Raw genomic sequence first — 219234 nt, 5'->3', positions numbered from 1 at the left:
GTGGTGGACTGCCTGCCGCCCGATGAGCGCGTCTTGCCCGGTTCGGGGCTGCCCGGCCGGGCCGCGGTCGCGCGCACGATGGCGCTGGCGCGGGCGACCGGCTCGGTGGTGCGCACGCTGGACGCGGACGACGTGCTGCTGCCCGGCGCACTGGCCAGGGACATCGAGGCGCTGGGCCGGGTGGCGTGGTGCACCTCGGCGTGCGTCGATCTGCTGCCGGACGGCTCGACGCGGCCCGGCCCCTACGACCCGCCGGCAGGCCCGGTCCCGCCGGGCCGGTTCTACGCCGAGCAGCTCGACGACCGCCTGTCCGTGCATGCCAACACGTCGCGGCGTACACGGACCTGGTGCGCGCCCTGGGCGGCTGGCCGGCCCTGACCGGCGCGGAGACCGTCGGGCTGCTGCTGGCCGCCGAGGCGGTGGTGGCGGGGGAGTTCATCGCCGAGCCGGGCGTGCTCTACCGCAAGCACGATGCCCAGACCACGGCCGACGACCGCTACTGGGACAAGGCCGAAGCCGCGGCGCGCCTGGAAAGCGTCCTGGCCCGCGCCGACGCGCTACGCCGCTCCGGCTGGCACTGGCAGTCCCGTTAGGACGGTCCGGAACCGCTCAGCCACTTGCCGACCCGGCCCAGGCCCGCCACGTCTTGCCCGCCTCGAACATGGTGCGCACGGCGCCGTGCAGGCTCCCCATGAACCGCCCACCGGCGAGTGACGAACCCGGTGGCCGCCGCGCACGCGGCGGACGTCCGGCGCGTCGGCGGCCGCTGGGCCCCGGGTCTTCCCTGGGCCGCATCACGCTCGCCGCGACCGGCGACGGCCGCCGGGGCGTCACCGACGAGACGGCAGGCCTGTGCGCCGCGGCCAAGGGCGACGTCCCGCCACCACCTGCTACCGCGACTGGCTCTGGTCCCACTGACGTGATCCGCGGCACCAGGGCCCGGGAAGAAAGGGGCGCCTCATCGTCGGCGGCGGGTTCTCCTGGGTCGAGGGCTCGCGCCCCACGGAGCCGTACGTGCACCACACGGCACTTCCAGCACCGGCGGATCGTCGTCACCGGGCTGCCCGCGTGGCTCATGCACCGCGGCTACCACGTGCGCGCGGAGCAGGCCCGCGCGTCGCTCAGAGGCGCTCGTCGCGCATCACTTCCAGGTTGTGGAACACCGGGTCGCCCTCGCAGAGGGCCATCATCTCCTTCGCGAACCGGTCCGTCTCCGGCAGGGACGAGTTGCGCATGGCGTCCTCATAGGACGGGAACTCGACGAACTCCATGTAGGTGCCGGGGCGTTCCCGGTCGCTCATCAGCACCGCGTGCGTGGCGGTCCGCTTGCCCTGCGTCTCCGCCAGCCAGCGGTCCATCATGTCGTTCATCTGTTCCGGGTGCTCGGTCTTGTACTCGATAACCTGTACGAAAGTCATTTCCCGCTCCTTTTCAGCCCCGGGAGAGGTCATGGTCCGCCCCTGCCGCGCGGCGGTCAACACCTAGACGTCGTAGGTGAGCGCGAATTCGTACGGGTGCGGCCGCAGCCGGAGCGGGTCGATCTCCGTTTCGCGCTTGAAATCGATCCACGTCTCGATCACGTCCTCGGTGAACACGCCGCCCGCGAGGAGGAACTCGTGATCGGATTCGAGCCGGTCGATCACCGCCTCCAGCGACGCGGGCACCTGCGCCACGTCCCGCGCCTCCTCGGGCGGCAGCTCGTACAGGTCCTTGTCGATCGGCGATGGCGGCTCCAGCTTGTTGCGCACCCCGTCCAGCCCCGCCATCAGCATCGCGGAGAACGCCAGGTACGGGTTGCCCGAGGAGTCCGGGCAGCGGAACTCGATCCGCTTGGCCTTCGGCGACGAGCCGGTCACCGGGATCCGCACGCACGCCGACCGGTTCCGCTGCGAGTACACCAGGTTGATCGGCGCCTCGAAGCCCGGCACCAGCCGGTGGTAGGAGTTCGCCGTCGGGTTGGTGAACGCGAGCAGGCTCGGCGCGTGGTGCAGGATCCCGCCGACGTAGTGCCGCGCCAGGTCGGACAGCCCGCCGTAACCGGCCTCGTCGTAGAACAGCGGGCCGTTCTCGTCCCACAGCGACTGGTGGCAGTGCATGCCTGAGCCGTTGTCGTTGTACAGCGGCTTCGGCATGAAAGTAACCGTCTTGCCCTGCTCCCACGCCGTGTTCTTCACGACGTACTTGAACAGCTGCAGGTCGTCGGCCGCGTGCAGCAGCGTGTTGAACCGGTAGTTGATCTCGGCCTGGCCGCCGCTGCCGACCTCGTGGTGGGCCTTCTCCACCTCGATCCCGACGCCGGCCAGGTTGCGCACCATCTGGTCGCGCAGGTCGGCGAAGTGGTCGCGCGGCGACACCGGGAAGTAGCCCGCCTTGAACGGGGTCTTGTAGCCGAGGTTGCCGTGTTCCTCGTCGCGGCCGGTGTTCCACCAGCCCTCCACCGAGTCGACCTCGTAGAACGCGGTGTTCTCCACGTTGCCGAACCGCACCGAGTCGAAGATGTAGAACTCCGCCTCCGGGCCGAAGAACGCGCGGTCGGCGATGGTCGACTCGCTGATGTACTCCTCGGCCTTGCGGGCGATGTTGCGCGGGTCGCGGCTGTAGGACTCGCGGGTGAACGGGTCGTGCACGAAGAAGTTCATCAACAGCGTCTTCTCCGCGCGGAACGGGTCGACGCGCGCCGTGTAGGGGTCGGGCAGCAGCAGCATGTCCGACTCGTGGATCGACTGGAACCCGCGTACGGACGAGCCGTCGAAGGCGATCCCGTACTCGAAGGCGTCGGCGTCGAACGCCGCGGCGGGCACGGTGAAGTGCTGCATGATGCCGGGCAGGTCGCAGAACCGGACGTCGACGAACTCCACGTTCTCGTCGGCGAGGTAGCGCAGGACTTCGTCTGCGTTGGCGAACATGGCGGGCTCCTTTGCCGTCGCGGCCGTGGAGTCCCAGAGTCCTCGCGTCGGGGGTTCAATGGAAGGATGCGGGACGGCACCATCGAGACCGCGACGTGGAACCCGGCCACCGGTTGCGATCGGGTCAGCCCCGGATGCGACAACTGCTACGCGATGACCTTCGCGCGGCGGCTGCAGGCCATGGGCAGCCCCGCCTACACCCGCGACGGCGACCCCCGCACCAGCGGACCGGGTTTCGCCCTCACCCTGCACCCCGGGCGGCTGGCGGTCCCGTCGCGCTGGCGAGCGCCCCGGCTGGTGTTCACCGGCTCGATGACCGACCTGTTCCACCCCCGCGTGCCCGAGGACTTCCTCGCCGACGTGCTCGACGCGATGGCGCGCGCCCCGCAGCACACGTACTTCGCGCTCACCAAACGGCCGGCGCGGATGGCGGCCGTGCTGGCGCGGCTCGCGCCGGAGCCGCTGCCGCACGTGTGGTGGGGCGTGACGATCGAGAGCAACGACCAGGCCGGGCGCGCCGACCGGCTCCGCGAAACCCCGGCCGCGGTGCGGTTCCTGTCCCTGCAACCGCTGCTCGGCCCGCTGCCGGACCTGGATCTGACGGGGCTCGACTGGGTCTACGCCGGCGGCGAGTCGGGGCCGCACGCGCGCCCGATGGCGGCCGAGTGGGTCCGGCCGGTGCGGGACCGGTGCGTGGCGGCGGGGATCCCGTTCCTGTTCAAGCAGTGGGGCGGCCGGACCCGCAACGCCGGCGGGCGGCTCCTCGACGGGCGCACCTGGGACGAGATGCCGGGAGGCTGGACACCCGGCGGCCGGCGCGCCAGGGTGTCGCCATGACTTCGACGAGCGTTTCCGGGTTCGTGCGCGCGCCGCGCCGGGAGGTCTACCGCGCTCTGGTCGACGGCGAGGCGATCGCGACGTGGCGGGTGCCGGACCGGATGACGGCCAGGGTGCACGAGTTCGACGCCCGCGAGGGCGGGCGGTTCCGGGTGTCGCTGGTCTACGACGACCCCGGCCGCGAGGGCAAGTCCGGCGGTGCCGCCGACACCTACACCGGCCACTTCGCGGTGCTCGAGCCGGGGCGGCGGGTCGTCGAGGTGATCGAGTTCGACAGCGCCGACCCGGCTTCCCAGGGCACGATGACCATGACGACCACCCTCGCCGACGCCGAGGGCGGCACGAAGGTGGTCATCCGGCACGACGGGGTGCCGGCCTCGGTCGCCCCGGAGGACAACGAGACCGGAACCCGGATGGCGCTGGCCAAGCTGGCCGCGTTCGTCGAACGCTGAGGTCAGACGACGTACTGCGCGAAGGACTTGCGCACCTTGTTCACCTTCGGCAGCGCGACCGCGAGGCAGTAGCCCTGGCCGGGGTTCTTGGCGAAGAAGTCCTGGTGGTACTCCTCGGCGCGGTAGAACTCGCCCAGCGGCTCCAGGGTGGTCACGATCTGGCCGTCCCACCAGTCGCCGGCGCGCTTGATGGCCGCTTCGAACTCGGCGCGCTGCGTGTCGTCGGCGTAGAACATCGCCGAGCGGTACTGGGTGCCGACGTCGGCGCCCTGGCGGTTCAGCTGCCGCGGGTCGTGCAGGGTGAAGAACACGTCGAGGATGACCTCGGCCGGGATGACCGTCTCGTCGAACGTCACCGCGACGGCCTCCGCGTGCCCGGTCCGCCCGGTGCACACCTGCTCGTACGACGGCTGGGCCGTGTCGCCGCCGGTGTAGCCGGACACCACGTCCTGCACCCCGCGCATCGTCCGGTAGACCGCGTCAAGGCACCAGAAGCACCCGCCGGCCAGCACGAACGTCCGCATCTCGCATCACCTCTCACCCAGTAGTCCGGCTTGCACCGGGTCAACCCCGCGTGCCGGTCCAGTATTCCGCGCCACGTCCCTTGTGGACTCCTCAGGCCGGGGTGACGCGGAAGACCGGCCACCCGATCTCGGTCCGCCACGCCGCCGGGGCGGAGGTGTCGCGTGGACCGCTGAGGTAGACCTCGCGCACCGGGCCGGTCACGGCGAGCGCGTGCTCCACCACCCAGCGGCCGAGTTCGCCGTAGGTGACGTCGATCGTGTCGTGGTCGCCCGGGTGGGTGGCGACCGCGAGTTCCGCGGCGGGCAGCGTCACCGGCCGCACCCGACCGGTGGGCGTGGGTGGTTCGGTGACCGGCAGGTGGACCAGCATGCGGCCGCGGCCGTGGGTGAACAGCTCGTTGCCGTACAGGCCGCCGGGCGGGCCGGCCGGGTCGGCCACCACCGCGTCCAGCTCGGCCATCGCGCCCGCGTACCAGGCGAGCACGTCCGCCTCCGCGACGGTCCCCCGACCGCGGCGACGGTCGTGGCCGGTGTCCGGCGCAGCTCGACCGCCAGTTCGCCGGGCTCGGGGGTGAGCAGCCTGCGCAGCGACGTGACCGCCGCGCGGGTGCGTTCCAGCTGGTCCTCCAGCCGCCGCAGGTGCTCGCCGACCAGCAGGGCCCTGGCTTCCGGGGCGGGGCTGCCCAGGATGCGGCGCACCTCGGACAGTGGCACGTCGAGCTCGCGCAGCCGGTGAATCACCTGCGCGGCCGGGATCTGCGCCGCGTCGTAGTAGCGGTAGCCGGTGGCCGGGTCGACGCGGGCGGGTTCGAGCAGTCCGGCGTCGTGGTAGCGGCGCAGCGTGCGGATGCTCAGGTGGGTCAGCTTCGCGAACTCGCCGATGGCCAGCACCAGCGGATTCTGCACCCTCTCCCGGGGGGAGGGTCGAGCGCTTGACCCTCTCGCGCGGGCACGCCGGAGTGTGCGGGGCATGAACGAATCCCTGGAGGGGCGGCGCGCCCTGGTGACCGGCGGCGGGCGGGGCACCCGCGCGGCCGTCGTCGCCCGCCTGCGTGCTGCCGGTGCTGATGTCCTGGCCACCGCCCGCACCCGCCCGGAACACGCCGACGGCCCGTTCGTCACGGCTGACGTCACGGCGCCCGGCGGGGTCGACACGGTGGTGCGGGAGGTGCGTGACCGGTTCGGGGCGCTGGACATCCTGGTGCACACGGTGGGCGGGTCGTCCGCGCCGGGCGGCGGGTTCGCGGCGCTGACCGACCGGCACTGGCAGGACGAGCTCGACCTGAACCTGCTGGCCGCCGTGCGCCTGGACCGGGCGCGGCGCTGCTGCCGGACGTGGCGGCGGGCGGGGGCGGTCGTGCACGTGTCGTCCATCCAGCGGCCGCTGCCGCTGTTCGAGGCGACGCTCGGATACGCGGCCGCGAAGGCCGCGCTCACCACGTACAGCAAGGGGCTGGCGACGGAGCTGGCGCCGCGCGGGGTGCGGGTGAACGTGGTCTCCCCCGGGCGCGATCCGCACCTCCGCGGCGGATGCCCTGGTCGCGCGCCTGGCCGAGGCGGACGGCGTCGACGAGCGGGCCGCGTGGGACCGGCTGATGGCCGCGCTCGGCGGCATCCCGATGGGCAGGCCCGCGCTGCCGGAGGAGGTGGCGGAGCTGGTGGCGTTCCTGGTGTCCGACCGGGCGGCCGCCATCACGGGCGCGGAACACACGATCGACGGCGGCACGGTGCCGACCGTCTGAGGAGGAACGATGGCCGAACTGCCACCGGCGATCCGCGACTACTTGGCTGGTCCGAGCGCCGCGGGCTTCACCCCTGATGCCGTGGTCACCGACGACGGCCGGACCTACCGGGGGCGAGACGAGATCGACGGGTGGCTACGCCGCGCGGCCACGGAATACCAGTACACGGCCACGCTGATGGGGGTTTCCCCCGCGGCGGGCGAGTGGACGGTGACGCAGCACCTGACCGGGGAGTTCCCTGGTGGGGAGGTGGACCTGAGCTACCGGTTCCGGCTGCGCGGGGAGCGGATCGCTGTGCTGACGATCGCTCCCTGAGCCTTCGGGGCTGGCGTCCTGGGCGCTGAGGTTCACACGCCCGGCCTGTGCGGCCGGCGCCAGGCCTGGCGCCGGCCGCACAGGCCGCTGGGCCTGCGGCGCCACTCTGCGGTCGGGATTCACCGGTGGGCTCGCGGGTCTGCGGTCGAGGGCTGGCCCGGTGGCCGATCGCCCGGGCGCTCAGCCGCTCGATGCGGCCGGGCGCGCTCGGGCCTGGCAATCGCCGGTGGGATCATGGTCAGCGGTCGAGCACCAGCCCCGGCAACCGGTCGCCCAGGTGGTCGCCCGCGTCGGGTGCGGAGGGTCAGCGTTCGGCCGTTCGCGTCGACCTCCACCAGGCCCTCCGTGCGCAGCCGGGTCAGGATCGCATGCCCGAGGGCGCCTCCCAGGTGCGGGCGGCGCAACGTGCGGTCCAGGCAGCTCGTCGCCGTCTTGCGGCGGCCCGCCGTCAGGGAGTCCGCGTCGATGCCCAGAATCCTCCTGATCGCGGTCGAGGGTCTGTCGATGGCCGCGTTCGTGTTCGCCCACCACGTCGCGGTATTCCTGGCCGTCGCGGTCGTCAACACGGCCGCCGACCGCGCCACCGCCGGGGTCCGCACCGCCTACGTCGCGCAGCTGGCCGACGAGGGGACCCGGGTGGCGCACCTGGCCCGGCAGCGGGTCGCCAGTCACCTCGGCTACACCGTCGGCGCGGGGGCCGGCGCGGTTTGTCTCACGCTGGGCAGTCCGGCCGCGTTCCACGTCCTGATTGCGGTCAACGCGGTCACCTCACTGGCGTACGCCGCGCTGCTCACCCGTTTTCCGGTGGTGCGGCCGGTCGCGCGGGCGCGCAGGCCGCGCGACCGTGCTCGCCGACCCCGCGTTCCTCGCCGTCGTCTCGACGACCGGCCTGCTTTCGCTGTGCTGGGGCCTGGTTTCGACCGCGCTTCCGCTGTGGCTGGTCCGCGACACGCACCTGCCCGCTGGGCTGGCGGGCGTGGTCGTCATCGTCAACTCGCTCGGCGTCGCGCTCCTGCAGGTCGTCGCGAGCCGCGGCTGCACCGGCCCGCGCCGCGGCGCCGCGCGGGCGGTCTGGTCGGGCGCCGCCCTCGCGCTGGCCTGCCTGCTGTTCGCCGCGACGGGTGGCGGCAGCGGCGCCATCGCCGTCGGCCTGGTGTTGCTCGCCGCGGCCGCCCACCTGGCCGGCGAGCTGTGGTTCATCGCCGCGAAGTGGGCGCTCACGCTCGACCTGACCCCGCCCGGCGCGACCGGCCGCTACCAGGGCCTGGCCGCCACGCACGTGGGGCCGCCCCGGCTGGTTCGTGCTCGCAGCGGTGTTCCTCGCCGCCGGGCTGGGCACGGCCCCGGCGGCTCGCTGGGCGGTCCGCACCCGGATGGAAACCGGTTCTCGTGCTGCGTGAACAGCGCGCAGACCAGCAAGCTTGTCCCAGATGAGAACATGTTCTAGTTTTGGGGTGTGGAGAGCGATCTGGGCCTGGCCGGTGCCGTGGTCCTGGTGACCGGGGGTGTCCGTGGCGTGGGCCGCGGCATCACGCGGGTGTTCCAGGACTGCGGCGCGCACGTGGTGACCTGCGCCAGGCGCGAGCCCGAGGAACCGGCAGGCGACTTCATCGCGTGCGATGTGCGGGATCCGGAGCAGGTGTCGGCGTTGATCGGCCGGATCGTGGACGAGCGTGGTCGTCTGGATGTGGTGGTGAACAACGCGGGTGGCAGTCCGTTGGCCTCCGCTGCGGAGGCGTCGCCGCGGTTTCACGACAAGATCGTGCAGTTGAACCTGTTGGCGCCGTTGCTGGTGGCGCAGCAGGCGAACGCGGTGATGCAGCGCCAGGACGGTGTCGGGTCGATCGTAATGATCTCCAGCGTGTCCGCCACGCGCCCCTCGCCCGGGACGGCCGCCTATGGGGCGGCCAAGGCCGGGCTGGACAACTTGACGGCGAGTTTGGCGGTGGAGTGGGCGCCGAAGGTGCGGGTCAACGCGCTGGATGTGGGTTTGGTGCGTACGGAGCAGGCGCATCTGCATTACGGCAGTGACGTGGCGGCGGTGGGCAAGACGGTGCCGTTGGGGCGGCTGGCGGAGCCGGAGGAGGTTGGGCGGTGTGCGGCGTTTTTGGCTTCGCCGCTGGCTTCGTATGTGTCGGGTGCGACGTTGAAGGTGCATGGCGGTGGTGAGGTGCCCGCGTTCCAGGCGGCCGCGGATGTCGATCGGGAGGGTTCATGACTGTGTGCCAGGACCGGGTGGTGATCGTGACCGGCGCGGGGCGCGGGATCGGGCGGGCGCATGCGCTGGCGTTCGCGGCGGAGGGTGCGCGGGTGGTGGTCAACGACGTCGGTGTGGCCCTGGATGGTTCCGCGGCCGGGGACGGTCCGGCCGCCCAGGTGGTGGCGGAGATCGAGGCGGCGGGCGGCAAAGCGGTCGCCAACACCGATGACGTGGCGGATTGGGCCGGGGCGCGGAACCTGATCGGCACCGCCGTTGAGCACTTCGGCCGCCTGGACGTGCTGGTGAACAACGCCGGTTTCGTGCGCGATCGGATGCTGGTCAACCTGGGTGAGGTGGAGTGGGACGCGGTGATCCGCGTGCACCTCAAGGGCCACTTCGCGCCGTTGCGGCATGCGGCGGAGTACTGGCGCGGTGAGGCGAAGGCCGGCCGGATGCCGAGCGCACGGGTGATCAACACCAGTTCCGGCGCCGGTCTGCTGGGCAGTGTCGGCCAGTCGAACTATTCGGCCGCGAAAGCAGGCATCGCCGGATTGACGGTCGTGGCTGCCGCGGAGCTGGCCCGCTACGGCGTGACGGTGAACGCGATCGCGCCCTCGGCCCGGACGCGGATGACCGAGGGTGTGTTCGCGGAGACGATGGCCCGGCCGGATGAGGGGTTTGATGCGATGGCGCCGGAGAACGTCTCGCCGTTGGTGGTGTGGCTGGGGAGCGTGGAGTCCGCGGGTGTGACGGGCCGGGTGTTCGAGGTGGAGGGCGGGAAGGTGTCGCTGGCGAAGGCGTGGCGGCATGGCCCGTCGGTCGACAAGGGCGCCCGGTGGGAGCCGTCGGAGCTGGGGCCGGTGGTGCAGAAGTTGATCGCCGAGGCGCCCGCGCCTGAACCCGTGTATGGAGCGTCCTGATGCCGGTTCTGACCAAACGCGACAGTCACGTCGAGACGATCACGGTGGATTTCCCGCCGGTGAACGCGTTGCCGGTGCATGGCTGGTTCGACCTCGCTGCCGTTGTGCGGGCCGCGGGGGAGGATCCGGATGTGCGCGTGGTGGTGCTGCGGGCGGAGGGTCGCGGGTTCAACGCCGGGGTGGATATCAAGGAGATCCAGCGCACCGCCGGGTACGAGGCACTCGTGGGCGCGAACAAGGGTTGCTATGCGGCTTTTGGTGCGGTGTATGACTGTGCGGTGCCGGTGGTGGCGGCGGTGCACGGGTTCTGTCTGGGCGGCGGGATCGGCCTGGTCGGGAACGCGGACGTGATCGTCGCGTCGGAGGATGCGACGTTCGGGGTGCCGGAGGTGGAGCGGGGTGCGCTGGGCGCGGCGACGCACTTGGCGCGGTTGGTGCCGCAGCATTTGATGCGCACGTTGTATTTCACGGCGCGGCAGATCAGTGCGGCGGAGTTGCATCGGCATGGCTCGGTGTATCGGGTGGTGCCGCGGGCGGAGCTGGACGAGGCGGCGCTGGCGGTGGCGCGGGACATCGCCGCGAAGGATCCGCGGGTGATCCGGGCGGCGAAGGAGGCGTTGAACGGTATCGACACCCAGCACGTGCACCGCAGTTACCGGTTCGAGCAGGGGTTCACCTTCGAACTGAACCTGCTGGGTGCCTCGGATGAGGCCCGGGAGGAGTTTCTCAATGGCCGATAAGCGCATGACCGCCGATGACGTGGCGGCGGAGGTCCGGGACGGCATGACGATCGGCATCGGCGGCTGGGGATCGCGCCGTAAGCCGATGGCGCTGGTGCGAGCATTGCTGCGGACTCCCGTGAAGGACCTGACCGTGGTGTCCTACGGCGGGCCCGACGTGGGGTTGTTGTACGCGGCGGGGAAGGTGCGGCGGGTGGTGTTCGGGTTCGTCACGCTGGACTCGATCCCGTTCGACCCGTGGTTCGGCCGCGCCCGGGAGACCGGGGCGATCGAGGTGACCGAATACGACGAGGGCATGTTCGCGGCGGCGCTCTCGGCGGCGGCGCAGCGGTTGCCGTTCCTGCCGCTGCGGGCGGGGCTGGGCTCCGAGGTGATGCGGGTCAATCCCGGTCTGCGCACCGTGCGCTCGCCCTATGCCGGTGGAGAAGAATTGGTGGCCGTGCCCGCGCAGGAGCTCGATGTGGCGCTGGTGCATTTGAACCGCGCCGACGCCCGCGGGAATGCGCAGTACCTCGGCCCGGATCCCTACTTCGACGACGTGTTCTGCCTGGCCGCGAAGAAGCGGTTCGTCTCCGTGGAGAAGGTGGTGGAGACGGCCGAGTTGACTGGGCCGGTGCAGTCGTTGCTGCTCAACCGCGGCTGCGTGGACGGGGTGGTGGAGGCGCCGCGCGGCGCGCACTTCACCACCGCGGTGCCCGATTACGGCCGGGACGAACGCTTCCAGAAGCACTACGTGGCCTGCGCGAAAGACCTGGACGCCTGGCCCGGGTTCGTAGACCGGTTCCTGTCCGGCGACGAGCGGCAGTATTTGTCCGAGGTGGATCGATTCGAGGCGGCGGCATGAGCGCGACCAGGGCCGAGATCGCCGTGGTGGCGGTGGCCGAACTGTTCCGCGGCGACGGCGAGATCGTGGCCAGCCCGATGGGTTACATCCCGTCACTGGGCGCGAAACTCGCCCGGCTGACCTTCGAACCCGACCTGCTGCTCTCCGACGGCGAGGCGTATCTGATCGATGTCGAGGGCACTGTGGAGGGGTGGCAGCCGTTCCGCAAGATGCTGGACACGATCGTCCCGCACGGACGGCGGCACGTGGTGATGGGCGCCAACCAGATCGACAAGTTCGGCAACCAGAACATCTCCGCCATCGGCGACCACGCCCGCCCGGCCAAGCAGCTGCTCGGGGTGCGGGGCGCGCCGGGCAACACCGCCAACCACCGCACCAGCTACTGGGTGCCCCGCCACAGCCCCCGCGTGTTCGTCGAATCCGTGGACATCGTGTCCGGCGTGGGCTACGACAACGCCGCCAAGGCCGGACTGAAGTACCACGACGTGCACCGGGTGGTGACCAACCTCGGCGTGTTCGACTTCGCCACCCCCGACCACTCCATGCGCGCCGTCTCACTGCACCCCGGCGTCACCCCCGAAGAGGTCGCGGCGGCAAGCGGTTTCGACATCGACCTGTCCTCGGCAGGCGTGAGCCGCGAGCCCACTGACGAGGAGCTGCGGCTGATCCGCGATCTGGACCCGAAGGGCTTGCGGGACAAGGAAGTCCCGTCATGACCATGGACACCGCGCTGACCCGCCTGGTCGGGGTGCGGCACCCGGTCGTGCAGACCGGGATGGGCTGGGTCGCGGGGCCGCGGCTGGTGTCGGCCACCGCCGAAGCCGGCGGGTTGGGCATCCTCGCGTCGGCCACGATGACCTACCTCGAACTCGAAGCCGCCATCACGGAGGTCAAGCAGCGCACCGACCAGCCCTTCGGGGTGAACCTCCGCGCGGACGCGGGAGACGCGGGGGACCGGGTGGACCTGCTGATCCGGGAGGGCGTGCGGGTCGCCTCCTTCGCGCTCGCGCCGCGCCAGGAGATGATCGCCAAACTCCGCGATCACGGCATCGTGGTGATCCCCTCCATCGGCGCGGCCCGGCACGCCGAAAAAGTCGCCGCCTGGGGCGCCGATGCGGTCATCGTGCAGGGTGGCGAGGGCGGCGGCCACACCGGGGGAGTCGCTACCACCCTCCTGTTGCCCTCGGTTCTCGACGCGGTGGACATCCCCGTCGTCGCGGCGGGCGGGTTCTTCGACGGCCGCGGACTCGCCGCCGCACTCGCCTACGGCGCGGCCGGGGTCGCGATGGGGACACGGTTCCTGCTGAGCAAGGAAAGCACCGTGCCGGAGGAGGTCAAGCGGGTCTACCTCGCCCAGGGCCTGGCGGGCACGGTGGTGACGCGGCGCGTCGACGGCCTGCCGCACCGCGTATTGCGCACCGAGCTGGTCGAGAAACTGGAAGACACCGGCCGGGTTCGGGGCACACTGCAGGCGGCCCGCAACGCCCTGCGCTTCCGCAAGCTCACCGGCCTCTCACTGCCCGCCATGATCCGCGAAGGCCTCGCGATGAAACACGGCAACGAGATGACCTGGAGCCAGATCATCATGGCCGCCAACACCCCGATGCTCCTGCGCGCCGGCCTGGCCGAAGGCCGCACCGACGCGGGCGTCCTCGCCTCCGGCCAAGTCGTCGGCATGATCGACGACCTGCCAACGGTGGCCGACATCGTGGCGGGAACCGTGCACCAGGCAGAGGAGATCCTCCAGCGGCTGGGTGGTTGAGGGGAGGGCGGCGCGTCCAGGGAAGGGTGCGGTGCCCGGCGGCCCGAGTCGGGCTGCCCGCCCCGCTCCGCCGGGGGTGCCCGCCCGCCGCGCCGGGGCTGAACGTGCGGTCCACGGCGGCGCGCCCCTCGGCTGGGCTCCTGGGCGAGCCGTCCAACGCTGCGCCGGTTTCCCGCTCGGTCACAACCTTTCGGTGATCGTGACGTTGGCGGTGCCGCCGCCTTCGCACATGGTTTGCAGGCCGTAGCGGCCGTTGCGGCGTTCCAGTTCGTGCAGGAGGGTGGCCAGCAGTTTGGTGCCGGTGGCGCCGATGGGGTGGCCGAGGGCGATGCCGCCGCCGTTGACGTTGACTCGGTCGGGGTTGGCGCCGGTTTCGTCGAGCCAGGCCAGGACGACGCTGGCGAAGGCTTCGTTGACCTCGAAGAGGTCGATGTCGTCCACCGTGAGGCCGGCCTTGCGGAGGGCGTGGGCGGTGGCGGGGATGGGGCCGATGAGCATCCACACCGGGTCGGCCGCCCGGACGGAGATGTGGTGGATGCGGGCGCGTGGGGTGAGTCCGTGTTCCTGGACGAACGCTTCGGAGGCGATCAGCGCCGCGCTGGCGCCGTCGGAGATCTGGCTCGCCACGGCGGCCGTCAAACGGGAGCCTTCGGAGAGTGGCTTGAGTCCCTGCATGCGTTCGAGGCTGGTGTCGCGGCGCGGGCCCTCGTCCACCGAGAAGCCGTCGACCGGGGCGATCTCTGCGGTGAATCGGCCGGTGTCGATGGCGGCGAGGGCGCGCTGGTGGCTGCGCAGTGCGTAGGCTTCCATGGCTTCGCGAGTGATGTCCCAGTGTTCGGCGATCATGTCGGCGCTGCGGAACTGGGACACCTCGGCGCTGCCGTAGCGTTCCTGCCAGCCCTTGGAGCCGGAGAACGGGTCGTCGAAGCCGTACTCCCGCCCGGCGAGCATGGCGGCGCTGATGGGGATGCGGCTCATGTTCTGCACCCCGCCGGCCACCACCAGGTCCTGCGTCCCGGACAGCACCGCCTGCGCGGCGAAGTGCACGGCCTGCTGGCTCGACCCGCACTGCCGGTCCACGGTCACCCCGGGCACGTGGTCCGGGTAGCCGGCGGCCAGCCACGCGGTGCGGGCGATGTTGCCGGATTGCGGGCCGAGGGTGTCGGTGCAGCCGAGGATGACGTCGTCGACCAGGTCCGGGTCCACCCCGGCCCGCGACACGACCGCCCGGATGATGTGCGCGGCCAGGTCGGCGGGGTGCCACCCGGACAGGGCGCCGCCGCGGCGGCCGACGGGGGTGCGCACGGCGTCGAGGAGAAAGGCTTCAGGCACAACGGCTCCCTAGGGGTGCTGGCTGGACACGGAGACGACCTCGCCGGTCAGATACGAGGCGTAGTCGCTGGCGAGGAACACCATCACATTGGCCACCTCCCACGGCTCCGCCGCCCGCCCGAACGCCTCCCGTCCCTCCAGTTCCCGCAGCAATTCATCGCTGGTCACTTTGGCGAGGAACGGGTGCATCGCCAGACTCGGTGCCACGGCGTTGATCCGCACCCCGTGCTCGGCGGCGTCCAGCGCGGAACACCGGGTGAGGGCCATGACTCCGGCCTTGGCGGCGGCGTAGTGGGCTTGCCCGGCTTGCGCCCGCCATCCGATCACCGACGCGTTGTTGACGATCGCCCCGCCGCCGCCCTGCGCCACGAACTGCCGCAGCACCGCCCGGGTGCAGCGAAAGGTGCCGGTCAACGTGATGTCGAGAACGCGCGACCATTCCTCGTCGGTCATCTCCAGCACCGACCGGGTGCCGCCCAGACCGGCATTGTTGATCATCACATCGATCCGGCCGAACTGCCGCACCGCGCCCGCGACCAACCCCTGAACCTGCGATTCGTCAGTGACGTCGCAGGTGATCGCGTGGACCTTGCCCAGCTCCGCCAGCTCGGCGGCCTTCTCGGCGAGGCGGCGTTCGTGCCAGTCGCTGATCACCACGCTCGCGCCCTCTTCCAGGCAGCGTTTCGCGACCGCGGAGCCGATGCCGGTGCCCGCGGCGGCGGTGACCACCACGACTTTGTCCTCCAGCAGGTGGCGTCCGGGTGGGTAGGCGGGGATCACCGGGCCTCCTTGGGCAGGCCGAGCACCCGCTCGGCGATGATGTTGCGTTCGATCTCGTCCGAGCCGCCGTAGATGGTGTCGGCCCGGGTGAACAGGAACAGCCGTTGCCACTCGTCCAGCTCGCCGTCAGCGACCAGCGACCGCGCGCCCCGCGCCCGCACCGCCAGCTCGCCGAGCCCGCGGTGCCACTGCGCCCACATCAGCTTGCCGACCGCGACCTGCGGCCCCGCCGCCTGCCCCAGCGTCCGCAACGCGTGCGCCCGCAGCACCCGCAGGCCTATCCGGGCGCGCTCCAGATCGGCGCGCAGCAGCGGGTCCTCCCACGTGCCCAGCCGCTTGGCCTCCGCCTCGATACCGTCCAGTTCGCGGCGGAACCCGATCTGCTGCCCGAGCGTGGACACCCCGCGTTCGAAGCCGAGGGTGGCCATCGCGATCCGCCACCCCTCACCCGGGCCACCCACCACCATCGCCGCGGGGGTGCGGGCGTCGTCGAAGAACACTTCGTTGAACTCCGAGGTCCCGGTCAGCTGCTGGATCGGCCGCACCGTCACCCCGTCCTGCCGCAACGGCACCAGCAGATAGGACAACCCGCGGTGCCGCTGCGACCCCCGCTCGGTGCGGGCCAGCACGAAACACCAGTCCGCCACGTGCGCCAGCGACGTCCAGATCTTCTGCCCGTTGACCACCCACTCGCCGTCCCGCAACTCCGCCGAGGTGGACACCGCCGCCAGATCCGACCCGGCCCCGGGCTCGGAATAGCCCTGACACCACAGCTCCTCCACCGCCACGATCTTCGGCAGGAACCGCGCGCGCTGCTCCGGCGTGCCGAACGCGATCAACGTCGGCCCCAGCAACTGCTCCCCGATGTGGTTCACCCGCGCCGGCGCCCCCGAGGCCGCGTACTCCTCGTGGAAGGCCACCTGCTCCTCCAGCGACAACCCGCGCCCGCCGAACTCCACCGGCCAGCCCACACACGTCCACCCCGCCGCCGCCAGGCGCCGCTCCCACGCCAGCCGCAGGTCGAACGCCTCGTGCTCCCGCCCCGGCCCGCCCAGCCCACGCAACGCCGCGAACTCACCGGTCAGGTTGTCCGCCAGCCACTCCGCGACCTCGCGGCGGAACCGCGTCAGCTCCAACGCACGCCTCCTTGCTGCCCAGCCCACCGGGCACCTAGGGTAATGAGAACACGTTCTAGTTTCCCGGTCCAGGGGAGGGTGCGGTGGGGCAGACCACGATCCCGGCCGTCGTCCGTGACGCCGCGGCGAAGTTCGGCTCGTCGGAGGTGCTGGTCGACGGCGGTGTCCGGCTCGATTTCCGGCAACTCCTGGAACGTGTTCAAGCCGTCGCCGGGGCGTTCGCGGCGCGCGGGGTCCTGCCCGGCGACCGGGTCGCGATCAACCTGCCGAACACGCACCACTGGGTCCTGTCCGCGCTCGGCGCGCTGTACGCGGGCGCGGTCCTGGTGCCGGTCAACACGCGGTTCACCGCCGCGGAGACAGTGGACCTGCTGGTCCGCAGCCGCGCCAAGGCGCTCGTCGTCGCGGCGGACTTCCTCGGCACCGACCGGTTCGCCGCGATCAAGGCGACCGGCGCCGCGCTGCCCGGCCTCGGCACCGTCGTCCGCGTCCCGCTCGAACAACCGCACAGCCCCGTCGAGGGCACCCTAGGCTGGGACGAGTTCCTCGCCGAACGCGTGCCCGCGGCCGACGTCGAGGCACGCGCGGATGCCGTCCAGCCCGGCGACGTCAGCGACATCCTGTTCACCTCGGGCACCACCGGCCGTTCGAAGGGCGTGTTGTCCTCCCACCGCCAGGTGGTCGACGTGGCGGCGGCGTGGGCGGAGTGCGGCAGGGTCACCGCCGACGACCGGTACTTGGTGATCAACCCGTTCTTCCACAGCTTCGGCTACAAGGCCGGGATCGTGGTCGCCCTGCTGACCGGGGCCACGCTCGTGCCGCAGGCGGTGTTCGACGTGCGGGCCACCCTGGCGACGATCCGCCGCGAGCGGATCTCCGTGCTGCCCGGCGCGCCGACGATCTTCCAGGCATTGCTCCAGGAAGCGGACCGCGGCGACACCTCGTCGCTGCGCCTCGCGGTCACCGGCGCGGCCACCGTGCCCGCCTCGCTGGTCCGGCGCATGCGGGCCGAGCTGGGGTTCGACACCGTGTTGACCGCCTACGGGCTGACCGAGGCGGTCGTGGTGACGATGTGCCGCCCCGGCGACGACGCGGAGCTGGTCGCGCGCACGTCCGGCCGGGCCACCGCCGGCTTCGAGGTTGAGGTCCGCGGTTCCGAGGTCGTCGTCCGTGGGCCCAACGTGATGTTCGGCTACCTCGACGACCCGGAGGCGACCGCGCAGGCGATCGACGAGCAGGGCTGGCTGCACACCGGTGACGTCGGCGAACTCGACGACGCGGGCTACCTCACCCTCACCGGAAGGCTCAAGGACATGTACATCTGCGGCGGGTTCAACGTCTACCCGGCGGAGGTCGAGCACGTCCTGACCGAACTGGACGGCGTGCGCGACGTCGCCGTCGTCGGAGTGCCGGACGAGCGCTTGGGCGAGGTCGGCAAGGCGTTCGTCGTCGGCGCCGGGCTGACGACCGAGCAGGTGATCGGGTTCTGCCGGGAGCGGCTGGCCAACTACAAGGTCCCGCGGCTCGTCGAATTCGTGGACGAGCTGCCCCGCAACGCTTCCGGCAAGGTGCTGAAGCGGCAGCTGAGGTGAGGAGCACGCATGAGTGAGGACGTCGTCCGCTATGAGCGCCGGGGCGCGGTGGCGGTGGTGACGATGAATCGCCCGGAGTACCGCAACGCGCAGAACTCGGCGATGACTTACGCGCTGGATGCCGCGTTCACCCGGGCGGTGGACGATGCCGAGGTGAAGGTGATCGTGCTGGCGGGGGAGGGCAAGCACTTCTCGGCCGGCCACGACATCGGCACGCCGGGCCGGGATGTGGACCAGAGTTTCGAGCGGCGGGCGGTGGTGTGGTGGGACCACACGACGCGGGAGGGTGGGGATCAGCGGTTCGCCCGGGAGTCGGAGGTGTATCTGGGGATGTGCCGCCGGTGGCGGGAGATCCCGAAACCGATGATCGCTTCGGTGCAGGGGGCGTGTATCGCGGGCGGGCTGATGCTGGCCTGGGTCTGCGATGTGATCGTGGCTTCCGACGACGCGTTCTTCGCCGATCCGGTGGTGCGGATGGGGATTCCGGGCGTGGAGTACTTCGCGCATCCGTGGGTGCTGGGTCCGAGGGCGGCGAAGGAGGTCCTGTTCACCGGGGAGCGGTTCGGCGTGCGGCAGGCCAAGGAGTGGGGCATGGTCAACCGGGTGGTGCCGCGCGCCGAGCTCGAAGCGCGGACTGTTGAGCTGGCGGAGACGATCGCGCGGATGCCGCAGTTCGGGCTGGCGCTGGCGAAGAAGGCGGTCAACCAGGCCGAGGACCTGATGGGACTGCGGTCCGGGATGGACTCGGTGTTCGGGCTGCACCACTTCGCGCATGCCCACAACGCCGAAACCTCCACCGATTCCCTCGGTGGGCAGGACGCGCGCTCGATGCGGGACGGGGCGCAGCGCTGATGGACCTCGACATCGATGCCGAGTCGGTGGCGTTCCGGGACGAGGTGCGGGAGTGGCTGGCGGCGCATGTGCCCACGCTCCCGTCGATGGACACCGCGGAAGGGTTCGCGGCGCACCGGGAGTGGGAGGCGCAGCTGGCGGACGCGCGGTTGTCGGTGGTGTCCTGGCCGCGCGAGTACGGCGGGCGGGACGCGTCACTGTTGCAGTGGGTGCTGTTCGAGGAGGAGTACTACGCCGCGCGCGCACCCGGGCGGGTCAGCCAGAACGGGATCTTCATGCTGGGGCCGACGCTGTTCGCGCATGGGACCCAGGAGCAGCGGGACCGGATCCTGCCGGCCATGGCCCGGGGTGAGCAGGTGTGGGCGCAGGCCTGGTCCGAACCCGAAGCCGGCAGCGACATCGCCGCGTTGCGCAGCAGCGCGGTGCGCACCGAGGGCGGGTGGCTGCTGTCCGGGCAGAAAACCTGGTCCTCCCGCGCGGCCTTCGCCGACCGCGCGTTCGGGTTGTTCCGCACCGACCCGGGCGAGCGGCGGCACCGCGGGCTGACGTATTTAATGTTCGACCTGCGCGCCGAGGGTGTGACGGTGCGGCCGATCCCGCAGCTGGACGGGGAGCCGGGGTTCGCCGAGATCTTTCTGGACAACGTGTTCGTGCCCGATGCGGACGTGATCGGCGAACCGGGCCAGGGGTGGCGGGTCGCGATGACCACCGCCAACAACGAGCGCGGCCTGTCGCTGCGCAGTCCCGGCCGCTTCCTCGCCGCCGCGAACCGGCTCGTGGACCTGTGGCGCTCGGCTGGGGAACCGGCCGCCTCGCGGGACCGGGTGGCTGACGCGTGGATCGGGGCGCGCGCCTACCAGCTCTACACCTTCGGCACCGTCTCCCGGCTGGCCGAGGGCGGCGAGCTCGGACCGGAATCCAGCGTCAACAAGCTGTTCTGGTCCCACCTCGACCTCGGCTTGCACGACACCGCGCTCGACATCCTCGGCCCGCACGCCGAAACCGACCGGGCGTGGGTGGAGGGCTACCTGTTCTCCCTCGCCGGCCCGATCTACGGCGGCACCGACCAGATCCAGCGCAACACCATCGCCGAACGACTCCTGGGACTGCCGAAGGAGGCCCGCCGATGAGGTTCGCGCTCTCCGCCGAACACCGGGACTTCGCCACCAGCTTGCACGCCTACCTCGCCGGAGCCGACACCCCCGGCGCCGCCCGCGCCTGGGCGCACGGGCGGCACGAACCCGGCCTCAAGGTTCTGCGCGGCCTCGCTGAACTGGGCGTGCCCGCCCTGCTGATCGACGAAGCCCACGGCGGGCTCGGCGCCGGTCCGGTCGACCTGGTGGTGGCCTTCGAAGCCCTGGGCTACCATGCCGTCCCCGGACCGCTGGTGGAAACCGCCGCGGTCGCGCCCGCCGCGCTGACCGGGGCGGCGGCGGAGCGGTGGCTGCCGTCTCTGGCCGCCGGGGAGGCGTTCGCGACGGTACCGGTGCCGCTTGCGCTGGACGCCGACATCGCCGCCGTCGTCGTAGGTGCCGAGGTCGTGGGCCAGCCCGAGCTGGTCCGATCAATCGACCCCACCCGGCGGCTCTTCCGAGTCGACGCACCCCCGCTGACCGGCGGCAGGGCCTTCGACCTGGGGGTTCTCGCCGTGGCCGCGCAGCTGCTCGGCGCCGGGCGATGGCTGCTGGACGCCGCGGTCGCCTACGCGAAGCAACGCAGCCAGTACGATCGGCTGATCGGCGAGTACCAGGCGATCAGGCACCTGCTCGCCGACGTCGTGACCCACCTCGAACTCGCCCGGCCCCTGGTGCACGCCGCCGCCGTCACCGCCAGCCCACAGGACATCTCCGCCGCCAAGGTCAAGGCGGGCGACGCCGCCTACCTCGCCGCCCGCACCGCCCTGCAGGTCCACGGCGCCATCGGCTACACCGCCGGACACGACCTCGGCCTGCGGCTGACCAAAGTCCGGGCACTGGCCGGCGCCTGGGGTGACAGCGGGTTCCACCGCGAGCGGGTGCTGGCGCGATGAGCCACGTCGATCCGATGTGGACGGAGGAGGCGCGGGCGCTGCGCGAGTCGGTGCGGACGTTGCTGGCCCGCCGGTCCGGGCCGGAGGCGGTGCGTGCCGCGATGGCCGCACCCCTCGGCTACGACGACGAGCTGTGGTCGACGCTGTGCGAGCAGATCGGCGTCGCGGCGCTGGCGATCCCGGAGGAGTACGGGGGCGCGGGCGCCGGACTGGCCGAGGTGTGCGTGGTGCTGGAGGAGCTGGGCCGCACCCTCACCCCGGCCCCCATGCTCGGCTCGGCAGTGCTGTGCGGGCAGGCCCTGCTGCTGACCGGGAACGACGAGGCGTGCCGGCGGCTGCTGCCCGGCATCGCGGCGGGCAGCAGCCTGGCCGCGCTGGCGTGGTCCGATGAGGACGGACGCTGGTCGCCGGCGTGCGAGTTCCGGGACGGGCGCGTCGACGGCCGGGCGCACTACGTCCTCGACGGCGACCACGCCGACGTCCTGCTGGTGGTGGCCCGGACCCCGGACGGCCCCGGCCTGTTCGAGGTCGCACCGGCCGACGCCCGGCGGGCAGCAGTGACGACCCTCGACCCGACGCGCCGTCTCGCGGTGGTGACGGTGTCGAACGCCCCCGCGCGGCGGCTGGACACCGGCGGGTTCGACACCGAGCGGCTGCGCTGGGCCGCGGCCATGGCGCTGGCCGCCGAGCAGACCGGCGCCGCGGCCAGGGCGCTGGAGCTGACCGTCGAGTACACCAAGCAGCGGCGCCAGTTCGGCAGGCCCATCGGCGGCTTCCAGGCGCTCAAGCACCGGATGGCCGACGTGCACGTCCAGGTCGAGGCGGCCCGCTCGGCGTTGTACGGCGCCTTGACCGGGGACGACTTCGAGCTGGACGCGGCGACCGCGAAAACCGTGTGCTCGGCGGCGCTGCGGCACGCCGCGGCGGAGATGATCCAGCTGCACGGGGGGGTCGCGATCACCTGGGAGCACGACGCGCACCTGTACTTCAAGCGCGCCCACGGCAGCTCGCTGTTGTTCGGTTAGGACACCGGGTGCGGCTCCGGCGGCTCGAAGGTCGCCAGCATCTGCTCCAGCGCCGCCTGGTCCGGGCCGACGAACGGGTCCGCGCCGGGAGCCAGGGACACCCGGTCGAGGAACTCCGCCGCGCGCCCTGGCGCCGGGGGCAGGTGGGTGCTCAGGACGACCGCGGGGTCGAACGTCCGCAGCGGCGCCATCGACGCGAGGTAGCGGTCCCCGTCGACGTTGTGCACCCACGGGCTGTCCACGGCGGCCCACAACAGCTGGCCGGCGTGCAGCGCGTCGGCTGGGGCGTTCGCGACGTCCCCGCACGTGGCGAGTTCCGCGGTCGGCATCGGGGCGCCGAAGCAGTCCGAGCTGAAGCACACCCCGTTGCTGTGGTCGAAGAAGCCGACCGTCGCCGGGTTGTCGAACAGCGGCGGTCGGAAGCCGGTCAGCCGCCTGTCGCGCGCGTCCAGGGACTGGCCGGGGTTGAGCAGGTGCACGCGGTCGATGGGCAGCGGCCGCTCGGTCGACATGATGCCCATCGCGAGGTAGGTGGTGACCAGGCGGGCGCGCGGAGCCAGTTCGAGCAGGTCGAACAGGGCGCCCGTGTGGTCGCGGTCCGGGTGGGTGAGCCAGATCCACCGCACGTCGGCAGGGTCGATCACCGCCCCGAGCGCGTCCAGGAAGCCGCGTCCGGGCAGGCTCAGCCCGGTGTCGACGACGATCGGCTCGGCGCCGTGCACGACGAACGCGTTGACGGGGAGGAAGCCGATGCCGGGCACCTCGAGTTGGTCGCTCAGGACGCTCACGTCGCGCCCGATCCTGTTGATCTCCATGGCATCCGCCCTTCCTGAGCTGGTGCCGGACACGGTAGGCCCGCCAGGCGCCGGCGCGATTGGGCCGAAATACCCGTTTCAGGAAATCGCGGTGCTCGGTCACGAACGGTCGCTTGCGCTGCCGCCGATGTGTGTTACCTTGGGTAACCGTAAACCGAAGTAACAGGCAGTCGGGAGGGTGCCATGACCAGCGTCGGCGCACAGGAGCACTCGGACACTGCGCAGCCTGACCACCGGTCGGTCGCGCAGCGGTTGCTCGACTCGTCCGAGACGTTGTCCTACGACCCCGTCAAGGAGGTCGACTGGGACACCCCGCTGGACACGAGCTACCACGGCGCGAGCCCGGAGTGGAGCACCCTGTACGGGACCGCGTACTGGAACGAGATGACCCCCGAGCAGCAGCGCGAGCTGACCCGCCAGGAGGCGGCGTCGGTGGCGAGCACCGGCATCTGGTTCGAGATGATCCTGCAGCAGATGGTGCTGCGCGACTTCTACGCCAAGGACCCGACCGACCCGGCGTTCCAGTGGGCGCTCACCGAGATCGCCGACGAGTGCCGCCACTCGATCATGTTCGCGCGCGGCGCGGCGAAGCTGCGGGCCCCGGCCTACCGCCCGCGCCGCCTCGCCGTCGAGCTGGGCCGGTTGTTCAAGACGACCGCCCGTGGCGAGGCGGCCTACGCGGCGATCCTGGTCGCCGAAGAGGTCCTCGACGTCATGCAGCGCGACTGGATGCGTGACGAGCGCGTGGTGCCGTTCGTGCGCACCATCAACAACATCCACGTCGTCGAGGAGTCGCGGCACATGAAGTTCGCCCGCGAGGAGACCCGCGAGCGGCTGAAGAAGACCGGGCCGCTGGGCCGCCAGTACAACGCGCTCGTCGTGTCCATCGCCGCGTACTTCATCGTCAGCAGCATGTGGAACCCCCAGGTGTATGCGAACGCCGGCCTCGACACCAAGCGGGCGCTGCGCGAGGCGAAGGCCAACGAGCACCACAAGTCGATGCTGCGGTCGAGCTGCGCCGGGCTGATGGAGTTCCTGGACTCGGCAGGCCTGCTGACCAAGGCCGCGACGGTCTTCTACAAGCGCGCGAACCTCCTCTAGTCATGGCCTTCGCGATCACCCAGACCTGCTGCAACGACGCGTCGTGCGTCGCGGTGTGCCCGGTCAACTGCATCCACCCGACGCCGGACGAGCCGGACTTCGGCACCACCGAGATGCTCTACATCGACCCGCGCAGCTGCATCGACTGCGGCGCGTGCGCCGACGCCTGCCCGGTCGACGCGATCTTCCCGGTGGACGCGCTGGCCGAGTCGATGCGGCCCTACGCCGGGATCAACGCGGAGTTCTGCGCCGACCGCGAGCCGGCCGTGGCCGACCCCGCGCCGAACTTCCACGCGTGGGGCCCGCCGGTGTTCAGCCGCACCATCCCGGCCGACTTCCCGGCGCTGGACGTCGCCGTGGTCGGCACCGGCCCGGCCGGCATGTACGCGGTCGAGGACCTGTTGCTGCACACCAGTTCCCGGGTCACGCTGATCGACCGGCTGCCGGTCGCGGGCGGGCTGGTGCGGTACGGGGTCGCGCCGGACCACCCGTCCACCAAGAAGATCGGGGAGACGTTCGCGCGGTACCACCACCACCCACGGCTGCGGATGCGGCTGGGCGTCGAGGTGGGCCGGGACGTCACGGTGGACGAGCTGGCGCGCCGCCACGACGCGGTCATCTACGCGGTCGGCGCGTCCTCGGCGCGGCGGCTGGGGATCGCGGGCGAGGACCTGGACGGCAGCGTGGCGGCGACGACGGTGGTGGCCTGGTACAACGGCCACCCGGACGTGCCCGCGGACGCGGTCGACCTGTCGGCGGAACGGCTCGTCGTGGTCGGGACGGGCAACGTCGCGCTGGATGTGGCGCGGATCCTGACCACCGACCCGCGCTCGCTGGCCGGCACTGCGATCGCCCCGGCCGCGCTGGAAACGCTGAAGTCCAGCCGCGTGCGGGAGGTCGTGCTGCTCGGCCGCCGCGGTCCGGAGGCTGCCGCGTACACCACGCCGGAGCTGCTGGCGCTGACCCAGCACGAGGACATCGATCTGGTCGTCGACGCGCACGACCCGCGCATCACCGAGGCGATCGACACGTCGCCGCGGGCCGCCCTGCTGCGCGACTGCAAGCAGGAGACGGTCGACTGGACGGCGCCGCCCCAGCCCGGCAAGCGGCGCATCGTGCTGCGGTTCCACTCCGCGCCGGAGGAGATCCTCGGCGCCTCGCGGGTGCGCGGGATCCGGGTGAGCGGGGACGTCGAGATCCCGGCGGGCGGCGTCGTGCGTGCCGTCGGCTACCGCGGCGCGCCACTGCCCGGGCTGCCGTTCGACGAGGACAGCGGCACGATCCCCAACGACGGCGGCCGCGTGACGCCGGGGACGTACGTGGTGGGCTGGATCAAGCGCGGGCCGTCCGGCGGGATCGGGGCCAACAAGGCGTGCGCCGAGGAGACGGTCGGCCGCCTGCTGGAGGACGCGATCGCCGGACGGTTGCGCACGACGCGCCGCAAGCCGGGCCTGGTGGCGCGCTTGGCACGCCGCGCCTGAGCCGTTCGCGGTCGGCTGGCAGTCCGGTGGCTGCCGCGGTGCGGTACGGGTGTCGGGTGCCCGTGCGGGTGCCGGCGCCGAAAAATCCGTGCGGCGGTGGCCGGCGCGTCGTGCTGCCGCGGCGCCGCCTGGCGGTCCCGCCAGCCTGGCTCTTCGGGGCGCGTTGATGGCTCTCGTGCCGACCCGCCGGAAGGACACGAAGCACCGGGTCAGGGCCGCGCCAGCCGGTTCCGTAGCACGCCCAGCACGGGGCGGCCGCCGGTGAAGCACCAGATCGCGATCACCGGGTCGCAGATCGCGCAGCCGAGCGACGAGTGCTCCGCGAACGGCACGATCGGCTCGCCGCGCAGGTGGTGCACCACGTCCCACGCGGTGTGCATCAGCCAGCCGATTCCGATGAACGTCCACGACTCCAGGCCGCGGTAGGCGACGTAGGTGGCGGCCGCGGTGAAGGCGAACTCCCAGATCCCGAGCCCGCCCCCGCTCAGGTAGGCGGCGCCGGCACCGGCGACGAACACCGCGTTGAACCGGCGGCGGTGCGCCTCCGGGACGAAGGAGTTGACCACGACGTAGGCGGCGCCGATGAGCAGCGCGATGACGATCACGGCACCCGAAACTAGGCCGTCCCACCCCCGCGCAGTAGTGGCTGGAGTGCCACGTTCCGACGGATTCTCGCCAGCTCTGATTCGACAAGCTTCTAATTCGATATCCATCGAGGTAGTGTGTGGGCATGCGTGAGGACGTGCGGGAACAGGTTCGGGAGCGCTACGCCGCGGCAGCGCTGTCGGTGACTGGCGGGTGCTGCGGCGAGTCGTGTGGCTGCGGGTACGACGACGCCGACCGGGCGGCGCTCCCGGCGGACGCGGTCCGGACGAGCCTCGGCTGTGACAACCCCCTCGCGGTGGCGGACCTCCGCGCGGGCGAGACCGTGCTGGACCTGGGGTCCGGCGGCGGGATCGACGTGCTGCTGTCCGCCAGGCGGGTGGGGCCGTCCGGCCGGGTGATCGGGCTCGACATGACCGACGAGATGCTCGCGCTGGCCACCGCCAACGCGGCGCGCGCCGGCGCGGCCAACGTCGAGTTCCGCAAGGGGCACATCGAGTCCGTCCCGCTGCCCGCGGACAGCGTCGACGTCGTCATCTCCAACTGCGTGGTCAACCTGTCCGTCGACAAGCCCGCGGTGTTCGCCGAGGTGTTCCGCGTGCTTCGGCCCGGCGGGCGGATCGGCATCAGCGATGTCGTCGCCGAGGACCACCTGACGCCCGCCGAGCGCGCCGGACGCGGCTCCTACACGGAGTGCATCGCCGGGGCGCTCACCTTCGCCGGGTACCGGGCGGGCCTCGCCGCGGCCGTCGCCACCGGCATCGAGGTGACGCCGAGCCACCCGGTCGCCGTCGGCATGCACTCGGCGATCGTGCGGGCCGCCAAACCGGTCAGCCGAGACGTTCCGTGAGGCGGATGCGCACGGTGTCGCCGGCGTCCTTGCCGATCGCCCGGCGCACGTCGGCCTTCACCGGCAGCTTGTGCGTGCCGTCGCCCAGCGCCATGAACGAGCTGCGGAACGGGTGGCCGTCGATGGTGCCGCGGATCTTCACCAGCCCGCGCGTGCCGAAGTACTCGGCCGATCCGGGCATCACGACGTAGGTCCAGCCGCCCTTCGCCTCGCTCTTCAGCAGGGTCGCCTCGAACTCCTTGTCCAGTGCCGGCATGACGTCCTCCTCGGGTGCGCTGCCATTGTCACCCGGAACGTCGAGGCCGCCGCCCGCTTCTCGACACGTGCCGGCCGCCAGGGGCGCTCAGCGTCCCGCGACCCGCGCCCAGCCCCCGACCAGCGTCGGGGGCCGGAAGGCCGCCCCGCTGTGCACCTGGTCCTCGAAGATGCGGTGCCCGAGCGTGTCGATACCGACCTCCTCCGGCGTGGCCGGCCCGGTGCGCGCCAGCACCGGCAGCAGGGTCCGGATGACGCCCGCCGCCATCCGGCTGCCGGTCGGGTCGCCCGGCGGCCAGTACGCCCGCAGCCCCAGCACCGTCGCGCCGGTCAGGCCAGCGTCCGCGAACACCGTGCCCAGCCGCGCGCCCAGGCTCGGGTCGAGGCCGGACCGGGCGAACGCCGCCATGATCCAGTGCGTCAGCCGCTCGCTCAGCGGCGTGGCGGGCAGCAGCCCGGCGACGCTCATCTCGTACTCCATCGACACCACGACGCCGCCCGGCCGCGCGTATCCGGCGAACTTCCGCAGCACCGCGGCCGGATCCGGCGTGTACAGCAGCACCAGCCGCCCGACCACCGCGTCCACCTGGCCGGTCAGCCGCATCTCGTGCAGGTCGTCGTGCACGAACGAGACGTTGCGCAGCCCCTGGGCCTCGCACCGGCTCGCCGCCCAGCGCAGCGCCTTCGACGACTGGTCGATCCCGACGACGGACCCGGACGGCCCGACCAGCCGGGACAGCTCGCACCCGCATGCCGGGCTCGATCCCGGCCAGCGCCAGGATCGCCCCGCGTCGCGGGCGCCAGCGCGGCGGCCTGGTCCTCCAGGCGGCGCAGCTCGTCGGGTTCGTTGCCGAGCAGGTACGGGGGGCTCGGTGGTGGTCATGGCGTCCTCCCTGCCAGTTGGTCCGCCCAGGGTGACCCCCGCGAGGGGCTGGCGGCTTGGCGGAATCGTGGGGATGATGTGGAGATTCCGTGGCGAGGGGGCCGTGGTGTATGAGTTCGAGGACTGCGAGGTCGACTCCCAGCGGTTCGAGCTGCGCCGCAGCGGGGAGCCGGTCCACGTCGAGCCGCAGGTGTTCGCCCTGCTGACGCACCTGATCCGGCACCGCGACCCCAGCCGCGTCAAGGCGCTGCGCCGCGCGATCGGCGACAGCGGTGAGCGGCAGCGCATCGTCGCGACCGTGCACGGCGTCGGGTACCGCTTCGTCGCCGAGGTCCGGGAGAACGGCGGCGTTCCGCCCGCGCACCCGCGTGCAGCAACAGATCCGCTACTGCCGCTCGCCGAACGGCGTCCGCGTCGCCTACGGGTTGTCCGGGTGCGGGCCGCCGCTGGTGAAGGCGGCCAACTGGCTGACCCACCTCGACCTGGAGTGGACGAGCCCGATCTGGGCGCACTGGCTCGACGGCCTCGCCCGGCGGCACACCCTGGTGCGTTACGACGAGCGCGGCTGCGGACTGTCCGACTGGGACATCGGCGGGTTCCGGTTCGACGACTGGGTCGACGACCTGGAGCTGCTCGTCGACGGGGTGGGGCTGGACCGGTTCCCGCTGCTCGGCATCTCGCAGGGCGGCGTGGTCGCGATCGCCTACGCCGTGCGGCACCCGGAGCGCGTGTCCCGGCTCGTGCTCGCCGGCGCCTGCAGCCGCGGCCGGTTCGCCCGCGCCGCCGCCCCGGAGGAGAAGGAGGAGGCCCAACTCGACCTCGTCCTGGGCCGGATCGGCTGGCAGCGCGCCACCACCTCCAACGACAACGTGGTGCGCTTCCTGGACGTCTTCGCCCACATCGACGTGTCCGCGATCGTGCCGTCGGTGCACTGCCCGACGCTGATCCTGCACTCCCGCGGCGACCTGCGCGTGCCGAAGGCGCAGGCCCAGGAGCTGGCCGCGCTGACCCGGACAGCAGGCTGTGGCCGGAATTCCTCGACGAACTGGACGCCTTCCTCGGCAGTTGACAACGCGGTGTGCAACAGCGGCGACTGGGGACGTGCGGCGCAACCCGGTGACCACCACGGCCGAGGGGCAACCTCTGTCCAAACCGGACGGTCGCAGGGCGCTCGCGCGGATCCGTGTGGAAAGCGCTTTCCATACAGGTCTGGGGTCCGCTGACCCGGCCCCGCCCCCTCCGGGTTCGAGCCTGCTCGCGGTCGAGTGCGCACCTTCGCCGAGACGGTCCGGTGGGACCACCTGTTCGGGGAGTCCCGCGGCGGCGCCACCTGCGGAATCGGCGCGAATCGGTGGGGATGGGCGGTTCCCCGCCGCGGCTTCGCGGGGACCGCTAGTATTCGCGCTATCCCCGTTGATCTCCGCAGGCGGAAAGCAGGCAGGAATGGCGAAGTCCCGGTTCGAGCAGTTCCCGATGGAAGGCGTCGACCTGGACCACCCGAACGTGGCCCGGGTGTACGACTACTACCTCGGCGGTAAGGCCAACTACGCGGTCGACCGCGTGTTCGCGGAAAAGGCGCTGGAGCGGTTCCCGTTCGTGCGCCCCGCCGCGAAGTCGAACCGGCTGTTCCTGCACCGGGCCGTGCGGTACCTGGTCAAGCAGGGTGTCCGGCAGTTCATCGACATCGGTTCGGGCGTGCCCACGATGGGCAGCACCCACCAGGTCGCCGACGAGCTGGACACCACCACGCGCGTGGTCTACATCGACAACGAGCCGGTGGCCGTCGCGCACTCGCAGATGCTGCTGGAGAAGGAGGGCGACCTCGGGCGGCACGTGGTGATCCAGGCTGACCTGCGCGACCCGGACCTGCTGTGGAACAAGATCGCCGACAAGGGCGTCATCGACTTCTCGCAGCCGGTCGCGCTGATGCTGATCGCGGTCCTGCACGTCACCCAGCCGGGCCCGGACGGCACGGACATCGGCCCGGCCGCGGTGGCGCGCTACCGGGAGCTGCTCGCGCCCGGCTCGTACCTGGTGCTCTCGCACGGCACGGCCGACGGGGTGCCGGAGAGCCGCGCCAGGGAGATGGCCGAGTTCGGCAAGATGTACGACGCCACGGCGACGCCGGTGATCTGGCGGCCGCGCCGGGAGATCGAAACGCTGTTCGGCGACCTGGAGATGGTGGAGCCCGGCGCGACCTGGACGCCACTCTGGCACCCGGAGGAGAACGGCGAAAGCGCGCCGCAGATCGAGTTCGACGAGCCCAACGACTCGGTGGTGTGGGCCGGGGTCGGCCGGAAGGTCTGACCCGCCCCGCCGCGTCCGGGTGCCCGCCCTGGGGCCTCGGGGTGCCAACGCGGTCGCCGGCTGGGGGCGGCGGGGTTCCTCCCGTCAGGATTCGGCCGGGCGTTCCACCGCCGGGGTGGGGGTCAGGTGCGCGGCACCACTCGGCGGCCGGCTCGTGCGCGGCGTCTTCCTCAGCCGCCGCCAGTGGTCACCGGCGATGCTCCCGCGCCGTCCGGCAGGGTGCGCCGCCTCGTCCCGGCCACTGCCAGCGCGATCGTCAGCGCGCCGCTGACCAGAAGGAACGCGGGGCCGCCGCCGTAGCGGTCGCCGCCCGGCCCGGCCAGCGCGGAGCCCGCCGCGCTGCCGATCTGGCCCAGCGTCGTCAGCCACCCGTACAGCTCGCCGCTGCGGTCCTCACCGATGGTCGCCACGAGCTGGTCGTGCACCGCGAGCCACGGCGCCAGCGCCAGCCCGAACACGGCGATCACGACGCCCATCACCGCGATGCTGCCCGGCACTGCCAGCGGAGACGCTTGCGGCCCAGGCGATTCACGATCCGCCCGGCCACGGTCGCGGTGAGACCGATGACGAGCGCGGGCACGGTCAGCAGGACCGGAGTGAGCGCCGCGGCGCCGGGGGTGCCGGCGAACGCCTGCTGGATGCTCGGCAGCACGGGCGCGAGCAGCACCGAGCCCAGCACGGCAGGCAGCTGGCGAACAGGAGGACGAGAGCCTGGGCGCGCCCGGCGGGCCGCCCGGTGGCGGGGTCGAGGGCGATGCCGGCGGTGGGGCTGGGGGTGTTGTCGGCGGTGGGGCCGGGCGAGGAGGGCAGGACACGGTCCGGCGCGGGCTTTTCCGGGGGACTCGCGTGCCGGTCTCTGCTGACCGGCATCACTGTCGTGGAAGTCTCGGTGCTGCCCGGCCGGAGGGGAAATCACTTGTGCTGAGGGGCGCTATCAGTGGCGCCGATGATCGCGACGGGCAGGTGCAGCCGCCGCGCGGTTGGCTTGCGAGCGGTGGTGCGCCGGTCGGCGTGAGTGGTGGTGCCGTGGGTGCGGCGGGAGGCCGATGGTGCCCACCGGCTCGGGGTGGCGGCCGGAGTCCGCGGCCCGGGCGCGGCTGCCACCGCAGCGTGGACCATTCTCGCCCGAGGAGCGCTGCCCACCGCGTGCGGCTGCCGGTGCTGGAGGCCGCCGCCTGGTGCGGCGAGCCGAGTGCGGCTGCTGCCGCCATAGGGCACCGCCGCCCGGTGCCGCGAACCGCGCGCAGCCGCCGCCCCAGGGCGGCCCGGTCTCGTCGCAAGACCACTCACCACGTGCGGCGCTGGAGCGTGCGGGACGGCGGCTCCTCGTACCGTGCCCGGTATGCGGCCGCGAACCGGCCCAGGTGGGTGAATCCCCAGCGGCTCGCGACGTGCGTGACGGTCGTCCGGGACGGGTCCGTGTCCAGCAGGTCCTGGTGCGCCCGGTCCAGGCGCACGTTCTGCAGATACGCCATCGGAGTCATCCCGGTCTCCGCGCGGAACCCGTTGGTCAGCGCGCGCCGACACCGACACCGCGGCGGCGAGCCGCCCGGTGGTCCACTCCCGGTCCGGGTAGGCCTGCACCAGGTCCACCGCGCAGCGCACGGCCGACCGGCCGGGCGAGGCGGCCCCGGTGGTCAGCTGGTCGCTGTAGTTGTGCGGCTGCCCGGTCAGCAGCGCGTCGAACACGATCTGCTCCAGTCGGCGCGCCGCGAGCGGATGGCTCAGCAGTTCGCTCTCCTGCCGCGCGGCCCGGGTCAGCAGCATGAGCGCCTCGACCCACGTCCGGGCCGGGCCGCGGCTCAGGTCCATCCGCGCGGCGAAGGCCAGCCGCGGGCCGACGTCGTGGCCGAGCAGCTGCCGCAGTTCGCGCTCGACCTCCCGCCCGTCGAGCATCACGCACAGCTGCTCTGTCCCCGGCGCCCAGTCCAGCTCCGCAGGCGCCTCCGGCGCGAACACCGTCGCCATGCCGGGCTCGCTGACCACCGCCGGCCCGTCGCCGGAGTGGTACCGCGCCCGACCCGCCAGCGGGAGCACGACGTGGTAGTGCGCGTTCGGCGGGCACCGCACCCGGATCCGCGGCCCGAAGCTGATCAACCCGATCGTCAGCGCGGTGTGCGCCGTCGCGTCCAGCCGCATCGCCAGTTCGCCCCGCTCCGGCAGCAGTTCGAGGGGAAGGTACAGCCGGGTGAGCGTGTCTCGCGCCTCGTCCGGATCGCTGGTGGTGAAGGTGACGTGTCCGTTGCCCACGGCGGACCTCCTTGCCGGCACCACCCACCAGTGTGCCCCGTGCCGCAAGCGGATGGAATTCGTGCCGGAAACGGATAGCCGTGTCCGCGCGCCCGGGTTTCGATCGACGGCGTGGCGGTGGTCTTCGAGCGGCGGCAGGAGGGCGCCGGACGGGCCGGTGATCGGCGCGGTCGAGGACAAGGTCGAGCTGGTCGCGGGCGGGCAGGCGATCGCCACCGTGCCGGCAAGCGCCGGACTGACGGGCCTGCGCCCGGACCTCACCACCGTCCCGCTGGAGGACGTCGAACCGAGCCACGTCGTGCTCGCCACCCGCGCGGACGACCGGAGCCGTCTCGTCGCCGCGTTCCGCAGGATCGCGCAGGCTCAGCTCGCCGGCGCGTGAACGTGCATCACGCGGGCCAGCCGAGTTCCGGCCCGAGCTTGGTCGCGATGTCGGTCAGGATCTGCACGTAGTCGGCGTGCTCGAAGGTGAACGGCAGCGCGAAGGCGACCTCGTCGACCTCCCGGAACGCGGCGTGCGCGTGCAGCCGTTCGGCGATCTCGGCGGACGTGCCCACCAGGTCCGGGGCGAACATCATCCGCGCCGGGCCCTGCGGAGCGGTGGTCCGCGGCGTGCGCTTGGCGGCGTACTCGGCGTACTTCGCGCGCTGTCCGGCGGTGGCCGAGTCGGTCGGGATGACGACCAGGCCCTGCGACACGCGGGCGCCGTCGCCGTCCGGGTGGTGGGCGCGGAAGGTCCGGATGTGGGAGAGCTGGATCTCGGCGAAGTCCTCCGACTCCTCGGCCTTGACGACGCTGCTGGTCAGCAGGTTCATCCCGTTCTCGCCCGCCCAGCGCGCCGAGCCGAGGCTGCCCGCGCCGTACCAGAGGCGCCGGCCGAGGCCGGGGGAGTGCGGCTGGACGCGGTCGGAGAAGACCTCGAAGCCCTCGGTGCCGCGGAAATCGGTGACGGGCTCGCCGCGGACCGCGTCCAAGAGACGGCGGACGCGCTGGTGGCTGAAGTCCTCGGCGTCCGCGGTGTCGGGGTAGAGCGCGTCCTTGACCTGGTCCCAGTGCATCGGCGGGCCGACCGACAGGCCGGGGTTGAGGCGGCCGCCGGAGAGGATGTCGATGGTGGCGAGATCCTCGGCGAGGCGGAGCGGGTTCTCCCAGCCCATCGGGATGACCGCGGTGCCCAGCTCGATGCGCCGCGTGCGCTGCGAGGCGGCCGCGAGGACCGCGACCGGCGAGGAGATGCCGAACTGCAGGTGCCGGTGCCGCACCCAGGCGCTGTCGAAGCCGAGCTGCTCGCCCAGCTCGATGATGTCCAGCGTGCTCTCGTGGCCGGCGCGCGGGTCGGCCTCCTCGAACAGGCCGATGGTGAGGAAGCCCAGCTTCCGCAGCGGTCGTGACACGCGTCCTCCCGGGGTCCGTGATCACGATTCTGGCACCGGGCCCCGGGCGGACGGCGGTCGTCCCACATGCCGGAGCTAGCCCGCGGCGAGCAGCTTCTCGGCCACCGGCGCGTACGCGCCCAGCTCGTCGTGCAGATCGGGCGCCGGAAGCACCTCCGGCTCCGGCGTGCCCGCCGCCTCACCGGCCAGCGCGCGGCGCACGAAGGCGGCCACCACCCGCGGCGCGGGCGCCACCTGGCCGCCCAGGTAGGCCAGCACCAGCAGGTCCTCGCCGCAGCGGGCCTCCACCGCCAGTGACCAGCCGTAGCGCTCGTCCCACAGCAGGGCCACGTCGCGGTCCGGGAACGCGGGCACGTGCCCGTCGATCGCGAGATAGGCGCTCAGCGGCGCGTCCAGTTGCACGAAAGAGCCGTGCCCGCTCAGGCCGAGTTCCTCCTCGACCAGTCCGATGTACCGGCGCAGGCCCCGCGCCGGCCTGCTCTGCGGGTCGAGACCCGGGTTCGGGAACACCTGCTCTCACCTCCCGAAAATATCTATAGTCAAGACTGGAGATTGAGTCAATCAAGCAGAGCAGATACACTCTTCAAGTGGCTGTAGACAAGCTGGATGACGAGGACTACCCCGCCTGGACGATGGGGCAGGCGGCGGACGCGCTGGACGTGCAGCCTGCGTTCCTGCGCAGCCTCGACGCCGCCGAAGTCGTCCAGGCGCACCGCTCGTCCGGCGGCCACCGCCGCTACTCGCGCCGCCAGCTGCGGCTGGCCGCGCGGGTCCGCGAGCTGTTCGACGACGGGATGACCCTGGCGGCCGCGGAGCGGATCGTCCGGCTGGAGGACGAGCTGGCCGCCTCGCGCGCCGAGAACGCGGATCTGCGGCGCAGGCTGGGCGAGCAGGCCGAGTCCACGGAGACCGAACGGGAGGATTGAGGATGGCGCTGGAGAACGTCTGGATCCGCACCCCAGGCGACGGGCTGGTCCGGGCCGATCAGGTCATCGGGATCTCCAACCACCGCACGCCGTCCCTGTCCGGCAAGCCGGGGCGCTGGCTGCTGACGGTGGCGCTGCCGGTGCCGACGGGCAGCGGGAGCGCCGACGGGTGGGGGCTGACGAACCTGCACCGCACGCTGGTGCAGACCGACCAGGAGGTGGCCGGCGCGCCGGACCGCCTGGCGCGGCTGCTGGCCCAGCTGGCGGCGGTGGACACCGCGGGGATCATCACGGCCGTCCCGTGCGGCCCCGACCGCAGCGACGTGCGGTTCGAGTTCAGCCGGTTCGACGCGGAGATCCGGCCCGCCGCGGAGCCGCAGGCGCAGCCGGAGGTGGCCGAGGTGGTCGGCGTCTGAGCCGGCTGTTGATCTGCCGCCGGTGGGCGGGGAAAGCCGCGGCGGTGGCATCTGGACCGGCGCAGGAAGCGCCGCCCCCACGGCGGCTGTCAGCAACTCCACTGGCGCGGCGGTGCTGAGCCGGAGGTTCTTGGCGTGAGGCTGCCGCGGGACTGGGCGGTTGGTCCGCGGCGGCTCCCAGTATCTGCACTGACGCGCGCCGCGTCGGTGCCGGAATTGGCGGCATGGAGCCACCGCCCGTCGGGGGGTAGGTCCAGCGGATGGCCAGGAAGGCGTGCCCCGCTGGCGCAGCGTGGCTGCCGCGAGCGGGCGGTCCGGCGCCCGCCGCTGGGTGCGCGTCAACCCGCGTCCGTGAGCGCCTCCTCCATCGTGCTGTAGACGTTCAGGAACTCCAGCAGGTCCGTGAACGCCATGACCCGCCGCACCGCTGTTCCCGCCACCACCCGCAACTCCGCGGGCGCGGCCTCGCGGTGCGTGCCCGCCAGCAGACCCAGCCCGCTGGAGCTGATGAACCGCAGTTCCGACAGGTCAAGCACCAGCAGGCGCGGCCGATCCACGAGCGCGAGCCTGATCAGCCCGCGCAGCTTGGGCAGCGTCGCGACGTCCAGTTCGCCCGTCGCGGTGAGCACGACGTCCCGTCCCCGGTGCTCGGCCGACACCGTCATGGCGTGCGCGGGCGGGGGTTCCGCCTGCGGGCGGTCGCTGGGTGCTGCCATTCGCCCATCATGCATAAGAATCCGCGATCCGGCAGCAGCCATTTACACCGCCCTGCGATCGGCGCGCGACCGCGTTTGCCGCGTGATCAACGGGGTAACTCCACCCGCCATTCGTGCGAGCCGGGGCCGACGTCGCCGATTTCCTTGCCAGGCAGGTGAATCCGCGCGCGCGTGCCCGGCGGCACGATGACCGCCGACCGCATCCGCTCACCGTCCACCTGCCGCGCGCTGCGGATCACGCCATAGGGGCGCTGGTGCTGTTCGGTGTGAACATCAAGGCGCCGCTGGCCTACCTCGGTGATCGAGTGACCGCGTCAAGACGGCGGGCGGCCCCAGTCCGACTGCAGCGCCGCGCGCAGGGCGTGCACCGGATCGCGTCCGATCCGGCGCGCCAGCGTGGTTTCCGCCTTGCGCAGGATCCCGACCGCCGTCCGGTGCGCGCGCTCGCCCTCCGCGGTGCGCCGCACCAGCCGCTGCCGCCCCGACGAAGGGTCCGGCGCCTGTTCGAGCAGCCCGAGCCGGGTCAGCGCCTGGACGGCCTGGTGCGCCGTCTGCCGGGTCACGCCCATCCGGCGGGCCAGTTCGGACACCGTCGTGCCGTCCGGGTCGAGCACCGCGAAGAGCCCGACCTGGGTGGCCGACACCGGCGCCGCGCCCGCCCGCGCCAGCCCGGCGATCAGGGCCTCGTCGAACCACCGCCGTGCCGCGCCGAGCAGCTGGGCCAGTGTGGGTTCTGGTTGCACAGCAGGAGGATATCTGTCAGTCTACCTGACAGTGCGACCGACGCGGAGACATCATGACGGCAGAGTTCGCCACCCCCTACCGGCGCGCCTCGCGCATCCCCGCAGAGCCCGGCAAGCCGTACTTCATTGAGAAGGGCGAGGGCGATCGGGTCCACCTGCACCCCGACACCTACGAGGTGTTCTACGTGACGGCAGGCGCGGTGCGGCTGTTCGTCGAGGACACCGAGGGCGGCCAGCAGGAGAAGCTGCTCACCCCGGGCGACTTCGGGTTCGTGCCGAAGAACTGCCCGCACGCCTACCGGATGGAACGGCACCACAGCATGATCGCCGGCGTGGCCGCGGGCCCCGGCGGGACGTTCGAGCGGTTCTTCGAGAACCTCGGCGTGCCCGCCGAGGAAATGGGGCTGCTGAAGGTGCCCGCCGTGCCGGAGCCGCACAAGTTCGCCGTCGTGCCACAGCGGTACGACGCGGTTCCTGCCGGAGCACCGCTGGCACACCACGCCCTGAGGCGCATGTACCGTGGGCCCACCCGCCACCGCGCCCGGGTGGTCGTCCGGTCCACGAGGTGATGCATGAGCCTGCCCGTCGCCGCCGTCGTCGGCCTTCTCGAAGCCGCCGAGCAGGACACCGACGTCACGCCGCTGCTGGACGGCCTCGATGCCGCCGACGCCGAGCGGATCACCTCCGGCATCCGGCGCCTGCGCGCGACTTCCGACCGCCTCCGCCGCCGCGGGCAGGAGCTCGCCGCCCTGTTCTCCTCCGCCAGGGAGCTGGCCGAGCTGCGCGACGTCGACGAGCTGCTGGCCCGGCTGGTGGAACGGGCGCACGACCTCGTCGGCACCGACGTCACCTACCTGTCGGAGTTCGACGTCGGCAGCCGGGAACTGCGGGTGCGCACCACGCTCGGCACGGTCGCGCCGTCGTTCCCCGGCCTGCGCGTGCCGCCGGGGATGGGCCTGGCGAGCCAGGTGGTCGAAAGCCGCCGCCCGTGCTGGACCGCGCGGTACGACGCGATGACCCAGGCGCCGCACGACGACCGGATCGACGAGACCGTCGCCGCGGAGGGCCTCGTCTCGCTGCTCGGGGTCCCGCTGCTGGCCGGGGACGAGGTCATCGGGGTGCTGTTCGCCGCCAACCGCGTCGAGCACGCGTTCTCCCCGGAGGAGATCTCGCTGCTGTCGGCGTTCGCCGACCACGCGGCCGTCGTGTTGCAGACCGCCCGGCTGCTGGCCCGCGCCAACGCCGCCGCTGAGGAAACCCGCCGCGCCTACGGTGAGCTGGCCCGGCACGTGGAGGCGATGGAACGCGCGAGCGAGGTGCACGGCGACCTCACCGCGCTGGTCCTCCAGGGCGGCGACGCGACCGAGGTGGCCGGGGCGCTCGGCCGTGCGCTGCGCTGCCGCGTCACGCTGCTCGACACCGGGCACCTGGACGGCGGCGTGCGGGCGGCCGTCGAACAGAGCCGGCGCAGCGGGCGGTGCGTCCCGGCGGGCGAGGGGACGTTCGCGGTCGCCGTCGTGGCCGGGCCGACGCTGCTCGGCGCGCTGCTGCTGGAGCAGGGGGCCGTCGAGTTCGGGCCCGTCGAGTTCCGCACCGCCGAGCGCGCCGCGCAGATCACCGCGCTGCTCAGCCTCAAGCAGGACGCCCTGGCCGAGGCGGAGCAGCGCGTGCGCGGGGACCTGCTCGCCGACCTGCTCTCGGCCGACGCGGATCGCCGCGCAGGCGCCGCCGCGCGGGCCCGCGCCCGCGGGATCCAGTTGGCGGCCCTGCGTTCGCTCGTGGTCGTCGCGGTCCCCGCCGACCTGCGTCGCCAGGCGGCCCGCGCCCTGCGCGGCACGGGCGAGCTGATCGGCGAGCACGCGGAGCACGTCGTCGTCCTGACCGTGGGCGCGGACCCCGCCGCCGCGGCGCGGGCCGTGCACACGGCCGTCGCGCGGTCACTGGCCGCCCCGGTGCTGGCCGTGGGTGCCGTCGCCGCGGACGACCTGCGCGAACCCGTGGAGCAGGCCGCCGCCTGCGTGCGGGTCCTGCCCGCGCTCGGCCTGTCCGACGCGGCCGTCACCACCGACGAGTACCTGCCCTACACGGCGCTGTTCGGGCCCGGCGAGGAGCGCGTCGCCGCGTTCGTGCGCCGGGTCCTCGGACCGGTCCTGGACTGGGACGCCGAGCACGCCGGCACCCTGCTGCCCACCCTCGCCGCCTACCTGGACAACCGGATGAGCCCGGTCGCCACCGGCCGCGCCCTGCACGTGCACAAGAACACCGTGCTGCAGCGGCTGGAACGCGCCGGCGAGCTGCTGGGGGAGGGCTGGCAGGAGCCCGACCGGCTGTTCCGGCTCACCGTCGCCGTCCGGCTCGCCCGCCTTGCTGAACGCCCATAGCCGGGCCGCACGGAGTGGACGCTCGGTCCATTCCGGCTGCGCGGACGCGGAGCTAGCGTCCTGGGTCGTCACGCAGCCGCACGGAAGTGGAAGGGGCGCTATGGCGCGCACCAGTCGTATCCAGGGACTCCGGGACCTCCCCGTCGAGGCCCGGCGCAAGGCCGCCGCCGAGGCGGCCGCGCTCGACCCGGCGCGGATCGCGGCGTTCGACCCCACGCGGGGGCTCGACGAGAGCGCGGCCGACCACATGATCGAGAACGTCGTCGGCATCCTCGGCGTGCCGCTCGGGGTGGCGACGAACTTCGTGGTCAACGGCGCCGAGATGCTGGTGCCGATGGCCACCGAGGAGGCCTCGGTGGTGGCCGCCGCGAGCAACGCCGCGAAGATCGCCCGCGTGCATGGCGGGTTCACCACGTCTTCGACCGCGCCGGTCATGCAGGCGCAGGTGCAGATCGTCGGCGTCAACGACCCCGAGGCCGGTCGTGTCCGCCTGCTGGAGGCCCGCGACGAGCTGATCGAACTGGCCAACGCGCAGGACGAGAAGCTGGTCGAGTTCGGCGGCGGCGTCCGGGACGTCGCGGTGCGGCTGGTGCACTCCCGCGTCGGCACCTACGTGGTGGCGCACCTGCAGGTCGACGTCCGCGACGCGATGGGCGCCAACGCCGTGAACACCATGGCCGAGGCGGTCGCCGCACGCGCCGGGGAGATCGCCGGCGGCCGTCCGCTGCTGCGGATCCTGACCAACAAGGCCGATCTGCGGCTGTCCCGGGCCCGCGCGGTGTTCGACGCCGACACCCTCGGCGGACCCGCGGTGGTGGACGATATCGTGCACGCCGCCGCGCTCGCCGAGGCCGACCCGTACCGCGCCGCGACCCACAACAAGGGGATCATGAACGGCATCAGCGCGGTCGTGCTCGCCACCGGCAACGACACCCGCGCGGTCGAGGCGGGCGCCCACTCGCACGCGGTATCCGATTCCGGGCGGTACACGTCGTTGTCCCGCTTCGAAAAGGACGCCGACGGCAACGTGGTGGGCACGCTGGAACTGCCGATGCCGGTCGGGCTCGTCGGCGGCGCCACCCGGGTGCACCCGGTAGCGCAGGCCGCGGTCGCCCTGCTCGGCGTGCGGACCGCCGCCCAGCTGGCGGAGATCATCACCGCGGTCGGTCTCGCCCAGAACTTCGCCGCGGTGCGGGCGCTGGCCACCGAGGGCATCCAGCGCGGGCACATGTCGCTGCACGCCCGCAACATCGCCACCACCGTGGGCGCGACGGCCGCGGAGGTGCCCGCGGTGGTCGCGCGGCTGGTCGCCGACCGCAAGGTCCGCGCCGACCACGCCGAGAAGATCCTCGCCGAGCTGCGGGGGAAGAGCCGGTCATGACCGTCGACCGCCTGCCCGGGCTGCCGTCCGCGGTGACGATTTGCGAGGTGGGCCCGCGCGACGGGCTGCAGAACGAGTCCGCGCTCGTGCCTGCCGCGGTGAAGGTCGAGCTGGTGGAACGGCTCGCCGACGCTGGGCACACCGTCATCGAGACGACCAGCCTGGTCCGGCCGGACCGGGTGCCGCAGCTGGCGGACGCCGAGGAGGTCCTGCGCCGCCTCGACCGCCGTCCCGGCGTGCGGTACCCGGTGCTGGTGCCCAACCAGCGCGGCCTGGCGCGGGCGCTGGACTTCGGCGTCACCGACATCGCGGTGTTCGCCTCGGCCACCGAAGGCTTCGCCAGGGCCAACCTCAACCGGTCCGTCGGCGAGTCGCTGGAGTTGTTCGCGCCAGTCGTGGCCCGCGCTCGGGAGGCCGGGCTGAACGTGCGCGGATACCTGTCGATGTGCTGGGGCGACCCGTGGCAGGGCGAAGTCTCGCTGCGCCAGGTGATCGCGATCGCCACCCGGCTGTTCAACCTGGGCTGCACCGAACTGAGCCTCGGCGACACGATCGGCGTCGCCACGCCCGGCCGCGTCGTCGCGCTGCTCGACGGGCTCGTCGCCGCGGACGTCCCGCTCGGGCGGATCGCGGTGCACTTCCACGACACGTACGGGCAGGCGCTCGCGAACACCCTCGCCGCCCTGCAGCGCGGCGTCACCACCGTCGACGCGTCGGCGGGCGGCCTCGGCGGCTGCCCGTTCGCCAAGAGCGCCACCGGCAACCTCGCCACCGAGGACCTGCTGTGGCAGCTCGACGGGCTCGGCATCCACACCGGTGTCGACTTGACCAAACTCGCCGAAACCAGCGCCTGGCTCGCCGGGCACCTGGGACGGCCCAGCCCGTCCCGCACCCTGCGCGCCCTCACCGGCGCCTGACCCAACGGAGAAAGCCTTGGCACTCAACGACGAGAAGCCCTACGTCGTCGTCTGGAACGACGCCGTCGACCTGCGGCACCTGGCCGCGTCCATCGTGATCTGCGTGGCCGCCGGCCTGCCGGTCTTCCTCGGCGCGAAGGCGCTGTTCGGGGCACTGGTGGACACGCCGTCGCTGGCCGGCGGCTACGCGCTGCTGGCCGGCCTGGCCGCGTGCGTGCTCGCCGCCGCCGTGTGCGCCCGGCTGTTCCGTCCGAAGCGGACGTTCGGCGCCGAGCAGGCCGCGGACCGGGAGGCCGCCATCGCCGAACTGGAGCGCATGGGCGGCACCGCCGAGGCCTTCGCCGACCTGGCGCCGCGCGTGCGGGCCGAAATGGCCGAGCTCGGCCTGGTCCGGGAGACCGCCCAGGAGGTGCGGGCATGACCCCGGACCTGCTGTGGGCCCTGGGCATGGGCCTGCTCGGCGCGGTCGTCTTCGCGGCGATCGGACTGGTCTCCGGCACCGACGAGACCTCCACCCTCGCGCCGGTCACGCTGCTCGTCGTGCTCCTCGGAGTCCCGCCGGCCGGGGTGCTGACGTTCTTCATCGCCGGAGCCGTCAGCAAGCACATGACCCACGCGATTCCCACCACGCTGCTGGGCATCCCGGGCGACACGACCGCGGTGCCGCTGCTCGACGACGCCACCGCGCTGCGCCGCCTCGGCGCCCCGCACATCGCGCTGCGCAAGGCACTGGCGGGCGGGCTCGTCGCCGCCCTGATCGCGGTTCCGGTCGCGGTCGGCGTCGCGTCCCTGCTCGCCCCGCTGGCCGGTCCGATCAAGACGGTGGCGCCGTTCGTGTTCGGCGCCGCCGCGATCTTCGTCGGCTACTTCTCGCCGGGCCGGTGGGCTAGCGTCGCCGCGATCGTGCCGTTCGCGCTGCTGGTGACCGGGCTCAACACGGTCGCCACCGACCAGCTCGACAAGAGCCTGTCGATCAGCTTCTTCCTCGGCATCGCGATCGGTCCGCTCGTGGTGGACCTGCTGATCGCGTCGTCCCGCAGCGGGCGGCGCACCTTGGAGCGCACCGGGCCGCGCCCGTTCTGGCTCGCGCCGGACGGCGGCACCGGACGGCGGTGGATCCCCAACCCGCTGCGGATCCTGGACCGCAGGCAAGCGGCGGCGACGGCCGCCGCGGCCGGGGTCACCTCGACCACGTTCATGCTCAGCCCGGTCGCCGCGACCGTGCTCGCCGGCGAGATCACCGGCTCGCGGATCAAGCACCCGTACCGCAGGCTGACCACGCTGATGGCGGTCAAGAACGGCACCACGGAGTCGACCTACCTGGCCGAGACGCTCATCCCGCTCGTCGCCTTCGGCCTGCCGCTGAGCCCGGTCGCCGCGGGGCCCGCGGCCGCGTTGTTCAACGCGCCGCCGGTGTACACGGTCAAGGGTGCGGACGGGGGCGTGCACAACCTGCACACCCTGCTCAGCTCGTGGCAGTTCCTGGTGTTCAGCCTGCTCGGCGTCGTCATCGCCGGGCTGGTCGTGTACCCGTTCGCGATGCGCTACGCGCGGGCCGCCAGCGGCTGGGTCGCGCGGCGGATCAGCCACGAGGCGCTGATCGGCGCGTTCGTCGCGCTGATCGCCGTGGTGGCCTGGTACGAGGGCGGGCCGCTCGCGCTCGCGGTGAGCCTGACGGTCGGCGCGGTCGGCGGACTGGCGAACCGGATGCTCGGCATGACCTCCGGCGTGCAGTTCATGGCCTACTACGTCGCCGTGCTGCTGGTGCCGATCGTGCTCGGCTGAGACGTGAAATGCCCCGCCGCAGGGGCGGCGGGGCTCAGGAAGAGATCGCGGATGTTCCGGGCGTCGTCCCTCCTTTCGTCGCGGACCAACGGTTTTTCACGAGCGCGGAGGCGAGCGCTGGCGTCGCCAGAGCTGGGAGGTCCGTGCGGCGCGGGCCGGACGACCGGCCGGTTCGGGGAGCGGCATCCGGGGCGGTTCCGGCCGCTTGCGCGAGGTTTCGCCGAAGTTGGCGTCGATGATCGCGGTGAACTCGTCCCGCAGCCAGTCCGGGTCGTCGCACACCAGGTCGGCGAACCCGAGCTGCTCCAGCACGTCCGGCATCGCGAATCACTCCCGGGGGAGGTCCTGCGTCCACACCGCTGACAGTGATATATGTAGGTCGCACTGTAGATTCAGTCAAGTCCCCGATTCAGGTTTGCGCTGGAGCGCGCTCCAGCACCTAGCGTCGGCGCCATGACCACGGCACAGCACCCCATCGGATCCGGCTTCGGCGCGTCGACCACCGCCGCGGAGGTCCTGCGCGGGATCGACCTGTCCGGCAGGCTCGCGATCGTCACCGGCGGCTATTCCGGCCTCGGCCTGGAGACCACCCGCGCGCTGGCCGGCGCGGGCGCGCACGTCGTCGTCCCGGCCCGGCGGCCGGACGCGGCCAAGGCGGCGCTGGGCGACCTGGCCGAGGTCGACGAGCTGGACCTGGGCGACCTGGACAGCGTGCGGGACTTCGCCGGGCGGTTCACCTCGTCCGGGCGCCGCATCGACACCGTGATCAACAGCGCCGCGATCATGGCCTGCCCGGAAACACGCGTCGGCCCCGGCTGGGAGGCCCAGTTCGCGACCAACCACCTCGGCCACTTCGCGCTGGTGAACCGCCTGTGGCCGGCGATCGCGCCGGGCGCGCGGATCGTGTCGGTGTCCTCGCGCGGCCACCACTTCTCCGGCATCCGCTGGGACGACATGTGGTTCGAGCGCGGTTACGACAAGTGGCAGGCCGGTGCACCCGGGGCAGCATCCTGACCCCGCTGCAGCGGCACATCCCGCTGGCGGAGCAGATCGCGAACGGCTGGGTCGACGAGAACGGCACCCCGGTCGCCGACTGGTTCAAGACCCCCGAGCAGGGCGCGGCGACGCAGGTGTGGGCCGCGACGTCGCCGCGGCTGGCCGGGATGGGCGGCGTGTACTGCGAGGACTGCGACATCGCCGAGCCGGCCTCGGGTGAGCCGCTCGCGTCCGGCCCGGGCCGCCCGGCGATGTTCCTCGGCGTCCGCGACTACGCCACCGACCGGGAGCAGGCCGCGCGGCTGTGGGCGATGTCCGCGGAGCTGACCGGGGTGAACGCGTTCGCGTAGGTGGAACCCGGGGCCCGGCCGCCCGTCGAGGGCCGGGCCCCGGAAGCTTCACGACAGGTGGTGCACCTCCTGCAGCCCGTACACCGGCGTCGGGATGCCCTCGTACCGGGCCTTCAGCTGCAGCGCCAGGTACAGCGAGTAGTGCCGGGACTGGTGCAGGTTCCCGCCGTGGAACCACAACCCCGGCTGCTGGGTCGGCTTCCACATGTTCCGCTGCTCGCCCTCCCACGGGCCGGGGTCCTTCGTCGTCCCCGAGCCGAGGCCCCAGCACTTGCCGACCCGGTCGGCCATCTCCTGCCCGGCGATGTCGGCGACCCACCCGTTCATCGACCCGTACCCGGTCGCGTACACCACCAGGTCGGCCTCCAGTTCGGTGCCGTCGGCGAGCACCACGGCGTCGCGCGTCAGGTGGTCGACCTGGCCGCGTACCAGTTTGATGTCGCCGTTCGCGACGAGCTCGGAGGCGCCGACGTCGATGTAGTAGCCGGAGCCGCGCCGCAGGTACTTCATGAACAGGCCGGACCCGTCGTCGCCCCAGTCGTGCAGGAAACCGGCCTTCTCCAGGCGGTCGTAGAAGTCCGCGTCGCGCTGCTTGATCTGCTGGTACACCGGGATCTGGAACTGGTGCATGATCCGGTAGGGCAGCGACGCGAACACCATGTCGGCCTTGTCGGTGGTCATCCCGTTCGCCACCGCGCGCTCGGAGTACAGGTCGCCGAGACCGATCTCCATCAGCGAATCCGACTTCACCACGTGGGTGGAGGACCGCTGCACCATCGTGACGTCCGCGCCGTGCTCCCACAGCGCCGCGCAGATGTCGTGCGCCGAGTTGTTCGAGCCGATCACCACGGCCTTCTTGCCCGCGTAGGCGTCCGGGCCCGGGTGCTGCGAAGAGTGGTGCTGGTCGCCCTCGAAGACATCCATCCCGGGGAACGACGGGATGTTCGGCTTGCCCGACATGCCGGTGGCGAACACGAGCTGTTTCGGCGTCAGCACGACTGTTTCACCCGCGCGGTCGACGGTGACCGTCCACTGTGCCGTGTCCTCGTCGTAGGAGGCGGACTTCACCTCCGACCGAGTCCAGTACGGCACGTCCATCACGCGGGTGTACATCTCCAGCCAGTCCGCGATCTTGTCCTTCGGCGCGAACACCGGCCAGTTCTCCGGGAACGGCAGGTAGGGCAGGTGGTCGTACCAGACCGGGTCGTGCAGGCACAGGCTCTTGTAGCGCTTGCGCCACTGGTCGCCGGGACGTTCGTGGCGGTCCACGACCAGCGCCGGCACCCCGAGCTGCCGCAGCCGCGCGCCGAGCGCGATGCCACCCTGCCCGCCGCCGATCACCACCACGTAGGGCTGGCGCTCGTACCCGAGCTCCTTCTTCTCCAGCTCGCGCTCCTCGGCCCACACCCGGCGTCCCCGGATGACGCCGTGCCGCACCCCCTTCGGGCGGCGTTCGCGTTGCGGTTCCTCGAAGCCCTTCAGCTCGCGGAGGCTGGTCAGGAACGTCCAGGCGCCTTCGTCGGTGAGCCGGAGGTGGCCCTTGCCGCGGCCGGTGGCGGTCTCGAATTCCAGCCACGCCTCGACGACCCCGTCGGCCTCGGTCGGGGTCTCGGTGGTGCGGAAACCGGACGGATCCGTGCCGTCCAGGCAGGCGGACAGCATGTCGGCGACGCCTTCGCGGCCTTCGACGGTCTTGATGTTCCAGGTGAACGCCACCAGGTCGCGCCAGAAGCTTTCGACCGCGAACATGCCCGCCGCCGCCTCGACGTCGCGGGCGGCCAGCGCGGCCTCGAACCGCTCCAGCCAAGCGTCGACGCGCGCCTGCGGCGACCGCGCCGGCGCCTCCCGGTCGATTGTCTGTGTCATCGCCACTCCTCCTCGCCGTTGGGGATGTAACACCGATCACAGCGTGGCGGTCGGGTGGCCGGCAACGGTTGCAGCGAATTGCACGCCTTGGCGAGCGCGTGAGCGGCACCTATGCTCGATCGTCGACGCAGTGGTGCGGAGGTGGACCGTGAGCGTGCCCGGCGCAGTCCCGCCTGGCTGCAGCCTGCCCGCCTACGCCCGCGACCTGGTCCGCATGCACGACGCCGTGATCGCGGGCGGCCGTCCGCCGCTGCGGCCGCGTGACGTGGTGTCCCGGTCCTGGGAACGGGTCCTCGGGCTCGGGCTGAAGGCCGACGGGCTCAACACCCGGGACTGGCTGAGCGAGGACGAGCTGGCCAGGAGGCGGGAGAACTCGCCGCTGCGGGACGCGGTCGGCGACCTCAAGCAGGTGCTCGGCGGGATGCCGCACGTGCTGCTGGTCGTCACCGACGCCGACGGCGTCATCCTGTGGCGCGAAGGCACGTCCCGCGTCCGTCGCCATGCCGACGACCTCGGGTTCTTCGAGGGTGCGGAGTGGACGGAGGAACGCGTCGGCACCAACGCGATCGGCACCGCGCTCGCCGAGGCAGCCCCGGTCGAGCTGCTCGCGGGCGAGCACTTCGAGCAGAACCAGCACCCGTGGTACTGCACGGCGTCGCCGGTGCACGATCCGCGCACCGGCGACCTGCTCGGGGTGATCGACGTGAGCGGCCCCGCGCTGACGCTCCACCCGGCCATCGGGGCGCTGGTGGAGACCGGCCGCAGGCTCGCCGAGGCGCAGATCTGGCGCTGGCACCAGCGGCGCCTCGACCGGTTGCGGCAGGTGGGCGAACCGCTGCTGGCCACCGGGCCCGCGCTGCTGGTCGACGACCACGGCTGGGTCGCGGCAGGCGCCGGAGTGTCGGTGGGCGACCGCATCGCGGCGCCGTCCGCGGGCGAGCCGATCGCGGTGCCCGGGCTCGGCGCGTGCCTGCCCGAGCGGCTGGCCGAGGGCTGGCTGATCCGTCCGGCCGGACCCGACCGGCGGGTGACGCTCGACCTCGACCTCACGCACACCCCGCTGCTGACGCTGCAGGGCGGCGACACCGGCTGGCGGCGCAAGGTGACCCGCCGCCACGCGGAAATCCTCGTGCTGCTGCACCGCGCCGGGCAGGCCGGGCTGTCGGCGGAGGCGCTCAGCCGCGCGTTGTACGGCGACGCCGAGCACATCGTCACGGTGCGTGCGGAGGTTTCGCGCCTGCGCCGGCTGCTGGGCGCGCTGGTGGACACGCGCCCATACCGGCTGGCCGAGGGCGTGCGCATGACGGTGCGCTGAGACCGATTCCTTTCCGGCCGCCCGCGAGTCGGTACCGGTATGACACTGCCCGAAACCGTCCGCCGCCTCGTCGGCGCACCGCACTTCGCGATCGTCTCGACCAGCAATTCCGACGGCCGTCCCCAGTCCTCGGTCGTCTTCGTCAAGTGCGAGGACGACGGCACGATCGTGTTCAGCACGCTTCGCGGCCGCCGCAAGACCCGCGACCTGGTGCGCGATTCGCGGCTCAGCCTGCTCGTGGTGTCCCGGGTGACCGGCCACTACGCGGAGGTGCGCGGCCGCGTGGAGATCACCGCCGATCCGGGGAAGGAGCTGCCGGTGGTGATGTACCAGCTGTACATGGGCGGGCAGGAGCCGCCGCCGGAGCCGGACGCGGACCGCGTGGTCGTGCGGATCTTCCCGGAGCACGTGAACCTCTTCCCACCGGCGAAGGTGGGGCAGAGTGCTTGACGTGGGAACCACCGAGGACGGCTTCGCCCGCGTGGCGGAGCCGTTCCGCGCCGAATTGCTGGCGCACTGCTACCGGATGCTCGGCTCGCTCGACGACGCCGAGGACCTGGTGCAGGAGACGTATCTGCGCGCGTGGCGGTCGTTCGGCGCGTTCGAGGGGCGGGCGTCGGTGCGCACCTGGCTGTACCGGATCGCGACGAACGTGTGCCTGACGGCGTTGCGGGGCCGCGGGCGGCGGGTGCTGCCGTCCGGGCTGGCGCCGCCGTCGGACGATCCGGCCGCGGCGCCCGGTGAGGCGGCCGGCGGTGGCGTGGCTCCAGCCGATCCCGGTGGACCCCGCGGCGGCGGCCGAATCGCGGGAGGGGGTGCGGCTGGCGCTGATCGCGAGCCTGCAGTGCTGCCACCGCGGCAGCGGGCGGTGCTGATCCTGTGGGATGTGCTGGCCTTCCCGGCCGCCGAGGTCGCCGGGATGCTCGGCCTGACGGTCGCGGCGGTGAAGAGCGCGCTGCAACGGGCCCGGGCGAGCCTGGCGGAGGTGGCCGCGCCGGAGGAGCCGGCGGAGCCGTCCGCGCCCGAGGCGCGTGCGCTGCTGGAGCAGTACATGGCGGCGTTCGAGAAGTCCGATGTCGCGCTGCTGGAACGCGCGCTGCGCCAGGACGCCGCGCTGGAGGTGGTCGGGTCGCCGACGTGGTTCGCCGGCCGCCGCACCTGCCTGCCGTTCCTCGAGAGCCCCGCGATGATCGGCAAGCCGGGCGAGTGGCGCATGCTGCCGACGACGGCGAACGACCAGCCGGCCGCGGTGACGTACCGCCTCACCGGCGGCGCGCACCGCGCATACGGCCTCGCGGTCCTCACGGGGACCGCCACGGGCATCGCGAAGATCACCGTCTTCGGCGAGCCGTCCCTGGTGCGGCGGTTCGGCTTCCCGGATGTCCTCCCACCGCGGGCCCGTTCGTCGGCACACTGAAACCCCCGGTGAAGGAGGACGGCATGCACACGGTCACCTCGGCGGACGGGACGCCCATCGCCTACGAGCGGGACGGCAGCGGGCCGCTCGTCGTGTTCCTCGGCGGCGCCTTCAACGACCGGACGGCGTGCGCGCCCGTCGCGGAGGTGCTGCGCGACCGGTACACCGTCGTGTGCGTCGACCGGCGCGGGCGCGGGGACAGCGGCGACGTCATTCCGCCGCACCAGGCCGCGACCTACCGGGTCGAGCGCGAGGTCGAGGACCTGAACGCCGTGCTCGCGGCCGAGGGCGGGCCGACCGCGGTGTTCGGCTTCTCCTCAGGTGGCATCCTCGCGCTGCACGCCGCGGCCGCCGGGGCGGCGATCACCCGCGTCGCGCTCTACGAGCCGCCGTTCGCGCTCGGCGGTCTGGCCGGCTCGGCCCGCGACCTGGCGGGGAAGCTCGCCGCGCTGATCGGCGACGGCAGGCGCGGTGACGCGGTCGCGACGATGCAGATCGAGGGCATCGGGCTGCCGCCGGAGACGGTCGAGCAGATCCGGCGCTCACCGATGTGGCCGCAGCTGGAGGCCGTCGCGCAGAGCCTGGTGTACGACGCCACGCTCACGGCCGCGCCGAACCTTCCCACCGCGGCCATGCGTGCTCTCGATCTGGACGTCCTCGTCCTCAGCGGCAGCGAGACTTGGCCCGGCCTGCGCGAAGCCGCCCGGGCGCTGCCCGCGTACCTCGGCCGGGCGAGGTACGCCGAGGTCCCCGGCGGCGCCGGGCACGGCATCCCCGCCGAGGCGACGGCGAAGGTGCTCGACGAGTTCCTCGGCGGAAAATAGCGGGCACCGCCGCGGCGTGCCGCGCTACCGTCCGGACATGGAGGACGGTCACTTCGGTGAGGACGTCGCCGCGACGTACGACCAGTCGGAGGGGCCGGAGTTCGAGCCGGCCGTGGTGGCGGCGACGGTCGGGTTCCTCGCCGGTCTCGCCGGCGACGGCGCGGCCCTCGAACTCGGCATCGGCACCGGCCGGATCGCGCTGCCGCTCGCCGCGCGTGGCGTGTCGGTGCACGGCATCGACCTCTCCCGCGCGATGGTGGCCCGCCTGCGCGCGAAGCCGGGTGGCGACGCGGTCGGCGTGACGATCGGTGACTTCGCGACAACTCGGGTGCCGGGCGAGTTTTCGGTGGCCTACCTGGTCTTCAACACGATCATGAACCTGACCACCCAGGCGGAACAGGTCGCGTGCTTCCGCAACGCCGCCGCGCACCTCCGGCCGGGCGGGTGCTTCGTGATCGAGGTCGGGGTGCCCGCGCTGCGGCAGCTCCCACACGGCCAGACCGTCGTGCCGTTCCACGGCGGCGCGACGAACTGGGCCTACGACGTGTACGACGTGGCCACGCAGGCGATGAGCTCCAATTACGTCGACGTCACCGGCGGCCGCGGCGCGTTCCGGTCGATCCCGTTCCGCTACGTCTGGCCGTCGGAGCTCGACCTGATGGCCGAGATGGCCGGGATGCGCCTGCGGGAGCGGTGGTCGGACTGGGCGCGCGAGCCGTTCACCGGGGAGCCGCAAGCACGTCTCGGTCTGGCAGAAGCCCTGAATTCACTCGCCGCGCATCGAGCGGCGGATCTCCTCCAGCTTGTCGCGCGCGGCGCGGTCCCGGTCGGCCAGCTTCTCGTCGAACGCGGACGCCTCCGTGGTCTCCCCGGCCAGCTCGGTCGAGCCGAGGGCTGTCGCGTAGCGGTTCTCGATGCGGTCGCGCACGAAGTCGAAGCTCGGCACGCCGGATTCGGTGTAGTCGCCCTCGGGCGTGGTTTCGTCGGGCATGGCGCCCCCTCTCTCGTCCCTGCCCATTGTGCTCCTCAGTAGACGAGCTGGTTCGCGATCTGCGCCGCGGAGTGCCGCAGCATCGTCGTCAGCTCCAGCTCACGCGGCGAAACGCCGGCGGCCGGATCGGGGTTGAACCGGAACAGGGGACCGGTGAGCGCGAGGCTGCACAGCACGCGGCCGGTGGCGCGCGGGATCGGCACCGCGAGCGCGGCCAGGCCCTCCTCGGACTCGCCGGTGTTGCGTCCGAAGCCCTCCGCCCGCACGCCCGCAAGCTCCCGCCGGAGTGCGGTGCGGGTGTGCAGGCCGGCGTCGGTCGCGCCGGTCAGTTCCTCGTCCGGGTACAGCTCGGCCAGCTGGTCGTCGGTGAGTTCGGCGAGCAGCACCTTGCCCGCGGCGGACACGTGCGCCGGCATGCTCAGGCCGACCCGGCTCGCGACGCGCATCAGCAGCGGCGATTCGACGGCGGCGACGAACTTCACCCGCGCGCCGGCCAGCACCGAGATGTGCACGGTCTCCCGCGATTCGTCGCGCAGCTGCTGCATGAGCGGGTACGCGACCTCCAGGCAGTGCTCGACCGCCTGCGTCTCGCTGGACATGGTCATCGACGGGCCGATGCGGTAGCGGCGGCCGCCGTGGGTCTGCTCGGCGAAGCCGTGGTGCTGCAAGGTGGTCAGCAGGCGGTGCGCCGTGGACGGGCCGACGCCGAGGTGCCGCGCCGCGTCCGTCACCCCGACGTCCTCCTGGGCGCGGAGCAACAGCACCAGGCGCAATGCGTTCGAGACGGACTGCAATGTTGGTGAATTTTCCCCCATGGAGGAACGTTACCACGGTTATTCCGCGTTCCGTACGCTGTCTACTGTGGACTCCTGAGGGGGGTCCGGAACGTGGCGGCCGGAAATTGTCGGTGGTGCCGGTTAGCCTTCGCGCATGCTGGATCATCTCGGAGTTCAGGTGGCCGACGTCGAGGCTTCCGCCGCCCTGTATCAGCGCGTGTTCGGGCCGATCGGGTTACGGGAGGCGATGCGTTTTCCCGCGGGCGACAGTGTGGTGGTGGGGATGGCCGGGCCGGACGGCAATCCCGACTTCTGGCTGAGTTCCGCGGGCGGCGCGGAAACCCGCGAGTTGCACGTGGCCTTCCGAGCGCCCGGCAGGGACGCGGTGGACGCCGTGCACGCCGCGGCCGTCGAGGCGGGTGTCGAGGTGCTGCACGCGCCCCGCGAGTGGCCCGAGTACCACCCGGGTTACTACGCGGTGTTCCTGCGCGACCCCGATGGGCACAACGTGGAGGCGGTGCACCACGGCTGACAGCAAACGAGCAGCACGAGGGAGGAGAGAATCATGAAGCCGCACGTGTAGTGCCTGAGCGCGCTGCACCACCGTGGTGCGGGGATCGCCGCGATCCTGCGACCGGTGGTACAGCCGGAAACCGTGCCGCCTGGAACCCACGCGCAGCCGGAATGGTCAGGGCTCGGAGGCGCGCGGCCGGGAAACGCCGCGCTGTCGATCACAGCCAGTCCTGCCGTGGGATGTGCGGGGCCGGACAGTGCTGGACCGCGGGTGATGGCTGTGGCGGAGTGCGGGCGGCCGGACAGTACCGGGTGGCGGCTCGTGATGCGTGCCGTGGTGGAACGCGGGTGGCCGGGAAGCGCCGGATCGCGGGTCCTAGTGCTCTGGCGCGTCCACTGTGGACATCGTGGACGCGCTCGGGATCGAGGCCGTCTTGGCGAAGGCTGGCGTGCGGAGCAGGGGACAGCAGGCGGCTCACCTCATGGGGCTAGTGAAATCCGCAGATTGAGATATGCTGTTCGGCTAGTGAAACATGCCGAAGTCGAGGTCTCGAGGAGACGGCGCCGGCGGTGGCGAGCACCGCGACCGGACGCCGTCGCATTCCCCCCCCCGGTACCTGGTTCTCAGCCTGATCTTCATCATCACCGCGATCAACTACGCCGACCGCAGCAGCCTGTCGATCACCGGCAGCAGCATCTCGGCCGAGCTCCGCTTCAGCACGGTCCAGCTCGGCTACATCTTCTCCGCCTTCAGCTGGGCCTACGTGCTCGGCCAGCTGCCCGGCGGCGTGCTGCTGGACCGCTTCGGCGCCCGCCGCATCTACGCGCTCAGCCTCGCGCTGTGGACGGTCGTGACCGCCGCGATCAGCCTGGTCGGCCTGATCACCACGCCGGTGCTGGTCGCGGTCACCATCGTGTTCGCGCTCCGGCTGCTGCTGGGCGTGTTCGAATCGCCGGCGTTCCCGGTGAACGCGCGCGTAGCGAACACCTGGTTCCCGACCGCCGAACGCGGACGGGCCACCGCGGTGTTCAACTCCGCGCAGTACTTCGCGACCGCGTTGTTCGCCCCGGTCATGGGGTGGATCACGCACGAGCTCGGCTGGCGCTGGGTGTTCGTCATGCTCGGCGTGCTCGGGCTGACGCTCGCCGTGGGGTGGTCGCGCTGGATGGACTCGCCGCGCCACCACCGCCGCGTGACCCCGGCCGAACTGGACACCATGACCACCGGCGGCGCGCTGGTCGACCTCGACGAAGCGTGCACCCGGGCCGAACAACGCGTCCCGCTGGACCGGCGCACGATCGCGAAGATCTTCTCGACGCGGCCGCTGTGGGGTGTCTACATCTCGCGGTACGCGGTCAACGCGCTCACCTACTTCTTCATCACGTGGTTCCCGGTCTACCTGGTCGAGGGGCGCGGGTTGGCGTTGCTGGAGGTGGGGTTCGTGGCCGCGCTGCCCGCGCTGTGCGGGTTCGCCGGCGGCCTGGCGGGCGGGTTCGTCTCGGATGCCCTGCTGCGCCGCGGGGCCTCGCTCACCGCGGCGCGCAAGATCCCGTCCGTGACCGGGATGGCGCTGGCCACCAGCTTCGCGCTGTGCAGCCTGACCGACAGCAGCGCGCTGATCGTCGCGATCATGACGCTGGCGTTCTTCGGCAAGGGCCTCGGCGCCCTCGGGTGGGCGATCACCACCGACATCGCGCCGCCGCAGGCGACCAGCTTCGTCGGATCCACGATGAACGCCTTCGGCAACGCGGCGGGCATCGTGACGCCCATCGTCATCGGCTACACCGTGCAGGCGACCGGTTCCTTCGACACCGCACTGTGGTTCGTCGCCGCGCACGGTGTCCTCGCCCTCATCGGGTTCGCCGTGATGGGCAAGATCAAGCGCATCGAGTTCGACACCAGGGAGAAGACCGCATGAGCGCCACCCTTGACCGCATCAGCCGGGTCCGGATCTCGTCCGTGACGCTGCCGCTGGCGACCCCGATCAGCGACGCGAAGGTCCTTACCGAGAACGGTCTGGAGGGCGTCGGGTTCGGCACTCGAAGCGGGCGGGGCGGCCCCGGCGGCGCCGGCGACGAGCACGCCGCCACGCAGCACAGCAGAACGGGCAACACGAACCGGAATCCCCCATGCGGCGCAGGTTACCGCTCGAACGCGGCCACCGGTCCGGCGAGCCCCGCCTTGACGCCGCGGCTCAGCTCGTCGCCCAGCACCTCCTCCTGGCCGTTCTCCACGGCGTCCAGGACCTGCCGCGCGAGGTCCTCCGGCGCCACCTTCGGGCCGTCGACGTGCGCGGCCATGTCGGTGTCCATGTACCCGACGTGCACCCCGACCACCAGCGTGCCCTGCCGGCGCAGCGCCCAGCGGGCGGAGTTGGTGAACGACCATGCCGCCGCCTTCGCCGCGCTGTAGTCGGCCGTCACCGGCGGCGCCAGCCACGACAGCACCGACAGCACGTTGACCAGCGCGCCCCCGCCGTTGCGGCCGAGGATCGGCGCGAAGGCACGGGAGACGTTGACCGGGCCGAAGAAGTTGGTCTCCAGCACCGTCCGGGCCGCGTCCAGGTCCGGCGCGGTCAGCAGCGAGCCGTTGCTACCGACACCCGCGTTGTTGATCACCAACGTCGTGTCGGCCGCCAGCTCCGCCGCCGCGGCGACCGACGCGGGGTCGGTGACGTCGAGCCGGACCGGCGTCAGCCGCGGATCGGTGATGCTCCGGGTTGCGGGCCGCGGCGTAGACGGTCTTCGCGCCGCGGTCGAGGAGAGCGGTGGCGAGCACGCGGCCGAGTCCGCTGTTGGCGCCCGTCACGAGCGCGATCGAACCGGCGATTTCCATTGTCCTCAAATCCTTTCGATGATGGTCGCGTTGGCCGTGCCGCCGGCTTCGCACATGGTCTGCAGGCCGAAGCGGCCGCCGGTGCGCTCCAGCACCCCGAGCAGGGTGGTGGCCAGCCGCGCGCCGCTCGCGCCCAGCGGGTGCCCGATCGCGATCGCGCCGCCGTCGACGTTGACCTTCGCCGGATCCGCGCCGGTCTCGGCGAGCCAGGCGAGCACGACCGAGGAGAACGCCTCGTTGACCTCGAACGCGTCGATGTCCGAAAGGGACAGTCCGGCCCGCGCGAGCACCTTGGCGGTGGCGGGGATGATCCCGGTCAGCATGTAGACCGGGTCGTCGCCGGTGACCGTCGCGGTGTGGATCCGGGCCCGCGGCCGCCACCCGCGCTGCCGCGCGATCTCGCTGGTGGTGAGCACGAGCGCGGCCGCGCCGTCGTTGACCGGGCTGGAGTTGCCCGCGGTCACCTTCCAGTCGATCTCGCCGAACCGCCCGGTCCAGTGCTCGTGCGCGAACGCCGGGCGCAACCCGGCCAGCACCTCCAGGCTGGTCCCGGGCCGGATCGTCTCGTCGACGTCCAGCTGCGTGACCGTGCCGTCGGCGGCGGTGACCTTCAACGGCGCGACCTGGCCGGCGAAGTGCCCGTCGCGCCACGCGGCGGCCGCCCGCTGGTGGCTGGTCACCGCGAACTCGTCCAGCTGCGTGCGGGACAGGTTCCACTTGCGGGCGATCAGGTCGGCCGCCACGCCCTGCGGGATGAGCCCGCCGGGGTAGCGCTTCTCGACCGAGGGGCCCCGCACGTCGGCGCGCACGCCGTCGACGTTGGCCGAGCTGCCGATCGGCACGTGGCTCATCGACTCGACACCGGAGGCGACGACGATGTCGTAGGCGCCCGCGACGATCCCCTGCGCGGCGAAGCTGAGCGCCTGCTGGCTGCTGCCGCACTGGCGATCGACGGTGACGCCGGCGACCGAATCGGGGAAGCCCGCGGCCAGCGCCGCGAACCGGGTGGTGTTCCCGCTCTGCTCGCCGACCTGCCCGACGGCGCCGCCGATCACGTCGTCGATCTCGGACGGGTCGAGACCGGGCACGCGTTCCACCGCGCTGCGCAGCACGTGGGCGTGCAGCTCGACGGGGTGCACCGCGGCGTAGGCGCCGGTCGGCTTGCCCTTGGCGACGGGGGTGCGGACGGCCTCGACGATGACGGCGTCCCTCATGGTGTGCTCCCTTCTGCGGACCGATCGGTCCCGGACCGGTCGGTCCGAGCATGCGCCGCTGATCACAGGCCTGTCAACGGCGGTCGGACCGATCGGTCCGTTATCCTCGGCGCATGGCGCGCACGGCAGCACCGGGAACTCGCGAGCGGATCCTCGACGTGGCGACCGCGCTCTTCTACACCGAGGGGATCCGCGCGGTCGGGATGAGCCGGATCATCGGCGAGGTCGGCTGCGGGAAGAACCTGCTCTACGGGCACTTCCCCAGCAAGACCGACCTGGTCGCGGCCTACCTGGACCGGTTCCGCGAGTGGCGCGACCGAGCCGAAACCGCGGCGCTGCGCGAGGCGGGCGACGATCCGGCCGACCGGCTGGTGGCGCTGGTCGAGGAGATCGCCGGTCGGCTACGGCGGCCGGACTTCCGCGGCTGCCCGTTCCGCAACCTGCTCACCGAGTTCCCTGGCGGTGACGACCAGCCGGAGCGGATGGCGCGGGAGTACCTGGAGCAGACGCGCGAGCTGGTCGGCCGTCTGGCGCGGGAGACCGGCGTGGCCGACGCGGAGGGCCTGGCGGACCGGGTGTGGCTGATCATCGACGGGCTGTACGCGAGCGGGTTCCGGGAGCGGGCCGCGGACATCGCGCCGGAGATGGTGCGGGAGGCCATCGCCGCGGCCAGGTGAGGGCCGGAAGTCCCCGCCGCCGGTGACCATGGACCGCAGCCGCGGCGACCACGCGCGCCTAGCGTCGGTTCCGGCCCGACCTGGTGGAGGAACTGATGGACAGCAACGCGATCGTCGTCGGCGTGGACGGTTCCGACGAGGCGGACCGGGCGCTGCGCTGGGCGGCGGGCACGGCCGCGCGGCGCCGCGAGCCACTGCACATCGTGCACGGGTTCGCCCCGATGGCCGGCTTCTACGGTGCCGGGCTGCCGGTGCTGCGCGAGGCCTACGAAGCGTTCGTGCAGGCGGCCGACGACCTGCTCGCCGCCGCGGAGCGGACCGCGCGGGAGGCCGGCGGGCCCGGGTTGACGATCACCGCGGGGAAGCTGCACGAAGCCGGGCCGGTCGCGTTGATCGAGGCCTCGCGCACGGCCCGCACGGTGGTGCTGGGCTGTTCCGGCACCGGCGGCTTCACCGGGATGATGGTCGGCTCGACGACCGTCGAGGTCGCCGCGCACGCCCGCTGCCCGGTGGTCGTGGTCCGCGGCCGGGACGAGGCGACGGGCCCCGTGGTGGCCGGCGTCGACGGCAGCGCCACCAGCGAGCGCGCGCTCGCGACAGCGTTCGAGGAGGCGTCCTGGCGGGGCGTGCCGCTGGTGGCTGTGCACGTCTGGGCCGACGCCGACGTCGCGGGACCTCCGGGCACGGTGCCGTTCCTGGTCGACTGGTCCGAGATCGAGCAGGACGCGCAGCGGCTGCTCGCCGAGCAGCTGGCGGGGTGGCAGGAGAAGTACCCGGACGTGGTCGTAGAGCGGGTCGTCGCGCGGGACCGGCCGCGGCACCAGCTGCTGAGCTGGAGTGAGCGGGCGCAGCTGGTCGTGGTCGGCAGCCGTGGCCGGGGCGGCTTCCGCGGCCTGCTGCTGGGCTCGACGAGCCAAGCCCTCATCCACCACGCGCACTGCCCGGTGATGATCGTGCGCCCGGAAGCCGTATAACGAATTATCTCCGGCGGCTTAGGAGCGCGTCGTCCGGACCGTCGAGGTCGGGCCGATGACGATCGGCGGCCTGGTGTCCTCAGTGGACGGGGTGTAGGTGCTCAGCGGCGGGCGGGGGTGCGGTTCCATCGCCCGCCGCCGGGCCACCTCGTCGCTGTCGGTTTCGCGGGTGGCTGCCGTCGAGTGCGTGCGGCTCGTCGTGGTGCGGGTGCGCGTGGTGCTCACGGTGCTCACCTCGGACGGCGCCGGGGTGACCTCCACGACGGGCGCGACCACAGCGGTCGGCGGCGGGGCGGCGCTCGTCGCGGCCGGGCGCGCCTCGGCTGGTGCGGGCGGCGTGGGGGCCGGGGACGCGAGCGAAACCGTCACGATCCCGGCGGCGCCGGTGGCGAGCGTGAGGACGGCGAGCGCCGGGCGCGGCCAGGATCTGGGGGACATCGAACCTCTTCCGGGTGATCGGGAGGAAACGTATCACCCGGACGGGGGTTCAGCCCGCGGACACCAGGTTCGCCAGCCGGTCCAGCGACTCGTCCAGCCGCCGCTCGACGTCGTCGGCGGCGCTGCCGCCGTGGGCGGCCAGCTGGTCGCCGTGGAAGGACAGGTGCAGCGTGGCGTAGCTGGAGCCGCCCTCGGCCGAGGACACCTGCAGCCAGCCGCTGTAGTCGGCGCTGCCGCGGCGGCCCCACTCCAGCCGCAGTTGCTCGCGGCGCGCGCCCAGCACGCCGGGCGCCTCGTACTCGCCTGCCGGGTCGTGCACGTCGACGTCCACGCCCTCGGGTTCGGCCGGGTGGACGGTGATCACGCCGGGCAGCCACTCGTCGAGCCGGTTCACGTCGGCGGCCACGGTGAACACCCGCTCCGCCGGGGCCGGCATGGCGCGTTCGCGTTCGAACTCGGTCATGCCCGGCGGGCTACCCGCCGCGGCCGCGTGTACACCCAGCGGCCGTCCACCCGGGTGAACTCGCTGTCCTCGTGCAGCGAGCCGGGTCCGTCCGGGGTGCGGTAGTGGGCGCGGAACTCCACGGTGCCGTCGGTGTGGAACGGGCTGCCGCCGGTGGTGGCCAGCACCTCCAGGCGCGTCCAGCGCTGGTCCGGGTCGAGCCGGATCGTGGCCGGGCGGGTGTCCGGGTGCCAGCTGGCGAGCAGGTACCCGACGTCGCCGACGGCGAACGCGCTGAACCGCGCGCGCATCAGCCGTTCCGCGGTCGGCGCCGCGGACTCGCCGCGGTGCAGCGGCGCGCAGCAGTTCTCGTACGTCTCACCCGACCCGCAGGGACACCTCATGCCCCCGATTGTCCCGGCCGGGTCCGGCTTGACTGAGCCGCCCGTTCCTTGCTATCCCTATATCAGAACTACTGATATAGGGAGCGATGGATGAACACGGCGGCCGGCAACGGGCGGGTCCGGACGGAACCGTGGGGCGACACGGTTCTGGTCGAGTTCGACGAAGGCATCGCCTGGGTCACGCTCAACCGGCCGGACAAGCGCAACGCCATGAACCCCACCCTGAACGACGAGATGGTGCGGGTGCTGGACCACCTGGAGGGCGACGACCGCTGCCGGGTGCTGGTGCTCACCGGCGCGGGTGAGTCGTTCTCCGCGGGCATGGACCTCAAGGAGTACTTCCGCGAGGTCGACGCCACCGGCAGCACCGCGGTGCAGATCAAGGTGCGGCGGGCCAGCGCGGAGTGGCAGTGGAAGCGGCTGGCGAACTGGAGCAAGCCGACGATCGCGATGGTCAACGGCTGGTGCTTCGGCGGCGCGTTCACCCCGCTGGTGGCCTGCGACCTGGCCTTCGCCGACGAGGACGCGCAGTTCGGGCTGTCCGAGGTCAACTGGGGCATCCCGCCGGGCGGCGTGGTCAGCCGGGCGCTGGCGGCGACCGTGCCGCAGCGCGACGCGCTGTACTACATCATGACCGGCGAGCCCTTCGACGGCCGCCGCGCGGCGGAGATGCGGCTGGTCAACGAGGCGCTGCCGGCCGACCGGCTGCGGGAGCGCACCCGCGAGGTGGCGCTGAAGCTCTCCTCGATGAACCAGGTGGTCCTGCACGCCGCGAAGACCGGGTACAAGATCGCCCAGGAGATGCCCTGGGAGCAGGCCGAGGACTACCTCTACGCCAAGCTCGACCAGTCGCAGTTCGCCGACAAGGCAGGCGCCCGCGCCAAGGGGCTGACCCAGTTCCTCGACCAGAAGTCCTACCGGCCCGGCCTGAGCGCCTTCGACCCGGAGAAGTAGTGCGCACCAGGGCCTGGGCTCGTGGCCGGTGCGCCGCGCCAGGATGAGCCCGCACGCGACAGCCGTCCGGCACGGCGGGACGGCGCTGACCTACGCCGAGCTGTCCCGCCGCGTCGCGCGGCTCGCCCACGGGCTCCGGGCCGCCGGGGTCCGCCCCGGCGACCCGGGTGGCCTACCTCGGGCCGAACCACCCGGCCTACCTGGAGACCCTGTTCGCGTGCGGGCAGGCCGGCGCGGTGTTCGTGCCGCTGAACTTCCGGCTGGGCGTCCCGGAACTAAACCACGCGCTGGCCGACTCCAGCGCGTCGGTCCTGATCCACACGCCGGAGCACGCGGAGACGGTCGCGGCGCTCGCCGGGGACCGCCTGCTGCGGGTGCCCGCGGGCGAACTGAAGGCCGCGGACGACGAGCCGCTCGACCTGCCCGTCGGCCTCGACGACGTGTGCCTGCTGATGTACACCTCGGGCAGCACCGGGCGCCCCCAAGGGCGCGATGCTCACTCACGGCAACCTCACCTGGAACTGCGTCAACGTCCTGGTGGAGACCGATCTGGCGAGCAGCGAGCGGGCCCTGGTCGCCGCGCCGCTGTTCCACCCCGCCGCGCTCGGCATGGTGTGCCTGCCCACCCTGCTCAAGGGCGGCACCCTGATCCTGCACTCCGCGTTCGACCCCGGCGCCGTGCTGTCCGCGCTGGAAGAGGAGCGGGTCACGCTGGTGTTCGGCGTGCCGACGATGTACCAGGCGATCGCCGCGCACCCGCGGTGGCACAGCGCCGACCTGTCCAGCCTGCGGACCCTGCTGTGCGGCGGCGCGCCGGTGCCCGCCGACCTCGCCGGCCGATACCTCGACCGTGGGCTCGCGTTCGTGCGGGGCTACGGGATGACCGAGGCCGCGCCGGGCGTGCTGGTCCTGGACCGCGCGCACGCCGCGGAGAAGATCGGCTCCGCCGGGGTGCCGTCGTTCTTCACCGACGTGCGGGTGGCAGGGCCCGTCCGGCGAGCCGGTGCCGCCGGGGGAGAAGGGCGAGATCGTCGTCAGCGCGCCCAACGTGATGAGGGCTACTGGGGCAGGCCGGAGGCGACGGCCGAGGTGCTGCGCGACGGGTGGTTCCACTCCGGCGATGTGGCCACTGTGGACGGTGACGGGTACTTCCACGTCGTCGACCGGCTCAAGGACATGATCATCTCCGGCGGGGAGAACATCTACCCGGCCGAGGTGGAGAACGAGCTGTACGGCTACCCGGGGGTGGAGGCGTGCGCCGTGATCGGCGTGCCGGACCCGCGCTGGGGCGAGGTGGGCAAGGCGGTCGTCGTGCCCGCCGCGGGGAGCCGCATCGACGGCGGTGAACTGCTGGCCTGGCTGCGCACCCGCCTTGCCGGGTACAAGGTGCCCAAGTCGGTCGAGTTCACCGACCGGCTGCCCACGACCGGCGCCGGCAAGATCCTCAAGGGCGAGGTCCGCCGCCGTTTCGGGTGCCCTCGGGGACCGGCGCGGCCTGCTGCTCTCCGACCTCGACGAGGGGGTCACCGACGACACAGCCGCGCTGGTGCTCACCGTGCCCGGCTGAGCGCGTCTTCCGGGCCATCGAGGCCATCGTGACACTCCGCTGATCAGGTGAACATTGTTCTAGACGGGTGGTCGCCGCCGGCATCCCGCCGAACGGCCGTTCCCGCGTTGCTCCTGCTCGTCTACTGTGGACGGTGTGGTACAAAGTGACGTGGATCGCACCCGGTAAGCGTTTTCCCAGGTTGGGCCGGGTGGGCTTGTTTGCCGTGGCGGCGGTTGCGCGCGGGCCGATCGCGAAAACCGTGCCGTGGCAGCGAACCAGGAGGACAGCGGCGGGTGGTGACTGACCGTGCGGCCAAGATCACTCCTCCAGCGGTACGTCTTGCCGGAAAGATGACGTTATGTTGGACGACGGTCTGTCCCCCGCCTAGTCGAGCAGTTGCTCGCCAGACCGTCGGAGTGAGTGTGAACGTCGCCCCTGTGACCCTATTCGACCATGCCCGGAGACAGCTCGGAGAACTCTGCAGGGTGGCAGGCTTTCCCGATGGCGGCCGCGATGCCGTCGACGTGCTGCGGGAACTCCTCGGCGCGGCGGGCCGCCGCCCGCTGACCGAGCCGCCGCTGTGGCCCTCGGACGTCGCGGACGACGCGACCCCGGTGGAGTTCTCCGTCGCATTCGACGAGAGCGGCGACCGCGCGGTGCGGATCCTCGGCGAGACCATAGCCGAAAACCCCGGCCCCGCGGCGAACATCGAGGCGGCGAAGCGCTTTCTCGCCCACATGGCGCAATGGTTCGACCTTCGGCTGGACCGGTTCGCCGCGGTCGAGGACCTGTTCCTCGTCGACCGGCCACAGGGCAAGTTCACGTTGTGGTTCTCGGTGATCCTGCGGCCCGGCCGGGCGCCGGCGCTGAAGGTCTACTTCAACCCGCTGGTGCGCGGGCAGGGGGCGGCGCGCGGGCTCGTCGCGGAAGGGCTGCGGCGCCTCGGGTTGAGCGACGCGTACGACACGGTCGCCGAGCACGCGCTCCTGCGCGGTTCCGCCGACCAGTTCTCGTTCTTCGCGCTCGACCTCGACGACGGGCCGCTGTCCAGGGTCAAGCTGTACATCTCGCACGACTCGGCGGACTCGGGCACGGTGGAACGAGCGGCCGGAGCGGTCGAGGGCGTGGACCCGTTGCTGGTGCGCGATTTCCTGACCACCGCGGGCGGCGGCCCCGGCCCGTACGCCGGGCGGCCGCTGATCTCCAGTTACTCCTTCGTGGAGGCCGACGCGGGCCGTCCCGGCAACTACAGCCTCTACCTGCCGATCCGTGACTACGTCCCGGACGACGCCGTGGCGCGTGAGCACGTGCTCGCCCACTTCGCGCGGTCCGGGTTGCCGGGCGCGGAGCTGGACCGGGCGATCGCCGCGGTGACCGGCCGCCCCGCGGCGGCCGGTGTGGGGCTCATCGCGCACGTCTCCCTGCGTCTCGGCCGGTTCGGGTCGGGAACGACGGTATATCTTTCGTCCGAGGCCTACGCCGTGCAGGCGCCCCGCGGGCGGGTCAGCGCCTCGGCCACGTTCTGAACTGGGAGGAAGAAGCCAGCATGAAGTCGTTCCCGCCGTACCGGGTGCAGGTTGTCAAGGCGATACCGATCACGACCCGGGAGGAGCGGGAGGAAGCGCTCGCCCGCGCCGGCTACAACATGTTCGATCTGCCTGCGAACATGGTGACGATCGACCTGCTGACCGACTCCGGCACGGGTGCGGTGTCCGCCGCGCAGGAGGCCGGCGCCGCGGCGGCGGACCGTTCGTACGCCGGTTCGGACTCGTGGTTCCGGTTCAAGTCGGCGCTGGAGGACCTGACCTCGTTCCCGCACCTGTTCCCGGTGCACCAGGGCCGGGCGGCGGAGCGGATCCTGTTCTCCACCGCGTTGAAGCCGGGGCAGATCTCGCTGTCCAACACGCACTTCGACACCACGCGGGCGAACGTGGAGCTGGCCGGCGCCGAAGCGCGGGACCTGCCTTGCCCGGAAGCGGCCGACCTGGACAGCCGGGATCCGTTCAAGGGCAACATCGACCTCGGCGCGCTCGAGGAGACGCTGTCCGGCCCGGACGGTTCGCGGGTCGGGCAGGTGCTGATCACGATCACCAACAACGGCGGCGGCGGGCAGCCGGTGTCGATGGCGAACCTGAAGGCCGTGCGCGCGTTGTGTGACCGGTTCGGGGTCCCGTTCTTCCTCGACGCGGCGCGGTTCGCGGAGAACTCGTGGCTGATCATCCAGCGGGAGAACGGTTACGTCGGCAAGACGCCGAAGGAGGTCGCGCAGGAGACGTTCGCGCTCGCCGACGGTTTCGTCGCGAGCCTGAAGAAGGACGCGATCTCGCCGATGGGCGCGGCGATCGGCGTGCGGGACGAGCAGCTGGCCAAGCAGTGCGAGGCGATCCTCATCGCCACCGAGGGTTTCCGCACGTACGGCGGCCTGGGCGGGCACGACCTGGAGCGCGTCGCGCAGGGCCTGCAGGAGGTCGTGGACCCGGACTACCTGCGCAACCGGGCCGAGGAGACCGCGCACTTCGCCCGGCTGATCAACGAGGCCGGGGTGGACATCGTGCAGCCCGCCGGGGTGCACGGCCTGTACCTGAACGCCGGGCGGCTGCTGCAGCACATGCCGCCGCACGGCTTCCCCGGACACGCGCTGGCGTGCGAACTGTACCTGGCGGGCGGCATCCGGTGCGCCGAACTGGGTTCGCTGTACCTGGGCACCTTCGACGACGAGCACAACCTGATCTCCCCGGCGCCGTTCGAGTTGGTGCGGCTGGCTATTCCGCGGCGGACGTACACGCTGGCGCACCTGGAGTACGTGGCCGATGTGCTCGCCTCGATCGCGAAGAACCCGGAGTCGGTGCCGGAGTACCGGGTCACGCATGCGCCGCAGTTGTTGCGGCACTTCAATCTGAAGCTGCGGCAGGTTCCTCGCACGGTTTCGTAGGCGCTACGCGCGTATCTCGGGCGCTGGCTTCGCTTCGCCACGCCCTGATTTGAGCCGCGCGATTTTTCAGAACTGGGCTAACGAAAGACAGCGCCAAAAGAAAGGGCCACCCCGTCACCGAAGAACGGGGTGGCCCTTCCTATCCCGGGCGAAGGCTCAGGCGCGAGCCAGCTCCGACTCGGCGGGCAGCCGGCTCATCGCGTACCGCACCAACCGGATCAGCGCCAGCTTGCTCGATTCCCGCGAACGGGCGTCGAAGAACATCACCGGCACTCCGGGAGCGATGGCGAGCGCCTTGCGGATCTCGTCCTCTTCGTAGTCGTCCGAGTCCTCGAAGCAGTTGACCGCCACGATGAACGGGATCTTGCGGCGCTCGAAGAAGTCGATCGCCGCGAAGCTGGAGTCCAGGCGTCGCGTGTCGACCAGCACCACGGTGCCGATGGCGCCGAGCGCGAGCTCGTCCCACATGAACCAGAACCGGTCCTGCCCCGGCGTGCCGAACAGGTACAGCACCGTCTGCGGGGAGATGGTGATGCGGCCGAAGTCCAGCGCGACCGTGGTGGTGGTCTTGCGTTCCACCCCGGTGAGGTCGTCGACGCCCGTGCTGGCCTCCGTCATCACCTCCTCGGTGGACAGCGGGACGATCTCGCTCACCGACGCGACCATGGTGGTCTTGCCGGCGCCGAAGCCGCCCGCGATGACGATCTTGACGGGCGTCGGGATGACGCCCCCTTCTTCAGAGCTTGTTGAGGCCATCGAGCACCGCCTGGAGTAGTTCGCGATCGGGGGCCTTGGCCGGCTGCGACGGCGAACGGACGATCACGGCGCCCCGTTCGATCAGATCGCTGCACAACACCTTGACCACGGCGAGAGGGACCTTGACGTACACGGCAATTTCAGCGACCGACAACGGCCGCTGGCACAACTCGAGGATCGTCAGGTGCTCCGGAGTCAACCCGATCGGGTCGTGGTTGCCCCGGATGGCCATCACCTGCGTCGCCACGTCGAGCTTGATGTCGACGGACGGGATCCTGCCCCGTGTGATGGCGTACGGCCGGATCAGCGGCCCGGCCGCTTCGTCGTACCACTGGTCGTCCGCCATCAGTTGTGCTCCGGAACGAACCTCGCGGCATCCCGGGGAGCCGACGTCATGTAGTCACCGACGCGCTTGACGAGGCGGCTCATCTCGTAGGCGATCATCTCGACGTCGACCGTCTCCTCGGCGAGGATCGCCAGGCACGCGCCCTGACCCGCCGCGCAGACGAAGAGGTAACCCTCGGCCATTTCGATGAGGGTCTGCAGCACCGGCCCGCGCTGGAAGTGCTTGCTGGCGCCCTTGGCGAGGCTCTGCAGGCTGGACGCGATCGCCGACAGCTGGTCGGAGTCGTCCTTCGACAGGTTCGCGGACTTGCCCATGAGCAGCCCGTCGGCCGAGAGGACCACGGCGTGCTGCGCCCCGACGACGCGGTCGACCATGTCGTCGAGCAGCCAGTTCAGGTCGACCTTGGAGTTCTCGTTCTCGTTCATCGATGAGGTTCGACTTCCCTCTCAGTCAATGGTGGCCCGGGGGTCTTCCGGTGCGTCTGCGTCGCGCCCGCGGCGGGTTCCCTTGTGGAACGCCGAGAGCGTGTTGCGGGTCCGACCGGAGAACTCGTGGTAATCGGTGGCGTCCGACTCCGGGTCGTCGCGGAGCTGGGCGACGAGGTTCTGCTGCGGCTCGCGCTGCGGCAACGGCGCCCGGGGCCGCTTGGGGCGCGGCGAGGGCGTCGGCGCCGGCGCGGGCTCCGGCTCGAACACCGAGATCGTCTGGACACCGGTGGTCTCGCTCGCCGTCTCCGGTTCCGGTTCCGCGTGCCGTCCCGAGGGGAGCTCCGCCGGGACCCGCCGAGCGGGCTCGGCGGCGCCGTTGTTCTCGTGTCGTCCCATACCGTTCGTCCCGGCCGGCCGGCCGGTCTCCTCCTGCTCGTACGAGTCGGTCCCGGTGGTGGCCGGGGCGCCGCGGAACTCCGGATCGGCGTTCTCGGCGACCTGGTCCCCGTTGGCGAGCAGTGCCGACGGGATCAGGATCGTGGCGCGGGTGCCACCGTAGCGCGAGGAGTCGAACATGACCTTCAGGCCGAGCCGGGCCGCCAGCCGCGCGACCACGAAAAGTCCCAGGCTGGAGTCGGCTTTCAGGGCCATCGCGTCGAACTCGGGCGGTTCCGACATCATCCGGTTGGCCCATTCCCGGACGTCGTCCTTCATGCCGAGACCCTGGTCGGCCACGTCCACCACGACGCCGCGCGCGACGAGGGTGGAGGTCATGTGGACCTGCGACCCGGGCGGGGAGAAGGTGGTGGCGTTGTCGACCAGCTCCGCGACCAGGTGGATGGTGTCGGCGACCGCGGACCCGATGATCGCGACCTGCGGGACGTTCTCCACCTCGACCCGCGAGTAGTGCTCGGTCTCGGACACCGCGGCGCGCAGCACGTCCATCAGCCACACCGGCTTGCGCCAGCGGCGGCCCGGCTGCTTGCCGCCGAGGATGATCAGGTTCTCGGTGGTGCGGCGGGCGCGGGTGGCCAGGTGGTCGAGCTGGAACAGGCCCTTGAGCTGCTCCGGGTTCTCCTCGCGGCTCTCCATCCGGTCCAGGATCTGCAGCTGGCGGTGCACCAGGCCCTGGTTGCGGTGGGCGATGCCGAGGAACACGTTGTTGACACCGCTGCGGGCCTTGGCCTCACTGGCCGCCGCCTGGACGGCGGTCAGCTGCGCGATGTTGAACGCCTCGGCCACCTGGCCGATCTCGTCCTTGCCGTGGTCCAGGCGGGGCAGCTCGGCGGTGACGTCGACCGGCTCGCCCTCCTTGAGCCGGTTCACGATGCTCGGCAGGCGGGTGCGGGCCAGTTCCAGCGAGTCGTTGCGCAGGCGCTCCAGGCGCGTCATCAGGGTCCGGTCGACGAGCGTGCGGGACACCCGGACCGCGACCCAGATCGACGCGATCGCCGCGAGCAGGGCGACGACACTGCCGATGATCACGGTCCACAGGTTGACGTTGCCCTTGTCCAGCGCGGCGCCGGAGGCCAGCTGCGACTGCTCGACGGTCAGGCTGATCAGCTGCCCCGACACCTCGGTGGTGAGGTCGCGCCAGTCGTTCTCCCGCACGGTCAGCCCGCCGACGTTCTCGCGGAACACACCCGGGCCGTGCGTGATGATCGAGTTCTCCGCGGCGGTGAGGCGCTGCCACTGCTCGCTCGAGGTCAGGTCGCGGTAGCGCTGCCCCGCCTCGGGGGCCATGTAGCTCGCGATCTTCGCCAGCTGGTTGCGGTAGCTGCCGACGAGCTGGGCGAACTGCAGGTGGTCGGCCGGGGCGAACTGGCCGGAGGCGAACGCACTGGAAGCCAGCGACGCGGCACGCGACATCTGGTCGGAGGCGCGGAAGATGTCCACCGACGTCATACCGCCCTGGGTCGACTCGGCGTCGGGCACCAGGCGGGCCTGCGAGTCGAACAGGTCGGTCGAGACGTCCAGCAGGCGGTTGTAGAAGTCGTTGACCTGCTCCTTGGAGATCGTGCGCAGGTTGATCTCCGCGCGGATCACCGGGAGCTGGTCGAGGCTCGCCTCCATCTGGTTCATCCGCTGCCCGATCTCGTCCGGCACGAGGCTCTTCACCTCGCCGAGGGCGGACCGGAGGCTGGTCAGCGACCTGTCGATGGACTGCTGCTGCGCCTGCAGGTCACGCAGGCCGACCTGGGGGCGTTCCAGGTAGACCAGCGACAGCTGGCGTTCCTGCTGGACGGCGCCGAGCGCGGTGACGGCGGGGATCGACACGTCCTGCACGGAGGAGGCCACCGTGCGGACGTAGATCGCGTCCACCAAGAAGTACCCGGAACCCGCGATCCACATCACGAGGAGCGCGATACTCGGGATCAGGACGGTGCCGGTCAGGCGCTTTCGGATTGACTTGTGGTGGCCTTCGCCTGACTTGTCATCTGTGTTTTTCACGACGCTCCACGAAATCCTGGGGACCGGGACGAAGACGGCGACGTCACGACAGAGTCGTATGCAACCACCCCTGTCAAGCAGGGGTTGTCGACAAGTGTCCTCCCGGCGGCTCGGGAGTCATTCTCACTCTGAGTCACAGTCGCCGATCACTCGATAGATGCTCTGGTCGAGGTGAAATCATGTCGTACCGCGATCACTCCCGAGCCGCGACCCCCCGGTTACTGTGCGCAAACCCCGTTCCTGCCGGTTGTGGCGACGCGCGGGCTCCCGAAAGCGCTTTCCTCCGCGGGGGAGGTACCGGGCGGTATCCTCACCCGTCCGGAGAATGGCGTGGGTGTGCGTCCTGATCGCAAGAAGCAGCTCGTCGATGCCGCCGAGCGGCTGCTGATCACCGAAGGCGCGGCGGCGGTGACGACACGCAGGCTGGCCGCGGAGGGCCGGACTGAACCAGGTGCTGGTGCACTACCACTTCGGCTCGATGGCCGACGTGCTCGTGGCCGTGCTGGACCGGGTCGGCGACCAGTACGCGGCGGGGGGCGCGGCCGCGTTCGCGGGCGAGGAGCCGCTGGTGGCACGCTGGCGGCGGCACCGGGACCTGCTGATCGGGGACGCGCGGGCGCGCGGCTGGCCCAAGATCTCGCTCGAGCTGTGCACGCTGGCGCTGAACCAGCCCGTGTTGCGGGAGCGACTGGGCGCCCCGGCTGGACGCACTGCGGTCGACCTTCGCGGACGCCGTCCGCGGCGAGGCCGCCCGCCGGGACGTGCCGCTGAGCGAGGACGAGGTGTGCGCCGCGGCGACCCTGTGGGGCACCGCGGTCGAGGGGCTGTTCGTGGAGCAGCTCCTCGGGTACGAGCGGGGACACCGGGAGCTGCTGGCCTTCCTGGAGGCCCGGCTGACAGCCGTCTTCGGCGACGCCGGGGATTGAGGCTCCGCCGTGCGCTTTCTTCTGGCCAGCCGGCCCGCTGCCCAGTCAGCCGCGCCTGCCGCCAGCCGCTGGCCGCCTCCGGGCGGCGGGCGGGGGCCGTAGCCGGCGGACCAGCCGCCGCGACACGGCCGGCTGGCGCCCGCCGGCGGCCACCCCCGCCTGGCCGCTGCCGCCCGGCAGGGGCGGCGACGCGCCGCAACCCGGCGGGCGCAACCCGACGGCCGCCCGACCGCCGCCCGGCGACGCGGCCGCCCGCGTGACGGCCGCCCACGTGACGGCCGCCCACGCGACGGCCGCCCATGCGACGGCCGTCGGCCGCGGCCCGCGCGGGTCAGGCGCCGAGAGCCGGGTCCGTCCGGCTCAGCCGTCCGGTCTCCACGTGCCCCGCCAGCTGCCGGGTCAGGCCGGGGGCGCTCACGGTCACGTCGTACCAGCCGTCGGTCGTCCGGACCAGGTGGGTGACCGCCGTGCCGGGGCGCAGGCGGTAGTCCACCCCGCGGTGGCCGTAGCCGCTCGTCACCGCCACCCCCAGCGCGTGTGGCCCGGGTTCGTCAGCACCAGCTGCAGATCCTCGCCGACCGGCCGCGCGGTGACCTCGGCCCCGCTGCCCGCGAACCGCCGGTAGAAGCCGTTCGGGCCGTGCACGACGACCTCCGACGACGTCGGCCACTCGTCGCTCAGCCGCTGCCCGGCGCCGACCGTGTAGCCGCGCGGGCCCGCCGCCGACGTCACGTGGAAGTGCGCGCCGACCGGGCCGCGGCTGGCGAACGTCAGCCGCAGCGCGCCGTCGCGCACCTGGCCGTCCACCGTCAGGTCGTAGGGCAGCGGCAGGGCCGGGCGCTGACCGCGTTCCTGCCGCGGCAACGCCGGATCGGCCGGGGGAGCGGGCACGTAGTCCGGGTGCCGCTCGCGGTCGGGCGGGTAGTAGCCGTCCGTCCCGGGCAGGCCCGGCACCGCGGCGTCCGTGCGGGAGAAGTCGAACGCCGCGGTCAGGTCGCCGCAGATCGCCCGGCGCCACGGCGAGATGTTCGGCTCGTGCACCCCGAACCGCCGCTCCAGGAACCGCACGATCGAGGTGTGATCGAACACCTGCGAGCACACCCGGCCACCCTTGCTCCACGGCGACACCACCAGCATCGGCACCCGCTGGCCCAGCCCGTACGGCTGACCGTCCAGCAGCTCGCCGGTGAGGTCCACAGCGGACCGGTCCGGGTACGGTGGCACCACGTGGTCGAAGAACCCGTCGTTCTCGTCGTAGGTGATGAACAGCGCCGTCCGGCTCCACACCTCCGGGTTCGCGGTGAGCGCGTCGAGGACCCGCGCGATGTACCAGGCGCCGTAGTTCGCCGGCCGGTTCGGGTGCTCGGTGAACGCCTCCGGCGCGACGATCCACGACACCGCGGGCAGCCGGCCCGCCTTCACATCGGCGGTGAGGATGTCGAAGAACCCCCCGCCCTTCGCGGCGTTGGTGCCGGTGCGCGCCTTCTCGTACAACGGGTCGCCCGGTTCGGCGTTGCGGTAGTTGTCGAAGTACAGCAACGAGTTGTCGCCGTAGTTGCCGCGGTAGGCGTCGCTGATCCAGCCCCAGCTGTGCCCGGCGTCGAGGCCGTCGCCGACGGCCAGGCGCAGCATCCGCGGCCCGAGCGCGCCGACCCAGATCCCCGGACGGCCCGGCGGGGGAGCGGGTTCGGCGCCGTCCAGGCCGTAGTGCTTGCCGGGCAGGTGGACCTGTCCGCCGGGTGTCCACAGTGCACGGATCACGGCGATCGCCTCGCCGAGCGCGGCAACCGCTTCCGCGGGCGCGCGCCACGGCCCGCCCTCGGCCGCTATCGCGTCCCAGAACGCCCGGGCGCCCAGCGCCAGGTCGACCCGGCCGCCGCTGAGCGTGCCCAGGCTCGCGACGGCTCGGGCCAGCATCGCGGGCGGGCGCAGCGGCAGGTTGGCGACGTTGGGGAACACCCGCACCCGCTCGGTCGGCGCGGCGATCACCGACAGCGTCGTCCACGCCTCGGTGAACTCGGGCCGGTACGGGTGGTCCGGCACGCTCACCAGGTCCAGCCCCGCGCGGTCGGCGACCCGCGCGAGGTGCAGCGCCAGTTCCGGCCGCCGGTGGCCGGGGTGAGGACCGCGCCGAAGAGCAGGTCGTGCCCGTAGCGTTCATCGAGCGCCACCGCATGCGGCGCCGGGGCTGGCACCAGCCGTCTCGGGCCGGCGAGCGCGACCAGCGCCGCCACGCCCATCGCGATCGCGGACAGCACGAACGCCGTGGTGTAGCCGGATTCCACCGGGAACCGGGTGCCCTCGACGACCTCGGTGGTGACCATGGTCGACGCGATCTGCGCGCCGAAGGTGCCGCCGATGGTGCGCATGATCGTGTTGATGCCGGTAGCCTCCCCGGTCTGCCGTGGGTCGACCGCGCCGACGACGAGACTGGCGAGCGAGGCGAAGGCGAACCCGACGTCGATGCCGAGGATCCCGTTGCCGAGGTAGATCGGCCACGGCTCGCCGTGCGCGACGGCGAACAGCACGAACCCGGCCGCGCCGATCACGCACGGCAGCACCAGCGGGAGCTTGAACCCGGCCTTCGTGCCGATGCGCCCGGCGAGCGGGCTGGCGAACAGCATGGTCACGGCCATCGGGATGATGAACAACCCGGCCTCGGTGACCGACGCGCCGAACCCGTACCCGGCCTGCGGCGGCGTCTCGACGAGCAGCGGCACCAGCGTGAACGCGCCGTACATGCCGAAGCCGATGATCAGCGCGATGACGTTGGACGTCAGCACCGCGGGGCGGCCGAGCAGTTCGATGTCGATCAACGGCTGGGCCAGGCGCTTTTCCACCAGAGCGAAGACGACCAGCAGGACCACGGCGGCCGCGAACAGCCCGATGATCGCCGCGGAGCCCCAGCCCCACACCCGGCCCTCGCTGATCGCCAGCAGCAGCGCGACCAGGCCGCCGGTGAGCAGCGGCGCGCCCGCCCAGTCGACGCGGCCCGGCGAGCGCACCGGCGACTCGCGCACGAACGCGGCGACGGCGACGATGCCGGCGACGATCACCGCGAACATCAGCCAGAAGATCCACTCCCAGCTCAGCACGTCCACGATCACGCCCGGGAACACCAGCCCGACGCCGAACCCGATGCCGAAGGTCGAGCTGATCCAGCCGATCGCGACCGGCACCCGTTCGCGGGAAAACTCGTCGCGCACGATGCCGAAGGCCAGCGGGAAGGTCGCCGCGCCGACACCCTGGATCGCGCGGGCCGCGATCAGCACGCCGATCGACGGGGCGAGCGCCGTGAGTAGGGTGCCGACCGCGGACACCGCGACGCATGCGAGCAGCACGCGGCGCTTGCCGAACATGTCACCGAGGCGGCTGAGCAGCCCGGTGGCGACCGACGCGGTGAGCAGGAAGGCGCTGAGCACCCAGGAGACGGTGGTGGTGGAGGTGCCGAACTCGGCCTGCAGCGTCGGCAGGGCGGGCACCGGCATGGTCTGCAGCAACGAGAACGACAGCACCGCGATCAGCAGCGCGGCGAAGGGTGCGGAAGTTCATGTGATGACGTAATGGTTACACAACGACATGATTACGTCCAGAAGGTAGGATCGGCCGCATGGACGACCGCGAGACGCGCCCGCCGACCCTGCTCGCCCTGCCCTCGTACCTGGCAGGCCACGTCGCGCGGATCGGGCACCGCGGGCTGGTCGCCGCACTGGCCGAGCACGACCTGCGGCTGCCGCATTTCGCCGTGCTGACGGGGTTGTCGGACTTCGGGCCGCTGGCGCAGCACGCGCTCGCCGACCGGCTCGGCCTCAACCGCAGCCACCTCGTCGGCTACCTGGACCTGCTGGAACGACGCGGTTTCGTCCGCCGCGAACGCGATCCCGCCGACCGGCGGCGTCAGCGCGCCGCCCTGACCGAGTCTGGCCGGGAGCTGGTGCGCCGCCTGCGGGAGGTGGCGCACCGCTCGCAGGAGGAGTCGCTCGGCGTGCTGTCCACAGAGGAACGCCGGACGCTGGTGGAGCTGATGCGCCGGGTCGTGGTGGCGGACGACGCGGCCTCGAAGGAAGTGACCGCCTAGCGGCGGGACGGCCAGCCGAAGCTGTCCGCTGTGGACTCCTCGGGGCCACTCGCGCGGCCCCTCAAGCCAGCCCTCAGTGCCGGGACAGCCAGCCGAAGCTGTCCCCAGTGGCGCCGCTCGGCGCGTACTCCAGGCCCACCCAGCCGTCGTACCCGGTGGCGGCCAAGCGGTCCAGCCACGCGGTCACCCCGAGCGTGCCGGTGCCCGGCTCATGCCGTCCCGGCGTGTCGGCCACCTGAACGTGCCCGGTGCGCTCCAACAGCGGCGGCGTGAGCAGCGCGTCCAGGTCGTCGCCGTTGCTGCCCAGGTGGTAGACGTCCGTCAGCAGCGCGATGTTGTCCGCCCCCACCTCGTCTGCGAGCGCCAGCGCGTCGGCGGCCCGCAGCAGCGGGTAGTCCGGCGCGCCGCTGAGTGGTTCCAGCAGCACCGTGCCCGGAAGCCGGCCGGCGGCGAACGCGAGGTTGTCCAGCAGCACGTCCCGCGAAGCGCCGGTCCGGTTGCCGGGCAGCACGTTGAACCGCGAACACCCGAGCCGCTCCGCGATCCCGGCCGCGACGTCCACCCCGTCGCGGAACTCGGCCGTCCGCGAGGCGAATCCGGCCAGCCCCCGCTCGCCCGCGGCGAGATCGCCGTGCGGCACGTTCAGCGACACCAGCTCGACCCCGGCGTCGGCGATGGACGTGACGAACCGGTCGACCTCGCTGTCCCCGGGCACGCCGTCGAACGGCCACCACGACTCCACACCCGCGAACCCGGCCTCCGCCGCCGCGGCCGGACGGCGCTCCGGCGCCAGCTCGGTGAACAGGATCGAGGTGTTGACGTCGTACCGCATGAGGTCATCCTCGCAGACGCGCCCGCAACTCCAGCTTCGCGATCTTGCCCGTCGCGCCCTTCGGCAGCTCATCGACGATCCGCACCCGCCGCGGGTACTTGTACGCGGCGATGCGTTCCTTGGCCCACGCCACGATCTCGGCCGGCTCGGCGTTCGCGCCCGGCTTGAGCGAGACCACCGCGACGACCTCCTCGCCGAGCCGCTCGTCCGGCTCGCCGATCACCGCCGCCTCGCCGACCGCCGGGTGCCGGTACAGCAACTCCTCCACCTCGCGCGGGTAGACGTTGAACCCGCCGCGGATGATCAGGTCCTTCTTGCGGTCCACGATGAACACGAACCCGTCGGAATCGACGTAGCCGAGGTCGCCGGTGTGGAACCAGCCGCCGCGGAACGCCTCCGCGGTCTCCTGCGGCCGCTTGTAGTAACCCTTCGTGATGTTGTGCCCGCGCAGCACGATCTCGCCCACCTGCCCGGACGGCAGCGGGCGGTCCTGATCGTCGACGATCCGCAGTTCCACGCCCCAGATCGGCTTGCCGATCGACAGGATCTTGCGGTTGTCCGCGCCCGGGTTGACCGTCGTGGTCGACGCCGACTCGGACAGCCCGTACCCCTCCAGGACCGGAATCCCGTACTTCTCCTCGAAGCGGCGCAGCACCTCCTCCGGGATCGCCGCGCCGCCGGAGCTGCCGATCCGCAGGCTGCTGGTGTCGTAGCCGGTGGTGTCGGCGTAGGCCAGCGCGTGGTACATCGTGGGCACGCCGGCCATGATCGTGACCCGGTCCCGCTGGATCGCCTCCAGCACCGCGGGCACCTCGAAGCGCGGCACCACCGAGATCGTGCGCCCGTGCCGGGCCGAGGCGTTGAGGATGCTCGACAGGCCGTAGACGTGAAAGAACGGCAGCACAGCCAGCGCGACGTCCTCGGGTTCCGCGCCGAACCGCTCGCCGCCCAGCGTGCAGGTCATGTAGAGCTGGAAGTGGGACAGCTCGGCGCCCTTGGGGCGGCCGGTGGTGCCGCTGGTGTAGAGCAGCACGGCCGTGTCGTCCGCCGCGCCCGGGAAGATGTCGCCGTCGTCCGCGGGCTCCAGCAGCGCCGGGAAGGACAGTGTCCCCTCCGGCCAGGCGTCGGCGTCCAGGTCGCCGACGACCACCGCGCGGACGTCTGGGACCTCCTTGAGCGCCGTGGTGACCTCGGCCGCGCCCCCGGCGTGGGCGATGATCATGCGCGCGTCGGAGTCGTCCAGGTGGTAGGCGATCTCGGCGGCCTTGAGCAGCGGGTTGAGCGGGACCATCGTCAGGCCCGCCTTGAGGATGCCGAAGTAGGCGATCACGAACTCGGGCACGTTGGCGAGCTGCACGGCGACCTTGTCCCCGGGCCGCAGCCCGGCCTCGCGCAGGGCGACGGCGACCCGGCCGGAGCGCTCGTCGACCTCGGCGTAGGTCATCGCACCCGACGGGAAGCGCAGGAAGTCCTTGCCCGGCGTGGCCGTCGCGGACTCCCGCAGCATGATCGCCAGGTTGAAGCTCATCGGCTTCCCACCTTCCGAACGTCGTTCTGTCCGGCGTGCCGGGATTCCACCGGTCACTCCGGATAGCCTGCGGGTCGGTGGTCAGACCCGGCAGAATCCCGTTCGGTTTTGCGGCGACGTCGACCCGTCAGCCAGTGAACCGCGCGGCCGGTCCGGTGGTCAAGTCCCCGGTGCGTCGTCGAGGTCGCCGGGGCGGATGCGGTAGACCTGCAGGCGCAGGTCGTAGTACTTGGTGGTCTCGCCGACCCACTGCATGCCGAGCCGTTTCGCCGTCGCGATCGCCCGAACGTTGTTCGGTCGCGCGACGGCGAACAGCTCGTCGGTGTCCTGGGTGAAGGCCCACCGGATCAAGGCCTGGCTGCCCTCGGTGGCGTAGCCGTTCCCCCACGCGTCGGGGTGCAGCTGCCAGCTGAGCTCGAGGTCCTCCTCGTAGGGCGGCAGCAGGCGGATGGCCAGGCCGCCGATGACCTGGCCGTTCTCCCGGCGTTCCATGGCCCAGCGGCCGCGCGGCGGCGGCAGGTTCGGCTGGGCCTCGTGCCAGGCCTGCAGCACCGCGCGCATCGCGGCGACATCGCCGACCCGGTCCATCACCGGCGTCAGCCAGTGTGTGACCTCTTCCGAACCGTAGATCGCGAAGGCGGCGTCGGCGTCGTCAGCCGTCCAGTCACGGATGACCAGCCGGTCGGTGATCAGGGGCGACTCCATGTGTAAACGCTACGTGAAGTGCGGCCGGTACGGCAGCCACGAGTGGCAGATGCGCCCAGAGGGCGGTACGGTCCCCGTCGCCGCTGCGGCCCCACAGGGCCGCGCAGGTGGTCAGGACGTGCAGGCCGGTGCCGAAGCCGCTGTCCGGGGACGGCAGCTCGACGCCGGGCGCGGACAGCGAGATCCGCAGCCAGCCGGATTCGGTGCCCTCGCGCACGAGCCGGATCGTGGCGGGCAGGCAGCCCTGTTCGTAGGCCGTGCTGGCCAGGGCGTCGATGACGAGCAGCGCGTCGGTGACCGTCTCCACCGTGCAGCCGTCGAGGAAGGTCGCGGCCGACTCCCGCAGGGTGCGTATGTCGGTGGGGTGGTTCAGGACCCGTTGCAGGGCATCGTCGATCCAGAAGTCGGTCACGCGGGCTCCCTCCGCTGTCTGCTCAACGGTCGAGTGAGGCTACCCGGGCAAGTGTCGCTGAAACCGCGGAAGTTGTGATCGCGGTCTCAGTCTGCCAGCCAGATTACGCGCCCTGGGTGTGGTGGCGCAGCAGCCGGGACAACAGGCCGGTCAGCTGCTCCCGCTCCGGGCCGCTCAGTGGGGCGAGCAGGTCGTCCTGGATGCGCACGATCTGCTTGTCGAGGCGCTTGAGCTGCCTGCGGCCCGCCGCGGTGATCGTGATGACGTTGCGCCTGCGGTCAGCCGGGTCCGGCTCGCGGCTGACCAGGCCGCGGTCGGCCAGTTCGTTGATGGTCGCCACCAGGTCGGAGAGGTGGATCGCGCTGCGGCGGCCCAGTGTGGCCTGGCTCGCCGGCCCGGACTCCTCCAGCGCGGCCAGCAGGCGGTAGTGGTAGCCGCGGGCGCCGGCCTCGGACAGGCCCTCGGTGACGAGCCGGTGCGCGTGGTGCGCGGTCTGCGTGAGCAGCCAGCTGGGGAGGGCACGCAGGCGTTCGGGGGCGGTGGTCTCCATGATCGGGAGTCTAACTCAAACGTTCGCTCGCCGAATCATTTGAAGCACTAACGTTTGGTGGTCTAACGTTCTGGGCGGTGACCGAGAAACGTTTCCGCATCGACATCCCGCAGTGCGCCCTCGACGACCTCGCCGCCCGCCTGGACCGCGTCCGCTGGCCCGACGAGCTGCCCGGCGCGGGCTGGGATTACGGCATCCCGCTCGCCCGGGTCCGCGAGCTGGCGGGCCGCCGGCGCGACGGCTACGACTGGCGCGCCCAGGAGGCAGTGTTGAACTCGTTCCCGCAGTTCACCGACGAAATCGACGGGCAGACCGTGCACTACCTGCACGTGCGGTCGTCGTTGACGGACGCCCTGCCGCTGGTCGTGACGCACGGCTGGCCCGGTTCGGTCGTCGAGTTCCTGGACGTGATCGGGCGCCTGTCGCGCGTGGTACGAGCGGTACGGCGCCCGGGGCGGCGATTTCGGCTCGGTGATCTCGCAGCAGCTCGCGGTCGCCGCGCCGGACCAGGTGGTGGGTGTGCACCTGAACTACCTGCCGCCGCTGCCGCCCGCCGGCGGGATCGCCGGACTGTCCGAAGAGGATCAACGCAGGCTCGCCCACACGAAGGCGTACGCCGCGAACCGGGCTGGCTATCAGGTCCTGCACATGACCACGCCGCAGACGATCGCGTACGCCCTGACCGATTCCCCGGCCGGGCAGCTGGCGTGGACAGCCGAACGGTTCGCGAAGTGGACCGACCCGCAGTCGCGCATCCCGGACGACCGCCTGCTCACGGACGTGATGCTGTACTGGCTGACCGGCACCGCGGGTTCGGCCGCGCGCCTGGCGAGGGAGAGCACGTACGTCGCCCAGGCCGGCCGCCCCTGTCCGGCGCCGGTCGGGGTTGCGGTCTTCGCGCACGACATCACCCTGTCGGTGCGCGCGGTCGCCGAACAGCGGTTCGACATCCGCCACTGGAGCGAGTTCGACAGAGGCGGCCACTTCGCGGCGATGGAGGTGCCCGACCTGTTCGTCGAGGACGTGTGCAAGTTCTTCAGCACGCTGGCCTGAGGCGCGGGACCGCGGGCGCCCTGCGGAGCGTCTTCCGGCAGCTCTTGCCCTCAGCCGTGGCGACTGGCGGCCCTCGCGCGCAGCAGCAGGAGGTGCGGGTCGGTGTGTGTCCTACGGGCTGCTTGCCCGAGCCTGAGCCACGGACCACGCGGGAGACTGGCGGCGGAGGCCGGGTGTGTCTCCGACGGGGCAGACGGCCGTCGCTCCGCCAGAATCTTCTGGGCTTTCCCTGTCCCGGGTGCTTCTGCCATGTTGCATCCAGGAGCGGAGAGGGGACCCGATGCCGGAGGCCGAGATCCTGTCGCCGGGGGAGTTGCGCGCGCTCGGCGCGTGGATGGACCGTCAAGGGCTGCCTGGTGGGCCCGTCGAGGACCTCGCGCCGATCGCCGGTGGCACTCAGAACCTGATGCTGTCGTTCCGCCGTGGCGGCCGGGCCTACGTCCTGCGCAGCGGTCCCCGGCACCGGCGGGCGCGCAGCAATGACGTGCTGCGCCGGGAGATGCGGGTGCTCGCCGCGCTGTCGGGCACCCCGGTGCCGCACCCAGAGCTGATCGCGGCCTGCCCGGAGGAGACCGTCCTGCCCGGCGCGGTCTTCTACCTCATGGAGCCGGTGGACGGGTACAACGCGACCGTCGAACTGCCCGAGCCGCACGCCACCCGTCCGGAGCTGAGGCACGAGATGGGCCTGGCGATGGGCGACGCGCTGGCGGCGCTGAGCGCGGTCGACCACGAGCGGGCCGGCCTGTCGGACTTCGGCCGCCCACACGGGTTCCTCGAACGCCAGGTGCCGCGATGGCTCGCGGAGCTCGATTCCTACGCGGGCCAGGACGGTTACCCCGGGCCGGACCTGCCGGGCGTGGAGGCGGTCGCCGACTGGCTCGCGCAGCGCGTGCCCCAGCGGTGGACGCCGGGCATCCTCCACGGCGACTACCACCTCGCGAACGTCCTGTTCGACCGCCGGGGCGCCACGGTCGCGGCCATCGTGGACTGGGAGATGAGCACGATCGGCGACCCGCTCCTCGACCTCGGCTGGCTGCTGGCCACGTGGCCCGGCACCCGCCCGATGCTCGGATGGACCGGTCTCGCCACGGCCGGCGACCTCGCCACCGAGGAGGAGATCGTGGCCCGCTACGCCGCCCGCTCCGGACGGAACACCTCGGGAATCGCCTGGTACGCGGTGCTCGCGTGCTTCAAGCTGGGCATCGTGCTGGAAGGCACGCACGCGCGCGCCTGCGCCGGCAAGGCGCCACGCGCCATCGGAGACCGCCTCCACACCGCGGCGGTCGCGTTGTTCGAGCAGGCACTGGACCGCATCGCACGTTCGTGAGTGGTCGAGCTGCCCGGTGCGGCCAGGGCGTCGCCGCCTGCGGCCGACTGGGCTGCGTGGTGGTGAGTGCTGCGCCAGGATGGCCTACCCAGGGCGGTTTGCGCGTGGTGGCGAGCTCGCGCGGCCGGAACGGGTGGCCTCCGTGGCCTGCGGTCGACCGGTCTGTGCGGTGGCCGCTGGGGCCGGCCGCGGTCGAGGGCTGCTCGCGCGGGATCGTTAGGTTTTCTCGGCGGCAGGCGGGCCGTGATCCGTCGCGGCGGCTCGCGCAAGGGTGTGGGTCCGCACCGAGCTGGATTTGACCGCGTGCTGAATCTCCTGGGTGGCCGGTCTCCTGGGGCTGGCCTGAGGCGTCGCGGGTGGTTCGGCGGCAGCGGATCAGCCGTCGCGGGCGGTGGTCAGGGCACCACTGTCACCGGCCACAGGCCGGACCGCACGAGGCGGTTCGCCACCGAGCCGACGATCCGGTGGCCCCGGCTCTCCGATGCGCCCACCACGACGAGGTCGGCGTGCAGCTCGACCGCCGTACGGCGGAGTTCCGTGAAGGCGTCGCCGCGGCGGACGATGAACGTGATGGGCAGGCCGGCCTCGTCGGCCAGGTCGCGGATCGGTCGGCGCATCTCGTCGATCGTCGCTTCGTAGGCCTGCTCCTGGGCCGCCGCGAGGTAGCCGCTTGCCATGCCAGTCCACGCCGTCGGCGCCAGCACGTACACCAGCACCAGCCGCGACCGCTGCCGCCGCGCCAGCCCGGCCGCGTAGGCGCCCGCCCTGGACGCGCTGGGGGAGCCGTCGACACCGGCGAGGACCACGTGCGGCCCGTCGGTGCCCCGCTCGAACGGTCCCGGCGACCACGCCGGGCCGTATTCCTCCACCAGTTGTCCCCGCTCGGCACCCACGGCACGCATTATCTGGCACCGGCCGCTCCGGGTGCGGGCGCCCGGCACGGCTTTGGTACGAATGACGTCTACGCCGACAGGAGGAACCAAGTCGTGGGTAACGGGCCCGACCCCGTGCGGGCGGCCGACGTGGCGATGGCGGCCGCCCGGTTCGCCGGGGTCATGCAGCCGACGCCACTGCACCGCAACGAACGGCTTTCGCTGCAGCACGGCGTGGACGTCTGGCTCAAGCGCGAGGACCTGTCCGCCGTCCGCTCCTACAAAGGCCGTGGCGCCTACAACCTGGTGAGCCAGCTCTCACTGGAGGAACGCGCCCGCGGCGTCGTGTGCGCGAGCGCCGGCAACCACGGCCAGGGTGTGGCGTTCGCCTCAGCCGCCCTCGGGGTCCTCGCCCGCGTCTACCTGCCGCGTACCACCCCACGGCAGAAACGGGACCGCGTTGCCCGGCTGGGCGGTGAGCACGTGCAGATCGTGATGCACGGCGACACCTACGACGACGCTGCCGCCGCCGCGCAGGAGTACGCGGCGAGCACCGGCACGACGATGATCCCCGCGTTCGACGATCCGCGCACGATCGCCGGGCAGGGCACCGTCGTCAAGGAGGCCATCGAGCAGCTCGGCCGCGCCCCCGACGCCGTGATCGTGCCGGTCGGCGGCGGTGGCCTGCTCGCCGGAACCCTCGCCTGGCTCCGCGAGACCCACCCCGAGGTGCGGGTGATCGGCGCCGAGCCGCAGGGCGCGGCCAGCATGGCTCTCGCACTCGAGCACGGCGCCCCCGTCGCCATGGAAACCATCGACCCGTTCGTCGACGGCGCCGCCGTCCGGCTCGTCGGGCAGCACACCTACGCCCTTGCCGCCGAGCGCCGGCCCGGCATGATCGCCGTGCCCGAGGGCAAGATCTGCGTCGAGATGCTCGACCTCTACCAGTCCGACGGCATCATCGCCGAGCCCGCCGGCGCGCTGTCACCGGCCGCGCTCGGGCTGGACCTCGACCTGGAGCCGGGCTCGACCGTGCTGTGCATCGTTTCCGGTGGCAACAACGACGTCAGCCGCTACGCCGAGATCGTCGAGCGAGCCCTGATCTTCGAGGGGCGCAAGCACTACTTCCTCGTCGAGTTCCCGCAGGAGCCCGGCGCGCTCCGCCGTTTCCTCGACGATGTGCTCGGCCCCGACGACGACATCACGCTCTTCGAATACGTCAAGCGCAACAACCGCGAGACCGGCCCGGCTCTGGTCGGGATCGAGCTGGGCTCGCCGGACAACCTCGAACCGATGATGAAGCGGATGGCGGCCGGCCCGCACCGCATCGAGCGCGTCCCGCCGGACAGCCCCCTGTTCACGTTCCTGGTGTGACCGGCATCGGGATCGCCTTCTCGGCCGCGCGGCTCACCTCCTCCCAGTCCGCCCAGCCGTCCAGGCGCTGCCGCGTGAGGTCGTGCGCCAGGTCGTAGACCATGCTGCCGAGCAGCAGGCGCAACGGCGGATCCTCGCTGTCCGCGAGTTTCAGCAGCGCCTCGGCGGCGAGCGCGGGATCGCTGTCCACCGAACCCTCACTCCACTGCCGCTCCATCTCCTGCCGTAGCGGCGCGTAGTCGTCGACCGGCGAGGCCATCGCGGGTGCGGTGAAGAGGTCGGTCCAATAGCCGCCGGGCTGCACGATGCTGACCTTGACGCCGAACGAGGCCGCCTCCCGGGCCAGCGCCTCGCTCATGCCCTCCAGGGCGAACTTGCTCGCGCTGTAGAGACCCGTCATCGGGAACCCGCCCAGCGCGGCGATGCTCGAAATCTGCAGGATGCGCCCGGACCGGCGGCGCCGCATCACCGGTAGCACAGCCTGGCTCACCCAGAGCGCGCCGAAGAAGTTCGCCTCCATCGCGGCACTGGCCTCGTCCTCGGTGAACTCGTCGACCATGCCCATGGACAGGGTGCCTGCGTTGTTGACCACGACGTCGAGGTGGCCGAAGCGGTCGACGGCCTGCTCGACGGCCCGGAACACGTCCTCGCGCCGGGTGACGTCGAGCTGGACGGGCAGCAGCCGGTCGGTCGCCTCGGTGGTGATGGTGCGGGAGCCCGCGACCACCCGGTCACCCCGATCGAGGGCGGCTTCGGTGAAGGCGCGGCCGAGGCCGCGGCTCGCACCGGTGATGAACCAGACGCGGGAAGGGAGGTGGTGGTCATCTGGGCTCCTTTCGTTGTGAGACGAACCGTAGCGTCTCGGGCTGGCAGGTGTCAAGACGGACCGTCTCGTCTTGGTCTGTGGTAGTGTTGGGACGTGCCAGATGCGAGTCGTCGCAACGAGAGCTCGCGGCAGGCGATCCTGGCTGCCGCGTTCGAATTGGTGGGTGAAGTCGGGTACGCGAAGCTGAGCATCGAAGGGATCGCCGCGCGGGCGGGCGTCGGGAAGCAGACGATCTACCGCTGGTGGCCCTCGAAGGGGGCGGTGCTGCTGGACGCGTTCCTGATGCTGTCCGAAGGGGACGGTGGCGGGCTGCCCGACACCGGTGACCTGGAGGCGGATCTGAAGACGGTGCTGCGCGCGACGGTCAAGGAGCTGACCGACGAGCGCTTCGACCTCACGATGCGTGCGCTCAGCTCGGAGATCATGCACGATCCGGAGCTGGCGCGGATGTACGCCGAGCGGCTCGACGAACCGGTGCGGGAGCTGAAGAAGCAGCGGCTGCGCAAGGCGGTGGAAGCCGGGCAGCTGTCCGATGTGGACCTGGACGTGGCGGTGGACGTGATCTGGGGGCCGGTGACGGTGCGGTGGATGCAGCGCGGGCCGCTCACGGTGGAGTTCGCGGATCAGGTGGTGGAGACGGCGTTGTCCGGGCTGCGGCCCTGACGGGCGGGGGTTTGGGGAACGCCGTGCGGTGGTGACAGTCGCTTTGGGGGCTGGGTGCGAGGGGAGTTGGCTGTAGGTGTCGCGTCGGGTGGGGGAGTCGGCGTTGTGCCAGTTGCCTTGATGCGGTTGGGGGGAAGGGAAGTTAGTGAGCGGGTAGGGGCAAGGTTATCGGGGTTGTGACACTGGCACAGCGGGGTTGCTGGGGTGAGATTGCGGAGGCGTCGGCGGGGCGGCGCGGCGAAGTCCGTTCGCGGGCCCCGGGGTGGCCCGCGAATGGGAGCACCTCAATTCTTCGCTGCCACAGCCTGTTCGAAGAAGTCGGCCAGTTGCCGTCCGTAGGACTCCAGGTCCAGGGCCGGGTTCTCGGCGTAGGCCTGGATCGCGCCGTCGATGCTCTGCGCGATCGTGCGGGCCGCGACCTCGGCCGAGAACTCGCCGAAGGCGCCCTCCCGCTGCCCCTGGGTCAGCATCCGCTCGATGCGGCCCGTCCGGAAACCGCTCAGCAGCGGGCCCGCCACCGGCCAGCCGTCCGGGTCGTCCGCGTTCGCGGCCACCTCACGCAGCACCCGCACGCACTCGGGGTGGTCGCGGGCGAACATGACCTCCGTTTCGATCAACGCGCGCAGCATCGCGGCCCGGTCCGTCGTGTCGCCGGCCCGCTCCTCCAGGTACCTGTCCCGGATGCTCATCGCCGTCGTCACCACCGCCTGCATCAGCCCCGCCTTCGTGCCGAAGTGGTAGCCGATCAACCGCGTGCTGCTCAGCCCCGCACGTTCCTTGATGCGGGCGAACGACGTCCGGCGGTACCCCAGCTCCGAGATCGTCGCCAGGGTCGCCGCGATGATCTGCGAACGGCGCGCCTCCTCGGCCGGGCTCAGGCCCAGGTCCGGCCGCACCTCCTTGATTACCCGCATGAGTAAAAAGTTACTCGCCTGAGTAATTGGCGGCAAGCGGATTACTTCAGCAGCGTGTCGACCAGCTCGGTGGTCCAGCCGGGATCCGCCGGTTGACCTGCGAAGATCGCCCGGTAGTACAGCGGCCCGAGCAGGACGTCCGCAGCGTGCGCGGTCTCCGGCGCGGTCCCGCCGCGGGAACGTTCGCGATCGAGGATCGCCGTCAGCTGGGCATGCCGGTCCGCGGTGCACGCGCAGCCGCCATCCGGGCTCGAACCGATCGCGGCCCGCATGATCGCCAGCACGTCCGGGTCGGCCAGGTCGGTCGCCACGTCCGACGCCCACCGCCGCAGGTCCTCGCGCAGCGAGCCGGTGTCCGGCACGACGATGTCGCCGCTGAACCGGCTGCTCGCCACGTCCGCCATCAACTCGGCGACCGACCCCCACCGCCGGTACAGCGTGGTCGGGTGCACGCCCGCGCGTGTCGCGATCAACGGCAGCGTCAGCGCCTCGGCGGGGTTCTCGGCCAGGAACTCCACGACGGCGCGGTGCACGGCGGCACGCACTCGCGCGGACCGGCCGCCGGGACGGGTTGTGCTGGTGGTGGCGGACATGAAGAAATTATCGCATCGATCGTTGCGTTTGCGCTATGGTCGTCCTAACGCATCGATCTTTGCTTTTCTGAGGAGTGCTGATGTCGAGTTCCCCCGCCGTCGCCGTCGCGGCCCGTCCGAGAGCCCGGCTGCCGCACCCGGTGGCGTTCACGGCGGTCGCGGTGATCTTCGTGCTGTTCATGGCCGCTTCCAGCGTCCCGTCCCCGCTCTACGTCGTCTACCAGCAGGAATGGGGCTTCTCGTCGATGACGCTCACCGTGATCTTCGCGGTGTACGTCCTGGGGTTGATCGCGTCGCTGCTGGTCGTCGGCGCACTGTCCGACCACGTCGGGCGGCGGCCGGTGCTGGCCGCGGCGATCGTCGGGGAAGCCGTCTCGCTCGTGCTGTTCCTGGTCGCCGGGGACGTCTCCGCGCTGTTCGCGGCGCGCGTCGTGCAGGGCGTCGCCACCGGGGCGGCCATGTCTGTGCTCGGCGCGACGCTGGTCGACCTCAACCCGCCGCACGCGCCCGGCCGTGCCGGTGTGTTCAGCAGCGTCGCCCCGACGAGCGGGCTCGCCCTCGGCGCCCTGGGCTGCGGCGCGCTCGTCCAGTTCGCGCCCGCCCCCACGCACCTCGTCTACGCGCTCCTGCTCGCCGGAATGGTCGTCGCGCTGCTGCTGACCGCCGGCCTGCCCGAGACCTCGGCCCGCCGCCCCGGCGCGCTGGCCTCGCTCACCCCGCGGCTCGGCGTCCCGGCGCGGCTGCGGCCCGACCTGTTCGCGCTGGTGCCGATCCTGGTCTCCAGCTGGGCCCTCGGCGGCCTCTACCTGTCGCTCGGGCCGTCGGTGGCGGCCGGGTTGTTCGGGATGTCCAACCACCTCGTCGGCGGGCTCGTCGTGACCCTGCTGTGCGGAACGGGCGCGCTGACCTCGCTGGTGCTGCGCACGGCCCCGGTCGGCGCGGTGCTGCAGGCCGGCGCCGCGTTGCTGGCGATCGGCATGGGCATCACCCTCGCGGGCGTGCTGGCGGACATTCTCGCGCTCGCCGCCGCCGGGACGGTCGTGTCCGGGGTCGGGTTCGGGGCGTCGGCGCTGGCGAGCTTCGGCACGCTCGCGCGGCTCGCCGCGCCGGCCGAACGGGGCGAGTTGTTCGCGGTGGTCTACGTCGTGGCCTACCTGGCGTTCAGCATCCCGGCGGTGATCGCGGGCTTCGCGGCGGCTTCGGCCGGGTTGCGGCCGACCGCGATCGTCTACGGGTTCGCCGTCGGCGGGCTGGCCGTGCTCGCGGTGATCGTCCAGTCGGTGCGCGCCGCGCGGAGGTGATCGAGCGCGGTCAGGGATCGACCAGCTCGAACTCCAGCCTGCGCACCGCGTCGTACTCACGGTCTTCCCGTGCGGCGCTCTCGAAGATGTCGACGATCGTCGCGAAGGTCGCCTCGCCGAGTGCAGCGCCGCTCGTGGACGCGTGCAGCCACCGGACCCGCACCGGTCGCTCGACGTCCCGGCTGAGGCGGTCCCAGAGGGCGTCGAAGTTGCGCCCGTAGTACGGGCCGAAGTCGAGCAACTCGGACGCCTGCTGGTGGAACGAGGCGAGGTCGGTGATCCGGCGGCCGTCCAGCTCGGCGATCTTCATCGATTCCACCCGTGCATTGTTGCGCGATCCGGACCAGGGGGTTATCTTCACTCCAGTGATACCCCCTAGGGGTATTGGACGGAGGGAATGACATGGACCACTCGGCGCACCAGCACGCGGAGCACGCCGGGCACCGGCCGCCTGCCACCTGGGCCGCCGCGGCGCAGGCCACCCTGCACTGCCTCACCGGCTGCGCCATCGGCGAGGTGCTCGGCATGGTCATCGGCACCGCGCTCGGGCTGCACGGCGTCGCCACCGTCGCGCTCGCCGTCGCGCTCGCGTTCGTCTTCGGGTACGCGCTCACCATGCGCGGCGTGCTCAAGGCGGGCGTGCCCTTCCGGGCCGCGCTGAAGGTCGCACTCGCCGCCGACACCGTCTCGATCGCGGTGATGGAGATCCTGGACAACCTCGTCATGGTCACGGTGCCGGGCGCCATGGACGCCGGCCTCGGCGACGGGCTGTTCTGGGGCGCGTTGGCGTTCTCGCTGGTCGTGGCGTTCGTGCTGACCACACCGGTGAACAAGTGGATGATCGGGCGCGGCAAGGGGCACGCGGTCGTCCACCAGTACCACCACTGACCGCGCCGGGCGGCCCTGTCGGCCGCCCGGCCGTTTGTGTTGTCCTGATCCGCGAGCGGTCGGAAGATCGACCGCGGCCCGGCCGGGGACGGCTGCCCGGTGCGTCGCGGCCCCGACGGACCTGGCGGGTGACGGGCCACGAGCAGGCCCGAGCGGTGCTGCGCAGCGGCGGAACCGTGCAGGCCGGCAGCGGCATCGAGACGGTCGACAAGCTGCCGGCGCGGTTCCGCCGTCCCGTGCCTACCGCGACGGCCCGGAACACCGCGAACACAGCCGCCAGACGGCCCGCTTCTGCACGCCCCGCCGCGTCAGCGAGCACTGCCGCGACCTGATGGCGCGCATCGCCGACGAGCAACTGGCGCGGCTGACCCGGAGCGGCCGAGCCGAACTGCCGGACCTGGCCTTCGGTCTCGCGATCGGCGTCGCCGCCGAGGTCGTCGGCCTCACCGAGAGCAGGCCGGGCATCCAGCGCCGGCTGGACCGGTTCTTCCCCGAGGAGTTCGGGCGGCCGGGGTTCACCAGGCGCCGCAACCGCCGCGACGACCTCATCTCCCACCTGCTCGACGAGGGCTGCTCGGCGGGCGTCGCGATCCTGGAGACCGATGTCTTCCTCAGCCGCTTGTTCGCGCTGCCCGGCCTGCGCATGGTGAGCCCGCCGCGGGTCACGGTGAAAGCCGAGATCGACAGCTACCAATTGCGGAATCTGGTCGTGGCGGTCGTCACATCGGACTAGCATCCGCGCTCGTGGCGGACACCGACATCTCCTTCCGGGCCGACCGGATCGACCCGGCCGTGGTCGCGCGGCAGGCCGAGATCCTCGACCAGCAGGCCGCGACGCCGGGCGTGCGGCGGTTGCGTGCGTGGGCGCACGAGGCCCTGGCCGTCCGGCCGGGCGAGCGCGCGCTGGAAATCGGCTGCGGCACCGGCTCCGAGGTGCAGGTGCTCGCGGCCGCGGTGGGGCCGGACGGCGAGGTCGTCGGGCTCGACCCGAACGAAGCCATGCTCGCGCTCGCTCGGGAGCGGGCCGCTGGATCGTCCGCACGCTTCGTGCCCGGCGACGTCTCCGCGTTGCCCTTCGCGGACGCGACCTTCGACGCTGTGCTGTGCGAGCGTGTCTTCCAGCACTTGACCGACCCGGCCGCCGCGGTCGCCGAGATCGTGCGGGTCCTGCGCCCCGGCGGGCGGGTGGCGCTGATCGACACCGACTGGGCCACCGGCATCATCCACCCCGGCGACCCGGAGACGGCGCGGGCCGTGCTGGCCGGCATGCTCTCGCAGACCGCCGAACCGGCCGCCGGGCGCAAGCTCGCGGGCTGGCTCAGCGCGGCCGGGCTGACGATCGCGGACCGCGGCTCACAGGCCCTGATCTCCGACCACGAGCCGGTCCGCGACACGCTGCTGCCGATGATGGTCGAGCACGCTGTCGGCAACGGCGTCGTCACCGGCGAACAGGGCGAACGGCTGCTCGCCGAGCTCGCCGACGGCGCCGCGCGCGGGGACTTCCACCTGTCCGTGACGATGTTCGGCGTGCTCGCTCAGCGTCCCTGAACCTCCCGCCAGGCGGCGAGGATCGCGGCCACGCTGCGGTCGACGTCGGCCTCCGTGGTGCGCCAGTTCGACACCGAGACGCGCATCAGCCGCCTGCCCCGCCAGACCGTGCCGCCCATCCAGCACTCGCCGGACCGCTGCACCGCCTCCAGCACCTGCGGCGTGTGGTCCCCGAAGCCGACGAGGACCTGGTTGAGGACGACGTCGTTGACCACCTCGGCCCCCGCTTCGGACAGCCGCGCGGCGAACCGGCGCGCGAGGGCGCAGGACCGCTCGACGAGTTCCGCGACGCCCGCGCGGCCTAGTTGCCGCAGCGCCGCCCACGTGGTGAAGCCGCGGGCACGGCGCGAGGAGTCCGGCACGAAGTCGCCGGGGGAACGCAGTGTTTCCGGCCGGTCGCCGACGAGGTAGGCGGCGGTGTAGGAGGTCGCGGCCGCGTGCGCGGCGGGGTGCGCGCAGAACGCGTAGCCGCTGTCGTAGGGGACGTTGAGCCACTTGTGGCCGTCGGTCGCCCAGGAATCTGCCTCCGCCACGCCTTCGGTGAGGTGCCGCAACCGCGGGCTCGCCGCCGCCCACAACCCGAACGCGCCGTCGACGTGCACCCACGCCCCGCGCGCGTGGGCAGCCGCGATCGCGGTGCGGAAGTCGTCGAACGCGCCGGTGTTGACCTCGCCGGCCTGCAGGCACACGATCGTCGGCGCATCCGATGTGGACAGTGCGCCGGCCAGCGCCGCGACGTCGATCGAACCGGACGGGGCGGTCGGCACCTCGGCGAGCGCGTCCGTGCCGAAGCCGAGCAGGCGCAGGGCCCGGTCGATCGTCGCGTGCCGTCCGCTGCCCGCGACGATCCGCACCCGCGGCGCGCCGTGCAGGCCCAGCCGCTCGACGTCCCAGCCGTGGCGCTCCAGCACCGCGTGCCGGGCGGCGGCCAGGCCCACCGTGTTGCCGCCCTGTGCGCCGGTGACGAACCCGAACGACGCGGTGGGCGGCAGGCCGAGCAGGTCCTTCAGCCACCCGCCCGCGACCTCCTCGACGAGCGCGGCGGCCGGTGAGGTGAGCGCGTTGAAGCCGTTCTGGTCCCACGCCGTGGTGAGCACGTCGGCCGCCGCCGCGGCCTCCAGCGAACCGCCGGTGACGAACCCGAAGTACCGCGGCCCGGCGCTCGCCACCAGCGCGGGCTCCACGGCCTCGCGCAACTGGTCGAGCACGGCCGCGGGGTCGGCGGGCCCGTCGGGCAGCTCACCGAGCGCGGCGCGGACCGCGCCGGGGTCCAGGTCGCGGGGGAACACCGCGCGCTCGTCCAGCCCGGCGCGAAAGTCCCGGCCCAGCTCCGCGGCGCGGAGGAACAGTGCCGCGGCGCGGGGGAGGAGGTCGTCGGCCACGCGACGATCGTAGTTTCACCCCGTGCCGGCGCGGAGCAGGCTGAGCACGCCGTCGCGCGGACCGGTGGTGGTCCAGGTGCCCGAGTCCGCCGTCCAGGTCATGCCGTCGAACGTGACGCCGTCCAGGCCGAAGCGCGTGGCGTTGGCGACGAGCCATGTGGCGAACGCCCAGCCCTCGGCCGCCGGGTGCGGTCCGCTCAGCACCGCGGTGCCCAGCTCGGCCCTGGCGACCGCCACGATGTCCGCCTCCGGCGCGCCGGGGGAGAGGTTCGTACAGGTCAGCGCGCCCGGCTTGGCCCCGGTCAGCGCCCCCGCCGTCGCCGCGGCCTCCGTCTCCCACTGCGCGTAGGCCTCCGGGAACGCCGACCGCTGCACCAGCTGCGCTGCCTGCGTCACCGTCAGGTCTGCCCACCCGGGCTGGTCCCGCAGCCGCTCGTAGAACGCCGTCGCCGCGTACACCGGGTCGGTGACCTGTTCGTAGTCGCCCCACCCCTGGCTGGGCCGCTGCTGGAACAAGCCGGCCGAATCGCGGTCGCCGCCGGGCAGGTTCCGCAGCCGCGACTCCTGGATCGCGGTGGCCAGCGCGACCGTGACCGCGTGGTCCGGCATGCCGAGGCGACGACCGACGGCGGCGATCGTGGCCGCGTTGCGGGCCTGCTCGACCGTCAGGTCGAAGGACGAGCCGTCGGCCATGACCACCGTGCACGCCGGCTTCGGCGCGGGCCGCCCGGTGAGCGCGATCCACGCGACGACCCCGCCGGCCACCACCACGGCGAGGACGAGGGCCAGGAGCGCCCCGCGACTGCTCCGCATGCTCCCCTCCTCCCGGACCTCTCGCCAGTTCAGACGCGCGAGACCGCCGCTGGTTCGTCGTACCCGCTCGCAAGACCCCGGAAAACGGTGTCCGCGTTACCCACAAGAGGTGCGAAACCGGGTGCGATACCGTTCGGTGCCGAACCTCCACCGCGCACGAAGGATTTGATCATGGGAGAGAGCTCCCCGAAGGTCACGGTCGTCGTCCCGACCTACAACGAGCGGGACAACCTGCCCAAGCTCGTCGGCCAGCTGACCGGCCTCGGGCTGCCCGGCCTGCACGTGCTCGTGGTGGACGACAACTCGCCGGACGGCACCGGCGACGTGGCCGACAAGCTGGCGACCGAGCACCCGGACCACATCGGCGTGCTGCACCGGACCGAAAAGGACGGTCTCGGCCGCGCCTACGTCGCCGGCATCACCCGCGCGCTCGACGAGGGCGCGGACATCGTGATCCAGATGGACGCCGACCTGTCGCACCCGGTCGAGGCCGTGCCGCGGATGATCGACGAGCTGGCCGCCTCGGACGCCGCCGTGGTGCTCGGATCCCGTTACGTGGCAGGCGGTTCGCTCGCGGGTGAGTGGGGCTGGCACCGCAAGGCGCTGTCGGCGTGGGCGAACTTCTACGTCAACGCCATCCTGCGGCTGCACGTCAAGGACGCGACCGCTGGGTTCAAGGCGTGGCGCGCGGAGACGTTGCGCCGCATCGACATCGCCACGATCCGCAGCAACGGGTACGCGTTCCAGGTCGAGATGAACTACCGCACCGTGAAGCAGGGGATGCGGATCGCCGAGATCCCGATCCGGTTCGAGGAGCGCGCCGACGGGGTGTCGAAGATGAGCCTCGCTGTGCAGCTGGAGTCCGCGCTGATGCCGTGGAAGCTGCTGTTCGGTCGTAAGCTCGGCTAAACGAAACTTCACAATCTTTCACTTGTCCTGACGTGTCCGCGGTCGCACGCTGGTGGCGTGATCAAGACGTGGGGGCGGATGGGCGTGCTCGCCCTGCTGTGGGGTTCGGCGTTCCTGTGGATCAAGCTCGCGCTGCGCGGGTTCACGCCGATCGAAGTCGCGGTGCTGCGGAGCGTGCTCGGCGCCGCTGTGCTCTTCGTCCTCGCGCGGATCGCAGGGCAGCGGACGCCTCGCGGGCGGGCGATGTGGGGGCGGCTGGCGGTCGCCGCGTTCTTCTGCAACGCGGTGCCGTTCGCGTTGTTCAGCATCGGTGAGCAGACCGTCGACTCCGGCATCGCCGGGGTGCTCAACGCGACGACTCCACTGTGGTCACTGCTCATCGGGCTGGTGGTGGGCACCGAACGCGGGATCCACCCGGCGCGGCCCGGCGGGCTGCTGCTCGGGTTCGCCGGGGTGCTGTTGATCTTCGCGCCGTGGCAGCGGGCCGGGCTGTTCGGATGGGGAGCGCTGGCGCTGGTGGCCGCGGCGACGAGCTACGCTATCGCCTTCGCTTACATGGCAAGGATACTGGCCGGGACGGGCGGCCCGGTCGGGATCTCGGCGGCGCAGCTGGCGGTCGCGTCCGGTCTGGCCTCGCTCGCGCTGCCCCTGGAGGGCGCCCGGCCGGCGTTCGACGGCTTGGCGGTGCTCGCCGTGGTCCTGCTCGGCGTGTTCGGCACCGGGTTCACCTTCTACCTCAACTACCGGCTCATCGAGGACGAGGGCCCGACCGGCGCGGCCGTCGTCGGGTACCTGCTGCCGGTAGTGTCGGTGGTGCTCGGCGCCGTCGTCCTCGGCGAGCCGGTGACGCCGCGGGTCGTGGCCGGGATGCTGGTCGTGCTGGCCGGGGTCGGCCTGACGCGCACGAAGCCGCGGCGCGTACGGGCGGCGACGTAGGCGCAGGTCGCGCTCTGCGCCGGATGCCCCGGGACGTCCGGTTTCGCGACAGTCGACGGCATGAGACTCACAGCTGGAGGACGGAAGGCGTGGCTGGCGGCGCACATCGTGTCGGCCGGCGCGTGGATCGGGATCGACGTGGTGCTGGCGGTGCTGGTGTTCACCGCGATGCTGACGGACGATCCGGCGCTCGCCGCGGTGTGCTACCAGGCGCTGCGGCTGTTCGCGGTGTGGCCGCTGCTGGTCGCCGGGCTGGTGTGCCTGGGCAGCGGCGTGATGCTCGGGCTGGGCAGCCGGTACGGGCTGGTTCGGTACTGGTGGGTGGCGATCAAGCTGGTGCTCAACCTCGCCATGGTGACGCTGGCGGTGGTGTCGCTGCGCCCAGGCGTCGGCGAAGCCGCGGCGTACGGCGAGTCGCTGCTGGCTGGACTGCCCGGGACGGCGCCGGACCTGGTGTTCCCGCCGATCGTGTCACCGGCCTGCCTGCTGGCGGCGGTGCTGTTGTCGATCTACAAGCCCGGTGGGCGGATCCGCCGGACCGGTCCGGCGGCGGCTGATCGAAAAGCAGCGAAACCGTCGGTCATCGGTGGTATGAAGGCGAAGTGACCGACGATGCCTTCGCCGACCTCGACGCCTACGTCCGCCTTCCGCGGCTGTCGGGGCTGGTGCTCTCCCCGGACGGCCGCCGACTCGTCGTCGGCGTGGCGACGCCCGACATGAAGAAGAACCGCTACACCACGGCGCTGTGGGAGGTGGACCCGGCAGGCGAGCGCCCGGCGCGGCGGCTTACCCGCAGCACCGAGGGCGAGTCCGGTGCGGCCTTCACCCCGTCCGGCGACCTGCTGTTCGTTTCGGCCCGGCCGGACGCCGCGGCCGAGAGCGAGGACGGCCCCAAGAGCGCGCTGTGGCTGCAGCCCGCTTCCGGCGGGGACGCCCGCGTGATCGCGGCGCCGGCAGGCGGCGTCCGCGCGGTCGCCGTGGCGGCGGAGGCCGGCACGGTGCTGGCCGGGGCGCCGATGATGCCCTCGGCCACCAGCGCTGAGCACGACGCCGAGCTCCGCAAGGCCCGCAAGGACGCCGGGGTGTCGGCGATCCTGCACGAGGAGTACCCCATCCGCTTCTGGGACCACGACCTCGGCCCCGACCGCACCCGGCTGGTCGTCGCCGACGGGGTGCCGGCGGGGGAGGAGCGGCTCGAGCTGCGTGACCTCACCGGGCACGCGGGGCGCGCGCTGACCGACGAGGCCGCGTGGGACGTCTCGCCGGACGGGCGCACCGTCGTCACCACCTGGACGGTTCCCGAAGCGGGCGGTTCGCAGCGGCCCACGGTCGTCGCGATCGACGTCGCCACCGGCGAGCGCCGCGTGCTGGCCGACGACCCGGACCACGAGTACGAGTCGCCGCGGATCTCGCCGGACGGCACGCAGGTCGCGGTCGCCGTCTACCGCCGCTCGACCCCGCACGAGCCGGGCGACTACTGGCTCGCGCTGGTCCCGCTCGCCGGCGGCGAACTCCGGCCGCTGACCCGGAGCTGGGACCGGTGGCCGCACTCGGCGCGGTGGCTGCCGGACGGCTCGGCGCTCGTCGTCGGCGCCGACGACCAGGGCAGGGCGGCCGCTGTGGAAGGTCGACGCCGCCACCGGCGAGGTCACCCGGCTGACCGCCGACGACGGCGCCTACAGCGACCCGCGGATCTCGCCGGACGGGCAGTGGGTCTATGCGCTGCGCTCCGCGGTCGACCACCCGCCTGCCCCGGTGCGGATCGCCCTCGACGGCGGCGCGATCGAGCCGCTGCCCGGGCCCGCCGAGGCCCTCGGCCTGGACGCCGAGATCCCCGGACGGCTCGACGAGGTCACCGCCACCGCCGAGGACGGCACGCCGCTGCGGGCGTGGCTCGCGCTCCCGAAGGACGCCGGCGCCGGCTCGCCGGCGCCGCTGCTGCTGTGGATCCACGGCGGCCCGCTCGGATCGTGGAACGCCTGGCAGTGGCGGTGGAACCCGTGGCTCGCCGTGGCACAGGGCTACGCCGTGCTGCTGCCCGACCCGGCGATCTCCACCGGCTACGGGTACGACTTCATCAAGCGCGGCTGGGGGGCGTGGGGCGCGGCGCCGTTCACCGACCTGATGGCGCTCACCGACGCCGCGGAGCAGCACTCGGGGGTCGACGAGACCCGCACGGCGGCGATGGGCGGATCGTTCGGCGGCTACATGGCCAACTGGGTCGCCGGGCACACCGACCGGTTCAAGGCGATCGTCACCCACGCCTCGCTGTGGGCGCTGGACCAGTTCGGGCCGACGACCGACGCGACCTACTACTGGCAGCGCGAGCTCACCCCCGAGATGGCGGAGGCGAACTCGCCGCACCGCTTCGCCGACGAGATCACCACGCCGATGCTCGTCATCCACGGCGACAAGGACTACCGCGTCCCGATCGGCGAGGGGCTGCGGCTGTGGTGGGACCTGGTGTCCCGCTCGGCCGCCGAGGACGGCTCGACACCGCACAAGTTCCTCTACTTCCCGGACGAGAACCACTGGATCCTGACCCCGCACCACGCGAAGCTCTGGTACGCCACGGTGTTCGCGTTTCTCGCGCAGCACGTGCTGGGCAAGGACTGGGAGCGGCCGGACCTGCTCGGCTGACGGTTACACGCCGCCGGAGCGGGAAAGTCCTCCCTCGTCATCGTCACCGGCGAGGGAGGACCTGAGGCCACCAGCACGGGCGACGCCGCGGGCCGCGAACTGGCTCGCGGGGGCGGGGTCACGCACGTGGTGCGCCGCGAGGACGGCGAGATCGCGGAGCGGCGCGAGTATGGCCGGTGAGGCGAGGCTTGCTCTTGCGTGGCGAAATGGTGCGCTGCTCGGGTAGCGCCGCGGCTCAGTGTGAAATCCGCAAATCGTGCAGCCACTGTCGAAGGTAATTCGCGTCAGGACCACTCGGACGAGTGGCCGGGACAGTGCGTCGTGGGCGGCGAATGGCTAGGTTTCTCGTCTCGTTCGAAGAATCATTTTCCGATGAAGGGGAAACTCAGTGTCGCGCACACTTCGTGCTGGTGTCATCGGTCTCGCGGCCGTCTCGGCGGTTCTGTCCGGGGCGGGCGCCGCCTCCGCGGGCGGGGTCTCCGCCCCGCAGCTCAAGGCCGTCGGCATGACGCTCAACGGCCTCGCGGGCAAGGCCGGCACCCCGGGCGTGCTGGAGCCCGTCACGGGCAAGCAGAGCGCCCTTTCCCCGCTCACCGGCGGCAACCCACTGCGGCAGCTGACCGGCAAGCTGCCGATCGGCTGACCGGCAGGCCGGGCGCGTCGCGGAATGCCGTGGCGCGCCCGACCGCCTCAGCGCAGCCGCCGGCCCGCACCCTCAGCGCCGCCGCTTCTGCGCCCCGCGGGCGGGCTGCCTCAGGGCCGCCGCTTCTACGCCGCGGCCCGCTGCCTTAGCGCTGCCGATCCGCCGCTTCGGCGCCGCCGTCCAGCGCCTCACTGCCGCCGCTTCCGCCCCGCGGCCTGCTGTCGTTGCATCGCTGCCTCAGCGCGGCCGCTGCTGCGCCGCCGGCTCGCCGCTTCAGCGCGCTACCTCAGCACCGCCGGCCGCCGCCTCTGCGTGCCGCCTCAGCGCTTCAGCGATTCGAGCAGCTTCCTCGCCACCACGGCCAGCTTCGTGTTCGTCCGCTGGGACTCCTCGACCAGCCGGCCGAACGCCTCGTCCGCGCTGCACCCGTGGATCGCCATCAGCACGCCCTTCGCCTGGTCGATCTCGGCCCGGGAGGTCAGCGCTGTCTCCAGCTGGGCGATCTTGCGCTGCGTCGCGGCCCAGCGGCGGGCGTTGGCGAACGCCTCGCAGGCGGCCGTGGTGAACAGGCGCATCACCTGCTCGTCGTAGTCGTCGAAGGCCCGCGCGGTGAAGCTGTACAGGTCCAGCCCGCCCACGACCTCGTCCTCGCCATCCACCTCGCCGGGCAGCAGCACCGGCACCGACAAATACGTGTTGACACCGGCCGCCTTCGCCGAGGCGGTGAACTCCGGCCACTCCTCCTCGTGCTCGCCGACGATCGCGTGCACCGGATGCCGCCGAGTCGACGCCTCGACGCACGGGCCTCGGCGCGTCTTGTACTGGCACTCGTCGATCCCGACGATGCCCTCGTCGGTGGCCGCGAGGGTGTACAGGTGACCGTCCTCGGCGATCGCGGTGATCGTCGCGGAGTCGGCGTCGGGCAGCGTCGCCACGGCGCTCTCGGCGATCCCCCGCGCGACCTCCTCCAGCGGCTGGGTCGCCGCCTGACCGCGCAGGTCCTCCAGCGCGGCTGCGACGTGGTCGAGGCGGACGAGCGGATCTGCGCGGCTCTCGGTCATGCCCGGCGAGTACCCGGGGCCGCGGGCGCGTAACCGGGCGCCTTCCGCAGCCAGATGTTCCCGCCCGGGTTGCGCGCCATGTCCGGGACGGCCGCCGCCAGCAGCTCGCGGTGCCGCACCCACAGGTACTGCTGGAACCAGCGGACCTCGAAACGCGGGTTGTAGGCCAGGAACGCGCGCAGCAGGTACACCTCGTGCCAGGCGCGGTCCTCGGTCACCCACTCCAGCGGGTACTCGAACGGGAAGAACACGTCGTGCACGTGGATCCACACCCCATCGGCGAGGCGGGGCAGCACGTCGAAGAAGAGGTGGTTGACGTCGGAGCCCGCCTTGACCATGTGAGTGGAGTCGATGAACAGCACGTCACCGGCCTCCAGGGCGAGGAACGTCTCCAGCGGCACGTCCTGCACCGGCTGCTCACGAACGGTCACGTGCTGTTCGTCGCCGGGGCGCAGCAGCGACCGCAGCAGCTCCGGGTGGGTTCGACGAACGTCAGGCGCCGCGGGCGCAGGTGGCGCAACATCCCGTGCAGGACGAGCGCGTCGGACCAGGAGTACTCCGGGTTGCCGAAGAAGTAGCGGTACTCGGGCGACCGGTGTTCCGGGAACGGGTGGTCCTTCAGCGGTTCGGTGAGGACGGGCAGCAGCGCGAGCTGGTCGTCCTCGCGCAGGTCGAGACCGACGGGGTCGGCGGCGGTGTCGAACAGCGCGCCGGCGCGGGCGAGGACCTGCGCGGGGTCCGGCTGCGGCGAGTAGAAGTGCCCCGGCGGCACCCAGGTGCGGTAGGTGGCGGCGAGCTGGTCCCGTTCGGCCTCCGCCGCGGCGCACCGGGCGAGGAGGTCTTCGTGCGTCCGCCGCGAGACCGCGTATCGCCTGGCCAGGCCGCGCAAGCGGGTACCGATCAAGGACATCGCCGCAGTTTAGACCTCCGCGGCGCCTACCCTGGTGGGGTGTTCGTGAAGATCTGCGGCCTGCGCACCGAGGCCGACGTCGACTGCGCGGTGACCGCCGGGGCCGACGCCGTCGGGTTCGTCCTGACGCCGAGCCCCCGTCAGGTGACCGTGGAGGAGGCCACCCGCCTGGTGGCCGCCGTGCCCCCGGAGGTCCTCAGCGTGGGCGTGTTCCTGGGGATGCCCGTCGCCGACGTCCGGGACATCGCCGTCAAGACCGGGCTGGGCGCCGTCCAGTTGCACGGCGACGGCTACACGGCGGGCGACTTCGCCGAACTCGCCGGCCTGGGGGTGCGGCTGGTGCGGGCCACCTCCACCGCTGGTGAGCGGGTCGAGGTCGGCGCGTTCGGCGAGGAGATGCTCATCCTCGACTCGCCGCGGGCCGGGTCGGGGGAGCAGTGGGGCTGGTCGGCGCTGCGCGGCCAGACCGGGCGGTGGCTGCTGGCGGGCGGACTGCGGCCGGGCAACGTGGCGGAGGCGATCGGGACCGTGCGGCCGTGGGGCGTCGACGTCTCCAGCGGGGTGGAATCCACCCGCGGCACGAAGGATCATGGGCTGATCCGGGAATTCCTCGCCGCCGCGCGTCCCTGATCGCGGGTCCCGTTCGTCGGTGTGGTGAGAACACGACCGGCGAGGAGGACTGCGATGCAGTACATGCTGTTGATCTGCGGAGGCCCGGAGGCCGCCGAGCACGCCGAGGACGGCTGCGGCGGCTGGAGCGAGGAGATGGCCGAGCGGGGCGTCCTGCGTGGCGGGGCAGGGTTGCGGCCGCCGCACGAGGCGACCACGGTGCGGGTGCGGTCGGACGAGGTGCTGCTGTCCGACGGCCCGTTCGCCGAGACGCGTGAGCAGGTCGGCGGGTTCTGCCTCATCGAGTGCGCCGACCTGGACGAGGCGGTCGAGATCGCGTCGAAGCACCCGGCGGCCACCTACGGGTCCATCGAGGTCCGCCCGATCTGGCAGCCATGACCGACGTCCAGACCGCCCTCGTCCGCGCGTTCCGCGACGAGTGGGGGCAGGTGGTCGCGACCCTGATCCGGCTCACCGGCGACTGGGACCTCGCCGAGGAGTGCGCGCAGGACGCGTTCACCCAGGCAGTCGGGGCGTGGGCCCGGGACGGCGTGCCGCGCCGCCCCGGGGCCTGGCTCACCACCACCGCCCGCAACCGCGCTCTGGACCGGCTGCGCCGGGACGCGGTCGGGGCGGCCAAGCTGCGGGAGGTCGCCGCGATGCCCGAACCCGAACACTTCGAAGACGACAGCGGCGTGCCAGACGACCGGCTGCGCCTGATGTTCACCTGCTGCCACCCCGCGCTGTCGATGGACGCGCAGGTGGCGCTGACCCTGCGCACCCTCGCTGGGCTGACGCCCGCCGAGATCGCGCGGGCGCTGCTGGTCGCCGGGCCCGCGTTGCGGAAACGGCTGGTGCGAGCGAAGCAGAAGATCCGGCACGCCGGCATCCCGTACCGGGTGCCGCCCGCGCACCTGCTGCCCGAGCGGACGCCTGCTGTGCTGGCGGTCCTGTACCTGCTGTTCAACGAGGGCTACTCGGCGACGGCGGGCGCGGACCTGCTGCGCCGCGAGCTGTCGGCGGAGGCGATTCGGCTGGCGCGGGTGCTGCACGAGCTGATGCCGGACGAGCCGGAGGCCACCGGGCTGCTCGCGCTCCTGCTGCTGCAGGACTCGCGTCGGGATTCGCGGGTCGACGAGCGCGGGGACCTGGTGCTGCTGGCCGACCAGGACCGCGACCGGTGGGACCACGCCCAGATCGCCGAAGGCGTGGCGCTGCTGGAGGGCGCCCTGCGGCGCGGGGCGCCCGGCCCGTACCAGGTGCAGGCGGCGATCGCGGCGTGCCACGGGAAGGCGGCGCGGGCGGCAGACACGGACTGGCCGCAGATCGCCGCGCTGTACGGGAAGCTGGCGGCGATGACCCGGTCGCCGGTGGTGGAGCTGAACCGGGCGGTGGCGGTGGGGATGGCGGAGGGGCCGGCCGAGGGGTTGCGCCTGCTGTCCGATGTGGACCTGCCGGGGTACCACCTGGTGCCCGCCACGCGCGCGGAGTTCCTCCGCCGACTGGGCCGGCGCGCCGAGGCGGCCGCGGAGTACCGGGAGGCGCTGCGGCTCGTCACGACGGATGCCGAGCGCCGCTTCCTGACGCGGCGCCTGGCGGAGGTGGGGTAGCCGGTCGCGGGTGGTGGTGGGCCGAGCTGGGGCGGCCGGTGCGGTGCCGTGCTTGGGGGAGGGGCCGGTGCGGTGCCGTGCTTGGGGGGAGGGGCCGGTGCCGGTGGGGGTGCGGCGGCGGGCTTTGCGGGGGTGGCGGGTGCTGCGGCACGTGGGGGAGCTGGCCGGGGTGGGCGGTGCCGGGTGCCGTGGGGTTGGTGGTGGTGCGCCGAGGCTGCCCCACCGGCGGTAGCCGGGCGGCGTGTGGGGGTGGCTGGACGGGGGTGCGGTTCGCGGGGCTGGTGGCCGGGTTCGGCGCTGCGCGGAGGTACGGCGCGGTGGGGTGGCGGTGGTCTTTCAGGGAGCGCCCGGCGGCTCGAGGGTGAGCTGGCCGGGGTGGGCGGCGCCGGTGCGGGGCAGGCGGTGGCGGCTGGTGGGCGGAGTTGGGGTGCGGCTGGGCTGGCGGCGCCCTTCCATTGAGCGGCTGGTGCGGCTCCAGGGTGGCCTGGCTGGGCGGCGGCGCCCGTGCGCTGCGTGGGCGGAGGTGCCGGTGGCGGCAGGTACGGCGCGGTGGGTGGCGGTGCCCTGCCAGCGACCGCCGGTGCGGCCCGCGCGTGGGCTGGCGGCACCGGTGCGGGGCAGGGGGTGGCGGTGGCCCAGGCAGCGGTGCGCCTCCCCAGGTGAGCGCGTCCCGCGGAGCAAGGGGCGGCCGGTGCGCCCCCGGAAGGCACCGGCCGCCCCGGGTCAGCTGCTGACCCGCACCCGTCGCGCCGGGGAGGGCGCGCCGCCGGCCGCGGAGGTGTACAGCCACGCGAACAGGACCCACATGCCGCCGAACACCAGGCCTACCACCACGTACGCCACGGTCCACAGCACCAGCGGCGTGTCCGTCTTGCGTTCGCGCTGCAGGAACTCGATCTCCGACATGAACGGGCGCGGGCCGGACGTCGCGGAGATCTCCCCGGCGTTCGCGGCCGGGTCGGCGGGTGCGTAGATCGGCGCGATCGCCATCACCGCGCGCCGTAGTGCACGCGGATGCCGGTCTTCCACTGCCCGAACACCGGCAGCGGCTGCGTCGTGCGGTACGTGCCCTCCGCCGTCCGCTGCAGCGGTGCGCTGTAGAAATCCCCGCCCTGCCACGAGAAACCGTTGAGCCACACCGGATCCGACACCAGGTCCGCCCGATTGATCGTCACCGTCGCGGTCACCCACCGCGGCTGCCCGCCACCGTGCGGGTTCGAGATCGGCAAGCTCTCACCCGTGTCGGTGAGCTGGATGTTCGCCAGCAGGCCCGCGGGCGGGTCGGCGGGCGGGATCACCGCCGCCGACAGCACGACCGCCAGCAGCGCGCCGACGAGCCCGCCCAGGTGCCGCGTCCGGAACCGCACCGCGGGATCGCCCGACGGCGCCGGGTCCGACGGGCGCCGCGCGGCCACCGCCTCGACCCGCTGGTACTGCCACACCCCGATCAGCGCGCCCGCCACCGACGCGGCCGCGCCCCACAGCACGAAGGTGTCCATGTGGGACAGTGGCCACGGGTCCGGCATCAGCCACTGCGAGAACGCCCACTCGCCGAACATGCCGAACACCCCGCTCGCCAGCCCGGCCGCCACGGCGAAGGCGTACCCCTGCCGCCCGCGCAGCAGGACCGCCACCACCTCGATCACCAGAGCCTCGGCCGCGTACGGCAGCAGCAGGGCCACGTGCAGGTCGTTGACCAGCGGCAGCACCGCGAACACCGCCCTGGTCACCAGCACCACGGCCACCACCAGCAGCGCCCCGCCCGGCCCGCCGGCCAGGCGCCCGTAGACCAGCGTCCAGCTGCCGATCAGCCCGACCAGCACCACCTGGGCGAGCATCGGGAACTGCGGCACCCCGAGGTCGAACTCCATCAGGAACGCCGACGCGCCCATCAGCCAGGCCCCCGCGAGCAACGGCCCGAGCAGCCGCACCACCGGCCCGGTCGCGCCGACCTGCCGCGCCTCGCCGAGCAGCAGCTGCAGACCGATCACCACGCCGACGCCGCCGCCGATCATCAGCACGTGCGTCGGCCCCCACTCGGTGACGTCCTGGCCGAACAAGCGGTGCCACACGTCGTCCAGCGGGAACCCGGCGATGCCGACCAGGCCGGTCGCCATCATCTGGATGCTACCCATCGGCGCGCGCCAGTGCGGCCCGATCGGGAACGTGCGCACCGGCAGCTTCCCCTTCGCCAGCGCGGCGCTGAGCACCCCGCTGGCGAAGATGCCCATCAGTCCGAAGTAGATCGGGTAGTGCGACGGGTTGGCCAGCGGGCCCTCGTCGCGGCCGAGTTCCATGTGGATCGGCACGTCCCAGTACACGCCGATCAACGCGGCCATCCCGGACAGGAACGCGACGAACATCGGCAGCGCCGCCCACCGGGGCAGCCCGCTCAGCCCGGCCGACCAGTCCGCCAGCCTGCCGACCACCGTGGTGCGGCCGGCGCGCTCCCGGACGACGAACACGGCGAGCGGCAGGAAGATCACGAAGAACATCAGGCCCGCGATGACGATCTGGCCGAGCGCGGCCCCGCCCGCGGGCGGGCTGGACTCCTGGGCGACGAGCACGGTGGACCTTCCTCGATGAAGCCGGGCATGCGTGCTACCCGAAGTAACTGTTACCGTTGGTCACATACTTTACGGGTTCCCGGACGCGACGGGCAAGCCGGGCGGAGGAAGGACGGGGAATGCGCAGGTTCGTCGTGCCGGTCCTGGCGATGCTGTTGGTGACCACGGGTTGCGGGAGCACGGCGCCGCAGCAGCAGCCGGGCGCCGCGCCGGAGGTGGCGGTGTTCACCGTGACCGGCGGCAAACGGACGTCCGGGCCGGACCGGGTCGAGGTCGCGGCCGGCCGGACCGTGACCATCGAGGTCACCACCGACGCCCCGGACGAGCTGCACGTGCACGGCTACGACCGCACGGCCGACGTGGTGGCCGGGCAGTCCGCCTCGGTCACCTTCACCGCGGACATCCCCGGGTTGTTCGAGGTCGAGCTGCACAACAGCGGGGCCGCGCTGACCGAGCTCCGGGTGACGGCGTGATCCTCGCCCACGGTCTCGGCGGGCGCTCCGACCTGCCGGTCCCGCTGTGGCTCGCGCTCTACGCCGGCGCGGCCGCGGTGCTGGTGTCGTTCTTCGCGCTCACCGCGCTGTGGAAACGGCCGAAGCTGCGTGGCGCGGAAGCCGGGCGCGCCTGGCCGACGGCGCTCGAGCGGATCGCCGACGCCCGCGTCACGCGGATCGCGCTGCGCCTGCTCGGGCTGGCGCTGTTCGCGGTGTTCCTGGTGTTCGCCTGGACGGGCGAGGACGATTCGGCGCGGAACCCGGCAGGGGCCTGGTTCTACGTGTGGTTCTGGGTCGGGCTCGTCCCGCTTTCAGTGCTGTGCGGCCCGGTCTGGCGGCTGGTCAATCCACTGCGGACACTCACCGCGATCTGCCCCGGCCGTCTGCCGCCGCCGCGGTGGGGGTTCTTCCCGGCCATCGCGGGCCTGGTCGCGTTCCTGTGGCTGGAACTGGTGTACCCGCACTCCGACTCGCCGCGGGCGATCGCGGTGTTCGTCACCGCCTACGCGGTCGTGCACGTCGTGGCGGGTGCGGTGTTCGGGCCGCGCTGGTTCGACCGCGGCGACGGGTTCGAGGCCTACTCGGTGCTGATCGCCGCGCTGTCCCCGTGGGGCCGCCGCGCGGACGGCCGCCTGGTGCTGCGCAACCCGCTGGACGGCCTGCGCACCCTCGAACGCGAGCGCGGCCTGACCCCGTTCGTGCTGGTGGTGCTGGGCTCCACGGCGTTCGACGGGCTGACCCGGTTGCCGGTCTGGGGCGAGGCGACCCGCGACGGAAATCCCGTTCTCCTCGGCACCGCGGGCCTGGCGGTGGCGATCGGGCTCACCGCGCTGGCCTACGCCGGCGCGATCCGCCTGACCCGGCCGTATCTGCGGCGCTCGGTCACCGGCCCCTACGACGCCTTCGCGCCGTCGCTGGTGCCGATCATGGTCGGGTACACCGTCGCGCACTACTTCTCGTTCGCAGTGTTCGAGGGGCAGCGCGGGTTCGGCGGCGGCGTGGACTACATGGTGGTCTCCCCGGCGGCGATCGCGTTAACGCAGCTCGCCGGGATCGTGGCCGGGCACGTGCTGGCGGTGACCTCGACGCACGACCGCGCGCTCGGCGTGCTGCGGAGCGGTTATGCGAAGGTGGGGCAGTACCCGATGCTCGCCGTGATGGTCTGCTACACGGCGGTGGGCATCGCACTGGTCTCGGGAGCGTGAATGCGTGAGCGGATGATCCTGGCCCACCAGGGCGGGTGGGACGAGACCCTGATCATCGTGGGGCCCATCGCGATCATCGTGGTGCTCATCGTGGTCGCCCGCCGCCAGGCCCCTCCACCGGAGGAGCCCGACGAGGACGACGCGCCGTCAGCGGAGCAGACGGGCGATGAGGCCGGTGACGACGAGCCAGAAGACCGCCGCCACACCGTAGTTGACCAGCACGTTGAGCTGCCCGTTGGCGATGGGGAAGAGCCCGGGGAAGAACAGCGCAAGCGGCTGGGCGATCGAATCGACGAAACGGTAGAAGGCGTTCGCCGTGTTGGCGCCGGCCAGGACCAAGACGATGTAGATCGCCTCGACGAGCGCGAACAGCGCCCCGATCCCGGTGACCACTCGCACGGCGGTGCCGCGTCCACGGTAAATTCCCGTTCTGGCCATGCGAAGGAGTAGCCCCCTTCGTGAATTTCAAACCCGATCGGGTGATGCGGGTCAGCGTTTCTCGTTCGGGATGATGACCCACAGCACCAGGTAGACCAGGAACTGCGGGCCCGGGAGCAGGCAGGACAGCACGAACAGCAGGCGCATCGTGCGGGGCTTCCACCCGAGGCGGTAGGCCAGGCCCGCGCACACCCCGGCGATCACGCGATTGTGCCGGGACCTCGTCAGTGTGGTCGTTGTCGTCGTCATGTCTCCACGATGCCCGCGTCCGCGGCCGCGCGCATCGGTGGAAACCCCCGAATCGTCCCTGGGTTCAGCCCCAGTGTCCGGTGCGGGCAAGTCGGCGAAGTCGCGCGGCGGACGGCCCAGCACGCGCCGCACGCCGTCGGTCACCGGTTCGTTGCGGCCGTCCAGCACCTCGCTCGGCGGCCGCGCGAACTCCGGCCCCACATCGGCCGCGACGAGGCCGGCGCGAACTCCGCGGCGCTCACCGGCAGGTACCGCACCGGACGGCCGAGCGCGGCCGAGATCTCCGCCGCGGCCTCGGCGAACGTGAGCAGCCGCGGACCGGTGATCTCGTGCACCAGCCCAGCGTGCCCGTCCTCGGTCAGCGCCTTCGTCGCCACGTCCGCGATGTCGTCGGTGTCGATGAACGGCTCCGACACCTCGCCCGCCGGGAACGCGTTTCTGCGTGACGAAGCTCGCCCGCACCACCGTCCACTCCGGACCGGTGTCGTGGATCACCTTCTCGCCGCACCGCGCGCCTACCTCACCGGCTCGCGCTCGCCGCGGACCTGCGTCGCGACCCGGACATCACGCTCGCGGCCGCCGCGTCGGCTACTCGAGCCCGCTCGCGCTCAGCGTCGCCTTCAAACGAGCTCACGGCGTGAGCCCGCAGCGGCACCGGCCGGGAGCGGCTGCTCATCCGGGGTGACGTCCTCCCCGGCGGGCTCCGGCGGCGCCTGCGCCATCAACACGGCGCAGACCGGCACCGCCAGCGCGATCGCGGCCAGCACGAACACGGGGAACAGGAACGAGAACACCTCGGCGCCGGACGGGTCGGGCGCGCTGACGTCGACCTGCACCCGGACCGCCGCCATGCCGGTGTAGTGCATGCCGGTGACCGCCGCGCCCATGACGAGTCCGGCGAGCAGCCGCCACTGCAGCTTGTCCAGCGCGGCGGTGAACCACAGCGCCGCCGTAGCCGCGACCACCGCGATCACGATCGACAGCGCGACCAGGCCGCCCTGGTAGCCGATCGTGCCCTTGATCTGCACCGCCCACATGCCGGTGTAGTGCATGAGGTTCACCGCGAGCCCGGTGATCAGCCCGGCCGCCAGCAGCCGCCACCACCGGAACCGCTCGCGCACACCGAACACCAGCAACCCGGCGAACACCGACAGGACGGCCAGCACCGCGGACAGGATCGTGCGCGGGATGTCGTAGCGCACCGGCAACCCGGGCGTGGCGAACCCGAGCATCGCGATAAAGTGCATGACCCAGATGCCGACGCCGCCGATCGACACGGCGGCCAGCGCCAGCCACGCGATCCGCGCCCGCTGGCTGACCGCGGTGCGGGCCTGGAGCGTGCACGCCAGGCCGAGCGCGCAGCCCGCCACCGAAGTGAGGTAGGCGAGCACCATCACCCAGGCGCCCATTTCGAAGTGGTGAACGTGATCCATTGCAGACTCCTCGTTCAACGGCGCAGGCGCGCCCGCATCCGGCCGATGGCGTGCTCGCTCGTCGTGATCAGCGTCTGCTTCGTCGACTCCATCGAGCGAGCGTCGCAGCTGACGATCGGGACCCCGGGCGCGACGGAAAGCGCTTCCCGCACGTCGTCGACCGAGTGCCGCCGCGAGCCGGGGAACTGGTTTAGCGCCACCACGAACGGCAGGCGGCGGGTCTCGAAGAAGTCGATCGCGGGGAAGCAGTCCGCCAGACGCCGCGTGTCCACCAGCACCACCGCGCCGATCGCGCCGCGCACCAGGTCGTCCCACATGAACCAGAACCGGTGCTGGCCCGGCGTGCCGAACAGGTACAGCACCAGGTCCTGCGCGAGCGTGATGCGGCCGAAGTCCATGGCCACCGTCGTCGCCGCCTTGCCGGGGATCCCGCCGACCTCGTCGACGCCGACCGACGCCTCGGTCATCGCCGCTTCCGTCCGCAGCGGGATGATCTCCGAGATCGACCCGACGAACGTCGTCTTGCCGACGCCGAACCCGCCGGCCACCACGAGCTTGGCCGAGGTGATGCGGTTCCGCGTCTCAGAGCGTGCGTAGTCCACTCAGGACCCTTTCCAGGAGGTCGTGGCGTTCGTCCCAGGTGGCGTTGTCGCCGAGGGTGTCCCGCACGGTCACCAGCCCGGCGCCCAGCAGGTCGCTCACGATCACCTTCGCCACACCGAGCGGGATGTTCAGGTGCGCCGCGATCTCGGCGACCGAGCGCGGCCGCAGGCACAGCTGCGTCACCACCGATGGCGCGCTCGCGCGGTTGTAGGGCAGGGTCTGGCCTTCGGTCGTGGTCTGCACCAGCGCTTCGATGGCCAGCTCGACCGCGGGCTGCGTGCGGCCCTCGGTCCAGGCGTACGGGCGAGCCAGGGACGGCGAGCGGGAGTTCGGCCTGCGGTCCCCGAAGCTGTCGGGCTCACTCACGGCCTTGCCCGGTACGCGACCTGGCGCGCCGGCGTCTCGACCATGCGGCCGACGCGGTCGACCAGGAGCGTCATCTCGTACCCGACCAGCCCGATGTCGCAACCCGGGCTCGCGAGCACGACGAGGTTCGAGCCGTCCCCGACGCTCATCAGCAGCAGGAACCCGTCTTCCATCTCGATCACCGACTGCACGACGCGGCCGGCGGTGAACAGCTCCGCCGTGCCCACGGCGAGGCTCGCGAGCCCCGACGCGATCGCCGAGAGCTGGTCGGCCCGGTCCTTGGGCAGGCTCTCGTTCGCCGCGACCAGCAGGCCGTCCGCGGACACCAGCGCGGCGTGCGCGACCCCGGCCACCTCCTGGGTGAACGCCGACACCAGCCAGCCCGGGCCGTGCTCTTCGGTCATCGTGGTTCCGCCTTCCCCTGTGGTGCCTGCCCGTTGCCGTTTCCCGTGCGGGCCCGGGCGGCGCGCATTCCGTTGTAGTGCCTGGCCAGGTTGTTCCGGACCGCGTTCGGGTCGCGGAAACCGGCCGGATCGGGTGCCGCGGCCTGCCGCGGCATCGCCGCGCCCGGCGCGAGCTGCGCGCCGGGACGGCGCGTCGGCAGCCCGGCGCTGGTGACCTGCACGGCGACCGGCTGCTCGGTCGCGATCTCCGCGGCGCGCCAGCTGTCGTCGGCCGGGCTGCTGAAGTCCGGCTCCGGCTGCGTGGCGAACCACCCGGACACCACTCCGTCGAAGATCGGGGTGCGCACGGGCGTGGCGGCCGGCCGGGCCCGCGCGGGCACCGGCTCGCGGCGCACGGGCGCCGGGTCGGTCGCGGCGAGGCCGTCGGCGAGCACCAGCGCGCCCGGGACGTGCACGCTGGCCGTGATGCCGCCGTGCTTCGCGCCCGGGTGCGTCGGCCGCAGGCGCACCGTGACCCCGAGCGGCGCGGCCAGCCGCCCCACCACGAACAGGCCCATCCGCCGGGTGGTCTCCGGGCTGACCGTGTCACCCGAGGCCAGCCGCTGGTTGGCCGAGGCCAGGTCGTCCGGCTGCATGCCCAGCCCGCTGTCGACCACCTCGACGAGCAGCCCGCCGTCGGCGCCGCGGTCGGCGGTGAGCAGCACCTTGTGCTCGGGCGGGGAGAACCGGATCGCGTTCTCCAGCAGCTCGGCGAGGATGTGCACGACGTCGCTGGCGGCGTGCGAGCGCAGCGCGCCGTTGGGGGCGTTGACGATGGTGACCCGCCGGTAGTCCGTCACCTCGGAGGTCGCTGCGCGCAGCAGCTCGGCGGTGGAGACCGGGCCGTGGTCCCGCCTTGCCGGGCTGCCGCCCGCGAGGACTTGGAGGTTCTCGCCGTTGCGGCGCAGGCGGGTCGCCATGTGGTCCAGGCGGAACAGCTCCTCCAGGCGCTGCGGGTTGCGCTCGTCGGCTTCCAGGTCCTCGATGAGGGTGAGCTGCTGCTCGACCAGCGACTGGTTGCGGCGGGCCAGCGTCATGAACATCTCGCTGACCTGGCGGCGCAGCTCCGCCTGGTCGGCGGCCAGTCGCACGGCCTGCCGGTGCATGTCGCCGAAGGCCTGCGCCAGCTGCCCGATCTCCTCGTCGCCGTCCACCGGGACCGGCTCGATCGACTCCCAGGACACCGATTCGCCCGCCCGGACCTTCTCGATCGTCTCCGGCAGCTCGCGGCGCGCGGCGGCCAGCGCGGCCGCGTGCAGGCGGCGCACCGGCGTCACCAGCGAGCGCGCGACGAGCAACGCGATCGCCAGTGCTCCTAGCAGTGCGCCCAGCACGAGCGCGGTGTCGCGCAGGGCGCTGGAGCGGGCCTCGTTGGTGCGCTCGCCGACGGTGGCCGCCAGATCGCGCACCTGCCCCGCCAGCAGGTCGGACAGCGCCGCCGATTCGGTCGACAGCGCGGTGAGCAGGCCGGGCAGCCTGCTCCCGTTGCCGGTCGTGAGCGCGTCCAGCAGGACGGCCTGGCGGTTGCTGTTGCTGCCCGTGATGGACCGGAACCGCCCGAGCACATTCTGCGGCAGGCCGCGCTCGACCTGGCTCGCCAGCACGCCTTCCTCGGCGGCCGCGCGGGCGGCCGCGGCCAGCAGCGTGTCGTTGACCGGGCCGGTGCCCGATGCGCGGATCAGCGCCTCCTCGACCGCGCGGGTGGTGCGCAGCTGCATCAGCGCGCCCGCGGTCGCCGCCGTGGTGTCCATCGCGGAGCTGTCCGCCGCGGCGATGGACTCTGGCAGGATCCGGCTCAGGTCCACCGCGATGTCGTGGTAGCCGACGGTCATCGCCACCGTCGCCGAACCGGTCGCGGCGCCGGCCATCCGCAGTCCGGCGAGCCGCCCGAGCGCGGTGTCCAGCGTCCGCGCGGTGTCCGTGGGCAGCTGCGCGAACTCGGCCTGCTTCTGCACGGCGGTGGTCTTCGCGTCGACGGTGGAGATCTGCCTGCCCAGTTCGCTGCTGCCGGGCGAGGCGACGGCCAGCACCATCTCGTCCTCGACGAGCGCGGTGAGGTCCAGGGTCGACTGCAGCGCGGGCAGCTGGTCACGCACCGCGCTGAGCTTGCTCGCCTCGGCGAGCTCGGCCCGCACCCGCGCCCCGGCCAGCGCCAGCGCGACCACCACCGGCAGCAACAGCACGACCGAGATTTTCGTGCGCAGGCTCCAGCCGCGCGGATGCCATGCCCCAGAGCCGGAGCCCGCTGTATCCATTTCTTCGTTGCCCGCCCGATTCGTGTCCATGCCCCGTTCCGCGCGGGATCGCGGCGAAAGCGGAACGCGGTGATTGGCTTCCCCAGGTGATCGGTGTCAGGAGAAAACCGCAGCCGGGCGACGTTGTCAACCCTGCGCGTCGTACCTGGTGAACGATGTTCGGCCAAATGTCGCAACGGCCCCTCTGCTGTGGTCGGCGAACTGTTCCCGGGTGGTCACCGAGAGTCCCCCGGTTAATGGCGGGTGAATGGGCAATGCGTCGACGTGGGTAAAACGACCCGCGCTGCCGGGGAAAACCGAATTCCGGTATTGGTCGGTGAAACATTTTCCGGCGGCGCGGAATCCACATGCGACCACCGTTTCCGCGCCGTCTAGGCTGCACCGGTGACGACGAGACCGGTGGCCGCCCGACCGTGACGCGCCTGCTCCTGCTCCTCGCCGTCGTCCTGGCCGCCTGCGCGGCGCCCGCGCCCGCCCCGCCGGACGTCGTGTCCCTCGCCGCCGGGCAGGTCCGTGGCACGGTGGACGGCGGCCACCGGTTGTTCGAAGGCATCCCCTACGCCACCGCGGCGCGCTGGCAGCCACCCGCGCCCGCTCCCGTGTGGACCGGTGTGCGGGACGCCACCACGCCGGGCCCGCGGTGCCCCCAGCCTGGTGCGGCGGGCAGCGAGGACTGCCTGTTCCTGAACGTGACCACGCCGAAAGCCGCCGTCGGGCCGCTCCCGGTGCTGGTCTGGATCCACGGCGGCGCGTTCGTCGGCGGCAACGGCGACTCCTACGACGCGCGGGACCTGGCCGGGCGCGGGCTGGTGGTCGTCACCGTCAACTACCGGCTCGGCGCGCTCGGCTGGCTCGCGCACCCGGCGCTCGCGCACGACGGCGGCACCGGCAACTTCGGCCTGCTCGACCAGCAGGCGGCGCTGCGGTGGGTGCGGGACAACATCGCCGCGTTCGGCGGCGACCCGGCGCGGGTCACCCTCGCCGGCGAGTCCGCCGGGGCGATGTCGGTGTGCGACCACCTGGTCTCGCCGGGCTCGGCCGGGCTCTTCCACGCCGCGATCGTCCAAAGCGGACCGTGCCAGGCAAACGCACCGGCCACTGTGGCGGAAACGGCGAGCACGGCGTACGCGGCGGGACTCGGCTGCGCGGATCCGGCCACCGCCGCCGCGTGCCTGCGTGCCCTGCCGCCGTCCCGGCTGCTCACCCCGCCGCGCTACTACGACCTCGCCGGGGTCCCGGTCGCGGGCCCGGTGACCGGCGGCGGCGCGCTGCCCGTCAACCCGGTCGACGCGATGCGCGACGGCGCCGCGGCGAAGGTGCCGGTGCTCGTCGGCGTGACGCGGGACGAGTTCACCCTGTTCCTGGCGCAGCAGTACGCGGCGACCGGGCAGACGGTCACCGCCGACGGCTATCCGGCCGCGCTGGCGCGCGTGTTAGGGGCGGACGCCGCGGCCGTGGCCGCCGAGTACCCGCTCGCGGCCCACGGCGGCTCGGCCCCGCGCGCGCTGGCGGCGGCGCTCACCGACGCCGCGTTCGCGTGCCCGGCACGGGACATGGCGGGAGCGCTGTCCCGCACGGGCCCGGTCTACGCCTACGAGTTCGGCGACTTGCGGGCCCCGGTCCCGGACACGCTGTCGCGCACGCCGTTCCCGCTCGGCGCCGCGCACAGCCTGGAGCTGTCCTACCTGTTCGGCGGCGACGCGCCGTTCGACGACGGGCAGCGGCGGTTGTCGGCGCGGATGGTGGCCGACTGGGCGTCGTTCGTGCGCACCGGCGCGCCCGGCCCGGACTGGCCGCGCTACGACCCGGCGCACGAGCAGGTGCGCGCGCTCGCGCCGGACGGCCCTCGCACGATCGGTGACTTCGCCGCGGCGCACCACTGCGGGTTCTGGCGGGGCCGCTAGGTTCTGTTTCTTCAGCGGCGGAAGCCGCTTGCGGTGGGTCGTCCACGGCACCGCCGCGGGGTTTGAACGGGCGGAGCCGCGCGGAGCGTGTCCGTTGAGGGTGGTGGTGGGTGACGCAGATGGAGGCCGTCACGCGCAGCGTGTCCGTTGAGGGTGGTGGTGGGTGACGGGTGGGCGGGTTCCTGGCGAGGACAGCGCCGACGGGTGGTCGGCCTGCCGCGCGCAGCGCGACCGTGAGGGGTGGTAGCAGGCTGGCGGGAGGGGCCGCTGCCCGCACCGCCACGCAAGCCACTTCCGAAACACGCGCTAGGTTCGCCGTCATGCGGTTCGGGGTTTTCGTCCTCGCCGGACGGTTTCCGGGGCAGGACGACGGGGAGGTGCTCGCGCGGTCGCTGGACGTCGTCGAGCGCGCGGAGGCGGCGGGGTTCGACGACGCGTGGGTCGCCGAGCACCACTTCATGTCCTACGGGGTGTGCCCGTCGGCGGTGACGTTCGCCGCGCACGCGCTGGGCCGGACGCGGCGGATCACGGTGGGGACGGCGGTGAGCGTGCTGTCGAGCGCGCACCCCGTCGCGCTGGCCGAGCAGGCCGCGATGCTGGACCGGGTGTCCGGCGGGCGGTTCCGGCTCGGCGTCGGTCGCGGCGGGCCGTGGGTGGACCTCGAAGTCTTCGGCACCGGGCTGGACCGGTACGAGCGAGGGTTCGCCGAGGGGCTGGACCTGCTGGCGCAAGCGCTTTCCTCGGCCACGGTGGGCGCCGCGGGCGAGTTCTTCGCGTTTCGCGACGTGCCGCTGGTGCCGCGGCCGGTGTCGCTGCCGCCGGTGACCGTGGCGTGCACGTCGCGGGAGACGGTGGAGCTGGCGGCGGCGCGCGGACTGCCGATGCTGCTGGGGATGCACATCGGCGACGAGGAGAAGGCCGCGATGGTGGCGCACTACGGGAAGGCGGCAGCCGCGGCCGGGCAGGACCCCTCGGCGCCGCACGTGTCGGCGGTGCTGGCGCACGTGGGCGACTCCCGCGCGGCCGCGGAGGCCGAGCTCCGCGCGTCGATGCCGGGCTGGCTGCGGGAGGGGCTCGCCGGGTACGTGCCGGTGGACGGCCGCCCGTACCGCCCGCGCGACGCGGCGGAGTACACGGAGCTGCTGTGCCGGCTGCACCCGGTCGGCAGCCCACGCGCGTGCGCCGACCGGCTGGCCGCGGCGGCGGAGCGGACGGGCATCGCGCACACGATCCTGTTCGTCGAGGGCGCCGGCGCGCGGGAGCGGGTGCTGGCGAACGTGACGCGGCTCGGCGCGGAGGTCCTGCCGCTGCTCCGCTGAGCCCGCCGGCAACGGAAAATGGGCCCGTTCCCCGATGGACAGGGGGAGCGGGCCCGTTTCCGTCAGTGCTGCCCGTGGTCGGACAGGTGCGCGCCGCCGCCGTCTTCGGGCTAGACGAGGTCGTGGGTGGTGAGGATCGTCGGCAGCCCCCGGTGCGCGTCCAGGACGCCCTTCGTCCAGGCGATCCCCGCGTCCGAGACGCGCCAGTCCAGCGCGAGCAGCAGCCACTGCCGTCCGGCGGCGCGGAAGATGTGGAAGCTGTTGTATCCGTCGGGCGAGGAACCCTGGTAGGTGACCGAGTGGGCGAAACGGCGCGGGCCGAACGTCCGCAGGTAGGGCGTGTCGCCGCGCTGGTCGTCGCCGGAGACGTCGTGGTTGCCGCCGAGGACGCTGTAGGGCATGCGGCCGTCGATCGTGCGGAAGACGTCGTCGGCGAGGCGCATCTCGGTCGCCGTGTCGTGCTCGGTGACGTCGCCGAGGTGCGCGAGGAAGACGATGCCGTCCTCCCGGCGCCGGTCGATGACGTGGCGGAAGGTCGCCCGGACCGGCTCGGGGTCGGAGCCGCCCTCGTCGAAGAGGTATTGGCCGTCGGGCACGACCGCGAGGGTGAAGCGCGGGCTCTCGGCGTCGGCCGGACCGCCCGCCGCCTCGGCGGCCTGAGCGGGCTGCGCGCCGAGCACGGCCGCCGCCGCGACGGGGGTGCCCACCGCGGCCTGCAGCAGGGCCCGGCGAGCGAGACCGGGGAAGGGGTTGTGTCGGATACACCGCCTCCTGGGCTGAAAAGTCGCGCCCAGCCTGGTGATCAGGTCTGACGTCCCGATGTCCCCTCGTGGAACGATCCCCACCCGTGCGATGAACCTTCCCGCACCCACGCGAACCCCTGCCCCGAAGTTCCCGCGCCACCTGCCCACTCGCCCCACGCTCACGGGCGCGAGTCCCACGTTGGCGGGCGCGAGTCCCACGTTGGCGGGCGCGAGTTCCGCGCTCACGCCCGCGAGTGTCGCTTTCGGGTTCCTGAGCCACCACGCCGGCGGCCGTGGGCGGGCACCCCGGGCGCGTCCCAGACGCGGAGGCCCCGCCCGCAAGGGCGGGTTGCTCGCTGGCGCCCGGACCGGCGCCCAACCCCGGCGCCGGTCCGGCGCTCAGCTGTCCGTGCCGCGGCCGGTCTTCTCCTGCAGCCGGTCGATGAGCTGCGACGCCTCGGCCTTGGTCAGGTCCGCCGGCAGCTCCTCACCGGCCTCGCGAGCCAGTGTCTGCAGGTACGAGCGCTGCGGGCCGGTCATCTGCTCCTCACCCGTCGTCCAGTCCTGCGGGTCCTTCTCCGGGTTCTGCGGTCCGGTCACCCCTGCCTCTTACCCCGGAGAAGGACCGATCATGCCTCGGCGCGGATTTCGTTCAGGTAGTTGTAGATGGTGTAGCGGGTGACCTCCAGTTCACCGGCGAGGAAGTCCACCGCGTCCTTGATGAGGAAGAACCCCGCCTCGTCGAGTTCCCGCACCACCGCGGCCTTGTGCTTCTTCTTCATCAGCCCCACCGGGATCCCCGCCTGCGCGACCGCCCGGTCGACCAGGAACCGCTGCAGGCTGTCCACGTCCGGCGGGAAGCTTTCGGCCCGCATCTCGCTCGCCGGCCCCTGCGTCACCTCGCTGTTCACGCACAGGCAGCCGATCGCCACGCCGTCCGGATCGCGCAGGAAGATCGTTGACGAGCGGATCGGCCTGCCGTCCGGGCCGTGGGTCTCGTAGTTGGTCAGGTCGTGCGTCGTGCCGCGGCGGACCAGCCCGAGCAGCAGGTCCGTCATTGGCCCGCCGGGTTCGCGGCCGGTGATCCCGCCCGCGATGGCGACGATCGAGTCGGGCAGCTTGGACAGGTCGTGCAGCACGACCTCGTTGCCGGGGCCGAGCATCGCGGCCAGCCCGCTCACCGCCGGGACCAGCGCGGACAGCACCGAGTCTGTGGCGGCCGCGGACGGCACCCGGCTGGCGGGCAGCGGGCGGGACAGATGCTCCAGCGCGGTGCGGACGGCCTCGACGGCCGACACCGGCGTGGACGCGTGTGGGGACAGCCGCACGTGTTCGGTGCGCACGGTCGCCGCGATGCCCTCCGCGGCCAGCACCGCCCCGACCCGTTCCGCCGGGTGTCCGGGCAGGCTGAACGCGAGGATCCCGGCGCGCCGGTCGGTCGCCGATACGATCTCCGCGCCGAGCGAGCGCAGCATCTCCTCCAGTTCGCCCACGCGCTCGGCGATGCGCGACTCGATGGCCGCGACCCCGGCCTCCTCGACCAGCTCCAGCGCCGCGGCGAAGGCGCCCGACGTCACGGGGCTCAGGTTGCTCACCGACCACGACGCCGCGAACTCCGCCGGCGGGTGGATCTCGTCGTCGAACAGCCCGGCGTCGTGCGCGCCGGTCCAGCCCGACAGCACCGGCCGCATCCGCTCCAGCGCCCGGTCCGACAGCACCGCGAACCCGGTGCCCCAGCCTGCGCGCAGCCACTTCTGGCCGCCGACGACCAGCACGTCCGCCGCGTCCCACGGCGCGTCGACCACCCCGAAGCCCTGGATGCCGTCGACCACGAGCAGCCGGTCGCCCACGGTTTCGCGCAGCGCGGCGAGGTCCGCGCGGTAGCCGGTGCGGAAGTCGACCGCGCTGACCGACACCACCGCCGTGTCCGGGCCCAGTTCCGTCGCGACGACCTCCGGGGTCACGTGGCGGCAGCGTATCCGCCGCAGCGTGATCCGCCCGGCCTCCTCGGCCCGCGCCCACGGGTAGGTGTTGGCCGGGAACTCCGCGGCCGACACCAGCACCTCGCCCGCCGGGGCGTTGAACGCGGCCTGGAACAGGCCCTGGCTGGTGTGGGGCAGCAGGACGACGTGGTCGGTGTCGGTGCCGCACAACCGCGCCACGGCCGCCTTCGCGCGGATCTCCTGCCGCATCAGGTCGTCCACTGTGGACGGACCGGCCTTGCCCGAAGCGTGCAGCAGGCGCGCGGTGGTGTCCACGACGGCGTGCGAGGGCGGGCCGTAGCGGGCGAAGTCCAGGTAGCCGGCGGGCTCGTCGAACTGGAGCAGGTAGCTGGGCGAGATCCTGGCCATCAGAGGATGCGCGCCAGGAACTGACGGGTGCGCCTGTGCTCCGGCGCGCCCAGGACCTGCGCGGGTGGCCCGGTCTCCACGACCGCGCCGTCGGCCATGAAGACGACCTCGTCGGCCACCTCCCGCGCGAACCCCATTTCGTGTGTCACGACGACCATTGTCATCCCTTCGGCCGCGAGCGAGGTCATCACCTCCAGGACCTCGCCGACCAGTTCCGGGTCCAGCGCCGAGGTCGGCTCGTCGAACAGCATCAGCTTCGGTTTCATGGCCAGCGCCCGCGCGATCGCGACGCGCTGCTGCTGGCCGCCGGAGAGCTGGTCGGGGTGGGCGTCGGCGCGGTGCGCGAGGCCGACCCGGTCCAGCAGGCCCAGCGCGGTGCGACGGGCCTCGGCGGGGGACACCCCACGCACCCGGACCGGGCCCTCGGTGACGTTCTGCAGCACGGTGCGGTGCGCGAACAGGTTGAACCGCTGGAACACCATGCCGATGTAGCGCGGACCGCTGGTCGCCCGCGAACGCGCGTTCCAGGTAGTGCTGGCCGACGCTGGCGACGGTGACCACGACCATGTACCAGATCGCGGCCGCCAGCAGCGTCTCCATGACCAGCAAGTTGTTGGACGAGATGTTGTTGGCCGCGTGGATCAGCTCGGTCACGCCGATCACCGACGCCATCGAGGTGCCCTTGAGCATGTTGATGAAGTCGTTGCCGGTCGGCGGGATGATCACCCGCATCGCCTGCGGTAGCACGATCCGCCGCAGCGTCATGGCCGGGGTCATGCCGATCGACTTCGCCGCCTCGGTCTGCCCGCGGTCGACGCTGTTCAGGCCGGCGCGCACGATCTCGGCCATGTAGGCGCTTTCGTTGAGCGCGAGGCCGAGCAGCGCGGCGACGAACGCGCTGACGACGACGTTGGTCGGCTCGTGCACCAGGTAGCCGCCGCCGAACGGCAGCGGGATCGAGACGAACTCGAACACCAGCGCCAGGTTGAACCAGATCAGGATCTGCAGCAGCACCGGCAGTCCGCGGAACAGCCAGATGTAGACCGCGGCGACGACACGCGCGACCGGGTTGGCCGACCGGCGCATCAGCGCGATCACCACGCCGATGACGATCGCCACGGTCTGCGCGATCACCGCGAGCAGGACGGTGTTGAGCAGGCCGGCCAGCATCACGTGGTACCACAGGAACTCCGGCACCGTGTCGTACTGGATCTGCGCCTGCGCGAGCACCACGCCGAGCCCGGCGAGCAGGGCGACGATGACTACCGCCGACACCCAGCGACCCCAGTGCCGCAGGCGCACGATGGGCAGTTCGGCCTGCGGCGCCCGGGTGGTCAGGTCAGCTTCCGGCATTGACGGTCACCTTCGTGATCGCGCCCTGCTTGACGCCCCACGCGTCGAGGATCCGGCCGTACGTGCCGTCGTCGACGAGCGCCCTCAGTGCGGCGGCGACGGCGTCGCGCAGCTGCGGGTTGGCCTTGTTGACGCCGATGCCGTACGGCCCGCCGTTGATCGGCTCGCCCGGCACCACCTCGAAGAACTCACCGCCGCCCGCGTTCTTGCTGACGTAGGCGGCGGTCGGCAGGTCGTTGAGGATGGCCGCGACGCGGCCGGTGCGCAGCTGGTTCTGGTTCTGCGAGTCGCTGTCGGTGGCCGTCGTGGTGACCTCCGGCTTGCCGGCCTGGACGCACTTGGCGCTCTGCTCGGCGGCGAAGGTCTGGTGGCTGGTGCCCTGCACGACCGCGACGGTGTTGCCGCACAGCGAGTCCGGGCCGGTGATGCCGTCCGGGTTGCCCTTGCGGACCATGATCGTGATGCCGGAGGTGAAGTAATCCACGAAATCGATCTGCTGCTGGCGGGCCTGCGTGTCGTTCATCCCGGCCATCGTCAGGTCGAGGCGCCCGGACTGCAGGCTGGTGATCAGCGAGCCGAAGGCCATGTCGGTGTGCTGGACGGTCAGGCCCAGCTTGGCCGCGACGGCCTTGGCGATGTCCACCTCGAACCCGACGGGCGTCTTGCCGTCGGCGGAGTAGAAGTTGTTCGGCGCGGACTGCATGTTCGAGCCGATGTTGAGCTTGCCTGCCTGGGCGACCGGAGCAGGCAGGCCCGCGGCGAGCTGCGGGTCCTTGGTGACGCCCTGCAGGATCGCCGCGGTGTCCGGCACGCCCGATCCGGTGGTGGCGGCGTCCCCGGCGCCGTCGGACCCGCCACCGCAGGCTGCCGTGAGCAGCAGGCAGCCGACTACCAGCGCGCCCCAGCGCGTCACCCGTGACCTCGCAGACATCGCATCTCCTCACCCGATCGAACGATGAGCAGGGACGCTACAACTGCGTGTTGAAGGCGTCAACTGTGAGTTGAAATCCGTGGGTCAGGTGGCCGGGAAGTCGAACTGGTACCCCTGCGCGACGAGCCACGGCAGCAACTCGGCGAGGGCGGCGACGGTCTGCCGCCGCTGGCCGCCGCCGTCGTGGAGCAGGATCACCGCGCCGGGGTGCACGGCCTGCCGCACCGTCGCCACGATCGCGGGCGAGCCCGGAAGCGTCCAATCGCGCGAATCGACCGACCAGCCCAAAGGTGCCATCCCTTCGCGGGAAGCGATCGCGATGATCGTTTCCGACCAGTTGCCACCGGGCGCGCGGAAATAGGGAACCGGAACGTCGCCGTCGGCCGCGAGCCGCAGATCCGCCAGCGCTCCGGTGATGTCCGCGGAAATGCGCGCCTCGTTGCGTTTCGCGAGTTCTTCGTCGTGGCTGACCGTGTGGTCGCACAGGCGCATTCCCCGCCGCACGACCAATTCCACCAGTTCCGGGTGGCGGCGCACCTGCGCGCCGACCATGCAGAAGGTGGCCACGGCGCCGTGCTGGGTGAGCAGGTCGAGGATCTGCGGTGTGTAGGCGGGATCGGGGCCGTCGTCGAAGGTCAGCGCCACGAACCGGCCGGGTCGGGCGGTCGTCCGGACGGGCGGGCCGGGCGCGGGCGGCGGGGTGGAGGTGGCGCGGACCGGTTGTCCGGGTTCGGGCTGGGATGCGACGGGACTGCCTTCGGCGCCGGACCAGGACAGCGAAATGATCAGTGAGATCGTCACGAGCACCACGGAGATCAGGACGGCCCAGCGGTAGCAGTACGGCGGGCGCAGCACCTGATAACGCATGGGCACCTCCACGAATCGCGGCGTCGCCCGCGCACCATAGAGTGAAAAGTGCCTCGATCGGGGGAATTCCGGGCGTGTCCGAAAAGGCGGATCAGTAGAAGTGTCGTAGTTGCGGCCAGAGTTCCGACCACGGCCGGGTGAGCACGCCGCAGACGGTGACGACGGTGCCCTGTTCGTCGTTGTCGAGGCCGAGCCCGTTGTCGTGTTCGGCGGCGACGCGGCAGTCGTGGACGCCGGCCATGGTGGTCGCGCCGACCAGGACGACCGGGCCGGTGTGGCTGTCCGGCGGCGGGCCCCAGTCGGCGAAGGACATGTGGCCGGAATAGGGCTGCGGCAGCCCGAGGTCCGGGCCGTAGCGCTCGATGGCCCCGGCCTGGCCGTAGTTGCGCGTCAGGATCACCGCCGTGGCCCGCTGCGGCTCCGGGGTCTGCTGCCAGACCCCGGCTACCGTCGCGGTGAACTCCGGCCAGCCGACCTGCTCGCCCTCTTCCTTGTTCATCGCCAGCACCGGGTTCAGCCCGCCCGGCGGCAGCACCGGCAGCGCCACGACGAGCGACATCGCGGCCCCGAGCACCACGAGGGCGCAGGCCAGGGCACGCCGGGCCGCGCGCCGTCCGCAGGCGAGCCAGCGCACGGTGGGTTCGGCGCCCGCGGCCATCAGCAGCACCAGCAGCGGGATCGAGTAGTACGGCTTGCCGCCGAGGACCAGCAGTTCCACGCACACCACGTAGTAGGCCACGACGAGCGCGCGGGCCCAGCGCAGCCGCGGGTCGCGCCGAGAGCCGCACCATCCCGGCGATCCACGCTGGCACCAGCACCGGCGACAGGTAGACCAGTTGGAGCGGGACGAACAGGATGCGGTTCTCGGCGCCGTCGTCCTCGCTGATGCCGCCCGCGACGGTGAGCAGCGGCCAGCCGTGCGTGGCCTGCCACCACACGACCGGCGCGGCGAGCACCGCGGCGACGAGGATGCCCGCGGGGAGCCACGCGCTGCGGAACACGTGCCGCGGCCCGGTCACGAGCACGGCTACCCCGACCGCGGAGAGGAGCAGCAGGACCAGCCACTTGTTGGCCAGGCCCACCCCGGCGACCGCGCCGATCGCGAGCCACCACCGGCCGTCGCCCGTGCGCAGCAGCCGTAGCGCCAACAGCCCGATCGCCACCCACGCCAGCAGGTCGAAAGTCGCGGTGCCGAGCATGTGGCCGACGACGAGGACGAACGAGGACAGCGCCGCCGCGCCCGACGCGAGGGTCTGGGCGCTGCGCCCGCCGCTCACCTCGCGGGCGGCGAGCGCGACGAGGAGGACGGCGGCGAGCGCCGCGACCGTGGCCAGCGCGCGGACACCGGCCGGGCTGTCGCCGTACATGGCGGTTCCGGCCCTGGCGAGCAACGGTGTGACCGGCGGCTGGCCGACATATCCCCAGGCGAGCCGCTTCCCCGCGGCGAGGAAGTGCAGCTCGTCGCGGTGGAACCCGTACCGCCCGGACAACAGGCTGAGCACGAGGGCCTGCACCACGAGCACGACGCCCACTGGCCCGGCGGCGAATTGGGGGGGCGGCCCGCGCCGCGGTTCCCGTCACGTGGTGACCCACGTGGGTGCGGTGGGGCCGGGTTGTGGGGCGGTGCGGGGTGGAGGCGCGGCGGTGCGGGGTGGCTTCGCAGTGGTGTGGGGTGGCGGCGCGGGGGTGCGGGGTGGTCGTGCGGCGGTGCGGAGCGGGCGCGCGGTCGTGCGGGGTGGAGGCGCGGTGGTGCCGCCCCCTTCAGGGGAGTGCGCGGCGGGTAGCCGCCGGGTGGGATGTTTGACAGCGGCCGGTCCGGAACACCGGCCGGCACGGCCGAGCTGTCCGGCACGGCCGAGCTGTCCGGCACGGCCGAGCTGTCCGGCACGGCCGAGCTGTCCGGCACGGCCGAGCTGTCCGGCACGGCCGAGCTGTCCGGCACGGACGAACTGTCCGGCACGGCCAACCTTCCGCTGCGGTGACCGCGAACCGGGAGCGCTCCCATCGCGCTGCGGAACCTGCTCGATTTCTCGGTCATGCCGCACTCCCCGCCCCGGGCGGGCACGCGCCCGCAAGCCCCCGCGGTGGCCCCCCCGCCCGGGGCGGCGCAAGGCTCCAAACGGTCGCACCTGCCGCTCCGTCCGCTGTGAACACCCGGGCACACTCGCCGCCCCCACCAACGCTTGGGCACATTCCGCCGCCCCACCACCAGTGCGCGGGCACACCCACCGCTCCACGGACACCGGGCGTGCCCCTCCATTACCACCGACGCCATGCCCTCCGTGTCACCGCGACCACGGGCGTTTCCTGTCGCTCCACCCCCGGACCATGCCCCTCCGCCACCACCCGGGCACGTGTCCTGATAGGACGGTCACTGATCGGGCAACAGGGGCACCGTCGGGTCGTCGTCGCGGCCGAGGAGCATCGCCCGGGTCACCGCTTTCGACCCGTAGCGGTCGCGCACCTGGTCCAGCGCGGCGTCGAGTGCGTCGGGCTGGTGTTCGCCGAAGGGCAGCTCCAGTTGCAGCGGCGTGTCGTCGTCCAGGTTGGACAGTGCGAGGCCGATCAGCGTGATCCCCTGCTCGCGGATCATCGGCATCGCCGCGGCCAGCAGACCCCGCGCGGTGGCCAGGATGTCCTCGGTGTGCGCCGTCGGGTGCGGCACCGTCTGCGACCGCGTCGCGCGGGTGTAGTCGGCGAAGCGCATCCGCAGCACCACCGTCCGGCACACCCGGTGCGCGGTCCGCAGCCGCCGCGCCAGCCGGTCCGTCAGCGCCGCCAGCATCTCGTCCAGCTCATCCGGCGACCGCGCCCGCCGCCCTAACGCCCGCTGCGCCCCGATCGACCGCCGCCGCCGTCCGACGACCACCGGGCGCGGATCCCGGTTGTGCGCCAGCGCGAACAGGTGCCGCCCGCCGGCCCGCCCCAGCAGCGCCACCAGTTCCGCCTCGCCCCGCTCGGCGACCTGCCCCACCGTCCGTATCCCGCGCGCGTGCAGCTTCTCCGCCGTCACCTTCCCCACGCCCCACAACCGCTCGACCGGCAGCGGGTGCAGGAACTCCAGCTCGCGGTCGTGCGGCACGACCAGCAGCCCGTCCGGTTTCGCCACCCCGCTGGCGACCTTCGCGAGGAACTTCGTGCGCGCCACCCCGACCGTGATCGGCAGCCCGACCCGCTCCGCGACCGCCCGGCGCAGATCGGCCGCGATCCGGCTGGGTGTGCCGGAAATCCTGGCCAGTCCGCCGACGTCGAGGAACGCCTCGTCGATCGAGAGCCCTTCCACCAGCGGCGTAGTGTCCTCGAACACCGCGAACACCGCCTTGCTCGCCGCGCTGTAGGCCGCCATCCGCGGCGGCACCACCACCGCCGCCGGGCACAGCCGCAGTGCCTGCGCGCACCCCATCGCGGTGCGCACCCCGCGCGCCTTGGCCTCGTAGCTCGCCGCGAGCACCACCCCGCCGCCGACGATGACCGGCCGCCCGCGCAGCGACGGGGCGTCACGCTGCTCGACCGACGCGTAGAACGCGTCCAGGTCGGCGTGCAGGATCGGGCCCTCGTTCGTCACGAACACATGTTCGCACTCACCCCCGACAATTTCCCGGTCCGCGGGGAAGGCCGTCCGCATGACCGAGACCGATCCGAAGGACGATCTGCACCACTACCTCCTGCAGGCGCGCGAGGTGATGCTCTGGAAGCTCGAGGGCCTCTCCGAGTACGACCTGCGCCGCCCGATGACGCCGACCGGAACCAACCTGCTCGGTCTGGTCAAGCACCTCGTCGGCTGCGAACTCGGGTACTTCGGCGCCACCTTCGGACGCCCGTTCGGCCGCGAACTGCCCTGGCTCACCGTCGACGCGCCCGACGCCGACATGTGGGCGCGCGCGGACGAGTCCAGCGCGGAGATCGTCGCGCTACCGCCAGGCCTGGGCGCACGCCGACGCCACCATCGGTGCGCTCGCGCTGGACGCCGTCGGGCACATCCCGGGCCGGGAGCCCGTCACCCTGCACCGGGTCCTCGTGCACATGATCGCCGAGACGTCCCGCCACGCCGGGCACGCGGACATCATCCGCGAACTCGTCGACGGCGCCGCCGGGATGCGCCGCGACACCGGCAACCTGCCGGACGCCGACGCGCAGTGGTGGGCGGACTACCGGGAGCGCCTGGAGCGGGTCGCGCGCGAATCCTTGCCTTGACGTCACCGGCAACCTTTACGCTCGATCACATGCGAATCGGGGAGCTGGCGCAGCGGGCCGGGACGACCACGCGCGCGCTGCGGTTCTACGAGTCACAGGGGCTGCTGTCCGCGCGGCGCGCGGCCAACGGCTACCGCGAGTACGGCGAGGACGACTTCCGGCTCGTCCGCGAGATCCAGACGCTCCAGGCGGTCGGGTTCAGCCTCGACGACACCCGGCCGTTCGTGGAGTGCCTGCGGGCGGGCCACGAGACCGGGGACTCGTGCGCCGACTCGATCGAGGTGTACGAGCGCAAGCTCGCCGAGGTCGAGGCCTGCCTGGACCGGTTGCAGGCCGTGCGCGACGGCCTGCGCGCCAAGCTCACCGAAGCGCTCGACCGAGAGCCCGGCCCGTGCCGGGTCACCACATCCTTCGAGGAGTCCCGATGACCACCACCGCCGCCGCCGTGCTCGCCGTGACCGACGAGACCTTCGAGGCGGAGGTGCTGCGCCACGACGGGCCCGTGCTGATCGATTTCTGGGCGCAGTGGTGCCCGCCGTGCCACATGATCGCGCCGGTGCTCGCCGAGATCGCCGCCGAGCGCGCAGGCGATCTGACCATCCGCGAGATCAACTCCGACGAGAACCCCCGCACCGCGCGTGACCTGCAGGTGATGTCGCTGCCAACGCTGGTGCTGTTCCGCGACGGCGAGCGGGTGGCGCAGTGGGTGGGTGCGCGGCCCAAGGCCCGGTTGCTCGCCGAACTCGACGCGGCACTGAACCCGTAACCCGCGCGTTCGTCCTGGGCGGCGTCGGGATCGCGGCGTTCCCCGACGAGCCGGTGTGCCATCAGTTGCCGCACCGGCACCACTTCCACGACAAGTCCACTCCGGACGCCGGGCTGGTGCCCGACGGGCTGTTCGGCTGGTTCGCCACCGTACTCGGCCTGGGCGTGGACGCCGTCGAGATACCGGCGTCAGTCCCGCAGGCGCGCGCGGGCGACCAGCGTCGACACCCCGGTCACGGCGGCCCTCCCGGCGCCGCGCACGCTCGAGGCGAGCACGGTCGCCCAGTCGAAGTAGTCCCGCCACAACACGATCCGGCCGTCGCGCACCTCGAACGTGCCGCACACCCAGAACCGCGTGTCCCAGGACCCGACGCGCAGCACGTCGGTCCGCTCGGTGAGCACGATCGGGCCGTCGGCCGCGATGTGGTGCACGCGCGCCTCGAAGCCGATGTGGTAGCGGCTGAGCAGGCGCAGCTGCTTCTCCACGGCCGCGACGCCACGCGCCGGGGGCAGCGGGACGTTCTGGTACACCACCTCCGGGGCGGCGAAGCTCAGCGCGCCTTCCACGTCGTCGCGTTCGAGGGCCGTCAGGAACGAGGTGACCGTGCTCTTCGGGTCCGGCATGGCCCCAGGCTAACGGTCAGAAGGGACGATCACCGGCGATCGCGACGCGCTCCGCGATCCGCGGGTGCGGGTGGTAGTCGTTGACCGCGTAGTGCTGCGTCGCGCGGTTGTCCCAGAACGCGACCGTGTCCGGGCGCCAGGAGAACCGCACCTGGTACTCCGGCACGTGCGCCTGCGCGAACAGCAACCGCAGCAGGCGGTCGCTCTCCGCGCGGTCCATGCCGACGATGTGCGTGGTGAAGGCCTGGTTGACGAACAGCGTCTTCCGCCCGGTCTCCGGGTGCACGCGCACGACCGGGTGCTCGACCGGCGGGAAGCGGTCCTGCCAGCGCGCCAGCAGGTCGTGGTCGGCGAAGCGGGCGAAGCCGGGCACGAAGTCGTGCACCGCGCGCAGGCCGTCGATCCGTTCGCGGACGTCGGCAGGCAGGTTGTCGTAGGCCGCGGCCATGTCGGCCCACAGCGTGTCCCCGCCCAGCGGCGGCACCTCGACCAGTCGCAGGACCGAGCCGAGCGCGGGCTCCGGGCGCCAGGTGGTGTCGGCGTGCCAGATGTTCTCGAAACCCGGCATCCCCGCGCCGCGCGCGAACCGGGTGACCTCGTCGGAGTCGCCGGCAGGCAGGAACGGGTTGGTCTCCAGCGGGCCCCAGTTGCGCGCGAACGCCCGCTGCTGCTCCGGGGTGATGCGCTGGTCGCGGAAGAACAGCACCTTCCACTCCAGCAGCGCGCGGTTCAGCTCGTCGCGCAGCCGCGGGGTGAGGGGCCTGCTGAGGTCCACGCCGGTGATCTCGGCGCCGATCACCCGTCCCAGCGGGCGCGAGGTGAACATCTCGTACTCGCGCGAGTGTGCATCTTCGTGAAGTCGCGAGAGGAGCCGCGGACCCTCCAGGATGCCGTCCGCGGGGACCTCGGCGGAGCGCAGGGCGCGGACGCGTTCGGGCAGCTCGACGGACATTTTCACGGACCTCCCGCAGCGATCGTGGACGAGCTCCGATCGTCGCGGCGGACGGCCGCGAGCGGCAAGGTGCGTCCAGTATGTGGTCCCCTCGTGCGGGAAAGTTCTGACCCCGGAACGTTTCCAGGCCGTAGTGTTTGCGGCGTGAGCCTGCCCATCCTCATGACCGTCGACGACGACCCGGCCGTGTCCCGGTCGGTCGCCCGCGACCTCCGCCGTCGTTACGGCCAGGACTACCGCGTCGTGCGCGCCGCCTCCGGCGCGGACGCGCTCGAGGCCCTGCGCGAGATCAAGCTGCGCGGGGACGCCGTCGCGGCCATCCTCGCCGACTACCGCATGCCGCAGATGGACGGCATCACCTTCCTGGAGCAGGCGATGGACCTGTTCCCGTACGCGCGGCGCGCCCTGCTGACCGCCTACGCCGACACGGACGCGGCGATCCAGGCGATCAACGTCGTCGATGTCGACCACTACCTCCTCAAGCCGTGGGACCCGCCGGAGGAGAAGCTGTACCCGGTGGTCGACGCGCTGGTGGACGCGTGGCGCGCGGCCGGCGACCGGCCGGTCGATGAGACGAAGGTGATCGGGCACCGCTGGTCCTCGCCGTCCTACAAGGTGCGGGACTTCCTCGCCCGCAACTCGGTGCCCTACCGGTGGTACTCCGTGGAGGAACCGGAGGCCTGCCGCCTGCTCGAAGCCGCGGGCTGCGCCGCCGACGACATCCCGGTGCTGATCACCGCGGACGGGACGGTGCTGCGCAAACCGGACGGCGAGCAGATCGCCGACGCCGTCGGGTTGTCGACGCGGCCCGCCTCGGAGTTCTACGACCTGGTCGTGATCGGCGGCGGCCCGGCCGGGCTCGGCGCGGCCGTCTATGGCGCATCGGAAGGGCTGCGCACGGTCCTGGTCGAGCGCCGCGCGACCGGCGGGCAGGCCGGGCAGAGCTCGCGGATCGAGAACTACCTCGGCTTCCCGGACGGGGTGTCCGGGGCGCAGCTGACCGACCGGGCCCGCCGCCAGGCCCAGAAGTTCGGCGCGGAGGTGCTGACCGCGCGGGACGTGACCGGTCTGGAGGCCCGCGGCTCGGCGCGGGTGGTGCGGTTCGGCGACGGCAGCGAGATCGCGGCGCACGCCGTCGTTCTCGCCACCGGCGTGTCGTACCGGGCGCTGGAGGCCGAGGGCGTGGCCGAGCTGACCGGCCGCGGCGTGTTCTACGGCTCGGCTGCCACCGAGGCGCCCGAGTGCGCGGGCGAGCACGTCTACATCGTCGGCGGCGCCAACTCCGCGGGGCAGGCCGCGGTGTTCTTCTCCCGCTACGCCAAGGAGGTCTCGATCCTGGTGCGTGGGCCGTCGCTGCAGGCGTCCATGTCGCACTACCTCATCGAGCAGATCGAGGCGATCGACAACATCCACGTCCGCACCCGCACCACCGTGGTGCGCGCGCACGGCACCGGCCACCTCGAAGAGCTGACCCTGTGCGACGAGGAGCAGGGCATCACCGAGACGGTGCCGACCGGGCACCTGTTCGTGTTCATCGGCGCGGCGCCACGCACCGAGTGGCTGGGTGACGACGTGCTGCGCGACGAGCACGGTTTCGTGTGCACGGGCCCGGACCTGATGGTCGACGGCAAGCGACCGCCGGGGTGGGTGCTCGACCGGGACCCGCACCACCTGGAGTCGTCCATTCCCGGTGTGTTCGTGGCCGGGGACGTCCGCTCGCAGTCGGTCAAGCGCGTCGCCTCGGCGGTCGGCGAGGGCGCGATGGCCGTGTCGCTCGTGCACCGCTACCTGGAGGCACGATGAGCGAGCCGCAGCTGACCCGCGAGTTCCTACGGGAGTTGTTCCTGTTCACCGATCTCTCGGACGCCCAGCTCGACTGGATCCTCGGCCACGCCAAGCTCGAGCAGTACGCCGCGGACACCGCGATCATCAACGAGGGTGACCCGGCGACCTGCTTCTACGTGCTGCTGTCCGGCGCGCTGCGGATGACGCGGCTGGTGGGCGGCAGCGAGGTGGAGACCGTCCGGTCCGACCAGCGCGGCGCCTACTGCGGGGCGACGCAGTTCTTCTACGGGCAACAGCAGCAGCGCTACGGCGCCTCGGTGTACGCGGTCACCGACCTGGTGTTCCTGACGTTGCCTGCGAAGGAGTTCGCCGACGAGTTCCGCAGCTGGTTCCCGATGGCCACGCACCTGCTGGAGGGTTCGTACCTGGGCTGGCGCAACACCGACGCGCTGATCGGGCAGCGGCGGCGGCTGCTCGCGCTCGGCGAGATGTCGGCGGGGCTGACCCACGAGCTGAACAACCCGGCGGCCGCGGCGGTGCGCGCCACCGCGGCGCTGCGCGAGCGGGTTGCCGGGATGCGGCACAAGCTGGCGATACTGGCGAAGCGGGACATCGAGCCCGATCTGCTGGAGCTGCTGCTCGACGTGCAGGAGCGGCTGGTGAAGCAGGTGGCCGACGCGCCTCCGCTGACCGCGATGCAGCAGGCCGACCGCGAGGACGAGATCGGCGACTGGCTCGAAGAACGCGACATCGAGCAGGGCTGGGACCTGGCCCCGATCTTCGTCGCGGCCGGCCTGTCCGCGGAAAGCCTCGACCACGTCCTGGAGTCGGTCGGCGACGGCCTGCTGGACGGCGCCCTGCGGTGGCTGGCGTACGCGCTGGAGACCGAGATGCTGATGGGGGAGATCGAGGACTCGACGACTCGCATTTCGGCGCTGGTCGGTGCGGCGAAGCAGTACTCGCAGATGGACCGGGCGCCGCACCAGTGGATCGACGTGCACGACGGTCTGGATTCGACGCTGGTGATGCTGGCGGGCAAGATGGGAACCGGGGTCAAGGTCGTCAAGGAGTACGACCGTTCGCTGCCGACGGTGCCGGCGTACGCGGGCGAGCTGAACCAGGTGTGGACGAACATCATCGACAACGCGGTCAGCGCCATGGACGGCACGGGCACGCTGACGCTGCGCACCAGCCGCGACGGCGACCGGGTGGTGGTCGAGATCGGCGACACCGGCCCTGGCATCTCGGCGGAGACCAAGCAGCGGATCTTCGAGCCGTTCTTCACGACGAAGCCCGTGGGGGAGGGCACGGGCCTCGGGTTGGACATCTCGTGGCGCATCGTGGTGGACCGCCACCGAGGCGACCTGCGAGTCGAGTCCGAACCGGGCAACACCCGTTTCCGGGTCTACCTCCCGACGACGGAACAAGCCTCCGAGTGACGGTGAGTCGCTCTGCCCCAGCGGCGGAGCGGCACCCCGTCCGGGGGGACAGGCCGGCCCAACGGCCCCCACATCTGAACGAGGGTGCCGCGCGGGCGGCACCACCCCACGGCACCCCGCGCCTGCCCGACTTCGATCGCGCAAGCGAACGGGGCGGTCAGCGCACGTGCCCCGTCGCGCCACCGGGCACCGGGCCCGATCGGCCTGTGTATCTGGTGCTGCTTTCCACCGGCGCCCACGGCTAGCGGGCCTGCGCGGTTTCCCTCCGCAGCCGCACCGGGGTGGGCGGCACCGGCCAGCGCATTCGCACCGTCGTGCCCTCCGGGCCTGGCGCGATCTCCGCCCGGTCGGACAGCGCGTGGATCAGCGGCAGCCCCCGGCCGTGCAGGGGGCCGGGGTCCGCGGCGGGCGGCTGCCACCGCCCCTGGTCGCTCACCGTGACGTCCACCGCGTTGCCGCGCAGCTCAGCGGACAGCTCCAGCGGGCCATCGGCGCGGGCGGGGTACGCGTGGGTCACCACGTTGATCATGGCCTCGTAGGCCGCGAGCGCCATCGCATCGGTGGTGGCGTCGGGCAGTTCCACGGCGTTCGCCCACTGGGTGAGGACGTGCCTCAAAGTCGTCGCGTTGCGCGAGCGCGCCGTCACCAGTCGGTGGAGGCGTTGGTCTCCGGCGTGCATCGAAGTCCCCTCGGCGTGTTTCTCGTCGGCCGGGGGTTACCCCCCGTGCACGGTTTACACACCTGCTGTTCCCCCGATTCGGGGTCACCTCGTGGTGAGCTCCGCCCAGACGATCTTGCCGTTGGGCGTGGTGCGGGTGCCCCATCTCGCCGCGGCCGCGGCGATCAACCGCATCCCATCGTGTTCGATTCCGCCGGTAGCGAGGATGTGCGGCAGCGTCCCGGTGCGGTCGGCGACGTCCACCGTCAGCCGCGTGCCGTTGTGGAACGGGCGCAGCGTCAGCGGCGCCGAAGCGTGCCGCATGGCGTTCGTCACCAGCTCGGTGGCAACCTGCACCGCGCGGTCGGCCACTTCCGCGAGCCCCCACCGCGCCATCCGCCCGGCCACGAACGCTCGTCCACTGTGTACAGCGGCACCTCCGGGACCAGCGCCATCGACGCGACCCGCCGGTCCGCGCCCCGGTGCTCGACGTACAGCAGGGCGACGTCGTCGTCGTGCCTGCCGCCGGTCAGCCGCCCGATCAGCTCGTCGCACGCCGCGCCCAGGTCACCGTCCCGAGGCAGCGCCGTCAGCTCCGCCAGCAGCGCGTCGATGCCCGCGCCGAGCTCTCGCGCCCGGCTCTCCACCAGCCCGTCGGTGTATAGCGAGCCGCATCCCGGGCGGGAACGGCGTCTGCTCCTGCGGGTACTGCTCCCCGACGCCCAGCGGCATGCCCAGCGCCTCCGCGATCTGCCGGATCGACCCGTCGGCCGCGATCAGCACCGCGGGCAGGTGACCGGCGTTGGCGTAGGTGAGGGTGTCGTCGATCGGGTCGTGCACCGCGTACAGGCACGTGATGAACTTGGCGCCCGGCGTGGTCCGCGCCAGCTGGGACACGTTGTGCAGCACGTAGGACGGCGGCAGGTCCAGCAGCGCGCATGACCGGATCGCGGTGCGCATCTGACCCATCACCGCCGCCGCGGGCACGCCGCGCCCCACGACGTCGCCGATCACGAACGCCGTCCGCCCGCCAGGCAGCTCGATCACGTCGAACCAGTCCCCACCGACCTCGGCCCCGGCCGACGCGGGCAGGTAACGCGACACGATCCGCAGGCCGGGGATCTCCGGCACCACGTGCAGCATGCTGCGCGCCAGCTCGGTCGCCATCGACCGGTGCCGGGCGAACATCCGCGCGTTGTCCAGCGCGATCGCGGTGTAGCCGGCGATCCCGGCCGCCGCCTGCTCGTGCCGCGCGGTGAACCGCCCCGGCTCGGGGGTGGGCGAAGAAGAACCCGCCGAGCACCTCGCGCGTGGTCGGCGTGATCACCGGGACGGCCAGGTAGCTGCGCACCGGCAGGTGCCCCTCCGGCATGCCGTGGTGCGGCTCGTTGTGCCCGTAGCGCGGGTCCTCGGTGATGTCGTCGCTGCGGACGATTCCGCTGCCGTTGAACGTGGGCGCGAAAACCGCCGTGTTGCGCGGCATCGGGCACCCGTCGAAGGTTTCCTTCGGAACCCCGGACAGCGTGCAGATCGTGTAGGACTCGCCGAACTCGTCGATCAGGTTGTAGAAGAACGCCCCGAACCCCGCGCCGGTGCCGCGCGTGGCCGCGTCCGTGGCGTCCTGGACGAGGGTGTCGATGTCGAGCTGCGCGGTCAGCCGCTGCCCGATCGCTTGCAGCGAGTCGCCGAGCTCGACCTTGGCGCCCGCCCGGTCCACCGCGCCCTCCACCCGCGAGGTGCGCTCCATCAGCTCGGCGTAGTCCCGGAGCGCCTCCGCGCGGTCCTCGGCCGGACCGTGCGCCAGCAGCCCGGCGCGGACGCTCACGGCTATCGAGCGGGTTGTCGCCGCCGGCAGCGCGGCCGAGGACGGCAGCACGAGCCAGAACGCGCGGCCCCCGGTCAGCGGCCCGCCGAACGCCAGCGCGCCGCACAACGGGACCACTGGAAAGCGCTCGCCCGCCGGGGCGGCGGCCGGCGCGCCACCGGTTCGCGGCTCTCCGGCCGCCGCGCCGAGCACCGGCGGACCGCCTTCGTCCACTGTGTACAGCTCGGCTGACATCGGCCGTCCCGCGAGGGCGAACCCGTCCCGCAGCCGCCGGACGAGGGCCCGTGCGGCGGCGGTGAAATCGCGGCGCTGGCCCTGCCGTGGGAACCGGGCGGGGACGCCGGCTGGGCGGAGGGCGGGCCGCTCGATTACGGCCGGCCGCCCGGGCTGGCCTTCCACGTGGTGGAGGACCGTCGCCTGACGACGCACTTCCGGTTCTGCCCGTAGCGTCCCTCGGGAGGGGTGAGCACGGCGCTCGGGGAGACTCGCCGCTGGACGGCGGGCACTCTGCGGGGGCCGCGCGTGGCGGTGGGGGCAGCGAGCGTGTCGCGCCGCCCGAGGGTGAACACGGCGATGGGGCAGCCGCGGAGGCGCCGAACACGGCGCCGGGGGGCAGCGCGCCACACGGCCCCGCGCGGCGATGCCGCCCCGCCCGCGGCCGCACTGCCGCGTGCCCGCCGCGATGCTGTGCCGCGACAGCGCGCCACACCGCGCCGCGCGGCGATGCCGCCCCGCCTGCCGCGATGGTTTGTCGTTGCTGTGCGCCGCGCCGCCCCGTGCCGCCGTGCCACGATTCCGCGCCGGGACAGCGCGCCGCCGGGGTGCCGCGTTGCCGCGCCGCGTTGCCGCGCCGCGACAGCGGGCCGCGCCGAGGCAGCGCGTCCCGCCGCGACGTGGCGCATCCTCCTGGCGTCAGCCCTTCAGCTCCAGGAACTCCCAGTGCGCGTCGGGGGCCAGGCCGGCCATCCAGCGGCCGCAGTTCTGCAGCACGACCGGCCCCGAAGTGATGTGCTGCGTCCCCGCGTGGAGGTCCCTGAAGAAGCGCTGCAGGTCGCCCCTTCGCAGCGCCGCCGTGGCCGCCCACTTGAACACCGTCTGGCCCGCCGCGTGCACCGACCACGTCGTGTTGTTCAGCATCAGCCGGGTCAACGTCTCCTGCTCCGTGGTCAGCAGCGACCCACCGTCCAGGGTTGCCTCGTTGGCCTCCCACACCTCCATCGCCCACGCCCGCGCCGAGCGCACCGCGGCCTCCGCCTGCGCGCACTCCGCGTGGAACTGCCCGGTGTCGACCGACGCGCCCGGCGCCCCGGACTTCCGCGCGGCCAGCGCCCGCATCTCGTCGAGCATCCGGCGCCCCACCCCGAGCGCCCAGCCGGTGTGGCACACGCCGGCCATGTTCGCCAGGCCCATCCGGTAGATCGCGCCACCGTGCCGTGCCGCCATCGTGGTGATCTCGTAGACGTGCGTGTCCGGCACGAACACGTCCTCGCACGAGTAGTCGATGCTGCTGGTCGCCTTCAGGCCCAGCACGTCCCAGTTGTCGACGAGCGTCGCCTGCTCCTTGGGGAACGTGAAGATCAGCGCCTGCCCGGTCTCCTCGCACAGCGCCGCGGTGTGGATGTGGGTGGCCATCGAGATCCCGGACGCGAAACTCCACTGCCCGTTGATCACGTACCCGCCGTCGACCCGCCGCGCGGCGCCCAGCCGCGTGCCCTGCCCCGCCATCAGCGCATACCGGTTGCCGGCCACGTCCGGGAACAGCTCCGCCGCGGCCTCGTCACCGAGGTAGGCGGCCGTGGTGCCGGTGACCATCTGCAGCGCCATGAACGACCACCCGGCCGAGGCGTCCGAGTAGGAGATCTTCGCGATCGTCTCGATGACCTGGCGCGGCGAGAACTCGTACCCGCCCAGGTCGCGCGGGATGCCGATCTTCAGCGCGCCCGTCTCGTGCAGCACCTGCGTGACCTCGTCGGTGAGCCGCCCCAGTTCCTCGCCCTTCTCGGCGTTCGCGGTGAGCACCGGCGCGGCCTCGTCCAGGCGCGCCATCAACCCGTCGAACTCGTCGCTGACGTGCAGGCTCATGCGTCCGTCCCCTCCAGTCCGCGGATCCAGTCGATGACCGGCCGCACCGTCTCGTCGGAATTGGCTTCGAAGATCAGCCCGTGCCCGTTGCCCTTGACGCCATGGTCGGGCAGGTGCAGCCGCGCCGCGTCGGCGCCCGCGTCCCGAAGGAAGTCCACGACCTGCGGCGCGAAATCCGCGAACGCCGACGCGCCACCGGTCACGACCACGACGGGTTTGCCCGCCAGCGCGGGGATCCGCATCCCCTCGCGCACCTCGGCCGGGTCGGAAACCGGCGGGTCGTAGGCGATCGGCGCCGAGGTCAGCCCCCAGTCCAGCGAACCCATCCCGGGGATCTCGGCGAAGGCCGGTCCGACCGGTTCGACCGCCACGATCGCCACCACCGCATCGGGCCGCGCGTCCGCCGCGAGCCACCCGACCGGACCGCCCGCGGAGTGGGTCACCAGCACCGCGGGACCGGTGAGGTCCAGCAACCGGCCCAGCCGGTCGGCGTCCATCCGCTGCGACTCCGCGAGATCGGCGGGCAGCGGGCCAATCGGGCACAGCAGCTGGTCGACCTCCGCCTCGCCGTAGGTCCACTGGACCTGCTCGCCGCGCCGCTCCTCGGGCAGGAACAACGCCCGCGCCGCCTCGTAGGGGAACGGCGCGCCCATCGCCGCCACGACGTCCGGGTGGTACGGCGAGCGCCCGTGGCCGCACCGGTCCACCACGTACACGGCGAAGCCGGCCTCCACGAAGCGCGTCGCCCAGCCGGGCCGCCCGTCCGGGGTGCCGGTCCAGTCGGTGCCCTGCCCGCCGCCGCCGTGCACCAGCACCAGCGGGTACGGCCGGGTCACCACCGGCGGCGCCTCCCACTGCACGAACATCGGCGCCCGCTGCACGGTCACGCCGCCGGCTGCCACCCGCTCGCCCGGGATCCAGAACTGCCCGCGCCGCGCGGTGATCTCGTGGCCGCCGGTCACATGTGGTGCGGCCACGTCAGATCTCGATCGGCTCGAGCCGGGCGAAGATCTCCTCGCGGCGGTGCTCGAACTGCTCGGGCAGCTGGAACCGCGTGCCCAGCTCCTTCGGCGACTCGTCGCACGTCCAGCCGCCTTCGGGGTGCGTCACGGCCAGCTCGAACAACGCGCCGCCGGGGGTGCGCACGTACACGCTCTTGAAGTACTTGCGGTCCTTCAGTTCGGAGATGTCGGTGTAGCCGCGGCCTTCGATGTCGAACTTGACCTCGTCCTGGTTGCGCAGGTTGGCGACGTTCCACGCGAAGTGGTGGTAGGTGCCGGCGCCGTAGCCCCACGTGCCCTGGTCGTCGGTGCGGTTGACCGTCAGCTCGAGGTGGTTGCCGTACTTGGCGTTACCGATCTGCAGCGCGGCGCGGTCGCCCTCCTCGGCGAGACGGCCCTGGGAGAAGAACGATTCCTCGGCGAACTCGACCATCCGGTCCGGCGTCGCGACGTGGACGCCCACGCCGTGGATGCCGTGGATCGCGCACTCCGGCGGCACGCCGTAGCCGGTGTGCCCGGCACGGTCGTCACCGGTGTTGCCGACGAAGACGTATTCGATGCCGGACGGGTGCCGGAACGCCAGCCGCCGCTGCCCGAACACCTCGACGTTGTCGACCGCGACGTCGTGCTCGGTCAGGCGCCGGTGCCAGAAGTCCAGCGAATCGTGCGGCACCGACAGCAGCACCTCGCGCGCCTGGTTCGTGCCGCGTTTGCCGAAGAACCCGGCCTGCGCCCACGGGAACGTGGTGACCACGCTGCTGGGGTCGCCCGCGGCGTTGGAGTAGTAGAGGTGGTAGATCGGCAGCGAGCCGTCGAACAGCACGGTGCGCTTGATCAGGCGCATACCCAGCACCTTGACGTGGAAGTCCACGTCCTCCTGTGCGCCCGCGACGGACAACGTGACGTGGTGGGAACCTTCGACGAACGCCATGAAACGCCTCCACACTGAGGTTTTCCGCGGTGGTGTCGCAACGGTAGATTCGGCGGACGGCGCCCGTCATGAACGACGAGCGCACACCGCTGTCGAATGCGCGCACAACCGGTGGGGATGACGATGACGTCACTCGCGGACGTGGTGGCCGTGGCGCCCCCGGCCTCCGGGCCGAAGGTCGAGTTCGGCTCGTGGACGCACCAGGTGGAGCGCAGCGTGCTGCGGTTCCACTTCGACTGCGAGCGCCCGCGCGCGTTCGCCGGCGTCGTCAGCAACCGCCCGCTCGCCGACGTCAACTTCGTCGACATGGAGAGCGGGCGCCACGCCGCCTACCGCGACGCGGCCACGATTACGCCGGATGAACAGGACTTCTACGTGATGACCCTGCAGCTGTCCGGGCAGTTGCGCCTGGCCCAGGACGGGCGGATCGCGGTCCTGAAGCCGGGCCACTACGCCATCTACGACTCCGCGAAACCGGCCACGATCGTCTCCAGCGACGACTACCGCAGCACCTGCATCCGGTTCCCCAAGCGGTACCTGCCCGCGCCGCCGCCCGGGATCACCGCGACCGCCTTCGAGTGCGAGCCGGGCCTGCCGTCGACGGTGTGGGGGATGCTGCTCAGCCTCAACCGGAACGTGGAGTCACTGGGCCCGCACGGCCCGCGCGCGGTGCGCACGGTGATGGACCTGGTTACCGTGATGCTGCACGGCGCCCGCTTGCTGCCCGGACGGCGCGAGGTGCTGCTGGAGCAGGTGCGCGAGTGGACCGACGCGCATCTGGGCGACCCGGACCTGGGCCCGAACGCGGTCGCCGCCGCGCACTACATCTCGCCCCGGCACCTGCACAACCTGTTCGCGGGCACCGGGTTCACCGTTTCGTCCTGGATCCGCACTCGCCGCGTCGAGGGCTGCCGCCGCGACCTGGCCGACCCGCGGCTGGCCGCGACGCCGGTCGCCGCGATCGCCGCGCGCTGGGGGTTCAAGGGCGCGTCCCACTTCGGCCAGGTCTTCAAGCGCGAGATGGGCCGCACCCCCGCGGAGTTCCGCGCGGAGTCGCTGGCGGATCTGCGCTAGTGCGATGTAGGCCGGGGCACCAGCCGGACCGGGACGTGCTGTGGCGCACGCGCGGTGGCACCACGTTCCCGTGCAGTGCGCCGTCCGCGGACCAGTGCAGGAACTCCTCTTCCCACGGCCGGTTTTCCAGGTCGCGGCGCTCCGCGAGCTCGATCTGCGTGGCAGTGAACTCCCGTAGCCCGGCGAGGACTCGGCTGAGCTTTCCCACACCTGGAGCGTGCTCCAGCCGGACCGGCGGCACGAGTGGCAGAACCGTACGTGTTCGGCAAGATCCTGCCAACACCTTCTTTCGCGGGACGAACCCGAGGGTGACTTCCGTCGCTCCAGGAGGCATGATCGCGAAGTATCCGTAGTGGGAGGCCAGTTTTGAGCATCGTCGGCACCAGGGTGGTCCGCATCGAGGACCAGCAGCTGATCACGCAGGGTGGGACCTACGTCGAGGATCTACGGGTGGAGGCGCTGACCGGCGCGGTGCACGCGATGTTCGTGCGCAGCCCGATCGCGCACGCCCGCATCGCCTCGATCGACACGTCGGCCGCGCTGGAGGCGCCCGGCGTCGTCGCGGTCTACACGGCCGCCGACATCGATCTCGCCCCGCACAAGGCGGGCCCGGTCGTCGAACCGTGGCTCGCCGACGGCGTGGTCCGCTACGTCGGTGAGCCCGTCGCGCTCGTGCTCACCGAGGAGCGCTACCAGCTCGCGGACGCCGCCGAACTCGTCGACATCGACTACGACCCGCTGGACGTGGTGGCGAGCATCGACAGCGCGCTCAGCGATGAGACCGTGCTGTTCGAAGACCAGGGCACGAACGTACTGCAGACCACCGGCGGCGAGTTCGACGACAAGTCTTTCGACGACTGCGAGGTCGTCGTCACGCAGACGATCCTCAACCAGCGCGTCGCCCCGGCGCCGCTGGAGGTGCGCGGCGCGGCCTGCGCGTGGGGCGAGGACGGCCGCCTGACGCTGTGGCTGTCCACGCAGAACGCGCAGATCTCCCGGTCCACCGTGGCGAAGGGGCTCGGCGTCGAGTCGAAGGACGTCCGTGTCATCACGCCGGACGTCGGCGGCGGGTTCGGCGCGAAGATCGGCTCCGACCCGGAGGCGGTCGTGCTCGGCTGGGCGTCGAAGCGGTCCGGGCGGCCGGTCCGCTGGGTGGAGACCCGCAGCGAGAACCTGGTTTCGATGACGCACGGCCGCGCCCAGCAGAACAGGGTCACCATCGGCGGCCGCCGCGACGGCACCGTGCTCGCGTTCCGGCTGGAGGTCGTGCAGGACGCGGGCGCCTACCCGCGCACGATGTTCCTGCCGACGCTCACCGAGCTGATGGGCACCGGCGTCTACCACTTCCCGAAGGTGGAGACGAGCAGCCGGGCCGTCGTCACCAACACGACGCCGATCGCGGCCTACCGGGGCGCCGGCCGTCCCGAGGCGACCGCCGCGATCGAGCGCGCGATGGACCTGTTCGCCGCCGAGATCGGCATGGACCCGGCCGAGGTCCGGCGGGTCAACTTCATCCGGCCGGAGGAGTTCCCGTACTCCTCGCCGACCGGCGCCACCTACGACACCGGCGAGTACGCCAAGGCGCTGGACAAGGTCCTGGAGGCCGGCGGGTACGCGGACCTGCGCGCCGAGCAGGCGCGCCGCCGCGAGGCCGGCGACCCGGTGGCGCTCGGGCTCGGCATCGCCGCCTACGTCGAGATCACCGGCGGCGACTCCGGGGGCGAGAGCGGGCGACTGCTGATCAACCCGGACGGCTCGGTCACCGCCTACACCGGATCCTCGCCGCACGGCCAGGGCCTGGACACCACGCTGACCATGCTGCTGTCCGACCAGCTCGGCGTCCCGATGGACAAGATCACCATCCGGCACGGCGACACCGACGAGGTGCCCAAGGCGATCGGCACGTTCGGGTCGCGGTCGCTCCAGCTGGGCGGTTCCGCCCTGCGTCAGGCCGCCGACCAGGTCATCGAGCAGGCCCGCGCGCTGGCCGCGGACCGGCTGGAGGCCTCGCCGGACGACATAGAGCTGTCCGAAGGCGCCTTCCAGGTGCGCGGCGCGCCCACCAGCGGCTCGGTGACCTGGGCGCAGCTGGCCGAACAGGCGGAGCTGACCGCGGACGTGTGGTTCGGCGACGGAGCCCCGACGTTCCCGTTCGGCGCGCACCTGGCCGTCGTCGAGGTCGACACGCTCACCGGGAAGGTCGAGCTGAAGCGGATCATCGCGTGCGACGACGCGGGCCCGATCGTCAACCCGCTCGCCTTCCAGGGCCAGCGGCACGGCGGGCTCGGCCAGGGCGCCGCGCAGGCGCTGCTGGAGGTCATGAACTACGACGCCGACGGCAACCCGACCACGGCCACCCTGGCGGACTACTCGTTCATCACGGCGACCGAGCTGCCCGACTTCGAGCTGGTCGACTCCGAGACCCCGACGACGCGGAACCTGCTTGGCGTCAAGGGGATCGGCGAGGCGGCGACCATCGGCTCGACCCCCGCGGTGCACAACGCGGTCGTCGACGCGCTGTCCCACCTGGGCGTGCGTCATCTCGACATGCCCACCACCCCGCTGCGGGTCTGGCAGGCTCTCACCGACGCGAGGAAGGCGAACTGAAGTGAAGGTCTCGATCGAGATCAACGGCACGACGGTCTCCGAGGAGGTCGAGGACCGCACCCTGCTGGTCCACTTCGTGCGGGAGCAGGCCGGGCTGACGGCGACGAACATCGGCTGCGATACCACGTCCTGCGGCGCGTGCACGGTGCTGCTCGACGGTGAGTCCGTGAAGTCGTGCACGGTCCTGGCGGCGCAGGCCGACGGGCACTCGGTCACCACGCTGGAAGGCCTGCACGGCGAGGACGGCGACCTTCACCCGGTGCAGCGCGCGTTCCGCGAGGAGCACGGCCTGCAGTGCGGGTTCTGCACGCCCGGGATGATCATGGCGTCGGTGTCGCTGCTGGACCACAACCCGAAGCCGACGCGCCAGGAGGTGCGCGCGGGGCTGGAGGGGAACCTGTGCCGCTGCACGGGTTACCACAACATCGTCAACGCGGTGATGAATGCGTCCGGGCAGGAGGTCCAGCGGTGATCCCGGCCCAGTTCACCTACCGGCGGGTGTCCTCTGTGGACGAGGCGCTGGCCGCGGTCGCCGAGCACGGTGACGACGCCAAGCTGCTGGCCGGCGGGCAGTCCCTGCTGCCGCTGATGAAACTGCGCTTCGCCGCGCCCGAGGTGGTCATCGACATCGGCCCGCTCGACGAGCTGCGGTACGTGCGGGCCGAGGGCGGCGAGATCGCGATCGGCGCCATGTCGCGTTACCACGACCTGCACCGCGACCCGGTGCTGGCCGAGCACGCGCCGCTGCTCGCGCACGTCGCGGGCGAGGTGGGGGACCAGCAGGTGCGCCACCGCGGCACGATCGGCGGCTCGCTGGTCCACGCCGACCCGGCCGCCGACCTGCCCGCGGCGGTCCTCGCCGTGGACGGGGTGCTGGTCGCGCGCGGCCCGGACGGCGAGCGGCGCATCCCGGCGGCCGAGTTCTTCCAGGGGCCGTTCGAGACGCCGCTCGCGCCGGAGGAACTGCTGACCGAGGTGCGGATCCCGGCCCAGGGCGGCGCCGGGTGGGGGTTCGAGAAGTTCACACGGCGGTCGATCGACTGGGCGATTGTCGGGGTCGTCGTCGCCGGGAGCGCCGTGTCGTTGATCAACATGGGCGGCACCCCGATGCGTGCTTCGGCGACCGAGGCGGCACTGGCCGACGGCGCTTCGGCCGCCGAGGCCGCCGCGCTGGCCGCGGAGGGCACCTCCCCGGCCGACGAGGCCCACGCGACGGCCGAGTACCGGCAGCACCTCGCGCGGGTGCTGACCGAGCGGGCGCTGGTCTCCGCGGGACGTTGAGCCGAAGGGCGGGCCGGGTGGCCCGCCCTCACGGCTAGTTCTCCACGAGCACGATGCCGTCGTCGTCGGCGTAGAGCATGTCGCCGGGGTGGAAGGTGATCCCGCCGAAGCCGACCGGCACGTCGACCGCGCCGTTGCCCGCCTTGCTGCTCTTGCGCGGGTTGGTGCCCAGCGCCTTGATGCCGATCGGCAGCCCGGCGAGCACCGCGCTGTCCCGCACCGCGCCGTTGATCACCAGGCCGGCCCAGCCGTTCTCCACCGCCGAGCCGGCGATGAGGTCGCCGGTCAGCGCGGTGTGCAGCGAGCCGCGCCCGTCGACCACCAGCACCGCGCCCTCGCCCGGTGTCGCGAGCAACTGCTTGACCAGGCCGTTGTCCTGGTAGCACGAGACGGTCCGGACCTGGCCGGAGAACGCCCGCCGCCCGCCGAACTGGCGGAACTGCGTGTCGCACACCCGGAGCTTGTCGCCGTGCTCGTCGACCAGGTCGGCGGTGGAGAAGGTCACTCGGATCGCCTTTCGTCGTGGTGGGCCTGCCGGATGGAGTCCAGCAGACCGGGGAACCGCGCGCTGACCTCGTCCCGGCGCAGCCGCACGAAACTGCCGTTGCCGGCGTCCCGCTGGTGGATGAGCCCGGCCTGCCGCAGCACCCGCCAGTGATGGGTACGGGTCGACTTGGCGACCGGCAGGTCGAACGAGGTGCACGCGTGCTCGCCGTCCGGCCGGTCCAGCAGGTCGACCACCACCCCGCGCCGGTGCGGGTCGGCCAGCGCCGACAGCACGGTGCCGAGATCGAGGTCCATCGCGTCCCCTTGTCGTAGGTACGAAGGTGATAGTACCTTGCCCGGCATGCTCATGGTCTTCGACATCAACGAAACGCTGCTCGACCTCGCGCCGCTGGACGACGTCCTCGGCGGCGCGGAGGTCCGCACGCGGTGGTTCGACCTGCTCATCCACACCGCGCTGGTGGTCACCGCGAGCGGCCGGTACCAGGACTTCGCGCAGCTCGCCGGCGCCTGCGCCCGGACCGTCGCCCCGGAGGCGGACCTCCCGCGGCTCGCGGCGGCGCTGCGATCCCTGCCGCCGCACCCGGATGTGGAGCCCGCGCTGGCCGATCTCCGCGACCAGGGGCACCGGCTGGTGGCGCTGGGCAACTCGCCGCAGGCGGTGATCGAGGCGCAACTCGGGGACCTCGGTTTCGACGCGATCTACTCGGCCGAGTCGGCGGGCGCGCTCAAGCCGTCCCCGGCGGCCTACGCGCTGGTCGAACATGCCGGCGAGCCGCCGGTGATGATCGCCGCGCACGATTGGGACATCGCCGGCGCGCAGGCCGCGGGGATGCGCACGGCCTTCGTCACCCGCGACGGCCGCCTCCCGCTCCCCGCCCACCCGAGTCCGGATTGGACGGTGACGGATCTCGCCGAGTGGGCCCGCAGCCTGCGCACCACAAGCTGACCCGCGAGTCCGGCATCTTCGCACGCAGGTGCTGCGTTCCCACCGCGAACGCTCCCCGCTGAATGCAGAACTCACGACGCTGAACGTGGAACTCGGCGTGCTGAGCGTGGGACTCGCGTCAGTGCACAGGTGTCACGATTCCGTACTCGTGGATCTTGCGGTAGATCGTCGCGCGGGAGATGCCCAGCAGTTGTGCCGCGCGGGCCTTGTTGCCGCCCGCGTCCTCCAGGCTGCGCACGATCGCGTCGCGCTCCACGGCCTCGAAACGGTTCAGAGGGCGGCGCGCGATGGTGTGGTACTCGGCCGGCAGGTCGGTCGGACGGATGGTGCCCGTGCGGCGTCGCTGGGTGATCTCCCGCAGCACCTCGTGCAGCTGCGCCGTGTTGCCCGGCCACGACGCCCGCATCAGCAGGTGCATCGCCTCCGGCGAGCAGGTCACCTGACCGCCGTGCGACAGCTTGCTGAGGAACAGCGGCACCAGCTCGGCCAGGTCCTCCACGTGCCGCCGCAGCGACGGCACCCCGACCGTGCGCGGGAAGAACGCCAGCAGCTCCGCCAGCCGCGGGCTGCTCTCGGCCTCCGGCGTCAGCGTCAGCGCCACCCACGGCCCGTCCGGCCGCGGCACCTGCCGCAGCACGGCGACCAGCGCACGCACGTCCTCGTCGCCCAGCCGGTCGGCGTGCCGGATCACCAGCGTGTCCACCGGGTCGTCGAGCAGCTCGTGCCGCACGTCCGCGGCCCAGCCCGGTCCCGCCTCGGCCGCGTCGAGCGTGTGCAGCCGCCCGGCCGGGTTGCGCCGCCGGTGCACGCCCTGCGCCAGCGTGTGCTTCCCGCCCCCGGGCTCGCCGGCCAGCACCAGCCATTCGCCGCTGGTGAAGCTGCGGTCGACGGCGTGGCAGCTGCGCGACCACGTCGGCGCCGACCCGGCCACGCCGGGCAGGAACATCGGCACGGCGGGCAGCACGACGCCCGCGCCCCCGTCGTCGGTGTCGACGAGCTGCACCGACAGCACCCCGCCGGCGATCTCGCCGGTCCGCTCGCCCGCCACGCGGCGGCAGTACATGCGCACCTTGCCGCCGCTGGACAGCACGACCGTGTCGGTGGCGCGCCGGGCCGCGGCCAGCGCCTGCTTGGCGTGCCCGAGCACGAGCGACTGGTCGGCCGGGTCGAGGAGCTGGCGGGCGGCGTCGTTCATCATCACCACGTCGTCGTTGAACGCGATCACGATCCCGGTGGTGCGACGGCAGGCCTGCAGGTAGGTCTGGAACAGCACCAGCTCGCGCATGGTGCTGTGGGTGAGCAGCGCCTGGCGGATCTGCTCGGCGGTCGATCTGGCGAGCGCGACGAGCAGCCCGCCGGCGTCCTTGCGCCAGCAGGTCAGGTCGACGGCGCCGATCGTCTTGCCGGAGATCGGGTGCTGGATCGGCACGCCCGCGCATGCCAGGTTCTCCAGGTTCTCCGCGTAGTGCTCGTGCCCGAACACCTGCGTCGGCCGCCCGTCGGCGAGCGCGGTGCCGATCCCGTTGGTGCCGACGAACCTCTCGCCGTAGCTGAACCCGGGCGCCAGTTCGACGCTCTGCAGGTGGCGGTGCAGGTCGTGGTCGCCGGTGCGCTGGGTGAGCACGACCCCGGACTGGTCAGTGAGGATCATGCTGATCGGCTGGCCCTCGAGCTGGTCGCCGAGCCGTTCGAGCACCGGTTGCGCGCCGCGGATCAGCGGCGTGTCGAGGTCCTGGTCGCCGCTGTAGGGCAGGTCGATGCGGTCGGCAGGCACCTGGAACTCGCGGGAGCGCCACCAGGACGCGAGGATCGCTTCGCGGACCTGCCCAGGCTCGACCGCTTCGGCGGTGAGGAACCGCAAACGGGTGCGCGCCAGCGTGACGTCGTCGAGCACCGCGCTGCCCCGGTCGTGGTCCACCCTGACCTCCTGCCGCTGCCCCGAACAGGGTAGTCGAACACCGCCGTTGTGTCCCGTGTCACAAGGTAACCTCCGCGCCGGGCGCACCGTGTCTCAAATTGAGACACGCCCCCGTCCGGGGCGGGCGTGGGATGGGTCCATGCCCGAGGAAACGTACAACCCGTGGACGGTCGTGAACGTCGTGTTCCACCACCTCGTCGACCAGGGTCTGCATCCCACCTTCGGGGACGGGCACCCGGGGGACCCGGCGGCGGAACTGTTGCGCACCCTCGGTATCACGCCGGAGGCGGAGGGCGACGTCCGGCAGAAGACGGCGGTGCAGGACCACCTCGCCGAGCTGCGCCGATCCGTGTTCGGCGAACCTGAACCGCCTGTCTCATATTGAGACCCGCACGCGTGCTCGCGCGGCCTCCAATTGACGGTGTAGGACTTGTGCCCACCTAGGAGTGATCATGAGCCGCCAAAGTGTGGCGAGAGCCCATCAGAAGATCCAGGAACTGTCCTGGGAACCGGCCTACCACGAGCCGGTGTCGCAGTACGGAACGGACTACACGTTCCGCAAGGCGAAGAAGAAGGATCCGCTCAAGCAGGTCCTGCGGTCCTATTTCCCGATGCAGGAGGAAAAGGACCACCGCGTGTACGGCGCCGAGGACGGCGCGATCCGCGGCAACATGTTCCGCCAGGTCCAGGAACGCTGGCTGGAGTGGCAGAAGTTGTTCCTGAGCATCATCCCGCTGCCGGAGATCTCGGCGGCGCGCGCGATGCCGCTGCTGTTCCGCACCGTGCCGAACCCTGAGCTGCACAACGGCCAGGCGATCCAGATGATCGACGAGGTCCGGCACTCGACGATCCAGCAGAACCTCAAGCGCCTGTACATGAACAACTACATCGACCCGGCGGGCTTCAACTCGAGCCTGCGCAACTTCCACAACGACTACTGCGGCACGATCGGCCGCCAGTTCGCGGAAGGCTTCATCACCGGTGACGCCATCACCGCGGCGAGCATCTACCTGACGATCGTCGCCGAGACCGCGTTCACCAACACGCTGTTCGTGGCCATGCCGGCGGAGGCCGCGGCCAACGGCGACTACCTGCTGCCGACGGTCTTCCACTCGGTGCAGTCCGACGAATCCCGGCACATCAGCAACGGTTACGCCACGCTGCTGATGGCGCTGTCCGACGAAAGCAACCACCAGCTGCTCGAACGCGACCTGCGCTACGCGTGGTGGAACAACCACGCCGTGGTCGACGCCGCGATCGGCACGTTCATCGAATACGGCACCAAGGACCGTCGCAAGGACCGCGAGTCCTACGCCGAGATGTGGCGCCGCTGGATCTACGACGACTACTACCGCAGCTACCTCGTGCCCCTGGAGAAGTACGGCCTGGTCATCCCGCACGACCTGATCGAGGAGGCCTGGAACCGCATCTGGAACAAGGGCTACGTGCACGAGGTCGCGCAGTTCTTCGCCACCGGGTGGCTCGCCAACTACTGGCGCATCGACCCGATGACCGACGAGGACTTCGAGTGGTTCGAGCACAAGTACCCCGGCTGGTACGACAAGTACGGGAAGTGGTGGGAGAACTACAACCGGCTGTCGGTGCCGAACGGGCACCACCCGATCGTCGCCGAGGACGTCGACTACGTGTACCCGCACCGGTGCTGGACGTGCATGGTGCCGTGCCTCATCCGTGAGGACACCGTGATCGACAAGGTCGACGGGCAGTGGCGCACCTACTGCTCGGAGCCGTGCCGCTGGACCGACGCGGAAGCGTTCCGCCCGGTCTACCAGGGCAGGCAGACGCCGAACATGGGCCAGCTGGTCGGCGCCCGCGAGTGGGAGACCCTCTACCACGGCTGGAACTGGGCCGACGTCGTCTCCGACATGGGCTTCGTGCGCGACGACGGCAAGACGATGGTCGCGCAGCCGCACCTGAACCTCGACCCGAAGAAGATGTGGACGCTGGACCACCTGCGGCGCATGCCGGAGGTGCAGAGCCCCAACGTGCTGCTCAACCAGATGACCGACGACGAGCGGTCGGCCTTCATCGCCGACTACAACCGCCAGGGACCGGCCGGGCGGCCGGCGCCGGCGAACTGACGCGCACCGCGGGCCCCGGGCGAACCGGGGCCCGCGTGCCGGGACACGAAGGGGTGTCGATGGGCGACAAGCACGTGGTGCGCTTCGAGCCGGTGGGGATCGAGATCGAGGTCGACGAGGACCAGACCGTACTCCGGGCCGCCGCCGAGCAGGGCGTGATGCTCATGCACGGCTGCAAGGAGGGGCAGTGCGCCTCGTGCAAGTCGTTCATCCTCGACGGCGACGACGTGGAGCTCGAAAGGTACTCCACGTTCGCGCTGCCGGACTTCGAGAAGGAGGAAGGGTTCACGCTGCTGTGCCGGGCGCACGCGTACGAGGACCTGACCATCGAACTGCTCAACTACGACGAGGAGATGATCCACTCCGGACTGCCGATCCAGACCGCGGTGGCCGAGGTCGTGGCCAACGAGCCGGTCACGCACGACATGCGCCACCTCGTGCTCAAGCTGGTCGAACCGGCCGCGCTGAAGTACTTTCCCGGCCAGTACCTGGACTTCGCGGTGCCCGGCACGGACGAGACGCGCTCGTTCTCGATGGCCGGCCTGCCGACCGACGGGCACCTCGAGTTCGTGGTCAAGATCTACCCCGGCGGCCTGTTCTCGCAGTTCCTGGACACCGGTGTCGCGGTCGGTGACCGGCTGGAGGTGACCGGGCCGTTCGGGGTGTTCACCCTGCGGGACGCGCCCGGCGCGCCACTGGTGTTCGTCGGCGGCGGGGCGGGCATGGCGCCCATCCTGTCGCTGCTGCGGTCGATGGCCGCCCGCGGCGGCGAGGTGGCCGCACGCCGGACCACGTTCTACTACGGCGCCCGCCGCAAGCAGGACCTCTGCTTCGAGGCGGAGCTCCACGGGCTGGAGCAGGCCCTGCCCGCGTTCACCTACGTGCCCGCGCTGTCCGAGCCCGGCGACGACGACTGGGACGGCGAGACCGGGCTGATCACCGACGTCGTTCGCCGCCACGAGACGGACCTCGCGGGCGCGGACGCCTACGTGTGCGGGCCGCCGCCGATGGTCGAGGCGGCCCTGGAACTGCTGCCCGCGCTCGGGGTCGCGGACAAGCGGATCTTCTACGACAAGTTCACCACCACCGGCGACGAGTGAAGGAACAAGCCCATGACAGCGACGCAGGAACGCAGCGTGCCCAAGCCCGTCTTCACCGACGCCGAAGCGGGCGCCAAGGTCTTCCCGGACTCCGGGGCGCGCCGGTTCAACTACTTCAACCCGGCCAAGCGCAAGCAGAGCCACTACGAGGACGTCACCGTCGAGGTGCAACCCGACCCGCGGCACTACCTGTCCCAGGGCTGGTTGTACGCCTTCGCCGACGGCCGTGGCGGCTACCCGCTCGAATGGACCGTGCTCAAGGCGTGGGGCTCGGACCGGCCGGTGCCGGAACGCGGGCCGGGCTCGGGCGGCAAGGGCTACGACTGGCCCGCGCTGGGCTGGCACGAGTTCCGCGACCCGAACGAGGAGTGGGAGCTCACGCTCTACCGCTACAACGCCAACGTGGTGCGCCAGCTCAACCAGAACGTCGAGGCGGCCCGCCAATCGCACGCCTTCGACCAGTGGAACCGCAACTGGACCCAATTCGTGGCGCAGCACGTCGGGGCGTGGATGCACGTCGACCACGGGCTGGGCCTGTACCTGTTCGCCAACGCCAACCGGCGCGCCCCGACGAACATGCACAACAACGCGATCTCGGTCAACAGCATGCACAAGATCCGGGCGGCGCAGGACCTGGCGCTGTACAACCTCACCCTCACCGAGGAGATCGAGGGCTTCGACGGCACGGCGCACCTGGCGACGTGGAACGACGACCCGGCCTGGCAGGGCGTGCGGGAGGTCGCCGAGCAGCTGACCGCGATCGACGACTGGTGCGAGGCGGTCTTCGCCGCCAACATCGTGTTCGAGCCGCTGGTCGGGGAGCTGTTCCGCAGCAACCTCGTGCAGCAGGCGGCGCCGGCCAACGGCGACTTCGTGACCCCGACCCTCATCGGGGCCGAGGAGTACGACTACGCCGAACGCGACCTGCGCTACACCCGCGTCATGTTCGAGCTGCTCGTCGACGACCGCGAGTTCGCCGAGCACAACACGAAGATCATGCAGGACTGGCTGAGCACCTGGGTTCCGCGCTGCATCGGCGCCGCCAGGACGCTGCAGCCGCTGTGGTCGCAGCCCGACGCCAAACCGTCCCGCTTCGAGGACGGACTCGACCGCGTGAAGAGCCGCTTCAGCGGCATCCTGTCCGACCTGCGTCTGCAAGCACCGAAGGAGCTGGCCCAGTGACAACCCAAGTGCGCGCCGAGAGCCCGTTCAAGTCCGACAACACCGCGACCAACATGTGCGGCTTCACCTTGATGAACAACCAGGTCGGCGTGATCGTGGCCGAGGTGATGGGCGCCAAGGACAACGTGCAGATCACCCATCTGCCGTCGATGATCCGCGTGGACGCCCGCAACCGGATGGACGTGGTCTACAGCGAGATCGACGAGGCCGCGGGCGAGGAGGAGGGCTGGTTCAACTCCGCCGAGTTCGAGGAGAGCATGTCCACCCACTACGGCCGGATGGTGCACCTGGACGATCGGACGATCATGTTCGCCAACCCGGAGGACGCGGCCGAGTACCTCGACTTCGACCTCAAACCGATCCGCTGACGCCGACCACCACAACGGAGTGAGGGCAGGAGAATGTACGAAAAGGACGGCGAGAAGTACTTCGTGGTCGACGGGCACACCCACTTCTGGGACGCGAGCCCGGAGAACTGGGTCGAGGGGCAGGAGGAGTACGCCAAGGGCTGGATCGAGTGCTTCCACGCCTACCAGGGCCTGGGCCCGGCGGACACGCACTGGCCGATCGACCGGTTCCAGAAGTACTCCGAGGAACTGATGATGCACGACCTGTTCGAGGCCGGGCACGTGGACGTCGCGATCTTCCAGCCGACGAACCTGCGGCAGTGGTACAAGAACGGCTTCAACACCACCGAGGTCGACGCGGCGCTGGCCGAGAAGCACCCGGGCAAGTTCCTCGTCAACACCTACTTCGACCCGCGGGAGGGCGACGCGGGCATGAAGGCGTTCGAGGAACGGGTCAAGCGCTACGGCTGCAAGGGTGTCAAGCTCTACACCGCCGAGTGGCTGGGCGACTCCCGCGGCTGGAGCCTGAAGGACCCGGAGGCGTTCCGTTACCTGGAGAGGTGCGAGGAGCTGGGCGTCAAGAACATCCACGTGCACAAGGGCCCGACGATCTGGCCGCTGGACAAGGACGCGTTCGACATGTCCGATGTGGACCGTGCCTCGACCAGCTTCCAGGGGCTCAACTTCATCGTCGAGCACGTCGGCCTGCCGCGCATCGAGGACTTCTGCTTCATGGCCACGCAGGAGCGCAACGTCTACGCCGGCCTCGCGGTCGTCGTCGGCGGGCTCATGCACGCCCGGCCGAAGTTCTTCGCGAAGGTGATGGGCGAGCTGATGTTCTGGCTCGGCGAGGACAAGCTGATCTTCGGCGCCGACTACGCGATCTGGGAGCCGAAGTGGCAGGTCGAGGGCTTCGTCGACTGGCAGATGCCCGCCGACGAGGAGCTGTCCGACTTCGCGCCGCTGACGGTGGAGCAGAAGAAGAAGATCCTCGGACTGAACGCCGCCCGGCTCTACGACGTCGACGTGCCCGCGGAGCTCCGGCTCGAGGCGCCGAAGGTGGTCGAGCCCGTCGGCGTGCCGAACCCGTGACCGCCCTCGAGGAGGTCCGCGCGTGCCACGCCGCGGTGTGGCACGCGCTGGGCACCGTCCGTGATCCCGAGCTGGACGAGCCGCTCACCGATCTCGGGTTCGTCGCGCGGTGCGAGGTGGACGGCGGCCGGGCGGCGGTGGAGCTTCGGTTGCCGACCTACTTCTGCGCGCCGAACTTCGCGTTCCTGATGGTCGCCGACGCCTACGACGCCGTGTCCGCGGTGCCCGGCGTCCGGAGCGTCGAGGTGCGCCTGGTCGACCACTTCGCGGCCGAGGTGATCAACCGGGGCGTCGCGGCGCGGGCGGGGTTCGTGGCGTCGTTCGCGGGCGAGGCGGTGAACGAGCTGGACGAGCTGCGAGCCACGTTCGTCCGGAAGGCGGTGCTCGCCGGCACCGACCGGGTCTGCCGGGCGCTGCGCAGGTCCGGTGTGGATGGTGAGCGGCTGGCGCGGATGACGCTGGGCGAGGTGCCCCCGAGCCAGGACCGGGAACGGCTGCGGGCCAGGCGCCGGGAACTCGGGCTGCCGTGCGGGGACGGCGACCCGCTGCTCGTCGACCCGGAGACCGGCGAGGCGGTGCCGCCGGCGGACGCCGCGCGGCACCTGGGATTCGCGCGGCTGACGCGGGCCGGCCAGGAGGCCAACTCCGGGGTCTGCCGGGACATGCTGCGCGTGCGGTACCCGCACATCGGAGAACAGGAGGGTGCACGATGAAAGCGGTGCGGCTGCACGCCTACCACCAGCAGCCGGTGATCGAGGACGTTCCGGAGCCGCAGGCCAAGGAGCCCTTCGACGTTGTGGTGAAGATCGGCGGCGCGGGTGTGTGCCGGACCGATCTGCACATCATCGAGGAGCAGTGGGCGGAGAAGTCCGGTGTCACGCTGCCTTACACGATCGGGCACGAGAACGCGGGCTGGGTGCACGAGATCGGGCGGGGCGTGACCAACGTGGCGGTCGGTGACACCGTGATCCTGCACCCGACGCCGACGTGCGGGCTGTGCCACGCCTGCCGCGCGGGCAACGACATGCACTGCGAGAACTCGGTCTTCCCCGGTATCGACTCCGACGGCGGGATGGCCGAGTACCTGCTCACCTCCGCGCGGGCGTGCATCAAGCTCGACCCCAGCACGCAGCCCGCGGACGTCGCGGCGCTCGCCGACGCCGGCATCACCGCCTACCACGCGGTGCGCAAGGCGGTGCCGCGGCTGTACCCGGGCACGGTGTGCGTCGTCAACGGCGCCGGCGGGCTGGGGCACATCGGCATCCAGTCGCTGCGCGCGCTGACCGCGGCCACCGTGGTGGTCGTCGACCGCAACGCCGAAGCGCTCGAGCTCGCGGCCGAGCTCGGCGCGGACCACACGGTGCAGGCCGACGGCAAGCAGGTCGACGCGGTGCTGGACCTGACCGGCGGCAACGGCGCCGAGGTCGTGCTCGACTTCGTCGCCGAGCAGGGCGCCCAGCAGGACGCCTTCGCGATGACCCGGCGCGACGGCTCGCACTTCGTCATCGGCTACGGCAGCAACATCGACATCCCGACGATCGACATCATCTCCACCGAGCGCAACGTGATCGGCAACCTGGTCGGCACCTACAACGACCTGGTGGAGCTGATGGTGCTGGCGCAGGCCGGGAAGGTCACGCTGCACACGAAGAAGTACCCGCTGGACGCGGCACTCGACGCGCTGGCCGATCTGGACGCCGGCCGCGTGCGGGGCCGGGCGATCCTCACCCCCTGACCACTCGCAGCGGAGGAGTGACGAAACGATGGCGAAGGAACTGCGGTTCGGCGCGGACGCCCGGGACCTGCTGCTGTCCGGTGTGGACAAGCTGGCCGAGGCGGTGAAGTCCACGCTGGGGCCCAAGGGGCGCAACGTGATCATCGAGAAGATCACCGGTTCGCCGGTGGTCACCAACGACGGCGTCACCATCGCCCGGGAGATCCACCTGAAGAACCAGTTCGAGAACATGGGCGCGCAGCTGGTCAAGGAAGCCGCGATCAAGACCAACGACGTGGTGGGCGACGGGACCACCACGGCGACGGTGCTCGCCCAGGCCATCGTGCGGGAGGGCATGGCGGCGATCGCGCGTGGCGGCAACCCGGTGCTGGTCAAGCGCGGCATCGACCACGCCGTCGGCCGTCTCGTCGAGCACCTGGAGAAGGTCGCGCACCCGGTGGTCACCGAGCACGACTACGCCCGGGTCGCGGCCATCTCCGCCAACGACGACGACGCGGTCGGCGCGGTCATCGCGAAGGCGCTGCACACCGTCGGCGACACCGGAGTGGTCACCGTCGAGGAGGCCCCGCGGATCGGGATGACCGTCGACTTCGTGGAGGGTTTCGAGTTCGACAACGGCTATCTTTCGCCGTACCTGGTCACCGACCCCGGGCGGCTGGAGGCGGTGCTCGACGACCCCTACATCCTCCTGTGCAGCGAGAAGATCACCAAGGTGCAGCAGCTGATGCCGTTGCTGGACAAGGTGATGCGCGCGCCGCGGCCCCTGGTGGTGATCGCCGAGACGGTCGAGGGCACCGCGCTGAGCATGCTCGTGCACAACCACGTCAACGGCACTTTCCAGGCCTGCGCGATCCGGGCGCCCGGCTTCGGCGACCGGCGGCTGCACAAGCTGGAGGACCTCGCCGCGGTCGTCGGGGGCGCGGTGCTGTCCCGGCATGCCGGGTTCACGCTGGAGACGATGACGCTGGACCACCTCGGGCGGGCCAGGCAGGTGCGGGTGACCGAGAACAAGACCACCATCGTCGGCGGGGCGGGGTCCGCCGACGACGTCGAGTTCCGCGTCACCCAGCTGCGGGCGGAGCTGGAGCGCGCCCAGTTCGGGGTGGACGAGGACGTCCTGACCGAGCGCATCGGCGCGCTGACCGGGAAGGTCGCGATGATCCACGTCGGCGCGGCCACCCCGGCCGAGCTGAAGGAGTTGCAGCACCGGGTCGAGGACGCGTTGTCCGCGACCAGGGCGGCGATGGCGGAGGGCATCGTCGCCGGTGGCGGGGCGGCGTTGCTGCACGCCGAGAAGGTGCTGGCCGACACCAGCCTGTCCGGTGACTACGCCACCGGGGCGGAGATCGTGCGGCGGGCGCTGGCCGAACCGGCGCGGCTGATCGCGGCCAACGCCGGCTACCCGGCCGACGAGGTGGTGGCGCGCACGCGCGACCTCGGTCAGGACGAGGGCTTCGACGCGTTGCTCGACCGCTACGGCAACATGATCGAGATGGGGATCATCGATCCCCTCCGGGTGTGCCGCTCGGCGCTGCAGAACGGCGCCTCGGTGGCCGGGCTGCTGCTCACGACCAACTCGCTGGTCGCCGAGGAGCAGACCCCGTGGGGCGGCAGCCCCGCGCTGATGACCGAGTTCGGTCCGCTGGACGAGGGGCTGCACCAGCCCTCGCCCGATTCCTCTACGCCGCAGTCGCTCGGGATGGGCCCGTCAGTGGGCTGATCCCGTGCCCGTGAGGTGGAACGTCATGTCAGAGACAACGCAAAGCACCAACGTCCATCCGGAATCCGTTCCCCACGTCCAGGACCTGCGGGCGATCGTCGAAGCTCCCGGTCACCCGGCCAGCGTCGTGGTCGGCGCGGGCGGAGATCCGCTGATCCTGGCCCTGCCGATCTTCGCGGTCGGGTCCCTGGCACTGGGCATCGCGCTGACCGGGGTGATGCTCCCGCTGGCCGCGCTCGGCGCGGTGCTGCCCATCGTGCTCTTCGCGACCGGCGTCGGGCTGATCATCTCCACGGTGTGGGCGGTGCTGCTGGGGCAGACGATGGTCGCCGGCATCACCGGAACGTTCGGCGGGTTCTGGCTGAGTCTGGGCGGGTTGCTGCTCGGCCTGACGCACAACTGGTTCGGGCTGCGGCCCGAGGTGGCGGTCCAGACGCAGGAGATGTTCTTCATCTGCTGGGCGTGCCTGTTCGTGTTCCTCCTGGTGCCGTGCCTGCGGTTGCCTGCGGTCTACCCGCTGATCGTCGGGCTCGTGGTGGCCGCGCTGGCACTGGGCGCGACGGCGCTGCACGTGGGCGACGCGTCCCTGTTCAAGTTCTCCGGGTACGTGGTCCTGGCGTTCGCCGCGCTGGGGTTCTACGCCTTCGTCAACGTCGGGCTCACCGCGATGGGAGCCCGCAAACCCTTCCCGCCGCTGGGCAGGCCGCTGCTGTCCTGACGGTGGTCGCGAGCGTGCGCCGGGAGCCGGCCGCGACTCCCGGCACACGCGCCCATCAGGCTCCGGGCAGCGGCACCCGCAGGCTGGACGTCCCGGTGAGGTCCAGCCACGCCGCGTCCGGGCCGCGCACCAGCTTCAGCACCACGGCGTCGCAGCCGGCGCAGCGGGCCACCAGGCCCGGCGCGTGCCGGTAGACGCGCAGCGACGCGACCGCGTCGACGCGGCCGCAGGCCACGCAGCGGGTCGTGGCGGCGGTGATGTCCACGGCGAAGATCTCGCCGGCCGGGCCGGCCAGGACGTTGCCGTCTTCGAAGGGCTCGCTCATGTCAGCTCCCGCTGGGCCCGAAGCGTTCGGTCTTGACGCGCCGCGGGGCGTGGCCGAGCGCGACGAGTATGTTGGCCACCGCCTCGACGAACCCGGTGGGCCCGCACACGAAGCACTGCGGCGCGAACTCCGCGGGCCAGCCGGCGTTGTTGACGTCGGCCACCCCGATCCGGTGCGGCTCGCCCGGCCAGTCCGCCGGGCCCTTGCGCGAGTAGACGAACGTGACGTCCAGCCCGGCCTCCGGGCGGCGCAACTCGCCTGCGTAGTACACGTCCTCCGGGGTGCGTACCGAGTACAGCAGCTTGAACGGCGTCCTGCTGCCCGCCTGGCGCCGGGCGCGGACCATCGCCATCAGCGGCACGATCCCGGCGCCGCCCGCGACCAGCAGCACCGGATCGCGTGACGCCGGCCGCCACACGAACCAGCCGCCTACCGGGCCGCGCAGCTCGACGGGGTCGCCGGGCGCGAACACCTCGGTCAGGAACGGCGACACCTCGCCGCCGGGCACCCGCTGCACGGTGATCTCGACGCGCTCGCCGTCTGCGGGCGCGGCGATCGAGTACGTGCGCGTGGTGCTGTAGCCGTCCTCGGCGGTGAGCCGGACGTCGACGTGCTGCCCGGCCAGATGCCCTGGCCAGCCGGGCACGTCCAGCACGAGCGTGCGCGCGGTGGGCGTCTCGTCGCGGACCTCGGCGAGCCGTCCCACTCGCCACGCCAGTTTGCCCTGGACCACGTCAGTCCCCCTGGTAGCGCTGCTCGCGCCACGGGTCGCCGTAGCTGTGGTAGCCTGCGGCCTCCCAGAAGCCCAGGTCGTCGTCCAGCATCAGCCGCAGGCCCTTGACCCACTTCGCCGACTTCCAGAAGTACAGGTGCGGCACCAGCAGCCGGGCCGGGCCGCCGTGCTCGGCGGGCAGGTCCTCGCCCTCGAACTCGTAGGCGATCCACGCCTGGCCGTCGAGCAGGTCCTCCAGCGGCAGGTTGGTCGTGTACCCGCCGTGGGATTCGGCCATCACGTAGTCGGCGGCGGTGTCCACGTCCGCCAGCAGGGTGTCCAGCGAGACGCCGCGCCAGCTGGTGCCGAACTTCGACCACCGCGTCACGCAGTGGATGTCCACCGTCGGCGTCTCCGACGGCAGCGTCTTGAGGTCCGCCCACGTCCACTCGTGCTTCTGCCCGGTCTCGGTGGTGACCGTGAAGCGCCAGTTCTCCAGCCGCACCCGGGGCGCCGGCCCGGCGGAGAGGACGGGGAAGTCCTCCACCAGGTACTGCCCCGGCGGCAGCTTGTCGTCCGCCGACCGCGCCCGGCCCTGGAACCCGGGTGTCACAATCCCCATCCGCTTCCCCTTCCTCGTCCCGCGAGTCTATGCCGTGCTTTACTAGAACGTGTTCTAGTAATCGGAGACGGGAGGCTGTCGTGCGGTTCGGGGTCGTGCTGTTCACCAGTGACCGCGGGATCACGCCGGCCGCGGCGGCGAAGGCGGCCGAAGACGCCGGGTTCGACTCGTTCGCGGTGCCGGAGCACACGCACATCCCGGTCCGGCGGGAGGCGGCGCACCCGGGCACCGGCACCGCCGAGCTGCCCGACGACCGGTACCTGCGCACCCTGGACCCGTGGGTCGCGCTCGCCACGGCGGCCTCGGTGACAACGCGGATCACCCTGTCGACCGCGGTCGCGCTGCCCGCCGAGCACGACCCGATCACCCTGGCCAAGACGATCGCCTCGCTCGACCACCTGTCCGGCGGCCGGGTCGTGCTCGGCGCCGGGTTCGGGTGGAACGTCGACGAGCTGACCGACCACGGCGTCCCGGCAGGGCAGCGGCGCGCGGTGGTGCGCGAGTACCTGGAGGCGATGCGGGCGCTGTGGACCGACGAGGAGGCCGCCTACGAGGGCGCCCACGTCCGGTTCGGTCCCTCGTGGGCATGGCCGAAGCCGGCCGGCGACGTGCCGGTGGTGATCGGCGCGGGCGGCACCGAGCGGACGTTCGCCTGGATCGCGCGCTCCGCCGACGGCTGGCTGACCACGCCCAGGGACCACGAGCTGGACGACAAGGTGCGGCTGCTGCGCAAGATCTGGCAGGACGCGGGCCGGGCGGGCGAGCCGCGGGTGGTCGCGCTGGCCGGGCGGCCGGACGCGGAGGTGCTCGCGCACTGGCGGTCGCTCGGGGTCACCGAGGTGCTGTTCGGACTGCCGGACCGGGACGCCGATCAGGTCGCGGCCTACATCGCGAAGCTGGGGGAGCGGCTGCGGCTGGGCTGATCAGGCGCGGGACCGGTAGGCCCGCATCTTGTGCCGCGCCCCGCAGATGTCCATGCTGCACCAGACGCTGTTGCCGGCTGGGGAGCGGTCGTAGAACAGCCACCGGCACTCCGGCGCGCGGCACGGCTTCAGCCGCCGTGCACGGCCGGTCACCTCGGCGCGGAACAGCACGTCGAGCAGCCGCGCGATGAGGCCGTCAACGCCCTCGCCCGCCGGGGCCAGCGCGGGGCCCGGCCAGCGCGGACCGCCGACCGTCGCGGCCGCGAACTCGTTCAGCTCGGCGGCGACGTCCACGCCGTCCAGGTGGTCGCGCAGCGTCTCGCGGAACCGGGCCAGCCGCGCCAGATCCCGCTCGTCCAGCGTCAGCTCACCCAGTTCGTGCTCGGCCAGCCAACTGCGGGCCGACCAGGGCGTGCCGAAGTGATCCTCGCCGTGGAGGAAGCGCGCCGAGTTGCCGAACACCTCGAGCGGACGCAGATCGTCCGGCGCGGCGGGGCGCGAGTAGGCCATACCGGCAGGTTACCTACCCCGCCAGCCGCCCCACCGCCACGAACACGCAGACCGCCAGCACCAGCAGGTTGAGGGCGCTCGTGCGGTACTCGCCCAGCTTCGCGTGGCTGATCGCCGCCCCGGTCATCACGACGGCGAGCCCGATCGCGGCGGCCGGGGTGAGCACGGGCGCGATGCCGGTCGCCCCGGGCAGGACCAGCCCGAGCACCGCGGCCAGTTCCGCGGCGGCGACCACCCGGATGACGGGCAGCGGGAAGAACACCACCCCGGTCTGGCCGGTGTCGAGCATCCGCTGCTTCGACTGGGTGGACTTGAGCGATCCGGACACCAGGAACAGCGCCGCGAGCAGCCCCTGGCAGATCCACAACACGACGTTCACCTGACACGCCTCCTTTCGTCTCACCCACCGGACGAGGCGGCGCGGGCTAACGTGACCGCATGGCGAACGAGGACGAGGCACGCGACTGGAACGGCGACACCGGCCGCTATTGGGCCGGCCACGCCGAGCACTACGACGCGATGCTCGCGCACCTGACCCCGCACCTCCTCGACGCCGCCCGCATCGAGCCGGGCGAGCGGGTCCTCGACATCGGCTGCGGCTGCGGCACCACGACGCTGCTCGCGGCCGGGCGGGGCGCGGCCGTCCTCGGCGCGGACCTGTCCGGCCCGATGCTCGCCGTGGCGCGGGAGCGCGCCGCCGGGCTCGACGGGGTGCGGTTCGAGCAGGCCGACGTGCAGGTCCACGACTTCGGCGCGGGCTCGTTCGACGTCGCGCTCAGCCGGTTCGGCGTGATGTTCTTCGACGACCCGCTCGCCGCCTTCACCAACGTCACGCGGGCGCTGCGGCCGGGCGGGCGGCTGGCGTTCCTGTGCTGGCAGGACCTGCGCGAGAACGAGCACCGGGTGCTGGCGCTGGACGCGATCGCCCCGCACGTCGACACGACCGGCGCCGCCCCGCCCGGCCCCGGACCGTTCTCGTTCGCCCGGCCGGGCTACCTGCGCGAGCTGCTGACCGGTGCGGGGCTGACCGGCATCGCCGTGGACGAGGTCCGGGCGCCGGTCCGGCTCGGCGCCGACGCGGCGGCAGCGGCCGACTTCCTGCGCCACGGCGCGATGCTGCGGGCGATCTTCGAGCGCTACCCGGCGGAGACGGTCGAGCGGGCGGTCGCCGCGCTGACCGAGGCGCTCGTCCCGCACGAGACGCCCGACGGTGTGCTGCTCGGCGCGGCCACCTGGCTTGTCACCGCGCGCCGGCCCTGACGGCGGCGGAGTCCCTTCTGGACACCGCACTCTGACTCCACAGTGGAGGAGTGGGGTTCGTCTCGTGAGCCGGGAAAACGTTTGCTCTTGCGGTAAATTGCGGTAACGTGCCCGCTGATCCGCCGCTCACCCTCGGCCCGTGGCAACTGCTGTTCCTCGTGGTGGCCGGTGTCGGGGCGGGGCTGACGGGGTCGATCGCCGGGCTCGCCTCGCTGGTGTCCTATCCGGCGCTGCTGGCGATCGGTGTGCCGCCGGTCACCGCGAACGTGACCAACACCGTCGCGTTGATGGGCAACACGGTCGGCTCGGCGGCCGGTTCGCGTCCCGAGTTGCGCGGGCAGCGCGCCCGGTTGCTGCGGTTGTGCGCGATCACCGCGGTCGGCGGCGCGGCGGGCAGCGCGTTGCTGCTGCTCACCCCCGAGGACACGTTCGCCTACATCGTCCCGTTCCTCATCGGCGGCGCGTCGGTGCTGTTGCTGTTCTCCCCGCGGCTGGCCGAACGCGCCGGCCGCGGCGACGGCGGGCTCACCGCGGGCACTGCGACGGGCGCGTTCCTGGTCGCGATCTACGGCGGGTACTTCGGCGCGGCGGCCGGGGTGATCATGCTGGCGCTGCTGTCCGCCGCCTGGGCGCAGCCGCTGGCCAGGACGAACGCGGCGAAGAACATCGTGACCGGCGCGGCCAACCTGGTGGCCGCCGTGGTGTTCGCGTTCACCGGCTCGGTGCTCTGGCCCGCGGCGGCGGCCCTGTGCCTCGGTCTGGTCGCCGGCTCCTTCGTGGGCCCCGCGGTGGTCCGCCGCCTGCCCGCGGCCCCGCTCCGGGTGGCGATCGCGCTGGCGGGCATGGGCCTGGCCGTGACACTGGCCTGGCAGGCCTGGAGCTAGAAGTGCTACCTTCGCAGGCGGTGCCGAGGGGCGCTGCGACGGGCCCGGCCCGCCACGCTCGGCACCGTCTCCTGCAGCAAGGGCGCCTTCTCACCCGAGGAGGCGCAGATGCTCGTCGGACACCTCGCCGCGATCTTCCGCTACCCCGTCAAGTCCATGGCCGCGCAACCGCTGGACGAGGCCGCCGTCTCCTGGCACGGCCTCGACGGTGACCGGCGCTGGGCGTTCGTCCGGCCGGGCCAGGAGTCGAACGGCTTCCCCTGGCTCACCATCCGCAGGCGCAACGACCTCGTCCGCTACCAGGTCGTCGGCGAGTCCCAGGTTCGCACCCCGGACGGCAGGCTGCACGACGTCACCGATCCCGCGCTCGCCGCGGAACTGGGCGCCGCGCGCGTCCAGAAACTGGACCGTGGCACGTTCGACAGCGCGCCGTTGTCCCTGATCACCACCCGCAGCGCCGGTGCCGAGCCGCTGCGCTTCCGCCCCAACCTCCTCTGATCGACACCGACGTGCCCGAGGAGGACTGGATCGGCCGCACGCTCCGCATCGGCACCACCCGCATCCGGGTCGACCGCCGCGACCGGCGCTGCGTCGTCGTCAACGTCGATCCGCGCACCGGCCGTCGCGCACCGGCCGTCCTGCGCCGCATCGGCCGCGAGCACGACACGTGCCTCGGCGCCTACGGGGCCACTGTGGAACCGGGCACGGTCGGGGCCGGGGACGGGGTCGTCGTGCTAGCGTGAGCGCGCCAGTCGTGCCCCGCGAGGGGCCAGGGAATCCGGTGCGAATCCGGAACTGACGCGCAGCGGTGAGCGGCGACGGGCGGGACAACGGCCACTGGACCACGCGGTCCGGGAAGGCGTTCCGCCCGGACGACCCCGAGTCCGAAGACCTGCTGGCACCCCCGCCACGGGGGAGACCGCCGGACCGGGCTCCGCGCATGAGCCCTCGACGCTAGGGGCCGCTGTGCGCCGATCGATGACCTTCTCGCTGCTCGCCGCCGTGCTGACGCTGACGGGGTGTGCGAGCGCCACCCCCTCCGGAGACACCGCCGCCGTGGCCGTCGACAACTGCGGCCACCAGGTCCGCGTGGCGGAACCGCCGCGGCGGGCGGTCGCGCTCAACCAGGGCGCGGCGGAGATCATGCTGTCCCTCGGCCTGGCCGACCGCATGGCAGGCACCGCCACCTGGACCGATCCCGTGCTGCCGCACCTGGCCGCGGACAACGCGAAGGTGCCCCGGCTCGCCGAGAACTACCCGTCGTTCGAGACCGTGCTCGCCGCCGAGCCGGACTTCGTCGCCGCCTCGTTCGGCGCCATCCTCGGCAAGGGCGGCGTCGCGACCCGCGAGCAGTTCGAGCAGCTCGGGGTGCCCGCCTACCTGTCGCCGACCGAGTGCGCCAAGGACACCAGCGGCGGCGGCGACGGCACGCGCACCGAGACTCTGACCATGGACGCCGTCTACACCGAGATCCGGGACCTCGCGCGGATCTTCGGCGTCGAGGACCGCGGCGAGCAGCTGGTGACCAGCCTGCAGGAACGGATGCGCGCGGTCGCGGGCGCCGGCGCGAACGCCCGGCTGATGTTCTGGTTCGCCAACTCCGAAGCCCCCTACCTGGCGGGTTGCTGCGGCGCGCCCGGCATCATCACGACGACCGTGGGCGCCCGCAACGTCTTCGACGACACGCGCGAGGAGTGGCCGCAGATCAACTGGGAGACGGTCGCCGAACGCGACCCGGACGTGATCGTCCTCGGCGACCTGACCCGCCGTTCGCAGACCGCGGAGAACGCCGCCGCCAAGATCGCGTTCCTGGAGTCGCACCCGGTGACCCGCGACCTGGCTGCCGTGCGGAACAAGCGGTACGTGCTGTTGTCCGGGCAGGCGATGAATCCGACACTGCGTACCGTGGACGGCGCCGAGCAGGTCGCCGCGGCGCTGCGCGGGTTCGGGTTCGCCAGGTGACGCGCACCGCGCGAGTCCTGCCGCTGTGCGCCGGTGGTCTCGCGCTGCTCGTGGTGTCGGTGGCCGTCGCGGTGACGATCGGCCCGGCCGGGATCAGCGTCGGCGATGTCTACGCGACCGTCCTGGCCCACCTCGGCTTCGGGGAGCCGGTGCTCTCGCCGGTGCGCGACGGAATCGTGTGGCACCTGCGGATCCCGCGCGCCCTGCTGGCCGCCGTGTGCGGGGCGGGCCTGGCGGTGTGCGGGGCGGTCATGCAGTCGCTGCTGCGCAACCCGCTCGCCGACCCGTTCGTGCTCGGGGTGTCCTCGGGCGCGTCGACCGGTGCCGTGCTGGTCGTGGTGCTCGGCGTCGGCGGGGGAGTGGTGTCGTTGTCCGCGGGGGCGTTCGCCGGGGCGGTGCTGTCGTTCGGGCTCGTGCTGTTGCTCAGCCAGACGCTGGGCGGCACCACCGAGCGCGTCGTGCTGTCCGGGGTCGCGGCGATGCAGCTGTTCTCCGCGCTGACGTCGTTCGTCGTGTTGACGGCCGGGGACGCGGAAACGACGCGGGGCGTGTTGTTCTGGCTGCTCGGGTCGTTCAGCAGCGCGTCGTGGTCCGGGGTCGGCGTGTGTGCCGCGGTGCTGGTCGTCGCGTTGCTGGTGTGCTTCGGCCACGCCCGCACGCTCGACGTGCTCGCCTACGGCCAGGACCTCGCCGCGGCGCTCGGGGTCGCGCTGACGCGGACCCGGATCGTGCTGATGTGCGTCACCGCGCTGCTGACGGCCGCGCTGGTGAGTGCCTGCGGGGCGGTCGGGTTCGTCGGGCTGGTGCTCCCGCACGCGGCCCGCGCGCTGGTCGGCCCTGGCCACGGACGCCTGCTGCCGGTGACCGCCGTGGCCGGCGCGGTGTTCCTGGTGTGGGTCGACACGCTGGCGCGCACGGTGCTCGACCCGCAGGAGGTGCCGGTCGGCGTGGTCACGTCGATCATCGGCGTGCCCGCGTTCGTGGCCGTGCTGTACCGCAGCCGTCCACAATGGACGCGGCGAGCGGCCGCCTAACGAATTGCGTCGCGGCCGGCGTCGGTGAGCTTGGCGGGGATGCGAGAGCCGTTGCCGGGGACGCGGCGGACCAGGCCGGCGTGGATCAGCAGTCGCGCGCCGAACTGGTCGCAGCAGGAGAGTCCGTCGACGTACACGTGCGGCTCGCTGCTCGCGGTCAGTTCCACGCGACCGTCGGCAACCGCTTTCAGGAATTCGACGTCGCGGTGGCTGAGGGTGGACGCGGTCATCGCTGGCACCTTTCCGAGAACGGTGTGGTGCGCCACAGAATAGAGGATCGTTGAACAATCGAGCAACCGGGTTGACGGATCGTTCAACAATCGCTAGCGTTGCGGAGCATGCGACCCAGCTCACAGGATACCCGGCAGACCCTCATCGGCGGCGACCCGGACGACATCTCCTGGATTCCCTGAAATTGTTGAAGACCTGCCAGTAACACGCCCTGCTTTCGCCTCGATTCACTGATAAGGCCCGCGCGGAGGGTGGGCGCGACACCTCCGGCACCGCCGTCTTGCCCGCGCTCGAACTCCCCCTCGGAGCGTTGTGGCAGGCGAGTGGCCCCCGAGTGCGGACTCCCAACTGCCCCGCGCTCGGGGGCCCCTATTCGTACACCACGTAGACCGGTTCCGGCTGCAGCCCGACCACCTGCTCGGGCCTCATCAGCGGTTGCCCGCCGCGGGTGTCCTCCTGGTAGAAGAGCTTGAACCCCGCCTTGACGTGCGGCGGCTTGCGCTTCATCACCTGGTCCCAGGTGGCCTTCTTCGCCTCGGCGCTGCCGATGCCGTCCACCACGTTGATCACCGCGACCCCGTTGTGCCGCTTCAGCCCGGCGATGTCCCGCACGACCGTCACCGCCACCTGGTGGTACACCATGATCTTCTCCGGCAGCCGGTGCCGCGCCACCAGCGAAGCGAGGTAGGCGGCCACTCCGTCGAGCTCCTCGCCGGTCGTCACACCGAACTCCTCGCCCGGCACGACGCCCGGTTCCACCGCCCACTCCGGGTCCAGTGCGACACCGACGTCCGGCTCGGTCAGCCAGTGCTCGAACGCCTTCACCTCGGGCAGGAAGTCCGCGCGCCCCGGCTGGATGTTGAGCAGCAGCTGCCCGTCCAGCGCCCGCGCCGCGTCGAGGTAGCGCTGGATCGTGCTGTCGTTCGCCCGGCTGCGGTACATGCCGTCCGGGCCCGGCGTCGGGTTCACTGTCGTCGCGATCAGCTCGACCACCGGGACCACCGGCCGGGTCCGCGGGTAGGTGCCGATCAGCTCGCGCAGTCGCGCGGAGGCCTCCTGCAGATCACCGGTCATCCGCCCCAGCGCCGGGCTGCCCGGCGCGCCGCAGTAGCTGACCAGCAGGTGGTCCTCGACCACGCTGTGCGCGGCGACCTGCGCCGGGAACCCGCGCAACCCCGCGGCGGGCGCGTCCAGCGGCGCCGGCCGCCCGGAAAGCGCCTGCCTGGAAAAGAAACCCTCACCACCGCCGCTGCAGGCGGCGCTCGCCGCGCCCGCCAGGGTCGCGGTGAGGAAGGCCCGCCTGCCGACCGTGCTCCCCGCCATGACCACGGGATGCCCTGGTCTCGACCACTTACACACCGCAGCGGGAAAATCACTCCCCGCGAGACGGCTTCGTTACCATCAGCCGGGCAGCAGCTCGGTCACCAGCTGGGTGAGCTGACGCAGGTTGCGGCACTCGTGCATCGGGACCACGCGGGCGTACCGCAGCGCGGCGGAATCGCCCGTGCCCCAAGCTGATCGCGCCTCCGGGTTGAGCCAGTGGACGTGCTTGGCCTTGTCCGCGATCCGGCGCACCGCGTCGAGGTTCGGGTCGCCGCCGTTGGTGCGGCCGTCGCCGAGGATCAGGACCGACGTGCGCGGCCCGACGGCGTCCGGCCACCCGTCCACGAAGCTCGCCAGCGAACCGCCGTAGTCGCTGCTCATGCCCCAGCGGGTGAGCTTCGCCTGCGTGAGGATGCGCCGCGCGAGCCCCTCCGGGTCCGCCGCGCCCGCGGTGACCAGGCCGGTGATCTCGTCGGTCAGCTCGACGAACGCGAACGTGCGGATCTTGCTGAACTGGTCCGACAGCGCCTGCACCAGCAGCAGCGTGAACTGCGCGAACCCGGCCACCGACCCGGACATGTCGCACAGCAGCACCAGTTCCGGGCGGCCGGGACGACGGTCGCGCATCGCGGGCCGCATCGGCACCCCGCCGGTGGCCAGCGACCGCCGCAGCGTGCGGCGCAGGTCGATCTGCCCGCGCCGGGCGCGGCGCCGCCGGGTCGCCAGCCGGGTGGCGAGCTTTCGCGACAATGGCTGGATGGTGCGGCGCAGCTCGGCGAGCTGGGCGCGGGTGGCGTTGGTGAAGCTGACCAGGTCGGTTTGCGGCGGCACCGCGTACTGCGCGATCCGCTCGCGCCCGCGCAGCTCGGCCGTGCGGCGGCGGGCCTCGGCCTGCACCGCCTCCCGGTAGGCGCCGATCCGGGACCGCGCCTCGCTGCGGGCGACCGCGTCGCCGAACGCGCTGCCGTCCGTGCGGATCGCGGCGAGCACCCGGTTCAGCAGCGCGTCCGGCCGCACCCGGTCCAGCGCCTGGTAGGCCGACCAGCCGCGCATCCCGTTCGCCCCGCCGCCGCCGGACCCGCCGTCGCCGAACGAGCCGTACCGGCCGAACTGGTCGACCGCGGCCGAAGCCAGAGCCCGCAGGCGTTCGCCGTTGCCGTCGGCGAGCGCGGCGACCAGCGCCTCCCGCAGCTCCGCCGCGTCCACGGGCGCCTCCCCGGCCGTCTCCGCGGCGCCGACCGCGACCGGGAAGTACAGGTCGAACAACGCGTCGAAGGTGCCCCGCTGCCCCGAGCGGCGCAGCACGGTCGCCGCCAGCGCCGCCCGCAGCTGCTCGCGGTCGGCCAGCCCGAGCACGTCCACCGCGGCGGCCGCGTCGACCGTTTCGCCGGGCCCGACCGGGATGCCGTGCTCGCGCAGCGAGCCGACGAACTCGACCAGCCGCCGCGGCAGCGCCGGGGAGGTCATGACAGCAGCGAGTCGAGCCGCAGCTCGGCCGCGGCCTTCCGGTGGTCGCTCTGGTACTTCAGGATCACGCCGAGGCTCGTCTCGACCACCTGCTCGTCGAGCGTGTCGGCGCCCAGCGCGAGCAGGGTGCGCGCCCAGTCGACGGTCTCGGCGATCGAGGGCGCCTTGCGCAGTTCCATCGTCCGCAGCGCGGCGACCACCCGCACCACCGAGTCCGCCAGGCGCGCGTCCAGCCCGGGAACCTTGAGGGTGACGATGTCGCGCTCCAGCTCCGGCGTGGGGAAGTCCAGGTGCAGGAACAGGCAGCGCCGCTTGAGCGCCTCCGACAGCTCACGCGTCGCGTTCGAGGTGAGCAGCACGAACGGGCGGCGCTGCGCGGTGATCGTGCCCAGCTCCGGCACGGTCACCTGGAAGTCGCCGAGGACCTCCAGCAGCAGGCCCTCCATCTCGACGTCGGCCTTGTCGGTCTCGTCGATCAGCAGGACCGTAGGGTCCGGGTTGCGGATCGCCTTGAGCAGCGGGCGGGGGAGCAGGAACTCCTCGCTGAACACCTCGTCGCGCGCCTGTTCCCAGCCCTCTTCGCGGCCGGCGGTGATGCGCAGCAGCTGCTTGGCGTGGTTCCACTCGTAGAGCGCGCGGGCCTCGTCGATGCCCTCGTAGCACTGCAAGCGCACCAGCTCGCTGCCTGTGGCGTGCGCCAGCGCCCGCGCCAGCTCGGTCTTGCCGACCCCGGCCGGGCCCTCGACCAGCAGCGGCTTGCCGAGGCGGTCGGCGAGGAAGACGGTGGTGGCGACGGCGGTGGACGCCAGGTAGCCCGCGCCGGCCAGGCGCTCGACGACCTCGTCGACCGAGCCGAACAACGGCTCCTGCATCGGCCCTCCCTGGGTTGGTGCGCAAGCCACCCATTCTGGGCCCTCGGGACCTGATATCGGCGCTGTCGTGCCCAATCTCACGCCGCGGAGCGGGTGACGGCCGCCAGCGCCGCGCGCAGCCCGGAGACGTCCCCGGTCACCGGCAGCTGGTCGGCAGGCCCGCGCCCCCACAGCCACAGGTACACGTCCTCCGGCGCGCCGGACACCCGCCCGTCGGCGCTCCCCGCGGATTCCGGTCGCACCACGGGATTCCCGGTGCCCGACGGCATCCGAACCGTCCACACGTGACCGGCGCACCGCACCTCGAACACCTCGCCCGAGGCGTCCACCGAGACCGTCTCCTCGGGCGCGGGCCGGTTGCCCTCTGCCAGCCACACGGTCAGCACCTCGTCCACCCCGTCGGCCGCCAGCGCCGGATCCACCACCGGCGGCAGGCCCAGCGCCTGCTCCAGGTCGACCCGGTGCACGGTGAACTCGTGGGCCATCCGGCGGCGCCAGAACCCGTAGGTGCGGTCGGCGGGGAACCAGGTCTGGCAGGGAAAGCTCGGCGGGCGGCTGGCGAGGCTGCGGAACAGCCCGTCGGCCGCGGCGCGGAACCAGCCCAGCACGTCCTGCCCCGCGGGCGGTTCCCGTTCCCAGCCCAGCGGCAGGGTCTGGCTGTCCACCCAGTCGGTCACGCGGTGCGCGACCCCGCCGAGGTGGCGGACCAGCGCGCCTGCCGTCCACCCCGGACACGCGGGCACCGGAAGGTCCGGATCGGCCGGTGTGGCGAGGACCCCGATGCCGTGGATCTCGGCGCGCAGGGTGTCGAGGAGAAACGGCTGGTCGGGTTTCGTCATGACCCGCCGAACATACCGGGTGGGTGATCGTCGTGGGGGCCGGATCGGTTCCGAAGTGGACATCCCGGCCTGTCCTGTCACAAGGGCTTTCGGTCCAGCCGCATGCGCACCTGGATCGTCGTGCCGTGCGGCGCGCGATGGGTGCGGACCAGGTCGGCCAGGTCGTTGACGAGCAGCAGGCCGCGCCCGGACAGCTGATCGCGTACGGGCGGGCGGCGTCCGGCGAGTGGGTCGGTCAGCCGCCCGCCGTCGGTGGCGGAGCAGACCAGTTCCGCGCCCTCGCGCCACAGGCTCAGCTCGCACGGGGTGCCTGCGTGCAGCAGGCTGTTCGTCGCCAGCTCGGTGACGATCAGCTTGAGGTCCTCGGTGCGTGCCTCGCCCAGCCCGAACTCCAGCGCGTACGCGGCGACGGACCGGCGCGCGACGGACAGGTGGTCCGGCACCTGGACGCGGAAGGTCACCGCGCCCGCGGGCGGTTTCAGCTCGTCGTTGTACCGGGCGACCAGATCGTCCCACGCGTAGGTGTCGCTGCCGCGCCGCACACCACGCTCGGTGACCAGTGGATGCGTCATGTGCGCGTCGGCGATCGCGACCGGGTCGAGCGTCTTGGTGTCGTACGGGCACACGATGGTCACGTCACGGCCCGCGAAGGCCGGGTTGATGAGGGCCTCGTGCTGGGCGCACGCCGGGTACTCGACGGCGGACCGCCCGTCCCAGATGGGCTCGCCGATGATGCGCACGCGGGCGGCGTCGCGGTGCCGGTCGGCGAAGCCCCGCAGTACCTGGGGGATGACCCGGCCCGGATTGCGGCCCGCGACGCCCATGTCGAGCAGGTGCACGCGGCTCGCGTCGTCGCCGAGCGCCTCGCGCAGCAGCGACAGGTTGGGCTCCGGCACGGCGGCCGCCACCGGGTCGCCCGCCGCCAGGCCCTCGGTCAGGAACGGCACCAGCCCGTCCAGGTACTCCTCGGGTGAGCCGTAGAACAGGACCTCGTGCACGAACCCGGTGCTCATCGCGGCGCCTCCACGCGGATGTCCTGGAGCTTCAGGACCTCCACGACGCTCGCCGGCTCCGGGCGGGGAGCGCGCAGAACCACCTCGGCCGCGTGCCGCCTGGCGTGCTCGGCCAGGGCTAGCAGGTTGCGGTGGTCGATGAAGTCCAGGGTGGTCGCGTCGAGCACGAGCCGGCCGCCGACGGGCCGGGGGTCGACGTGGCCGAGCGCGCGGGGGAACAACTCGGCCGAAGCCAGGTCGAGTTCGCCGCCGAGGCTCGCGCAGCAGCCGCCGCGAGCCGAGGCGTGCAACCGGAAACCCGCGTGGTTTTCGTTGGCGCTCGGGTGGAGCGCGGACAGCAGCGCCAGGGTGGGCCGGTCCAGCTTCCGGCGGTCGTAGCCGCACAACGCGGAAAACGGGTGCACCGCGGAGTAACCGTCCGCGAGGTGCTCGAACCGCGCCAGCGAATTCAACCGCGTGGGTGACTGCAAAAGGCCGGTGACGTCGGCCGCCACCCGCAGGCCCCGGTAGCCGTCGGCCAGCGCCGCCTCGGTGGCCTTCGCGTAGGTCCGCAAGCGCACGTGCGGATCGCCGAGCGCGCCGAGGTCGTCGAGCGAGAGCACCCGCAGGGCGCCCCGGCGGCTGGCCTCGTCGCCGTCCACGATGCCGTCCAGATCCGCCATCAGGCGCGGCACCGGGCCGGTCCCGGCGTAGCAGACCCGCTGACCCAGGGCCAGACCCTCGGCCAGGAACTCCCGAACGCGGGACCGGAACTCGGCCGGGTCCTCGTAGCCCCAGCACAGGTGGTCGTGGCAGCCGAGGCCGCGGGCGTCCACCACGATTCCGGACCGTCTCATCGCGTCGAGCGTACCGCTCCGGGGCGGGCGGGACAGTGTCCGTCGCGCTCGGCGGTGGTGCTGCCGGAGGCGCGTCGACTACGCTGGGTTGGACGCGGTTCAGAGCGCAGCCGCAGAATGCTGTCGCCGAAGGGTAGGCGAGCGCGTCATGTCACGGGCTCCGCGTGTTCCGGAGGAATCCGCCGGACTCACCACATCCACACCGCTGCACGTCTCGGTCCGCTGGCCGGCCCGGGACATCGCCGTGCTCGCGGTCGGCGGCGAACTCGACCTGGCCACCGCCGCCAGGCTGGAGGCCGCGTTCCGGCGCCTGGTGGCGCGACGGCCGCGCGTGGTCGTGGTCGACCTGAGCGGGGTCGCGTTCCTCGGCTCGTCCGGGCTGGCCGCGATCACCGCCGCGCTCACGTCGGGTGTCGTGCTGCGGATCGTCGCGCCGGGCTCGCTGGCCCGGATCTTCGCGCTCACCGCGCTGGACAAGGTGCTCGACCTCTACGGCACCGTCGACGAGGCGCTGGCCGCGGGCTGACCGTCCGGGAATTCACGCACGCAGGGCCGCTTCGATCCCGGTGAGCAGGCATTCCAGGCCGAACTCGAAGCGGGTCGCGGGATCGACGTCGTCGGCCTCCAGTACCCGGCGGTTGAAGTGCGGGTAGCGGCCGGACTCCACGACCTGCCGGACGTAGGCGCCCACCCAGTTCCGCCACTCGTCCTCGGTCATGCCGGTGCGGCGCTGGACCTCCAGCTCGGCCAGCTCGGCGGACACCACTCCCAGCACGTGCGTGTTGATCGTGTCCACCACCATCGTCGCGAGCGTTGGGTCGCTGGTCATCCTGGAGACGACGCCGAGGTAGTGGTCGGCGCGGGCGATCACGTTGGGGCCGAGCGTCGGGTGGCGGGCCGCCTGCTGGGCGAGCCAGGGGTGCAGCAGCATGACGGCGCGCTGGCGGCGGGCCAGCTGGGCCAGCTCCGCGCGCCAGTCGTCGCCGGGCTCGGGTAGCGGCTCCTCGCCGACGATCGTGTCGACCATCAGCTCGAACAGCTCGTCCTTGCTGGCCACGTGCCGGTAGAGCGACGTCGTGCCGGTGCCCATTTCCGCCGCCAGGCGCCGCATGGACAGCGCGTCCAGTCCCTCGGCGTCGGCGATCGCGATGGCCGTCCGGACGATCTTCTCCTCGGTGACGACCGGCCGCGTCTTCGTGGTCCGGTCGCGCATCCAGACCATCGTCGGCGGGTTCTTCGCGGGCGGCATGGGCACAGCGTACTTCTCGGGTACAGTGTTCCCATGATCGGGAACGGTGTTCCCGATGGGAGGAGGGCGCTCATGTCGGATGTGGTGATCGCCGGTGGTGGGTCGGTCGGCCTGGCCGCCGCGGTGTTCCTGGCGCACCACGGCGTGCGCGCGCACGTGGTCGAGCGCCGCGCGGGTCTGTCGGAACACCCGCGGGCGCTCGGTCTCAGCCCGCGCACGCTGGAGTTCTTCCGCGAGGCCGGCCTGGGGGTGGAACTCGACGCGGTCGCCGTGCGGTCGACCGAGATGTGGAAGGCGGACGCGCGCACGGTCGCGGAGATCGACCGGGCGAACGCGCCGCGCCGGACGCCGTTCACGCAGCCGGAAACCTCCCCGGAGAAGCCCGCGGGCCACTACCCGCAGGACCGGCTGGACGCAGCGTTGCTGCCGGCCGCGCGCGAGCGGGGTGCGACGGTGGAGTTCGGCGTGGCCGTCACCGGGGTTACGCAGGACGCGGACGGAGTGTCGGTCGAGCTGTCCGACGGGCGGGTCCTGCGGACGCGGTACCTCATCGGCGCGGACGGGGTGAAGACCGCCGTGCGGCCGGCGCTCGGGATCGGCACGACCGGCCCCGGCGAAGTGGGGGAGCCGGTGCTGAACATCCTGTTCGAAGCGGACCTGACCGGGTTCTTCGGTGCGCTGCCGACGATGGTGGAGATCGGGCACCCGGACGTGCGGGGCATGCTGCTCAGTGTCGGCGAACGGCGGTGGGTCCTGCACACCGGCGCGCCGGGGGCACCGGAGGAACTCATCCGGACGGCGCTCGGGGCGGAGGTGCCGGTGCGGGTCATCGCCGCGAAGTGGTGGCGCGCGACGCTGCGGATGGCCGAGGAGTTCCGGGCCGGGCGGGCGTTCCTGGTCGGTGATGCCGCGCGGTCGGTCTCGCCGCTCGGGGCGTTCGGGCTCAACACGGGTCTGGCGGATGCGCACAACCTGGCGTGGAAGCTGGCGCTGGTGCTGGCCGGCCAGGCCGGTGACGGACTGCTGGACACCTACCACGACGAGCGGCACGCGGTGGCCGAGCTCGTGACGCGGCAGGCGGTGCTGCGCTGGGAGAACCCGCGGCTGCACTGGGACCCGGCCGCGGTGGCGGAGCGGGCGGCCGTCGGGGCGTGGCACGCGCCACTGGTGACGATGGGCTACCGGTACGACTCGGCGGCGGTCATCGACGCGGTCGTTCAGCCACCGTCCACAGAGGATCTGGTGGCGGCGCTGGATGGCGCCCCGGGATCCCGGTTGCCGCACCGGTGGACGTCACCCGGCGTGTCCACTCTGGACTTGGTGCGCTCCAGGTTCACGGTGTTCGCGGGTGCCCCTTCCTGGCGCGAGGCGGCGGAGAAGGCCGCCGCCCGGCTGGACGTCGCGATGGGTGCGGCGGTGGTGCCGGACGCGGACTGGTTGTCGGCGATCGGCATCGAGAACGGCGGCGCCCTGCTGGTGCGCCCGGACGGTTTCGTCGCCTGGCGATCGCCGGTCGCCGTGGCGGGTGGGGATGCGGTGCTGGAGTCGGTGGTGTCGCGCGTGCTGGACCGCTAGCCCCCGCCGGTTTCGTCGCCTGGCGGTCGCCGGTTGCGGTGACGGGCGGGGAGGCTGTGGTGGCGCGGGTGCTGGACCGTCAGTTGGCGTGGATGCCGTGGGGCGCGAGTGCTGGAACGTCAGCCGGCGCCGATGCGGGTGGCGAGTTCCGCGCCGACCGGGTAGGGGCCGCTCGGCGGGGAGGAGCGCGCGGGCCTCGTCGAGGCGGCGGTCCGCGCACCAGTGCTTCGAACACATGGGCGCGTTCCGTCTCATCGGTCACGCCGGTGATCCACTCGCCGACGTAGCTGTCGGAGGCCTCGCCTGCCAGGCCGATCTGGATGGCGCGCCGCGGGAGCGGCCGCAGGTGCAGGTCCTTGTCCGGGTCCCACTGGATGCGCACCGGGCTGGTGGCGAGTTCTCGCCCCCAGGCGGCGTCGCCGGGGTGGTGGCTCGGGTCGAACGCGGACAGGCACGAGTGCGCCAGCGCCCATTCGAAGCCGGCGCGGGTGATGGTCACCGCGAGGACCCGTTCCTGGCCGGGCTTGCGGGCCCAGCCGATGCGGTAGGCCATCCAGAGGAAGGACGGTTTGCCCCAGGTCATGCGTCCGCGCTTGAACGGCGGCACGAACGTGCCGGCGCGCAGGGCGGGCTCGGCGATCTCGGGGGAGTAGGCCTGGTACACGACGATCGTGTCGTCGTCGTACCGGGCGCGGATCTCGTTGCTCATGTGGGTGATCTTCGGGCATGGGCGCAAGCGGTTTTGCGTGCGAGACTGGGGCATGCTCTTCGACCGCGCGGCGATCGAGGGACTGGCGGCGGGTCGCGTCACGGTGGCCTTCCGCAGGTGGGACGCGCCCCGTGTGCGCCCCGGTTCGCGGATGCGCACCGCGGCCGGGGTGGTCGAGGTGACCTCGGTGGACGAGGTCGCGACGGTGACCGACGAGGACGCCCGGGCGGCGGGCTACGAGTCGGCGGCGAAGATGCCCGACCGCGGCTCCGGACGGCTGTACCGGATCGGACTGCGCGTGGCGGGCCCGGACCCGCGGATCGCCCTGCGCGAGACAGCCGACCTGACGGACGACGACCGCGCCGAGATCGGCGCCGCGTTGTGGCGGATGGACCGGGTGGCGGAGGTCCCGTGGACCGGCGCGTTCCTCAGGCTGATCGCGGACAACGAGGCCGTGCGGGCCGTGGAGCTGGCCGAGCGGGTCGGCCTGGCGCGCGACGTGTTCAAACGCCGCGTGCGGCGGCTTAAGGAGCTCGGCCTGACGGAAAGCCTCGAGGTGGGGTACCGCCTCTCGCCGAGGGGAAGGGCATTCCTCGAAGGCGGCGATGTCTGATCCCGCCGCGCCCCGCAGCCACTGGCAGCGCCTTTCCCGGCGACGCGGCCTCATGCCGGAGATCATGTGCCAGCCGTCCGCGGACCGGCGGCCGGGGGCCGGCAGCCGACCACTCGCGGCTGGGCGAACGGCCAGGATCCAGGCGCGGACAGCCTCAGGCCAGCGAGGCGAGCACTGCGGCGGCGAGGGCGCTCCGTTCCACCATGCCGCTCACCGACACGTGCTCGTGGCGTGCGTGGGCGCCGTCGCCGGTGGCGCCGAAACCGTCCAGCACCGGGACGCCCAGTGCGGCCACGAAGTTGCCGTCGCTGGCGCCGCCCACCGCGCATTCCCGCAGCGTCACCCCCATCTCCGCGGCCAGGTCCCGCGCCCGCGAGAACAACGCCGCGATCCCGGCCGACCGTTCCATCACCGGGCGGTTCCAGCCACCCTCCACGGTCACCGTCGCGCGGGGGTCGGCCGCCTTCAGCCCCGCCAGCGCCTCCTCGATCCGCGCCGCCTCGGCCGCGCTCGACACCCGCACGTCGACCTCGCCCCACGCGGAGCCCGCGATCACGTTCCCCCGCGAACCGCCACCGACCACGCCGACGTTCACCGTCGTCCCGGCCGTGAGGTCCGTCAGCCCGTGCAGCGCCAGCACCACCCGCGCGATCTCGTCCACCGCGCTCGAGCCCTTGCCCGGGTCGAGCCCCGCGTGCGCCTCCACCCCGGTCGCGGACACCCGATAGATGCCGACACCCTTCCGCGCGGTCTTCACTGCCCCGTCGGCCGCGGCCTCGAACACCAGCGCCGCCTGCACGCCGGCCGCCGACTTCTCGATCACCGGCCGCGACACCGGGCTGCCGATCTCCTCGTCGCCGTTCAGCACCAGCCGCACCGGCGGCCGCGGCAGCCCCGCCGCCTCCAGCGCCCGCAACGCCCACACCGCCTGCACCAGCCCGGCCTTCATGTCGAACACACCCGGCCCGGTCGCGATGTCACCGTCCACTGTGAACGGCCATTCGGCGAGTGTCCCTTGTGGCCACACCGTGTCGTAGTGGCACAGCAACAAAACCGGCGCGGCATCCGACCCCGCGTAGTCGTACACCCGGACGTCGCCGAACTCGCCGCCCTCGGTCACGCCCACCGACGCCGGCTCGCCGAGCCGCGCCCGCAGCCAGCCGTCCAGCCAGGACAGCCCGGCCTCCAGCAACAGCCGGTCGGTGCTCGGCGTCTCCAGCCCGGTGTACCGGCCCAGGTCGTCGACCATCTCCTCGCGGTGCGCCCGCACCCACTCGTGCAACGCACGGACATCGGTCACAGCATCCGCTCCAGTTCCGTCAGGTGATCTTCCGACATCAGCCTGCGTCCGCTCTCGACGTCCCGCAAGAGGGCGAGCACCGCCGTCAGCAACGGCACCCCGCCCAGCGCCAGCACCGGCCGGTAGTGGTGGTGCACCTCGACCGGCCGCCGCCGCACCGCGATGTCCCGCCAGATGCCGCTGCGGTCCTTCGGCTGGGTCCGCAGCCACGCCACCAGCCGGTCCGTCGCCGCCTCCCGTTCCGCGGACGACGCCGACGGCAGGTACGCGCCCGGGTCGAACTGGTCGAACGGCTCCAGCACCCGGTCACCTGCCGCGGCCAGCACCTCCGCCGTGATCGCGTGCATCAGCGGTCGGTGCCGGTCGATCAGGTCGGCCATCGGCGCGTCGGCCAGCGCCGTCGTGGCCAGCATCGCCCCGAAACCCAGCTTGGACCACAGGAACCCCTCGACGTTCGCGGTCGCCTTGGCCGGGCCCCACGCCTGCAGGTCCGCCACGATCCGCTCGACCCGCGGCGTGATCCGCCCATCCGGCTCACCCACCACCAGCGCGCCCGCGCCGCCGTCCTGGACCACGCCGGGCTCGACCACATCGGCGAACAGGTTCACGAACGCCCCCACCGTCCGCTCGGTGCCCACCGCCGCCGCGATCGCCTGCTCGTTCAGCCCGTTCTGCAGCGACACCACGAACCCGTCTTGGGCCAGCCGCGGCGCGAGCCACGGCAGGACCTGTTCGGTCGCCTGCGCCTTCACCGCCAGCAGTACCCGGCCCAGAACCGCCGGTGCCTCCTCGGGTGAACACGCCTCCACCGGCACGCACGCGTCGCCGCCGGGACCCCTCAGCACCAGCCCGCGGCGCCGGATCGCGGCGACGTGCGCGGCGTCGGTGTCGACGATCCGCACCGGGTGCCCGGCCCGCGCCAGGTGGAACGCCAGCGTGCCGCCGATCGCCCCGCCGCCGACGACCGTGTAGGGCTCAGACATGCAGACTCCCCTCCTGGACGGCGGTCGCGCCGTCCCAGTGCAACGGCAAACCGGGCGCGCCTGCGGTCGACCCGCCGTCCACGCGCAGCACCGCGCCGGTGATCCACGCGGCCTGCTCGCCGGCCAGCCAGTGCACCGCCTCGGCGATGTCGGCGGGCCGTCCGCGCCGCCCGAGCGGGTTGACCGACACCGCGGCCGCGTACTCCTCGGTGACCGGGTTCGCCGCGCTGTCCACGGTCACGAACCCCGGGCTGACCGCGTTGACCCGGATTCCGTGCGGGCCCAGCTCGACCGCGCACGCCTTGGTCAGCATCTCCAGCGCCGCCTTGGACGTGGCGTAGTGGGCCGCGCCAGGACGGGCTCGCGTGGCCGCACCCGAGGAGATGTTCACCACCACGCCGGAGCGTCCCGCGGCGACACAGCTCTGTCCGAACGCGACGGTCGTCAGCATCGCCGCGCGCACGTTGACGTCCTGCACCCGGTCCCATTTCGCGGCCGTCATCTCCAGCAGCGGCGTCGCCGGGTAGATCCCGGCGGCGTTGACCAGCACATCGACACCGGAGTCCACCAGCGACTCCGCGAACCGGGCGTCGGCCAGGTCGCCGACCCGGCACTCGGCGCCCAGCTCGGCAGCGACCGCCGCCAGCCGGTCACCGTCCACATCGGCCAGAGTCAGCCGGTCACCCCGGAACCGGGCGGCGATCGCGGCGCCGATCCCGCTCGCGGCGCCGGTGACGAGCACGTGCCGCACTACAGCTCCTTACCGTTCGTCTCCGGCATCGTCGTGTAGACGGCCAGGCCGATCACCGCGGCGATCGCCACGTACAGCCACACCAGGTGCCCGAACCCCTCGGCGTTCATCCAGGTCGTCACGTACGGCGCGGTGCCGCCGAACACGGCGACCGCCAGCGCGTACGGCAACCCGATGCCGGTCGTGCGCACCTCGGGCGGGAACTGCTCGGCCATGATCACCGCGCAGTTGGCCGAGTACCCGACGATCAGCACCATGCCGACGACCTCGATGAGCAGCAGCGTCCAGAAGTCCGCCGCCAGGAAGTGGAACGCCGGCCAGGAGAACAGCAGGAACCCGGCGGCGAACGCGGCCATCGTCGGCTTGCGGCCGATCCGGTCGGACAGCAGCCCGCCGAAGGGCAGCAGGATCAGGAACACCACGATCGCGAGCGTGTTGGCCAGCAGCGCCTGCCGCAGCGGGATGCCGGTCGTCAGGTGCGCGTAGGTCGGCATGTAGGTGACCCACACGTAGTAGATGAGCGTGCCGGCGATGGTCACGCCGGCGACCCGCAGCGCGGCCTTCGGGTGGTCGCGGAACATCGCCACCAGCGGGTTGCCGCGCGGCCGCTCCTTGATGCGGGTGAATGCCTCGGTCTCGTGCACCGAGCGGCGCAGCCACAGCCCGACCAGGCCGAGCAGACCGGCGACGCCGAACGCCACCCGCCAGCCCCAGCTCTGCAGCTGCGGCTCGGACAGCGTCGAGTTCAGCACCGTTCCCATCAGCGACGCGATCAGCGCGCCCGCACCGACCGAAACCTGCTGCCAGGACCCGGCGAACGCGCGCCGCCCGCGCGCCGCGGACTCGATGAGGAACGCCGACGACGACCCGAACTCGCCACCGGCGGAAAAGCCCTGCACCAGCCGGGCCAGCAGCAGCACGATCGGGGCGATCACCCCGATCTTCGAGTACGTCGGGCACACCGCGATCACCAGCGACGCGCCTGCCATCAGCGAGATGGTCAGCGTCAGGCCCTTCTTGCGGCCGTGCCGGTCGGCGTAGGCGCCGAGCACCGCGCCGCCGATGGGCCGCATCACGAACCCGACCGCGAACACGGCCAAAGTGGACAGCAACGCGGTGGTTTCGTTGCCGGGTGTGAAGAACTGCTTGGCGAACACCGGGGCGAAGGTCGCGTACACGGCCCAGTCGACCCATTCGACGGTGTTGCCGACCGCGCCGGCGACGATCGCCTTGCGCTGGGCGGGCGAGAGCCGGTGCTCCTGGGCGGTCGCGGCGTGGGTGGTCACGGTGCCTCCTGCTCGGCGAGGACGTGGGCGACGACCTGGGCGTGGGTGGCGAACCAGACGTCGTGGCCGCTGATGTGCTCCAGCAGCTCGGTCAGCACGGCCATCCGCGAGCGGTGGCCGATGATGTGCGGGTGCAGGGTCAGCTGGAACAGCCCGCCCTCGGCGTGCGCGGCGTCGAACTCGTCGCGCCAGATGGACAGCACCCCGCGCGGCGGTGTGTACGGGCGCAGCGACGCGAAGCGCTCCATCATGAAGTACGGCGCGTCGTCGCGGATCCACTCCACCGGCAGCTCGACGACCCCGGTCGGTTCGCCGTCCGCCAGCAGCTCGTAGCAGTCGTCGTCGGCCATCAGCGACGAGTCGTAGGCCAGCCCCAGCTCGCGGGTGATGGCCAGCGTGGCCGCCGAGAAGTCCCAGGACGGCGTGCGGATGCCGACCGGACGGGTGCCGGCCAGCCGCTCCAGCGTGTCCGCGGCGCGGAAGGCGAGGTCGCGCTCGGCCTCCGGCGCCAGGGAGGTGTTGCGCTCGTGGATCCAGCCGTGCAGGGCGACCTCGTGCCCGCCGTCCACATAGGACTTCACCTCGCCGTCGTGCAGCAGGGCCGACACCGCGGGCATGAAGAACGTCGCGGGCGCGGAGAACCGCTCCAGCAACCGCAGGATCCGCGGCACGCCGACGCGCGCGCCGTACTCGCCCTGCGCGAGCTTGCCCGGCAGCACCTCGCCGTCGCGCAGGGCGGGTGTCTCGTGGTCGGAGTCGAACGACAGCGCGACCGCCACGCGTGCGCCGCCGGGCCACGACGACGGGCGCAGGGGCCGTCCGGCCCGCACTCGTCCGACGTGCCCGCGCCAGGTGGGCTCGTCCCACTGCCAGGGGTGGAGCTGGTCGTTCACGCGTCCTCCAGGATGGTCCGGGGTGTGGGGGTCCAGGCGCGCTTGAGGGTCGACACCTGGAGCGTGACGTCGGCGGCCTGCAGCCCGGGCAGCGCGCCCACGACGTCGGTGGTGTGCCGGTACAGCTCGCCGTAGTGCCGCAGCACGACCTGGCCGACCAGGTTGAACCGGCCGGTCGTGGCGGACAGGTACCGCGTGCCGGGGTGGGCGGCCAGCTGCTGCCCCGCGGCGTCGAGGTGGCCGGGCAGCACCGACAGCCACAGCATGAACTCGACGGTGAAGCCGAGGATGTCCGGCTCGGCGAGGGTGCGGAAGCGCAGGCAGCCGCGCTTGACCAGCGAGTCCACCCGCCGCGCCGCGGTCGATTCGCTGCTGCCGACCTGCCGGGACAGCTCCTTGAACGACATCCGGCCGTCCTCGCCCAGCGCGGCGATGATCGCCAGGTCCAGCTCGTCGAGCTTCTCCGGCGGCCGCTCCCACAGCTGTTCCTCGAACGGCCGCACGTCTTCGCCACGTAGACCCGCGACCGCGTCCGGGCCCAGGACGCCGGAGTCCCAGTCGTGGTTGGACGTGAAGGTCCGCATCACGGCGAGCGTCTCGGTCTCCAGGACGTCGCCAGCGCCGGGCAGGCCGTCGAGCTGCAGCCGCGCCACGTCGGAGTGCGTCGGCAGCACCAGCTCGGCCGTGCAGTCGGCGCTGCCGGTGAGGACGCTGGCGTAGCGGGTCTCGGGGCGCGCCGCGACCGCCTCGGCGACCGAGCCCGCGGTGCCGGGCCGGCAGCGGAACCGGACCAGGACGGGCACACCGAGCCCGCAGCGCAGCACGTCCACCACGCCGATGACGCGCAGTTGCCCGCTCTCGGTGAGCTGCGCGGCACGGCGTAGCACGGTCGACTCGCTGGTGCTCGCGTACTTGGCCACGGCGCCCCACGACGCGCGGCCGTTGAGTTGCAACGCGGCGACGATCCGGCGGTCCAGCTCGCCAACCTTGACGTCATTCTGCATGAGGGCGATCGTCGGTGCAGGAAAACGTCATGTCAAGAGAAAATGTGGCGGAAACCTGCGCACAACACGGCGCCGTCAGCGTCGAGACGAGGCCAACGGGGACGAAACACCAGGTCGGGGCTGTTGAATCGGTGGACACCCCGCACCACCCGTGATAGGACAACCGCACCGGGCCTCGTGCGCAGGGGAGGGCAGCGGGATGTCACGAAGCACCTCCGCCGACGGTCTGCTCACCACCCGACGGGAGGTCCGTGGTTCCGCTGTCGTGGTGCACGTCGCCGGCGAGGTGGACTTCAGCTCGCTCGGGCACCTCCAGGAGGAGCTCAGCACCGCGGTGACCGTCGCGACCCCGCCCGCGCCCGTCGTGCTCGACCTGCGGGACGTCGAGTTCTTCGGCTGGTGCGGGCTGACGCTGCTGATCAACTCCGACGACCGGTGCACCCGCAACCACACGCCCCTGCGGGTGGTCGCGGCGAGCGGGACCGTGCTGCAGCCGCTGAAGCTCGCCGGACTGGACCAGGTGCTGCCGGTGTGCTCGAACCTGACCGACGCGCTGGCCCAGTCCACGCCGGTCGCGTGAGGGCGGTTCCACGGGCCGAACGCGGACCACTACTGTGTGTTCACCCACCCGCTCGCGAGAAGGTGTTGTGATGGCTTCTTCGCCCAGCCAGGTGCCGGTCGGCGTCGACCCGAACCGGCCGAGCATCGCCCGCGTCTACGATGGTTTCCTCGGCGGCAAGGACCACTACGAGGTCGACCGCGTGGTGATGCGGAAGATCAACGAAGCGGTCCCGGAGGCGGTCGACATCGCCCGCGGCAACCGCGGCTTCCTCAACCGCGCCTGCCGATTCCTGGCCAACCAGACCGACCTGGCCCAGTACCTCGACTGCGGTTCGGGCCTGCCGACCGCCGAGAACACGCACCAGATCGTGCAGCGCGCCAATCCCGAGGCGATGGTCGTCTACGTCGACAACGACCCGGTGGTCCTCGCGCACGGACGCGCGCTGCTCGAGGAGAACGACTTCGTGCACATGACCGAGGCGGACATCTTCGAGCCGTCCGAGGTGCTCGGCAACGCGGTCGTGCAGCGCCACCTCGACTTCAGCGAGCCGCTCGTGCTGCTGCACGTCGGCACGTTGCACCACTATGAGGGCGACGGCGCCGCCGACGTCATGCGCGCCTACATCGACGCGCTGCCCTCCGGCTCCTACGTGGTGTTCTCGCACTTCTTCGACCCGGAGGTCCCCGAGCTGACCGAGGTGGCGAAGCGGATCGAGAACATCCTCGTCAACGGCCCGATGGGCGCCGGGCGGTTCCGCACGCACGCCGAGATCATGGCGATGCTGGACGGCCTGGAGCTGATCAAGCCGAACGCGCTGTCCGAGCCCGGGCTCGCCGTCTGCGACGAGTGGTGGCCAGACGGCCCGCGGCTGGCGCCGCTGAGCCTCGCCGCGCGGTGCATCGTCGGGGGAGTGGGCCGCAAGCCCTGACCGGCACGCGGAAAACTTGTCATCGGCGTGCGTGTTCCTGGCTCAAAAAGCGGTGAGCGCGTGAGTTCCCCACGACAGTCCCTTACGGACGGCCGGGGACGCGGGGCACCATGACGGCATGGGCGCCGTTGACCAGGTGGTTCTGCGTGGTCGCGATCGTGAGCTGACGGTGCTCCGCCGCGCGCTCGGGGAGGCCAGGGACGGCCGCGGCGGCGGGCTAGTCGTGCTCGGTGAGCCGGGCTCGGGCCGGACCGCTCTGCTCGCGGCCGCCCGGCCGAGGCCGCCGGGTTCGGCGTCCGCGAGGCCAGGGGCGTGGCCGCCGAACGCCACCTCGCGCACTGCGGCCTGCTCCAGCTCCTGCCGGAGTTGACCGATCTCCCCGCGGAACCGCTCGCGCTCGGCCGCGCCGTGCACGCGGCCCTGACCGCCGCCGCGCCGCTGTTGTGCCTGGTCGACGACGCCGACCTGCTCGACTCCGATCACGCGACGCGCTGGCCTTCGCGGCCCGTCGGCTGTCCGGCACGGGCGTGCTGGTGGTGTTCACGGCCGGGACACCGCTCGACGGAGTTCCCGCGGTATGGCTGGAACCGCTCGGCACGGAGGACAGCGCGCAGGTGCTCGCCGACCACGGCGTCCCGGAGCCGCTCCCGGACCTGCTCGACCTGGCCTCCGGCAACCCGCTCGCCCTCACCGAGCTGGCCGCCGAGGGACGGATCCCGCCGCACAGCCGCTGCGTCGCGCGGTCCGCGAGCGGCTCGCCGCCCTGGATCGCGGCGCCCGCGAGATCGCCCTGATGGCGGCCCTTGACGACTGGCTGGACGTGGACACCCTGGTGCGCGCCACCGAACGGTCAGTTCGAACGGTGAGGTCGTCATGCCGGCCGGGTACCCGGCCGGAGGTGCGATCATGCGGCGCCACAGGCCTGTCACCCCGCCGGCGGCCAGGACGGCGCGCCCAGTTCGCGGGAGATCGCGCGAGCCGCCTCGCGCACCGCGCCGGGTACGGCGGGACCGGCCGGCCAGTCCGTCATCGGCACCACCACGCCGATCGCCCCGCCGATGTCCTGCCCGGCGTCGAAGATCGGCGCGGCCACGCAGCATTCGCCGATCACCGCCTCCTCCACCTCGGTCGCCAGCGCCTCGCCGCGCACCCGCTCCAGGTGCGCGGCCAGCTCCGCCGGGTCGGTGATGGTGTCCCTGGTCATGCTGCGCAGCGGCTCCGGCGCCAGGCCGGGCGACCACGCCAGCATCGCCTTGCCGAGCGCGCTCGCGTGTGCCGGGATGACGATCCCGACCTCCGGCATCTGGCGGGAGCCGTCCGGGCGCGGCTCGTGGTGCACGATCATCACCTCGCCCGGCAGCAGCACCCCGGTCCGCACCGCGCACCCGGTCGTGCGCGCCAGTTCGGCCGCCCAGGTGAGCGCGCGGGACCGCAGTTCGAGGGTGTCGAGGTAGACGTTGCCCAGCTTGAGCACGGCGGGCCCGAGCCGGTAGCGCGCGGAGTCGCGGTCCTGCAGCACCAAGCCGTGGGCTTGCAGGGTCTTGATGATGCCGTGCACAGTGGACGGCGCCAGCCCGAGCCGGGCGGCGATCTCGGACAGGCTCAGCCGCCGTTCCGCCTGCAGCACGCCGAGCACGCGGACCGCCCGGTCGACGGACTGGATCATCGGCGCACCCTCCTGCCAGCCGCACTTTACAACAGTCCCGCGCCGTTCTATGTTCGGAAGCAATTCGATAATGTCGAATGACAGTCGACGATGACGGAGGGGTGGAATGGCGGCACGCCAGCTCGTGAACGATCCGGACGACTTCGTGCGGGAGGCCCTGGAGGGGCTCCAGCGTGCGCATCCGGGCCTCGTCCGCTACCACGAGGACCCGGCGTATGTGGTCCGCGCGCGGCAGCCGGACAAGGTCGCGCTGGTCTCCGGCGGTGGCTCCGGGCACGAGCCGCTGCACACCGGTTTCGTCGGCAGCGGCATGCTGGACGCCGCCGTGCCGGGCGCGGTGTTCGCCAGCCCGACCGCGTTCCAGATCCGCGCCGCCATCGCCGCCGCCGACCGGGGCCGCGGGGTGCTGCTGATCGTCAAGAACTACACCGGTGACGTGCTGAACTTCCGCATCGCCGCCGAGCTGGCCGCCGACGACGGCATCCAGACGCGCACCGTGCTCGTCGACGACGATCTCGCCACCGACGGCCAGGAGGACGGCGCGCCGGGCCGTCGTGGCACGGCGGCGGTCGTGGCGGTGGAGAAGATCTGCGGTGCGGCGGCGGAGAACGGCGCGTCGCTGGACGAGCTGACCGCGCTGGGGGAGCGGATCGTGTCGTCGGCGCGCACGCTGGCGCTGGCGTTGGAGGCGTGTACGCAGCCGGGGCAGGACCGGCCGTCGTTCGACCTGCCCGACGGTGAGATCGAGTTCGGGGTCGGCATCCACGGCGAGCACGGCGTCGGGCGGCGCCCCTATGCGCCGGTGCGGGAGCTGGTGGGCGATCTGACGAAGCCGCTGGTGGCCGCGCTCGGCCTGGACCGGGGCGACGAGGTGATCGCGATCGTCAACGGTCTCGGCGCGACGCACGGCCTGGAGTTGTCGGTGGTGCACCGCGAGCTGGGCGGGTTCCTGGACGGGCTGGGGGTGCGGATCGGGCGCGCGCTGGTGGGTTCGTACGTGACCGCACTGGACATGCGGGGCTGCTCGATCACGCTGCTGCGCGCCGACGACGAACTGCTGGCCCTGTGGGACGCGCCGGTCCGCACGCCGGCCCTGACCTGGTAAAGGAGACCATTGTGGACACTCGTGCCTGGATCGAGCGGTTCGCCGCTGTCATCGACGAGCGCGGCACCGAGCTGACGGAGCTGGACCGGCGCGCCGGTGACGGCGACTACGGCACCAACCTCCGGTCCGCGCTGGCGAAGGTGCGGGCGAACCTGGCCGCGGACGACCCGCGCACCCCGGGGGAGGTGTTCACCGCGGTGTCGAACGCGTTCCTGCACACGGGTGGGACCAGCGGTCCGTTGTTCGGCATGTGGTTCCGCGAGTTCGCGAAGGGGCTCGGGGACGAGGTGTCGGCGCGGAGCCTGGCACGCGCCGCGGGCGACGCGGAAGCGACGGTGCGTCGTCTCGGTGGCGCGGAGGTGGGCCACAAAACGATGGTCGACGCGATGGTGCCGGCGGCGGAGGCGCTGGCCGCCGCGGCCGAGCGGAACGCCGACGTGGAAACCGCGCTGAAGGACGCCGCCGCCGCGGCCGACGCCGGAGCCCGCTCGACGGAGGCCTTGCTGGCGAAGCGCGGCCGGGCGAGCTACGTCGGCGAACACGCGCGGGGCGTCACGGACCCGGGCGCGCTGACGGTCGCGTGGTTCTTCGAGGCGGCCACGAAGTAGACCCGGGACGGCGCGACCACAGGGGTGCGGCCGCGCCGTCCCGCACCACTCCCGGCGTGGCGGAGCCTCACGCCAGGCAACAAGCAAACCGCCACCCGGCAACGCAACCCCTTCACCCCCCGAACCACCCCTCTCCCGCAACCCGGTCCCCAGCCCAATCGGTTGCCGAGCCACCGGGGCAAGGCACTCTTTCCCGGCTTGACGCGGTGGCTCGGCAACCGAACACTGAAAGATCGGGTTCGGGAGGGGCTATCCGGGCGTAGCGAAGCGAAGCCGGCGATTGAAAAACCCGCGTAGCGGCTCCCCGGAGCTATCGAGATCGGCGCCGCAGCAGAGCTGGGTCGATATCGGCCGGCGGCTCCGGCGCGCCGAGGTCCGAGGGCGAGTACCCCTTCGGGTAGCCGGGGTAGCTGCGCACCTTCGAGTTCAGCAGCTTCGACTTCCGCCGTGGCGGGAGCAGCCGCACCACCGCCGATCGCGCGTGCAGGTCCGCCCGCGCCGCGCGGCCCACCCATGCCGGGCTCGGCCGGAACCCGAACGCCGCCAGCATCCGGTCGTCGAGCAGGCTCTTGGCACCCATGGCGACCGCGGGCCGCAGCGGTTTCGGATACCACGCGCAGAACAGGTCCAATGTGTACCGGCCGATCCTGTTGTTGTCCTCCGAGTACCCGAAGTTCGCCTCTTCGTAGGCATCCTTGAACTTGCGGAACGAGTCGTAGTCACCGGGGATGTCCTTGATGCCCATGCGCTTACCGACCTCTCGGAAGTAGAAGTACGCCGCCTGGCGCTCGTTCTCGTGCAACGGCCGCCAGCCGAACTCGTCGATCCAGTCGATCGGGTCGTAGACGAACGTCGACAGCACGTACAGCATGTCGTCGTTGCTGATGCGGTACCGGCCATGCATCCGGTTGATCGTGCTGAGCGCCTCCCGCCCGCGCGGCGAGTCGTACCCGTTCTCGGCCAGCTCCGCCATCAGCAGGGCCGTGTCGTCGTAGCGTTTCTGCGGCCGCTTCTCGAATTCGCCCGTCGCGGCGAGCAGCCGCGATATGCTCGGTACGCAATACGTGCGGAACAGGGCGAACTCCAGCGCCCGCTGGTAGTCCCAGGGGAACTCGAAGCCGATGGAGATGCGGTAGATCTCCTGGTGGTCCCGCACGGGGTCGCACCGCACGATCCGGCGCAGCCAGTATCCGGTCATCGCCGGCCTCCTGCTCGTTCGATATCGACCAGTGGTGCTACCCCAGCCACTCCGCCCGCGAGGAACCCCGTGGCACCAGCACCGTCCGGTAGTGGCCCGGCGTCGCGGACATGTGGACCTGCTCGGTGACGCCCTGGTAGTGCCCGAGCGGCGTCTCGGCGGTGAACGTCTCCGGGTCCAGGTACGCGTGCTCCTCGCCGCGGCCCGCGGTCTCCCTCGCGTACGCCTTGTCGAACACGCCCAGGCTCAGGATCCACAGCGCGGCCCGCGTCAGCGACACGTGCACCCGGTAGCTGCCGCCGTCCCGGGCGCGCCGCGTCAGGGCCTCCACGATCCCCGCCGTCAGCAGCCACGACACGATGTAGTCGTTGACCACCAGGATCGGCGGCAGGGCCGGCCGCACCCCGTCGCCCTCCAGGTGCATCATCCCGGCCAGGCTGCCCGCGCTCTGGTCGAACCCCACGCGGTCCGCCCACGGGCCCTGTTCCCCGTTCAGCGACGCGGTCGCGTGGATGATGCCGGGCCGCACCGCCGCGGCCTCCTCAGCCGAAAACCCGATCTTCGCCAGGTACCCCGGCCGCCGGTTGGCGTAGAAGACATCCGCCTCGTGTAAGAGCGACCGCAACAGCCCGGCGCCCTCGGCCTCGTACGGGCTCACCGTCGCCGACCGCACCCCCACGTTCGCCGTGATGTAGGTGACGTCGTGCTCCAGTTCGTCGGGCCGCCACACGTTCAGCACGTCCGCGCCGTGCAGCGCGAGCGCCCGGCCCACCCCGGCGCCCGCGATGACGTGCCCCATCCCCAGCGCCTGCACCCCGGCCAGCGGATCCTCCGCCGGTCCGAGCGGTTCCGGCGCGCTGTCGCCGATCTTCGTGACCTCCACCAGCGGCAGGTCCGCCAGCACCTCGCGGTAGTGCGGCTCGGCCATCAGCTCCGCGGGCGTGCGCAGCATCGGCAGCACCGCGCCCGCGGTGACCGCCGCGGTCTCCAGGTCCCGGCCCCGCCACTTCGCGATCGCCGCGGCGACCGCCTCGGTGTCGTCGGGCACGCCGAGCAGTTTCTGCGCCGCCAGCTTGATCTTCGGGTACGGGTTGAGCGGCATCACCCACTTCTCGTCCGCGGTGCGGTAGAAGCGGAAACCCAATGCCTGCGACGGGTTCGCCGGGGTGCTCGCCGGATAACCGTTGAGCAGCTCCCACTTCCGGTCGTAGAACGGGCACAGCCGGTGCGGCGCCACCCGCAGGTCGGCCGCGATGTCCTGCCCGTCACCGCCACGCAGCCGCCACAGCTTCGCGATCGCGGCGCACTTCGCGGCCAGCGCGATCGCCGCCGACCCGCCCAGCCGCAGCGTGCTCGGCACCACCGGGTCCGCCCCGCGGAACGTGATCGCGCCGCCGGTGTCGGCGGGGCTCATCCCGATGCCGGCCAGCACCTCGGTCAGCTCGGCGTGCGGGTCGAACTCGTCGCTCGTGGCCGGCGCGGCCACGGCGGCGGTGATGCGGTCAGTGAGCGACATCGTCGAGCAGCTCCTCGGGGATCGGGACGTGCTTGGCGCGCAGGTACTCGCCGACGGCCTTGCCGACCTGGTCGGCACGCAGGTTCGCGGACCCGCCGGTGCCGAGCATGCCGCGCAGGACGAAGTGGACGGCCCGCAGGTGCGGGAACTCGTGCCGGACGATGTCGAGTTCCGCCGCCTCCGGCAGCAGCTTCCGCAGCTCCGCCGTGGACAGCGCCTGCCGCAGCCACGGCCAGGCGCGCTCGTCCGGCACCCACACCCCGACGTTGCTGTTGCCGCCCTTGTCGCCGCTGCGGGCGTAGGCGACCGCGCCCAGCGGCGCCTTCCGGACCCGGTCCGGCAGCGGCCGCTCGGCGGGTTCGGGGTGCACCGGCTGCGGCCGGACCGGCGCGGACGGCGGCGGGGCGATCGGCAGCGCGCGGCCGTCGTCGAGGACGACGCGGTGCGCCACCGCCGACATCGGCAGCAGCGCGGGCCAGTAGTCGATGCGGGGCCTGCTGCGGCCGGTCAGCCCGGCGCCGCCGTCGTGGTAGAAGCCCGGGATGCTCTGCAGGTACAGCGATCCCAGGCGCGCGGGCAGGTTCAGCTTCGCCAGCGGCTCCGGGGTCGCGGCGACGACCATCACCCGCAACGCGACCGTGGCGTCCCACTGCGTCACGGGGTCGGTGGCCGCGGTGCCCAGGCGCGTGATGTCCAGCTCGACTCCCTCGGGCAGATCCCGCGTGATCTGGGCGCGCAGCAGGGCGACCTTGGCGTCCACGTCCGGCGCGGTGACGTAGACGGTGTTGACGAGCGTGTGGCCGATCGCGGCGAACACCGCGACCTTCGTCGTCGGCGGGGGAGGGGACCCGGTGGCGCCGGTGACCGCGACCCGGTCCGGCCCCGCCACCGCCAGCCGCACGGTATCCAGGTGCACCGTGACGTCCGGGTTGAGGTAGTGCGGGCCCTGGATCTCGTAGACCAGTTGCGCCGTCACGGTGTCGACGGTGACCGCCCCGCCGTGCCCGGCGTGCTTGGTGATCACGCTGCTGCCGTCCGCGGCGACCTCGGCGATCGGAAAACCCGGCACCAGCATGTCCGGGATACGGGTGAAGCCGGAGAAGTTGCCGCCCACGGCCTGTGAACCGCACTCGATGACGTGGCCCGCGGTGACCGCGCCGGCGAGCGCGTCCCAGTCGTCGATCGCCCAGCCGTGCCACCACGCGGCGGGCCCGGTGACCAGGGACGCGTCCGCGACGCGCCCGCACACCACGATGTCCGCGCCCTCGGCGAGCGCGGCCGCGATGCCCCAGCCGCCCAGGTAGGCGTTCGCGGCCAGCGGCTCGTGCCCCCAGGACGCCAGCGGCTCGCTGGTGTCCAGGTTCTCCAGCCGGTGCCCGGCGTCGGCGTACTCGCCCAGCCTGGACAGCACGTTGTCGCCCTCGACGTGCGCGATCCGCAGCGACACACCCTCGTCGGCGGCGACCTTGCGCAGCTTCTCCGCGAGCGCCGCGGGGTGGAAGCCGCCCGCGTTGGTCACGACCTTCACGCCGCGCCGCGCGATCGCCGCCAGGTGCGGGCGGATCTGGTCGACGAAGTACTCGACGTACCCGCGTTCGGGGTCCCGCCGGTAACCGGTCGCGAGGGCGGCCAGCGTGACCTCGGCGAGGTAGTCGCCGATCAGGACGTCGACCGGATCACCGCTGATCGCCTCGTCGATCGCCGTGTAGCGGTCCCCGAGATAGCCGGAGAAGTTCGCGATCCGGACAGCGGTCATCGGCGGCACCTCCTGTGGTCCGGTCCCGACGATAGCCCATTAGCGATCGTTAGGTAATGGCCGTCAGGCGATCTTCGACACGGCGAGGAAGACCTCGGTGCAGTGCTCCACCAGGTCCTCTTCGGACAGTTCGAGGTTGCCGTCCAGCCACGAGGTCAGCGCTTGGGAGAGTCCGCCGACCAGCATCTCGGCGAGCAGGTCCAGCCGCGCCGTGGAGGGCATCCCGTAGAACTCGCGGGCCTGCAGGCCGAGCAGCCCCGCGAACCACCGCGCGGACGCGGCGCGCCGCTCGGCCAGCACGGTGTTGTCCAGGCTGGGGGAGAAGAGCAGGAAGCCCTTGCGCGGGTCCTCGGCGATCGTGCGGACCAGGCGGCTCAGCCCGGCGTGGGTCTTGGCGCGCGCATCGCCGGGCGCGGACTGGACGGCCTCCAAGGTCTTGGCCGCGATGCCCTCGACCACCGAGTCGTAGACCGCGACCGCCAGCGCGTCCCGGTCGGCGAAGTTCTCGTAGAAGTACCGCGCGGCCAGCCCCGCCTGGCGGCACACGCCCCGCACGGTCAGGTTCCGGTCGCCATCGCGCGCGCCGAGGAGCTCCAGGCCGGCCTCGACGAGCTGGGCGCGGCGCTCGGCCTGCCGGTCCTCGCCTGCGACGCCGCCGTAGGTGCGCAGCGGTGTCGATTCCATGCCCCCATGTTGACAGGTCCGCACCGGTCGCGCTGCAATATCTGCAAACACCCGTGAGCAGAATGGGAGACCAACGATGGCCCAGGCTGCCGCCACCCGCCTCGACGACGCGATGATCGGGGCCGGCCTGCTGGCCGGCGGCGCGAACGTGATCATGCAGCTCGCGCACCCCTCCGTCGGCTACGGCGTGTACGAGAGCCGCGTGGACAGCGGGAACCTGTTCAAGCACCCGATCAAGCGGAGCCGGACCACGGTCACCTACCTGGCCGTCGCCGCGCTGGGCACCGACGAGGAGCGTAAGGCCTACCGCAAGGCCGTCAACGCCTCGCACGCGCAAGTCCGCTCGACCCCGTCCAGCCCGGTGTCCTACAACGCCTTCGACCCGAAGCTGCAACTGTGGGTCGCGGCGTGCCTGTACCGCGGGTTGGAGGACATCTACGAGGCGTTCATCGGGCCGCTGACGCCCGAGCAGACCGAGGAGATCTACCGGAACTCCGCGCGCCTGGGCACCACGCTGCAGGTCAAGGCGGACATGTGGCCCGCCGACCGGCAGGCCTTCGAGGAGTACTGGAACGAGGCGCTGGCCGAGATCTCCATCGACGACACCGTCCGGCAGCACCTGCTCGACATCGCCGACCTGAAGTTCCTGCCCGGCTTCGTCAGCCGCGCGCTGGGGCCGATCAACCGGTTCGTCACCACCGGGTTCCTGCCCAGCCGCTTCCGCGAGGAGATGAAGCTCGACTGGACGCCCCGCGACCAGCGCCGGTTCGAGCGGGTGCTCAACGCGGTCGGACTGGGGGTGCGCCTGTCGCCGAAACTGCTGCGGGAGTTCCCGTTCAACGCCTACCTCTGGGACCTCCGCCGCCGGTTGCGTTCGGGGGGGCCGCTGGTCTGACCGCCGGTGGGCCGGCGGGACCGCGCGCGGGCAGCGTCCGCCGGTACACCACGCTCGTCGTCGTGCTGCCGAACCGCGCCAGCTGGTCCACGACCTCCTCCAGGTGCTCCATCGGGGCGGCCGCGACCTTCAGCGTGTAGCAGTCGTCGCCGGTGGTGCGCAGGCACTCCAGGATCTCGCGGCGCTCGGCGAGCAGCCGGTGCAGGGGCTCGTGCCTGCTGCCCGGGTACCTCAGCCGCACCACGGCGAGCACCGGGTACCCGACCTTGCCGAGGTCGACCTCCGCGCGGTACCCGGTGATCACCCCGGACGCTTCGAGCCGCTTGACCCGTTCGGTCGTCGCGGACGCGCTGAGGTTGACGCGGCGGGCCAGTTCGGTCAGCGGCACGCGGCCGTCCCGCTGCAGCTCGGTGAGGATCGCCCAGTCGGTCGCGTCGATGGTCTCGGTCATGTGCCGAAAATACCGGCAGATCCACGGTGGACGGCCGGGAAGACCGCAAGGAATCGGTGTGCGTGCCGATGATCGCTCCCTAACCTGAATTCCGTGCGAATCGGTGTGAATATTCCGAACTTCGGCCCCGGCACGGATCCAGGCGTGCTGCGCGACTGGGGCCGGACGGTCGAGGGGCTGGGTTACGACCTGCTGATGGTGTCCGACCACGTGGCGGTCACGGCGGGACGTGGCCGAGCTGTACCCCGCGCCGTTCTACGAGCCGTTCACGACGTTGTCCTGGCTGGCCGGGGTGACCGAGCGGATCCGGCTCGGCACCACGGTGCTCGTCCTGCCCTACCGGCACCCGCTGCTGACCGCGCGCATGGCCGCGAACCTGAACGCCCTCAGCGGCGGGCGGCTGGTGCTCGGCGTCGGAGTCGGCTGGGCGCGCCAGGAGTTCGCGGCGCTGGGCGTGCCGTTCGAGCGGCGCGGCGCGCTGACCGACGAGTACCTGGACGCCCTGCGCGAGGCGTGGGCCGACCCCGGTTACCGCACTGCGCAGATCCCGGTGTGGATCGGCGGGAACAGCCCGGCTGCCATGCGGCGGGCGGTGCGGCGGGGCGAGCCGTGGCACCCGCTGCGGTTCGCACCCGAGTGGTTCCGGTCGGCGACCGGGAAGCTGAAGGCCATGGCCGCCGAGGCGGGACAGCCCCAGTTGGTGCCGCGGATCGCGTTGCGCCTGTCCGGCCAGCCGATCACCGGGGAGCGGCTGGCCGGTGAGGGCACCATCGAGCAGATCGTGGCCGACATCGAAGAGTTGCGGGTGCTCGGCGCGGAGACCGTGGTGCTCGACCCGTTCGGTGGTGACCCCGCGGAGACGTTGCGGCCCCAGGCCGCCTGGCAGGCGCTGGCGACCGTCCGCGCCAATCTGGAGGGCTGCTGTCCGACGACGAGAAGTACCTGCGGCGTGCGATCGAACTGGCCGGCGAGGCCCGGGCGCCGGGCAATCCGCCGTTCGGCTCGCTGCTGGTCGGTCCCGACGGGCGGATCCTCGCCGAGGACCGCAACACGACGATCACCGACCGGGACATCTCCGCCCACCCCGAGCAGAAACTCGCCCGCTGGACGGCGCGCGAGCTGGACCCGGAGACGGCGGCGGGCACCACGATGTACACCAGCTGCCAGCCGTGCGGGATGTGCACGGGCGCGCTGGCGCGGTCCGGGCTGGGGCGCGTGGTGTTCGCGTTGTCCGGCGAGCAGCTGGAGAGCCTGAGGGAGCCGACCGCGCCCGTCGTGGCGAAGCCGGTGCCGCAGGAGGGGCCGTTCCTGTTCGAGGAGGCGCGGGTGCCGGTGGAGGGCTACTACCGCTGAGTGACCTCCCCGGCCGGCCGGAAGGACCGCACCAGGGCGGAGTCCTGGTGCTCGGCGAGGGTGAGCGCGAACCCGACCTCGTCGGCCCACTCCTCGCCCGAGCGGTCCTCACCCGGCGGCGGCGCCGCGCGCGGGTGCGTGCCGCGTAGTTTCGCCGCCTCCGCCACCGGGAGCCAGCAGGCCGTGGCGAGGGCTTCGGAGCCCGCGTGGGCGCGGGCCGCCGCGAGCGTGGCCGGGGCGACGTAGTCGCGCAGGACCAAGACCGCGTCGCGGATCTCGATGACCCGGCGGTACAGCCGCAGGTCGCTGGCCCAGCGGCCGTTCTCCGGCAGGTGGACCTGCGGCACGGCCGCGACCAGCCGCCGCCACAACGGCTCCAGCCGTCGCAAGGTGCGGCGGTTGTTCACGGACCGGTGCAGGCGCAGCAATTGCGGCAGGGCCGTGCCGAGCGCCATCACCCACGCCGTGATCGCGACGTTGAGCGGGAACGTCGCCGCCACCCACGGTGAGCGCGTGACGAGGTAGGCGGGCGCGACCAGGCCCCAGAAGACGGTCGAGGACGCGAAGCCGGTGGCGAGCACGTACAGGCCGGCGCGCAGGGGGCGGGTCGTGGCGCGGCGGCCGTAGCGGGCGCACAGGACCGCGGCGGGACCGGTGCCCAGCACGTGCGCGAGGCAGAGCAGCAGCCAGAACAGGTCGAACCACGGCTTGTCGGCCGGGGTGACGCAGGCGGCCGCGGCGCCGGTGTTGAGCAGCAGCAAGGCAGCGCTCACCAGGGCGGCCGCGCCGTAGACCAGCAGCGGACGGCGGCGGGAGGCGGCGGCGAGCACGAAGTCCAGGATGAGCGCGGAGCTGACCACGCCCCAGACGTTGACCACGATGCCGCACGTGTCGCCGAGCCGGAGCGCGCGGTTGACCAGGCCGGTGACCGGATCCAGCGCGACCGTGATCGAGGTGGCGAGGCTGGCGATCGCGATGAGCATGCGCCGCCGCGGAGGCGAGCGCCGGGCGGCCGGGGCGCGGATCAGCAGCGCGGCCCAGAGGAGGAGCGTGCCCGCGACGAGGAGGTCGGTGCCGGCGCCCTGCACGAGCGCCGGGTTCACGAGGGGCCTCCCTGGCGCGGGGCTGAGGGTCGCGGGGAGTTCTGTGCGGTGCGGACCCGCGAGGCCGGGCCCACGTGCTGCTGCCGCGTGCTGTGCCCGTGATTTCGCACAGCACACCCTCGAGCCGGGAGAACCGCCGCGCCGGTCACTCCCACGTCCCGCGCAGGCCGAGCGCGGTTTCGAACTCGCGGAGCGCTCCGGTCGTCGTCCAGGTCGCGCGCGCCTGCGCGGCGGTCCGGATGAGGCTCGCGACCAGCTCGGCCTCCTGTTCCTCCTCCGTGGTGTACCCGGTGCGGGTCAGCAGCCGCTCGATCAGCTCCGGCGACAGGTCCGGCAGCACCCGCGCCAACGGGTGCGCCCCGCCGCCGGCGCCGCTGTGGTCGCACAGCAGGTGGCCGATCTCGTGCAGCACGATGTGCTCGCGGTGCACCCGGCTCGTTTTCTCCTCGACGTAGACCACGTCCGCCGTCGCCAGCCGGATCCACGCCCCGCACACCGACACGCCGGATCCGGGCGGCAGCGTGCGCACGTGGATCGGGCGGCCGCGCCGCGCCGCGATGGCGTCCACCAGCGCGGGCACCGAGAACGGCTGGGGCAGCGGCAGGCCGGCCACCAGGGCCTGGCACCGCCGCAGGTCGCGTCGCGTCAGCATCGCGCCGCCGTCACCTCCGCTCGCGCGTCGTCCGCGAGCCGGCGCGGCGCCTGCCCGGTCTACGCGCCCGGCTCGTCCTCCGGCTGCTCGGCAGGCGGCCCGAGCCGCTCGATCTTGCGGGCCTCGGTGACCATGGCCAGCAGCGCGTCCAGGGTATCGTCGGACAGCCCGTCCGCGCGCAGCGCGATGGACCGGACCTTGTGGTTGCGCAGCGCCTGCGCCAGCTCGAGCTGGGCGTCGACGCGGGAGGACACCGCGTCGTCGAGGAAGTACTCCGCGGGCACGCCGAAGAACCCGGCGAGTGTGCCCAGCGTTTCCTGCGTCAGGTTGCGCTTGCGGCCGCTGGCCAGTTCCCACAGGTACGTGCTCGACAGCGTCGCCCCCGTGCGCTCGCGGATCTGCGCCGCGAGCTTCGCGTACCCGGGCCTGCCCTCGGGGTAGAGGGTGGTGATCAGGTGCGTGATCTTGGCGGCGAGTGAGCCGCCCTCCTGCCCGCCCTGGTCCATGGGGTTCCTCGCGCTCGAAGGGATCGTCCGCTCAGGCGGACGGCCGGTGGTCGGCAGTCATTCTGAGTCAGCTGGGAGCCGTTGACAAACCGAGGTGTCCAGCCCCTATTCTGGCCCACGTCGTCCGCTGAAGCGGATGCGCGGCCGGCGGGGCCTGGGGGCTCGCCGGTCTTCTTCGTGTCCGGATCCGTTCACCCTGCACGCCCCGCCCGGAAGCGGTTATGATGGTGAAGGCGTCGTTCTCCCAGTGACCCCCAGGCTGGTCGAGAACGACGCCCCTTTTTGCGGCTTGACTTTTGTTCACGGTATGCATTAGATGATTTCAGTAGTGCAGAAGGCCTGTCGACAGGGGGAGAAGTGAACGTGCCGTTGCGGGCCGGCGTCATCGGCGCCGGATTCATCGGAGCCGTGCACGCCCGCGCGGTGCACACGCTGGGGCAGGACCTGGCCGCGGTGGCGGCGTCCACGCCCGCACGCTCCCGCGAAGCGGCGGCGGAGCTGGGCGCGCGAGCCGCCGTCGACAGCGCCGAAGAACTGGCGGCCGCCCCGGACATCGACGTCGTCCACATCTGCACCCCGAACGCGCTGCACGCGCCGCTGACGCGCATCGCGCTCGACGCGGGCAAGCACGTCGTGCTGGAGAAGCCGGTCGGCACCAGCAGCGCCGAGGTCGCCGACCTCGTCCGGCGGTGGCGGGACACCGACCGCGTGGCCGCCGTCCCGTTCGCCTACCGCTTCTACCCGGTGGTGCGCGAGGTGCGGGACCGCGTGCGCGGTGTGCCGGTCCGGCTGATCCACGGCGTCTACCTGCAGGACTGGCTGTCCCGGGACAGCGACACGAACTGGCGCGTGCAGTCCGGGCTCGGCGGGCCCTCCCGCGCGTTCGGCGACATCGGAGTGCACTGGTGCGACCTGGCGGAGTTCGTCACCGGGCAGCGGATCGCGCGGGTGCACGCGGTGCTGCCGCGGGTCGTGCCGGTGCGGGCGGGCGTCGAGGTCGACACCGAGGACGCGGCGCTGCTGCAGTTCGAGACCGAGCAGGGCGTGTTCGGGTCGGCGGTGATCAGCCAGATCTCGCCGGGGCGGCGCAACCAGCTGCAGCTGCGGATCGACACGCCGGACACCGAGTACGCGTTCGACCAGCAGGTGCCGGAGGTCCTGTGGATGGGCGGGCGCGAGGAGACGCGGATCCTGCACCGCGGCGACCCCGCCCTCGGGCCCGACGCGACCTCCCGCAACCTCGTCCCGGCCGGCCACCCGCAGGGCTACCTGGACTCCTTCACCGGCTTCATCGCCGACGCCTACGCCGCGATGCGCGGCGAAAAGCCCGACGGCCTCCCGACACTGGCCGACGGCGCCCGCGCGACGGCGATCACCGAGGCGGTCCTGGACTCCGCCGCCCGCCGCGACTGGGTGGAGGTCACGCCCGGCTGAGCGCCGGGCCTGGTACGAATTTCCGGGTAGTGCGAGCGAAGGGACCCCCGTGACCGCAACCATCCCGTCCGACCAGCTCGACGATCTGGTCCTGGTGCTCGACCTGGTGCGCTCCGGCGCCGCGCGGACCCGGCCGGAGCTGGGCAGGCGGTCGGGCCTCGGGCGGACCGTGATCAGCCAGCGCGTCGGCCACCTGATGCGCGCCGGGCTGCTGGAAGACGGCGAGCTGGGGCCCTCCAGCGGCGGGCGCGCACCGCGAGAGCTGCGGTTCCGCTCCGGCGCCGGGGTGATTCTCACCGCCGAGCTCGGCGCGACCAGCATCAGCGCCGGGCTCACCGACCTCGCCGGGAACCTGCTCGCGCAGCGCACCGAGGCCTCCGACGTCGCCCGCGGGCCGGAACCCGTGCTCGCCCAGGTCGGCGCCCTCTTCGACGACCTGCTGGCCGCCCGGCCGGACGCCCAGGTGTGGGGTGTCGGCATCGGGCTGCCGGGGCCGGTCGAGTTCGCCACCGGGCGGCCCAGTGCCCCGCCGATCATGCCGGGCTGGGACGGCTACCCGGTGCGCGACCACTTCGCCCGCCGGCACAACGCGCCGGTGTGGGTGGACAACGAGGTGAACGCGATGACGCTCGGCGAGTTCCGGGCGGGCGCGGCGGCCGGGGCGCGCGACTACCTCTACGTCAAGATCGGCACCGGGATCGGCGCCGGGCTCATCTCCGGCGGCCACCTGCACCGCGGCAGCCAGGGCTGCGCCGGCGACATCGGGCACACCGCGGCGCGCGCCGACACCTCCGTCGTGTGCCGGTGCGGCAACGTCGGCTGCCTGGAAGCGCTCGCCGGCGGCGCCGCGCTGGCCAGGGACGGCGAGGCCGCGGCGAAGGACGGCGGCAGCCCGATCCTGGCCGAGCGCCTCGCGGAGAACGGCGTGGTCACCGCGGAGGACGTGGCGTGGGCGGCCCAGAACGGCGACCGCGCGGCGCTGGAGCTGATCCAGCGCGCGGGACGGCTGATCGGCGACCAGCTGGCGATGCTGGTGAGCTTCTTCAACCCGTCGCTGCTGCTGATCGGCGGTGGCGTGGCCGGCGCGGGCGACCACCTGCTGGCCACGATCCGCGAGGTGATCTACGGCCGGTCCCTGCCGCTGGCGACGCGGGACCTGCGCATCGTGCGCTCGTCGCTGGGCGACCAGGCCGGGGTGGTGGGCGCCGCGTTCATGGTGCTGGACGAGCTGTTCACCCGCGACCGGCTGGCGAAGTGGATCGACGCGGGCACCCCGGCGGGGCTGCCGGACCTGACGGCCGCCTGAGGCCGCGGTGGTGAGCCCGCCGGACGCGGTGACCGTTCTGCCTGCCCGTGAACGGCAACGGGCCGGTCCCCCGTGGGGAACCGGCCCGTTGAACAGTCGCGCGAAGGTCAGATGATGCTGACGCGGCTCGCCTGCGGGCCCTTGGCGCCCTGCGTGATCTCGAAGGTCACCTGCTGGTTCTCTTCAAGGCTGCGGAAGCCGTTGCCGTCGATCTCCGAGTAGTGGACGAAAACGTCCGGTCCGCTCTCCTGCGCGATGAAGCCGAAGCCCTTTTCGGCGTTGAACCATTTGACGGTGCCCTGTGCCATGTGTTTCTCCTTGATATTTTCTCTAACAATCAGAGCGCGGAAGCCGCGCTCTTCGTGGTAAGCCCGAGCATGGCGAGCAGCTCGCGGCAGTCGTGGACGTCCAGCGCGTGGTCGGCGACCGTGCGCGCGGCGCGGTGGTTGGCGATCGCCTCGTCCTGCGCCATCCGGGCCCGTGCCTCGGCGATCGGGCCGGTCTCGGGTTGCTGTTCGGAAGCGTGGCGAGCCCAGGTCATGACGATCCCTTCGACGGTGCGGACGACTTCACGGCCAGCCGGGCCAGCCGTTGCTCGGTGGGCCAGCGCACCTGCCAGGCCCAGCCGAGACGTTCGAACGCCCAGATCACCCGGGCGGACACGTCGATCTGCCCGCGGCGCACGCCGTGGCGGGCGCAGGTCGGGTCGGCGTGGTGGGAGTTGTGCCACGACTCGCCCATCGACACGATCGCCAGCGGCCAGAAGTTGGCCGAGCGGTCGCGACTGGCGAACGGGCGGTCGCCGATCATGTGGCAGATCGAGTTCACCGACCAGGTCACGTGGTGCTGGAAGGAAACCCGCGCCAGCCCCGCCCACAGGAACCCGGTGAGCGCGCCCTGCCAGGACATCGTGACGAGCCCGCCGATCAACGCCGGCAGCAGCACGGACAACGAAACCCAGAGCGGGAACAACCGGTCCACCGCGCGGATGTCCTTGTCCGCGGCCAGATCCGGCGCGAAACGGTCCACATTGGTGCGGTCACGGCCGAACAGCCAGCCCATGTGGGCGTGCCAGAAACCCCTCGCCAGCGCGACCGGCGAGGTGCCGAACAGCCACGGCGAGTGCGGATCACCGGCGCGGTCGGAGAACGCGTGGTGGCGGCGGTGGTCGGCGACCCAGCCGATCACCGGCCCCTGCGCGGCCATGCTCCCCGCGATCGCCAGCGCGATCCGGAGTGGACGGTTGGCGCGGAACGCGCCGTGCGTGAAGTAGCGGTGGTAGCCGATGGTGATGCCCAAAGTGGACACCGTGTAGAACGCGGCGGCGACGGCGAGGTCGAGCCAGCTCAGTCCCCAGCCCCAGAACACGGGGACGGCGGCGATCAGCGCGGCGAAGGGGATGATCAGGAACGCCCGGATGACCACCATCTCGGTCATCGACGCTTGTTCCGACAGCAGGGGCTTGGGGCTCTTCCGGTCCGGGAAGACGGAAGTGGGAGAGGTCAAAAAGGAAACTTCTCTCGTGGAGGATCAACCACGAAGGGCCAACCGAAGGGAACGAAACCGGCCCGGCTGCCAGCCTGCGAAAAACTCCCGACGAGAACGACCTTACCCCATCGGATCCGGTACGTCACGATTCCCGGGTGGGAAACTGTTTTTCATGATCATCGTCGGCGTGGTCGCGCTGGCGGCCTGGCTGTGGCTGGCCGCCACTCGGTTCTGGTGCACTGACCAGCGGCTACCGCCCCGGCGCACGCCCGCGACGAGGCCGGGATCCTGCCGGAGACGCTGCCCGCGCTGCTCGCCCAGCGCTACCCGGGGCCGCTGCGGCTGATCCTCGTCGACGACGGCAGCGGTGACGGCACCGCCGACATCGCGCACGGCCCGGACTCGGTCACCGCGCTGGTCGAAGCCGCGGGGGAGCGCGCTCTCGTGTCCCAGATGGCGCGCCTGCGCACCCGCACCGGCTGGGAGCGGCTGCTCGTTCCCGCTTTCGTGTACTTCTTCGCGATGCTCTACCCGTTCCGCCGGGTGAACGGACCCGGTCGCACGGCCGCGGCGGCCGGCGGGTGCTGCCTCGTGCGGCGCACCGCGCTGGAGCGGGCCAGGGGAGTGGCCGCGATCCGGGACGCGGTGATCGACGACGTCGCCCTCGGCAGGCTGGTCAAACGCGCCGGGGGCCGGATCTGGCTCGGCCTGGCCGGGGACGTGCGCAGCGTCCGCCCGTACCCGGGCCTGCGCTCGCTGTGGGACATGGTCGCGCGCAGCGCCTACACCCAGCTGCGGCACTCCCCGGCGCTGCTCGCCGGCACCGCGCTCGGCCTGGCGCTGGTGTTCCTCGCGCCCCCGGTCCTGGCCCTCGCCGGCACCGGCCCCGCACGCGTGCTCGCCCTCGCCGCGTGGCTGCTGATGACCCTCACCTACGTCCCGATGCTGCGCTACCACCGGCAACCGTGGCCCGTGGCGCTGCTGCTGCCGGTCACGGCCACGCTGTACCTGTTGATGACCCGTCGACTCGGCCGTGCGGCACTGGCGCGGGCGCGGCGCGGCCTGGAAGGGCCGCAGCTACAGGTGATCGCGGGTACGGTCTGAAGCGGTTACCGGGACGAGGAGACACACTATGGCCGACCAGGACATCATCGCCAACATCGACAAGCTGATCGCCGAGGAGCACGAGCTGCGGTCGCGTTCGGTCGGCGGGGGCCTGAGCGACGAGGACCGCACCCGGATGCGCCGGGTCGAGGAGCGGCTGGACCAGTGCTGGGACCTGCTCCGCCGGCGCCGGGCCGCGCGCGAGTTCGGGGAGGACCCGGACCAGGCGGAGGCCCGCCCGGTCAGCGAGGTCGAGTCCTACCGCCAGTGATGGAATACCCGCCCTGCCCAGGCCGTTGTGCTCACTAGTTGAACGCACAACTACCTGAGCAGGGTGAGGTCCATGTCCCGCACACTCGTGGTCGTCTCGGCCGGCCTGAGCAGCCCCTCCTCCACGCGGCTGCTGGGTGACCGTCTGGCGCAGGCGGCCGCACGGGAGACCGGCGCCGCGATCGAGGTCGTCGAGCTGCGCGACCTCGCCACCGACATCGCGAACAACCTGGTCACCGGTTTCCCGAGCCCGCAGCTGGGGGACGCCGTCGAGACCGTGACCCGCGCCGACGGGCTGATCGTGGTGACACCGATCTTCAACGCCTCCTACAGCGGCCTGTTCAAGTCGTTCTTCGACGTGATCGAGGCCGGCTCGCTGCAGGGCAAGCCGGTCCTCATCGCCGCGACCGCGGGCACCGCGCGGCACTCGCTCGCGCTGGAGTTCGCGCTGCGGCCGCTGTTCGCCTACCTGCGCGCCGACGTCATGCCGACCGCCGTGTTCGCCGCGTCCAGGGACTGGGGCGCTTCGGACGGGCCGGATGGCGACCTGACCGCGCGCATCGAGCGTGCCGCCGGTGAGCTGGCCGCCGCGGTGAGCGGCAGGCCTGCCGCGCCTGCCGTGGCCGAGGAGGACGAGTTCGTCCCCTTCGACCAGCAGCTGGCGCGGCTGGGCATCACGTCATCGCGTTGACGCCGGTCAGGTCCCGCCCGATGATCAGCTTCTGCACCTGGCTGGTGCCTTCGTAGAGGGTGAGCACGCGGGCGTCGCGGACGTACTTGCCGACCGGGTACTCGTCGATGAACCCGTACCCGCCGAACACCTGCAGGCAGTTGTTCGCCACGCGCACCGCGGTCTCGCTCGCGTGGTACTTCGCGGCCGAGGCGTCCGTGGCGTACTCCTTCGGCTTCATCCCGGCGTCGGCCATGCGGGCGACCTGGTGGGTGAGCAGCCGCGAGGCCTGCACGTCCACCGCGGCGTCCGCGAGCAGTTCCTGGACCAGCTGGAACGAGGCGATCGGCTTGCCGAACTGCTCCCGCTCGGTGGCGTAGCGGGTGGCCGCGTCCAGGGCCGCCTGCGCCACGCCGACCGCGCCCGCGGCCACCGAGATCCGGCCGCGGGACAGCGTGCCGAGCGCGATGCCGAGGCCCTTGTCCACCTCTCCGAGCCGCGCCGAATCGGGCACGCGCACGTTGTCGTAGGTCAGCTCGGCGGTCGCCTGGCCACGCAGGCCCAGCTTGCCCTTGATCTCCGTCGCCGTGAAGCCGGGGGAGTCGGTGGGCACCAGGAACGCGGTGATGCCGCGGTCGCTGGTGCGCGCGAAGGTCAGCGCGACCTTCGCCCACGTGCCGTTGGTGATGAACATCTTGCTGCCGTTGATCACCCAGTCGCCGCCGTCGCGCTTGGCGCGGGTGCTCAGCGACCCGGCGTCGGAGCCGGTGCCCGGTTCGGTGAGGCCGAAGCAGCCCAGCGCCTCACCGCTGATCAGCCGCGGCAGCCACTCCTGCTTCTGCTCGTCGGTGCCGTGCGCGGCGATCGTCTTCGACACCAGGCCGAGCGACACCGACACGATCCCGCGCACCGCCGAGTCGCCGCGGCCCAGCTCCTCGGTGACCAGGACGTAGGACAGCATGTCGGCGTCCACCCCGCCGTACCGCTCGTCCAGAGTCAGGCCGAGGAACCCCAGCTCGCCGAGCCGCCGCACCACGGACTGGTCGACGTGCTCGGCGCGGTCCCACTCCCGGGCGTTGGGCGCGATCTCGGCGTCCACGAACTCCGCCGCCATCCGGCGGAAGTCGCGCTGGGTCTCGGTGAGACCGAAATCCCGTGCCAGCATTGGCTTTCTCCTCTTCAGACGTCTTCGGGCGCGGTGCCCGCGGCGGTCAGCGGCAGGCCGAGCTGCGCGCGTTCGGCCAGCCACCGCGTCGGGCGGTAGCGCGGGTCGCCGGTGGCCTCGTGCAGCGCGCGCTGCAGCGTGAGCAGCCGGGCCGGGCCGACCTCGTCGCCCCAGGCCAGCGGGCCGCGCGGGTAGCCGAGCCCGAGCCGCACGCCCAGGTCGATGTCGGCGGGCGCGGCGATGCCCTGCTCGGCGATCGAGGCGGCCACCGAGACGATCGACGACACCAGCCGCTGCGCCACACCGCCTTCGACGTCCCGCACCACCGACACCGCCTTGTCGCCGCGGGCCAGCACCGCTCGCGCGTCGCGGGCCGCGGCCGGGTCGGCGGCCGGGGTGATCGCCAGCACCCGGCGCGCGGTCCGGATCGACAGCGGGTCGACGCCGAAGGTCCGCTCCGGCGGCAGGCCCTGCGCGGCGATCGCGGTCGCGACCGTGGTGCCCCACGTGGTGACGAGCGCGACCACGTCCTCGGTGAGCGTGTCGGCGACCTTCGCGCCGGATTCGGTCAGCGCGGCGCGCAGCTCGTCGTCGTCCGTCCATACCGGACGGTCCGCGTCCCCGGTGATGGGCTTCTCGGCGGGCTTTTCCGCGCCCTCGGCGTAGTCGAACCAGCCCTGCTTCGTCTTGCGGCCGTGCAGGCCCGCGGCGACCCGGTTCGGCGTCAGGAAGGACGCGCGCAGGCGGTCGGAGTAGCGGAACCCGGCCCAGATCGACTCGATCACCGTCGCGGTGACGTCCAGCCCGGTGAGGTCCATCAGCTCGAACGGGCCCATCTTCAGGCCCAGCACGTCACGCGCGATCCGGTCCAGCTCGGCGGGCTCGGCGGCCTGGCGCTCCAGCAACGCGAGCGCCTCGGTGACGAGCCCGCGGCCGGCGTGGTTGATCAGGAAGCCCGGCGTGTCGGAGACGACGACCGCGCTGTGCCCGGTCTCCCGGACCAGCGCGGACACCGTGTCCACCACGTCGGGCCGAGTCCGGGCGCCGGGGATCACCTCGACGATCTTCATCAGCGGCGCCGGGTTGAAGAAGTGCAGTCCGACCAGGCGGGACGGGTCGGACAGGCGCGCCGCGATCTGCGTGACCGGCAGCGACGAGGTGTTCGTGGCGAACACCGTCGTGGCCGGCAGCGCCTTCTCCAGTTCGGTGAACAACGCGGCCTTGGTGTCCAGGTCCTCGCGGATCGCCTCGATCACCAGGTCCGCCTCGCCCGGCTGGGCGGGGGAATCCAGCGGCACCAGGCGCGCGCCGATCGCGGCGGCCTCCTCGGCGGTGCTGCGGCCCTTCGCCACCGCCCGGTCGAGCATGCCGCGGATGAACTCCACGGCCTCGCCGACCGACTCCGGCCTGGCGTCGGCCAGCTCCACGGTGTGCCCGGTGGTCGCGGCCCACTGGGCGATCCCGCGGCCCATCACCCCGGTCCCGACGATCCTGATGCGCACGGTCCTCTCCTTCATCGCAGATACACCCGCTCCGGGTCGACATCTTCGCGCAGCAACCGTAGTTCGGCCTCGCTCGGCGGTTCGATCACCGTCAGGTCGCCGCCGACCTCCAGGGGCCAGCCGGTGCACTCGCGAGCCTGGTCCACGGTGACGCCCGGGTGCAGCGCGACGAGCTTCAGCTCGTCGCCGGGGCCGCTCCGCGCGAGGATGCCGAGTTCGGTGATCACCCTGGTGACGCCGAGCCCGGCCGGCCGCACACCGTCGGTGAGGGCGCGGTCGGGGCCGGGCGAGGTGCAGAAGTCCAGCTCGTCCACAAAGGACCGCGGGTCGTGGCGGCGCATCACCACGAACACCTCGCGCGAGTTCGCCATGACCTCCATCGCGCCGCCGGAACCGGGCAGCCGCACCTTCGGGGAATGCCAGTCGCCGATCACCGAGGAGTTCAGGTTGCCCCAGCGGTCGATCTGCGCGGCGCCGAGGAACCCGACGTCGATGTGCCCGCCCTGCAGCACGTAGCCGAACAACGCGGGCATCGACAGCACCGCCTCGGCGCCGGTGATCAGGACTGCGTCGGCGATCGTCTCCGGCAGGTGCGACGGGTGCGCCCCGCACACGCCCGACTCGTAGACGATCTCCAGGTCCGGCGCGACAGTCAGGTGGGCCAGCGACGCGGCCAGCGTGGGCAGGCCGATCCCGGCGAACACCGTGCGCTTGCCCGCCAGCTCGCGGGAGGCGACGACGGACAGGACTTCGCTTGCTGTTGTCACAGTGGTCATGTCAGAGCCTCCGCCCGTAGTTCACCGGCTCGCTCAGCGCCTCGCCGACCGCGAGCCCGGCCCAGAACTGCTCGCCCAGCTTGGCGACGTACTCGGTGTGGTCGGCCGTGCCGTGTACCCACTCCGCCATCCACGCGGCCAGTTTCTGCTTGTCCCTGCTGATGCCCGACCACGCGCGGTAGAAGGCGTTGTCCCGGTCGTAGTAGCCCTGCGCGAACGACGGGTGCGCCCCGCGCGGGACCTCGACCACCGCGTCGACGGCGTGCGCGGGCACGACCGTGCGGTTCGGGTCGGAGCGGACCACCTCGTCGGCCACGATCTCCTCGACCACGACGATCGCCTTGTCCGCGGCGAACACCGCTTCCGCCTGGACGCCGGTCAGGCCCCAGATCTGGGTGTTGCCCGCCCGGTCGGCGCGCTGGGCGTGGATGATCGTGACGTCCGGGTTGACCGGCGGGACGACGTAGATGTGCTCGTCGCCGTAGGGGGAGGCGACCTTGCGGATGGCCGGGTTGACGGCAGGCAGGTCGGAGCCCGCGTAGGAGCGCAGTGGGTAGAACGGCAGGCGCTGCGCCCCGGCGAGGTAGCGGCAGATCAGGCCGTAGTGGCTGTACTCCTCGAACTCCAGCGGCTCCGGGTCGGCGTGCTCGATCCGGCGGCGCAGCTCGCCCAGCGACCCGGCGGAGGAGTTGCCGACGAACGAGGACACCAGCTTGCGCACGCACCCGCCGGCGAGCATCTGGTCGACGACGATGTCCGCGGTCATCCGGACGACGGTGAGGTCGCGGCGGCCCTGGCGGATGATCTCGTGCCCGGCCGCGGTGGGGATGAGGTGCGTGAACCCCTCCAGCGAGACGGTGTCCCCGTCGTGCACGTAAGCCGCGACCGCGTCGCGCAGGCTCATCGTCTTGTCCGGACCCGGGCGGGGCATCGTCGCGCTCCTGTGCTGCTCGTGGATGGGGCGGTCTTCACCGTGCCACCAAGATTGATTAGTGTCCAATACCGAATCAGAGTTAGATCAAGACGGAGCTGGTAATAATGGAGCTGCGTTACCTCACGTCCTTCCTGGCCGTGGCCGAGGAGCTGCACTTCGGGCGCGCCGCCAAGCGGCTGCAGATGGCGCAGCCGCCGCTGTCGCAGCAGATCCGGCAGCTGGAGAAGGAACTGGGGGTCCAGCTGTTCGAGCGCAACACCCGCTCGGTGCGGCTGACCAGCGCGGGGGAGTCCTTCCTCGGGCCGGTCCGGCGGGTGATGGAGGACCTGGACATCGCCACGAAGGCGGCGCGCGCGGCGGGCCGCGGCGAGTACGGGCGCGTGACGGTGGGGTTCGCGGGCGCGTCCAGCCACGAGAGCCTGCCGCTGCTGACCCGCGCCGTGCGGGCCGCGCACCCCGGGCTGGAGCTGGTGATGCGCGGGCAGACGTACGCGAACGTGGCACTCGCGCGTGTCGCCGACGGCTCGCTGGACCTGGGGTTCGTGCGGCTGCCGATCACCCAGCCCGGCGTCGAGGCGCGGGTGATCGACGAGGAGGAGATGATCTGCGCGCTGCCATCGGACCATCCTTTGGCGCGGCTGGACGAGGTGCCGGTCGAGGCGCTGGCGGAGGAGGCGTTCGTCAGCTTCCCGGCCAACGCCGGGTCCAGCGTGCGGGACGCGACGGTGCGGGTGTGCGTGTCGGCCGGGTTCAACCCGCGGGTGGTGCAGGAGGCGCCGGATTCGTACACGATCCTCGCGCTGGTGGCGGCCGGCGTCGGGGTGACGTTGACGGTGTCGTCGTGTCAGCACATCCAGCAGACGGGGCTGGCGTACCGGCCGCTGGCGGGGGAGCCGGTGCGGTTGCAGGCCGCGCTGGCCTGGCGGCCGGACAACCCGTCGGCGGCGTTGCGGACAGTGCTGGCGATCGCGGAACAGGCGCTGCCGACGCCAGGTCAGAGGCCCTGACGAATTGAGTGCTCCTCGACTCGGCGCCGGCCGAGCAGGGGAAGCCACACGGTCTCGCGGAATGGACTGCGCTGTGCACCCGCGTGCCGTTCCAGGCCGGGCAGTCGGTTCTGGTGCACGGCGCGACCGGCAACGCCGGCTCGATGGCTGTCAAGGTCGCCAAGCACCTCGGCGCGGGGCGGGTGATCGCCGCCGGACGCAACCGCGCCCGCCTCGACGAACTCCTGGACCAGGGCGCGGACGCCGTTGCCCAGCTCGTCCCCGACCAGGACGCGACCGCGGCCGCGTTCGCCGAGGCTGCCGCCGAGGTCGACCTGGTCCTGGACTACGTGTGGGGGCAGCCCTCCGAACTCGCCATGCGTGTCGTCCTCGGAGCGCGGCCCCAGCACACCCGCCTGCTCGACTGGGTGCAGATCGGCGGCATGGGCGGAGAGGCGATCACCCTCTCCGGGCACCTTCTGCGCTCCAACGCGTTCCGGATCCTCGGTAGCGGCTTCGGCGCCGTGGACATGCAGGTCATGCGGCGGGAGTTCACCGAGCTCGTGGCCGCGATCGCGGCGGGCGGCATGGCTGTGCGCCCGCATCCGTTCCCGCTCGACCAGGTCGAGGCGGCCTGGGCCCAGCAGGACGCACCCGGCGAGCGCACCGTCATTCGCCTGCGCGATTGAGACGACCACCGTCTTACCGGCCGCGCGATTCGGTATTGGACTCTTCTAGGTCCCGTTTGGCACGGTGTCCGAGCAACACGGGATCTCAAGGGAGAGAAAATCACGATGAGCACGGCCACGGCGGCCAGACGAGCGGGCATCGGGTCGTTCATCGGCTCGACCATCGAATGGTTCGACTTCTACATCTACGGCACCGCGTCGGCGCTGGTCTTCGACGAGGTCTTCTTCCCCGAGCTGGACGGGGCGCTCGGCACGCTGGTGGCCTTCGCGACGTTCTGGGTCGGCTTCCTCGCGCGGCCGCTGGGCGGCGTCATCTTCGGCCACTACGGCGACCGCCTCGGCCGCAAGAAGACGCTGGTCATCACGCTGCTGATGATGGGCATCTCGACCACATTGATCGGCGTCCTGCCCTCCTACGCGCAGATCGGCGTCGCCGCGCCGTTGCTCCTCATCGCGATCCGCATGGTGCAGGGCATCGGCCTCGGTGGGGAGTGGGGCGGCTCCGTCCTCATCGCCTCCGAGCACGCCCCCAAGGGCAAGTCGATCCTCTACGGCGCGTTCGCCCAGCAGGGCTCGCCCGTCGGCAACACGCTGAGCACCGTCTGCTTCCTGGCGATCAGCCAGCTGCCCGACGACGCGTTCACCTCGTGGGGCTGGCGGCTGCCGTTCCTGTTCTCCGCGCTGCTGGTGATCGTCGGCCTGTTCATCCGGCTGCGGGTCGCCGAGTCGCCGGCCATGGCGCACCTCATCGAGAAGAAGGAGGTCGCCAAGCTGCCGTTCACCGAGGTGCTCCGCACGCAGCCGCTGCTGATCGTCCTTGGCATCGGCGCCTGCACCATCGGCCTGTCGGCCACCTACTTCAAGTCGACGTTCGCGTTGTCCTGGGCGACTTCGGACCTCAGCTTCGACAAGAGCTCGTTCCTGACGATCATCCTGGTCGCCAACATCACCCAGATCCTGGTGCAGCCGTGGGGCGCGGTGATCGCGACGAAGATGCGCAGCTGGTCCCGCGCGGTGATCGTGATGCTGGTGCCGGAGATCCTGTTGATGCCGCTGATGTTCCTGTTCATCGGCACCGAGAATTACCCGCTCGCGATGATCGGCACCGCGGTCGCCACCGTGCCGCACTGCCTGTACTACGCGGCGCTGGCCGGGATGCTCGCCAGCCGCTTCCCCGCGAACGTGCGCTATACCGGCATCTCGCTGTGCTACCAGCTGTGCGGCACCCTGCTCGGCGGCACCACGCCGATCGTGGGCCAGTTCCTGCTGAACCAGACCGGATCGATCGTCGCGGTGATCGTGTACGCGGTGTTCCAGGTGGTGCTGACGCTGGGCTGCATGCTCGCGTTGCTGCGCAAGCCAAACTACGACGAGCGCGCGGGCGAGGAGTCCGGCGTGCGGGCCGTCGCGGCCTGAGGGGGAGTGACTTCGATGCCGGTGGTGGCTAACGGGATCCCGGAGATCCTGGCGCTCGCGGGACGCGACCTGGGCCGCTCGTCGTGGCGGGAGGTGACGCAGGAGCTGATCGACGCCTACGCCGAGGTGTCCGGGGACCACCAGTGGATCCACACCGACCCCGTCCGCGCGGCCGACGGCCCGTTCGGCCGCACGATCGCCCACGGCTACATGACGCTGAGCTGGGGTATCCCGATGGTCGCCGAGCTGCTCCAGGTCACCGGCGTCGGCATGGCGCTGAACTACGGCGTCAACAAGGTCCGCTTCCCGGCGCCCGTCCCGGTCGGCAGCCGGGTGCGGCTGCACGCCGAGATCGCCGCGGTCGAGGAGGTCGGCCGCGGCGGGGTGCAGGTGACGCGGAACTTCACCTTCGAGATCGAGGGCTCGGCGAAACCGGCCTGCGTGGCGGAATCCCTGACCCGCTACTACCCGTAGGACATATCGCGGGCGTATCGGAAAGCGCAGACGCCGTGGCAACAGCCTCCCGCCTTCAGTGGAGGTATGAACCACAGCCTGCCACTGTCCGCGCCCGCCCGCCGCGTCCGCCGGATCGTGCTCGTCGGCCTCGCGATCGCCGGGGTGGTGATCGCCGCGTCCGGTGTGCGGCGGCTGTTCGTGGCCGCCGCTCCGCCGGCTTCGCGGTCCGCCCTGGGCGAGGCCGACGGCGTCGTCCCGGAGGGCGCGCCGGTCTCGGTGTGGGACGACACCCCGGCGGTGGGCAAGCTCGACGCGGACTTCCTCGACGCCCTGCGGCGCGCGGTCGCCAGGCGCGGCTCGCTCGAGAAGGCCGCGCGCTGGGTCAGGTACTCGCCGAACCCGGCCTTGGCGTAGGCGTAGACCCCGGCGTCCAGCCCGGGTTTGCGGACCGCCAGGTTCTGGAAGACGAAGGCCAGCGTCAGCATCCCGGCGCCGGCGATCAGCCACGCCACGAGCGCGCCGCTCACGCCCGTCTCGGCGGCGAACCGGTGCGGCAGGGAGAACACGCCCGCGCCGACCATTGAGCCGACGACCATCGCCATCATCGTGGCGACGCCGAATTTCGCGGTCTCGGTCCGGGTCGTTTCGGCCGTGCTCATCTCGTGCTCGCCTCCCGGTCTAGCTGCTGAACGCAGGGCGGTCGGTCAGGGTCAGGGGTGTTCGGACGTCCTGGCCCCCGGCGCGGTGGAAGGTGACGGTGACGGTGTCGCCGGGGGCGCGGCGGCGTAGCTGCCCGAGGAACTCCTCCGGCGTGCGGACGGTTGTGCCGTCCAGCGCGGTGACGACGTCACCGGGCCGGAGGCCGGCGGCCGCGGCGGGGCCGCCGTCGGCGATCGCGGCGACGATCACGCCGTCGGCTCGCGGCAGTCGCAGCTGGGCGGCGATCTGCGGGGTGAGCTGGGCGGGTTCGAGCCCGGCGAAGGCGTGTCGCGCCCGGCCGGTGCTCATCAGCTGCTCGGCGACGTCGACGGCGGTCGCGGCGGGGATGGCGAAACCGAGCGACACCGCGCCGGCCTGGGGCGGGATGTAGGCCTCGCTGATCCCGACGACCTCGCCGGCGGCGTTGAACACGGCGCCGCCGCTGCTGCCCGGGCTGATCGGGGCGTCGGTCTGGATCAGGTCGACGAGCGCCTGCGTTTCGGCGGCGCTGCCCGGGATTTCGCGGTGCAGCCCGGACACCACGCCTGCGGTGACGCTGTTCTCGAAGCCGAGCGGGCTGCCGATGACGACGACCAGCTCACCGACGGCCGGGAGCTGGGGCTGGAACCGCGCGGGCGGCAGGCCGGTACGGGCGACCTGGACCAGGGCCAGGTCGGTGACGACGTCGACGGCGCGGACCGTCCCGGGAACCCGCTGCCCGTCGGCGAAGGCGACCTGCACCGCCTGCGCGCCACGCACGACGTGCTCGTTGGTGAGGATGAGACCGTCGGCGCCGTAGACGACGCCGCTGCCGTTGCCGCCCGCGGTCAGGATCTTCACGACGCTGGGCTGGGCGAGCGCCGCGACGGAAGTGACGGCGCCCGTCGCCGGCGGCGCCCCTGTCGTGGGCGGCGCCGCCGGCTGGGCCGCTTCGGTGCACGAGGTCAGGGCGACCACCGCCGCGACGATGATCCACGCCCCGCCCCTGACGGCGGTGATGGTCACAGGTGCGGATGTTAGGGATCTCCGGCAGTTTCGAGCCTCACCCGAAACGGATGAGGGCTGCGCGGCCGTCATGCTGATCCAACTCCAATGCGCGCGCGTGTGAATGCCGGTAGAACTTGGTGTTCGGTATTGATTCACGAAAAGTCACCCGAACGCACGAAACACGGCGGGTGCCGCGTGACGTAGAATCTTTCCACTCGAGACGATTGGGTTCCATTGGAATGAGGAGCTCGAGCTCATGGCTACCGTGCACGAGGTTCGTCTGCGGCACGAATCCGACCTGATGTCGATCCCGGAGGTCGTGGCGGTCGGAGACGCAGAGGACGAGGAGAACCCGGTCATCAAGGTTTTCGTCACCCAGCCGCCGCGCGACACCGGGGTCATCCCCGATCGCCTTGAAGGATATCCGGTCGAGATCATAGTCGCGGGAACGATTACCGCGCAAAACTGAAATTCGCCCTATTTTGGCAGGCTGATAACAATGTTCGAGCAACGACTCCTGAGGCTCCCTGACGGCGCGCGTTTCAGCGTGGACGATCAGCAAGCCGCCGCGGAACAGTTGATGAGCCCGGAGCTTCCCCCGTCGAACGTCGTCGGGGTCGGTCTGGGCGTGAAGTGGCGCGGCGGAGTGCCGACGGGGGAGGCCGCGGCCGTCGTGATGGTGACGCAGAAGATCCCGCGTGAAGACCTTCCCGAGCGCGACCTCGTTCCGGACGAAATCGCCGGCTTGCAGACCGACGTCTACTCGGTCGGGGACCTGATCGCGCAACGTTCGGGCGTTGCGCCGTCCGCCGGCGTCGAGGACTTGGCGACGATGCTCGAGGGGTACCGCAACGGTCGCGGCGCGACGATGGAGCGGCCGATCGCGGAGGCTGCTCCGCAGCTGCTCACGCGCCGCATGCGGCCCTGTCCGTCCGGGGCCTCTGTCGGCAACGTCTCCGTGACCGCTGGCACGCTCGGCAGTGTCGTCTACGACTTCCTGCCGCAGGCGACCATCAACCCGCCCGTGTCCGGAATCGGGACGCCGGCGCGGTTCTACATCCTGAGCAACAACCACGTCCTGGCCAACACGAACGCCGCACCGGCCGGTTCGGCGATCGTTCAGCCGGGCACCTTCGATGGCGGCACCGATCCGCAGGATCGCATCGCCACCCTGTCCCGGTTCGTTCCCCTCCAGCTGGAACCCTTCATCCCCCGGGCCCTGCACCGCAACATCGTTGACGCAGCCGTCGCGGAGTGCAACTTCGGCGACGCCACGCGGGAGATCTACTTCACCGGCGCGCCGCGCGGATGGGTGCGCAAGGGTGGCATCCGCGCCGGGGATCTGGTGCGCAAGACCGGTCGCACCACGAACTTCACCGTCGGGCGCGTCACCGTCACCAACGCGACGGTCGACGTCAACTACGGCGGGGGCCGCGTGGGCCGGTTCCTCAACCAGATCATCACGACGGGGATGTCCGCGGGCGGGGACTCCGGCAGCCTGGTCTGCGACCTGGACAACAACGCCGTGGGACTCCTGTTCGCCGGCAGCACCCAGGTGACGATCTGCAACCACTTCGAGGATGTGCGGACACTGCTGCGGGTCGAGGTGGCGGAACGGATCCTGCTGCAGCCTGCTCGCTGATCGTCGTGTGAGTGCCGACCTCCGGGTTCGGTGTGGATCACCACGATCCGCACCAACCCGGAGGTCCTCGTGTGTCCGCAACGCGGCGGCAACGGCTCCTGCCGCGGTCGGCGCTTTTCCCACTGGCGCATTGACCGCGAACAAACTTCACGTTATGGTCCTGATAGGTGGTCTAGACCAAAGTCATCCGGGTTCACCGCAAGGAGCCGACATGACCATCAGACGACGCATCGCGACCATCGCCGCCGGGGCCGCGCTCGCTCCCATCGCCCTCGTGGCCCTCCCGGGCGCCGCCAGCGCCCACGGCTACGTCGACTCGCCGCCCAGCAGGCAGGCCCAGTGCGCCCAGGGGATCGTGCCCTGCGGCGACATCAAGTACGAACCGCAGAGCGTGGAAGGTCCGAAGGGGCTGCGCAGCTGCAGCGGCGGCAACACCCGCTTCGCCGAACTCGACGACGACGGCAAGGGCTGGCGGGCCACCCAGGTCGGCAATACCGTGACCTTCACCTGGAAGCTGACCGCCCAGCACCGCACCAGCACCTGGGAGTACTACATCGGCGACACCCGTGTCGGGTTCGTCGACGACGGCGGCGCGCAGCCCGCGGCGACTGTCTCGCACCCGGTCGACCTCGGCGGCTTCACCGGGCGGCAGAAACTCCTGGCGGTCTGGAACATCGCCGACACCGCCAACGCCTTCTACGCCTGCGTCGACCTGCAGATCGGTTGATCACCACGTCTGTCCACCCCGGACGGGTGCCGCGCACCCGTCCGGGGTGGACCATGGCGGGGGGTGAACCGCTGGAACCCCGACACCGTCGCGTCGCCCGCCGGGCGCTACAGCCACCTCGCGTCCGTGCCCGAGGGGCACGAGATCGTCTACCTCGCCGGGCAGCTCGGCGTCCGGCCGGACGGCACGCTCGCGGGGCCGGACGCGCGGGCGCAGGGCGAGCAGATCTTCGCCAACCTGGAGGCGCTGCTGTCCGCCGCCGGTGGTGGTCCGGAACACCTGGTGAAGCTGCTGACGCTCGTCGCCGGGGTGGAGCACCTCGACGGATACCGCGCGGCGCAGGCCGAAGCGTTCAAGCTCTGGTTTCCCCGGCGACGACTTCCCGGCGCAGTCGCTGGCCGTGGTCGCGGCACTGGCCGCGCCGCAGTACGTCGTCGAGGTCGAGGCGATCCCCGCGATCCCGCGGGCAAGCTGACCCTCAGCCCAGGTCGTGCGCGATCGCCGTCGCCGCCGCCGACAGCGCGCCGACCCACGTGGGCAGCAGGTCGTGGTCGAACCGGGCCGACGGCAGGGCCACCGACAACGCGGCGGCGGGCTCGGCCCCGCCGGGCCACGGGATCGCCACCCCGACCGCGGTCAGTCCGGTCTCCGTCAGCTGGTCGTTGACCGCGAAGCCGCGCCGCCGCACCAGGCCCAGCTCACGCCGCAGGCGGACCAGGTCCACGTCAGTCCCGGCGTACCGGCGCGTCAGCTCGGCCGGCGGCAGCGCGGCCAGCAACGTCTTGCCGCCGGACACGCGGTGCGCGGGCAGCACCCGCCCGGCCCGGTCACCCACCCGCAGGATCTGGTCGCACTCCACCGACGCCACGAACCGCGCCTCCGTGCCCGCCAGGACCTGCAGGTTCACCGTTTCCCCCACCCGCGCCACCAGTGCGCGCAGGTGGGGCATCGCCGCCTGGCGCAGCAACGCCACCGGCGCGCCGGCCGGATCCGCGGGCCGCAGCACCGGCCCGGCCTGGTAGCGGCGGTCCGGGCCCTGCTCGGCGAAGTCCCGGTACACCAGCATCTGCAACAGCCGGTGCGCCGTCGAGCGGGACACCCCCAGCCGCGCGGCCGCTTCCGACACCCCCATCGGCCCCTCCTGCTGCAGCACCGTGGCCAGGTGGAGCGCGTGGTCGACCGAGTCGATCGCGTACGACGGCTTGTTCTTCACAGCAGAATTCTAGATCCCTGCTGGCAGAACATCGCCTAGCGTCCTCCTCGACCCGCCGTCCCAAGGAAGGAGTGGCCAGGCGATGACCGCCAACCAGCCCGATCCGTCCCCCGAGCTCGACGAGCTGTACCGGGGGTTCGCGGAGGAACTGCTCGTTCCACTGTGGACCGAGATCGGCGACCTGATGCCGATGAGCCCGTCCCCGGCGATGCGCCCGCACGCCTGGCGCTGGAAGACCCTGCTGCCGCTGGCGGAGAAGGCCGGCGAGCTGGTGCCGGTCGGCCGAGGCGGGGAGCGGCGCGCCATCGCGCTGGCCAACCCGGGCCTCGGCGGCGCGCCGTACGCGACGCCGACCCTGTGGGCCGCGATCCAGTACCTCCGCCCCGGCGAGAACGCGCCCGAGCACCGGCACACGCAGAACGCGTTCCGGTTCGTCGTCGAGGGCGAAGGCGTCTGGACCGTCGTGAACGGCGACCCGGTGGCCATGCGCCGCGGCGACTTCCTGCTCACCCCCGGGTGGCACTTCCACGGCCACCACAACACCTCCAGCGAACCGATGGCCTGGATCGACGGCCTGGACATCCCGTTCGTGCACTACACCGGCTCGGCCTTCTTCGAGTTCGGCCCCGAGCAGGTGTCCAGCACCGAAACCCCGGAGCGCTCCCGCGCCGAGCGGCTGTGGGCCCACCCCGGCCTGCGCCCGCTGTCGCAGACCGCGCCCGCGATGAACTCGCCGATCGCCGCCTACCGCTGGGAGCACACCGACGCCGCGCTGACCGACCAGCTCGCACTCGAGGATGAGGGCCACCCGGGCGTGGTCGAGCCCGGTCACGCCGCGGTCCGCTTCACCAACCCGACCACCGGTGGCGACGTCATGCCGACCATCCGCGCCGAGTTCCACCGGCTGCGCGCCGGCGCCGAGACCGCGCCGCGCCAGGAGGTCGGCTCGGCCGTGTGGCAGGTCTTCCAGGGCTCCGGCACGGTCCGCGTCGGCGAGGCGGAGTGGACCGTCGACCACGGCGACCTGTTCGTCGTGCCGTCCTGGGCCGAGGTGACCCTGGCCGCCGCGACGCAGCTGGACCTGTTCCGGTTCAGCGACACCCCGATCTTCGAGCGGCTGCACGCCGACCGCGTGCGGGTGGGAGGACAGCGGTGAAGCTCGCGACCCTGCGCACCGCCGAAGGCACACGCGCGATCCGCGTCGAGGGTGAGCGCTACGCCGAGCTCGGCGCGCCCGACGTCGGCGCGTTCCTGGCCCAGGAGGACTGGCGTGAACAGGCCGCGGCGGTGACCCCGGAGCGGCCGCTCGCCGGCGCCGACCTCGCCCCGGTCGTGCCGCGGCCGGGCAAGATCCTGTGCGTCGGCCTGAACTACCGCAACCACATCCTGGAGATGGGCCGCGAACTGCCGCGGTACCCGACGCTGTTCGCCAAGTACCCGGAGGCGCTCGTCGGCCCGGCCGACCCGATCGCGCTGCCGCCCGAGTCGGACGCGGTCGACTGGGAGGCCGAGCTGGCGCTCGTCGTCGGCGCCACCGTGCGCCGCGCGAGCGAGACCGAGGCGGCCGCGGCGATCGCCGGGTTCAGCGTCCTCAACGACGTCACCACCCGCGACTGGCAGTACCGGTCGCCGATGTGGTTGCAGGGCAAGACGTTCGAGGGCACCACACCGTTCGGCCCGTACCTGGTGACCCCGGACGAGCTGCCCGGCGGCGCCACACCCGCGCTGGAGCTGAGCTGCGAGGTCGACGGCGAGCAGGTGCAGAAGGCGAACACCGGCGACCTGGTGTTCGACCCGGTCCAGCTGGTCCGCTACGCCTCCACGATCCTCACGCTGCGGCCCGGCGACGTCATCGCCACCGGCACCCCCGGCGGCGTCGGTCACGCGCGGAAACCACCGCGGTACCTGTCCCACGGCGCCCGGCTGGTCACCGAGATCAGCGGACTGGGCAGGCTGGAGAACGTGGCCCGCGATGAGTGACTGGATGGACGACGGCACCCGGCTCGTGCTCCGGGCGATCGACGAGCTGCCCGGCGACGCGTTCGACGCGCCGACGCTGCTGCCCGGCTGGACCCGCCGCCACCTCGTGGCGCACCTGCACTACAACGCCGAAGCGCTGCGGCGACTGCTGAGCTGGGCCCGCACCGGGGTCGAGTCGCGGATGTACGAAAGCGCCGAGCACCGCGCCGCGGAGATCGAGGCGGGCGCGAAGCTGCCCGTGCCCGAACTGCGGCGGCTGGTACACGACTCGGCCGACGCGCTGGCCGCCGACGTGGCGGCGCTGCCCGCGGACGCCTGGGCCAACGAGGTGGTCACCGCGCAGGGCCGGACCGTGCCCGCCACCGAGATCGTCTGGATGCGCACCCGCGAGGTCGCCGTGCACGCCGTCGACCTCGACTGCGGCGTCGGGTTCGAGGACCTGCCGGCCGACCTGGTCGAGGCGCTGATCGCCGACGCGCTGCGGCGGCGGACCGCGCAGGGCCACGGCCCCGCTCTCGCGCGTTGGCTCACCGGACGCGCGTACCAGGCCCCCGAACTCGGCCCCTGGCTGTAGGAGGAAGACATGACCGACACCGATGTGGTCGTGGTCGGCGGCGGGATCGGCGGGCTCGCCAACGCCCTCGCCCTCGCCGCGACCGGGCAGCGGGTCCGCGTGCTGGAGCGGGCCCCCGCGTTCGCCGAGGTGGGCGCGGGGCTGCAGCTGGCCCCCAACGCGACCCGGATCCTGCGCGAGTGGGGCCTGCTGGACGAGGTGGTCGCGCGCGGGGTGCTGCCGCGGCGGCTGGTGCTCAAGGACGCGCTCGACGGCGCCGAGCTGACCTCGCTCGACCTCGGGCGGGGGTTCGTCGAGCGCTACGGCGCGCCGTACGTGGTGATCCACCGCAGCGACCTGCTGACGATCCTGCACGACGCCTGCCGGGATGCCGGGGTCGAGTTGCTGGCCGATCACCAGGCCGACGAAATCGAGGTGCGGCCCGGCGGTGTGCGGGTGCGGGCGGGGGAGCGGGAGTTCGCGGCGGGCGCCGCCCTGGCCGCCGACGGGCTGTGGTCGTCGCTGCGGTCGCGGCTGTCCGACGACCAGCCCGTGTGCTCCGGTTACGTCGCCTACCGCGGCACCCGCCCGGTGTCCGAGGTGACCGGACTCGACGACGACGTGCTCACCGACGTGGTCGTCCACTTCGGACCGAAGTGCCACCTCGTACAGTACCCGTTGCGTGGTGGGGAGTTGCTCAACACGGTCGCGGTGTTCGCCTCGCCGGCGTACGAGCGCGGCGAGAGCGAATGGGGCGGCCCGGACGAGCTGGACGCGGCGTTCGAGGACACCTGCGACGCGGTGCGGCGCGGTCTGGCTTGGCTGTGGCGGGACCGACGGTGGCCGATGTACGACCGGTTGCCGGTGCCGCGCTGGGTCGACGGACGGCTGGCGCTGACCGGCGACGCGGCGCACCCGATGCTGCAGTACCTCGCGCAGGGGGCGTGCCAGGCGCTGGAGGACGCGCACAGCCTCGCCGGCGAGGTCGCCAAGCAGCAGGCCGCCGCCGCGCTGGACTGGCCGGCCGCGCTCGCGTCGTACGAGCAGGCCCGCACGGCGCGGACCGCGCGCGTGCAGTCCAGCGCCCGGGTCTGGGGCGAGCTCTGGCACTGCGACGGCCTGGCCCGGCTGCTGCGCAACCAGTACCTGACCGAACGCCGCCTGGACGACTACCGCTGGACCGACTGGCTCTACCAGCCGTGAGGCCGTGACGGGGCACCTCGCCGGGCGGGGTGCCCCGCCGGGGCGGTTGCGCGCGCACGGCCCCTGGGGGACGCTGGTCCCCCTGGGAGGAGCGGCGATGGGGACGACCTACCTGCACGCGGTGGCTTCGCTGGACGGCTACATCGCCGACGACAACGACGACGTCGGACCGCTCCACGACTGGTACTTCAACGGCGACCACCCGCTCGTCGGCGAGGACCACCCCGACATCCACGGTTCGCCGTTCCGGGTCTCGGCGGCCTCCGCCGAGTACGTGCGCGGCATGGGGTCGCGCCAAAAGGTCCTGGTCGTCGGGCGGCACCAATTCGACCTGACCAACGGCTGGGAGGGTCATCCGCCGGCGAGCGAGCACGTCGTGGTCGTGTCGCACCGGCCGCGGCCCGCGGGCTGGCACCCGGAGGCGACCTACCACTTCGCCGGCTCGGTGGAGGAGGGGATCGCGCGAGCGCGGGAACTGGCCGGCGACGGCGAAATCGGAGTGGGCGCGGGCGACGTCGGCGGGCAGGCGCTGGCGCTCGGGCTCATCGACCACGTGGCGATCGACGTCGTGCCGGTCGTCTTCGGCCGGGGGAAGCCGTACTTCGGCGCGCTGGCCGACGGCAACCTGATGCTGGGCGACCCCGACGTGGTCATCCAGGGCGACGGTGTGCTGCACCTGCGCCTCCCGGTGCGCCGCCGCGGCTAGCCGGCCGTTGGTCGTCTTCTACAAGGGCGAGTGACCAGGCTCTCACGATCCGCGCGGTCCCGCGTGTGCACGAGCCGTGGGCATAGTCCCGGGTCAGAGCGGTCCTTTGGAGGGTTCCGACAAAAAACCGCCGTCGGCACGGTGCGGGTGCGACGATCACACTACCGGTGGGTACGCGCGATGCTGGACCAGCGGCCAGGGGAGGCCGCGCAGTCCAACCACCACAACTTGTGAGGCTCGATTCGGTGTTCAGTCGTGTCGCGATCGTCAACCGGGGAGAAGCCGCGATGCGGCTCATCCACGCCGTCGGTGAGCTCAACGCGGAGGGCGGGCCGCGCATCGAGACGGTGGCCCTCTACACCGACGTGGACCGCAACGCCACCTTCGTGCGGGAAGCCGACATCGCCTACAACCTGGGCGCCGCGGCGAACCGCCCCTACCTCGACCTCGCCGTCCTGGAACGCGCGCTGACCGAGACGAAGGCCGACGCCGCCTGGGTCGGCTGGGGCTTCGTCGCCG

Annotated in this window: 238 protein-coding genes, 18 pseudogenes and 2 riboswitches (2 of these 258 cut by a window edge); of the genes and pseudogenes, 132 read left to right on the top strand and 124 right to left on the bottom strand. The window is 72.1% G+C overall.

What is annotated here, in order from left to right; genetic code table 11:
• Together AMETH_RS22430 and AMETH_RS39310 are read left to right on the top strand one after the other, a co-directional pair.
• A protein-coding gene (locus AMETH_RS22430; RefSeq protein ID WP_209436800.1) for a glycosyltransferase family protein crosses the window boundary here: on the top strand, positions 1-378 show its 3' portion. 126 nt of this gene lie to the left of the window's left edge; 378 of the gene's 504 nt are visible here — the last part of the coding sequence; its start codon lies off the left edge, out of view; the stop codon is at positions 376-378.
• A complete protein-coding gene (locus AMETH_RS39310; protein WP_209436799.1) occupies positions 348-593 on the top strand; it encodes a hypothetical protein in 246 nt (81 codons plus the stop codon). The genes AMETH_RS22430 and AMETH_RS39310 overlap by 31 nt, the downstream gene beginning before the upstream one ends.
• 528 nt (positions 594-1121) lie before the next feature.
• Here AMETH_RS39310 and AMETH_RS22425 read toward each other — a convergent pair.
• Both AMETH_RS22425 and glnA read right to left on the bottom strand, forming a co-directional pair.
• A complete protein-coding gene (locus AMETH_RS22425) occupies positions 1122-1418 on the bottom strand; it encodes a hypothetical protein (RefSeq protein WP_017983398.1) in 297 nt (98 codons plus the stop codon).
• A 63-nt stretch (positions 1419-1481) separates the two neighbouring features.
• Positions 1482-2906 (bottom strand): type I glutamate--ammonia ligase, encoded by a 1425-nt coding sequence (gene glnA, locus AMETH_RS22420; protein ID WP_017983397.1) that lies wholly within the window; start codon positions 2904-2906, stop codon positions 1482-1484.
• A gap of 66 nt (positions 2907-2972) precedes the next feature.
• On the opposite strand from glnA, the gene AMETH_RS22415 reads away from it, so the two are divergent.
• A complete protein-coding gene (locus AMETH_RS22415; protein ID WP_017983396.1) occupies positions 2973-3743 on the top strand; it encodes a DUF5131 family protein in 771 nt (256 codons plus the stop codon).
• Positions 3740-4195 carry an SRPBCC domain-containing protein gene (locus AMETH_RS22410; RefSeq protein ID WP_017983395.1) on the top strand — a complete coding sequence of 152 codons (456 nt, stop codon included), beginning with the start codon at positions 3740-3742 and terminating at the stop codon, positions 4193-4195. Before AMETH_RS22415 ends, AMETH_RS22410 begins: the two co-directional genes overlap by 4 nt.
• 2 nt (positions 4196-4197) lie before the next feature.
• On the opposite strand, the gene msrA is transcribed toward AMETH_RS22410, so the two are convergent.
• The 3 genes from msrA to AMETH_RS22400 all read right to left on the bottom strand — a co-directional run bounded on the left by msrA (position 4198) and on the right by AMETH_RS22400 (position 5625).
• Positions 4198-4719, bottom strand: coding sequence for a peptide-methionine (S)-S-oxide reductase MsrA (gene msrA, locus AMETH_RS22405; protein WP_017983394.1), 522 nt, complete (start codon positions 4717-4719; stop codon positions 4198-4200).
• 91 nt (positions 4720-4810) lie between these two features.
• Positions 4811-5032 (bottom strand): GyrI-like domain-containing protein, encoded by a 222-nt coding sequence (locus AMETH_RS40665; RefSeq protein WP_267283446.1) that lies wholly within the window; start codon positions 5030-5032, stop codon positions 4811-4813.
• Positions 5029-5625 (bottom strand): MerR family transcriptional regulator, encoded by a 597-nt coding sequence (locus AMETH_RS22400; protein ID WP_223842908.1) that lies wholly within the window; start codon positions 5623-5625, stop codon positions 5029-5031. Before AMETH_RS22400 ends, AMETH_RS40665 begins: the two co-directional genes overlap by 4 nt.
• On the opposite strand from AMETH_RS22400, the pseudogene AMETH_RS22395 reads away from it, so the two are divergent.
• The 10 genes and pseudogenes from AMETH_RS22395 to AMETH_RS22355 form a co-directional block, all read left to right on the top strand.
• Positions 5567-6166 (top strand): annotated as a pseudogene (locus tag AMETH_RS22395) (SDR family NAD(P)-dependent oxidoreductase); the annotation flags it as partial. The gene AMETH_RS22400 and the pseudogene AMETH_RS22395 sit on opposite strands and share 59 nt — an antisense overlap.
• Positions 6167-6314: 148 nt before the next feature.
• Positions 6315-6461, top strand: a complete 147-nt coding sequence (locus AMETH_RS41650; protein WP_017983393.1) for an SDR family oxidoreductase — start codon at positions 6315-6317, stop codon at positions 6459-6461.
• A gap of 9 nt (positions 6462-6470) precedes the next feature.
• Entirely contained in the window at positions 6471-6776 is a 306-nt protein-coding gene (locus tag AMETH_RS22390) for a nuclear transport factor 2 family protein (protein ID WP_017983392.1), read from the top strand.
• An 844-nt stretch (positions 6777-7620) separates the two neighbouring features.
• A complete protein-coding gene (locus AMETH_RS36000; RefSeq protein WP_051079433.1) occupies positions 7621-8223 on the top strand; it encodes a hypothetical protein in 603 nt (200 codons plus the stop codon).
• Between the two features lie 9 nt (positions 8224-8232).
• A complete protein-coding gene (locus tag AMETH_RS22380) occupies positions 8233-8994 on the top strand; it encodes an SDR family oxidoreductase (protein ID WP_017983391.1) in 762 nt (253 codons plus the stop codon).
• Positions 8991-9896, top strand: coding sequence for an SDR family oxidoreductase (locus AMETH_RS22375; protein WP_017983390.1), 906 nt, complete (start codon positions 8991-8993; stop codon positions 9894-9896). The genes AMETH_RS22380 and AMETH_RS22375 overlap by 4 nt, the downstream gene beginning before the upstream one ends.
• Positions 9896-10636, top strand: a complete 741-nt coding sequence (locus AMETH_RS22370) for an enoyl-CoA hydratase family protein (RefSeq protein WP_017983389.1) — start codon at positions 9896-9898, stop codon at positions 10634-10636. The genes AMETH_RS22375 and AMETH_RS22370 overlap by 1 nt, the downstream gene beginning before the upstream one ends.
• Entirely contained in the window at positions 10626-11480 is an 855-nt protein-coding gene (locus AMETH_RS22365) for a CoA transferase subunit A (RefSeq protein WP_026153259.1), read from the top strand. Before AMETH_RS22370 ends, AMETH_RS22365 begins: the two co-directional genes overlap by 11 nt.
• Entirely contained in the window at positions 11477-12196 is a 720-nt protein-coding gene (locus AMETH_RS22360) for a CoA-transferase subunit beta (protein ID WP_017983387.1), read from the top strand. The genes AMETH_RS22365 and AMETH_RS22360 overlap by 4 nt, the downstream gene beginning before the upstream one ends.
• 2 nt (positions 12197-12198) lie before the next feature.
• Positions 12199-13242, top strand: coding sequence for an NAD(P)H-dependent flavin oxidoreductase (locus tag AMETH_RS22355; RefSeq protein ID WP_026153258.1), 1044 nt, complete (start codon positions 12199-12201; stop codon positions 13240-13242).
• Positions 13243-13422: 180 nt separating this feature from the next.
• On the opposite strand, the gene AMETH_RS22350 is transcribed toward AMETH_RS22355, so the two are convergent.
• Genes AMETH_RS22350 through AMETH_RS22340 form a run of 3 tightly spaced genes read right to left on the bottom strand, consistent with a single transcriptional unit; the run spans position 13423 to position 16490 of the window.
• A complete protein-coding gene (locus AMETH_RS22350; RefSeq protein WP_026153257.1) occupies positions 13423-14574 on the bottom strand; it encodes an acetyl-CoA C-acetyltransferase in 1152 nt (383 codons plus the stop codon).
• 9 nt (positions 14575-14583) lie between these two features.
• Positions 14584-15354, bottom strand: coding sequence for an SDR family oxidoreductase (locus AMETH_RS22345; protein ID WP_017983384.1), 771 nt, complete (start codon positions 15352-15354; stop codon positions 14584-14586).
• On the bottom strand, positions 15351-16490 hold the full coding sequence (locus AMETH_RS22340) for an acyl-CoA dehydrogenase family protein (protein ID WP_017983383.1): 1140 nt from the start codon (positions 16488-16490) through the stop codon (positions 15351-15353). Before AMETH_RS22340 ends, AMETH_RS22345 begins: the two co-directional genes overlap by 4 nt.
• A gap of 83 nt (positions 16491-16573) precedes the next feature.
• Here AMETH_RS22340 and AMETH_RS22335 point away from each other — a divergent pair, with 83 nt between their 5' ends.
• Genes AMETH_RS22335 through AMETH_RS22315 form a run of 5 tightly spaced genes read left to right on the top strand, consistent with a single transcriptional unit; the run spans position 16574 to position 21988 of the window.
• A complete protein-coding gene (locus AMETH_RS22335) occupies positions 16574-18082 on the top strand; it encodes a FadD3 family acyl-CoA ligase (protein WP_017983382.1) in 1509 nt (502 codons plus the stop codon).
• A gap of 9 nt (positions 18083-18091) precedes the next feature.
• Positions 18092-18934: an enoyl-CoA hydratase gene (locus AMETH_RS22330; RefSeq protein WP_017983381.1), complete on the top strand. Its 843-nt coding sequence runs from the start codon at positions 18092-18094 to the stop codon at positions 18932-18934.
• A complete protein-coding gene (locus AMETH_RS22325; protein ID WP_017983380.1) occupies positions 18934-20064 on the top strand; it encodes an acyl-CoA dehydrogenase family protein in 1131 nt (376 codons plus the stop codon). Before AMETH_RS22330 ends, AMETH_RS22325 begins: the two co-directional genes overlap by 1 nt.
• Entirely contained in the window at positions 20061-20963 is a 903-nt protein-coding gene (locus AMETH_RS22320; protein ID WP_017983379.1) for an acyl-CoA dehydrogenase family protein, read from the top strand. The genes AMETH_RS22325 and AMETH_RS22320 overlap by 4 nt, the downstream gene beginning before the upstream one ends.
• On the top strand, positions 20960-21988 hold the full coding sequence (locus AMETH_RS22315) for an acyl-CoA dehydrogenase family protein (RefSeq protein ID WP_017983378.1): 1029 nt from the start codon (positions 20960-20962) through the stop codon (positions 21986-21988). The genes AMETH_RS22320 and AMETH_RS22315 overlap by 4 nt, the downstream gene beginning before the upstream one ends.
• Here AMETH_RS22315 and AMETH_RS22310 read toward each other — a convergent pair.
• A complete protein-coding gene (locus AMETH_RS22310; protein WP_017983377.1) occupies positions 21985-22803 on the bottom strand; it encodes an MBL fold metallo-hydrolase in 819 nt (272 codons plus the stop codon). The two genes, AMETH_RS22315 and AMETH_RS22310, sit on opposite strands and share 4 nt — an antisense overlap.
• A gap of 183 nt (positions 22804-22986) precedes the next feature.
• Between AMETH_RS22310 and AMETH_RS22305 the strand changes: the two genes are divergently transcribed.
• Both AMETH_RS22305 and AMETH_RS22300 read left to right on the top strand, forming a co-directional pair.
• On the top strand, positions 22987-23904 hold the full coding sequence (locus AMETH_RS22305) for an AurF N-oxygenase family protein (RefSeq protein ID WP_017983376.1): 918 nt from the start codon (positions 22987-22989) through the stop codon (positions 23902-23904).
• A gap of 2 nt (positions 23905-23906) precedes the next feature.
• A complete protein-coding gene (locus tag AMETH_RS22300; RefSeq protein WP_017983375.1) occupies positions 23907-25385 on the top strand; it encodes an FAD-dependent oxidoreductase in 1479 nt (492 codons plus the stop codon).
• A 209-nt stretch (positions 25386-25594) separates the two neighbouring features.
• Here AMETH_RS22300 and AMETH_RS22295 read toward each other — a convergent pair whose 3' ends face one another.
• On the bottom strand, positions 25595-25990 hold the full coding sequence (locus AMETH_RS22295; protein ID WP_017983374.1) for a DUF6010 family protein: 396 nt from the start codon (positions 25988-25990) through the stop codon (positions 25595-25597).
• Positions 25991-26115: 125 nt separating this feature from the next.
• Here AMETH_RS22295 and arsM point away from each other — a divergent pair, with 125 nt between their 5' ends.
• Complete coding sequence (arsM, locus tag AMETH_RS22290) at positions 26116-26838, top strand: arsenite methyltransferase (RefSeq protein WP_038532289.1); 723 nt, start codon at positions 26116-26118, stop codon at positions 26836-26838.
• Here arsM and AMETH_RS22285 read toward each other — a convergent pair.
• Together AMETH_RS22285 and AMETH_RS22280 are read right to left on the bottom strand one after the other, a co-directional pair.
• Positions 26819-27094, bottom strand: a complete 276-nt coding sequence (locus AMETH_RS22285; RefSeq protein ID WP_017983372.1) for a DUF1905 domain-containing protein — start codon at positions 27092-27094, stop codon at positions 26819-26821. The genes arsM and AMETH_RS22285 overlap by 20 nt on opposite strands.
• Before the next feature lie 87 nt (positions 27095-27181).
• Positions 27182-27976: a methyltransferase domain-containing protein gene (locus tag AMETH_RS22280; protein ID WP_081617573.1), complete on the bottom strand. Its 795-nt coding sequence runs from the start codon at positions 27974-27976 to the stop codon at positions 27182-27184.
• A 368-nt stretch (positions 27977-28344) separates the two neighbouring features.
• Between AMETH_RS22280 and AMETH_RS22275 the strand changes: the two genes are divergently transcribed.
• Together AMETH_RS22275 and AMETH_RS22270 are read left to right on the top strand one after the other, a co-directional pair.
• Complete coding sequence (locus tag AMETH_RS22275; protein ID WP_051079432.1) at positions 28345-29199, top strand: alpha/beta fold hydrolase; 855 nt, start codon at positions 28345-28347, stop codon at positions 29197-29199.
• Positions 29200-29419: 220 nt separating this feature from the next.
• The gene (locus AMETH_RS22270) at positions 29420-30283 is read left to right on the top strand and encodes an SAM-dependent methyltransferase (protein ID WP_017983370.1); all 864 of its coding nucleotides are present in this window, start codon (positions 29420-29422) and stop codon (positions 30281-30283) included.
• 170 nt (positions 30284-30453) lie between these two features.
• On the opposite strand, the gene AMETH_RS38150 is transcribed toward AMETH_RS22270, so the two are convergent.
• The 3 genes from AMETH_RS38150 to AMETH_RS42945 form a co-directional block, all read right to left on the bottom strand.
• The gene (locus AMETH_RS38150) at positions 30454-30759 is read right to left on the bottom strand and encodes a hypothetical protein (RefSeq protein WP_156131708.1); all 306 of its coding nucleotides are present in this window, start codon (positions 30757-30759) and stop codon (positions 30454-30456) included.
• Entirely contained in the window at positions 30759-30962 is a 204-nt protein-coding gene (locus tag AMETH_RS37160) for a hypothetical protein (protein WP_017983368.1), read from the bottom strand. Before AMETH_RS37160 ends, AMETH_RS38150 begins: the two co-directional genes overlap by 1 nt.
• Before the next feature lie 233 nt (positions 30963-31195).
• Positions 31196-32533 carry a cupin domain-containing protein gene (locus tag AMETH_RS42945; protein WP_026153254.1) on the bottom strand — a complete coding sequence of 446 codons (1338 nt, stop codon included), beginning with the start codon at positions 32531-32533 and terminating at the stop codon, positions 31196-31198.
• Between the two features lie 157 nt (positions 32534-32690).
• Between AMETH_RS42945 and AMETH_RS22250 the strand changes: the two genes are divergently transcribed.
• Positions 32691-32915, top strand: a complete 225-nt coding sequence (locus AMETH_RS22250) for a type 2 periplasmic-binding domain-containing protein (protein WP_017983367.1) — start codon at positions 32691-32693, stop codon at positions 32913-32915.
• Positions 32916-32922: 7 nt separating this feature from the next.
• Here the strand turns inward: AMETH_RS22250 and AMETH_RS22245 are convergent, their stop codons facing one another.
• A complete protein-coding gene (locus AMETH_RS22245) occupies positions 32923-33927 on the bottom strand; it encodes an LLM class flavin-dependent oxidoreductase (protein ID WP_017983366.1) in 1005 nt (334 codons plus the stop codon).
• A gap of 75 nt (positions 33928-34002) precedes the next feature.
• Positions 34003-34437: a DUF6292 family protein gene (locus AMETH_RS22240; protein WP_017983365.1), complete on the bottom strand. Its 435-nt coding sequence runs from the start codon at positions 34435-34437 to the stop codon at positions 34003-34005.
• A gap of 122 nt (positions 34438-34559) precedes the next feature.
• Between AMETH_RS22240 and AMETH_RS22235 the strand changes: the two genes are divergently transcribed.
• Complete coding sequence (locus tag AMETH_RS22235; RefSeq protein ID WP_017983364.1) at positions 34560-34853, top strand: helix-turn-helix domain-containing protein; 294 nt, start codon at positions 34560-34562, stop codon at positions 34851-34853.
• Positions 34854-34855: 2 nt separating this feature from the next.
• Positions 34856-35269: a hypothetical protein gene (locus tag AMETH_RS22230; protein WP_017983363.1), complete on the top strand. Its 414-nt coding sequence runs from the start codon at positions 34856-34858 to the stop codon at positions 35267-35269.
• Between the two features lie 338 nt (positions 35270-35607).
• On the opposite strand, the gene AMETH_RS22225 is transcribed toward AMETH_RS22230, so the two are convergent.
• The 3 genes from AMETH_RS22225 to AMETH_RS22220 form a co-directional block, all read right to left on the bottom strand.
• Complete coding sequence (locus tag AMETH_RS22225) at positions 35608-35985, bottom strand: STAS domain-containing protein (protein ID WP_051079431.1); 378 nt, start codon at positions 35983-35985, stop codon at positions 35608-35610.
• 86 nt (positions 35986-36071) lie between these two features.
• Positions 36072-36287 carry an alpha-L-rhamnosidase C-terminal domain-containing protein gene (locus AMETH_RS38145; protein WP_167345552.1) on the bottom strand — a complete coding sequence of 72 codons (216 nt, stop codon included), beginning with the start codon at positions 36285-36287 and terminating at the stop codon, positions 36072-36074.
• Between the two features lie 12 nt (positions 36288-36299).
• The gene (locus tag AMETH_RS22220) at positions 36300-36728 is read right to left on the bottom strand and encodes a MarR family winged helix-turn-helix transcriptional regulator (RefSeq protein ID WP_017983360.1); all 429 of its coding nucleotides are present in this window, start codon (positions 36726-36728) and stop codon (positions 36300-36302) included.
• 53 nt (positions 36729-36781) lie between these two features.
• On the opposite strand from AMETH_RS22220, the gene AMETH_RS22215 reads away from it, so the two are divergent.
• From AMETH_RS22215 to AMETH_RS22190, 6 genes are read left to right on the top strand one after another with little or no spacing between them, the layout of a single operon-like run.
• Complete coding sequence (locus AMETH_RS22215) at positions 36782-37297, top strand: cupin domain-containing protein (RefSeq protein ID WP_017983359.1); 516 nt, start codon at positions 36782-36784, stop codon at positions 37295-37297.
• A gap of 3 nt (positions 37298-37300) precedes the next feature.
• Positions 37301-39109 carry a helix-turn-helix domain-containing protein gene (locus tag AMETH_RS22210; RefSeq protein WP_017983358.1) on the top strand — a complete coding sequence of 603 codons (1809 nt, stop codon included), beginning with the start codon at positions 37301-37303 and terminating at the stop codon, positions 39107-39109.
• Positions 39093-40490: a hydroxymethylglutaryl-CoA reductase, degradative gene (locus AMETH_RS22205; protein ID WP_267283445.1), complete on the top strand. Its 1398-nt coding sequence runs from the start codon at positions 39093-39095 to the stop codon at positions 40488-40490. Before AMETH_RS22210 ends, AMETH_RS22205 begins: the two co-directional genes overlap by 17 nt.
• Positions 40487-41407, top strand: coding sequence for a hydroxymethylglutaryl-CoA lyase (locus AMETH_RS22200; protein ID WP_017983356.1), 921 nt, complete (start codon positions 40487-40489; stop codon positions 41405-41407). The genes AMETH_RS22205 and AMETH_RS22200 overlap by 4 nt, the downstream gene beginning before the upstream one ends.
• Before the next feature lie 16 nt (positions 41408-41423).
• A complete protein-coding gene (locus tag AMETH_RS22195) occupies positions 41424-41828 on the top strand; it encodes a hypothetical protein (RefSeq protein ID WP_017983355.1) in 405 nt (134 codons plus the stop codon).
• On the top strand, positions 41825-43192 hold the full coding sequence (locus tag AMETH_RS22190; protein ID WP_017983354.1) for a tripartite tricarboxylate transporter permease: 1368 nt from the start codon (positions 41825-41827) through the stop codon (positions 43190-43192). The genes AMETH_RS22195 and AMETH_RS22190 overlap by 4 nt, the downstream gene beginning before the upstream one ends.
• 96 nt (positions 43193-43288) lie before the next feature.
• On the opposite strand, the gene AMETH_RS22185 is transcribed toward AMETH_RS22190, so the two are convergent.
• Positions 43289-43513, bottom strand: coding sequence for a hypothetical protein (locus AMETH_RS22185; protein WP_017983353.1), 225 nt, complete (start codon positions 43511-43513; stop codon positions 43289-43291).
• 132 nt (positions 43514-43645) lie between these two features.
• Here AMETH_RS22185 and AMETH_RS22180 point away from each other — a divergent pair.
• A pseudogene (locus tag AMETH_RS22180) lies at positions 43646-44538 on the top strand (SDR family NAD(P)-dependent oxidoreductase).
• A 48-nt stretch (positions 44539-44586) separates the two neighbouring features.
• On the opposite strand, the gene AMETH_RS22175 reads toward AMETH_RS22180, so the two are convergent.
• Entirely contained in the window at positions 44587-46404 is a 1818-nt protein-coding gene (locus AMETH_RS22175) for an NAD(P)/FAD-dependent oxidoreductase (protein ID WP_017983352.1), read from the bottom strand.
• A gap of 148 nt (positions 46405-46552) precedes the next feature.
• On the opposite strand from AMETH_RS22175, the gene AMETH_RS22170 reads away from it, so the two are divergent.
• From AMETH_RS22170 to AMETH_RS22150, 5 genes and pseudogenes are all read left to right on the top strand, one after another.
• A complete protein-coding gene (locus tag AMETH_RS22170) occupies positions 46553-47719 on the top strand; it encodes a helix-turn-helix domain-containing protein (protein WP_017983351.1) in 1167 nt (388 codons plus the stop codon).
• A 39-nt stretch (positions 47720-47758) separates the two neighbouring features.
• Positions 47759-48169 carry a PPOX class F420-dependent oxidoreductase gene (locus AMETH_RS22165; protein WP_017983350.1) on the top strand — a complete coding sequence of 137 codons (411 nt, stop codon included), beginning with the start codon at positions 47759-47761 and terminating at the stop codon, positions 48167-48169.
• The gene (locus AMETH_RS22160; protein ID WP_323806957.1) at positions 48162-49136 is read left to right on the top strand and encodes a sigma factor; all 975 of its coding nucleotides are present in this window, start codon (positions 48162-48164) and stop codon (positions 49134-49136) included. The genes AMETH_RS22165 and AMETH_RS22160 overlap by 8 nt, the downstream gene beginning before the upstream one ends.
• Before the next feature lie 23 nt (positions 49137-49159).
• Positions 49160-49960 carry an alpha/beta fold hydrolase gene (locus AMETH_RS22155; protein WP_026153253.1) on the top strand — a complete coding sequence of 267 codons (801 nt, stop codon included), beginning with the start codon at positions 49160-49162 and terminating at the stop codon, positions 49958-49960.
• 37 nt (positions 49961-49997) lie between these two features.
• Positions 49998-50724, top strand: a pseudogene (locus tag AMETH_RS22150) (class I SAM-dependent DNA methyltransferase).
• A gap of 2 nt (positions 50725-50726) precedes the next feature.
• Here AMETH_RS22150 and AMETH_RS40650 read toward each other — a convergent pair.
• Positions 50727-50951, bottom strand: coding sequence for a hypothetical protein (locus AMETH_RS40650; protein WP_026153252.1), 225 nt, complete (start codon positions 50949-50951; stop codon positions 50727-50729).
• 35 nt (positions 50952-50986) lie between these two features.
• Positions 50987-51766, bottom strand: a complete 780-nt coding sequence (locus AMETH_RS22140) for an IclR family transcriptional regulator (RefSeq protein ID WP_223842907.1) — start codon at positions 51764-51766, stop codon at positions 50987-50989.
• Positions 51767-51881: 115 nt separating this feature from the next.
• Here AMETH_RS22140 and AMETH_RS22135 point away from each other — a divergent pair, with 115 nt between their 5' ends.
• Both AMETH_RS22135 and AMETH_RS22130 read left to right on the top strand, forming a co-directional pair.
• Positions 51882-52259 carry a VOC family protein gene (locus AMETH_RS22135; RefSeq protein ID WP_026153251.1) on the top strand — a complete coding sequence of 126 codons (378 nt, stop codon included), beginning with the start codon at positions 51882-51884 and terminating at the stop codon, positions 52257-52259.
• A 514-nt stretch (positions 52260-52773) separates the two neighbouring features.
• Positions 52774-54159, top strand: a complete 1386-nt coding sequence (locus AMETH_RS22130; RefSeq protein ID WP_017983345.1) for an MFS transporter — start codon at positions 52774-52776, stop codon at positions 54157-54159.
• A 223-nt stretch (positions 54160-54382) separates the two neighbouring features.
• Here AMETH_RS22130 and AMETH_RS22125 read toward each other — a convergent pair.
• Both AMETH_RS22125 and AMETH_RS22120 read right to left on the bottom strand, forming a co-directional pair.
• Positions 54383-55076 (bottom strand): annotated as a pseudogene (locus AMETH_RS22125) (SDR family oxidoreductase).
• Between the two features lie 5 nt (positions 55077-55081).
• Positions 55082-56290, bottom strand: coding sequence for a thiolase family protein (locus tag AMETH_RS22120; protein ID WP_017983343.1), 1209 nt, complete (start codon positions 56288-56290; stop codon positions 55082-55084).
• Between the two features lie 113 nt (positions 56291-56403).
• On the opposite strand from AMETH_RS22120, the gene AMETH_RS22115 reads away from it, so the two are divergent.
• Positions 56404-56967: a TetR/AcrR family transcriptional regulator gene (locus AMETH_RS22115; RefSeq protein ID WP_026153250.1), complete on the top strand. Its 564-nt coding sequence runs from the start codon at positions 56404-56406 to the stop codon at positions 56965-56967.
• 95 nt (positions 56968-57062) lie between these two features.
• Positions 57063-57941, top strand: coding sequence for a universal stress protein (locus AMETH_RS22110; RefSeq protein WP_017983341.1), 879 nt, complete (start codon positions 57063-57065; stop codon positions 57939-57941).
• Between the two features lie 18 nt (positions 57942-57959).
• Here AMETH_RS22110 and AMETH_RS22105 read toward each other — a convergent pair whose 3' ends face one another.
• From AMETH_RS22105 to AMETH_RS22095, 3 genes are read right to left on the bottom strand one after another with little or no spacing between them, the layout of a single operon-like run.
• Complete coding sequence (locus tag AMETH_RS22105) at positions 57960-58379, bottom strand: hypothetical protein (protein ID WP_017983340.1); 420 nt, start codon at positions 58377-58379, stop codon at positions 57960-57962.
• Positions 58380-58428: 49 nt separating this feature from the next.
• Positions 58429-58842, bottom strand: coding sequence for an SRPBCC family protein (locus AMETH_RS22100; RefSeq protein WP_017983339.1), 414 nt, complete (start codon positions 58840-58842; stop codon positions 58429-58431).
• Positions 58839-59225 carry a YchJ family protein gene (locus AMETH_RS22095; RefSeq protein WP_017983338.1) on the bottom strand — a complete coding sequence of 129 codons (387 nt, stop codon included), beginning with the start codon at positions 59223-59225 and terminating at the stop codon, positions 58839-58841. Before AMETH_RS22095 ends, AMETH_RS22100 begins: the two co-directional genes overlap by 4 nt.
• A 90-nt stretch (positions 59226-59315) precedes the next feature.
• On the opposite strand from AMETH_RS22095, the gene AMETH_RS22090 reads away from it, so the two are divergent.
• The 6 genes and pseudogenes from AMETH_RS22090 (at position 59316) to AMETH_RS22075 (ending at position 64660) form a co-directional block, all read left to right on the top strand.
• The gene (locus AMETH_RS22090; protein WP_017983337.1) at positions 59316-60179 is read left to right on the top strand and encodes a p-hydroxycinnamoyl CoA hydratase/lyase; all 864 of its coding nucleotides are present in this window, start codon (positions 59316-59318) and stop codon (positions 60177-60179) included.
• Positions 60180-60222: 43 nt separating this feature from the next.
• Positions 60223-60285 (top strand): annotated as a pseudogene (locus tag AMETH_RS41645) (hypothetical protein); the annotation flags it as partial.
• Positions 60286-60346: 61 nt separating this feature from the next.
• Positions 60347-60607, top strand: a pseudogene (locus AMETH_RS41640) (AMP-binding protein); the annotation flags it as partial.
• Positions 60608-60671: 64 nt separating this feature from the next.
• Positions 60672-61778, top strand: coding sequence for an AMP-binding protein (locus AMETH_RS41635; RefSeq protein ID WP_267283444.1), 1107 nt, complete (start codon positions 60672-60674; stop codon positions 61776-61778).
• 435 nt (positions 61779-62213) lie between these two features.
• Positions 62214-63254 (top strand): tryptophan dimethylallyltransferase family protein, encoded by a 1041-nt coding sequence (locus tag AMETH_RS22080; protein ID WP_017983335.1) that lies wholly within the window; start codon positions 62214-62216, stop codon positions 63252-63254.
• A 20-nt stretch (positions 63255-63274) separates the two neighbouring features.
• Positions 63275-64660 carry a tryptophanase gene (locus tag AMETH_RS22075; protein WP_017983334.1) on the top strand — a complete coding sequence of 462 codons (1386 nt, stop codon included), beginning with the start codon at positions 63275-63277 and terminating at the stop codon, positions 64658-64660.
• 156 nt (positions 64661-64816) lie between these two features.
• On the opposite strand, the gene AMETH_RS22070 is transcribed toward AMETH_RS22075, so the two are convergent.
• Genes AMETH_RS22070 through AMETH_RS22055 form a run of 4 tightly spaced genes read right to left on the bottom strand, consistent with a single transcriptional unit; the run spans position 64817 to position 68542 of the window.
• On the bottom strand, positions 64817-65416 hold the full coding sequence (locus AMETH_RS22070) for a GTP-binding protein (RefSeq protein ID WP_017983333.1): 600 nt from the start codon (positions 65414-65416) through the stop codon (positions 64817-64819).
• On the bottom strand, positions 65397-65762 hold the full coding sequence (locus tag AMETH_RS22065; protein ID WP_017983332.1) for a DUF742 domain-containing protein: 366 nt from the start codon (positions 65760-65762) through the stop codon (positions 65397-65399). The genes AMETH_RS22070 and AMETH_RS22065 overlap by 20 nt, the downstream gene beginning before the upstream one ends.
• On the bottom strand, positions 65762-66187 hold the full coding sequence (locus tag AMETH_RS22060; RefSeq protein WP_017983331.1) for a roadblock/LC7 domain-containing protein: 426 nt from the start codon (positions 66185-66187) through the stop codon (positions 65762-65764). Before AMETH_RS22060 ends, AMETH_RS22065 begins: the two co-directional genes overlap by 1 nt.
• A gap of 21 nt (positions 66188-66208) precedes the next feature.
• Complete coding sequence (locus tag AMETH_RS22055) at positions 66209-68542, bottom strand: sensor histidine kinase (RefSeq protein ID WP_017983330.1); 2334 nt, start codon at positions 68540-68542, stop codon at positions 66209-66211.
• 860 nt (positions 68543-69402) lie between these two features.
• Between AMETH_RS22055 and AMETH_RS38140 the strand changes: the two genes are divergently transcribed.
• The gene (locus tag AMETH_RS38140; protein WP_017983329.1) at positions 69403-69567 is read left to right on the top strand and encodes a hypothetical protein; all 165 of its coding nucleotides are present in this window, start codon (positions 69403-69405) and stop codon (positions 69565-69567) included.
• Between the two features lie 331 nt (positions 69568-69898).
• Here the strand turns inward: AMETH_RS38140 and AMETH_RS40640 are convergent, their stop codons facing one another.
• The 3 genes and pseudogenes from AMETH_RS40640 to AMETH_RS22045 all read right to left on the bottom strand — a co-directional run.
• The gene (locus AMETH_RS40640; RefSeq protein WP_167345506.1) at positions 69899-70087 is read right to left on the bottom strand and encodes a hypothetical protein; all 189 of its coding nucleotides are present in this window, start codon (positions 70085-70087) and stop codon (positions 69899-69901) included.
• Positions 70084-71616, bottom strand: coding sequence for an LLM class flavin-dependent oxidoreductase (locus AMETH_RS39305; RefSeq protein WP_267283443.1), 1533 nt, complete (start codon positions 71614-71616; stop codon positions 70084-70086). Before AMETH_RS39305 ends, AMETH_RS40640 begins: the two co-directional genes overlap by 4 nt.
• A pseudogene (locus AMETH_RS22045) lies at positions 71613-73097 on the bottom strand (MFS transporter); the annotation flags it as partial. The gene AMETH_RS39305 and the pseudogene AMETH_RS22045, both read right to left, overlap by 4 nt.
• An 80-nt stretch (positions 73098-73177) precedes the next feature.
• Here AMETH_RS22045 and AMETH_RS22040 point away from each other — a divergent pair.
• Entirely contained in the window at positions 73178-73645 is a 468-nt protein-coding gene (locus tag AMETH_RS22040) for a MarR family winged helix-turn-helix transcriptional regulator (protein ID WP_017983327.1), read from the top strand.
• Between the two features lie 73 nt (positions 73646-73718).
• Here AMETH_RS22040 and AMETH_RS22035 read toward each other — a convergent pair whose 3' ends face one another.
• From AMETH_RS22035 to AMETH_RS22015, 5 genes are all read right to left on the bottom strand, one after another.
• Positions 73719-74477 (bottom strand): hydroxypyruvate isomerase family protein, encoded by a 759-nt coding sequence (locus tag AMETH_RS22035; RefSeq protein ID WP_017983326.1) that lies wholly within the window; start codon positions 74475-74477, stop codon positions 73719-73721.
• 4 nt (positions 74478-74481) lie between these two features.
• Entirely contained in the window at positions 74482-76005 is a 1524-nt protein-coding gene (locus tag AMETH_RS22030; protein ID WP_017983325.1) for a long-chain-fatty-acid--CoA ligase, read from the bottom strand.
• Positions 76006-76164: 159 nt separating this feature from the next.
• Positions 76165-76710 (bottom strand): GNAT family N-acetyltransferase, encoded by a 546-nt coding sequence (locus tag AMETH_RS22025; protein WP_026153248.1) that lies wholly within the window; start codon positions 76708-76710, stop codon positions 76165-76167.
• Positions 76670-77122, bottom strand: coding sequence for a carbohydrate kinase family protein (locus tag AMETH_RS38135; protein ID WP_017983323.1), 453 nt, complete (start codon positions 77120-77122; stop codon positions 76670-76672). The genes AMETH_RS22025 and AMETH_RS38135 overlap by 41 nt, the downstream gene beginning before the upstream one ends.
• A gap of 103 nt (positions 77123-77225) precedes the next feature.
• A complete protein-coding gene (locus AMETH_RS22015) occupies positions 77226-77672 on the bottom strand; it encodes a MarR family winged helix-turn-helix transcriptional regulator (protein ID WP_017983322.1) in 447 nt (148 codons plus the stop codon).
• A gap of 77 nt (positions 77673-77749) precedes the next feature.
• Here AMETH_RS22015 and AMETH_RS22010 point away from each other — a divergent pair.
• A pseudogene (locus AMETH_RS22010) lies at positions 77750-78725 on the top strand (epoxide hydrolase family protein).
• 280 nt (positions 78726-79005) lie between these two features.
• Positions 79006-80052: a phosphotransferase family protein gene (locus AMETH_RS22005; RefSeq protein WP_017983320.1), complete on the top strand. Its 1047-nt coding sequence runs from the start codon at positions 79006-79008 to the stop codon at positions 80050-80052.
• Between the two features lie 395 nt (positions 80053-80447).
• On the opposite strand, the gene AMETH_RS22000 is transcribed toward AMETH_RS22005, so the two are convergent.
• Positions 80448-80945, bottom strand: coding sequence for a universal stress protein (locus AMETH_RS22000; protein WP_223842906.1), 498 nt, complete (start codon positions 80943-80945; stop codon positions 80448-80450).
• A gap of 135 nt (positions 80946-81080) precedes the next feature.
• Between AMETH_RS22000 and ilvA the strand changes: the two genes are divergently transcribed.
• Complete coding sequence (ilvA, locus tag AMETH_RS21995) at positions 81081-82298, top strand: threonine ammonia-lyase IlvA (RefSeq protein ID WP_267283491.1); 1218 nt, start codon at positions 81081-81083, stop codon at positions 82296-82298.
• On the opposite strand, the gene AMETH_RS21990 is transcribed toward ilvA, so the two are convergent.
• Positions 82282-83178, bottom strand: a complete 897-nt coding sequence (locus AMETH_RS21990; protein WP_267283442.1) for an SDR family NAD(P)-dependent oxidoreductase — start codon at positions 83176-83178, stop codon at positions 82282-82284. The genes ilvA and AMETH_RS21990 overlap by 17 nt on opposite strands.
• A gap of 84 nt (positions 83179-83262) precedes the next feature.
• Between AMETH_RS21990 and AMETH_RS21985 the strand changes: the two genes are divergently transcribed.
• Positions 83263-83787, top strand: coding sequence for a TetR/AcrR family transcriptional regulator (locus AMETH_RS21985; RefSeq protein WP_085929418.1), 525 nt, complete (start codon positions 83263-83265; stop codon positions 83785-83787).
• A gap of 284 nt (positions 83788-84071) precedes the next feature.
• Here AMETH_RS21985 and AMETH_RS21980 read toward each other — a convergent pair whose 3' ends face one another.
• Complete coding sequence (locus tag AMETH_RS21980) at positions 84072-84701, bottom strand: TetR/AcrR family transcriptional regulator (RefSeq protein WP_017983315.1); 630 nt, start codon at positions 84699-84701, stop codon at positions 84072-84074.
• A 41-nt stretch (positions 84702-84742) separates the two neighbouring features.
• Positions 84743-85294 (bottom strand): TetR/AcrR family transcriptional regulator, encoded by a 552-nt coding sequence (locus AMETH_RS21975; RefSeq protein ID WP_026153244.1) that lies wholly within the window; start codon positions 85292-85294, stop codon positions 84743-84745.
• Between the two features lie 80 nt (positions 85295-85374).
• Between AMETH_RS21975 and AMETH_RS21970 the strand changes: the two genes are divergently transcribed.
• Complete coding sequence (locus AMETH_RS21970) at positions 85375-86595, top strand: MFS transporter (protein WP_017983313.1); 1221 nt, start codon at positions 85375-85377, stop codon at positions 86593-86595.
• Between the two features lie 10 nt (positions 86596-86605).
• Here AMETH_RS21970 and AMETH_RS21965 read toward each other — a convergent pair whose 3' ends face one another.
• The gene (locus AMETH_RS21965; protein WP_038533313.1) at positions 86606-86905 is read right to left on the bottom strand and encodes a barstar family protein; all 300 of its coding nucleotides are present in this window, start codon (positions 86903-86905) and stop codon (positions 86606-86608) included.
• 92 nt (positions 86906-86997) lie between these two features.
• On the opposite strand from AMETH_RS21965, the gene AMETH_RS21960 reads away from it, so the two are divergent.
• The 3 genes from AMETH_RS21960 (at position 86998) to AMETH_RS21950 (ending at position 89031) form a co-directional block, all read left to right on the top strand.
• Complete coding sequence (locus AMETH_RS21960; protein WP_017983311.1) at positions 86998-87483, top strand: DUF4396 domain-containing protein; 486 nt, start codon at positions 86998-87000, stop codon at positions 87481-87483.
• 331 nt (positions 87484-87814) lie between these two features.
• Positions 87815-88216 carry a hypothetical protein gene (locus AMETH_RS40635; protein WP_017983310.1) on the top strand — a complete coding sequence of 134 codons (402 nt, stop codon included), beginning with the start codon at positions 87815-87817 and terminating at the stop codon, positions 88214-88216.
• Between the two features lie 11 nt (positions 88217-88227).
• Entirely contained in the window at positions 88228-89031 is an 804-nt protein-coding gene (locus tag AMETH_RS21950) for a methyltransferase domain-containing protein (protein ID WP_017983309.1), read from the top strand.
• On the opposite strand, the gene AMETH_RS21945 is transcribed toward AMETH_RS21950, so the two are convergent.
• Positions 89019-90413, bottom strand: a complete 1395-nt coding sequence (locus AMETH_RS21945; RefSeq protein ID WP_017983308.1) for a pyridoxal phosphate-dependent decarboxylase family protein — start codon at positions 90411-90413, stop codon at positions 89019-89021. The genes AMETH_RS21950 and AMETH_RS21945 overlap by 13 nt on opposite strands.
• 15 nt (positions 90414-90428) lie before the next feature.
• A complete protein-coding gene (locus AMETH_RS21940; RefSeq protein WP_017983307.1) occupies positions 90429-91226 on the bottom strand; it encodes a hypothetical protein in 798 nt (265 codons plus the stop codon).
• A 171-nt stretch (positions 91227-91397) separates the two neighbouring features.
• On the opposite strand from AMETH_RS21940, the gene AMETH_RS21935 reads away from it, so the two are divergent.
• The 3 genes from AMETH_RS21935 (at position 91398) to AMETH_RS21925 (ending at position 93677) form a co-directional block, all read left to right on the top strand.
• Positions 91398-92135: a polyprenol monophosphomannose synthase gene (locus tag AMETH_RS21935; RefSeq protein ID WP_017983306.1), complete on the top strand. Its 738-nt coding sequence runs from the start codon at positions 91398-91400 to the stop codon at positions 92133-92135.
• A 78-nt stretch (positions 92136-92213) separates the two neighbouring features.
• Positions 92214-93071 carry a DMT family transporter gene (locus tag AMETH_RS21930; protein WP_017983305.1) on the top strand — a complete coding sequence of 286 codons (858 nt, stop codon included), beginning with the start codon at positions 92214-92216 and terminating at the stop codon, positions 93069-93071.
• A 60-nt stretch (positions 93072-93131) separates the two neighbouring features.
• On the top strand, positions 93132-93677 hold the full coding sequence (locus AMETH_RS21925; RefSeq protein ID WP_051079428.1) for a hypothetical protein: 546 nt from the start codon (positions 93132-93134) through the stop codon (positions 93675-93677).
• Between the two features lie 124 nt (positions 93678-93801).
• Here AMETH_RS21925 and AMETH_RS40630 read toward each other — a convergent pair whose 3' ends face one another.
• Positions 93802-94494: a hypothetical protein gene (locus AMETH_RS40630; protein WP_223842905.1), complete on the bottom strand. Its 693-nt coding sequence runs from the start codon at positions 94492-94494 to the stop codon at positions 93802-93804.
• Positions 94495-94826: 332 nt separating this feature from the next.
• On the opposite strand from AMETH_RS40630, the gene AMETH_RS40625 reads away from it, so the two are divergent.
• Both AMETH_RS40625 and AMETH_RS21915 read left to right on the top strand, forming a co-directional pair.
• Positions 94827-95711 carry an alpha/beta hydrolase family protein gene (locus AMETH_RS40625; RefSeq protein WP_223842904.1) on the top strand — a complete coding sequence of 295 codons (885 nt, stop codon included), beginning with the start codon at positions 94827-94829 and terminating at the stop codon, positions 95709-95711.
• A 388-nt stretch (positions 95712-96099) separates the two neighbouring features.
• Positions 96100-96354, top strand: a complete 255-nt coding sequence (locus AMETH_RS21915; protein WP_017983302.1) for a hypothetical protein — start codon at positions 96100-96102, stop codon at positions 96352-96354.
• 320 nt (positions 96355-96674) lie between these two features.
• On the opposite strand, the gene AMETH_RS21910 is transcribed toward AMETH_RS21915, so the two are convergent.
• The 3 genes from AMETH_RS21910 to AMETH_RS35985 are packed head-to-tail and all read right to left on the bottom strand — an operon-like array spanning position 96675 to position 98325.
• Positions 96675-97415, bottom strand: coding sequence for an ANTAR domain-containing response regulator (locus AMETH_RS21910; protein ID WP_017983301.1), 741 nt, complete (start codon positions 97413-97415; stop codon positions 96675-96677).
• A complete protein-coding gene (locus AMETH_RS35990; protein ID WP_051079427.1) occupies positions 97412-97846 on the bottom strand; it encodes a class I SAM-dependent methyltransferase in 435 nt (144 codons plus the stop codon). Before AMETH_RS35990 ends, AMETH_RS21910 begins: the two co-directional genes overlap by 4 nt.
• Entirely contained in the window at positions 97843-98325 is a 483-nt protein-coding gene (locus AMETH_RS35985; RefSeq protein ID WP_051079426.1) for a hypothetical protein, read from the bottom strand. Before AMETH_RS35985 ends, AMETH_RS35990 begins: the two co-directional genes overlap by 4 nt.
• Positions 98326-98364: 39 nt before the next feature.
• Here AMETH_RS35985 and AMETH_RS21900 point away from each other — a divergent pair, with 39 nt between their 5' ends.
• The 3 genes from AMETH_RS21900 to AMETH_RS21890 are packed head-to-tail and all read left to right on the top strand — an operon-like array spanning position 98365 to position 100544.
• A complete protein-coding gene (locus AMETH_RS21900) occupies positions 98365-98955 on the top strand; it encodes a phosphoribosylanthranilate isomerase (RefSeq protein ID WP_017983300.1) in 591 nt (196 codons plus the stop codon).
• 54 nt (positions 98956-99009) lie between these two features.
• Positions 99010-99333: a YciI family protein gene (locus tag AMETH_RS21895; protein WP_017983299.1), complete on the top strand. Its 324-nt coding sequence runs from the start codon at positions 99010-99012 to the stop codon at positions 99331-99333.
• Complete coding sequence (locus tag AMETH_RS21890) at positions 99330-100544, top strand: RNA polymerase sigma factor (RefSeq protein ID WP_017983298.1); 1215 nt, start codon at positions 99330-99332, stop codon at positions 100542-100544. Before AMETH_RS21895 ends, AMETH_RS21890 begins: the two co-directional genes overlap by 4 nt.
• Before the next feature lie 723 nt (positions 100545-101267).
• Here AMETH_RS21890 and AMETH_RS40620 read toward each other — a convergent pair.
• Positions 101268-101534 carry a hypothetical protein gene (locus tag AMETH_RS40620; protein ID WP_223842903.1) on the bottom strand — a complete coding sequence of 89 codons (267 nt, stop codon included), beginning with the start codon at positions 101532-101534 and terminating at the stop codon, positions 101268-101270.
• Positions 101534-103111: a hypothetical protein gene (locus AMETH_RS21885; RefSeq protein ID WP_223842902.1), complete on the bottom strand. Its 1578-nt coding sequence runs from the start codon at positions 103109-103111 to the stop codon at positions 101534-101536. Before AMETH_RS21885 ends, AMETH_RS40620 begins: the two co-directional genes overlap by 1 nt.
• Positions 103112-103230: 119 nt before the next feature.
• Between AMETH_RS21885 and AMETH_RS21880 the strand changes: the two genes are divergently transcribed.
• The gene (locus tag AMETH_RS21880; protein ID WP_017983296.1) at positions 103231-103584 is read left to right on the top strand and encodes a cupredoxin domain-containing protein; all 354 of its coding nucleotides are present in this window, start codon (positions 103231-103233) and stop codon (positions 103582-103584) included.
• Complete coding sequence (locus tag AMETH_RS21875) at positions 103581-104810, top strand: hypothetical protein (RefSeq protein WP_017983295.1); 1230 nt, start codon at positions 103581-103583, stop codon at positions 104808-104810. Before AMETH_RS21880 ends, AMETH_RS21875 begins: the two co-directional genes overlap by 4 nt.
• Before the next feature lie 147 nt (positions 104811-104957).
• On the opposite strand, the gene AMETH_RS21870 is transcribed toward AMETH_RS21875, so the two are convergent.
• From AMETH_RS21870 to AMETH_RS21860, 3 genes are all read right to left on the bottom strand, one after another.
• Positions 104958-105203 (bottom strand): hypothetical protein, encoded by a 246-nt coding sequence (locus tag AMETH_RS21870; RefSeq protein WP_017983294.1) that lies wholly within the window; start codon positions 105201-105203, stop codon positions 104958-104960.
• 96 nt (positions 105204-105299) lie between these two features.
• Positions 105300-105497: a PspC domain-containing protein gene (locus tag AMETH_RS21865; RefSeq protein ID WP_038533306.1), complete on the bottom strand. Its 198-nt coding sequence runs from the start codon at positions 105495-105497 to the stop codon at positions 105300-105302.
• A 140-nt stretch (positions 105498-105637) separates the two neighbouring features.
• Entirely contained in the window at positions 105638-105913 is a 276-nt protein-coding gene (locus tag AMETH_RS21860; protein WP_026153241.1) for a Rossmann-fold NAD(P)-binding domain-containing protein, read from the bottom strand.
• Between the two features lie 108 nt (positions 105914-106021).
• Between AMETH_RS21860 and AMETH_RS40615 the strand changes: the two are divergent.
• A pseudogene (locus tag AMETH_RS40615) lies at positions 106022-106182 on the top strand (helix-turn-helix transcriptional regulator); the annotation flags it as partial.
• Here AMETH_RS40615 and AMETH_RS21855 read toward each other — a convergent pair.
• Genes AMETH_RS21855 through AMETH_RS21835 form a run of 5 tightly spaced genes read right to left on the bottom strand, consistent with a single transcriptional unit; the run spans position 106118 to position 110525 of the window.
• A complete protein-coding gene (locus AMETH_RS21855) occupies positions 106118-106930 on the bottom strand; it encodes an MHYT domain-containing protein (protein WP_017983292.1) in 813 nt (270 codons plus the stop codon). The pseudogene AMETH_RS40615 and the gene AMETH_RS21855 sit on opposite strands and share 65 nt — an antisense overlap.
• 14 nt (positions 106931-106944) lie before the next feature.
• Complete coding sequence (locus AMETH_RS21850) at positions 106945-107532, bottom strand: GTP-binding protein (RefSeq protein WP_017983291.1); 588 nt, start codon at positions 107530-107532, stop codon at positions 106945-106947.
• The gene (locus AMETH_RS21845) at positions 107513-107899 is read right to left on the bottom strand and encodes a DUF742 domain-containing protein (RefSeq protein ID WP_017983290.1); all 387 of its coding nucleotides are present in this window, start codon (positions 107897-107899) and stop codon (positions 107513-107515) included. Before AMETH_RS21845 ends, AMETH_RS21850 begins: the two co-directional genes overlap by 20 nt.
• Positions 107896-108303: a roadblock/LC7 domain-containing protein gene (locus AMETH_RS21840; RefSeq protein ID WP_017983289.1), complete on the bottom strand. Its 408-nt coding sequence runs from the start codon at positions 108301-108303 to the stop codon at positions 107896-107898. Before AMETH_RS21840 ends, AMETH_RS21845 begins: the two co-directional genes overlap by 4 nt.
• Positions 108300-110525, bottom strand: a complete 2226-nt coding sequence (locus AMETH_RS21835) for a sensor histidine kinase (RefSeq protein ID WP_017983288.1) — start codon at positions 110523-110525, stop codon at positions 108300-108302. Before AMETH_RS21835 ends, AMETH_RS21840 begins: the two co-directional genes overlap by 4 nt.
• A 419-nt stretch (positions 110526-110944) precedes the next feature.
• Here AMETH_RS21835 and AMETH_RS21830 point away from each other — a divergent pair, with 419 nt between their 5' ends.
• Both AMETH_RS21830 and AMETH_RS21825 read left to right on the top strand, forming a co-directional pair.
• Positions 110945-112501, top strand: a complete 1557-nt coding sequence (locus AMETH_RS21830) for a carboxylesterase/lipase family protein (RefSeq protein WP_223842901.1) — start codon at positions 110945-110947, stop codon at positions 112499-112501.
• Positions 112502-112821: 320 nt separating this feature from the next.
• The gene (locus tag AMETH_RS21825) at positions 112822-113820 is read left to right on the top strand and encodes an LLM class flavin-dependent oxidoreductase (RefSeq protein ID WP_017983286.1); all 999 of its coding nucleotides are present in this window, start codon (positions 112822-112824) and stop codon (positions 113818-113820) included.
• A gap of 110 nt (positions 113821-113930) precedes the next feature.
• Here the strand turns inward: AMETH_RS21825 and AMETH_RS21820 are convergent, their stop codons facing one another.
• The 9 genes and pseudogenes from AMETH_RS21820 to AMETH_RS40605 form a co-directional block, all read right to left on the bottom strand.
• The gene (locus tag AMETH_RS21820) at positions 113931-114527 is read right to left on the bottom strand and encodes a metallophosphoesterase family protein (RefSeq protein ID WP_017983285.1); all 597 of its coding nucleotides are present in this window, start codon (positions 114525-114527) and stop codon (positions 113931-113933) included.
• Positions 114528-114962: 435 nt separating this feature from the next.
• Positions 114963-115163 (bottom strand): DUF3072 domain-containing protein, encoded by a 201-nt coding sequence (locus tag AMETH_RS21815; protein WP_017983284.1) that lies wholly within the window; start codon positions 115161-115163, stop codon positions 114963-114965.
• 29 nt (positions 115164-115192) lie between these two features.
• On the bottom strand, positions 115193-116914 hold the full coding sequence (locus tag AMETH_RS21810; protein ID WP_017983283.1) for an aminotransferase class V-fold PLP-dependent enzyme: 1722 nt from the start codon (positions 116912-116914) through the stop codon (positions 115193-115195).
• Positions 116914-117408: pseudogene (locus tag AMETH_RS21805) on the bottom strand (amino acid ABC transporter ATP-binding protein); the annotation flags it as partial. The gene AMETH_RS21810 and the pseudogene AMETH_RS21805, both read right to left, overlap by 1 nt.
• Positions 117368-118267: pseudogene (locus AMETH_RS37140) on the bottom strand (amino acid ABC transporter permease); the annotation flags it as partial. The pseudogenes AMETH_RS37140 and AMETH_RS21805, both read right to left, overlap by 41 nt.
• Positions 118254-119198 (bottom strand): ABC transporter substrate-binding protein, encoded by a 945-nt coding sequence (locus tag AMETH_RS21790; protein ID WP_038532277.1) that lies wholly within the window; start codon positions 119196-119198, stop codon positions 118254-118256. The pseudogene AMETH_RS37140 and the gene AMETH_RS21790, both read right to left, overlap by 14 nt.
• 84 nt (positions 119199-119282) lie before the next feature.
• Positions 119283-120065: a polysaccharide deacetylase family protein gene (locus AMETH_RS21785; protein WP_017983278.1), complete on the bottom strand. Its 783-nt coding sequence runs from the start codon at positions 120063-120065 to the stop codon at positions 119283-119285.
• A 91-nt stretch (positions 120066-120156) separates the two neighbouring features.
• A complete protein-coding gene (locus tag AMETH_RS40610; protein ID WP_017983277.1) occupies positions 120157-120804 on the bottom strand; it encodes a hypothetical protein in 648 nt (215 codons plus the stop codon).
• Between the two features lie 250 nt (positions 120805-121054).
• Positions 121055-121432, bottom strand: a pseudogene (locus tag AMETH_RS40605) (glycosyltransferase family 39 protein); the annotation flags it as partial.
• Between the two features lie 429 nt (positions 121433-121861).
• Here AMETH_RS40605 and AMETH_RS38130 point away from each other — a divergent pair.
• Positions 121862-122047 (top strand): hypothetical protein, encoded by a 186-nt coding sequence (locus tag AMETH_RS38130; protein WP_017983276.1) that lies wholly within the window; start codon positions 121862-121864, stop codon positions 122045-122047.
• 389 nt (positions 122048-122436) lie between these two features.
• On the opposite strand, the gene dinB is transcribed toward AMETH_RS38130, so the two are convergent.
• A complete protein-coding gene (gene dinB, locus AMETH_RS21770; protein ID WP_081617711.1) occupies positions 122437-123630 on the bottom strand; it encodes a DNA polymerase IV in 1194 nt (397 codons plus the stop codon).
• A 58-nt stretch (positions 123631-123688) separates the two neighbouring features.
• Here dinB and AMETH_RS21765 point away from each other — a divergent pair.
• The 4 genes and pseudogenes from AMETH_RS21765 to AMETH_RS40600 form a co-directional block, all read left to right on the top strand.
• A pseudogene (locus AMETH_RS21765) lies at positions 123689-124259 on the top strand (DinB family protein).
• A 29-nt stretch (positions 124260-124288) separates the two neighbouring features.
• Positions 124289-124687 carry a MerR family transcriptional regulator gene (locus AMETH_RS21760; RefSeq protein ID WP_017983273.1) on the top strand — a complete coding sequence of 133 codons (399 nt, stop codon included), beginning with the start codon at positions 124289-124291 and terminating at the stop codon, positions 124685-124687.
• Complete coding sequence (gene trxA / locus AMETH_RS21755) at positions 124684-125025, top strand: thioredoxin (RefSeq protein ID WP_017983272.1); 342 nt, start codon at positions 124684-124686, stop codon at positions 125023-125025. Before AMETH_RS21760 ends, trxA begins: the two co-directional genes overlap by 4 nt.
• Positions 124962-125168, top strand: a pseudogene (locus AMETH_RS40600) (DUF2243 domain-containing protein); the annotation flags it as partial. The gene trxA and the pseudogene AMETH_RS40600, both read left to right, overlap by 64 nt.
• A gap of 45 nt (positions 125169-125213) precedes the next feature.
• Here the strand turns inward: AMETH_RS40600 and AMETH_RS21750 are convergent.
• Positions 125214-125648, bottom strand: coding sequence for a limonene-1,2-epoxide hydrolase family protein (locus AMETH_RS21750; protein ID WP_017983271.1), 435 nt, complete (start codon positions 125646-125648; stop codon positions 125214-125216).
• A gap of 16 nt (positions 125649-125664) precedes the next feature.
• Positions 125665-126600, bottom strand: a complete 936-nt coding sequence (locus tag AMETH_RS21745) for a TauD/TfdA dioxygenase family protein (RefSeq protein WP_017983270.1) — start codon at positions 126598-126600, stop codon at positions 125665-125667.
• Between the two features lie 144 nt (positions 126601-126744).
• On the opposite strand from AMETH_RS21745, the gene AMETH_RS21740 reads away from it, so the two are divergent.
• A complete protein-coding gene (locus AMETH_RS21740; protein WP_017983269.1) occupies positions 126745-128403 on the top strand; it encodes an NAD(P)/FAD-dependent oxidoreductase in 1659 nt (552 codons plus the stop codon).
• Complete coding sequence (locus AMETH_RS21735) at positions 128400-129824, top strand: ATP-binding protein (protein ID WP_017983268.1); 1425 nt, start codon at positions 128400-128402, stop codon at positions 129822-129824. Before AMETH_RS21740 ends, AMETH_RS21735 begins: the two co-directional genes overlap by 4 nt.
• A 241-nt stretch (positions 129825-130065) precedes the next feature.
• On the opposite strand, the gene AMETH_RS21730 is transcribed toward AMETH_RS21735, so the two are convergent.
• The 7 genes and pseudogenes from AMETH_RS21730 to AMETH_RS21705 form a co-directional block, all read right to left on the bottom strand.
• Complete coding sequence (locus AMETH_RS21730; protein ID WP_017983267.1) at positions 130066-130470, bottom strand: ATP-binding protein; 405 nt, start codon at positions 130468-130470, stop codon at positions 130066-130068.
• A gap of 117 nt (positions 130471-130587) precedes the next feature.
• Positions 130588-130818, bottom strand: coding sequence for an ATP-binding protein (locus AMETH_RS38120; protein WP_157628486.1), 231 nt, complete (start codon positions 130816-130818; stop codon positions 130588-130590).
• Positions 130815-131625: pseudogene (locus tag AMETH_RS40595) on the bottom strand (PP2C family protein-serine/threonine phosphatase). The gene AMETH_RS38120 and the pseudogene AMETH_RS40595 overlap by 4 nt, the downstream one beginning before the upstream one ends.
• 184 nt (positions 131626-131809) lie before the next feature.
• Positions 131810-132229: pseudogene (locus tag AMETH_RS40590) on the bottom strand (GAF domain-containing protein); the annotation flags it as partial.
• 990 nt (positions 132230-133219) lie between these two features.
• Positions 133220-134389, bottom strand: coding sequence for an acyl-CoA dehydrogenase family protein (locus AMETH_RS21715; RefSeq protein ID WP_017983263.1), 1170 nt, complete (start codon positions 134387-134389; stop codon positions 133220-133222).
• The gene (locus AMETH_RS21710) at positions 134386-135366 is read right to left on the bottom strand and encodes an alpha/beta fold hydrolase (protein ID WP_223842900.1); all 981 of its coding nucleotides are present in this window, start codon (positions 135364-135366) and stop codon (positions 134386-134388) included. Before AMETH_RS21710 ends, AMETH_RS21715 begins: the two co-directional genes overlap by 4 nt.
• A gap of 1 nt (position 135367) precedes the next feature.
• Positions 135368-136321, bottom strand: coding sequence for a VOC family protein (locus tag AMETH_RS21705; RefSeq protein ID WP_017983261.1), 954 nt, complete (start codon positions 136319-136321; stop codon positions 135368-135370).
• 117 nt (positions 136322-136438) lie between these two features.
• Here AMETH_RS21705 and AMETH_RS21700 point away from each other — a divergent pair, with 117 nt between their 5' ends.
• From AMETH_RS21700 to AMETH_RS21685, 4 genes are all read left to right on the top strand, one after another.
• Positions 136439-137395, top strand: coding sequence for an AraC-like ligand-binding domain-containing protein (locus AMETH_RS21700; RefSeq protein ID WP_017983260.1), 957 nt, complete (start codon positions 136439-136441; stop codon positions 137393-137395).
• A gap of 366 nt (positions 137396-137761) precedes the next feature.
• Positions 137762-140002 (top strand): xanthine dehydrogenase family protein molybdopterin-binding subunit, encoded by a 2241-nt coding sequence (locus AMETH_RS21695; protein WP_017983259.1) that lies wholly within the window; start codon positions 137762-137764, stop codon positions 140000-140002.
• A 1-nt stretch (position 140003) separates the two neighbouring features.
• Positions 140004-140474, top strand: coding sequence for a (2Fe-2S)-binding protein (locus AMETH_RS21690; RefSeq protein WP_017983258.1), 471 nt, complete (start codon positions 140004-140006; stop codon positions 140472-140474).
• On the top strand, positions 140471-141283 hold the full coding sequence (locus tag AMETH_RS21685) for an FAD binding domain-containing protein (protein WP_017983257.1): 813 nt from the start codon (positions 140471-140473) through the stop codon (positions 141281-141283). Before AMETH_RS21690 ends, AMETH_RS21685 begins: the two co-directional genes overlap by 4 nt.
• Positions 141284-141317: 34 nt before the next feature.
• On the opposite strand, the gene rraA is transcribed toward AMETH_RS21685, so the two are convergent.
• Positions 141318-141788: a ribonuclease E activity regulator RraA gene (gene rraA / locus AMETH_RS21680; RefSeq protein WP_017983256.1), complete on the bottom strand. Its 471-nt coding sequence runs from the start codon at positions 141786-141788 to the stop codon at positions 141318-141320.
• A complete protein-coding gene (locus AMETH_RS21675) occupies positions 141785-142084 on the bottom strand; it encodes an ArsR/SmtB family transcription factor (protein ID WP_017983255.1) in 300 nt (99 codons plus the stop codon). Before AMETH_RS21675 ends, rraA begins: the two co-directional genes overlap by 4 nt.
• A gap of 46 nt (positions 142085-142130) precedes the next feature.
• On the opposite strand from AMETH_RS21675, the gene AMETH_RS21670 reads away from it, so the two are divergent.
• The gene (locus AMETH_RS21670; RefSeq protein WP_017983254.1) at positions 142131-142736 is read left to right on the top strand and encodes an HAD family hydrolase; all 606 of its coding nucleotides are present in this window, start codon (positions 142131-142133) and stop codon (positions 142734-142736) included.
• 118 nt (positions 142737-142854) lie between these two features.
• Here AMETH_RS21670 and AMETH_RS21665 read toward each other — a convergent pair whose 3' ends face one another.
• Positions 142855-144654 (bottom strand): sigma-54-dependent Fis family transcriptional regulator, encoded by a 1800-nt coding sequence (locus tag AMETH_RS21665; RefSeq protein WP_017983253.1) that lies wholly within the window; start codon positions 144652-144654, stop codon positions 142855-142857.
• Positions 144655-144793: 139 nt separating this feature from the next.
• Here AMETH_RS21665 and AMETH_RS21660 point away from each other — a divergent pair, with 139 nt between their 5' ends.
• From AMETH_RS21660 to AMETH_RS21615, 10 genes are all read left to right on the top strand, one after another.
• A complete protein-coding gene (locus AMETH_RS21660) occupies positions 144794-145039 on the top strand; it encodes a hypothetical protein (protein WP_017983252.1) in 246 nt (81 codons plus the stop codon).
• Between the two features lie 67 nt (positions 145040-145106).
• Positions 145107-146756 (top strand): ferritin family protein, encoded by a 1650-nt coding sequence (locus AMETH_RS21655; RefSeq protein ID WP_085929368.1) that lies wholly within the window; start codon positions 145107-145109, stop codon positions 146754-146756.
• A gap of 59 nt (positions 146757-146815) precedes the next feature.
• A complete protein-coding gene (locus AMETH_RS21650) occupies positions 146816-147856 on the top strand; it encodes an NADH:ubiquinone reductase (Na(+)-transporting) subunit F (protein WP_017983250.1) in 1041 nt (346 codons plus the stop codon).
• 12 nt (positions 147857-147868) lie between these two features.
• A complete protein-coding gene (locus tag AMETH_RS21645; protein WP_017983249.1) occupies positions 147869-149038 on the top strand; it encodes a ferritin family protein in 1170 nt (389 codons plus the stop codon).
• An 8-nt stretch (positions 149039-149046) separates the two neighbouring features.
• On the top strand, positions 149047-149406 hold the full coding sequence (gene mimD, locus AMETH_RS21640) for a propane 2-monooxygenase effector subunit MimD (protein WP_017983248.1): 360 nt from the start codon (positions 149047-149049) through the stop codon (positions 149404-149406).
• A 33-nt stretch (positions 149407-149439) separates the two neighbouring features.
• Positions 149440-150477, top strand: coding sequence for an amidohydrolase family protein (locus AMETH_RS21635; protein ID WP_017983247.1), 1038 nt, complete (start codon positions 149440-149442; stop codon positions 150475-150477).
• Positions 150474-151190 (top strand): metal-sulfur cluster assembly factor, encoded by a 717-nt coding sequence (locus AMETH_RS21630; protein ID WP_017983246.1) that lies wholly within the window; start codon positions 150474-150476, stop codon positions 151188-151190. Before AMETH_RS21635 ends, AMETH_RS21630 begins: the two co-directional genes overlap by 4 nt.
• Positions 151187-152212 (top strand): NAD(P)-dependent alcohol dehydrogenase, encoded by a 1026-nt coding sequence (locus AMETH_RS21625; protein WP_017983245.1) that lies wholly within the window; start codon positions 151187-151189, stop codon positions 152210-152212. The genes AMETH_RS21630 and AMETH_RS21625 overlap by 4 nt, the downstream gene beginning before the upstream one ends.
• Positions 152213-152240: 28 nt before the next feature.
• Positions 152241-153932, top strand: a complete 1692-nt coding sequence (gene groL / locus AMETH_RS21620; protein WP_017983244.1) for a chaperonin GroEL — start codon at positions 152241-152243, stop codon at positions 153930-153932.
• A gap of 25 nt (positions 153933-153957) precedes the next feature.
• Positions 153958-154650: a GPR1/FUN34/YaaH family transporter gene (locus AMETH_RS21615; RefSeq protein WP_081617570.1), complete on the top strand. Its 693-nt coding sequence runs from the start codon at positions 153958-153960 to the stop codon at positions 154648-154650.
• Between the two features lie 55 nt (positions 154651-154705).
• Here AMETH_RS21615 and AMETH_RS21610 read toward each other — a convergent pair whose 3' ends face one another.
• The 3 genes from AMETH_RS21610 to AMETH_RS21600 are packed head-to-tail and all read right to left on the bottom strand — an operon-like array spanning position 154706 to position 156309.
• Positions 154706-154975, bottom strand: a complete 270-nt coding sequence (locus AMETH_RS21610; RefSeq protein ID WP_017983242.1) for a DUF6510 family protein — start codon at positions 154973-154975, stop codon at positions 154706-154708.
• Between the two features lies 1 nt (position 154976).
• Positions 154977-155708: a ferredoxin reductase gene (locus AMETH_RS21605; protein ID WP_026153236.1), complete on the bottom strand. Its 732-nt coding sequence runs from the start codon at positions 155706-155708 to the stop codon at positions 154977-154979.
• A gap of 1 nt (position 155709) precedes the next feature.
• Positions 155710-156309 (bottom strand): sulfite oxidase-like oxidoreductase, encoded by a 600-nt coding sequence (locus tag AMETH_RS21600; RefSeq protein ID WP_017983240.1) that lies wholly within the window; start codon positions 156307-156309, stop codon positions 155710-155712.
• An 80-nt stretch (positions 156310-156389) separates the two neighbouring features.
• Between AMETH_RS21600 and AMETH_RS21595 the strand changes: the two genes are divergently transcribed.
• Positions 156390-157232 carry an LLM class F420-dependent oxidoreductase gene (locus AMETH_RS21595; RefSeq protein ID WP_017983239.1) on the top strand — a complete coding sequence of 281 codons (843 nt, stop codon included), beginning with the start codon at positions 156390-156392 and terminating at the stop codon, positions 157230-157232.
• On the opposite strand, the gene AMETH_RS21590 is transcribed toward AMETH_RS21595, so the two are convergent.
• Together AMETH_RS21590 and AMETH_RS21585 are read right to left on the bottom strand one after the other, a co-directional pair.
• Positions 157233-157742, bottom strand: coding sequence for a CGNR zinc finger domain-containing protein (locus AMETH_RS21590; RefSeq protein WP_017983238.1), 510 nt, complete (start codon positions 157740-157742; stop codon positions 157233-157235).
• Between the two features lie 13 nt (positions 157743-157755).
• Positions 157756-158121, bottom strand: a complete 366-nt coding sequence (locus tag AMETH_RS21585) for a DoxX family protein (RefSeq protein WP_017983237.1) — start codon at positions 158119-158121, stop codon at positions 157756-157758.
• Between the two features lie 59 nt (positions 158122-158180).
• Here AMETH_RS21585 and AMETH_RS21580 point away from each other — a divergent pair, with 59 nt between their 5' ends.
• The 6 genes from AMETH_RS21580 (at position 158181) to AMETH_RS21555 (ending at position 162882) form a co-directional block, all read left to right on the top strand.
• Positions 158181-159002 (top strand): class I SAM-dependent methyltransferase, encoded by an 822-nt coding sequence (locus tag AMETH_RS21580; RefSeq protein WP_017983236.1) that lies wholly within the window; start codon positions 158181-158183, stop codon positions 159000-159002.
• Between the two features lie 107 nt (positions 159003-159109).
• Positions 159110-159886 carry a sulfite exporter TauE/SafE family protein gene (locus AMETH_RS21575; protein ID WP_017983235.1) on the top strand — a complete coding sequence of 259 codons (777 nt, stop codon included), beginning with the start codon at positions 159110-159112 and terminating at the stop codon, positions 159884-159886.
• Positions 159887-159905: 19 nt separating this feature from the next.
• Positions 159906-159981: riboswitch (S-adenosyl-L-homocysteine riboswitch) on the top strand.
• Between the two features lie 13 nt (positions 159982-159994).
• Entirely contained in the window at positions 159995-160384 is a 390-nt protein-coding gene (locus AMETH_RS40585; protein WP_017983234.1) for an MOSC N-terminal beta barrel domain-containing protein, read from the top strand.
• A gap of 11 nt (positions 160385-160395) precedes the next feature.
• The gene (locus tag AMETH_RS40580) at positions 160396-160629 is read left to right on the top strand and encodes an MOSC domain-containing protein (RefSeq protein ID WP_017983233.1); all 234 of its coding nucleotides are present in this window, start codon (positions 160396-160398) and stop codon (positions 160627-160629) included.
• Positions 160619-160800, top strand: a riboswitch (cobalamin riboswitch). It overlaps the preceding gene by 11 nt.
• Positions 160801-160864: 64 nt before the next feature.
• A complete protein-coding gene (locus tag AMETH_RS21560; RefSeq protein WP_017983232.1) occupies positions 160865-161848 on the top strand; it encodes an ABC transporter substrate-binding protein in 984 nt (327 codons plus the stop codon).
• Positions 161845-162882, top strand: a complete 1038-nt coding sequence (locus AMETH_RS21555; RefSeq protein ID WP_017983231.1) for a FecCD family ABC transporter permease — start codon at positions 161845-161847, stop codon at positions 162880-162882. The genes AMETH_RS21560 and AMETH_RS21555 overlap by 4 nt, the downstream gene beginning before the upstream one ends.
• Here the strand turns inward: AMETH_RS21555 and AMETH_RS21550 are convergent.
• From AMETH_RS21550 to AMETH_RS21520, 7 genes are all read right to left on the bottom strand, one after another.
• Positions 162879-163112: a hypothetical protein gene (locus AMETH_RS21550; RefSeq protein ID WP_017983230.1), complete on the bottom strand. Its 234-nt coding sequence runs from the start codon at positions 163110-163112 to the stop codon at positions 162879-162881. The two genes, AMETH_RS21555 and AMETH_RS21550, sit on opposite strands and share 4 nt — an antisense overlap.
• Positions 163113-163482: 370 nt before the next feature.
• Positions 163483-164436, bottom strand: a complete 954-nt coding sequence (locus AMETH_RS21545; RefSeq protein WP_223842898.1) for a hypothetical protein — start codon at positions 164434-164436, stop codon at positions 163483-163485.
• Positions 164437-164514: 78 nt separating this feature from the next.
• On the bottom strand, positions 164515-165903 hold the full coding sequence (locus AMETH_RS21540) for a vWA domain-containing protein (protein ID WP_017983228.1): 1389 nt from the start codon (positions 165901-165903) through the stop codon (positions 164515-164517).
• The gene (locus AMETH_RS21535; RefSeq protein ID WP_017983227.1) at positions 165900-166775 is read right to left on the bottom strand and encodes an AAA family ATPase; all 876 of its coding nucleotides are present in this window, start codon (positions 166773-166775) and stop codon (positions 165900-165902) included. The genes AMETH_RS21540 and AMETH_RS21535 overlap by 4 nt, the downstream gene beginning before the upstream one ends.
• 77 nt (positions 166776-166852) lie before the next feature.
• Positions 166853-167614 (bottom strand): maleylpyruvate isomerase family mycothiol-dependent enzyme, encoded by a 762-nt coding sequence (locus tag AMETH_RS21530; RefSeq protein WP_017983226.1) that lies wholly within the window; start codon positions 167612-167614, stop codon positions 166853-166855.
• A 77-nt stretch (positions 167615-167691) separates the two neighbouring features.
• Positions 167692-168627, bottom strand: coding sequence for a sensor histidine kinase (locus tag AMETH_RS21525; RefSeq protein WP_017983225.1), 936 nt, complete (start codon positions 168625-168627; stop codon positions 167692-167694).
• Positions 168624-169463 (bottom strand): MEDS domain-containing protein, encoded by an 840-nt coding sequence (locus AMETH_RS21520; RefSeq protein WP_223842897.1) that lies wholly within the window; start codon positions 169461-169463, stop codon positions 168624-168626. The genes AMETH_RS21525 and AMETH_RS21520 overlap by 4 nt, the downstream gene beginning before the upstream one ends.
• Before the next feature lie 148 nt (positions 169464-169611).
• On the opposite strand from AMETH_RS21520, the gene AMETH_RS21515 reads away from it, so the two are divergent.
• The gene (locus tag AMETH_RS21515; protein WP_017983223.1) at positions 169612-169989 is read left to right on the top strand and encodes an STAS domain-containing protein; all 378 of its coding nucleotides are present in this window, start codon (positions 169612-169614) and stop codon (positions 169987-169989) included.
• A gap of 12 nt (positions 169990-170001) precedes the next feature.
• Here AMETH_RS21515 and AMETH_RS21510 read toward each other — a convergent pair whose 3' ends face one another.
• Positions 170002-170712, bottom strand: a complete 711-nt coding sequence (locus AMETH_RS21510; RefSeq protein WP_017983222.1) for a TetR/AcrR family transcriptional regulator — start codon at positions 170710-170712, stop codon at positions 170002-170004.
• Positions 170713-170784: 72 nt separating this feature from the next.
• Here AMETH_RS21510 and AMETH_RS21505 point away from each other — a divergent pair, with 72 nt between their 5' ends.
• The gene (locus tag AMETH_RS21505) at positions 170785-172287 is read left to right on the top strand and encodes an FAD-dependent monooxygenase (protein ID WP_017983221.1); all 1503 of its coding nucleotides are present in this window, start codon (positions 170785-170787) and stop codon (positions 172285-172287) included.
• A 79-nt stretch (positions 172288-172366) separates the two neighbouring features.
• On the opposite strand, the gene AMETH_RS21500 is transcribed toward AMETH_RS21505, so the two are convergent.
• Positions 172367-172996, bottom strand: a complete 630-nt coding sequence (locus AMETH_RS21500; protein ID WP_085929367.1) for a DUF4291 domain-containing protein — start codon at positions 172994-172996, stop codon at positions 172367-172369.
• A 37-nt stretch (positions 172997-173033) separates the two neighbouring features.
• On the opposite strand from AMETH_RS21500, the gene AMETH_RS21495 reads away from it, so the two are divergent.
• Complete coding sequence (locus AMETH_RS21495) at positions 173034-173609, top strand: winged helix-turn-helix transcriptional regulator (RefSeq protein ID WP_338059738.1); 576 nt, start codon at positions 173034-173036, stop codon at positions 173607-173609.
• Positions 173610-173763: 154 nt separating this feature from the next.
• Here the strand turns inward: AMETH_RS21495 and AMETH_RS39300 are convergent, their stop codons facing one another.
• From AMETH_RS39300 to AMETH_RS21470, 6 genes are read right to left on the bottom strand one after another with little or no spacing between them, the layout of a single operon-like run.
• Positions 173764-174909, bottom strand: a complete 1146-nt coding sequence (locus tag AMETH_RS39300; protein ID WP_223842896.1) for a M20/M25/M40 family metallo-hydrolase — start codon at positions 174907-174909, stop codon at positions 173764-173766.
• Positions 174906-175892 carry a ketopantoate reductase family protein gene (locus AMETH_RS39295; protein WP_026153233.1) on the bottom strand — a complete coding sequence of 329 codons (987 nt, stop codon included), beginning with the start codon at positions 175890-175892 and terminating at the stop codon, positions 174906-174908. The genes AMETH_RS39300 and AMETH_RS39295 overlap by 4 nt, the downstream gene beginning before the upstream one ends.
• Complete coding sequence (locus AMETH_RS21485; RefSeq protein ID WP_017983219.1) at positions 175885-176643, bottom strand: SDR family NAD(P)-dependent oxidoreductase; 759 nt, start codon at positions 176641-176643, stop codon at positions 175885-175887. Before AMETH_RS21485 ends, AMETH_RS39295 begins: the two co-directional genes overlap by 8 nt.
• Complete coding sequence (locus tag AMETH_RS21480) at positions 176643-177929, bottom strand: MFS transporter (protein WP_017983218.1); 1287 nt, start codon at positions 177927-177929, stop codon at positions 176643-176645. Before AMETH_RS21480 ends, AMETH_RS21485 begins: the two co-directional genes overlap by 1 nt.
• The gene (locus tag AMETH_RS21475; RefSeq protein WP_017983217.1) at positions 177926-178822 is read right to left on the bottom strand and encodes a polysaccharide deacetylase family protein; all 897 of its coding nucleotides are present in this window, start codon (positions 178820-178822) and stop codon (positions 177926-177928) included. Before AMETH_RS21475 ends, AMETH_RS21480 begins: the two co-directional genes overlap by 4 nt.
• Entirely contained in the window at positions 178819-179826 is a 1008-nt protein-coding gene (locus tag AMETH_RS21470) for an Lrp/AsnC family transcriptional regulator (RefSeq protein WP_017983216.1), read from the bottom strand. Before AMETH_RS21470 ends, AMETH_RS21475 begins: the two co-directional genes overlap by 4 nt.
• A 199-nt stretch (positions 179827-180025) precedes the next feature.
• Between AMETH_RS21470 and AMETH_RS21465 the strand changes: the two genes are divergently transcribed.
• From AMETH_RS21465 to AMETH_RS21455, 4 genes are all read left to right on the top strand, one after another.
• Positions 180026-180406 carry an STAS domain-containing protein gene (locus AMETH_RS21465; RefSeq protein ID WP_017983215.1) on the top strand — a complete coding sequence of 127 codons (381 nt, stop codon included), beginning with the start codon at positions 180026-180028 and terminating at the stop codon, positions 180404-180406.
• A gap of 70 nt (positions 180407-180476) precedes the next feature.
• Entirely contained in the window at positions 180477-181316 is an 840-nt protein-coding gene (locus tag AMETH_RS21460) for an SAM-dependent methyltransferase (protein ID WP_026153232.1), read from the top strand.
• Positions 181317-181434: 118 nt separating this feature from the next.
• Positions 181435-181686, top strand: coding sequence for an AAA family ATPase (locus AMETH_RS37115; RefSeq protein ID WP_081617569.1), 252 nt, complete (start codon positions 181435-181437; stop codon positions 181684-181686).
• A 157-nt stretch (positions 181687-181843) separates the two neighbouring features.
• Positions 181844-182110: a hypothetical protein gene (locus AMETH_RS21455; RefSeq protein ID WP_017983213.1), complete on the top strand. Its 267-nt coding sequence runs from the start codon at positions 181844-181846 to the stop codon at positions 182108-182110.
• A gap of 131 nt (positions 182111-182241) precedes the next feature.
• Here the strand turns inward: AMETH_RS21455 and AMETH_RS21450 are convergent, their stop codons facing one another.
• Complete coding sequence (locus AMETH_RS21450) at positions 182242-182982, bottom strand: IclR family transcriptional regulator (RefSeq protein ID WP_017983212.1); 741 nt, start codon at positions 182980-182982, stop codon at positions 182242-182244.
• A 106-nt stretch (positions 182983-183088) separates the two neighbouring features.
• Here AMETH_RS21450 and AMETH_RS21445 point away from each other — a divergent pair, with 106 nt between their 5' ends.
• Positions 183089-184087, top strand: a complete 999-nt coding sequence (locus tag AMETH_RS21445; RefSeq protein WP_017983211.1) for a dihydroxyacetone kinase subunit DhaK — start codon at positions 183089-183091, stop codon at positions 184085-184087.
• Between the two features lie 11 nt (positions 184088-184098).
• Positions 184099-184695, top strand: coding sequence for a dihydroxyacetone kinase subunit DhaL (gene dhaL / locus AMETH_RS21440; protein ID WP_017983210.1), 597 nt, complete (start codon positions 184099-184101; stop codon positions 184693-184695).
• Between the two features lie 310 nt (positions 184696-185005).
• On the opposite strand, the gene AMETH_RS21435 is transcribed toward dhaL, so the two are convergent.
• From AMETH_RS21435 to AMETH_RS21420, 4 genes are all read right to left on the bottom strand, one after another.
• Positions 185006-185893, bottom strand: a complete 888-nt coding sequence (locus AMETH_RS21435) for an oxygenase MpaB family protein (protein ID WP_017983209.1) — start codon at positions 185891-185893, stop codon at positions 185006-185008.
• 37 nt (positions 185894-185930) lie between these two features.
• Positions 185931-187409 carry a CoA transferase gene (locus tag AMETH_RS21430; RefSeq protein WP_017983208.1) on the bottom strand — a complete coding sequence of 493 codons (1479 nt, stop codon included), beginning with the start codon at positions 187407-187409 and terminating at the stop codon, positions 185931-185933.
• Positions 187396-189165, bottom strand: coding sequence for an acyclic terpene utilization AtuA family protein (locus AMETH_RS21425; protein ID WP_017983207.1), 1770 nt, complete (start codon positions 189163-189165; stop codon positions 187396-187398). Before AMETH_RS21425 ends, AMETH_RS21430 begins: the two co-directional genes overlap by 14 nt.
• A gap of 63 nt (positions 189166-189228) precedes the next feature.
• Positions 189229-189849 (bottom strand): TetR/AcrR family transcriptional regulator, encoded by a 621-nt coding sequence (locus AMETH_RS21420; protein ID WP_017983206.1) that lies wholly within the window; start codon positions 189847-189849, stop codon positions 189229-189231.
• Between the two features lie 76 nt (positions 189850-189925).
• Between AMETH_RS21420 and AMETH_RS21415 the strand changes: the two genes are divergently transcribed.
• On the top strand, positions 189926-190744 hold the full coding sequence (locus AMETH_RS21415; protein ID WP_017983205.1) for an oxygenase MpaB family protein: 819 nt from the start codon (positions 189926-189928) through the stop codon (positions 190742-190744).
• On the opposite strand, the gene AMETH_RS21410 is transcribed toward AMETH_RS21415, so the two are convergent.
• Positions 190686-191195 (bottom strand): Lrp/AsnC family transcriptional regulator, encoded by a 510-nt coding sequence (locus tag AMETH_RS21410; protein WP_017983204.1) that lies wholly within the window; start codon positions 191193-191195, stop codon positions 190686-190688. The genes AMETH_RS21415 and AMETH_RS21410 overlap by 59 nt on opposite strands.
• A 93-nt stretch (positions 191196-191288) precedes the next feature.
• On the opposite strand from AMETH_RS21410, the pseudogene AMETH_RS42695 reads away from it, so the two are divergent.
• A pseudogene (locus AMETH_RS42695) lies at positions 191289-192111 on the top strand (TIGR03619 family F420-dependent LLM class oxidoreductase); the annotation flags it as partial.
• Positions 192112-192113: 2 nt separating this feature from the next.
• Positions 192114-192548, top strand: coding sequence for a nucleoside deaminase (locus tag AMETH_RS21400; protein ID WP_085929366.1), 435 nt, complete (start codon positions 192114-192116; stop codon positions 192546-192548).
• Here the strand turns inward: AMETH_RS21400 and AMETH_RS21395 are convergent.
• From AMETH_RS21395 to AMETH_RS21385, 3 genes are all read right to left on the bottom strand, one after another.
• Entirely contained in the window at positions 192539-193651 is a 1113-nt protein-coding gene (locus tag AMETH_RS21395) for an MAB_1171c family putative transporter (protein ID WP_017983201.1), read from the bottom strand. The two genes, AMETH_RS21400 and AMETH_RS21395, sit on opposite strands and share 10 nt — an antisense overlap.
• 145 nt (positions 193652-193796) lie before the next feature.
• Positions 193797-194303, bottom strand: a complete 507-nt coding sequence (locus tag AMETH_RS21390) for a hypothetical protein (protein WP_017983200.1) — start codon at positions 194301-194303, stop codon at positions 193797-193799.
• Positions 194304-194362: 59 nt separating this feature from the next.
• Positions 194363-194809 carry a hypothetical protein gene (locus AMETH_RS21385; protein WP_017983199.1) on the bottom strand — a complete coding sequence of 149 codons (447 nt, stop codon included), beginning with the start codon at positions 194807-194809 and terminating at the stop codon, positions 194363-194365.
• 363 nt (positions 194810-195172) lie between these two features.
• On the opposite strand from AMETH_RS21385, the gene AMETH_RS21380 reads away from it, so the two are divergent.
• Entirely contained in the window at positions 195173-196243 is a 1071-nt protein-coding gene (locus AMETH_RS21380) for a Gfo/Idh/MocA family protein (protein WP_156131703.1), read from the top strand.
• Positions 196244-196292: 49 nt separating this feature from the next.
• Positions 196293-197549 (top strand): ROK family protein, encoded by a 1257-nt coding sequence (locus tag AMETH_RS21375; protein ID WP_017983197.1) that lies wholly within the window; start codon positions 196293-196295, stop codon positions 197547-197549.
• Positions 197550-197656: 107 nt separating this feature from the next.
• Here the strand turns inward: AMETH_RS21375 and AMETH_RS21370 are convergent, their stop codons facing one another.
• From AMETH_RS21370 to AMETH_RS40570, 4 genes are all read right to left on the bottom strand, one after another.
• Positions 197657-197857, bottom strand: a complete 201-nt coding sequence (locus AMETH_RS21370) for a cold-shock protein (protein WP_017983196.1) — start codon at positions 197855-197857, stop codon at positions 197657-197659.
• A gap of 29 nt (positions 197858-197886) precedes the next feature.
• On the bottom strand, positions 197887-198090 hold the full coding sequence (locus AMETH_RS21365; protein WP_017983195.1) for a hypothetical protein: 204 nt from the start codon (positions 198088-198090) through the stop codon (positions 197887-197889).
• Positions 198087-198986: an acyl-CoA desaturase gene (locus AMETH_RS21360; protein ID WP_017983194.1), complete on the bottom strand. Its 900-nt coding sequence runs from the start codon at positions 198984-198986 to the stop codon at positions 198087-198089. The genes AMETH_RS21365 and AMETH_RS21360 overlap by 4 nt, the downstream gene beginning before the upstream one ends.
• A 171-nt stretch (positions 198987-199157) precedes the next feature.
• Entirely contained in the window at positions 199158-199430 is a 273-nt protein-coding gene (locus AMETH_RS40570; protein WP_017983193.1) for a hypothetical protein, read from the bottom strand.
• Here AMETH_RS40570 and AMETH_RS21355 point away from each other — a divergent pair.
• The 3 genes from AMETH_RS21355 to AMETH_RS21345 all read left to right on the top strand — a co-directional run bounded on the left by AMETH_RS21355 (position 199323) and on the right by AMETH_RS21345 (position 201102).
• Positions 199323-200141, top strand: a complete 819-nt coding sequence (locus AMETH_RS21355) for a glycosyltransferase (RefSeq protein WP_323806990.1) — start codon at positions 199323-199325, stop codon at positions 200139-200141. The genes AMETH_RS40570 and AMETH_RS21355 overlap by 108 nt on opposite strands.
• Before the next feature lie 28 nt (positions 200142-200169).
• On the top strand, positions 200170-200412 hold the full coding sequence (locus tag AMETH_RS21350; RefSeq protein WP_017983192.1) for a DUF2630 family protein: 243 nt from the start codon (positions 200170-200172) through the stop codon (positions 200410-200412).
• Positions 200413-200484: 72 nt separating this feature from the next.
• Positions 200485-201102 carry an FMN reductase gene (locus tag AMETH_RS21345; protein WP_017983191.1) on the top strand — a complete coding sequence of 206 codons (618 nt, stop codon included), beginning with the start codon at positions 200485-200487 and terminating at the stop codon, positions 201100-201102.
• Here AMETH_RS21345 and AMETH_RS21340 read toward each other — a convergent pair.
• Genes AMETH_RS21340 through AMETH_RS21325 form a run of 4 tightly spaced genes read right to left on the bottom strand, consistent with a single transcriptional unit; the run spans position 201086 to position 205455 of the window.
• On the bottom strand, positions 201086-202246 hold the full coding sequence (locus AMETH_RS21340) for an acyl-CoA dehydrogenase family protein (protein ID WP_017983190.1): 1161 nt from the start codon (positions 202244-202246) through the stop codon (positions 201086-201088). The genes AMETH_RS21345 and AMETH_RS21340 overlap by 17 nt on opposite strands.
• A 14-nt stretch (positions 202247-202260) precedes the next feature.
• A complete protein-coding gene (locus AMETH_RS21335) occupies positions 202261-203763 on the bottom strand; it encodes a 3-hydroxyacyl-CoA dehydrogenase (RefSeq protein ID WP_017983189.1) in 1503 nt (500 codons plus the stop codon).
• Positions 203760-204524: a CoA-transferase subunit beta gene (locus AMETH_RS21330; RefSeq protein ID WP_017983188.1), complete on the bottom strand. Its 765-nt coding sequence runs from the start codon at positions 204522-204524 to the stop codon at positions 203760-203762. Before AMETH_RS21330 ends, AMETH_RS21335 begins: the two co-directional genes overlap by 4 nt.
• Before the next feature lies 1 nt (position 204525).
• On the bottom strand, positions 204526-205455 hold the full coding sequence (locus tag AMETH_RS21325) for a CoA transferase subunit A (RefSeq protein WP_017983187.1): 930 nt from the start codon (positions 205453-205455) through the stop codon (positions 204526-204528).
• Positions 205456-205562: 107 nt separating this feature from the next.
• On the opposite strand from AMETH_RS21325, the gene AMETH_RS21320 reads away from it, so the two are divergent.
• The 4 genes from AMETH_RS21320 (at position 205563) to AMETH_RS21305 (ending at position 209023) form a co-directional block, all read left to right on the top strand.
• A complete protein-coding gene (locus AMETH_RS21320; RefSeq protein ID WP_017983186.1) occupies positions 205563-206465 on the top strand; it encodes a LysR family transcriptional regulator in 903 nt (300 codons plus the stop codon).
• 8 nt (positions 206466-206473) lie between these two features.
• Entirely contained in the window at positions 206474-207133 is a 660-nt protein-coding gene (locus tag AMETH_RS21315; protein ID WP_017983185.1) for a zinc-binding dehydrogenase, read from the top strand.
• 105 nt (positions 207134-207238) lie between these two features.
• Positions 207239-208549: an MFS transporter gene (locus AMETH_RS21310; protein WP_017983184.1), complete on the top strand. Its 1311-nt coding sequence runs from the start codon at positions 207239-207241 to the stop codon at positions 208547-208549.
• A gap of 15 nt (positions 208550-208564) precedes the next feature.
• Positions 208565-209023 carry a MaoC family dehydratase gene (locus AMETH_RS21305; RefSeq protein WP_017983183.1) on the top strand — a complete coding sequence of 153 codons (459 nt, stop codon included), beginning with the start codon at positions 208565-208567 and terminating at the stop codon, positions 209021-209023.
• Here the strand turns inward: AMETH_RS21305 and AMETH_RS39290 are convergent.
• Both AMETH_RS39290 and AMETH_RS21295 read right to left on the bottom strand, forming a co-directional pair.
• Positions 209014-209664 carry an amino acid permease gene (locus tag AMETH_RS39290; protein WP_017983182.1) on the bottom strand — a complete coding sequence of 217 codons (651 nt, stop codon included), beginning with the start codon at positions 209662-209664 and terminating at the stop codon, positions 209014-209016. The two genes, AMETH_RS21305 and AMETH_RS39290, sit on opposite strands and share 10 nt — an antisense overlap.
• Before the next feature lie 19 nt (positions 209665-209683).
• Positions 209684-210709, bottom strand: coding sequence for a S1C family serine protease (locus AMETH_RS21295; RefSeq protein WP_017983181.1), 1026 nt, complete (start codon positions 210707-210709; stop codon positions 209684-209686).
• A 238-nt stretch (positions 210710-210947) separates the two neighbouring features.
• Here AMETH_RS21295 and AMETH_RS21290 point away from each other — a divergent pair, with 238 nt between their 5' ends.
• The 4 genes and pseudogenes from AMETH_RS21290 to AMETH_RS42140 all read left to right on the top strand — a co-directional run.
• Positions 210948-211160 (top strand): hypothetical protein, encoded by a 213-nt coding sequence (locus AMETH_RS21290; protein WP_017983180.1) that lies wholly within the window; start codon positions 210948-210950, stop codon positions 211158-211160.
• A gap of 78 nt (positions 211161-211238) precedes the next feature.
• Positions 211239-212333, top strand: coding sequence for a chymotrypsin family serine protease (locus AMETH_RS21285; protein ID WP_209436795.1), 1095 nt, complete (start codon positions 211239-211241; stop codon positions 212331-212333).
• 211 nt (positions 212334-212544) lie between these two features.
• Entirely contained in the window at positions 212545-213060 is a 516-nt protein-coding gene (locus tag AMETH_RS21280) for a lytic polysaccharide monooxygenase auxiliary activity family 9 protein (RefSeq protein ID WP_017983178.1), read from the top strand.
• Positions 213061-213123: 63 nt separating this feature from the next.
• Positions 213124-213363: pseudogene (locus AMETH_RS42140) on the top strand (RidA family protein); the annotation flags it as partial.
• 175 nt (positions 213364-213538) lie between these two features.
• Here the strand turns inward: AMETH_RS42140 and AMETH_RS21270 are convergent.
• Entirely contained in the window at positions 213539-214273 is a 735-nt protein-coding gene (locus AMETH_RS21270) for an IclR family transcriptional regulator (protein WP_017983177.1), read from the bottom strand.
• Positions 214274-214355: 82 nt separating this feature from the next.
• Between AMETH_RS21270 and AMETH_RS21265 the strand changes: the two genes are divergently transcribed.
• The 6 genes from AMETH_RS21265 to AMETH_RS21240 form a co-directional block, all read left to right on the top strand.
• Complete coding sequence (locus AMETH_RS21265; RefSeq protein ID WP_017983176.1) at positions 214356-215429, top strand: cupin domain-containing protein; 1074 nt, start codon at positions 214356-214358, stop codon at positions 215427-215429.
• Positions 215426-216253 carry a fumarylacetoacetate hydrolase family protein gene (locus AMETH_RS21260; RefSeq protein WP_017983175.1) on the top strand — a complete coding sequence of 276 codons (828 nt, stop codon included), beginning with the start codon at positions 215426-215428 and terminating at the stop codon, positions 216251-216253. The genes AMETH_RS21265 and AMETH_RS21260 overlap by 4 nt, the downstream gene beginning before the upstream one ends.
• Positions 216246-216827 carry a maleylpyruvate isomerase family mycothiol-dependent enzyme gene (locus AMETH_RS21255; RefSeq protein ID WP_223842895.1) on the top strand — a complete coding sequence of 194 codons (582 nt, stop codon included), beginning with the start codon at positions 216246-216248 and terminating at the stop codon, positions 216825-216827. The genes AMETH_RS21260 and AMETH_RS21255 overlap by 8 nt, the downstream gene beginning before the upstream one ends.
• Before the next feature lie 9 nt (positions 216828-216836).
• Complete coding sequence (locus tag AMETH_RS21250; protein WP_017983173.1) at positions 216837-218009, top strand: FAD-dependent monooxygenase; 1173 nt, start codon at positions 216837-216839, stop codon at positions 218007-218009.
• Between the two features lie 97 nt (positions 218010-218106).
• Positions 218107-218715 carry a dihydrofolate reductase family protein gene (locus AMETH_RS21245; RefSeq protein ID WP_017983172.1) on the top strand — a complete coding sequence of 203 codons (609 nt, stop codon included), beginning with the start codon at positions 218107-218109 and terminating at the stop codon, positions 218713-218715.
• 245 nt (positions 218716-218960) lie between these two features.
• Positions 218961-219234 carry the beginning of an ATP-binding protein gene (locus tag AMETH_RS21240; protein WP_026153226.1) on the top strand. Its footprint extends 5213 nt past the window's final position, so 274 of the gene's 5487 nt are visible here — the first part of the coding sequence; the start codon lies at positions 218961-218963; its stop codon lies off the right edge, out of view.

The organism is Amycolatopsis methanolica 239 (genome assembly GCF_000739085.1).
Lineage (GTDB): Bacteria > Actinomycetota > Actinomycetes > Mycobacteriales > Pseudonocardiaceae > Amycolatopsis_E > Amycolatopsis_E methanolica.
Note: the sequence above shows the minus strand (reverse complement) of the source record. Positions and strands in the feature narration are given on the sequence as shown.

Bases quoted from the DNA above. Each gene is read 5' to 3' on its own strand.
- AMETH_RS21700 (WP_017983260.1), top strand. From the start codon at position 136,439: ATGACGATGACGTCACTCGCGGACGTGGTGGCCGTGGCGCCCCCGGCC.
- AMETH_RS22300 (WP_017983375.1), top strand. From the start codon at position 23,907: ATGGCCTTCGCGATCACCCAGACCTGCTGCAACGACGCGTCGTGCGTC.
- AMETH_RS21705 (WP_017983261.1), bottom strand. From the start codon at position 136,321: ATGGCGTTCGTCGAAGGTTCCCACCACGTCACGTTGTCCGTCGCGGGC.
- AMETH_RS21965 (WP_038533313.1), bottom strand. From the start codon at position 86,905: ATGAAGATCGCCGAGCTGGACGGCCGCCGGATCACCGACCTCGCCTCG.
- AMETH_RS40585 (WP_017983234.1), top strand. From the start codon at position 159,995: ATGCTCGTCGGACACCTCGCCGCGATCTTCCGCTACCCCGTCAAGTCC.
- AMETH_RS22355 (WP_026153258.1), top strand. From the start codon at position 12,199: ATGGACACCGCGCTGACCCGCCTGGTCGGGGTGCGGCACCCGGTCGTG.
- AMETH_RS21865 (WP_038533306.1), bottom strand. From the start codon at position 105,497: ATGACGACGACAACGACCACACTGACGAGGTCCCGGCACAATCGCGTG.
- ilvA (WP_267283491.1), top strand. From the start codon at position 81,081: ATGGCGGCCGCCCGGTTCGCCGGGGTCATGCAGCCGACGCCACTGCAC.
- AMETH_RS21335 (WP_017983189.1), bottom strand. From the start codon at position 203,763: ATGAAGGAGAGGACCGTGCGCATCAGGATCGTCGGGACCGGGGTGATG.
- AMETH_RS22425 (WP_017983398.1), bottom strand. From the start codon at position 1,418: ATGACTTTCGTACAGGTTATCGAGTACAAGACCGAGCACCCGGAACAG.
- AMETH_RS22155 (WP_026153253.1), top strand. From the start codon at position 49,160: ATGCACACGGTCACCTCGGCGGACGGGACGCCCATCGCCTACGAGCGG.
- AMETH_RS21310 (WP_017983184.1), top strand. From the start codon at position 207,239: ATGAGCACGGCCACGGCGGCCAGACGAGCGGGCATCGGGTCGTTCATC.
- AMETH_RS21635 (WP_017983247.1), top strand. From the start codon at position 149,440: ATGTACGAAAAGGACGGCGAGAAGTACTTCGTGGTCGACGGGCACACC.
- AMETH_RS21615 (WP_081617570.1), top strand. From the start codon at position 153,958: ATGTCAGAGACAACGCAAAGCACCAACGTCCATCCGGAATCCGTTCCC.
- AMETH_RS21320 (WP_017983186.1), top strand. From the start codon at position 205,563: ATGGAGCTGCGTTACCTCACGTCCTTCCTGGCCGTGGCCGAGGAGCTG.
- AMETH_RS22120 (WP_017983343.1), bottom strand. From the start codon at position 56,290: ATGAGGGACGCCGTCATCGTCGAGGCCGTCCGCACCCCCGTCGCCAAG.
- AMETH_RS22305 (WP_017983376.1), top strand. From the start codon at position 22,987: ATGACCAGCGTCGGCGCACAGGAGCACTCGGACACTGCGCAGCCTGAC.
- AMETH_RS21255 (WP_223842895.1), top strand. From the start codon at position 216,246: ATGAGTGACTGGATGGACGACGGCACCCGGCTCGTGCTCCGGGCGATC.
- AMETH_RS22410 (WP_017983395.1), top strand. From the start codon at position 3,740: ATGACTTCGACGAGCGTTTCCGGGTTCGTGCGCGCGCCGCGCCGGGAG.
- AMETH_RS21880 (WP_017983296.1), top strand. From the start codon at position 103,231: ATGCGCAGGTTCGTCGTGCCGGTCCTGGCGATGCTGTTGGTGACCACG.
- AMETH_RS22375 (WP_017983390.1), top strand. From the start codon at position 8,991: ATGACTGTGTGCCAGGACCGGGTGGTGATCGTGACCGGCGCGGGGCGC.
- AMETH_RS21855 (WP_017983292.1), bottom strand. From the start codon at position 106,930: ATGGATCACGTTCACCACTTCGAAATGGGCGCCTGGGTGATGGTGCTC.
- AMETH_RS21580 (WP_017983236.1), top strand. From the start codon at position 158,181: ATGGCGAACGAGGACGAGGCACGCGACTGGAACGGCGACACCGGCCGC.
- AMETH_RS21445 (WP_017983211.1), top strand. From the start codon at position 183,089: ATGGCGGCACGCCAGCTCGTGAACGATCCGGACGACTTCGTGCGGGAG.
- AMETH_RS21325 (WP_017983187.1), bottom strand. From the start codon at position 205,455: ATGCCCCGCCCGGGTCCGGACAAGACGATGAGCCTGCGCGACGCGGTC.
- AMETH_RS21415 (WP_017983205.1), top strand. From the start codon at position 189,926: ATGGCCCAGGCTGCCGCCACCCGCCTCGACGACGCGATGATCGGGGCC.
- AMETH_RS21735 (WP_017983268.1), top strand. From the start codon at position 128,400: ATGAGCGAGCCGCAGCTGACCCGCGAGTTCCTACGGGAGTTGTTCCTG.
- AMETH_RS22285 (WP_017983372.1), bottom strand. From the start codon at position 27,094: ATGCCGGCACTGGACAAGGAGTTCGAGGCGACCCTGCTGAAGAGCGAG.
- AMETH_RS22415 (WP_017983396.1), top strand. From the start codon at position 2,973: ATGCGGGACGGCACCATCGAGACCGCGACGTGGAACCCGGCCACCGGT.
- AMETH_RS22325 (WP_017983380.1), top strand. From the start codon at position 18,934: ATGGACCTCGACATCGATGCCGAGTCGGTGGCGTTCCGGGACGAGGTG.
- AMETH_RS37115 (WP_081617569.1), top strand. From the start codon at position 181,435: ATGGGCGCCGTTGACCAGGTGGTTCTGCGTGGTCGCGATCGTGAGCTG.
- AMETH_RS40650 (WP_026153252.1), bottom strand. From the start codon at position 50,951: ATGCCCGACGAAACCACGCCCGAGGGCGACTACACCGAATCCGGCGTG.
- AMETH_RS21500 (WP_085929367.1), bottom strand. From the start codon at position 172,996: ATGAGCAACGAGATCCGCGCCCGGTACGACGACGACACGATCGTCGTG.
- arsM (WP_038532289.1), top strand. From the start codon at position 26,116: ATGCGTGAGGACGTGCGGGAACAGGTTCGGGAGCGCTACGCCGCGGCA.
- AMETH_RS21370 (WP_017983196.1), bottom strand. From the start codon at position 197,857: ATGGCACAGGGCACCGTCAAATGGTTCAACGCCGAAAAGGGCTTCGGC.
- AMETH_RS41650 (WP_017983393.1), top strand. From the start codon at position 6,315: ATGGCCGCGCTCGGCGGCATCCCGATGGGCAGGCCCGCGCTGCCGGAG.
- AMETH_RS22075 (WP_017983334.1), top strand. From the start codon at position 63,275: ATGAAGTCGTTCCCGCCGTACCGGGTGCAGGTTGTCAAGGCGATACCG.
- msrA (WP_017983394.1), bottom strand. From the start codon at position 4,719: ATGCGGACGTTCGTGCTGGCCGGCGGGTGCTTCTGGTGCCTTGACGCG.
- AMETH_RS21590 (WP_017983238.1), bottom strand. From the start codon at position 157,742: ATGGCCTACTCGCGCCCCGCCGCGCCGGACGATCTGCGTCCGCTCGAG.
- AMETH_RS21600 (WP_017983240.1), bottom strand. From the start codon at position 156,309: ATGGGGATTGTGACACCCGGGTTCCAGGGCCGGGCGCGGTCGGCGGAC.
- AMETH_RS22090 (WP_017983337.1), top strand. From the start codon at position 59,316: ATGAACACGGCGGCCGGCAACGGGCGGGTCCGGACGGAACCGTGGGGC.
- AMETH_RS21450 (WP_017983212.1), bottom strand. From the start codon at position 182,982: ATGATCCAGTCCGTCGACCGGGCGGTCCGCGTGCTCGGCGTGCTGCAG.
- AMETH_RS22210 (WP_017983358.1), top strand. From the start codon at position 37,301: ATGAGCCTGCCCGTCGCCGCCGTCGTCGGCCTTCTCGAAGCCGCCGAG.
- AMETH_RS22320 (WP_017983379.1), top strand. From the start codon at position 20,061: ATGAGGTTCGCGCTCTCCGCCGAACACCGGGACTTCGCCACCAGCTTG.
- AMETH_RS21520 (WP_223842897.1), bottom strand. From the start codon at position 169,463: ATGAGACGGTCCGGAATCGTGGTGGACGCCCGCGGCCTCGGCTGCCAC.
- AMETH_RS22175 (WP_017983352.1), bottom strand. From the start codon at position 46,404: ATGACACAGACAATCGACCGGGAGGCGCCGGCGCGGTCGCCGCAGGCG.
- AMETH_RS21675 (WP_017983255.1), bottom strand. From the start codon at position 142,084: ATGGACCTCGATCTCGGCACCGTGCTGTCGGCGCTGGCCGACCCGCAC.
- AMETH_RS22190 (WP_017983354.1), top strand. From the start codon at position 41,825: ATGACCCCGGACCTGCTGTGGGCCCTGGGCATGGGCCTGCTCGGCGCG.
- AMETH_RS21290 (WP_017983180.1), top strand. From the start codon at position 210,948: ATGGCTACCGTGCACGAGGTTCGTCTGCGGCACGAATCCGACCTGATG.
- AMETH_RS21470 (WP_017983216.1), bottom strand. From the start codon at position 179,826: ATGCAGAATGACGTCAAGGTTGGCGAGCTGGACCGCCGGATCGTCGCC.
- AMETH_RS21510 (WP_017983222.1), bottom strand. From the start codon at position 170,712: ATGCCGCCCGCGAAGAACCCGCCGACGATGGTCTGGATGCGCGACCGG.
- AMETH_RS21750 (WP_017983271.1), bottom strand. From the start codon at position 125,648: ATGCCGGACCCGAAGAGCACGGTCACCTCGTTCCTGACGGCCCTCGAA.
- AMETH_RS21890 (WP_017983298.1), top strand. From the start codon at position 99,330: ATGACCGACGTCCAGACCGCCCTCGTCCGCGCGTTCCGCGACGAGTGG.
- AMETH_RS21250 (WP_017983173.1), top strand. From the start codon at position 216,837: ATGACCGACACCGATGTGGTCGTGGTCGGCGGCGGGATCGGCGGGCTC.
- AMETH_RS40620 (WP_223842903.1), bottom strand. From the start codon at position 101,534: ATGGCGATCGCGCCGATCTACGCACCCGCCGACCCGGCCGCGAACGCC.
- AMETH_RS21525 (WP_017983225.1), bottom strand. From the start codon at position 168,627: ATGAGCACCGGGTTCGTGCACGAGGTCCTGTTCTACGGCTCACCCGAG.
- AMETH_RS21280 (WP_017983178.1), top strand. From the start codon at position 212,545: ATGACCATCAGACGACGCATCGCGACCATCGCCGCCGGGGCCGCGCTC.
- AMETH_RS21935 (WP_017983306.1), top strand. From the start codon at position 91,398: ATGGGAGAGAGCTCCCCGAAGGTCACGGTCGTCGTCCCGACCTACAAC.
- AMETH_RS22225 (WP_051079431.1), bottom strand. From the start codon at position 35,985: ATGGCAGCACCCAGCGACCGCCCGCAGGCGGAACCCCCGCCCGCGCAC.
- AMETH_RS22230 (WP_017983363.1), top strand. From the start codon at position 34,856: ATGGCGCTGGAGAACGTCTGGATCCGCACCCCAGGCGACGGGCTGGTC.
- AMETH_RS35985 (WP_051079426.1), bottom strand. From the start codon at position 98,325: ATGTCCTTGATCGGTACCCGCTTGCGCGGCCTGGCCAGGCGATACGCG.
- AMETH_RS21715 (WP_017983263.1), bottom strand. From the start codon at position 134,389: ATGAGCCTGCACGTCAGCGACGAGTTCGACGGGTTGATGGCGCGCCTG.
- AMETH_RS22070 (WP_017983333.1), bottom strand. From the start codon at position 65,416: ATGGCCTCAACAAGCTCTGAAGAAGGGGGCGTCATCCCGACGCCCGTC.
- AMETH_RS22035 (WP_017983326.1), bottom strand. From the start codon at position 74,477: ATGCGGTACGACGTCAACACCTCGATCCTGTTCACCGAGCTGGCGCCG.
- AMETH_RS22015 (WP_017983322.1), bottom strand. From the start codon at position 77,672: ATGGAGACCACCGCCCCCGAACGCCTGCGTGCCCTCCCCAGCTGGCTG.
- AMETH_RS22135 (WP_026153251.1), top strand. From the start codon at position 51,882: ATGCTGGATCATCTCGGAGTTCAGGTGGCCGACGTCGAGGCTTCCGCC.
- AMETH_RS21245 (WP_017983172.1), top strand. From the start codon at position 218,107: ATGGGGACGACCTACCTGCACGCGGTGGCTTCGCTGGACGGCTACATC.
- AMETH_RS22185 (WP_017983353.1), bottom strand. From the start codon at position 43,513: ATGCCGGACGTGCTGGAGCAGCTCGGGTTCGCCGACCTGGTGTGCGAC.
- AMETH_RS22370 (WP_017983389.1), top strand. From the start codon at position 9,896: ATGCCGGTTCTGACCAAACGCGACAGTCACGTCGAGACGATCACGGTG.
- AMETH_RS22330 (WP_017983381.1), top strand. From the start codon at position 18,092: ATGAGTGAGGACGTCGTCCGCTATGAGCGCCGGGGCGCGGTGGCGGTG.
- AMETH_RS21645 (WP_017983249.1), top strand. From the start codon at position 147,869: ATGACAGCGACGCAGGAACGCAGCGTGCCCAAGCCCGTCTTCACCGAC.
- AMETH_RS21530 (WP_017983226.1), bottom strand. From the start codon at position 167,614: ATGACGAAACCCGACCAGCCGTTTCTCCTCGACACCCTGCGCGCCGAG.
- AMETH_RS22025 (WP_026153248.1), bottom strand. From the start codon at position 76,710: ATGGAGTCGCCCCTGATCACCGACCGGCTGGTCATCCGTGACTGGACG.
- AMETH_RS21655 (WP_085929368.1), top strand. From the start codon at position 145,107: ATGAGCCGCCAAAGTGTGGCGAGAGCCCATCAGAAGATCCAGGAACTG.
- AMETH_RS39290 (WP_017983182.1), bottom strand. From the start codon at position 209,664: ATGAGCACGGCCGAAACGACCCGGACCGAGACCGCGAAATTCGGCGTC.
- AMETH_RS21980 (WP_017983315.1), bottom strand. From the start codon at position 84,701: ATGCGGGTAATCAAGGAGGTGCGGCCGGACCTGGGCCTGAGCCCGGCC.
- AMETH_RS21350 (WP_017983192.1), top strand. From the start codon at position 200,170: ATGGCCGACCAGGACATCATCGCCAACATCGACAAGCTGATCGCCGAG.
- AMETH_RS21365 (WP_017983195.1), bottom strand. From the start codon at position 198,090: ATGACCTGGGCTCGCCACGCTTCCGAACAGCAACCCGAGACCGGCCCG.
- AMETH_RS22235 (WP_017983364.1), top strand. From the start codon at position 34,560: ATGGGGCAGGCGGCGGACGCGCTGGACGTGCAGCCTGCGTTCCTGCGC.
- AMETH_RS21940 (WP_017983307.1), bottom strand. From the start codon at position 91,226: ATGCGGAGCAGTCGCGGGGCGCTCCTGGCCCTCGTCCTCGCCGTGGTG.
- AMETH_RS21330 (WP_017983188.1), bottom strand. From the start codon at position 204,524: ATGACCACTGTGACAACAGCAAGCGAAGTCCTGTCCGTCGTCGCCTCC.
- AMETH_RS21895 (WP_017983299.1), top strand. From the start codon at position 99,010: ATGCAGTACATGCTGTTGATCTGCGGAGGCCCGGAGGCCGCCGAGCAC.
- AMETH_RS21670 (WP_017983254.1), top strand. From the start codon at position 142,131: ATGCTCATGGTCTTCGACATCAACGAAACGCTGCTCGACCTCGCGCCG.
- AMETH_RS22165 (WP_017983350.1), top strand. From the start codon at position 47,759: ATGACACTGCCCGAAACCGTCCGCCGCCTCGTCGGCGCACCGCACTTC.
- AMETH_RS22005 (WP_017983320.1), top strand. From the start codon at position 79,006: ATGCCGGAGGCCGAGATCCTGTCGCCGGGGGAGTTGCGCGCGCTCGGC.
- AMETH_RS22140 (WP_223842907.1), bottom strand. From the start codon at position 51,766: ATGGGGGAAAATTCACCAACATTGCAGTCCGTCTCGAACGCATTGCGC.
- glnA (WP_017983397.1), bottom strand. From the start codon at position 2,906: ATGTTCGCCAACGCAGACGAAGTCCTGCGCTACCTCGCCGACGAGAAC.
- AMETH_RS22105 (WP_017983340.1), bottom strand. From the start codon at position 58,379: ATGTCCCCCAGATCCTGGCCGCGCCCGGCGCTCGCCGTCCTCACGCTC.
- AMETH_RS21825 (WP_017983286.1), top strand. From the start codon at position 112,822: ATGCGGTTCGGGGTTTTCGTCCTCGCCGGACGGTTTCCGGGGCAGGAC.
- AMETH_RS22100 (WP_017983339.1), bottom strand. From the start codon at position 58,842: ATGACCGAGTTCGAACGCGAACGCGCCATGCCGGCCCCGGCGGAGCGG.
- AMETH_RS21830 (WP_223842901.1), top strand. From the start codon at position 110,945: ATGCGACCACCGTTTCCGCGCCGTCTAGGCTGCACCGGTGACGACGAG.
- AMETH_RS38130 (WP_017983276.1), top strand. From the start codon at position 121,862: ATGTTTGACAGCGGCCGGTCCGGAACACCGGCCGGCACGGCCGAGCTG.
- AMETH_RS21930 (WP_017983305.1), top strand. From the start codon at position 92,214: ATGGGCGTGCTCGCCCTGCTGTGGGGTTCGGCGTTCCTGTGGATCAAG.
- AMETH_RS21265 (WP_017983176.1), top strand. From the start codon at position 214,356: ATGACCGCCAACCAGCCCGATCCGTCCCCCGAGCTCGACGAGCTGTAC.
- AMETH_RS21425 (WP_017983207.1), bottom strand. From the start codon at position 189,165: ATGACCGCTGTCCGGATCGCGAACTTCTCCGGCTATCTCGGGGACCGC.
- AMETH_RS21810 (WP_017983283.1), bottom strand. From the start codon at position 116,914: ATGGCCAGGATCTCGCCCAGCTACCTGCTCCAGTTCGACGAGCCCGCC.
- AMETH_RS22110 (WP_017983341.1), top strand. From the start codon at position 57,063: ATGGACAGCAACGCGATCGTCGTCGGCGTGGACGGTTCCGACGAGGCG.
- AMETH_RS22065 (WP_017983332.1), bottom strand. From the start codon at position 65,762: ATGGCGGACGACCAGTGGTACGACGAAGCGGCCGGGCCGCTGATCCGG.
- AMETH_RS22030 (WP_017983325.1), bottom strand. From the start codon at position 76,005: ATGAGCTTCAACCTGGCGATCATGCTGCGGGAGTCCGCGACGGCCACG.
- AMETH_RS21975 (WP_026153244.1), bottom strand. From the start codon at position 85,294: ATGTCCGCCACCACCAGCACAACCCGTCCCGGCGGCCGGTCCGCGCGA.
- AMETH_RS22365 (WP_026153259.1), top strand. From the start codon at position 10,626: ATGGCCGATAAGCGCATGACCGCCGATGACGTGGCGGCGGAGGTCCGG.
- AMETH_RS40635 (WP_017983310.1), top strand. From the start codon at position 87,815: ATGGCGCGCATCGCCGACGAGCAACTGGCGCGGCTGACCCGGAGCGGC.
- AMETH_RS22390 (WP_017983392.1), top strand. From the start codon at position 6,471: ATGGCCGAACTGCCACCGGCGATCCGCGACTACTTGGCTGGTCCGAGC.
- AMETH_RS21505 (WP_017983221.1), top strand. From the start codon at position 170,785: ATGTCGGATGTGGTGATCGCCGGTGGTGGGTCGGTCGGCCTGGCCGCC.
- AMETH_RS21390 (WP_017983200.1), bottom strand. From the start codon at position 194,303: ATGCTGACGCGACGCGACCTGCGGCGGTGCCAGGCCCTGGTGGCCGGC.
- AMETH_RS21790 (WP_038532277.1), bottom strand. From the start codon at position 119,198: ATGTCTGCGAGGTCACGGGTGACGCGCTGGGGCGCGCTGGTAGTCGGC.
- AMETH_RS21420 (WP_017983206.1), bottom strand. From the start codon at position 189,849: ATGGAATCGACACCGCTGCGCACCTACGGCGGCGTCGCAGGCGAGGAC.
- AMETH_RS21515 (WP_017983223.1), top strand. From the start codon at position 169,612: ATGTCACGGGCTCCGCGTGTTCCGGAGGAATCCGCCGGACTCACCACA.
- AMETH_RS21910 (WP_017983301.1), bottom strand. From the start codon at position 97,415: ATGACCGAGAGCCGCGCAGATCCGCTCGTCCGCCTCGACCACGTCGCA.
- AMETH_RS21410 (WP_017983204.1), bottom strand. From the start codon at position 191,195: ATGACCGAGACCATCGACGCGACCGACTGGGCGATCCTCACCGAGCTG.
- AMETH_RS21610 (WP_017983242.1), bottom strand. From the start codon at position 154,975: ATGAGCGAGCCCTTCGAAGACGGCAACGTCCTGGCCGGCCCGGCCGGC.
- AMETH_RS22360 (WP_017983387.1), top strand. From the start codon at position 11,477: ATGAGCGCGACCAGGGCCGAGATCGCCGTGGTGGCGGTGGCCGAACTG.
- AMETH_RS22130 (WP_017983345.1), top strand. From the start codon at position 52,774: ATGCCGAAGTCGAGGTCTCGAGGAGACGGCGCCGGCGGTGGCGAGCAC.
- trxA (WP_017983272.1), top strand. From the start codon at position 124,684: ATGACCACCACCGCCGCCGCCGTGCTCGCCGTGACCGACGAGACCTTC.
- AMETH_RS21460 (WP_026153232.1), top strand. From the start codon at position 180,477: ATGGCTTCTTCGCCCAGCCAGGTGCCGGTCGGCGTCGACCCGAACCGG.
- AMETH_RS21925 (WP_051079428.1), top strand. From the start codon at position 93,132: ATGAGACTCACAGCTGGAGGACGGAAGGCGTGGCTGGCGGCGCACATC.
- AMETH_RS21430 (WP_017983208.1), bottom strand. From the start codon at position 187,409: ATGTCGCTCACTGACCGCATCACCGCCGCCGTGGCCGCGCCGGCCACG.
- AMETH_RS38150 (WP_156131708.1), bottom strand. From the start codon at position 30,759: ATGGGCGTCGTGATCGCCGTGTTCGGGCTGGCGCTGGCGCCGTGGCTC.
- AMETH_RS21385 (WP_017983199.1), bottom strand. From the start codon at position 194,809: ATGGACCAGGGCGGGCAGGAGGGCGGCTCACTCGCCGCCAAGATCACG.
- AMETH_RS22215 (WP_017983359.1), top strand. From the start codon at position 36,782: ATGACGGCAGAGTTCGCCACCCCCTACCGGCGCGCCTCGCGCATCCCC.
- AMETH_RS21535 (WP_017983227.1), bottom strand. From the start codon at position 166,775: ATGCAGGAGCCGTTGTTCGGCTCGGTCGACGAGGTCGTCGAGCGCCTG.
- AMETH_RS22060 (WP_017983331.1), bottom strand. From the start codon at position 66,187: ATGAACGAGAACGAGAACTCCAAGGTCGACCTGAACTGGCTGCTCGAC.
- AMETH_RS22315 (WP_017983378.1), top strand. From the start codon at position 20,960: ATGAGCCACGTCGATCCGATGTGGACGGAGGAGGCGCGGGCGCTGCGC.
- AMETH_RS21435 (WP_017983209.1), bottom strand. From the start codon at position 185,893: ATGACCGGATACTGGCTGCGCCGGATCGTGCGGTGCGACCCCGTGCGG.
- AMETH_RS21625 (WP_017983245.1), top strand. From the start codon at position 151,187: ATGAAAGCGGTGCGGCTGCACGCCTACCACCAGCAGCCGGTGATCGAG.
- AMETH_RS21305 (WP_017983183.1), top strand. From the start codon at position 208,565: ATGCCGGTGGTGGCTAACGGGATCCCGGAGATCCTGGCGCTCGCGGGA.
- AMETH_RS21360 (WP_017983194.1), bottom strand. From the start codon at position 198,986: ATGACCGAGATGGTGGTCATCCGGGCGTTCCTGATCATCCCCTTCGCC.
- AMETH_RS22200 (WP_017983356.1), top strand. From the start codon at position 40,487: ATGACCGTCGACCGCCTGCCCGGGCTGCCGTCCGCGGTGACGATTTGC.
- AMETH_RS21340 (WP_017983190.1), bottom strand. From the start codon at position 202,246: ATGCTGGCACGGGATTTCGGTCTCACCGAGACCCAGCGCGACTTCCGC.
- AMETH_RS21840 (WP_017983289.1), bottom strand. From the start codon at position 108,303: ATGACCGAAGAGCACGGCCCGGGCTGGCTGGTGTCGGCGTTCACCCAG.
- AMETH_RS21545 (WP_223842898.1), bottom strand. From the start codon at position 164,436: ATGGCGGGGAGCACGGTCGGCAGGCGGGCCTTCCTCACCGCGACCCTG.
- AMETH_RS21345 (WP_017983191.1), top strand. From the start codon at position 200,485: ATGTCCCGCACACTCGTGGTCGTCTCGGCCGGCCTGAGCAGCCCCTCC.
- AMETH_RS41635 (WP_267283444.1), top strand. From the start codon at position 60,672: ATGCTCACTCACGGCAACCTCACCTGGAACTGCGTCAACGTCCTGGTG.
- AMETH_RS21465 (WP_017983215.1), top strand. From the start codon at position 180,026: ATGTCACGAAGCACCTCCGCCGACGGTCTGCTCACCACCCGACGGGAG.
- AMETH_RS22310 (WP_017983377.1), bottom strand. From the start codon at position 22,803: ATGGAGATCAACAGGATCGGGCGCGACGTGAGCGTCCTGAGCGACCAA.
- AMETH_RS22280 (WP_081617573.1), bottom strand. From the start codon at position 27,976: ATGACCACCACCGAGCCCCCCGTACCTGCTCGGCAACGAACCCGACGA.
- AMETH_RS22040 (WP_017983327.1), top strand. From the start codon at position 73,178: ATGGACGACCGCGAGACGCGCCCGCCGACCCTGCTCGCCCTGCCCTCG.
- AMETH_RS21785 (WP_017983278.1), bottom strand. From the start codon at position 120,065: ATGCGTTATCAGGTGCTGCGCCCGCCGTACTGCTACCGCTGGGCCGTC.
- AMETH_RS21560 (WP_017983232.1), top strand. From the start codon at position 160,865: ATGACCTTCTCGCTGCTCGCCGCCGTGCTGACGCTGACGGGGTGTGCG.
- AMETH_RS22115 (WP_026153250.1), top strand. From the start codon at position 56,404: ATGGCGCGCACGGCAGCACCGGGAACTCGCGAGCGGATCCTCGACGTG.
- AMETH_RS21650 (WP_017983250.1), top strand. From the start codon at position 146,816: ATGGGCGACAAGCACGTGGTGCGCTTCGAGCCGGTGGGGATCGAGATC.
- AMETH_RS21970 (WP_017983313.1), top strand. From the start codon at position 85,375: ATGTCGAGTTCCCCCGCCGTCGCCGTCGCGGCCCGTCCGAGAGCCCGG.
- AMETH_RS21550 (WP_017983230.1), bottom strand. From the start codon at position 163,112: ATGACCGCGTCCACCCTCAGCCACCGCGACGTCGAATTCCTGAAAGCG.
- AMETH_RS21660 (WP_017983252.1), top strand. From the start codon at position 144,794: ATGCCCGAGGAAACGTACAACCCGTGGACGGTCGTGAACGTCGTGTTC.
- AMETH_RS21745 (WP_017983270.1), bottom strand. From the start codon at position 126,600: ATGTCCGTCGAGCTGCCCGAACGCGTCCGCGCCCTGCGCTCCGCCGAG.
- AMETH_RS39295 (WP_026153233.1), bottom strand. From the start codon at position 175,892: ATGTCTGAGCCCTACACGGTCGTCGGCGGCGGGGCGATCGGCGGCACG.
- AMETH_RS22270 (WP_017983370.1), top strand. From the start codon at position 29,420: ATGGCGAAGTCCCGGTTCGAGCAGTTCCCGATGGAAGGCGTCGACCTG.
- AMETH_RS22055 (WP_017983330.1), bottom strand. From the start codon at position 68,542: ATGTGGATCGCGGGTTCCGGGTACTTCTTGGTGGACGCGATCTACGTC.
- AMETH_RS22095 (WP_017983338.1), bottom strand. From the start codon at position 59,225: ATGAGGTGTCCCTGCGGGTCGGGTGAGACGTACGAGAACTGCTGCGCG.
- AMETH_RS21960 (WP_017983311.1), top strand. From the start codon at position 86,998: ATGGACCACTCGGCGCACCAGCACGCGGAGCACGCCGGGCACCGGCCG.
- AMETH_RS21760 (WP_017983273.1), top strand. From the start codon at position 124,289: ATGCGAATCGGGGAGCTGGCGCAGCGGGCCGGGACGACCACGCGCGCG.
- AMETH_RS21540 (WP_017983228.1), bottom strand. From the start codon at position 165,903: ATGACCTCCCCGGCGCTGCCGCGGCGGCTGGTCGAGTTCGTCGGCTCG.
- groL (WP_017983244.1), top strand. From the start codon at position 152,241: ATGGCGAAGGAACTGCGGTTCGGCGCGGACGCCCGGGACCTGCTGCTG.